At 39.9% G+C, this 194287-nt stretch carries 189 protein-coding genes, 4 tRNA genes, 1 other RNA gene, 3 pseudogenes and 2 other annotated features; of the genes and pseudogenes, 35 read left to right on the plus strand and 162 right to left on the minus strand.

Annotation, left to right across the window (positions count from 1 at the left end; genetic code table 11):
* Window positions 1-172 precede the first annotated feature (172 nt).
* Window positions 173-388, minus strand: a complete 216-nt coding sequence (locus ACYVQZ_RS04935; RefSeq protein ID WP_461240296.1) for a hypothetical protein — start codon at window positions 386-388, stop codon at window positions 173-175.
* A 96-nt stretch (window positions 389-484) separates the two neighbouring features.
* On the opposite strand from ACYVQZ_RS04935, the gene ACYVQZ_RS04940 reads away from it, so the two are divergent.
* Window positions 485-1138: a hypothetical protein gene (locus tag ACYVQZ_RS04940; RefSeq protein WP_461240297.1), complete on the plus strand. Its 654-nt coding sequence runs from the start codon at window positions 485-487 to the stop codon at window positions 1136-1138.
* 35 nt (window positions 1139-1173) lie between these two features.
* Here the strand turns inward: ACYVQZ_RS04940 and ACYVQZ_RS04945 are convergent, their stop codons facing one another.
* From ACYVQZ_RS04945 to ACYVQZ_RS04995, 11 genes are all read right to left on the minus strand, one after another.
* Window positions 1174-1410, minus strand: coding sequence for a helix-turn-helix domain-containing protein (locus ACYVQZ_RS04945; protein ID WP_461240298.1), 237 nt, complete (start codon window positions 1408-1410; stop codon window positions 1174-1176).
* Window positions 1407-1769 (minus strand): RusA family crossover junction endodeoxyribonuclease, encoded by a 363-nt coding sequence (locus ACYVQZ_RS04950; RefSeq protein ID WP_461240299.1) that lies wholly within the window; start codon window positions 1767-1769, stop codon window positions 1407-1409. Before ACYVQZ_RS04950 ends, ACYVQZ_RS04945 begins: the two co-directional genes overlap by 4 nt.
* Entirely contained in the window at window positions 1766-2002 is a 237-nt protein-coding gene (locus tag ACYVQZ_RS04955; RefSeq protein WP_461240300.1) for a hypothetical protein, read from the minus strand. The genes ACYVQZ_RS04950 and ACYVQZ_RS04955 overlap by 4 nt, the downstream gene beginning before the upstream one ends.
* Window positions 1992-2741: a putative HNHc nuclease gene (locus ACYVQZ_RS04960; RefSeq protein WP_461240301.1), complete on the minus strand. Its 750-nt coding sequence runs from the start codon at window positions 2739-2741 to the stop codon at window positions 1992-1994. The genes ACYVQZ_RS04955 and ACYVQZ_RS04960 overlap by 11 nt, the downstream gene beginning before the upstream one ends.
* The gene (locus tag ACYVQZ_RS04965; RefSeq protein ID WP_461240302.1) at window positions 2734-3603 is read right to left on the minus strand and encodes a hypothetical protein; all 870 of its coding nucleotides are present in this window, start codon (window positions 3601-3603) and stop codon (window positions 2734-2736) included. Before ACYVQZ_RS04965 ends, ACYVQZ_RS04960 begins: the two co-directional genes overlap by 8 nt.
* 11 nt (window positions 3604-3614) lie before the next feature.
* Window positions 3615-4058: a single-stranded DNA-binding protein gene (gene ssb / locus ACYVQZ_RS04970; RefSeq protein ID WP_461240303.1), complete on the minus strand. Its 444-nt coding sequence runs from the start codon at window positions 4056-4058 to the stop codon at window positions 3615-3617.
* On the minus strand, window positions 4048-4728 hold the full coding sequence (locus ACYVQZ_RS04975) for an ERF family protein (protein ID WP_461240304.1): 681 nt from the start codon (window positions 4726-4728) through the stop codon (window positions 4048-4050). Before ACYVQZ_RS04975 ends, ssb begins: the two co-directional genes overlap by 11 nt.
* A gap of 8 nt (window positions 4729-4736) precedes the next feature.
* Window positions 4737-5228: a siphovirus Gp157 family protein gene (locus ACYVQZ_RS04980; RefSeq protein WP_461240305.1), complete on the minus strand. Its 492-nt coding sequence runs from the start codon at window positions 5226-5228 to the stop codon at window positions 4737-4739.
* A gap of 84 nt (window positions 5229-5312) precedes the next feature.
* Window positions 5313-5855 (minus strand): NUMOD4 motif-containing HNH endonuclease, encoded by a 543-nt coding sequence (locus ACYVQZ_RS04985; RefSeq protein WP_461240306.1) that lies wholly within the window; start codon window positions 5853-5855, stop codon window positions 5313-5315.
* Window positions 5856-6037: 182 nt separating this feature from the next.
* Window positions 6038-6199: a hypothetical protein gene (locus ACYVQZ_RS04990; protein WP_461240307.1), complete on the minus strand. Its 162-nt coding sequence runs from the start codon at window positions 6197-6199 to the stop codon at window positions 6038-6040.
* Window positions 6199-6456, minus strand: coding sequence for a DUF739 family protein (locus tag ACYVQZ_RS04995; protein WP_461240308.1), 258 nt, complete (start codon window positions 6454-6456; stop codon window positions 6199-6201). Before ACYVQZ_RS04995 ends, ACYVQZ_RS04990 begins: the two co-directional genes overlap by 1 nt.
* 170 nt (window positions 6457-6626) lie before the next feature.
* On the opposite strand from ACYVQZ_RS04995, the gene ACYVQZ_RS05000 reads away from it, so the two are divergent.
* The 5 genes from ACYVQZ_RS05000 (at window position 6627) to ACYVQZ_RS05020 (ending at window position 10011) form a co-directional block, all read left to right on the plus strand.
* On the plus strand, window positions 6627-7295 hold the full coding sequence (locus ACYVQZ_RS05000) for a S24 family peptidase (protein WP_461240309.1): 669 nt from the start codon (window positions 6627-6629) through the stop codon (window positions 7293-7295).
* Window positions 7296-7307: 12 nt separating this feature from the next.
* Complete coding sequence (locus ACYVQZ_RS05005) at window positions 7308-7454, plus strand: hypothetical protein (protein WP_461240310.1); 147 nt, start codon at window positions 7308-7310, stop codon at window positions 7452-7454.
* Window positions 7455-7456: 2 nt separating this feature from the next.
* Window positions 7457-7756, plus strand: coding sequence for a hypothetical protein (locus ACYVQZ_RS05010; protein WP_461240311.1), 300 nt, complete (start codon window positions 7457-7459; stop codon window positions 7754-7756).
* Window positions 7757-7812: 56 nt separating this feature from the next.
* Complete coding sequence (locus tag ACYVQZ_RS05015) at window positions 7813-8451, plus strand: DUF4352 domain-containing protein (protein WP_461240312.1); 639 nt, start codon at window positions 7813-7815, stop codon at window positions 8449-8451.
* Between the two features lie 126 nt (window positions 8452-8577).
* Window positions 8578-10011, plus strand: a complete 1434-nt coding sequence (locus ACYVQZ_RS05020) for a recombinase family protein (RefSeq protein ID WP_461240313.1) — start codon at window positions 8578-8580, stop codon at window positions 10009-10011.
* A gap of 67 nt (window positions 10012-10078) precedes the next feature.
* Here the strand turns inward: ACYVQZ_RS05020 and ACYVQZ_RS05025 are convergent, their stop codons facing one another.
* From ACYVQZ_RS05025 to ccpA, 4 genes are all read right to left on the minus strand, one after another.
* A complete protein-coding gene (locus tag ACYVQZ_RS05025) occupies window positions 10079-11137 on the minus strand; it encodes a type II secretion system F family protein (protein WP_461240314.1) in 1059 nt (352 codons plus the stop codon).
* Complete coding sequence (comGA, locus tag ACYVQZ_RS05030; RefSeq protein ID WP_461240315.1) at window positions 11073-12035, minus strand: competence type IV pilus ATPase ComGA; 963 nt, start codon at window positions 12033-12035, stop codon at window positions 11073-11075. The genes ACYVQZ_RS05025 and comGA overlap by 65 nt, the downstream gene beginning before the upstream one ends.
* A gap of 97 nt (window positions 12036-12132) precedes the next feature.
* Window positions 12133-12867, minus strand: a complete 735-nt coding sequence (locus tag ACYVQZ_RS05035) for a YebC/PmpR family DNA-binding transcriptional regulator (RefSeq protein ID WP_461240316.1) — start codon at window positions 12865-12867, stop codon at window positions 12133-12135.
* Between the two features lie 115 nt (window positions 12868-12982).
* Window positions 12983-13984, minus strand: a complete 1002-nt coding sequence (gene ccpA, locus ACYVQZ_RS05040) for a catabolite control protein A (RefSeq protein ID WP_461240317.1) — start codon at window positions 13982-13984, stop codon at window positions 12983-12985.
* 166 nt (window positions 13985-14150) lie between these two features.
* On the opposite strand from ccpA, the gene ACYVQZ_RS05045 reads away from it, so the two are divergent.
* On the plus strand, window positions 14151-15248 hold the full coding sequence (locus ACYVQZ_RS05045) for a M24 family metallopeptidase (RefSeq protein ID WP_461240480.1): 1098 nt from the start codon (window positions 14151-14153) through the stop codon (window positions 15246-15248).
* A 48-nt stretch (window positions 15249-15296) separates the two neighbouring features.
* Here the strand turns inward: ACYVQZ_RS05045 and ACYVQZ_RS05050 are convergent, their stop codons facing one another.
* Together ACYVQZ_RS05050 and ACYVQZ_RS05055 are read right to left on the minus strand one after the other, a co-directional pair.
* On the minus strand, window positions 15297-15707 hold the full coding sequence (locus ACYVQZ_RS05050) for a hypothetical protein (protein WP_461240318.1): 411 nt from the start codon (window positions 15705-15707) through the stop codon (window positions 15297-15299).
* Between the two features lie 12 nt (window positions 15708-15719).
* Window positions 15720-16136: a DUF948 domain-containing protein gene (locus ACYVQZ_RS05055; protein ID WP_461240319.1), complete on the minus strand. Its 417-nt coding sequence runs from the start codon at window positions 16134-16136 to the stop codon at window positions 15720-15722.
* Window positions 16137-16297: 161 nt separating this feature from the next.
* Here ACYVQZ_RS05055 and ACYVQZ_RS05060 point away from each other — a divergent pair, with 161 nt between their 5' ends.
* Entirely contained in the window at window positions 16298-17158 is an 861-nt protein-coding gene (locus ACYVQZ_RS05060) for a mechanosensitive ion channel family protein (protein ID WP_461240481.1), read from the plus strand.
* Between the two features lie 28 nt (window positions 17159-17186).
* Here the strand turns inward: ACYVQZ_RS05060 and ACYVQZ_RS05065 are convergent, their stop codons facing one another.
* The 6 genes from ACYVQZ_RS05065 to murI form a co-directional block, all read right to left on the minus strand.
* Complete coding sequence (locus ACYVQZ_RS05065) at window positions 17187-18335, minus strand: N-acetyldiaminopimelate deacetylase (protein ID WP_461240320.1); 1149 nt, start codon at window positions 18333-18335, stop codon at window positions 17187-17189.
* A 20-nt stretch (window positions 18336-18355) separates the two neighbouring features.
* Entirely contained in the window at window positions 18356-19066 is a 711-nt protein-coding gene (gene dapD, locus ACYVQZ_RS05070; RefSeq protein ID WP_461240321.1) for a 2,3,4,5-tetrahydropyridine-2,6-dicarboxylate N-acetyltransferase, read from the minus strand.
* Window positions 19067-19080: 14 nt separating this feature from the next.
* Complete coding sequence (gene cbpB / locus ACYVQZ_RS05075) at window positions 19081-19566, minus strand: cyclic-di-AMP-binding protein CbpB (protein ID WP_461240322.1); 486 nt, start codon at window positions 19564-19566, stop codon at window positions 19081-19083.
* A 115-nt stretch (window positions 19567-19681) separates the two neighbouring features.
* On the minus strand, window positions 19682-20200 hold the full coding sequence (locus tag ACYVQZ_RS05080; RefSeq protein ID WP_461240323.1) for a metallophosphoesterase: 519 nt from the start codon (window positions 20198-20200) through the stop codon (window positions 19682-19684).
* Complete coding sequence (locus ACYVQZ_RS05085) at window positions 20197-20799, minus strand: XTP/dITP diphosphatase (RefSeq protein WP_461240324.1); 603 nt, start codon at window positions 20797-20799, stop codon at window positions 20197-20199. The genes ACYVQZ_RS05080 and ACYVQZ_RS05085 overlap by 4 nt, the downstream gene beginning before the upstream one ends.
* A complete protein-coding gene (gene murI, locus ACYVQZ_RS05090; protein ID WP_461240325.1) occupies window positions 20799-21602 on the minus strand; it encodes a glutamate racemase in 804 nt (267 codons plus the stop codon). The genes ACYVQZ_RS05085 and murI overlap by 1 nt, the downstream gene beginning before the upstream one ends.
* 135 nt (window positions 21603-21737) lie before the next feature.
* On the opposite strand from murI, the gene ACYVQZ_RS05095 reads away from it, so the two are divergent.
* Window positions 21738-22223, plus strand: a complete 486-nt coding sequence (locus tag ACYVQZ_RS05095; protein ID WP_461240326.1) for a YslB family protein — start codon at window positions 21738-21740, stop codon at window positions 22221-22223.
* A 143-nt stretch (window positions 22224-22366) separates the two neighbouring features.
* Here the strand turns inward: ACYVQZ_RS05095 and trxA are convergent, their stop codons facing one another.
* The 4 genes from trxA to ACYVQZ_RS05115 all read right to left on the minus strand — a co-directional run bounded on the left by trxA (window position 22367) and on the right by ACYVQZ_RS05115 (window position 25962).
* On the minus strand, window positions 22367-22681 hold the full coding sequence (trxA, locus tag ACYVQZ_RS05100) for a thioredoxin (RefSeq protein WP_461240327.1): 315 nt from the start codon (window positions 22679-22681) through the stop codon (window positions 22367-22369).
* Window positions 22682-22764: 83 nt separating this feature from the next.
* Window positions 22765-25137 carry an endonuclease MutS2 gene (locus ACYVQZ_RS05105; RefSeq protein ID WP_461240328.1) on the minus strand — a complete coding sequence of 791 codons (2373 nt, stop codon included), beginning with the start codon at window positions 25135-25137 and terminating at the stop codon, window positions 22765-22767.
* Between the two features lie 37 nt (window positions 25138-25174).
* A complete protein-coding gene (locus ACYVQZ_RS05110) occupies window positions 25175-25708 on the minus strand; it encodes a CvpA family protein (RefSeq protein ID WP_461240329.1) in 534 nt (177 codons plus the stop codon).
* Window positions 25705-25962 carry a cell division protein ZapA gene (locus tag ACYVQZ_RS05115; protein ID WP_461240330.1) on the minus strand — a complete coding sequence of 86 codons (258 nt, stop codon included), beginning with the start codon at window positions 25960-25962 and terminating at the stop codon, window positions 25705-25707. Before ACYVQZ_RS05115 ends, ACYVQZ_RS05110 begins: the two co-directional genes overlap by 4 nt.
* 112 nt (window positions 25963-26074) lie before the next feature.
* Between ACYVQZ_RS05115 and rnhC the strand changes: the two genes are divergently transcribed.
* The gene (rnhC, locus tag ACYVQZ_RS05120; protein WP_461240331.1) at window positions 26075-26986 is read left to right on the plus strand and encodes a ribonuclease HIII; all 912 of its coding nucleotides are present in this window, start codon (window positions 26075-26077) and stop codon (window positions 26984-26986) included.
* A gap of 183 nt (window positions 26987-27169) precedes the next feature.
* On the opposite strand, the gene ACYVQZ_RS05125 is transcribed toward rnhC, so the two are convergent.
* The 21 genes from ACYVQZ_RS05125 to yfmF all read right to left on the minus strand — a co-directional run bounded on the left by ACYVQZ_RS05125 (window position 27170) and on the right by yfmF (window position 52346).
* Entirely contained in the window at window positions 27170-27478 is a 309-nt protein-coding gene (locus ACYVQZ_RS05125; protein WP_461240332.1) for a DUF1292 domain-containing protein, read from the minus strand.
* A gap of 10 nt (window positions 27479-27488) precedes the next feature.
* Complete coding sequence (gene ruvX / locus ACYVQZ_RS05130) at window positions 27489-27926, minus strand: Holliday junction resolvase RuvX (protein ID WP_461240333.1); 438 nt, start codon at window positions 27924-27926, stop codon at window positions 27489-27491.
* Window positions 27927-28190, minus strand: a complete 264-nt coding sequence (locus ACYVQZ_RS05135) for an IreB family regulatory phosphoprotein (protein WP_461240334.1) — start codon at window positions 28188-28190, stop codon at window positions 27927-27929. It lies immediately after the preceding gene.
* 94 nt (window positions 28191-28284) lie between these two features.
* Window positions 28285-30936, minus strand: a complete 2652-nt coding sequence (alaS, locus tag ACYVQZ_RS05140; RefSeq protein ID WP_461240335.1) for an alanine--tRNA ligase — start codon at window positions 30934-30936, stop codon at window positions 28285-28287.
* 245 nt (window positions 30937-31181) lie between these two features.
* Window positions 31182-32540: a DEAD/DEAH box helicase gene (locus tag ACYVQZ_RS05145; protein WP_461240336.1), complete on the minus strand. Its 1359-nt coding sequence runs from the start codon at window positions 32538-32540 to the stop codon at window positions 31182-31184.
* Complete coding sequence (locus ACYVQZ_RS05150) at window positions 32540-33499, minus strand: DHH family phosphoesterase (protein WP_461240337.1); 960 nt, start codon at window positions 33497-33499, stop codon at window positions 32540-32542. The genes ACYVQZ_RS05145 and ACYVQZ_RS05150 overlap by 1 nt, the downstream gene beginning before the upstream one ends.
* Before the next feature lie 52 nt (window positions 33500-33551).
* On the minus strand, window positions 33552-34700 hold the full coding sequence (gene dinB / locus ACYVQZ_RS05155; protein WP_461240338.1) for a DNA polymerase IV: 1149 nt from the start codon (window positions 34698-34700) through the stop codon (window positions 33552-33554).
* 77 nt (window positions 34701-34777) lie between these two features.
* Complete coding sequence (gene yajC, locus ACYVQZ_RS05160) at window positions 34778-35200, minus strand: preprotein translocase subunit YajC (protein ID WP_461240339.1); 423 nt, start codon at window positions 35198-35200, stop codon at window positions 34778-34780.
* Between the two features lie 72 nt (window positions 35201-35272).
* The gene (gene tgt / locus ACYVQZ_RS05165; RefSeq protein ID WP_461240340.1) at window positions 35273-36415 is read right to left on the minus strand and encodes a tRNA guanosine(34) transglycosylase Tgt; all 1143 of its coding nucleotides are present in this window, start codon (window positions 36413-36415) and stop codon (window positions 35273-35275) included.
* Between the two features lie 17 nt (window positions 36416-36432).
* Window positions 36433-37470: a tRNA preQ1(34) S-adenosylmethionine ribosyltransferase-isomerase QueA gene (gene queA / locus ACYVQZ_RS05170; protein WP_461240341.1), complete on the minus strand. Its 1038-nt coding sequence runs from the start codon at window positions 37468-37470 to the stop codon at window positions 36433-36435.
* A gap of 4 nt (window positions 37471-37474) precedes the next feature.
* Window positions 37475-38500, minus strand: a complete 1026-nt coding sequence (gene ruvB, locus ACYVQZ_RS05175; RefSeq protein WP_461240342.1) for a Holliday junction branch migration DNA helicase RuvB — start codon at window positions 38498-38500, stop codon at window positions 37475-37477.
* Between the two features lie 13 nt (window positions 38501-38513).
* Window positions 38514-39122 (minus strand): Holliday junction branch migration protein RuvA, encoded by a 609-nt coding sequence (gene ruvA / locus ACYVQZ_RS05180; RefSeq protein ID WP_461240343.1) that lies wholly within the window; start codon window positions 39120-39122, stop codon window positions 38514-38516.
* Between the two features lie 46 nt (window positions 39123-39168).
* Entirely contained in the window at window positions 39169-41133 is a 1965-nt protein-coding gene (gene mutL / locus ACYVQZ_RS05185; protein WP_461240344.1) for a DNA mismatch repair endonuclease MutL, read from the minus strand.
* Between the two features lie 11 nt (window positions 41134-41144).
* Window positions 41145-43688 carry a DNA mismatch repair protein MutS gene (gene mutS, locus ACYVQZ_RS05190; protein WP_461240482.1) on the minus strand — a complete coding sequence of 848 codons (2544 nt, stop codon included), beginning with the start codon at window positions 43686-43688 and terminating at the stop codon, window positions 41145-41147.
* A 144-nt stretch (window positions 43689-43832) separates the two neighbouring features.
* Window positions 43833-45392, minus strand: coding sequence for a ribonuclease Y (gene rny / locus ACYVQZ_RS05195; RefSeq protein WP_461240345.1), 1560 nt, complete (start codon window positions 45390-45392; stop codon window positions 43833-43835).
* Between the two features lie 182 nt (window positions 45393-45574).
* Window positions 45575-46627 carry a recombinase RecA gene (gene recA, locus ACYVQZ_RS05200; RefSeq protein WP_461240346.1) on the minus strand — a complete coding sequence of 351 codons (1053 nt, stop codon included), beginning with the start codon at window positions 46625-46627 and terminating at the stop codon, window positions 45575-45577.
* Between the two features lie 89 nt (window positions 46628-46716).
* Window positions 46717-47952, minus strand: coding sequence for a competence/damage-inducible protein A (locus ACYVQZ_RS05205; RefSeq protein WP_461240347.1), 1236 nt, complete (start codon window positions 47950-47952; stop codon window positions 46717-46719).
* Between the two features lie 118 nt (window positions 47953-48070).
* Window positions 48071-48655 carry a CDP-diacylglycerol--glycerol-3-phosphate 3-phosphatidyltransferase gene (gene pgsA, locus ACYVQZ_RS05210; RefSeq protein ID WP_461240348.1) on the minus strand — a complete coding sequence of 195 codons (585 nt, stop codon included), beginning with the start codon at window positions 48653-48655 and terminating at the stop codon, window positions 48071-48073.
* A gap of 14 nt (window positions 48656-48669) precedes the next feature.
* The gene (locus tag ACYVQZ_RS05215; RefSeq protein WP_461240349.1) at window positions 48670-49686 is read right to left on the minus strand and encodes a helix-turn-helix domain-containing protein; all 1017 of its coding nucleotides are present in this window, start codon (window positions 49684-49686) and stop codon (window positions 48670-48672) included.
* Between the two features lie 97 nt (window positions 49687-49783).
* Entirely contained in the window at window positions 49784-51085 is a 1302-nt protein-coding gene (gene yfmH / locus ACYVQZ_RS05220) for an EF-P 5-aminopentanol modification-associated protein YfmH (RefSeq protein ID WP_461240350.1), read from the minus strand.
* Between the two features lie 4 nt (window positions 51086-51089).
* Window positions 51090-52346 (minus strand): EF-P 5-aminopentanol modification-associated protein YfmF, encoded by a 1257-nt coding sequence (gene yfmF, locus ACYVQZ_RS05225; RefSeq protein ID WP_461240351.1) that lies wholly within the window; start codon window positions 52344-52346, stop codon window positions 51090-51092.
* A gap of 184 nt (window positions 52347-52530) precedes the next feature.
* Here yfmF and ACYVQZ_RS05230 point away from each other — a divergent pair, with 184 nt between their 5' ends.
* A complete protein-coding gene (locus ACYVQZ_RS05230; protein ID WP_461240352.1) occupies window positions 52531-53880 on the plus strand; it encodes an aspartate kinase in 1350 nt (449 codons plus the stop codon).
* 47 nt (window positions 53881-53927) lie between these two features.
* On the opposite strand, the gene cls is transcribed toward ACYVQZ_RS05230, so the two are convergent.
* From cls to ezrA, 14 genes are all read right to left on the minus strand, one after another.
* Window positions 53928-55376: a cardiolipin synthase gene (gene cls, locus ACYVQZ_RS05235; RefSeq protein WP_461240353.1), complete on the minus strand. Its 1449-nt coding sequence runs from the start codon at window positions 55374-55376 to the stop codon at window positions 53928-53930.
* Between the two features lie 64 nt (window positions 55377-55440).
* Complete coding sequence (locus ACYVQZ_RS05240) at window positions 55441-56283, minus strand: amino acid ABC transporter substrate-binding protein (protein WP_461240354.1); 843 nt, start codon at window positions 56281-56283, stop codon at window positions 55441-55443.
* Window positions 56284-56304: 21 nt separating this feature from the next.
* Window positions 56305-56958 carry an amino acid ABC transporter ATP-binding protein gene (locus ACYVQZ_RS05245; protein ID WP_461240355.1) on the minus strand — a complete coding sequence of 218 codons (654 nt, stop codon included), beginning with the start codon at window positions 56956-56958 and terminating at the stop codon, window positions 56305-56307.
* Between the two features lie 15 nt (window positions 56959-56973).
* Window positions 56974-57621: an amino acid ABC transporter permease gene (locus tag ACYVQZ_RS05250; protein WP_461240356.1), complete on the minus strand. Its 648-nt coding sequence runs from the start codon at window positions 57619-57621 to the stop codon at window positions 56974-56976.
* A gap of 191 nt (window positions 57622-57812) precedes the next feature.
* Window positions 57813-58042 (minus strand) — a binding site (T-box leader).
* 69 nt (window positions 58043-58111) lie between these two features.
* Window positions 58112-58648, minus strand: coding sequence for a rod shape-determining protein MreD (mreD, locus tag ACYVQZ_RS05255; protein WP_461240357.1), 537 nt, complete (start codon window positions 58646-58648; stop codon window positions 58112-58114).
* 10 nt (window positions 58649-58658) lie between these two features.
* Window positions 58659-59510: a rod shape-determining protein MreC gene (gene mreC / locus ACYVQZ_RS05260; RefSeq protein WP_461240358.1), complete on the minus strand. Its 852-nt coding sequence runs from the start codon at window positions 59508-59510 to the stop codon at window positions 58659-58661.
* 97 nt (window positions 59511-59607) lie between these two features.
* Window positions 59608-60612 (minus strand): rod shape-determining protein, encoded by a 1005-nt coding sequence (locus ACYVQZ_RS05265; protein WP_461240359.1) that lies wholly within the window; start codon window positions 60610-60612, stop codon window positions 59608-59610.
* 162 nt (window positions 60613-60774) lie between these two features.
* On the minus strand, window positions 60775-61428 hold the full coding sequence (locus ACYVQZ_RS05270; RefSeq protein WP_461240360.1) for a JAB domain-containing protein: 654 nt from the start codon (window positions 61426-61428) through the stop codon (window positions 60775-60777).
* A gap of 40 nt (window positions 61429-61468) precedes the next feature.
* Window positions 61469-62788, minus strand: a complete 1320-nt coding sequence (locus tag ACYVQZ_RS05275) for a bifunctional folylpolyglutamate synthase/dihydrofolate synthase (protein ID WP_461240361.1) — start codon at window positions 62786-62788, stop codon at window positions 61469-61471.
* 63 nt (window positions 62789-62851) lie between these two features.
* A complete protein-coding gene (locus tag ACYVQZ_RS05280; protein WP_461240362.1) occupies window positions 62852-65509 on the minus strand; it encodes a valine--tRNA ligase in 2658 nt (885 codons plus the stop codon).
* A 54-nt stretch (window positions 65510-65563) separates the two neighbouring features.
* Window positions 65564-65774, minus strand: a binding site (T-box leader).
* A gap of 27 nt (window positions 65775-65801) precedes the next feature.
* Window positions 65802-66308 (minus strand): thiol peroxidase, encoded by a 507-nt coding sequence (tpx, locus tag ACYVQZ_RS05285; RefSeq protein WP_461240363.1) that lies wholly within the window; start codon window positions 66306-66308, stop codon window positions 65802-65804.
* 241 nt (window positions 66309-66549) lie between these two features.
* Window positions 66550-67767 carry a tRNA uracil 4-sulfurtransferase ThiI gene (gene thiI / locus ACYVQZ_RS05290; protein WP_461240364.1) on the minus strand — a complete coding sequence of 406 codons (1218 nt, stop codon included), beginning with the start codon at window positions 67765-67767 and terminating at the stop codon, window positions 66550-66552.
* Window positions 67768-67785: 18 nt separating this feature from the next.
* On the minus strand, window positions 67786-68934 hold the full coding sequence (locus tag ACYVQZ_RS05295; protein WP_461240365.1) for a cysteine desulfurase family protein: 1149 nt from the start codon (window positions 68932-68934) through the stop codon (window positions 67786-67788).
* A 175-nt stretch (window positions 68935-69109) separates the two neighbouring features.
* Entirely contained in the window at window positions 69110-70807 is a 1698-nt protein-coding gene (gene ezrA / locus ACYVQZ_RS05300; protein WP_461240366.1) for a septation ring formation regulator EzrA, read from the minus strand.
* A 157-nt stretch (window positions 70808-70964) separates the two neighbouring features.
* On the opposite strand from ezrA, the gene ACYVQZ_RS05305 reads away from it, so the two are divergent.
* The gene (locus ACYVQZ_RS05305) at window positions 70965-71426 is read left to right on the plus strand and encodes a GAF domain-containing protein (protein ID WP_461240367.1); all 462 of its coding nucleotides are present in this window, start codon (window positions 70965-70967) and stop codon (window positions 71424-71426) included.
* 194 nt (window positions 71427-71620) lie between these two features.
* Window positions 71621-72232 (plus strand): 30S ribosomal protein S4, encoded by a 612-nt coding sequence (rpsD, locus tag ACYVQZ_RS05310; RefSeq protein WP_461240368.1) that lies wholly within the window; start codon window positions 71621-71623, stop codon window positions 72230-72232.
* Window positions 72233-72269: 37 nt separating this feature from the next.
* Here the strand turns inward: rpsD and ACYVQZ_RS05315 are convergent, their stop codons facing one another.
* Complete coding sequence (locus tag ACYVQZ_RS05315; protein WP_461240369.1) at window positions 72270-72872, minus strand: DUF1054 family protein; 603 nt, start codon at window positions 72870-72872, stop codon at window positions 72270-72272.
* A 72-nt stretch (window positions 72873-72944) separates the two neighbouring features.
* On the opposite strand from ACYVQZ_RS05315, the gene ACYVQZ_RS05320 reads away from it, so the two are divergent.
* From ACYVQZ_RS05320 to ACYVQZ_RS05335, 4 genes are all read left to right on the plus strand, one after another.
* Window positions 72945-73397 (plus strand): YueI family protein, encoded by a 453-nt coding sequence (locus tag ACYVQZ_RS05320; protein ID WP_461240370.1) that lies wholly within the window; start codon window positions 72945-72947, stop codon window positions 73395-73397.
* A gap of 23 nt (window positions 73398-73420) precedes the next feature.
* Entirely contained in the window at window positions 73421-74725 is a 1305-nt protein-coding gene (locus tag ACYVQZ_RS05325) for a replication-associated recombination protein A (protein WP_461240371.1), read from the plus strand.
* 331 nt (window positions 74726-75056) lie between these two features.
* Window positions 75057-75344, plus strand: a complete 288-nt coding sequence (locus tag ACYVQZ_RS05330) for a hypothetical protein (protein WP_461240372.1) — start codon at window positions 75057-75059, stop codon at window positions 75342-75344.
* Window positions 75345-75419: 75 nt separating this feature from the next.
* A complete protein-coding gene (locus tag ACYVQZ_RS05335) occupies window positions 75420-75902 on the plus strand; it encodes a universal stress protein (RefSeq protein WP_461240373.1) in 483 nt (160 codons plus the stop codon).
* Window positions 75903-75946: 44 nt separating this feature from the next.
* Here the strand turns inward: ACYVQZ_RS05335 and ACYVQZ_RS05340 are convergent, their stop codons facing one another.
* The 14 genes from ACYVQZ_RS05340 to ACYVQZ_RS05405 form a co-directional block, all read right to left on the minus strand.
* Entirely contained in the window at window positions 75947-76810 is an 864-nt protein-coding gene (locus ACYVQZ_RS05340; protein ID WP_461240374.1) for a helix-turn-helix domain-containing protein, read from the minus strand.
* An 18-nt stretch (window positions 76811-76828) separates the two neighbouring features.
* Window positions 76829-78268, minus strand: coding sequence for a glycerophosphodiester phosphodiesterase (locus tag ACYVQZ_RS05345; protein WP_461240375.1), 1440 nt, complete (start codon window positions 78266-78268; stop codon window positions 76829-76831).
* A 74-nt stretch (window positions 78269-78342) separates the two neighbouring features.
* Window positions 78343-79485, minus strand: a complete 1143-nt coding sequence (locus tag ACYVQZ_RS05350) for a D-alanine--D-alanine ligase family protein (protein ID WP_461240376.1) — start codon at window positions 79483-79485, stop codon at window positions 78343-78345.
* A gap of 100 nt (window positions 79486-79585) precedes the next feature.
* Window positions 79586-80557, minus strand: a complete 972-nt coding sequence (locus ACYVQZ_RS05355) for a DUF2785 domain-containing protein (RefSeq protein ID WP_461240377.1) — start codon at window positions 80555-80557, stop codon at window positions 79586-79588.
* 155 nt (window positions 80558-80712) lie between these two features.
* A complete protein-coding gene (locus tag ACYVQZ_RS05360; protein WP_461240378.1) occupies window positions 80713-81471 on the minus strand; it encodes a hypothetical protein in 759 nt (252 codons plus the stop codon).
* Window positions 81455-82333 (minus strand): ATP-binding cassette domain-containing protein, encoded by an 879-nt coding sequence (locus tag ACYVQZ_RS05365; protein WP_461240379.1) that lies wholly within the window; start codon window positions 82331-82333, stop codon window positions 81455-81457. The genes ACYVQZ_RS05360 and ACYVQZ_RS05365 overlap by 17 nt, the downstream gene beginning before the upstream one ends.
* Window positions 82314-82697: a GntR family transcriptional regulator gene (locus ACYVQZ_RS05370; RefSeq protein ID WP_461240380.1), complete on the minus strand. Its 384-nt coding sequence runs from the start codon at window positions 82695-82697 to the stop codon at window positions 82314-82316. Before ACYVQZ_RS05370 ends, ACYVQZ_RS05365 begins: the two co-directional genes overlap by 20 nt.
* 1 nt (window position 82698) lies before the next feature.
* A complete protein-coding gene (locus tag ACYVQZ_RS05375) occupies window positions 82699-84513 on the minus strand; it encodes an FtsX-like permease family protein (RefSeq protein ID WP_461240381.1) in 1815 nt (604 codons plus the stop codon).
* 11 nt (window positions 84514-84524) lie between these two features.
* Window positions 84525-85277: an ABC transporter ATP-binding protein gene (locus ACYVQZ_RS05380; protein ID WP_461240382.1), complete on the minus strand. Its 753-nt coding sequence runs from the start codon at window positions 85275-85277 to the stop codon at window positions 84525-84527.
* 1093 nt (window positions 85278-86370) lie between these two features.
* The gene (locus ACYVQZ_RS05385) at window positions 86371-86964 is read right to left on the minus strand and encodes a type IV toxin-antitoxin system AbiEi family antitoxin domain-containing protein (RefSeq protein WP_461240383.1); all 594 of its coding nucleotides are present in this window, start codon (window positions 86962-86964) and stop codon (window positions 86371-86373) included.
* Window positions 86965-87075: 111 nt separating this feature from the next.
* Entirely contained in the window at window positions 87076-87573 is a 498-nt protein-coding gene (locus ACYVQZ_RS05390; protein ID WP_461240384.1) for an AP2 domain-containing protein, read from the minus strand.
* A 215-nt stretch (window positions 87574-87788) separates the two neighbouring features.
* A complete protein-coding gene (locus ACYVQZ_RS05395) occupies window positions 87789-88772 on the minus strand; it encodes a glycosyltransferase family 2 protein (RefSeq protein ID WP_461240385.1) in 984 nt (327 codons plus the stop codon).
* Between the two features lie 18 nt (window positions 88773-88790).
* The gene (locus tag ACYVQZ_RS05400) at window positions 88791-89774 is read right to left on the minus strand and encodes a glycosyltransferase (RefSeq protein WP_461240386.1); all 984 of its coding nucleotides are present in this window, start codon (window positions 89772-89774) and stop codon (window positions 88791-88793) included.
* Between the two features lie 135 nt (window positions 89775-89909).
* Complete coding sequence (locus tag ACYVQZ_RS05405) at window positions 89910-97211, minus strand: mucin-binding protein (RefSeq protein ID WP_461240387.1); 7302 nt, start codon at window positions 97209-97211, stop codon at window positions 89910-89912.
* Window positions 97212-97609: 398 nt separating this feature from the next.
* On the opposite strand from ACYVQZ_RS05405, the gene ACYVQZ_RS05410 reads away from it, so the two are divergent.
* The 4 genes from ACYVQZ_RS05410 (at window position 97610) to ACYVQZ_RS05425 (ending at window position 103821) form a co-directional block, all read left to right on the plus strand.
* The gene (locus ACYVQZ_RS05410) at window positions 97610-99112 is read left to right on the plus strand and encodes a hypothetical protein (protein WP_461240388.1); all 1503 of its coding nucleotides are present in this window, start codon (window positions 97610-97612) and stop codon (window positions 99110-99112) included.
* Between the two features lie 28 nt (window positions 99113-99140).
* The gene (locus tag ACYVQZ_RS05415) at window positions 99141-102005 is read left to right on the plus strand and encodes a mucin-binding protein (protein WP_461240389.1); all 2865 of its coding nucleotides are present in this window, start codon (window positions 99141-99143) and stop codon (window positions 102003-102005) included.
* A gap of 1191 nt (window positions 102006-103196) precedes the next feature.
* Complete coding sequence (locus tag ACYVQZ_RS05420) at window positions 103197-103583, plus strand: type II toxin-antitoxin system RelE/ParE family toxin (protein WP_461240390.1); 387 nt, start codon at window positions 103197-103199, stop codon at window positions 103581-103583.
* Complete coding sequence (locus ACYVQZ_RS05425) at window positions 103561-103821, plus strand: helix-turn-helix domain-containing protein (protein WP_461240391.1); 261 nt, start codon at window positions 103561-103563, stop codon at window positions 103819-103821. Before ACYVQZ_RS05420 ends, ACYVQZ_RS05425 begins: the two co-directional genes overlap by 23 nt.
* 180 nt (window positions 103822-104001) lie before the next feature.
* On the opposite strand, the gene ACYVQZ_RS05430 is transcribed toward ACYVQZ_RS05425, so the two are convergent.
* The 31 genes from ACYVQZ_RS05430 to ACYVQZ_RS05580 all read right to left on the minus strand — a co-directional run bounded on the left by ACYVQZ_RS05430 (window position 104002) and on the right by ACYVQZ_RS05580 (window position 132728).
* Complete coding sequence (locus tag ACYVQZ_RS05430; RefSeq protein WP_461240392.1) at window positions 104002-104919, minus strand: L-lactate dehydrogenase; 918 nt, start codon at window positions 104917-104919, stop codon at window positions 104002-104004.
* A 183-nt stretch (window positions 104920-105102) separates the two neighbouring features.
* Window positions 105103-106017, minus strand: coding sequence for an L-lactate dehydrogenase (locus tag ACYVQZ_RS05435; protein ID WP_461240393.1), 915 nt, complete (start codon window positions 106015-106017; stop codon window positions 105103-105105).
* 98 nt (window positions 106018-106115) lie between these two features.
* Entirely contained in the window at window positions 106116-106502 is a 387-nt protein-coding gene (locus tag ACYVQZ_RS05440) for an HIRAN domain-containing protein (protein ID WP_461240394.1), read from the minus strand.
* Window positions 106503-106681: 179 nt separating this feature from the next.
* Complete coding sequence (locus ACYVQZ_RS05445; RefSeq protein WP_461240395.1) at window positions 106682-107509, minus strand: MetQ/NlpA family ABC transporter substrate-binding protein; 828 nt, start codon at window positions 107507-107509, stop codon at window positions 106682-106684.
* A 20-nt stretch (window positions 107510-107529) separates the two neighbouring features.
* Window positions 107530-108159, minus strand: coding sequence for a methionine ABC transporter permease (locus ACYVQZ_RS05450; protein WP_461240483.1), 630 nt, complete (start codon window positions 108157-108159; stop codon window positions 107530-107532).
* A gap of 49 nt (window positions 108160-108208) precedes the next feature.
* A complete protein-coding gene (locus ACYVQZ_RS05455; RefSeq protein WP_461240396.1) occupies window positions 108209-109249 on the minus strand; it encodes a methionine ABC transporter ATP-binding protein in 1041 nt (346 codons plus the stop codon).
* 361 nt (window positions 109250-109610) lie between these two features.
* The gene (locus tag ACYVQZ_RS05460) at window positions 109611-109910 is read right to left on the minus strand and encodes a glycine cleavage system H family protein (protein WP_461240397.1); all 300 of its coding nucleotides are present in this window, start codon (window positions 109908-109910) and stop codon (window positions 109611-109613) included.
* 16 nt (window positions 109911-109926) lie between these two features.
* Window positions 109927-111126 (minus strand): FtsW/RodA/SpoVE family cell cycle protein, encoded by a 1200-nt coding sequence (locus ACYVQZ_RS05465; protein WP_461240398.1) that lies wholly within the window; start codon window positions 111124-111126, stop codon window positions 109927-109929.
* 68 nt (window positions 111127-111194) lie between these two features.
* Window positions 111195-111407: a DUF2969 domain-containing protein gene (locus ACYVQZ_RS05470; RefSeq protein WP_461240399.1), complete on the minus strand. Its 213-nt coding sequence runs from the start codon at window positions 111405-111407 to the stop codon at window positions 111195-111197.
* A gap of 14 nt (window positions 111408-111421) precedes the next feature.
* Window positions 111422-111661 (minus strand): membrane protein insertion efficiency factor YidD, encoded by a 240-nt coding sequence (gene yidD, locus ACYVQZ_RS05475; protein WP_461240400.1) that lies wholly within the window; start codon window positions 111659-111661, stop codon window positions 111422-111424.
* A gap of 12 nt (window positions 111662-111673) precedes the next feature.
* Window positions 111674-112672, minus strand: a complete 999-nt coding sequence (gene mreB, locus ACYVQZ_RS05480; RefSeq protein WP_461240401.1) for a rod shape-determining protein — start codon at window positions 112670-112672, stop codon at window positions 111674-111676.
* Window positions 112673-112706: 34 nt separating this feature from the next.
* Window positions 112707-114017 carry a UDP-N-acetylglucosamine 1-carboxyvinyltransferase gene (murA, locus tag ACYVQZ_RS05485; protein WP_461240402.1) on the minus strand — a complete coding sequence of 437 codons (1311 nt, stop codon included), beginning with the start codon at window positions 114015-114017 and terminating at the stop codon, window positions 112707-112709.
* A 52-nt stretch (window positions 114018-114069) separates the two neighbouring features.
* Window positions 114070-114300 carry a DUF1146 domain-containing protein gene (locus ACYVQZ_RS05490; protein WP_461240403.1) on the minus strand — a complete coding sequence of 77 codons (231 nt, stop codon included), beginning with the start codon at window positions 114298-114300 and terminating at the stop codon, window positions 114070-114072.
* Window positions 114301-114764: 464 nt separating this feature from the next.
* The gene (locus ACYVQZ_RS05495) at window positions 114765-115178 is read right to left on the minus strand and encodes a F0F1 ATP synthase subunit epsilon (protein WP_461240404.1); all 414 of its coding nucleotides are present in this window, start codon (window positions 115176-115178) and stop codon (window positions 114765-114767) included.
* Between the two features lie 11 nt (window positions 115179-115189).
* Entirely contained in the window at window positions 115190-116593 is a 1404-nt protein-coding gene (gene atpD / locus ACYVQZ_RS05500; RefSeq protein WP_461240405.1) for a F0F1 ATP synthase subunit beta, read from the minus strand.
* A gap of 25 nt (window positions 116594-116618) precedes the next feature.
* On the minus strand, window positions 116619-117542 hold the full coding sequence (locus tag ACYVQZ_RS05505; protein ID WP_461240406.1) for a F0F1 ATP synthase subunit gamma: 924 nt from the start codon (window positions 117540-117542) through the stop codon (window positions 116619-116621).
* Between the two features lie 37 nt (window positions 117543-117579).
* Window positions 117580-119100 carry a F0F1 ATP synthase subunit alpha gene (gene atpA, locus ACYVQZ_RS05510; RefSeq protein WP_461240407.1) on the minus strand — a complete coding sequence of 507 codons (1521 nt, stop codon included), beginning with the start codon at window positions 119098-119100 and terminating at the stop codon, window positions 117580-117582.
* 28 nt (window positions 119101-119128) lie between these two features.
* Window positions 119129-119671 (minus strand): F0F1 ATP synthase subunit delta, encoded by a 543-nt coding sequence (locus ACYVQZ_RS05515; protein ID WP_461240408.1) that lies wholly within the window; start codon window positions 119669-119671, stop codon window positions 119129-119131.
* Complete coding sequence (atpF, locus tag ACYVQZ_RS05520) at window positions 119661-120179, minus strand: F0F1 ATP synthase subunit B (protein WP_461240409.1); 519 nt, start codon at window positions 120177-120179, stop codon at window positions 119661-119663. Before atpF ends, ACYVQZ_RS05515 begins: the two co-directional genes overlap by 11 nt.
* Window positions 120180-120228: 49 nt before the next feature.
* A complete protein-coding gene (gene atpE / locus ACYVQZ_RS05525) occupies window positions 120229-120441 on the minus strand; it encodes a F0F1 ATP synthase subunit C (protein ID WP_461240410.1) in 213 nt (70 codons plus the stop codon).
* Window positions 120442-120477: 36 nt separating this feature from the next.
* A complete protein-coding gene (gene atpB / locus ACYVQZ_RS05530) occupies window positions 120478-121188 on the minus strand; it encodes a F0F1 ATP synthase subunit A (protein ID WP_461240411.1) in 711 nt (236 codons plus the stop codon).
* A gap of 213 nt (window positions 121189-121401) precedes the next feature.
* A complete protein-coding gene (locus tag ACYVQZ_RS05535) occupies window positions 121402-122664 on the minus strand; it encodes a solute carrier family 23 protein (RefSeq protein ID WP_461240412.1) in 1263 nt (420 codons plus the stop codon).
* A 192-nt stretch (window positions 122665-122856) separates the two neighbouring features.
* Window positions 122857-124812: a DUF2207 domain-containing protein gene (locus tag ACYVQZ_RS05540; protein ID WP_461240413.1), complete on the minus strand. Its 1956-nt coding sequence runs from the start codon at window positions 124810-124812 to the stop codon at window positions 122857-122859.
* Between the two features lie 63 nt (window positions 124813-124875).
* Entirely contained in the window at window positions 124876-125646 is a 771-nt protein-coding gene (locus ACYVQZ_RS05545; RefSeq protein ID WP_461240414.1) for a YibE/F family protein, read from the minus strand.
* On the minus strand, window positions 125643-126749 hold the full coding sequence (locus tag ACYVQZ_RS05550) for a YibE/F family protein (protein ID WP_461240415.1): 1107 nt from the start codon (window positions 126747-126749) through the stop codon (window positions 125643-125645). Before ACYVQZ_RS05550 ends, ACYVQZ_RS05545 begins: the two co-directional genes overlap by 4 nt.
* Window positions 126750-127167: 418 nt before the next feature.
* Window positions 127168-127797, minus strand: a complete 630-nt coding sequence (upp, locus tag ACYVQZ_RS05555) for a uracil phosphoribosyltransferase (protein WP_461240416.1) — start codon at window positions 127795-127797, stop codon at window positions 127168-127170.
* 88 nt (window positions 127798-127885) lie between these two features.
* Window positions 127886-129118, minus strand: a complete 1233-nt coding sequence (gene glyA, locus ACYVQZ_RS05560) for a serine hydroxymethyltransferase (RefSeq protein ID WP_461240417.1) — start codon at window positions 129116-129118, stop codon at window positions 127886-127888.
* A 61-nt stretch (window positions 129119-129179) separates the two neighbouring features.
* Complete coding sequence (locus ACYVQZ_RS05565; RefSeq protein WP_461240418.1) at window positions 129180-130205, minus strand: L-threonylcarbamoyladenylate synthase; 1026 nt, start codon at window positions 130203-130205, stop codon at window positions 129180-129182.
* 2 nt (window positions 130206-130207) lie between these two features.
* Window positions 130208-131065, minus strand: coding sequence for a peptide chain release factor N(5)-glutamine methyltransferase (gene prmC / locus ACYVQZ_RS05570; protein WP_461240419.1), 858 nt, complete (start codon window positions 131063-131065; stop codon window positions 130208-130210).
* Entirely contained in the window at window positions 131058-132140 is a 1083-nt protein-coding gene (gene prfA / locus ACYVQZ_RS05575; RefSeq protein ID WP_461240420.1) for a peptide chain release factor 1, read from the minus strand. Before prfA ends, prmC begins: the two co-directional genes overlap by 8 nt.
* An 18-nt stretch (window positions 132141-132158) precedes the next feature.
* Entirely contained in the window at window positions 132159-132728 is a 570-nt protein-coding gene (locus ACYVQZ_RS05580; protein ID WP_461240421.1) for a thymidine kinase, read from the minus strand.
* A gap of 204 nt (window positions 132729-132932) precedes the next feature.
* Between ACYVQZ_RS05580 and ACYVQZ_RS05585 the strand changes: the two genes are divergently transcribed.
* Both ACYVQZ_RS05585 and ACYVQZ_RS05590 read left to right on the plus strand, forming a co-directional pair.
* On the plus strand, window positions 132933-134276 hold the full coding sequence (locus ACYVQZ_RS05585) for a Mur ligase family protein (protein WP_461240422.1): 1344 nt from the start codon (window positions 132933-132935) through the stop codon (window positions 134274-134276).
* Window positions 134276-134983 carry a type 1 glutamine amidotransferase gene (locus tag ACYVQZ_RS05590; RefSeq protein WP_461240423.1) on the plus strand — a complete coding sequence of 236 codons (708 nt, stop codon included), beginning with the start codon at window positions 134276-134278 and terminating at the stop codon, window positions 134981-134983. The genes ACYVQZ_RS05585 and ACYVQZ_RS05590 overlap by 1 nt, the downstream gene beginning before the upstream one ends.
* Before the next feature lie 37 nt (window positions 134984-135020).
* Here the strand turns inward: ACYVQZ_RS05590 and ACYVQZ_RS05595 are convergent.
* The 7 genes and pseudogenes from ACYVQZ_RS05595 to ACYVQZ_RS05625 all read right to left on the minus strand — a co-directional run bounded on the left by ACYVQZ_RS05595 (window position 135021) and on the right by ACYVQZ_RS05625 (window position 145415).
* Window positions 135021-135918, minus strand: a pseudogene (locus ACYVQZ_RS05595) (serine hydrolase domain-containing protein).
* A 15-nt stretch (window positions 135919-135933) separates the two neighbouring features.
* Window positions 135934-137772, minus strand: a complete 1839-nt coding sequence (locus ACYVQZ_RS05600) for an ABC transporter ATP-binding protein (RefSeq protein ID WP_461240424.1) — start codon at window positions 137770-137772, stop codon at window positions 135934-135936.
* Window positions 137765-139507, minus strand: a complete 1743-nt coding sequence (locus ACYVQZ_RS05605; RefSeq protein WP_461240425.1) for an ABC transporter ATP-binding protein — start codon at window positions 139505-139507, stop codon at window positions 137765-137767. Before ACYVQZ_RS05605 ends, ACYVQZ_RS05600 begins: the two co-directional genes overlap by 8 nt.
* Entirely contained in the window at window positions 139500-140006 is a 507-nt protein-coding gene (locus ACYVQZ_RS05610; RefSeq protein ID WP_461240426.1) for a MarR family winged helix-turn-helix transcriptional regulator, read from the minus strand. Before ACYVQZ_RS05610 ends, ACYVQZ_RS05605 begins: the two co-directional genes overlap by 8 nt.
* Before the next feature lie 269 nt (window positions 140007-140275).
* Window positions 140276-141883 (minus strand): annotated as a pseudogene (locus ACYVQZ_RS05615) (ABC transporter ATP-binding protein); the annotation flags it as partial.
* Between the two features lie 492 nt (window positions 141884-142375).
* Window positions 142376-144112 carry an ABC transporter ATP-binding protein gene (locus ACYVQZ_RS05620; RefSeq protein ID WP_461240427.1) on the minus strand — a complete coding sequence of 579 codons (1737 nt, stop codon included), beginning with the start codon at window positions 144110-144112 and terminating at the stop codon, window positions 142376-142378.
* A 268-nt stretch (window positions 144113-144380) separates the two neighbouring features.
* A complete protein-coding gene (locus tag ACYVQZ_RS05625) occupies window positions 144381-145415 on the minus strand; it encodes a branched-chain amino acid aminotransferase (RefSeq protein ID WP_461240428.1) in 1035 nt (344 codons plus the stop codon).
* Between the two features lie 292 nt (window positions 145416-145707).
* Here ACYVQZ_RS05625 and ACYVQZ_RS05630 point away from each other — a divergent pair, with 292 nt between their 5' ends.
* Window positions 145708-146049 carry a ribonuclease G gene (locus tag ACYVQZ_RS05630; RefSeq protein WP_461240429.1) on the plus strand — a complete coding sequence of 114 codons (342 nt, stop codon included), beginning with the start codon at window positions 145708-145710 and terminating at the stop codon, window positions 146047-146049.
* A 47-nt stretch (window positions 146050-146096) separates the two neighbouring features.
* Here ACYVQZ_RS05630 and ACYVQZ_RS05635 read toward each other — a convergent pair whose 3' ends face one another.
* The 3 genes from ACYVQZ_RS05635 to ACYVQZ_RS05645 form a co-directional block, all read right to left on the minus strand.
* Window positions 146097-146444, minus strand: a complete 348-nt coding sequence (locus tag ACYVQZ_RS05635; protein ID WP_461240430.1) for a carboxymuconolactone decarboxylase family protein — start codon at window positions 146442-146444, stop codon at window positions 146097-146099.
* A gap of 115 nt (window positions 146445-146559) precedes the next feature.
* Window positions 146560-146632 (minus strand) — tRNA-Glu (locus ACYVQZ_RS05640).
* Window positions 146633-146698: 66 nt separating this feature from the next.
* Window positions 146699-147028: a hypothetical protein gene (locus ACYVQZ_RS05645; RefSeq protein ID WP_461240431.1), complete on the minus strand. Its 330-nt coding sequence runs from the start codon at window positions 147026-147028 to the stop codon at window positions 146699-146701.
* 165 nt (window positions 147029-147193) lie between these two features.
* Between ACYVQZ_RS05645 and ACYVQZ_RS05650 the strand changes: the two genes are divergently transcribed.
* Window positions 147194-147266 (plus strand) — tRNA-Gln (locus tag ACYVQZ_RS05650).
* Window positions 147267-147532: 266 nt separating this feature from the next.
* On the plus strand, window positions 147533-147700 hold the full coding sequence (locus ACYVQZ_RS05655) for a hypothetical protein (protein ID WP_461240432.1): 168 nt from the start codon (window positions 147533-147535) through the stop codon (window positions 147698-147700).
* A 29-nt stretch (window positions 147701-147729) separates the two neighbouring features.
* Here the strand turns inward: ACYVQZ_RS05655 and ACYVQZ_RS05660 are convergent, their stop codons facing one another.
* From ACYVQZ_RS05660 to ssrA, 11 genes are all read right to left on the minus strand, one after another.
* Entirely contained in the window at window positions 147730-147963 is a 234-nt protein-coding gene (locus ACYVQZ_RS05660) for a hypothetical protein (RefSeq protein WP_461240433.1), read from the minus strand.
* A gap of 57 nt (window positions 147964-148020) precedes the next feature.
* Window positions 148021-148215, minus strand: coding sequence for a hypothetical protein (locus tag ACYVQZ_RS05665; protein ID WP_461240434.1), 195 nt, complete (start codon window positions 148213-148215; stop codon window positions 148021-148023).
* Window positions 148216-148254: 39 nt separating this feature from the next.
* Window positions 148255-148419 carry a hypothetical protein gene (locus ACYVQZ_RS05670; RefSeq protein ID WP_461240435.1) on the minus strand — a complete coding sequence of 55 codons (165 nt, stop codon included), beginning with the start codon at window positions 148417-148419 and terminating at the stop codon, window positions 148255-148257.
* Between the two features lie 493 nt (window positions 148420-148912).
* On the minus strand, window positions 148913-149305 hold the full coding sequence (locus ACYVQZ_RS05675; protein ID WP_461240436.1) for a tautomerase family protein: 393 nt from the start codon (window positions 149303-149305) through the stop codon (window positions 148913-148915).
* Window positions 149306-149960: 655 nt separating this feature from the next.
* Window positions 149961-150506 (minus strand): NAD(P)H-dependent oxidoreductase, encoded by a 546-nt coding sequence (locus tag ACYVQZ_RS05680; RefSeq protein WP_461240437.1) that lies wholly within the window; start codon window positions 150504-150506, stop codon window positions 149961-149963.
* An 8-nt stretch (window positions 150507-150514) separates the two neighbouring features.
* Window positions 150515-150730, minus strand: a complete 216-nt coding sequence (locus tag ACYVQZ_RS05685) for a hypothetical protein (RefSeq protein WP_461240438.1) — start codon at window positions 150728-150730, stop codon at window positions 150515-150517.
* Window positions 150727-151440, minus strand: coding sequence for an MIP/aquaporin family protein (locus ACYVQZ_RS05690; protein ID WP_461240484.1), 714 nt, complete (start codon window positions 151438-151440; stop codon window positions 150727-150729). The genes ACYVQZ_RS05685 and ACYVQZ_RS05690 overlap by 4 nt, the downstream gene beginning before the upstream one ends.
* A 76-nt stretch (window positions 151441-151516) precedes the next feature.
* Window positions 151517-152863 carry a glucose-6-phosphate isomerase gene (locus ACYVQZ_RS05695; RefSeq protein ID WP_461240439.1) on the minus strand — a complete coding sequence of 449 codons (1347 nt, stop codon included), beginning with the start codon at window positions 152861-152863 and terminating at the stop codon, window positions 151517-151519.
* Between the two features lie 294 nt (window positions 152864-153157).
* Window positions 153158-154666, minus strand: coding sequence for an ATP-binding protein (locus ACYVQZ_RS05700; RefSeq protein WP_461240440.1), 1509 nt, complete (start codon window positions 154664-154666; stop codon window positions 153158-153160).
* A complete protein-coding gene (locus ACYVQZ_RS05705) occupies window positions 154663-155385 on the minus strand; it encodes a response regulator transcription factor (RefSeq protein ID WP_461240441.1) in 723 nt (240 codons plus the stop codon). The genes ACYVQZ_RS05700 and ACYVQZ_RS05705 overlap by 4 nt, the downstream gene beginning before the upstream one ends.
* Window positions 155386-155727: 342 nt before the next feature.
* Window positions 155728-156099: a transfer-messenger RNA gene (gene ssrA / locus ACYVQZ_RS05710) on the minus strand.
* A 218-nt stretch (window positions 156100-156317) separates the two neighbouring features.
* On the opposite strand from ssrA, the gene ACYVQZ_RS05715 reads away from it, so the two are divergent.
* Entirely contained in the window at window positions 156318-156575 is a 258-nt protein-coding gene (locus ACYVQZ_RS05715) for a hypothetical protein (RefSeq protein ID WP_461240442.1), read from the plus strand.
* A gap of 84 nt (window positions 156576-156659) precedes the next feature.
* Here the strand turns inward: ACYVQZ_RS05715 and apf are convergent, their stop codons facing one another.
* Entirely contained in the window at window positions 156660-157265 is a 606-nt protein-coding gene (gene apf / locus ACYVQZ_RS05720; RefSeq protein ID WP_461240443.1) for an aggregation-promoting factor, read from the minus strand.
* Window positions 157266-157498: 233 nt separating this feature from the next.
* Between apf and ACYVQZ_RS05725 the strand changes: the two genes are divergently transcribed.
* Window positions 157499-157942: a hypothetical protein gene (locus ACYVQZ_RS05725; RefSeq protein WP_461240444.1), complete on the plus strand. Its 444-nt coding sequence runs from the start codon at window positions 157499-157501 to the stop codon at window positions 157940-157942.
* Window positions 157943-157959: 17 nt separating this feature from the next.
* Here the strand turns inward: ACYVQZ_RS05725 and ACYVQZ_RS05730 are convergent, their stop codons facing one another.
* The 3 genes from ACYVQZ_RS05730 to ACYVQZ_RS05740 form a co-directional block, all read right to left on the minus strand.
* On the minus strand, window positions 157960-158700 hold the full coding sequence (locus ACYVQZ_RS05730; protein WP_461240445.1) for an SDR family oxidoreductase: 741 nt from the start codon (window positions 158698-158700) through the stop codon (window positions 157960-157962).
* A 19-nt stretch (window positions 158701-158719) separates the two neighbouring features.
* Window positions 158720-159523 carry a Cof-type HAD-IIB family hydrolase gene (locus ACYVQZ_RS05735; RefSeq protein ID WP_461240446.1) on the minus strand — a complete coding sequence of 268 codons (804 nt, stop codon included), beginning with the start codon at window positions 159521-159523 and terminating at the stop codon, window positions 158720-158722.
* Window positions 159524-159592: 69 nt separating this feature from the next.
* On the minus strand, window positions 159593-160042 hold the full coding sequence (locus tag ACYVQZ_RS05740; protein WP_461240447.1) for a MarR family winged helix-turn-helix transcriptional regulator: 450 nt from the start codon (window positions 160040-160042) through the stop codon (window positions 159593-159595).
* A gap of 117 nt (window positions 160043-160159) precedes the next feature.
* Here ACYVQZ_RS05740 and ACYVQZ_RS05745 point away from each other — a divergent pair, with 117 nt between their 5' ends.
* Window positions 160160-160969, plus strand: a complete 810-nt coding sequence (locus tag ACYVQZ_RS05745; RefSeq protein ID WP_461240448.1) for a LicD family protein — start codon at window positions 160160-160162, stop codon at window positions 160967-160969.
* A gap of 192 nt (window positions 160970-161161) precedes the next feature.
* On the opposite strand, the gene ACYVQZ_RS05750 is transcribed toward ACYVQZ_RS05745, so the two are convergent.
* Window positions 161162-161629, minus strand: coding sequence for a universal stress protein (locus ACYVQZ_RS05750; RefSeq protein ID WP_461240449.1), 468 nt, complete (start codon window positions 161627-161629; stop codon window positions 161162-161164).
* A gap of 60 nt (window positions 161630-161689) precedes the next feature.
* Window positions 161690-163549 (minus strand): acyltransferase family protein, encoded by a 1860-nt coding sequence (locus ACYVQZ_RS05755; RefSeq protein WP_461240450.1) that lies wholly within the window; start codon window positions 163547-163549, stop codon window positions 161690-161692.
* Between the two features lie 181 nt (window positions 163550-163730).
* On the opposite strand from ACYVQZ_RS05755, the gene ACYVQZ_RS05760 reads away from it, so the two are divergent.
* The gene (locus tag ACYVQZ_RS05760) at window positions 163731-164357 is read left to right on the plus strand and encodes a TMEM175 family protein (protein ID WP_461240451.1); all 627 of its coding nucleotides are present in this window, start codon (window positions 163731-163733) and stop codon (window positions 164355-164357) included.
* Between the two features lie 45 nt (window positions 164358-164402).
* On the opposite strand, the gene ACYVQZ_RS05765 is transcribed toward ACYVQZ_RS05760, so the two are convergent.
* From ACYVQZ_RS05765 to cdaA, 8 genes are all read right to left on the minus strand, one after another.
* Window positions 164403-164474, minus strand: a tRNA-Asn gene (locus ACYVQZ_RS05765).
* Between the two features lie 68 nt (window positions 164475-164542).
* Window positions 164543-164851 (minus strand): hypothetical protein, encoded by a 309-nt coding sequence (locus ACYVQZ_RS05770; protein ID WP_461240452.1) that lies wholly within the window; start codon window positions 164849-164851, stop codon window positions 164543-164545.
* A gap of 195 nt (window positions 164852-165046) precedes the next feature.
* Window positions 165047-165760 carry a glucosamine-6-phosphate deaminase gene (gene nagB / locus ACYVQZ_RS05775; RefSeq protein ID WP_461240453.1) on the minus strand — a complete coding sequence of 238 codons (714 nt, stop codon included), beginning with the start codon at window positions 165758-165760 and terminating at the stop codon, window positions 165047-165049.
* A 114-nt stretch (window positions 165761-165874) separates the two neighbouring features.
* Window positions 165875-167230, minus strand: a complete 1356-nt coding sequence (locus tag ACYVQZ_RS05780; protein ID WP_461240454.1) for a gluconate:H+ symporter — start codon at window positions 167228-167230, stop codon at window positions 165875-165877.
* A gap of 181 nt (window positions 167231-167411) precedes the next feature.
* Window positions 167412-169232 (minus strand): glutamine--fructose-6-phosphate transaminase (isomerizing), encoded by a 1821-nt coding sequence (gene glmS, locus ACYVQZ_RS05785; protein ID WP_461240455.1) that lies wholly within the window; start codon window positions 169230-169232, stop codon window positions 167412-167414.
* A 220-nt stretch (window positions 169233-169452) separates the two neighbouring features.
* Entirely contained in the window at window positions 169453-170802 is a 1350-nt protein-coding gene (glmM, locus tag ACYVQZ_RS05790) for a phosphoglucosamine mutase (RefSeq protein WP_461240456.1), read from the minus strand.
* A 43-nt stretch (window positions 170803-170845) separates the two neighbouring features.
* Complete coding sequence (locus tag ACYVQZ_RS05795; protein ID WP_461240457.1) at window positions 170846-171679, minus strand: CdaR family protein; 834 nt, start codon at window positions 171677-171679, stop codon at window positions 170846-170848.
* Window positions 171669-172517, minus strand: a complete 849-nt coding sequence (gene cdaA / locus ACYVQZ_RS05800) for a diadenylate cyclase CdaA (protein WP_461240458.1) — start codon at window positions 172515-172517, stop codon at window positions 171669-171671. Before cdaA ends, ACYVQZ_RS05795 begins: the two co-directional genes overlap by 11 nt.
* 159 nt (window positions 172518-172676) lie before the next feature.
* Here cdaA and ACYVQZ_RS05805 point away from each other — a divergent pair, with 159 nt between their 5' ends.
* Window positions 172677-173330 (plus strand): DUF1361 domain-containing protein, encoded by a 654-nt coding sequence (locus tag ACYVQZ_RS05805; RefSeq protein WP_461240459.1) that lies wholly within the window; start codon window positions 172677-172679, stop codon window positions 173328-173330.
* Here the strand turns inward: ACYVQZ_RS05805 and ACYVQZ_RS05810 are convergent.
* Window positions 173305-175410, minus strand: a complete 2106-nt coding sequence (locus ACYVQZ_RS05810; RefSeq protein ID WP_461240460.1) for a Na+/H+ antiporter — start codon at window positions 175408-175410, stop codon at window positions 173305-173307. The genes ACYVQZ_RS05805 and ACYVQZ_RS05810 overlap by 26 nt on opposite strands.
* Before the next feature lie 56 nt (window positions 175411-175466).
* Window positions 175467-176366, minus strand: a complete 900-nt coding sequence (gene murB, locus ACYVQZ_RS05815) for a UDP-N-acetylmuramate dehydrogenase (protein ID WP_461240461.1) — start codon at window positions 176364-176366, stop codon at window positions 175467-175469.
* 129 nt (window positions 176367-176495) lie between these two features.
* On the opposite strand from murB, the gene ACYVQZ_RS05820 reads away from it, so the two are divergent.
* Window positions 176496-177254 carry an exodeoxyribonuclease III gene (locus ACYVQZ_RS05820; RefSeq protein WP_461240462.1) on the plus strand — a complete coding sequence of 253 codons (759 nt, stop codon included), beginning with the start codon at window positions 176496-176498 and terminating at the stop codon, window positions 177252-177254.
* 66 nt (window positions 177255-177320) lie between these two features.
* Window positions 177321-177857, plus strand: a complete 537-nt coding sequence (locus tag ACYVQZ_RS05825) for a 3'-5' exonuclease (protein ID WP_461240463.1) — start codon at window positions 177321-177323, stop codon at window positions 177855-177857.
* Between the two features lie 29 nt (window positions 177858-177886).
* Here ACYVQZ_RS05825 and ACYVQZ_RS05830 read toward each other — a convergent pair whose 3' ends face one another.
* The 4 genes from ACYVQZ_RS05830 to ACYVQZ_RS05845 all read right to left on the minus strand — a co-directional run bounded on the left by ACYVQZ_RS05830 (window position 177887) and on the right by ACYVQZ_RS05845 (window position 180620).
* Window positions 177887-178417 (minus strand): GNAT family N-acetyltransferase, encoded by a 531-nt coding sequence (locus ACYVQZ_RS05830; RefSeq protein ID WP_461240464.1) that lies wholly within the window; start codon window positions 178415-178417, stop codon window positions 177887-177889.
* Entirely contained in the window at window positions 178383-178841 is a 459-nt protein-coding gene (tsaE, locus tag ACYVQZ_RS05835; protein WP_461240465.1) for a tRNA (adenosine(37)-N6)-threonylcarbamoyltransferase complex ATPase subunit type 1 TsaE, read from the minus strand. Before tsaE ends, ACYVQZ_RS05830 begins: the two co-directional genes overlap by 35 nt.
* Window positions 178842-178910: 69 nt before the next feature.
* Window positions 178911-179885 (minus strand): phosphate acetyltransferase, encoded by a 975-nt coding sequence (gene pta, locus ACYVQZ_RS05840; RefSeq protein ID WP_461240466.1) that lies wholly within the window; start codon window positions 179883-179885, stop codon window positions 178911-178913.
* Between the two features lie 24 nt (window positions 179886-179909).
* Window positions 179910-180620, minus strand: a complete 711-nt coding sequence (locus ACYVQZ_RS05845; RefSeq protein ID WP_461240467.1) for a uracil-DNA glycosylase — start codon at window positions 180618-180620, stop codon at window positions 179910-179912.
* Window positions 180621-180775: 155 nt separating this feature from the next.
* On the opposite strand from ACYVQZ_RS05845, the gene ACYVQZ_RS05850 reads away from it, so the two are divergent.
* Entirely contained in the window at window positions 180776-181324 is a 549-nt protein-coding gene (locus ACYVQZ_RS05850; RefSeq protein WP_461240468.1) for an LURP-one-related/scramblase family protein, read from the plus strand.
* Between the two features lie 182 nt (window positions 181325-181506).
* On the opposite strand, the gene smpB is transcribed toward ACYVQZ_RS05850, so the two are convergent.
* The 9 genes from smpB to gap all read right to left on the minus strand — a co-directional run bounded on the left by smpB (window position 181507) and on the right by gap (window position 191867).
* The gene (gene smpB / locus ACYVQZ_RS05855; RefSeq protein ID WP_461240469.1) at window positions 181507-181980 is read right to left on the minus strand and encodes an SsrA-binding protein SmpB; all 474 of its coding nucleotides are present in this window, start codon (window positions 181978-181980) and stop codon (window positions 181507-181509) included.
* 20 nt (window positions 181981-182000) lie between these two features.
* On the minus strand, window positions 182001-184364 hold the full coding sequence (gene rnr, locus ACYVQZ_RS05860; protein ID WP_461240470.1) for a ribonuclease R: 2364 nt from the start codon (window positions 184362-184364) through the stop codon (window positions 182001-182003).
* Window positions 184365-184372: 8 nt separating this feature from the next.
* The gene (locus ACYVQZ_RS05865) at window positions 184373-185125 is read right to left on the minus strand and encodes an alpha/beta hydrolase (protein WP_461240471.1); all 753 of its coding nucleotides are present in this window, start codon (window positions 185123-185125) and stop codon (window positions 184373-184375) included.
* Window positions 185126-185192: 67 nt separating this feature from the next.
* A complete protein-coding gene (gene secG, locus ACYVQZ_RS05870) occupies window positions 185193-185432 on the minus strand; it encodes a preprotein translocase subunit SecG (protein ID WP_461240472.1) in 240 nt (79 codons plus the stop codon).
* A 68-nt stretch (window positions 185433-185500) separates the two neighbouring features.
* Window positions 185501-187048: a ClC family H(+)/Cl(-) exchange transporter gene (locus ACYVQZ_RS05875; RefSeq protein WP_461240473.1), complete on the minus strand. Its 1548-nt coding sequence runs from the start codon at window positions 187046-187048 to the stop codon at window positions 185501-185503.
* A gap of 230 nt (window positions 187049-187278) precedes the next feature.
* Window positions 187279-188604 carry a phosphopyruvate hydratase gene (eno, locus tag ACYVQZ_RS05880; RefSeq protein WP_461240474.1) on the minus strand — a complete coding sequence of 442 codons (1326 nt, stop codon included), beginning with the start codon at window positions 188602-188604 and terminating at the stop codon, window positions 187279-187281.
* Between the two features lie 81 nt (window positions 188605-188685).
* Window positions 188686-189441, minus strand: coding sequence for a triose-phosphate isomerase (gene tpiA, locus ACYVQZ_RS05885; RefSeq protein WP_461240475.1), 756 nt, complete (start codon window positions 189439-189441; stop codon window positions 188686-188688).
* Between the two features lie 118 nt (window positions 189442-189559).
* Complete coding sequence (locus ACYVQZ_RS05890) at window positions 189560-190762, minus strand: phosphoglycerate kinase (RefSeq protein ID WP_461240476.1); 1203 nt, start codon at window positions 190760-190762, stop codon at window positions 189560-189562.
* An 88-nt stretch (window positions 190763-190850) separates the two neighbouring features.
* A complete protein-coding gene (gene gap, locus ACYVQZ_RS05895; protein ID WP_461240477.1) occupies window positions 190851-191867 on the minus strand; it encodes a type I glyceraldehyde-3-phosphate dehydrogenase in 1017 nt (338 codons plus the stop codon).
* Window positions 191868-192167: 300 nt separating this feature from the next.
* On the opposite strand from gap, the gene ACYVQZ_RS05900 reads away from it, so the two are divergent.
* Window positions 192168-192239: transfer RNA gene (locus tag ACYVQZ_RS05900), tRNA-Arg, on the plus strand.
* A 189-nt stretch (window positions 192240-192428) separates the two neighbouring features.
* Here ACYVQZ_RS05900 and ACYVQZ_RS05905 read toward each other — a convergent pair.
* The 3 genes and pseudogenes from ACYVQZ_RS05905 to ACYVQZ_RS05915 form a co-directional block, all read right to left on the minus strand.
* Window positions 192429-193628, minus strand: coding sequence for a hypothetical protein (locus ACYVQZ_RS05905; RefSeq protein ID WP_461240478.1), 1200 nt, complete (start codon window positions 193626-193628; stop codon window positions 192429-192431).
* A 138-nt stretch (window positions 193629-193766) separates the two neighbouring features.
* The gene (locus ACYVQZ_RS05910) at window positions 193767-194030 is read right to left on the minus strand and encodes an HNH endonuclease (RefSeq protein WP_461240479.1); all 264 of its coding nucleotides are present in this window, start codon (window positions 194028-194030) and stop codon (window positions 193767-193769) included.
* A gap of 139 nt (window positions 194031-194169) precedes the next feature.
* Window positions 194170-194287 (minus strand): annotated as a pseudogene (locus ACYVQZ_RS05915) (IS5/IS1182 family transposase); the annotation flags it as partial.

Below are 194287 nucleotides of genomic sequence, written 5' to 3' on the forward strand. Positions count from 1 at the left end.
CCTGATTTAATGCTTTCCATGGTTCAAATAAGTTATTAATCACGATTAATGATTTATTTGAGCTGTGGAAGGTAAACGCGGTTCTGAATGTCTCTTAAAACCTGTCTCAAATATTGACTTCAATCCATCTAGCTGTCTATTCTTTGACCAGTCTCTAATTTCATCAAACCAATTATTCATTTCCATCCTCCTGTACGTCTATCATCAATTCTGTGACAATTCCAGGCAAAGAATTTCCTTTGTCATTAATGTAACTTTGTGAGTCATTGTTCCATTCATATCCATATTTATTCAAAATTTCCCAAGCATGGTATCTTTTTTTACTCCAATCATCTATTAAATCGTTCATAGCTATTCCTTCTTTCTGAAAAAATAATGTTAATAACATTTTCTGTACCACTTAATTTTTTCTCAAACAAATTTTTTTGGTGAAAATTTACTGTTTATGAGATACTTTAAATATTGTTTATTAGGGGGATTCGTCATGGCAACATTTTCTATCATCGTATCAATCGTTTCTGTCTTTATTGCTGCACTTTCTTTTCTTAAAAATAAATCTGAACTTTTAGAGCTTAGACACCCTGGTGATTCAGACTGGAGTGCCATGACCATGGGCGAAATTTCTTATATTAATGATAAAGGCCGAATAAACCCTTTACCTGATGGTTTGTTAGTAAAATTTCAATTTCTAAATCCTAGTCCTAATGATGTAGCATATTTTCATTTGCATTTTACGGCAAATAATCGAGCTGAAGATGTGTGGACTCATAAAACCGTAAGTTGGGACACTGAAAAGCCTAAATTCATAATCCAAGAATTGAACACTCAAGGTGAAATTAATCTTTTAAAAAACGTTCAAGGTATTTTCCCGGCTCATTCATTCACACCCGTTTATGCTTTTATGTCAAAAGTGGATGGACCATTTCCTGATAAAATAACTTTCACAATTAAATACGCAGTTAGAAAGTTCCCCTACATCGGTAAAAAAAACAGATACACTACTTACCAATTAGAACTAAATACTTTTGACTTTGAAAAGAAACTTAGAGAAAAACACCACATAGTTGAAAAAATGAATGAACCACAAATTGTTTCAAATAAAAAACAACCTACATCAAAGAAACACAAACAAAAATAAATAAATCCACAACTTAGAAATTAGGTCAAGTTCTGTCATAACCTAAATAAATCACTTAATGAAATCCTCAATCCAATTAATAGTTTGTTTAATGTTTCAAACTTAATTCCCTTATCATTACCGTTATAGAATTTAGAAATAGTATTCCTTGAAATTCCTGTTCTTTCATGAACTTTCTGAATTGATAAATTTCTTTCATCCATCAAATCTTTAAGCGAAAACTTCACTCTCCTATTGATTTCTAGTTCAAATAAATTATTTATCGCATTCATAACTTCAACTCCACTTCGACCCTTGGGTCTATTTTGTCTACTTCAAATTTGTGTTCAATTCCTAGCACTGTCTTACGCCCGTCATTCTCGATCAGGCCCGCTTTCATCATTCCGTCAAAAATGAACTTGATAGCGAATGACACGTTGTCTGGGTCTTTTCGTAAATTCTTTGTGTACCACGTACATACAACAATGCTAGGTTTATCGAACTTAAAGCCATCTTGCATAGCTTGTTTCGTGTACATCATGCACTGATACGTTGCTTGCTTTTTGAACTTAGCAGCGCCAAACCTATTAGACCGTTCAACGTTGATGTATTCATTTAAGCTAGGCAATTCACCATGTATGACTAATTTCAATCTTTGCTGTCCACTTCTGTATCATCTTTATCAATAATTGTTATAAGGTCTTCGGCAACTGCATGGTTGAAATCTTCAATATCAACCAATATTTTTTTAAGCTGATATTTATACGCAGATAAATCGTCATATTCTTGATCAGCCACTTCATCTAGCGCTTCACCAAACGTTCCTAGAATGCTCATCAATGAAGTTAAGTGAGACACCTTTTCCATGTTTTCTTTAAATGTCATTTTCAATTGCTCCAATCTGTTTTAAATATTCTTCACGTTCTCTAAAGTACGTTGCTTGCTTGTAAGTCATAATGCCCATTTCAACTAGTTCATTGCGTGCAAGCTTGATTGGCTTGATATGGTACTTATCTATAAACGACTTAATGCCAATCGTGTGTTGTTCAATGTGGTGCTTTCGACAACAACTCATGACTAAGTGTTTTGAGTGATCAACCTTGCCACGATTCATACCTATACCGACAGTATCAACGTGACAAAAGTCTGCAGGTTCATAACAGATAACGCAGTGCCGATATTTAAGGCAATACATCTGAAACCCGTAATCATCGCTGATAGCGTCCCAAGTCTTAGTTGAAAACTCCACGCCTTTCTTAAAGCAGAAGTCTAACTCCATGTTGATTAAGATAGCCGCTTCACTCACACTTGCTGTCGACAAGTGCAGTGGGTCAGTCTTGTACTGTTCTGCGTACTTAAACGCAAAGTATTCGTACATGTCTTCTTTCGTGACTTCGACTGCCATATCCTTGCCCCAAAACTTCGCAATATCACCAAACAAGGCCCACGCCTTATGAATCTGGTCTAGTGTTCTCATTCTGGAGTCTTGGTATGTGACCATGACACGTTTATGATCGCCCGTGTATTTCTCAAATGTGAACTTGTCCAACGGACTATCTAGCTTGAGCGTGAGTGTTTCGTACTTGTCATCATGATCAGTAACAGTTGCCATTTCATCAAGCATTTAAACCACTCCTCATTGCTGCTATCTTTTTCTTAATTGCTGCAATTTCTTCAGGGCTTGCCTTATTTTCTTCAGGGTTATAGTCGTCTTTCGCCCAATCAGGTAATTGTTCTTGAATACGACCCGCCTTAGCTTGTGGCATGGTGTCGTACTCATCTTCCCAGCCTCGTTGGTTAAACCATGTAGAACCGTGACGTAAGTACTGTTTGTCAGTATGCTTAGCCTCAATTTCAGCAATGTAATTGTCAATACCTAACTTAATTTGTTCGTCAGTTACGCCATCTTTAATAGCTTTTTGGTAGGACTTAAATGCTGGTTCTTTGCCCTTTTTGTTGGGATACAGCGTCCATAAAAGCTCAAAGCGTTCACGTAGCGACGGGCCTTGTGGTTTATTCGATTTTTCTTTTGGTGGTTCAAGCTCATTGACGGGCAACCTTGGTTGCTCATTATCTTTACTACTCTTATCTAATCTAACATTACCTAACCTAACCTGCGTCGACGGGTCGTCCACGGATTGTTGACGTACCGTATACGAACCGTTACTGTCCACGTCTAGCAAGGCTTTCTGGCTTTTGTAAATTGTTGTTGCGTAAGTATCTTTGCGAATGTAGTTATGCACTCGCCAATCTTTTACAACTGTGATTCCATCTTCAAACTGAATTAAAAATTCTTTTGCTAGCAACAACTTAAAATCATCATTACTAGCCCCTGTCATTCGTCTTACTGTCTGTGCATTCGCTAGAAACCCGTCATCGTCAGCGTGCATATTCAAATGAAAGTACAATGCTTGTGCTGACAACGGCATATCTAGGAATGTATCTGTGTCTGTAATCTTCTTACTAAACATTCGCTTATTTGCCATTTAATCACCGCCTAAAATGGCAAGTCGTCATCACTAATGTCAATTGGATCTCCACTACTTGCAAACGGGTCATCAACAGTCTTACTTGCTGGTTGTTGATCGTTTGCCTGTTGGTTGCTGGTCTGTTGATTCTTACTCTTTGGTTCAAGTAATGAGAAATTCTCAACCATGACTTCGGTGACGTAAACACGTTGTCCTTGTTGGTTCTCGTAGTTACGAGTTTGAATTCGTCCGTCAATTCCAACTAGTGACCCTTTATGCGTAAAGTTAGTAAAGTTCTCTGCTGCCTTACGCCAAATTTGGCATTGAATAAAGTCTGATTCACGCTCCCCAGCTTGGTTTGTAAATTGGCGATTAACAGCGATTGTAAATGTTGCTACTGCCGTTCCATTAGCTGTGTAACGTAGTTCTGGGTCTTTCGTTAAACGTCCTGTTAGTGTTGTTCTATTGATCATTAGGTTGTTCCTCCATTTCTTTCTTAAGTTTTGGTACTTCGGTTAACATCTTGGTAACTTCTGCAAGTGTTAAGCCGCTGCCCCAGCGCTTAGCAATGTCTTTAACTTTGGCCCGCTCTGCTAGGTCTTGAAGTACGATTGCTTCACTAGCGTTCATTGACTTAGCAATTGCTTTAGCTTCGTTTGATAATGTTGTTTTTTTAATTTCTAGTGCCTGCGCACCACTTTGTTTACTTGTTTGTGGTTTGCTTTGCGACCTAGTAGCTGTCTTTGTCTTGTTTTGTTGTTCCTGATACTCGTCTGTATCAGCGTCTTTCGTGTCATCAATTAAGAACAAGCCATTCAGAGCATACTTTCTAGCATAAGAACTTGCTGTTCCTGTAATTTGGCTATCGTCCATACCCTTTTTAACTGGTGATTCTCTGGCATAAGCATTAACGGTTGTTTCACCGTCTTTAGTGATCAGGGTTGCAGTTGCTTTGATATAATGCCATTCGCCTTGCATAATTGGCTCATCAGTTAATGTCAGTTGTGAATCATGTTTAGCAAGTAACGGCTTAGCCGCTTCGAGAATATCTTCAGCGCTGCGGTAGTTATAATTACCGAATTTATTTCGTTGTCCTTTTGGAGCTTTTAACTCTTTTTGAATCGTAGTTAATACTGTCATCATCTTGCCCCCTATTTAATTGATAACGTTGCTGTCTGCTCGATATGTGCACCGTTGATATCTTTACCAGCACTAATATCTTGTTTAATCATGTTTTTATCGGGCGTGTAAGTTTGCTTGATCTTCACGTACTTAGCTGGCAACTTAGTTTCGTCATCAATCACTGTCTTTTTATTTCGTGTAATCTTGACTGTGACGTGTACGTCTTCAACCTTGTTAAGATCAGCAGCTTCCATTGAATCCATTACATTGTTTTTCATGTTGTTTAAATTACGTTGCCACCGCTTTTTCTTATCCTGGATTCGTTTGATCAGCATGTCTGCGTCATTGATTTGATTTTCAACTTCAGTCATAACCATGCCGTAGCCAGTAATCTTGTCCTTCAATGGGCCAACTACTGACTCCATAGTGTCTTGGACCATCTTTTCATCGTCATAATTAAGTAGTGCTGCTTTAACATGTACATATTGATTCGTTAGATCGAAAATAGTGTCATTAGCCATTGCAAAATTCCTTTCTTTCGGTTATTCTTAACGTAAATTAAATTTAAATATTGATTCGACTTGAGCGCTTGATGACTGCAATCATCAGGCGTTTTCTTTTTGCTCATAAGCGTCCTCCATAACTCGCAGTCTATTCCAAATGAATCCACCTGCCGTTTTAGCCTTACCTGTTAGTGCTTTATACATAGCCGTACTTGATACGCCACTATAGCGACAAGCTGTGGCAGCATTGATGAAGATGTTAATCATCGTGCCGTCAGACGCTTGCTGTGTTACTACGCAGTTTGAATAGTCGCCATATTCGCTAGGCTTTAAACCCGTTCGAACTGCGTGTCGTTGATTTTCACTACTTGTGACCCACTCAAGATTAGTAATATCGTTATTCTGCTTATTACCGTCTTTATGGTTAACTTGCGTCTGTAACTCTGAATGTTCAATAAACGCCTTAGCAACTTCACGATGTGGGAACACTGTTTTAACCTTCTTTGTTGAGCAACTAATAAGGTTAGTCTTGCTATATCCGTTGTGATCAATAATCAACTTGCGAATGTTGCCGGTTTTTATTGACCTAATATCGCCCGTATCAGATATTTCATATTCGAAGTCAGGAATTAGTTTCCACTTCACTGTTCATCACCCCAATCAATTTGGGGATTGCGAATGTTTAAGTCATCTTCCGACTTTTGCCATTCGTCCCAATTAATGTTGTCCATCGTTAGCCCCTTTCTTATTTTGCCAATCGAACAACTCGCCTTTTCCATAAACAAAGCCAATGTAGAAGCTTGCGCTTACTAGGCTAAGCAAGATGATTAACCCGCCACCGTTTGCTGCGAACCATTGCATGGCGATTGCTCCTTTCCTTTAGCCAAGATGTTAGCTACCCTTTGTGATAGTTCAGCTGGTACTGTTAGTACACTGCCTTCAGGAAGTTCATTACCGTTTAAATCAACATCGATTACTTTGTATTCCATTAAGCTCTCTCCTTTCTTTGTTCAGTTTTCTGAACTTTTAAAGCAAAAAAATATAGCCGTAATTCCTTGTCAGGAATTTTCAAGTAACTTGCTATAGAAAAAATTTCAGGATTACTAAAATAACTCCTGCTTGCCAATTTATTATTAAGTGTTGTTGTCGAGATACCTAAATGCTTAGCAAGCTTTTGTTGTGTAATATCTAGTTCCCTCATTCTTCCATAGAGCTTTGAATAGTCAAATTTCTTTTTTGTGGGCAATATTTGCGCACCTTCTTTCTGTTCAGTTTTTCTGAACACTCTAATAATACAATGCTATCAACGTGGAGTCAACTAAAAGTTCAATTTATTTAACAATTTCTTCAAAATATGTTGAGTTTAGCTAAACAATATCTTATAATATAATCACAAAGAAAAGGGTGAATTGATATATGGAAAAATTTGCTAATAGATTACGACAGGCTATGGAAATCAGAGATATCAATACTGCTGAGTTATCACGCAGAACTAAAATTGGTAAATCTTCTATTAGTCAGTGGGTCAATGGTAAATACGAAGCAAAACAAGATAAGATTTATTTACTTGCCGATAAATTGGAAGTAGATCCAGCCTGGCTAATTGGTGCTGATGTTCCTATGAATGGCGCTTCAAAAGCACCTACAATAAACAATCAAAACTCATATAACTTTATCAACGCTGGTATTGCTGCAGGTATTCCAACATCAATCGACCCATTTTATGCGCAAGATATTGAACAGATTCAACTACCTGACAGTTTGATGGGTCGTTACGCTGGAAGCCCTGACGTATTTATCAGTCGCATTAGTGGAGACTCAATGAATAAGGTTCTACCTGATCAGTCACTTGTGGCGATTAAACGATATGAAAATGTCAGTGAGTTAAATAACCGAGATATCGTTGTGTTCGAAAAAGACGATGGATATTCTGTTAAAAGATTCTTTAATATGCCCGAAGCAAAGGTGTATATGTTTAAGCCTGAATCAACTGATGATAGCTTTGATGATTTGATAATTCGTTATGAAGACGCAGACAACTTAAAGATATTAGGAAAAGTCGTTGTTTATGTAGTTGAACTATAAGGAGGAATACAAATGAAATTTGTGGCAAAACAATTATTTTGGCTGATTATTGTCTTAATATTATTAACCAGTATTCTAGTTGCTTTTTGGCCATTGTTCGTTGCAATAGTATTAATTGGGCTCATTGTTTATCTAGTTAGACGAAATAGGAGTGTTTAAAAATGGGAATGTTTGGAAATGCTAAATCGTTGGAAATTATCACTGTTGGTGCAATACCAAATGGTTATAAAAGTATTGGTGTTGCAATCGGATCAGGCCATGAAAGCCATGTAATTGGTTTTAAAGAAAAACATACAGACGCTATTACTTTAGAAGCTATCCAAAACCTGGCTAAATACGCACAATCTAAGAATGCAGTTGGTGTTGCAAATATTAAGTTAACTTCCTTTGCTGCTACACCACAATCACAAGGTCCTGAGTTGGGTGTTACTGCTATTGCTGACATGATCGTACCTGAATAACAATATATGTCCAAAACTGAACGACACAAAAAGCTGTCCTTGGGAGGAAATAAATTATGAAGAACAAGAAAAAATGGTACAAACGCTGGTGGGTTTGGGTAATTATAATTTTAATATTAGGTGGCATTGGACAACTAACTGGCAACGATAGTGGAAAAACTTCAAATAGTAAATCTGACAGTTCAAGCAGTTCAGTAAAGAAAGAATCATCTTCAACAGCTGATAAAAAATCATCTTCAAAGTCTTTTTCATTTAAATCAAGTAAGAAGAAAACTTATTCAGTAGGTCAAACCTTTAAAGTTGGTGACATGCAGTACAAAATAAATGGTATCTCCACAGCAACACAAGTAGGCCCTTCATCATTGCCTGCAAAGGCACAAGATACATTCTTAGTTGTCGATTTGACCATTAAAAATCTTGGCAACAAAGACATTACTGTTGATTCTTCATACTTTAAATTGCTTGATGGTAAAAAAACTTTCAAAGCAGATTCTGAAGGCTCAATGTCTGCTAATCAAGATGAGAGTGGTAACATTACTAACTCGTTTTTCTTACAGAAATTAAACCCTGATGTAGAAATGTCGGGGAAAGTTGTTTTTGACGTTTCTTCAAGCGAAGCAAACTCTCAAACTAACAAAATTCAAGTACAAACTGGTGCATTCGGAACACAAACCGGAACGGTAAAATTGCATTAAAAAAACACGCTCCCCCTCCGACCAAAGATTGGGAACGTGCTTACAAACAAATGTAGACATACACTAAGCGTGTAGCCTGTTAACATTATAGCAGACTCCCTTAGTGTATTTAAGGGAGTTTTTATTATGGAACATAAAAATGTAGCGATATATGTACGAGTGTCAACTGCTGGACAGGAACAAGACGGATACTCTATTGGTGAACAAATTGATAAACTAACTAAGTACTGTGAACTACAAGAATGGAATATTCATGACGTGTACAAAGATGGTGGATACAGTGGCTCTAATTTAAAACGCCCTGCCATTCAAGAACTGATCAAGGATATTAAATCAAATAAAGTAGATACCGTTTTAGTGTACAAATTAGACCGTTTAAGCCGTTCTCTTGTCGATACAATGGAATTAATCGAAAAGACATTTAACACACACAATGTGTCGTTTATTTCGATGTCAGAGTCATTTGATACTAACACCCCAGTTGGTAAAGTCATGGTCTCAATATTGGCTACTTTCGCCCAGTTCGAGCGTGAGAACATTACATCTCGAATGAAAATGGGTAAAATTGGTCGTGCTAAGTCTGGTAAAGTAATGAGCTGGTCTAACCCGCCTTTCGGCTATAACTATGATCACGATACAAGTGTGCTAAGTATAAACGACTTACAAGCAACAGTTGTTAAACGTATATTTAATGATTATCTTGACGGAGTTAGCATAACAAAATTAACAGACCACTTAAACGAAGAAGGACACATTGGTAAAGACATTCATTGGTCATATCGAACAGTTCGACAAATACTAGACAATGTTGTTTACACTGGTAAATTTAATTTTAACAAAAAAATATATGAAGGTAATCATGACGCAATCATAACTGACGACATTTACAACAAAACACAAAGCGAGCTAAAACGACGGCAATTGAAAGCTTATCAAATGAATAATAATCCTCGTCCCTTTCGAGCTAAGTACATGCTGACAGGTATTATATTCTGCGGTTACTGTGGTGCTAGATTTGCAGTAGTGATTAGTCATAGACACAAAACACACGAAAAATTACTTAAATATAAGTGTTATTCAAAATTACCAAAATCTAAATCAAAAACAAATAAAAGATATGGTAGTTGTGCCGGTCCAGCTTTTTATAGAATGCCCGAAATTGAAAGAACTGTGATCAATAGAATTAAAAACTTAGACTTCAAAGATGTTAAGTCAAATAACGAACGTGAAGACGTTTCGATTTATGAATCACAAATTAAAAAGGCTAATAATCAAATTAAGCGATTATTGGATATGACAAGCGATGATAATATGCCAATAGATATTATTCATTCCAAGATTAAAGATATTCAAGATCAGCAGCACGATTTACAATTACAGATTGATCGAATTAATGAAAACAAAACTGAATTTACTAAATCAGACGCAAAAGCGTTACTTGAATCAATTCCACAAGGAATTGAACACGCTGATTATGAAAAGCAAAGGACTGTGGTACATCAACTTATAAAGCGGATTGAATTGACAGAAAACAACGTGAAAATATTCTGGCGATTCTGAAAAAGTTTAGAGATTGCCATTTCTAGCAGCGTAAACCCATGTCGCTTTTTGTTGAATTTTTTCATAATTAATAAATTCCTTTCATTGATTGATAAATCGGTAACATAATGTTTAAATACATCGCCACAATCATAATCGCAATGAGACCAAATAATAGAGGTTGAACTAGGGTTAACAATCTTTCCATGTTTGTCACTAAGCGACCAAATAAAATTTTGGCAAAGGATTCTAGCTGCCTGCCTAGGTCTTTAGTCGTGGCACCCTTGTTTAAAAACACGATTAGTTCTTTTGGCAAATAAGGATATTTTTTAACTAGTTTTGTTGGTGAATCGCCAACAATTAAAATTTGATCTAAAACCGTACTCAATTGATACAGCAAACTTTGGCGATCAAATTGATTAAACATGGCACAAATTTCTTTAACGCCCATCCCATTTTGAAGTAATAAGGCGAGATTACTGATTAAATAATAGGCGTAATACGTTTGAAAATAGCTACCAATCATCGGCAATTTTGATAACCATGTCGCCTTATCAAGCGTGGTTTTCTTTTGCCATTTTTGCCAAAACTGCCAGCTTAAAAGTAGCCCACCAACTACTAGCCCATATCCGACCAATTTCATCAACGGCCAATGAGTAGCACTTGTTGTTTTTGCATCTGTCTGCCAAACAGCTAGTTCAGGAAAAATGAATAACTTCAGTGCAATTAATAGAATAATTAATAAACCAACCAAGATAACTGGATATAAAAGTAATCCCTTCAGCTTTTGTTGCTGTTTTTGTTTAACGGCTAAAAATTGGCCTAATTGTGTAATACTTTGGGACAAATGGCCGTGTTGTTCTGCAATCAGTAACTGGTAATAAATATCAATTTTAACGACTGGGCGTACAGATTCTGCAAATAACGTTCCTTGTTGTAATCGTGTATCAATTTGTTTGATCATGGAACGCTGTTTTGTCATTAATGTGGCACAAAATTCCAAGGCCTGTTTCAGTGAAAAGCCCACCATTAATAAATCTCCCATTAAGCAAAACCAATTGGATTGAACCGTGGTAGTTAATTTAGCCGTTACTAAACTTTTTAGCCGTTTTAGCAGTAATTTTTTCTTCTTTAACGCATCGTTCAAGATTCATCCTCCAATTCAGTTGCGGGTTATCACTACGATTCTCAAATAAACAATTTTTGTCTAAAATATCATACAAAACGGCTAGTTTCTCATTAGTTGTCGGCAATAAACGTTGATAACAAACACCTTGAATCACTTGCTCTAAATAGTAGGATTCAACCTCTAGCTGTTCTAATCTGGTCAACACTTCTTGTGCACTTTGCGCATGAATGGTCGACAAAATTAGATGGCCACTTAATGCGGCTCGAATTGCCATTTGGGCGGTTTGTGGATCACGAATTTCACCGATGATAAACACTTCTGGTCTGTGTCGCAAACCTACTTTGATTAATTGTTCATAGCTCATTTGCGCATTTTCATTCACTTGCAACTGCAGAAAATCTGGTTCTTCAATTTCAACAGGATCTTCAATCGTCATAATCATCTGATGAGCACAACATTTTTTAATTAATTGATACATTGTTGTTGTTTTACCGGATCCCGTTGGTCCCGCAAACAAAATTAAACCCCGTTGTTGAATTAAATTTTCGAGTTGCGCTTGTTGCTCCGCAATTAAAATTTGATTTTTGACTGTTTGCAGTGGGTAAATAAATCTCACAACTAGTGACTCATGACCTTGAAAGTCCCCCACTGTCGAAAGACGTAAATTAACAACCCCTTCTCGTAATGCGCCAACTTGTGGTCGTCGATGCTCACTGACTGCCATATTGGCACGGTATTTCAACTGTGCAATCAATTGTTTGCCTGCCGCTTGATCAAGTTTGATCTTCGCACCTAAACCAACTGCTGAATGATAAGAAAGTACATAATGCTGTTCATTGGGCAATATATATAAATCTGCAACTCGCTCGTTAATACAGTCTTCCAGCAATTGTGTCATCCCATTATATTTTTGCATGTGGGCCTCCCTTCTTAACAGAAAGGTACGCAAAAATATATTTGATATACAAAAAAAGCCGAGACAAAATTGTCTCGGCTTCACAATGAGAATATGATTATTCTTCGTCTGGTAAGACGCCTGTTTCATAAACATCAGAAACATCATCGTTATTTTCTAATTCATCAATTAAGTGTTGATATTGGCTAGCTTTGTCTGCTGGCACATCAGTTGTGTTTTCTGGAAGCATCGTAACTTCAGCTGTGTCCAAATCATAGCCTTTTTCTTGTAGGGCATCACGCACTGCTGGAAGATCACTAGGCGTTGTATAGATTTCGAATGCGCCATCTTCAGCATTCATATCTTCCGCACCGGCATCCAGCGCATCCATTAACATTGTATCTTCATCTGTGTCTAAACCGTCACGTAACACAACGATATAGCCACGACGATTGAACATGTATGAAACGGAACCACTGGCGCCCAATGAACCACCTGCATGTGTAAATGCTGAACGAACAGCTGCTGCAGTCCGGTTTTTGTTGTCAGTAAGTGCTGAAACCATGATAGCTACACCACCAGGGCCATAACCTTCATACGTAATTTCATCATATTTAGCGCCACCAGCACCGGTTGCCTTATCGATTGCACGTTGGACGTTATCTTTAGGCATGTTAGCAGCACGTGCTTTATCCATCATCAAACGAAGTTGAGGATTATTCGCTGGGTCAGGATCACCTGCTTTAGCAGCTTGATATAAATCACGTGAAATCTTTTGGAAAATTTTTCCACGTTTAGCATCTTGGGCGTTTTTACGTCCTTGAATGTTATGCCATTTTGAATGTCCTGACATGAGAACTCCTCTTTTCTATAATTTAATGATGGTTTAAGTAACTTAAACCATTCAAAATAATATCAAAATTCACCTTGTAAATCAAGTCTTGTGAACTACTGATTTAATAATTACTTTATCTCGTTGATTCGCGCTTAATTAAGCCATACGGTAAAATAACATTCGGATCATCAACGCGTTCATTATTCATTAATTTAGTGAGCAATCGCATCGCCACCGCACCAATATCATATAACGGTTGCGTCACGGATGACATTTGCGGTCTGGTAATCACGGCATACTTTGTGTCATTAGTCGTTGTTAACTCAAACTCGCTTGGTACCTTAACGCCTTGGTCTGTCAATCCATTCAACAAACCAGCTGCCAGTTGATCATCTGTGACAAAAGCAGCATTAACGTTTAAGGATTGAATCGTCTTAGCCAGTTCATAACCAGCATCATAAGAATTGTCTGTTTCTAAAACATAACGATTATCAAAAGCAATCCCTGCTTCAGACAAGGCTTCTTTAAATCCCTTGAGTCGATAATCTTTGTTGATTGATTGCTCAAGTGATCCCGTTACCAGCGCAATTTGTTCATTGCCACGCTTCAATAGTTTCAATACAGCTTCTTTTGTTGCCGCAACATAATCAATGCTGACACTTGGGAATTCTTGTTTACTATCTACAGATCCGGCTACAACCACGGGAACCTGTGAGTTCGTTAATTCTTTTTTTAGGTCAGCGCTCATTTGATTGCCCATAAAAATAAGACCATCAACTTGTTTTGCAAGTAATGTATTGACAACTTGGATTTCTTTACTGCCGTTTTCATCCGAGTTAGCCAAAATAATATTATATTTGTACATCGAAGCAATATCATCAATTCCTAATGCCAGTTCCGCAAAATAAGCGTTCGTGACGTCCGGAATGACAACCCCCACAGTTGTTGTTTTTTTACTGGCTAAGCCACGGGCAACAGCATTCGGTCTGTAATCAAGACGATCGATGACTTCCATGACTTTTTTACGTGTTTCCGGTTTGACATTTGGATTGCCGTTGACAACACGCGAAACAGTGGCCATTGAGACAGCCGCTTCTCTTGCCACATCATAAATTGTTACAGTTTGTTTTTCCATTTTTAAGCCCTTTCTTTACTGATTTGATTTGTTTTCATGAATTTTCATAACTAAGTCAATATAGCAGATTATGTATGAAAACGCAAACACATTAATACAGTATTTAACGGACCCATTCTTTGATTGTGCTATAATTGTCAGCAATAAATTAAAGGAGCGATGCATGATGACACAGTTACAACAAGTGCAACAATGGGTTAATCAGCAAGAGCTTGATGTTGCCTATTTAAGTGATCCGATGACAATTACCTATTTAACAGGTTTTAGCAGTGACCCAATTGAACGAATTTTGGCATTGATTGTATTTCCAGACCAAGATCCATTCTTATTTGCGCCCGCACTAGAAGTGGAGGCCATTAAAGATACGGGTTGGAAGTTCCCAGTTTATGGTTACCTTGATCATGAGCATCCTTTCGAAATGATTGCCACCCAAATTAAAAAAAGAAATGCTAATCCTAAAAATTGGGCTGTTGAACAAGGCCAGTTATCTGTTAGTAAATTAAAAGCTTTAACGGAACAATTTCCTAAAGCTGATTTTGATCACGATATTACCTCAGTCATCGAACAACTACGTTTAATTAAAAATGATGACGAAATCGATAAATTAAATGAAGCTGGTAAGTGGGCTGACTTTGCATTTAAAGTTGGTTTTGATGCCGTTAAGCAAGGTGTAACTGAACAGTCTATTTCTGCACAATTAGAATATGCCCTCAAACAAAAAGGGATTATGCAAATGAGTTTTGAAACGCTTGTTCAGGCTGGTGCTCATGCTGCCGAACCACATGGTGCCACATCCGCTAATCAAGTAAAAAACAATGAACTTGTTTTATTCGACTTAGGAACAATTTTTGAAGGGTATATCAGCGATGCTTCTCGTACGGTTGCCGTTGGTACATTGACTGATAAACAGGCTGATATCTACAAAGTTTGCTTGGAAGCTCAATTAACAGCTCAAGCTGCTGCTAAACCCGGTATGACGGCTGAAGAACTGGATAAAATTGCTCGTGACATTATCAGTGCTGCTGGCTATGGCGAATACTTCATTCACCGTTTAGGCCATGGTATGGGTATGAGTGAGCACGAATTCCCATCAATTATGGAAGGCAATAAAATGGTCTTACAACCTGGTATGTGTTTCTCAATTGAACCAGGTATTTATATTCCAGGCGTTGCTGGTGTCCGGATTGAAGATTGCGTCCACATCACTAAAGATGGTTGTGAACCATTTACACACACTTCAAAAGAATTAACTTACGTTGGTTAATCAACTGTATTTTAAAAGCGACTAAGAAAATTTTCTTAGTCGCTTTTTTTATTCTTCAGATTCATCGTCCGTTTTCGTTTGATCAATAATGATATCTTCACTATCATCTTCGTCTGTTGACGCAGTCGAAGCTAATTGATCTCGAATTGATGCTGTTTGTTCTTCAAAATCATCATTATTGAAGTGATCAGCAATCTTTTCTTTTTGTTCTTTAAACTTATCACTAGTTTTTGTCACCATTTCTTGTGCATCTTCTTTATAGTCATTAGCAGTTTGACGCCAGTCATCAGCTAAATCTTCAGCAAAAAATGCATAATCTGTGACTTGATCTTTTAAGTCATCAAATGTATCACGAACGGTTTGTGCTAATTGTTCTTTGCGTTCCTCTGATAAACTTTGATATGCAATCGCCGCAGCAATCGCACTAGCAGAAACGCCTAACCAAAATCCCTTTGACATTCTTGTCACATCCTATTGTTTGTTTTTCTTTTCTTTACGATGTTGCCAGTATTTTGAAAATGCTGATTTGCCAAGTGATGCAGCCATTGTTGCACCAGCAGCTTTCTTCGAGTTACCAGCAAAACGATCGGCCATATTACGCGTGGCGTCATTTAAATCAGAAACGCTCGTTCCTAAATCAGCCACAGCTTGAAATGCTGGGTCAACCGTTTCTAGTTTGCCGTTGACATTTTGTAATAGGTCATTACTATTACTTAAAATAACTTCGACTTCTTTACTTAATGCATCTGCATCATTTGTTAAGACGTTAATACTTTGATTGGCTTGTTTGAGCGTAGCAGACAATCTGGTTAAAAAATAGCCAATAAATAATACTAAGATCAAAAATGCAATTGCGGCAATTAGCCCCGCAACTTGTCCAAGTGTCATATCCATAAGCCTCCTAGTCAATTAGTTAACAACGTTATAATTAAAGGATATCACGACCACCACTACTGCGCAATTAAAACTATTTTGTAGCTGACTGTGGAGAACTTAATTATTCTTTGCTAAAATGAGTTAATGACAGCTTAAAAAGGTGAATAACAGTGATATTATCGACAATTAATTCAAAACTAATGACACAAACAAATACGTTTACAAGATATTTTAATAACCTGGATTGGGAAAAAATGGGACAACATCTAATGAGCCGCATTTTAATTATCCTGCTGATTACCGTTTTGTTTATGGTTTTAATGGCCATCGGCAGAGTGATCATCAATCATTCATTTAAGCGCTACAAAAAACATAGTATTAAAGTATCTAATCGAACTAATACTATTCAAACACTGACATTAAATATTTTTCGCTATACTTGTTTTTTCTTTTATCTTTATGCGATTTTATCGTTAATTGGTGTGCCAGTTGGTACCCTTATCGCTGGTGCTGGAATTTTTAGTATCGCTCTTGGCTTAGGCGCACAAGGATTTGTTAGTGATGTGGTTACCGGCTTTTTCATTATTTTAGAACAACAAATTGATGTTGGTGACTCAGTGCAAATTGGCACGATTAAGGGAACAGTTACCGCTATTGGCATTCGAACCACTCAAGTCACAAGCTTTGACGGCACGCTCAACTTTATTCCCAATCGAAATATTACAATTGTCAGCAACTACTCGCGTAATCATATGAAAGTTAACGTCGATATTCATATTGACGGCACGACGCCAATTGATCAACTGCAAGCGACAATCAAAAAGACCAACCAACAAATTGTGAATCAATTTGAGCAGTTAAAATCACAACCCGAAATTATTGGTCCTGTTACTACTGATCAAAATAAATTAGTTTTCCGCGTGAGTTTTTTTACCGTTCAGGGCGCCCAGCAAACATTGCAAAGTGCGTTCTTGGCCGCTTACTTGGAAAATATTCAAGAAGCCGGAATTACGTTACCAACAGAAAAGATCTGAGACAAAATTGTCTCAGATCTTTTTTTAGTTAGAATTCATTAGTACGGTGTGTTAAATACTTAGTAATAGCGGATACTCCAGCATCAATCGCCCGAGTATCTGGCACCATTTTTTCACTATGTAGTGAATATGGGCTATCAACGCCGAGCCAAAACATTGTACCAGGAATTTTGGAAATTAAATACCCAAAATCTTCACCTGTCATTGCCGGCTTAGTTTCAATAAAGTTAACCGTTGGTTCTGTTTGCATAAAGTTGATAAAGTCTTTTGTAATGGCAGGATTATTTTCAACGGGTAAATAACCACCTTGATGAAGCTGCAAATCTACTTCACAGCCATACGTCAAGGCCACTCCTTGTGCAATCGCACGCACGCGTTTTTGAATTTTTTGATTATTCGTTTGTGTGAGCGCTCGAATAGTGCCATCAATATGCGCATGGCCAGCGATCACATTGCCAGTCTGCCCCGCGGTTAAGTGACCTAAGGTGACAACCCCGCCCTCAATCGGATCAACACTGCGACTGATAATTGTCTGTACTTGCATCACAAAAGCACTCGCAGCAACAACCATATCATCTGCCTGATGTGGGTAAGCTGCATGACCACTCTTGCCATAAAAATCGGCGTGAATTTCACATGTTCCGGCAAAAAGGGTCCCATTTAAGCAACCAATGGCACCAGCCGGTAATTGGGGATTATCGTGAAGCGCATAAATTTCATCTGGCATCCACTCATCTAATGCGCCACTCTTATAAAGTTGCATACCACCACTATGATTTTCCTCTGATGGTTGAAAAATAAACACTAGGTTCGTTGCGGGTTGATTGTTAGCATAATAATTCAGCACACCCAGTGCTACCGTCATATGGATATCGTGGCCACAAGCATGCATCTTGCCAACATTTTGGGAGCTAAATGCTAATCCAGTTTGCTCAGTGACTGGCAAAGCATCAATATCAGTTCGATAACCAACGGTCGTTTGCTGATTTTGACCGGTCACTTTCACCAATAGGGCCGTTGGTAACTGAGGGACTTCTTTGAGTGCGAGATAAGTTTGTGGCATTTTTGCAATGACTTGTTTCAAATAATCATGTGTTTGAAACTCTTCCAACCCCAACTCGGGATATTGATGCAAATGTTGATAGATTTCAATTAAATCGTTACTCGCTAATGTCATCTTGCAGCCTCCCACCAATCTTAAATGTGACGCAATTCATCCATTAATTCAGTCTTACTCTTCGTTTTGTCATCAATGTCTTTAATTTTACGAGCTGGAACACCCGCTACCACCGTATTGCTAGCAACATCTTGTGTCACAACTGCGCCAGCGCCAACAACAGCACCTTTACCAATGTGCACACCTTCAATAACGACCGCATTAGCGCCAATTAAAACATCGTCATCGACAATCACAGGAGTTGCCGAAGGTGGTTCAACCACACCTGCAAGCACAGTCCCGGCACCAATATGACAATTTTTACCAACAATGGCTCGGCCACCGAGAACGGCTCCCATATCAATCATCGTGTTATCACCAATTTCAGCGCCAATATTAATTTGCGCCCCCATCATGACAACCGCATTATTGCCAATCAATACTTGTTCGCGAATCGTGGCCCCTGGTTCAATTCGGGCATTAATTTCTTTCATATCTAACAATGGTACACCAGAATTACGGCGATCATTTTCAATTTCATAATCTTCAATTAGCGATTGATTGTCAGCCAAAAAAGGTTTGACGTCTTGCCAGTTACCAAAAATCACACCACTATGTTGTTCAACAAATGGGCGAATAGTCTTTGGAAAGGACAATTGATCTAATTGTCCACGTAAATAAACTTTCACTGGGGTCTTCTTTTCTGAACTGCCAATATAGTTGATAATCTCTTGTGCATCAAGCTTTGCCATAATCTCTCTCCTTGTCAGTTGTTATGAATTTTTAAATTTTTCTTGTTAATATCATATGCCTGATCGATATCATGAGCAAGATGATTTACTGCTTTTAATAATTCACGTCTCGTGACAATGCCAGTAAACTCACCACCATCCCCAACCACCGGTAGGAATGGTTGGTCAATCAATAGGTGTAAATTCAGTTCAATATCATAAGGATCAGTAATGGTCACCACATCAGTTTCCATCACATCTTTGACTTGAATATGTTTTAATTTTTCGACATCAATTGTTTGTGTTTCTAACATTTGATCGGTAATCATCGGTAAACTCAATAAGCCCTTAAAATCACCGTCTTTATTTAGAACAACAATTTTAGCGTACCGAATCTTCGTTAACACTAAAAAGGCATGGTACAAATTATTGGTATCCATTACATTCGCTACAATATTTGCCGGGATCAGAAACTTTTCTTGATGATCATTCAGCAAATCTTCAATTGCAGCATTAATCATAGTGAGGTCCTCCTTTTTGAATCCACCTGCATTGTACAAAATCTAGCCCGTGAATCCTATACATCTTCACCTGAATTTGGACAATCTTTAACTCCGTCCTCAAATAATCATTTTTTTATCGCGAAAATTTAAAATTTAATTCAGGGATTGCTTGTTTTTGTCGGTTATAATACTGCACTTTAAATGCCGATGGTGTCGATTCAACAATTGCAAACGTGCCACCAATCCGGGCATATTCGCCCCTTGGCAGACTGATACTACCGGGGTTGAGAATCAATGTATGGTCAACAACTTCTACAGCAAGTTGATGTGTATGACCATAAAAAATCATCGTTGCTTGATTTTCTTTGCCAAGTATTAATAAATTCTCCAATGTAAAATTGACATTTTGAAGATGCCCATGGGTGACAAGAATCGTTTCTTGATCTTGAGTAACCACTCGTTGATTAACAAACTGCCGATCAAAATCATTGTTGCCCTTCACGGTTGGTAGTTGTTCAAATAACGGATCATGAACGTCCATTTCTGAATCTCCACAATGCAGCATCAAATCCACTTGTCCTTGATAGGTGTCAACCAAATCTACTAAAATGTCTCGGTCAAAATGATTATCACTAACTACTAATATTTTCATTGTGCATCCCACCATTGTTTAAATTCAGCTAGTAGGTTTCTTAATGCGCGTCCACGGTGACTGATACTATTTTTTTGTTCTTCAGTCATTTCGGCCATACTTAATTTTAATTCTGGTACATAAAAAAGCGGATCATAACCAAAGCCATTGTTTCCACAAGCTGATTCTAAAATCAGCCCAGCTACATCCCCGTCAACTACCAGTTTCGCGCCACTTGGTTTTAGAGCAACCATCGTGGTATGAAAATGGGCAGTTCGTTCCTGCGTCTGCACGTCTTTCAAATTACGCAACAATTTTTGATTATTGGCAGCATCATCGTGATCTCCCGCGTACCGTGCCGAATAAATCCCCGGTTCGCCATTTAAAGCGTCCACCATCAATCCTGAATCATCCGCAATGGCTGGCAAGTGGGTTAATTTAACCGTTGCTTGAGCCTTTAATAACGCATTTTCAGCAAACGTTTTGCCAGTTTCTGGAATTTCCAGTGCTTGGTCAAAGTCTGCCAGTGTTTTCACATCCAAATGATGGCCTGCTAACAATGCTTTTATTTCTCTGGTTTTATTTGCATTTTGCGTTGCAATTACAATTTCATTACTCATTAAAATTCTCCTAGATCAACTTGTTTTGCAGTTAGGGCATCGTCTGCCATCCATTGACGGGCAACCGTTTCAAATTTGCTTGGTTGCCCTGTCGTAAAGTATTTGGTTGGCGCCTGTTGAGCATCTGCCAATTGATTGCTCTCATTTAAAATGGCCATAACATCGCCGACAGTTGCTTTACCTGCGTCAATTAAAGTCACTTGATCACCGAGTGCCGCGCCAATTTGTGCAGCTAATAATGGAAAATGAGTACAACCTAAAATCAATGTATCAATATTTTTCGTCTCAAAATAAGATAGTTTTTGGGCAACAACTCCGGCAACATCTGGATCATTCGCACGATTCTGTTCAACAATTTCGACAAATGATTGGCAAGCTAAGCCACTCACTACAACATCATTATCTAATTGTGTTAACGCTTGATCGTAAGCCTGACCGTTAATCGTATTTTCAGTTCCAATCACACCAATCCGTTTTGATCGAGTCGCTGCCAAAGCAGCTTTACTGCCCGGCTGAATGACACCCACCACAGGGATAGTGAGTTGCTGTTGTAAAAATGGCAGGGCTGCCGCAGTAGCTGTATTACAGGCGATCACCATCATTTTAATATCAAAGGTCGCCAAAAAATGAGCAATTTGCAAACAAAAACTCTGAATTTGTTCAACAGGCTTTGTGCCATAAGGTAACCGTGCTTGATCACCGAGAAAAATAATCGCTTCGTTTGGCAACTCCTTTTGTAACGCTTTTACAAAAGTTAAGCCACCAATACCGGAATCCATCACACCAATTGGTCTATTATCCATTAATTATCACCTATCTTTTCTTAAACTACAATTATTGCCTTTGTTGAATTTTTTTTCAAGCATCATGATAATTATTTCGTCATTTTTGACTAATTTCCTGTATAATAATGATTGATTTGAAAGGAAGTAAAATTTATGACACAGTCCATTTATCAACAAGTTAGTGACAATCCGGCTGGAATGGGCCAAGCAACTTTAAGGGACGTTTTAATTCCATCAATTTTGGGCAAACAAACCAGTGGTATTTTATACTGGGCTGGTAAAGATTTAGCCCGTCAATTTCCGGTAGCACAACTTGATGAGATCCCTGTTATTTTTAAGCAACTTGGTTTTGGCGAATTGACTCTTGTCAAAAAAAATCCAAAGCAGCAATATTGGCAACTCTCAGGTGCCATCGTCAATAGTCGCCTTTCATTAAAAGATGCTGACTTCAATTTAGAATGCGGCTTTTTAGCCCAAGAATTGGAAATTCAGACTAATGCTACCACTGAAGCCAAGATTGATGATAAGAAACGTAGTAGCTTAACTATCTTGGTACAACATGATTTGAAGGAAACTGTTGCCGATGCTGATCCAGTGAAATTTATTAATGTGGTTGATGATACACAAGATGAAGATTAGGTTTGTTTTGGCAATTTAGTCAGAATCGGTAAAATCAAACAGATTTCTGCGCTTAACCCAAAAAAACACTTATCCCCAACCCAGGGATAAGTGTTTTTTTACGTTAATGCTCAAAATCTAACCGTTTGATTTTACACTCCCGATTATAAATACTGTTCCAAAATTTGTTGCAACTGTTCCTTAGAATGATACCCAACAATTGAATCCACAACTGTTCCATCTTTTTTAACTAATAAAGTAGGAATACTCATGATGCCGAATTGTTGTGCTGTATTAGGGTTTTGATCTACATCCATTTTATTGAATGTCACTTTGCCGTTCATATCTTCCGAAAGTTGTTCGACGACTGGTGATTGCATCCGACAAGGGCCACACCACGTTGCCCAAAAATCAGTTAATGTGACACCATTTGCGGTATCTTTTTCAAATGTTTGATCAGTTGTTACTGCTACTGCCATTTTAAGTACCTCCCTCTAATCTATAATCATTAGTGTATCAGACAATCTTTGAAAAACAAATATTTTTGCTTACACATTGTTAGTTACTGTAAATAGGCAATCGTAGCGCCGTCACCACCCGCATTGGCGTTAGCAAATTCAAATGATTTCACCCGCGGATTACTTTGGAGATATTCTTGTGTCCCTTTGCGTAATGCGCCGGTTCCTTTGCCATGAATGATTGAAACTGCACCAATGTTACTAAGGACTGCTTGATCAATAAATTGATCTAGTTCTTGCATTGCTTGATCGTAGCGATGACCACGTAAGTCTAGTCGTGCACTAGCATGTTGTGTACCACTAGCGTGCACTGTTGCTTTTTTAGCGGGTTTTGGCGTGTTATCTGCAAGTTGAGACTTGCTGACCTTTTCTAAATCATTTTCAGCCACCTTCATCTTCAAAATGCCTAGTTGAACTTCCCACTGGCCTTTACCCATTTGTGCGGCTAGTTCGCCATATTGGCCATACGATTTGACTAAAACGGCATCCCCAACATGAAAATCATGCTTACGCTTTTCACGTTGTAGGACCTTATTTTTCTTCAACCGGGGATCATCAACATGTAATGCATTTAAGTCACCCTGAGCTGAAATTAATTGGTTCTCTTTAATGTGAGCCCCTTGTCGTTCCAATTTACGCAATTGACTGATAATTTGATCAGCTTTTTTCTTAGCATCAGCGACTTGATGGTTGGCTTCTTGACTAGCCTTTGCTAACATACTTTCTTTTTGTTGTTCAAATTGTGTGAATTTTTGCGTCAATTCTTCATGTAACTCAGTAGTTTCACTCAGTTGTTGTTTCAATTCACGTGTTTCATCACTAGCAGCTTTACGCTGCGCTACTAAGTCCCCAATCATATCATTGAGGTCTTGGCTGTCTGATGAAACCAAATTTTGAGCTTGCATAATAATGGCTTCATCAAGTCCCAAGCGTTGGGCAATTTCAAACGCATTCGATCGACCCGGAATGCCCATTAATAATCGATAAGTTGGTCGCAGTGTTTGCGTGTCAAATTCCATACTGGCGTTAATCGTTTGTGGTCGGTCATAACCATAAACCTTCAGTTCTGGATAATGAGTGGTGGCGAGCACTGTCGTGTCTTTTTGCCCAATGGCATCCAAAATAGAAATGGCTAATGCCGCGCCTTCTTTTGGATCAGTCCCGGCACCCACTTCATCAAGCAACACCAAACTCCGTTCATTAATGCTGTGCAAAATATTGATGGTGTTTTTCATATGCGCTGAAAAGGTACTTAAACTTTGCTCAAGTGATTGTTCATCCCCAATATCAGCAAAAATCTCGTCATAAACGCCAATATAACTATTTTCATTTGTGGTAATAAATAACCCTGATTGACCCATTAGTTGAATGAGACCTAACGTCTTCAAAGTAATCGTTTTTCCACCCGTGTTGGGCCCTGTGATGATGATTGCTTTATAGTCATCACCAATTTTAATATCATTGGCCACCACCTTTTGTTGGTCTAATAGCGGATGGCGCGCTTGTCTGAGATCAACGTGGTTTTGATTGCTGACCAGTGGCAAACTCGCATTCATTTGTTTGGCTAAATGGGCCTTGGCATTCACAAAGTCTAATTGGCCTAAGATTTTTTCATTATTGGCAATTTCTGTCCGGTACGGTGCAATTAATGCCGATAATTCTTGTAAAATACGCAGCTCTTCCACCTTTTGTTCACCCTGATACTGACGAAGACGATTATTCAAATCCATGACAGCCTGTGGTTCAATAAACAAGGTTTGTCCACTTTGACTTTCATCATGCACGACACCGCCAAATTTAGCACGATAATTGGCTAAGACGGGAATAACGTAACGATCATTACGCATTGTCACGATCGTGTCACTGAGATATTTGGCATTTTTACCTCGTGTGTAGTCCTCCATTTGTTGCCGAATTTGAACTTCCAGTTTGCTGATTTGTTGCCGAATGCCGTGTAATTTAGTTGAGGCCTCATCTTTCAGACGGCCATCGCCCTCAATTGAATTTTTTAATCGTTTCGTGACATCATCAAGGGTCATCAGCTTCTGCACTAATTGTGGTAGGACTTGTAGTTCAATATTACGATCAGCTAAATCAGCGAAAAAATGGCGTACTGCAGCCGTCGTCAATAATACTTTACTAACTAAGGCAAGCTCTGAACCACTCAAAGTTGCGTCAATATCCAGCCGCTTTAACGGCACGGAAATATCTGCCAGTTTGGGCAGTGGAATGCCACCGGCAATGCGCAAAATATCAGCAGCGTCGCTAGTTTGAATGATCATTTCTTGAACTAATTCACGATCACTTGATGGCTGCATCTTATTTACTTCACGTTTTCCTGCCGCAGAAACCGTATATTGATTCAATTGATCAATAATTCGTTGATATTCTAATGTTTCTAAAATTTTCGTGTTCATGTTTGTTCCTTCCATGGTCACAAAAGCTTGTCAGCTTTTAATGTGACGTCAACCAAAACACCACTTGATTAGATAACAGTGGCGTGTTGTTAATCATCCAATTTGCTAAATTGGAACTTGTTAATTGCTGTTGCCACCAGTCACTTGGGACAACTTGAAAAATTGTTAACGCAAAAAAAATCACAACATAACAAATCACCAAATTAATCACGCCCCCTAAAACAGCATTAACTTGATGGATCACAGGCACTTTTGTAATTAAATTTAAGCGATTAATGAGCCAATGACAAAGGAGCATCGTTAATAAAAACAAGATAATAAACGCAATACCGTTATATAAAAATTGGTTACCGTTACTACTATTTAACGCACTTCCTGAAGTTTGTGAAACCGTATCGACTGTTGGAAACCAGCCACTAAAAACATCACCGAGCCGGGCGGCAAAATTACCCGCAACAGCAATCGCAATGACATAGGTAACGAGGTTTAAAATCATTTTCAACAAACCTCGATGTTGGCCACGCCAAAAACTGAAAATTAACAAGATAATAATAGCAATTGTTAAAATCATTTGTGCTCACTACCTTTATTGTTCAAAACATCATCAAGTTCAGCCTGCTTATTAATTTGATCCGCAATCGCATTAAATGCGACTAAATTTGCGCGTTGTACTTCTGAAAGTTGCGGATTAACTTCTTTCAAATGATTTAATTGTTGATTCAATAGATGTTGAGTTGTCTGAATCAATTCTTTTGATCCTGGCCCAGTAATTACATAGTCATGCCCGTCAATGGCAATTTTATATCGTTTATTTGGTTGCTGCATTTTGCTACCTCCAAGTATGAAATCATCTTTAATAGTTTAGCATGAACAAAACTGATTTACTAATCACAACTATGCTACACTAATAGCATTAGTAAAAATGACGAGGTAAATTATGCAACAAGTTTTTAAAGTTTCACCCAAAATGCTTGCCCAGATGAAAGCATACTATCAAGCAAATACGACGACACCACCTGCTGGTGCACTTTTTCGTGCCAAAAAAAGCGCAGTGACTATTACGGGGTATCAATCAGGGAAAGTCATGTTTCAAGGCACGTCAATCGCTGCAGAAATTGCCCACTGGCACTTAGAGATTCCTACGACCAACTCACAAAAAACAACTACTGGCACTTTACCAGCCCATTTTGACCAGCTTTCAGTAATTGGCTCTGATGAAGTCGGCACTGGTAGTTATTTTGGTCCTTTGACAGTCGCTGCAACGTTCGTTACTTCTGATCAGGTCGCTAAAATTAGTGCCATGGGGATTCAAGACTCCAAAAAACTAACCGACCCGCAAATTATTAAAATGGCTAAAGAATTACTCACGATGGTTCCCTATCATGTGGTTAATCTCATGCCCAGTAAGTATAACGCCTTGATCAAAAAATACAATCAAGGACAATTAAAGGCCCTTTGTCATAATTTAGCCCTGCAAAAAGTCCTGCAAAAAATTGCACCAACGACTCCTGATGCCATCTTAATTGACCAATTTGTCGCCCCTAGCACTTATTATCGTTACTTAAAAGGCCAGTCGCCAATTGTCCGGCAAAATGTGTTTTTCCAAGTTCGCGGTGAACAGGCTCACGTCGCGGTCGCTGCCGCTTCAATTATTGCTCGGTATGTGTCATTACAAGCGATGGATGAATTGACTGACCAAGCCGGTATGACTTTGCCAATTGGGGCTGGTAATGCTGTTGATCAAATTGCAGCACAGTTATTGCATCAAGGTGCTGATTTGAGTGAACTTGCTAAATTGCATTTTCAAAATACACAAAAAGCGCAGGAAATTTTGCGGAAACATTATTAGAATGAATATTAAAGGAGATTACCTGGGGTAATCTCCTTTTTTTGTTTTCTCTTTTTGATGCCGAAACGTGCTCCGAAAGCCAACTTCTTCCGGTTAACCCGCTAAAAGCAAAATCCCAAAACCAGGGATTTCACTTTTAGCACGTTAATCCTCAGAAGTTACCCGGCTTTCTCCGCACTCTAATTATGCGTTAAAGTTCCCATCGTCATCCAAGAATGTATTCAAAACTTCTTCAACCATTGACCATTCAGCGTCGTCTTCGATTGGTTCCAACTCGCCTTCTGAATCGCTATCTGAATTTTCATCTACTGGATGATAGGCATAGGCTTGGATATCGACTTCATCGTCGTTTTCCGCGCTGGCTGGGTACATCAACACATATGATTTGCCATAATCATCTGAATCAAAAGTAAACAGCACTTTGTATAACTCTTCATTGCCATCGTCATCAACTAAAGTGATGAGATCGTCATTTTTGTCTGAATTGCTCATTTAATTTTCCTCACAATTTCTTTGTTAGTTTGCCGTGACCATCTAGGTAATTTTGGAGAATTAAGCTCGCTGCCAACTTATCGATGACCTGCTTGCGCTTTTTACGTGATGTGTCAGCTTGTTCAACTAACATCCGTGATGCTTCCACAGTTGTCAGTCGTTCATCTTGAAAATCAATCGGTAAATTGAACGTTTTGATTAATAAATCACCATAATCTTTAGCCGCTTGGACACGTGGGCCGCTCGTGTTGTTCATGTTTTTTGGCAATCCTAACACAAATCCACTTACTTGGTATTTTTGGACTAATTCTTTCATCCGCTCAATTCCAAATTCCGCTTTGTCTTCGTTAATGGGTACAATTTCTACCCCTTGAGCCGTCCAGCCCAATTGATCACTGACTGCCACACCCACAGTTCTTGAACCAACGTCTAATCCCATCAACCGCATTTATGCATCTCCGTTAGTCTTTAAATACGCACGAACCAATTCTTCAATAATTTCATCGCGTTCATGCTTACGAATCAAATTACGTGCGTCGTTTAAGCGCGGAATATATGCTGGGTCGCCTGATAGCAAATAGCCAACAATTTGGTTAATTGGATTATATCCTTTCTCCTCCAGCGCATTATAAACTGTGTTTAACGTTTCATGCACATCTTTTTGATCTTTATTACCAAAGTCAAAAAACATTGTTTTATCAGTTGCCATCATAAACACCTACCCTTCCTCTGTCCCACTAATTTTACTAAACTAAACGACAAAGTACAATCGCATGCATTCGTTGTAATCATATCGTAATACTAATCTAAGCATTCAGTGTTTCTTTGGCTAACTTAAGTGCTTCGTCAATTCCAGCTGGGTTTTTACCACCCGCTTGAGCTAAATTAGGACGGCCACCACCGCCGCCACCAATTGCTGGCGCAATGGCTTTGATTAAATCACCAGCCTTAACAATATCGGTCTTGTCTTCGCTCACGGCAACCAATAAGTTAGCTTTACCGGCAACACTTGTGGCTAACACAAGCACATCAGACAATTGCTTTGCCCGCCATGAATCAGCTAGTTGACGTAATTGATCCATTCCCGATACGTTGACATTCGCTGCAATTAAAGTACCTTTGGCAGTTTTTTCAACATTGTTAAACACATCGTCAGCTTGTGCTGATGCCAATTTATTTTCTAATTTATCAATTTTTTGTTGGAGTTGCTTTAAATCTGCTTGGAGACTTTCCACTTTATGTGGTACCTCTTTAACTTGCGGTGCCTTTAAAATGCCAGCCGTATTTGTTAAAAGATCTTCTTGATTTTGTAAGTAGTCAAATGCATCACTTGACGTCACTGCTTCAATTCGACGCACGCCGGCACCAACGCCACCTTCTGAAACAATTTTAAACAATCCAATTTCATTTGTGTTGCCGACATGGTCGCCACCACAAAACTCGGTATTAAAATCACCGATTTTAACCACACGGACCTTATCACCATATTTTTCACTGAACAAGGCGATTGCGCCCATTTTTTTGGCGGATTCTAAATCAGTTTCAACCGTCTGAACCGGAATTTCGGCCCAAATTTGATCGTTCACCATTTGTTCCACTTTAGCTAAATCATCTTTTGTGACTGCACCAAAATGATTGAAATCAAAGCGCAAGTAATGTTGCTCAACTAATGATCCTGCTTGTTGCGTGTGACCACCGAGGACATTACGAAGTGCTTGATCGAGTAAGTGGGTTGACGTATGATTCTTTTCAATTTTTAAATGACGTTGACGATCAACTGTTAGTTGATAGCGCGTGCCTTTTTTGACAGGTTGGCTCAATTGAACTGAGTGTAAGTTTTGCCCATTAGGTGCATGTTGCACGTCGACTACATGACCAATTAAGGTCCCATTATGATCTGTAATTACCCCAGTATCACCTACTTGACCACCCATTTCAGCGTAAAACGGTGTTTGATCAAACACCATTTGTACAGGTTGATCGCTCACTTCTGCAGCATCTACTAATTGATCATTCTGGGCTAATGCAATCACTTTAGCATCTGCAACGTTGAGTTGCGTATAACCAACATACTCACTATCATCTTTAAAGTCTGTCCATAAGTCACTTTGCACACCCATTGATTTTTCATCAGAACGAGCATTTCGTGCACGGGCTTGTTGTTGCTTCATTTCAACTTGAAAGCCATCCTCATCAACATCTAATCCCGCATCCATCGCATATTCACGGGTTAATTCAAATGGGAAACCATAAGTATCATATAACTTGAAAGCTGAAGCCCCGTCAACTTTGTCTAAGTGCTGTTCTTTAGTATTTTCTAATACTTGATTGAGTAAATTCAATCCGTCATTTAAAGTGGCAGAGAAGCGTTCTTCTTCAGATTTGACAACGTCAGCAATGTAGGCCGCATTTTTAAGTACTTCAGGATAATACGATTCCATAATTTGGCCAACAGTCTTAACCATCTTATATAAAAAGCTTTCGTTAATACCTAATTTTTTGCCATTAACAACCGCCCGGCGAATCAATCGGCGAATGACGTAGCCGCGACCAACGTTCGACGGTAATGCTCCATCCCCAATCGCAAACGTAATTGCCCGAATATGATCAGCAATCACTTTAAAGGACACATCATCTTGTTTATTCTGGCCATATTTTTTATGGTCACTAAACGACTCTGTTTGGGCGATTAGTGGCATAAATAAATCAGTTTCAAAGTTAGTTTGAGCATGTTGAAAAATCGACACCACTCGTTCGAGTCCCATCCCCGTATCAATGTTTTTATGGGGCAATGGTTCATAAGTATCCTCGGGTGTGTGATTAAATTGTGAAAAGACAATGTTCCAAATTTCCAAGTAACGTTCATTTTCGCCACCCGGATAATTTTCTGGATCGTCGACACTAACATTATTCATTTCTTGACCACGGTCATAAAAAACTTCAGAGTCGGGGCCAGAAGGGCCCTGACCAATATCCCAGAAATTATCTTCATCTTCGAGAATATGATCATCAGCGACACCGATCTTTTGCCAAAGCTTTTTGGTTTCTTGATCTTTGGGGTAGACGGTAATATACAGGCGATTAGGATCAAACCCAAACCACTTATCATCAGTCAATAATTCCCAGGCCCAGGGAATCACTTCTTTTTTGAAATAATCCCCTACTGAAAAGTTTCCTAACATTTCAAATAAGGTGTGGTGACGTGCTGTTTTACCAACATTTTCAATATCATTTGTGCGAATACTTTTTTGTGAGCTGGCCAAGCGAGGATTGTCTGGCACCACTGACCCATCAAAGTATTTTTTCATAGTGGCGACACCAGAATTAATCCACAATAACGTTGGATCATCAACTGGTACTAATGGCGCACTTGGTTCAATTTTGTGTCCATGTTCCTTAAAAAATTCCAAGAACATATCTCGCACTTGTGCACTGGATAACTGTTTTACTGTTTTCATATTATCTACCTTCCAATCAAAAATAAAATCCACCATTGCTAGCAAAGACGCACAATGACGCGGTACCACTTTGCTTGCAACGATGGAAATCGTTAACCACTTAATCTCGATAATGCTGAGTCGCATAACTTATTTTGGGTAGCATTTAGTTAAGCCCTTCGTTTTTTCCAGCAACCAAAACGTTTCTTAAAATGAGCAAAAACTAAATATGTCCCTGACAGGCTTTATTATAGATGACTTCAAATTTAAAAGTCAACATGTCGCGCTTTTTTTTGTCGTTTGGCGACCCGCGTTTCATGTCTGCGTTCCAACTTTTTCTTTTGGCGTTCAGAGTCAGAAATCGCACTTTTAATCTTCTTTTTGTATCCTGGTTTGACTTTTTTCTTGGTTTTTTTGACAAACCCTTTCATAGTTGGATCAAGTTCGTCTTGTCTTGTTCGCCGTTTAGTCCGGCGCTTACGATCATATGAATCTACGACCTCATTATTTTTGATCTCTTTAGGCATAAAATGAATGCCCATTTTTTCAAGATCATCGATTTGTTGATCGTCATCTGGTTCATAAAAGGTAACCGCCACACCATGCATATTCTTACGCCCGGTTCGGCCTACTCGATGAATAAAGTATTCCAAATCGTTGGGAATACCATCGTTAATAACCATAGATACGCCGTCAATATCAATGCCACGCGCCGCCAAATCGGTAGCAACGACAAATTGATAATCTAAATTATGAATAGCTTTCATGACCCGTTTTCGTTGTCTTGGTTCAATTCCACCATGAATCATCGCCACTTTGAGGTTTTTGCTCTTCAGGTAATGATTGATTTCTTCGACTCGCGTTTTAGTATTAGCAAAAATCAACACTAAGTACGGTTCACCCATGGTAATCAATTGGTAAATTAATTCATTTTTACTACGGCCTTTAGTTGGCATCAACCAATTTTCGATTGTCGGACTAATCACAGTTTCCACAGGAATCTCTTCCACAACTGGATTTTGCAAATACTTCTTCAAAAATGGACGTAGTTTTTGTGGAATGGTGGCAGAAAAAACCATCATCTGCACGTCTTTAGGTAAGGCAGCGGCAATCTTGTCAACTTGATCCAAAAAGCCCATATCAAGCGTCATATCCGCCTCATCCACAACAAATTGGGTTGCTAAATGAATATCTAACGCGCCATCACTCACCAAGTCCATAATGCGTCCCGGTGTCCCAATCACAATCTGTGGTTGATGACGATTTAATTGTTCAATTTGACGACTCTTGTCAGTGCCCCCGACATAGTTATGGACGATGAGGTCGTCATCAGCAAATGAAACTAACTGTTTAGCGGCATCATAAATTTGATAAGCTAGCTCACGGCTAGGTGTGGTAATTACGGCTTGAACTTGGTGATCTGTAGCCTTAACTTGATTAAAAATAGGTAGCAAAAAGGCATGCGTTTTGCCACTACCCGTTTGTGATTGACCAACAACACTCTGGCCGTTTTCAATCACCGGAATTAACCGTGCTTGAATAGGTGTCGGTTTTTGGAACCCTAAGTCTTTAACCGCCGCTTGTAAGTACGGTTTTAAATTCAATTGTGCAAATGTTTCTGTCATTAATTTCCCCCACCACGATTATTCGTGGTCAATTCATCGAGTTCGTGAATAATTTGATCAATTTCAGCTTGATCTTTAGCTTTAGCACCGCTGGCTAATTCATGGCCACCGCCGTCATGATGTTTGGCGATTTCATTAATTGGTGCACCCTTTGAACGTAGACGCACACGGTATGTTTTATCATCTTGCTGCACAAAAATTGCCCATGATTCAACCGTACTAATTTTACCTGGAATCGGAACAATGCCTGACGTTCCGGCATCACCTAACTTGAATTTTTCCATAATTTCGGTGGTCAAAATCAAATAGGCAGCACCATGATCTAAAATCGTTAAGTTTTCAAAGACATAGGCTGACAAACGGGCAACGGGAAGTGATAATTCATCTTCGTGTTGGCCAATTTGAGCCAAATCTGCGCCTGCAGCCACTAATCCAGCAGCTACTTCAAGCGTATGAGCGCTCGTGGCAGGATACAAGAAACGACCTGTGTCACCAACAATTCCAGCTAATAAGGCATGGGCCGCATGTTGTGGCAGTGTCAGTTCATCTTTAAATTGTTCATAAAAATCATAAATCAATTCAGACGAACTTGAGGCTTGATCTTCAACCCACATCACATCACCATAAGGTTCATCATTTGGATGATGATCAATTTTAACTAGTTTGTCGCCTTGATCAAAGCGCCGATCATCAATTCGCGGTGCGTTGGCCGTATCTGTGACAATCACTAGGGCATCTGTAAAAGCGTCATTATCAATCTCGTTCATCTCACCAATCCAGTCGAAACCGGGAATATGTTTTCCGACAACGGAAATGTCCTTGTATGGAAATGAGGCCTTTAAAATTTCAGCTAAACCCACTTGGGAGCCAATCGCATCTGGATCAGGCCGTTGATGACGATGGATGATGATTTTTTGATACTTTTTAATTAAGGTAAAAATTGCTTGTTGTTCGTTCATGGAATAAATCCTTTCTCCGTGCTCATGTTAAACCTTGTCTAGTATACATGGATTAATCTGAAACATCAAAATTAGATGTCAGTTGTTCTTTAAATAATGGTAATGTCATATTTTCGTACTTCAAAGGCGCTAAATTGGTAATGGTAATGCCTAACAAGCGCATTGAATCTCCCGATCGATGAACAGTTTCAAAAATGGATTTGGCCAGCTCATAAATAGTCTGCGCATCGACTGGTAAATAATCATCTTCTGTATGGCGTTTTGTAATGGTTTCAAAATCCTGATTTCTGGCCTTCACTACCAACGTTTTGCCATGTTTTTGTTGTGTTCGCAATGTTTGTTCAACTAATTGTGCAATTTTTTTGAGTTGTGTATCGACTTGCTCATTAGTCGTTAAAAATGGATTAAACGTGCGTTCCTTTCCAATCGATTTACGATCTCGTTGATATTCTACTGGTCGGTCATCACTACCGCGGACCCGTCGATACAGCGCGTAGCCTAATTTACCAAAGTTTTTAATTAAATCATTTTCGGATTGATCATACAATTCTTGGCCCGTTAAGATCCCTAAATCATGCATTTTGGGCACCGTCTTTTTACCCACCCCGCGAAACTTTTCAATTGGTAGACGCATCAAAAAATCATGGACATCTTCATAACGGACAATTGTGACACTGACTGGTTTCATGTAGTCTGAAGCTAATTTTGCTAAAAATTTATTATAGGAAATGCCTGTTGAACAAGTCAGATTCGTCTTCGCAAAAATTTCAGCTTGCAGTTGATGCGCAACTTCAATCGCGCTGTGCAACCCTTTTTTATTTTCAGTCACATCTAGGTAAGCTTCATCAAAGGCAATGGGTTCGATTTTATCTGTGTATTCATGAAAAATTTCGTGAATTTGATGCGAAATTTCTCGATACAACGGAAAATCGGGTGTCTTAAAAATGGCATTAGGCGCCAATTCAAGTGCTTTTTGGGCAGGCATCGCTGAATGAACCCCTTGTTTGCGAGCCACGTAATTGGCCGTCGTGACCACGCCATGACCACCAGTTTTGCGAGGATCTTTGGCGATCACCAGTGGTTTGTTTCGCCATTGCGGGTGATCACGCATTTCAATTTGGGCATAAAAAGCATCCATGTCAATATGGATGATCTTTCTGGAAGTATTCACATTTAATGGAACTTGCATAAATTCTGCCATCTGGTTCACCTGACTATCGTGCTCCGGTTAAAAAAAGAAGATGTGACAAACGTCACACCTTCTTTTTGATTAGTAATTTACTTTTCTTCAGAATCTGAAGGTTCTGCTGTTTCTTGTGGTGCATCTTCTTTCGCATCATTTTTTGCATCGTCGGTTGCTTGTGGTGTTTCTTCACTTGCAGCACTTTCAGCAGGCTTTTCTTCAGCCGGTGCTGCTTTAGCGGCAGCAGGTTGCGCACCGCCAGCATTAACACTGGCAACAGCAGCTAAATCAAACGTTAAAAAGATACCTTCACAGTCCAAAACAACTGTTTTATTAGCATTGTTGACTTCATCAACGACACCGTGTAAACGACCAATAGTAATAACGTGATCGCCCTTCTTTAATTGACTAACCATTTGTTGGTGTTGACTACGTTGTTTTTGTTGTGGACGGATCATCATGAAATACATCAAAGCGATCATCACAACAATTAATAAGATTCCGGACATTCCTTGCATTAAATTTGCATCCCTTCTACTTTAAATTATAATAACAACTTTAGCAAAGATTATGAAAAATTGCCACTATGACTAGAAATTTTTCGCATTGGGTAAGTTAAATCCATACTGTTCAAAGACTTCTTCGCGAAATTCTAATACATGATCATCGGCAATGGCTTGGCGCAAATCTTGCATCAAGTGAATTAAGTAATATAAATTGTGATAACTGGTTAACCGCAGACCAAATGTCTCTCCCACATGGAGCAAGTGACGAATATAGGCGCGACTATAATTGCGGCAGACATAACAATCACAATTATCATCTAATGGGCCAAAGTCATGGGCGTATTGGGCATTTTTAACGACTAGACGACCATGCGATGTCATGCACGTCCCGTTTCGGGCAATGCGTGTTGGCAAGACACAATCAAACATGTCAATGCCACGCATCACACCATCGATTAACGAATCAGCGGTACCGACGCCCATCAAGTAGCGTGGCTTATTTTCTGGCAACAATGGTGTCGTCATTTCTAAAACTCGATTCATTTCTTCTTTTGACTCACCCACAGATAAGCCACCGACCGAATAACCAGGAAAATCCATGCTAACTAGGTCGCGCGCACTTTGTTGGCGCAACGCTTTGAATCCAGCTCCTTGAACAATTCCAAACAGGCCTTGCCAATCAGGATTTTGATGTGCTTCCAGTCCTCGTTGCGCCCACCGACTCGTGCGTTCCACCGACTTTTTGATGTAATCGTACGTTTCAAAATACGGTGGACATTCGTCAAAGCTCATCATGATGTCAGGCCCCAGCGCATTTTCGATTTGAATGGCTTTTTCAGGCGACAAGAACATCTTGGAACCACTGACGGGATCTCTAAACGTGACCCCTTCTTCTTTAATATCACGATGTTTAGCAAGTGAGAAAACTTGAAAACCACCAGAATCGGTTAAGATTCCTTTATCCCAGTTCATGAACTTGTGCAAACCACCCGCTTCTTCTACGAGTTTTTCTCCAGGTTGCAACCATAGATGATAGGTATTGGCGAGAATAACGCCGGCACCCATTTCATCAAGTTCTTCAGGCGCGATACTTTTAACCGTTGCTTGCGTGCCAACTGGCATAAACATTGGTGTTGGAAAGGTACCATGCGGGGTAATTAATTCACCGAGGCGTGCGCCAGTGTGTTTGTCTTTTTTAATTAAACGATATTTAATTGCGGGTTCCATAATTCCTCCGTAGCAGGTTATTTAATAAACATGGCATCGCCAAAACTAAAGAAACGATATTTTTCTTGAATCGCGTGTTGATAGGCATTCAAAATTTTATCACGGCCTGTAAAGGCAGCCACTAACATCACAAGCGTTGACTTTGGCAAATGGAAATTAGTAATAAATGCATCGACAACTTGCCATTGATAGCCAGGCTTAATGAAGATATCAGTCCAACCAGAATCAGCATGGATTTCACCATTAAACTTGGTTCCAATCGTTTCTAAAGTGCGAATTGATGTCGTTCCAGTGGCAATAATACGCCCGCCATTTTTACGCACTTCGTTCAATGTCTTAGCTGAGGCTTCATCCAAACGATAAAATTCACTGTGCATCTTGTGATCTTCAATGCGTTCTTCATCAACTGGTCGAAAAGTTCCTAGACCAACGTGAAGTGTCAGATAAACCAATTTAATACCCTTATCTTGGACTTTTTGCAAGAGATCTTTAGTCCAATGTAGACCAGCTGTCGGTGCCGCAGCAGATCCGTTTTCCTTAGCATACACTGTTTGGTAGCGCTCAGGATCATCGAGTTTTTCTTTGATATAAGGTGGTAGTGGCGTTTCTCCTAATTTTTCAAGTACTTCCATGAAGATACCATCGTAATGAAATTCAATAATCCGTCCACCATGTTCGAGTTCTTCGACAATCGTTGCGGTCAGTTGACCATCACCAAACGTGATTTTAGTGCCAACTTTAGCTCGTTTAGCTGGTTTAACTAATGTTTCCCAGCGATCGCCTTCGGTATTATGTAGTAATAACACTTCAATATGACCACCAGTATCTGGTTTTTCACCATAAATTCGGGCGGGCATAACACGTGAATTATTCATCACAACCGCATCCCCAGGATTTAATTGGTCAATAATGTTATAAAAATGTTGATCGCTCATTTCACCAGTAGTGTGATCTAACACTAATAATCGTGATTCATCACGTTCTTTAATCGGTGTTTGTGCAATCAATTCGTGCGGTAAGTCATAATCAAAATCGTCAACAGTTAGTTCTGCCATGTGTTTATTCTCCTTTTAATTTCGGATTATTACGTCCTAAATGATCGTATGCTGCTTGCGTGACCACGCGGCCACGCGGTGTGCGTTTGAGATAGCCAATTTGCAATAAGTAAGGTTCATACATTTCAGCAATCGTATCGGCTTCTTCACCAATATTAGCGGCAATTGTATTTAATCCCACTGGGCCACCTTGATAATAATCAATCATTGTATTTAACAACTTCAGGTCGGTTTCGTCAAGGCCTTCGCTGTCAACGCGCAGTAGTTTCAACGCGTCATCAATCACGTTCTTGGTGATTGCACCATCTTGTTTCACCTGGGCAAAATCACGAACCCGTTTTAACAAGCGGTTCGCAATTCGCGGTGTTCCTCGCGATCGGGTCGCCAGCTCTTTGGCCCCTTGTTCATCAATCACCGTGTCAAAAATTTTTGTAGAACGCAAAATAATTTGCTCTAAATCAGCCACATTGTAATAATCCATCCGTTCAACAATTCCAAACCGATCACGCAACGGTGCTGACAATAATCCTGCCCGGGTCGTGGCACCAATCAATGTGAATGGTGGTAATGGAAAATGAATTGGATGAGCAGTCGGGCCTTGGCCGACAACAATGTCGACAAAGTAGTCTTCCATTGCCGAATAAAGAATTTCTTCAACTATTTTAGGCAAACGATGAATTTCATCAATAAATAAAACATCCCCTGCTTCCAATTCATTGAGCATCGCCACCAAGTCACCCGGTTTTTCAATAGCTGGCCCACTAGTGGTCTTAATATTGACGCCCATTTCATGAGCAATCACCATTGATAGCGTGGTTTTCCCTAATCCAGGCGGTCCGTATAGTAAAACGTGATCCAGTGACTCATCGCGATTTTTTGCGGCTTCAATATAGATTTGCAGTTCATGTTTAATCTTATCTTGCCCAATATATTCAGTTAAAGTTTGTGGTCGTAATGAAAGTTCAAAACTAGCTTCATTTTCATCTTCATTATGCCCCGACAATAGATTCTGATTGTCTTCTTCTGTCATCATATTCACCTAATTACTTCGTCAGTAGTTTCAATGCTTGCCGCAAGTAACCATCCGTATTTGTTTCGGGTATTTTAATTAATGCTTTGGCCACCTTATTAACATCACGTTCTCGATACCCCAGCGCACTTAAAGCATCTAAGGCATCGTTCAACTGTGGATTGTCACTTTGTGCTGCAGTACTGTCCAAATTAGTCAGTTGTGGATCGACACCAAGGTCAATTTTGCCAAGTTTATTCTTCAGGTCCAACACAATTTGAGAGGCCGTTTTCTTACCCACCCCTGGAAATTTCGTCAAATAGGTTGGATCATCATTTGTAATCGCATTAACCAAGCCAGAATGATCATCGTTGGCTAAAATCGCCAGCGCACTTTTCGGCCCAATCCCTGAAACGTTAATGAGTTGTTCAAACAATTGTTTTTCTGCAGCATCTTTTAGGCCAAACAAGGTCATCTCATTTTCACGAACGGCCTGATAGACGTAAATGGTTACTGACTTATTTGCGTCAACTTGATAATGGTATGGGTTTGCACTAAAGAGCTTATAACCGACACCGTTGACGTCTAAAACAACGTAGCCTGGATTAATTGCCGCCACGATGCCTGTTAAATATTCATACACTGGTTCTGCCACCCTTCATCATTAATAATCTCAATTCATTAAAAACTTAAAACTCGTGTTCGTCAAATTCTCCCGCATAAGCACTATGCGAATCTTGAATTCGTTTAAACATTTTTTCCAAGTCCGTTTCGGTAAAACTAACCGTTACTGGTCGGCCGTGAGGGCAATTAAATGGGTTTTCACATTCTGGTAATTTTTGTAAGAGCGCTTTGGCTTGCTGATCATTTAAATAATGATTAGCTTTAATGGCCCGTTTACAGCTCATCATAATGGCCGTTTTTTCACGGAATTGAGCCACAGTTAATTTACCATCTGCAAGAATCCAATCCACCATTTCTTTGATGGTGTCTTCTTCTTGGCCTTGTTTGAACCACGTTGGATGGCTCCGAACAATAAAACTATTTTGCCCAAAGTTTTCCAAATTGAGTCCAACTTTTGTCAGGACATCTTGTTTTTCGGCAATGCGCAGTGCATCGGTTGTCGGATAATTCAGTACAATCGGTACCAATAGATTTTGTTGATCGTCACTGACTTCACCAATTGCTTGACGATAGTATTCGTAATTAATCCGTTCTTGCGCGGCATGTTGATCCAAAATATATAACCCATCAGCTCCCTGAGCTAACAAAAACGTGCCATGCACTTGGCCAATATAATTTAAATCTGGAAACCGTTTTTGATCAATCGGTGTTTGGTCATTAAAATCAAGCGCTAAATCTTCAGCCTTACTCTGAGGGTGCTGAATATCGTCATCATCATTAAATGGCTTGGCCTCTTCTTGTTGATACTTTTGATCAAATTCCGTCATCACTGACATGGTTAACTCCCCACTTTTTTGAATCATAATTGGGTGCACGTCAGCTGGAATGTCTGCTTGGATATTTGCATCAAAACTAGCCGTTTCTTGTGTGGCTGTTGATTTAGTATCAGGTTCATACGCTGTCGATGCTTCGTTTAAGTCTTGTTGTAACTGATTAAAGTCGATCTTTTGCGACGCGAGGTTATCCATCGCATTGGGAATCAGATTCTTTTGACTGATTTGTTCTTGAATGGCGCTTGTAATCAAATGGCTGAGTTGCTCTTCTTTACTAAGGCGCACTTCACGTTTGGCTGGATGGACATTGACGTCAACGAGAATTGGATCCATCACCACATCTAGCACGGTAATGGGATAACGACCGACCATTAATTTAGAACCATAACCAGCAATAATCGCCTTCGTTAACTGAAAATTGCGCACGTATCGGTGATTAATCAGAATCGAGATATACTGACGCGCTGCTCTAGTAACTTCTGGTAACGATGTAAAGCCAGACACTTGAAAGTCTGGGTCTTGTTTTTGAAAACGTACCATCTTGCGCGCATTACTAATGCCATAAATCGCTGCAATCACCTGTTGCAGGTTACCATTGCCTGGCGTTTTTAATAACTCTTTGTCATTATGCACCAAACTAATCGCTACATCGGGATTAGCAAGCGCCAATCGATCAATAATATCACTGATCTTGGCTAATTCAGTTTGTGGTGATTTCAGATATTTCAAGCGTGCTGGTGTGTTAAAAAACAAATCACTGACTTTGATATCTGTTCCAGGACGCGATTGAGCCGGCTTTTGTGCTTCAATTTCGCCACCCTTAATGTGAATCATCGTCCCTGAATTTTGACCGGTTGAAGTGGTCATCACCACATCTGCCACAGATGCAATACTTGGCAAAGCTTCACCACGAAAGCCTAAAAAGTGCACTTTAAATAAGTCTTCACGTGAGGTAATTTTGCTCGTGGCGTGGCGTTTAAAAGCGACTGCCACATCATCAGGATCAATTCCATCGCCATCATCAATCACGCGAATGCTTTGAAAGCCAGATTGGCTCACCAACACATCAATTTGGTGACTATTAGCATCAATTGCATTTTCAACCAGCTCTTTAACTACTGATGCTGGTCGTTCAATTACTTCACCAGCCGCAATTTGATCTGCCAATACATCTGTTAATTCATGAATTTTAGCCATGTGATTCCTTTCTACTCAATCTTTTTTTGCCATTCATAGATTTGATTCATAACATCCATCGGCGTCATTGACATTAAATTAAGTTTCTTCATTTGATTAATAATTTCTTCATATTTCGGATCAATTTGCACTGTGTCAAATAGTGCTAGCTGTCCCGTTTCTGCGGGCTCTTCAGTATCATCTTTTGGTTGTGGCACTTTGACATCATTTTTTTCGAGCTTTGTTAAAATCGTGTTTGCCCGTTTTAATAATGTGTCTGGCATGCCGGCTAATTTAGCCACATGAATTCCATATGATTGATCTGCAGGACCATCTTCCACTTTATGTAAGAAGACCAGTTCGCCATTTTTTTCCACCGCACCGACATGCACATTTTTTAAATGGGTGAGCGATTTATCTAAATCGGTCAGTTCATGGTAGTGAGTTGAAAACAGCGTTTTGGCATGTACTTTGTCATGCACATATTCAATGATGGCTTGCGCCAACGCCATGCCATCATAAGTAGCAGTACCTCGGCCAATTTCATCAAATAAAATTAAACTGTTAGCACTCGCATGGGCTAGTGCATTATTAGCTTCTTGCATTTCGACCATGAAGGTACTCTGACCTGAAATCAGATCATCAGCAGCTCCAATGCGGGTAAAAATTTGATCAAAGATTGGCATCTGCGCACTCACTGCTGGCACAAAACAGCCCATCTGCGCCATCACCACAGTTAAAGCCAATTGACGCATATAAGTACTTTTACCAGACATATTAGGTCCGGTAATCAATAAGATGCTGGTTTGATCATCCATTTGCACGTCGTTAGGAACGTAGGATTGATGACCCATTACCTTTTCCACGACCGGATGACGCCCCTGTTCGATTTTTAAATCATGATCTTTGGTAAATGTTGGCCGCACAAAATGATAGTTTTCACTGACAATCGCAAAGCTTTGGAGCACATCTAATTGCGCTACTGCTTTAGCCAATTTTTGTAATCGTTCAATGCTTGATTTAACCACATCACGAACTTTAGTGAATAATTCATATTCGAGGGCTGTCGATTTTTCTTGCGCCTCTAAAATTAAACTTTCTTTTTCTTTTAACTCTGGTGTTGAAAATCGTTCTGCATTCGTCAGCGTTTGTTTACGTTCATAACGATCGGTTGGCAGTTTATCCAAGTTAACCTTCGTGACTTCAATGTAGTAGCCAAAAACATGATTAAAACCGATTTTTAAATTGTTGATGCCAGTGGTTTCGCGCTCTTTTGCTTCAAGTTCTGCAATCCATTGCTTACCATTTTTCATCGCATCACGATAATCATCTAGTTGATCATTGTAACCTGATTTAATCACATTACCATCGGTCACTGAAATAGGTGAATCGTCATTAATTGCGCGTTCAATTAAATCTGCAATGTCTTCAACCGGATCGAGTTCCGTCATTAAATCATCAAAAACTGGTGAATCAAGTGATTCCAGTACATAGCGAATTTTGGGGATTTGCAATAAAGAAGTTTTCAACTGAATCAAATCACGACCATTGACATTTCCATACGCAACGCGTCCGGCCAATCGTTCCAAGTCATAGACTTTAATCAGTTCATCTTGTAAATTACTCCGTTCAAAATAATGATCCAAAAATTCTTGCACCTTATCTTGACGGGCCACAATTTCGTTAGCATCCAATAATGGCCTATCAAGCCATTGTTTTAAGAGTCGTCCACCCATGGCTGTCTTGGTTTCATCTAACAACCAAATTAACGTTCCTGAACGTTTACCACTGCGAATATTGGTATTTAATTCTAGGTTATATTTTGAATAATGGTCCATTTTCAAAAAATAGGATGGTTCATAGGCGATTGCTCTTTGCAAGTGATCCAACGACCGTTTCTGGGTCGTTGTTAAATATGACACTAAGAGCGCAACCGTCTTTTTTTGCGCGGACTGATCTAAATCTTGTGTTAAATAACTCACTTCAGATGACTTCACAACTTCGTCTTGATGGGAAATTAAAATTTGTTGTTGATCAAGTAAGTTGGTCACTTCAGTACTAAGCGACTCGTCGACAACAATTTCTTTGGTCTGCAAATTGATAATTTCATTCATTAAGGCATCAGTCGTATTTAAAACACTCGTTTTTAATTCACCAGTCGATAAATCAGCATAGGCAAATCCAAACTGTTGATTGGCCTGTGTGACTGCTGTTAAATAGTTATTTTCTTTGGCTTGACTGCCAGACAGATCCATTTGTGTACCAGGAGTAATCAATTGCGTTACTTCACGTTTGACCATGCCCTTGGCCGCTTTAGGATCTTCCATTTGTTCACATACCGCAACTTTATAACCACGGTCAATCAAAATATCAATATAGTTCTGCACGGCGTGATGGGGTACCCCACACATTGGAATTGGGTCGGTCGCACTTTTATTGCGCGTCGTTAACGTTAATTCTAATAATTGCGCACCCTTGATAGCATCATCATTGAATAATTCGTAAAAATCGCCCAAACGATAAAACAAAAACGCATCTGGATATTGATCTTTAATGGCTTGGTATTGTTCCATCATTGGTGTATTTTTCGTTTTTTGTGGCACGCAAACTCACTCCCTTATCAAAAAATCTCATAACTTTAATTTTAACACGTAACGCTTTTTTTCACACACATTAAAAAATCTGACCAAGACAATCATCTTGGTCAGATCTTTTATGATTTATTTTGCATAATCGACGGCACGAACTTCACGAATAACAGTAACTTTAATATGTCCTGGATATTCAAGTTCTTTCTCGATCTCATTTTTAATATCATGAGAAAGAGTAGTTGCTTGTAAGTCAGAAATCACTTTTGGTTTAACAATTACCCGGACTTCACGGCCGGCTTGAATTGCATAACTGTGATCGACACCCTTGTGATCATTAGCAATTTTTTCCAACTCTTTCAAACGTTGAATATAATTTTCTAATGATTCACTACGAGCTCCTGGACGAGCACCTGAGATGGCATCTGCCGTTGCCACTAAGACTGCAATGACAGATTCTGGTTCAACATCCCCATGATGCGAGGCAATGGTATTAATTACCACTGGATTTTCGTGATACTTCGTTGTCAATTCAACACCTAATTCAACGTGTGAACCTTCAACTTCGTGATCGATTGCTTTACCTATATCGTGTAATAATCCCGCGCGTTTTGCTAACGTAACATCTTCGCCAAGTTCAGCCGCTAAAATACCGGCCAATTTGGCAACCTCAATTGAATGATTCAAAACATTTTGACCGTAACTAGTTCGATACTTCATCCGTCCAATGATTTTAATTAAATCAGGATGAATCGAATGGATCCCTAGATCAAAGACAGTTTGTTCCCCTGTCTCACGTAATTGTTGATCCATTTCTTTTTGCGCTTTTTCAACCATTTCTTCAATACGAGCTGGATGAATGCGTCCGTCTTGGATCAACTTCTCTAGAGCAATTCTGGCAATTTCTCTTCTGATTGGATCAAAGCCACTCAAAACGACAGCTTCTGGCGTATCATCGATAATCAAATCAATTCCAGTTAGCGTTTCAAGTGTGCGAATATTCCGGCCTTCACGACCGATAATCCGCCCCTTCATATCATCATTTGGCAATGTGACAACTGTCACTGTTGTTTCAGACACCATGTCTGCCGCACTTCTTTGAATTGCTTGCACAATCAAGTCTTTAGCTTTCTTATCAGCAACTGCCGCAGCTTCTTGTTCACTATCACGAATCATGACTTCTCTTTCATGACTCAGTTTACTTTCGGTTTCGTCTAAAATTAATTGCTTAGCATCTTCTTGTGACATTTCTGCCACTTTTTCTAGTTCAGTTTGTCGTTGGTCAATCAAATCTGTTACTTGTTGTTGATCTTGTTGAATTTGCTTTTCATGTTCGCTGATTTGATTTTCACGTTCATTCAAAGCATTTTCGCGTTTTTCAAAGGCTGTATCTTTTCGATCTAGTGTTGTTTCACGTTGCAGTAGTCGATCTTCTTGTTTTTGAATTTCAGAACGACGATCTTTTAATTCTTCTTCAACACTTTCACGATACTGATGACTTTCTTCCTTAGCTTCGAGGATTGCTTCTTTCTTAGCGGTTTCAGCATCCTTTTTGGCATCGGCAATAATGCCTTCGGCGCTATCATGGGCTGCATCAATTCGTTGGTTCATCATTACTTTATGAACCATGTAACCCACAACGATACCGACAACTATAGCGATCACGGCGAGGGATAAGCTTGCTATACTCACTTTTTCACCTCCGTATCACCTATTAAATTGTTTTGGTCAAATTTTTAAAGATTTAACGTGTTTATGTGGTTCATTACACTGGATTAATTCTAATATTGCAATGAACCTGTGTCAACTAAATCTCACTAATGCTGTCGATAAAAAAGAATGATTGCAACTAAGGCAATCATTCTCCTCAATAATTATTTTTTTGGTTCTTCTAAATCTAACTCGCTTGGATCTTTGACGTCTTCTTCAACAACGGCGCCATCCATGCCATAAGCATTTCTGACCTTAGTCATTAATTCTTCTTCAACGTCTGGATGATCTGCTAAGTATTGTTTAGCATTTTCACGACCTTGACCAATTCGTTCACTGCCGTATGAATACCATGAACCACTCTTGTTAACGAGATCTTTTTCGACGGCCATATCAATTAATTCACCGGTCTTTGAGATACCATGACCGTACATAATATCAACTTCGGCTCGTTTAAATGGTGGCGCAACCTTGTTCTTGACAACCTTAACTTTTGTTCGGTTTCCAATCACGTCTGTGCCGTCTTTAATTTGTTCACCCCGTCTGATTTCCAAACGAATCGTTGAATAGAACTTCAAGGCACGACCACCCGGTGTTGTTTCAGGGTTACCAAACATGACGCCCACTTTTTCACGAATTTGGTTAATGAAAATCGCAATCGTCTTGGTTTTATTAATGGAGCCTGATAACTTACGTAAGGCTTGTGACATAAGTCGCGCTTGGAGCCCAACGTGCGCGTCTCCCATTTCGCCTTCGATTTCGGCACGAGGAACTAAGGCTGCCACAGAATCGACAACCACGATGTCAACGGCACCACTGCTGATCAAAGCATCGGCAATTTCGAGACCTTCTTCACCAGTGTCTGGTTGAGAAAGTAACAAATCATCAACATTAACACCCAATGCTTCAGCGTATTGGGGATCCAAAGCATTTTCAGCATCAATATATGCTGCTGTGCCGCCCTGTTGTTGTACTTCTGCAACTGCGTGTAAAGCAACAGTCGTTTTCCCTGAACTTTCAGGACCGTACATTTCAACAATTCTACCGCGTGGGTAGCCACCCACGCCTAACGCATCATCAATTGCTAGTGAGCCACTAGAAATCGTTGAAACTTGTTGGTCAGCCTGTTCACCCATTCGCATAATGGAGCCCTTGCCGAAATTCTTTTCGATTTTTCTTAAAGCAGCATCTAAAGCTGCTTTGCGTTCGTCAGCCAAATCTTTTCCTCCTTGATTGGAACCTTTACTGTTAATTATTTTATCATTAATTATGCAAAAAACAAGCAAAATCGAACAAAAGTTCGTATTTATTTTTCTAACTGTTGTCGTAACATCTGTAAGACACTCAAAACACTTTTTTGGCGGATTGTTTGTCGTTCATCCGTCGCCGGCAAATTCAATTGCTTGCTGATTGTCGGGTGCCCATCTTGTGCAACTGCTACCCATACAGTTCCTGCTGGTTGACCTTCTAATGCATCGGGACCCGCTACTCCTGTAAATGACACACCAACCTGGACATGCATCGTTTCTTTGGCTTTCTCAGCCATTTCAATTGCAGTCTCTTCACTCACAACACCAAAGCGATCAATCGTGTCATTTTTCACGCCAATTAGGTCGTGCTTGGACTCATTAGAGTATGTCACAAATCCACCATCAAACACGTTTGAAGCCCCACTAACTGAACAAATGGTACTTTGAAATAAGCCACCCGTCAGGCTTTCCGCCGCGGTAATCTTTAAGTGTTGCTGCTTTAATTGCGCCACCACCTGATCAGCTAAATCTAGTTGTGTCCCTGAGCCAATATAATACGGTTTGAGGCGTTCAATAATTTGATTGGCTAATTGTTCTAGTACTGAATTTGATTGGCCAAAAGCGGTCAATCTGAGCCAAATTTCATGATACTTGGCATATGAAGCCACCGATGGATTGCTCGCATGGCGAACAAGATCATCAATTTGACTCATCAAATTTGATTCTGGCAAGCCATAAAATCGGAGCACTTTTGAGGTCAATTGATTTTCCAAATGAAATTCGCGTTTTAAGACTGGCACCAAATGTTTCTCAGTCATGAGCTCTAATTCACTCGGTGGACCCGGCAAAATCACGATTTGATGAGCTGCATCACGATAAAATTCGCCAATGGCAAGTCCATTATCATTGGCCAAGGTTGTTGAACCTGGTAGTCGTTGGGCCTGCTTAATATTCGTATCAATTAATGGCCGTTGCAATTTTGCAAATCGTTGTTGAATCGCTGTCCAAGTTGATTCCTCAACCACAAGTGACAGATCAAGATATTTTGCAACAGCTTCCTTAGTGACGTCGTCTCGTGTGGGACCTAGCCCGCCACATAAAATGATCAAGTCACTACGCTTTTGGGCAATCGTCAGGGCTTTTTGAATACGGTCAACACTATCACCCACCACTGTTTGGTAATACGCTTCAATTCCTAAGTTTGCTAGTTGTTGCGCCAAAAAAGTGGCATTCGTATTGTTGATGCGTCCCAGCAATAATTCAGTTCCAACTGTTATAATTTCAGCTTGCATTTTTCCTCCTACATCATCTAACTACGTTAATTTGATTAAATTATAGCGAAATTAATTCAAAAAAGAAAAGATTGCCACAAACCCTTATTGGTTTGTGACAATCTTTAGTCACGATAACTTATTTTAAACCATCTGAAAAGACACCACGGCCCTTTACAAAATAATCAATACCTGAATAAACCGTAAAGAATAAACAGATATAAAGCATGATTTGGCCAAATGGTACGTGAATTAGTTCAAAGAACATATTATTTAATAGTAATGCAGTAATGGCAATAAATTGACTAACAGTCTTAATCTTACCGGGCATTTTCGCAGCCATGACTTCGCCGTTTGTTTCAACAATCAATAAACGCAATCCGGTCACTGATAGTTCCCGCCAAATGATGACAACAGTCACCCAAGCAGGAACGATGCCCGTGGATGTCAGCATAATGAAGGCCGTCATGACGAGTAACTTATCCGCGAGTGGATCAGTAAACTTACCAAAGTTAGTCACTAAGTGGTACTTACGGGCAATATGCCCATCTAAATTATCCGTGATACATGCTGCCACAAAGATAATGGCCGCAATTAACTGGGCTACAGGTACTGTGGCGCCAGCAAAGGTCACACTACCCCAATGAAGTGGCAACACTAATAACAACAGAAAAAATGGAATTGCAATTAACCGCATCACGGTTAACTTATTAGGTAAATTCACGAAAAGTCCTCCCTTTAATTAGTTTGATTAGCAGCGCCAGTTGTTGCTGTCGAACTTGAACTAGCTGAATTAGCACTATTGGTAGTTGCGCTACTTGAGTAAGTGCTAGTGGTATTATTTGTTGATCTGGAGTAAGTGCTACTTGAATATGCACTACTTGATGCGGCTGAACTTGTCGTTGTGCTTCCTGAAGTAAACGTAATCGTCCGCACACTTGGATAGTTACCACTAGCAGTAAAGTTAACTTTCTTACCATTAATCTTAATGGTTGCCCCTGTCGTATTGCCTAATGACACAACAACGCGACTGACATCCTTATCAATTGTAATTGTCTTTTTACCTGTTAACGTCTTGGCAAACAGTGAACTACCATCACCAGTCACTGTGACCCACATACTATTTTTCGGTGTAATCGTTAACTTGTATTTGGCTTGTTTGGACAGCTTGAAAGTAGCGGCCGAACTCGTTTGTGACTCTTTCGTCCACTTCAAGTTAGTAGCTTTGCTAGTCTTTTTCGTGCTAGATGAAGCTTTTTTGGCTTTCTTCTTACTTGATTCGCCAGACACAGAAACAGAACTGCTGTCAATTTTATTGCTAGCCGATTGGCGACTACTATGAATAGCGGTCAACCAAATGGCCCCCAAAATAACCACAATCACAACGACAACCAAAGCTGTTGGTAGATATTGACGGAACTTGTCAACTTGATCGACAGCTTTAGCTTTGCCCGTTCTAGTTTCAACTGCTTTCGTAATATGATCCGAATATTCAGTGGTTTTCGTTTCTGGTAATTGTTCGTTATATTCAACGAGCAGTTCATTGCCATCCATGCCAACACTTTCAGCATATTGTTTAACGAACGCCCTGACATAAAAATCACCGGGTAATTCATCAAACTTTTCGTCTTCAATGGCAATTAAATACCGTTTCTGAATTTTGGTACTTTGTTGTAAATCATCCAGAGTTAGACCCATTTCGACACGTTTGTCATGTAGTTTTTTCCCGATATTTAGTTCTTCATTTTCACTCATTAGATTAGATCCTCAATCAATTAATTATTCGTTTTTTGCAATGCAAAGTATAGCATACTTTCACTTTTCTAGATGTTAAGAAAGCTTGAAACTTATCCTAATTATTACGCATTGGCGTAATTTGATAAACCGAAATACCCTGCGAATTAACAAATTGATCAGCAATTTGATATAAATCGTCGATCGTAATGGCTTGCAAGCTATTGATTTCATCTAACAAACTAACATTGTCGTAGAGATTTCCAGCGTAACGGTTAGCAATTGCCTCTGGAGAATCCAATGCACCAATCATTCGCCCGAGTGTTGCTCGTTTCACGTTTTCAAATTGCGTCGTAGCCCCTTCAATTTGGGTATGCACATTTTCTAAAATAGCCACGATTTCATCTGAAAATCGTTCCGGATAATTCGTGTCTCCACTGATATAGGCTAAGTTAAACCCACGTTGCATTTCAAAATTGTAACTAAATGAGTCATCAATGATTTCTGCATTATATAAGCGCAGATAATTTTCAGATGTGTCATCAAACAAGAGGTCCAATAACAATTCAACTGACAAACGGTATTTCAATCGTTCTTTACCAGTTTCTGGTTGGAAGAGCCCCCGTAACCCAATCATCACTTTCGGGCGATTAACATCCATTTCATTGGTTCTAAACGGAATCACATCTAACCCTTCATCATCGTTTAATTCAAAGGTTAGCTGTGGATCTTGATAGGTAACGAATTCTTTTTTTGCTTGATTATCAGCAACCCATTCATCCACTTCGTCTGGATTAACATCCCCGACAATAAACAAACTCATGTTTTGTGGTTGATAAAAAGTTCGATAAGTCTCATAGAGCGTTTCTTCAGTAATTGTTTTAATTGAATCGGCACTACCCGCAATATCAATATGCATTGGATCATGTGGATAGAGATTTTTCAACATGCCAAAATACAGTTTCCAATTTGGATCATCATCGTACATGCTAATTTCTTGGCCAATGATCCCTTTTTCCTTGTCAACTGTTTGTTTTGAAAAATAAGGTTGTTCCACAAAATCAAGCAAAATATCCAAATTTTCATGAATATGGTTACTACTTGAAAACAGATAACTCGTCTGTGTAAAACTGGTAAACGCATTGGCATCCGCACCAAAATTGCCAAACAATTCAAACGCATCGTAATCTTGTTTTTCAAACATTTTATGTTCCAAAAAATGAGCAGTCCCATCAGGAATCGTCACAAACTCTTTTTGCCCATTTGGGATAAACGTTTGATCAATCGAGCCAAAATCAACCGTTAAAATGGCATAGGTTTTGTGAAAATCTTTTTTAGGCAACACAATTAATTTCAGCCCATTATTCAGTTGATCGCGATAAATTGTTTCATTTAACTCGGTAAATTCTTGTTTTTCCATCTTGTTAATTGTCTCCATTCAAGAAATACACTGCTTGTAATTGTGCTAATTGGGCGACTTCCATCACATCATCTTTAGTCACTGATTCAAGTTTTTTAATAAACGTATCGTTATCAATGGTCGTGTGCGTTAGGCTATCGAGCAGTGCTCGAGCCACTAAATTATTACCGCTATCAAGTCCTGACTGAAATTGGTTAACCAACCCGGCAATCACTTCGGCTTGTAGGTGGTCCTCAAAATCCCCATTTTGAACATCAGTTAACTGTTGTTCAATTAACGTTTTAGCTTGACTATAATCACTTGCGTTAATTCCTGTTTGCACAGTTAATAAACCGTTAAAGGAATTATGAATACTGTTGGCATAATATGCCAGACTAGCTTTTTCACGGACGTTCATAAATAGCTTGGATAACGGCGTTGCACCAAAAATACCATTCATAACCAGTGACGCAAAGTAGCGATCATCGTGATAATAAATTGGTAATTGATAGGCTAAATTTAGTTTAGACTGATTGACCAGTTGTTGCTCATTTTGTTCGTTAACTGCGTCAGTTAATGGTTGTTCATAATATAAATCCCGACCACTAATTGGTAATCTCGCCGCAAAATCAAATGACGCCAATTGAGCGGGCACATCGACACCCTCAAAATCTCCCATGACAATGATGTTGATTTGATCATGTTGAATCATGTCTTGATAAGTCTGTACGACACTTTCAGCTGTGATTGCCTTCAGACTTTCTACATCGCCAAAGCTTGGCACCTTTTGTAAGGATCCATCACTAAAGTAGCTTTGCTTCAATTGTTGCAAGGCATAGTATTGCTTATCTTCTCGCAAGGATTCGATTGCACTTTTTAAATTCGCTTTTTGTAAATTAAACGTTGGTAAATCAAACGCTTGATTATCAATCAGTGGATTGAAAATCATTTCGTGCATCACAGCCAAAACTTGTGAGAAAAGATCTTCTTTCGCGTACTGATCATTAATAAAACTGGCTCGTAATTTAATCGTATGTAAATTACCGACCCGGCCGACTCCTGCACCGACATAGGCACCATATAATGATGACAATTGTCGTGCCAATGCCGTTTGCGTCGGGTATTTATGCGTACTAGTTTCCAACAAATTAGCCAGTAAACTTCTACTGGTAATGTTAGCGCGCGTTTGCCGACTGGCAAAATTGATTAAAATTTGATTGGTTTTAAACTGTTTAGTTTGAACAACATCAAGTTCAACGCCTTGATTTAATGTAACGTGCAATCTGGATTCCTCCATTTATTTTCTTCTTCAAAGTACATGCTTAACAATAATACGTGAAATTGACTAAAAATACAATCGGTCACCATTTTTTCTAAATTAAATCAAAAAATTATGGATTGGCGATTGTATCAACCACATGCTTTTGCTATTATGTAGTTTAATCGTAATAAGGGGAGAAATGAATGTGAAGGTTATTAAATTTGGCGGAAGTTCGCTCGCTACTAGTGAGCAACTCGCAAAAGTGATTAAAATTATGCAATCCGATCCGACTCGGCAGTGTATCGTGGTGTCTGCACCTGGCAAACGCAACCCGACAGATACGAAAGTCACTGACTTATTAATTCGCTATGCGACGCAAGTCATTGACCAGCAAAATTTTGACGACACCTTAAAATTAATCATCAACCGGTATCAAGAAATTGCCGATGGCTTCAATTTACCTGAAAGTGAATTTGCTTCTATTAAAGAAACTTTGATTGCGTTACCTCATCAAGATTATCTCAACGATGATTACTTGATGGCTGCTTTCAAAGCCCATGGTGAAAAACTTAACGCCCAGTTAGTCACTAAAATTTTTAACACAATTGGTTTATCAGCCAAATACCTTGATCCAAAACAAGCTGGCATGTTAGTGACGGACGTCCCAGACGACGCACGAATTTTACCTGAAAGTTATGAGAAAATTCGGCAATGGCAAACGACTGATCAACTCTTAGTTGTCCCAGGATTTTTTTCATATAATGAAGCCGGCCAAATTTGCACGTTCTCGCGTGGTGGTTCAGATATCACGGGTGCGATTATGTCACGTGGTCTTGATGCTGACTTATATGAAAACTTTACTGATGTAGATGCTATCTATTCAGTTAATCCCGCAATTGTGGAAAATCCACATGCGATCAGTCACATGACTTTTCGGGAAATGCGTGAATTGTCATATGCCGGTTTTTCGGTCTTTCATGATGAAGCCTTGATTCCAGCTATTCAAGGCAACATTGATGTTAACGTCCGCAATACGAATCATCCAGACGAACCGGGCACAATTATTTCAGCTAAGATCGCTCCCAGCAAGGAGTATCCGGTCCGTGGTATTGCTTCATCAAGCAATTTTTGTGGCTTGTACATTAGTAAGTATCTTCTAAATAAAGAAGTTGGCTTTACCAAAAAAGTGCTTGAAATTTTATACAAATACAACGTGAGCTACGAGCATATGCCTTCAGGAATTGATGACATTACGATCATCATTGCAGAAGATTCACTCACACCTAAAATTGAGCAAGAATTAATGCAAGAAATTCAAGATAGTATCCATCCTGATGAAATGCACATCACTCATAACTACGCCGTGATTATGGTAGTTGGTGAAGGAATGCGCGATACTGTTGGTCTGATGGCTCGCGCAACAACTGCTTTGGCTAAAGCGGGCATCAAATTGCAAATGGTTAACCAAGGCGCTTCCGAAATTTCCATCATGTTTGGCGTCGCTCATAACGCAGTTAACGATGCCGTATCTGCTTTATATCATGAATTCTTTTAATCTCATTTCACTCAAAAAGGCTAGGACATGTCCTAGCCTTTTTATTTTTATAATATTGGGGCCAACAACCGAGAAAAAGTTTGCTTAAACTTAATCCAGCGCGATTGTTGTTCAAAATATTCAGCTGTTAAAAATTCAGATTCACTCTGATCATGTAAGAAAACTAACTCCAGCGCGTGTGCCAATTCACGGTCGTACAAAAAGGCGTTAGCTTCAAAATTCAATTTAAAGGAGCGAATGTCCATATTAGCAGAACCAACGGACGTGATCTTGCCGTCGATTGAAACAATCTTAGAATGCATAAAACCATTTGTATAGCGGTAAACCTTCCCACCTGCTTGGATTAAGGACTGACAGAAATATTCAGTAGCACGGTAAACAAATGGATGGTCAGGTCGATCTGGAATAATGACCCGCACATCCACCCCCGCTGTCGCCGCAATGGCGAGTGCTTCAAACACACTACCATCTGGGACAAAGTATGGTGTTTCAATAAAAATTGATTTGGTGGCCGAGGTAATCATTTTAACGTAGCCTTGCTTAATTTTTTCTCGGTCATCATCCGGTCCACTTGAGACAATTTGCATACTGGTGGTCCCTTGCGGTTTGGTTTGCGGAAAATACCGTTGATCAAATTTAACTTGCTCTTTTTTACTAGTCGCATTCCAATCAAGGAAAAATCGGCTTTGCATCGATAATACGGCATCCCCTAATACACGCAGATGCGTATCACGCCAGTAGCCAAATTTTTCTTTGCGACCGAGGTACTGATCACCGACGTTAAAGCCACCAATGTAGCCAATACTACCATCAATCACCACAATCTTACGGTGATCACGAAAGTTCAAACGAAACGTAATGGGAAAATATTCGGAGGTCAAAAATGGTTCAACGCGGCCACCGAGTTCAATCAGATGCTTGAATAGTTTTTTCTTCGACCCATGCGATCCCAGCAAATCATAGATGATCCGCACTTGGACGCCATGACGAGCCTTTTTTTCAAGCAGTTCAACTAATGCGCGGCCAATTTCATCATCATACCAAGTAAAAAATTCGATATTGATATGGTGTTTGGCACGCCTGATGTCATCAAACAGCGCATCAAACAGTTTCGTGCCATCTGTAAAAACGCGCACAGCATTTTTCTTGGTCAACACCGCATTATCAGTTTCTAAAAATAACCGCACTAACTGCCGAGCTGAATTGGTCACTTGATTGGCCGGTAATAATTCATGTTCATCGTATTGTAATTTTTGATTGGCCACAATTTGATCAATACCCAAACGTTCTTGCGCTTTTAAGTCAAAAATCCGGCGATGGGATAATTTCCGTCCTGCAAATAAGTACAGCAAAAGCCCGACGACTGGTAGCAATAACAGCACCAGTAGCCAGGCCCATGTAGCAGAAATATCTCGTTTTTCACGAAAGACGATAAAAACAGCAACAATCGTATTTAATGCCATGACGATATCAAAAAGTACCCACAAGTCGATCATGTTGACGCTCCTTAATTAACTAATGGTACTAGCATACCAATCCTGGTTAATTTTGTCACGATTGTTAAGGCTTACCAAGGTAATTACTTGGGACACCAAACCACTTTTCGTTAATCTTTTTTAGTTGACCATCTTTTTGCAATTTAGCTAATCCTTGATCAATCTTTTTCTTCAGTGTTGTGTCACCATTGCGCATCCCAACGGCGAAATCTTCTGACGGAATCTTGTTGGTAATATAAGTGGAATATTCATTACCATCGGGTTGGTGTTTAATGTAATATTGCGCATAAACTTTATCCATCAAAACCCCTTGAATTCGGTCAGCATTCAAATCAATAAAGGCTTCTGGAAAGGTATCATATAAAATGGCCTTTTTATCCTTAATCTTATTCTTAAGCAATCCTGGTTTTTCATCCAACACTGCTTGTCCAGTCGAACCATTTTGAACACCTAGTGCTTTACCGGTCATACCGTCAAAGTTTTTAATATTGCTTGATTTCTTGGTAACCAAAATTTGTTGGTTACGTTGATAAGCGCGACTAAATAATAATTTCTTTTGTCGTGCCGGGGTCATCGTGTACCCATTCCAAATCACGTCAATTGTACCGTTGCGTAATTCAGTTTCTTTCATTGACCAGTCAATCGTTTGGAAGTCAACTTTAATGCCATATTGCTTGAAAACGGCCTTTGGTAAATCAACATCATAGCCCACTAATTGACCGTTTTTCTTACGAAAGCCCATTGGTACAAAACTATCATCTAGTCCAATGATCACTTTCTTGCGCTTCAAGATCCGTGCCCACGTGTCTTGTGTATCAGCCTTTTTAGAAACATTCGTACAACCTGACAAGGTAAACAACGGTACTATTAAGACTAATAAGAGAAACCAAATTTTAAATTTCTTCATATAACAGTATCCTCCGTTTTCCTAGTTATTGGTCGTACTTTGTTCTAATGAACTGACTTCAAAAATATCATCAGCGATATTTTTGGCGAAATCCATATCATGGGTAACCACTAATTGGGTCATCCCTTTTTGTTTCAATCCTAAAATTAAGTTTTCAACTTCTTTTCTTAAGTTAGGGTCAAGTGCACTAGTTGGTTCGTCATAACATAAAATCTTAGGTTCCATGGCTAATGCTCGCGCAATGGCGACCCGTTGTTTTTGACCACCTGATAATTGATAAGGATATAACTCACCTTTACCTTCAAGTCCCAATTGATCTAACAATCTTTCAGCATCAGCTCGTGCTTCTTGTTTTGATTTTTTTAACACCATTGTGGGTGCCAAAGTAATGTTAGCGAACACTGATAAGTGTGGAAATAAGTTAAAATCTTGGAAAACAACCCCAATGACGCTTTCCGAAGTATCAGTCGCACGTGGATCAAAAGTTTTGCCATCAATGATGAATTGACCCGAATCAGCTTTTTCTAAACCAGTGATGCAGCGTAACAATGTTGTTTTACCAGCACCGGAAGGACCAACAATGCTTAAAATTTCTTGATCTTTCACAGTGAGGTTAATGTCTTTTAAAATTTCCCGTGTTCCAAAACTCTTTTTTAAGTTTTTAATTTCTAACATCGCAATCTCTCCCAATTATTTATAGTATGAAAAACGTTGTTCCACTTTGCGGAGTCCGTATGTGCAAATGGCAATCATGATCAGGTAAATCACACCAACCAAGACCAGTGGTACTAGTGAAACATCTCGTGATGTGGCCACGTTACCAGCACGTAAGAGATCACCTAACCCAATGACATAAACTAATGATGAATCCTTAACCAGGTTAATGACTTCGTTACCAACTGATGGTAAAACAATCTTTGATACTTGGGGGATCACGATTTTACGAATGGTTTGCCAGTAGCTCAACCGTAGCACTCGAGCACTTTCATACTGGCCGTTATCAATGGATTGAAGACCACCACGGAAAATTTCACCGAAGTAAGCGGCGTAATTTAAAATGAATGCAAAGACCGCGGCATCATAACGTTCAAATACGATTCCAACTAGTGGTAACCCATAAAAGACGAAAATTAATTGCAATAACAATGGGGTTCCACGCATTAACCAAACGTAGATATCTAAGATCCAACGAATGATTTTAATGTTTGACGTTAGTCCCAAACTGACGATAATACCAAGTGGTAATGATCCTAACAAGGTCCAAAAGAACAGCTGCAAGGTTAACCCTGCTCCTTGGAATAGTGATGGTAGTATTTCTGAAATATAGTTAAACGACATGTGCCAACCTCCTAATTTTTTTCAGTAAACAAAAAAGTCCTCTTAGTTTCTGTTTCGAAACTAAGAGGACGTCGCAACGTGGTTCCACCTCAATTTGCATCTTTCTCTCAAAAGATACCTCAATAAGATTAATCAACAAGCCTATTTAATAATGGTTGGAAACAAAAAACCTCTAGCTGTCTGGACGACAACTAGAGGGCGATTTACGCGGTTCCACCTCATTATCACTAATCTCTCACGAGATCAGTCTCAATAAGTTTATTCATTAAACTTGCTGCGGTAACGGGCGGCCCGGGTTTTCCTACTCAAGTTCAGAAAACCAACTCACAGATGTGATTCAAGAAAAATCAGTGCTTCATTCTCACCACCAGAAGCTCTCTGAACCTGTAAAATTCTTTACTAGTCTGTTCACTGTTTTTATGTTGAAAACAATACTAACCTACATTCAAATTTCTGTCAACACTAATTATTAAAAAAGTATGAGAAATTTTTAAGCACGCTTAGCAACCCGGTATTTATCGAATAGTGCGCGAATTGGGAAGTACAAAATAACCAAAAAGATTAAATTTAAAGCTAAGGTTGGCGCCAAATCATACAACAAAAAGTTGGCAAAGTTAGCTTTCATCACACCCGTGGCGGCGTATGCGATAAAATTCAAAAACTCAAACATCGCAATATCAATAAAGAAAATCATCAAAACGCTTAAAAACGTAGTTGGAAAATATTGCGCGATGAGTTTTGTCAGCCAGACAATCAAAGGGTATAGAAACATGAATAATCCTAAAATGCTTGAATAATACACATCACATAAGACACCGACGGCCACCGAAAACCCATAAATTGGAATGTGGACATCTTCTTCAAAAAAGCAAGCTAACACTAGCCATAACACAATTAAGTGACTCACCATTGCATATGGATAGCTGAACAAAAAGCCGCTAAACACTTTGCTAACCGAGCCATCTAAAACAAACATGACAAACAAGCCAATGGGAAACACAAATCTCAATCGCGATAATCGATACATATTCCCACCTCTATTTGTTTAATTCTGCAATGGTGACAATGTTGACATCATTGTAGTTGGCAGCTGGTTTGATATAGATCTTACGGGCTAGCCCGTAATCATCTTTGGCCACGCGGCTAACTTTTCCAACATACAAGCCCTTTGGTGTCACACCACCCATACCACTAGTGATAACTTTGGTTTTCTTCGCAATTTTCACTTTGGAAGTGACTTGACCCATAATCAGTTCACCAGTCGCCTTATCATAGCCAGTAATAATACCATTGACGGATTGGCCATTACTGTTGGTAATTTGAATGGCAAAACGATTAGTAGCGTCATTACTGTTACTGAGCAGTTCCACTTTACTATTCGTCTTGTTCACTTCGGCAATGCGGCCGACCAAACCTGCACCAGACAACACAGGCATATTTTTAGTAATGCCTGACGTTTGGCCTTTATTAATGGTCAGTTGATCTTGCCACGCTGACGGCGTTCGGGTCATGACAGAAGCCGTGACCGTTGTATAATCAGTTAGTGAATTATTCAATTTCAATTGCTTTTTTAATTGTTGATTTTCATGAGCAAGTGTTTGATCTCTGACCTTGGCCTGTGCGAGTTCACTCACTTGTTTTTTCAATAATTGATTTTCCTGGTACGCGTTCATTAATTCAGTTACGGAATCAAATCCACCAGAAACAGAATTGACTGGATAAGCAATGACAGTGCTGGCAAAACCAACAATATCATTACCAAACTGTTGAATTAATGGTGGTGTGGCTTTTTTGTTGCGCAGCGCAACTGAGCCACCCATTAAACCAAAACACACGATGAGTGCCACGATAATTAGGACTAATCGTCGATTTGAAAAGAACTTTTGCATGCTGATCCTCCACTGCAGTTTGTACCAAATCAATGGGGCTGACCAAAACAATCGTTTTTTTCAGCCCCGTTTTCATGATTTTAAATGCTAACTAATCTTATTTTTTCTTCATAACATCGATACTCTTCAAAGATTCACCGGTTCCGATTGCGACACAATCTAATGGTTCTGACGCAATGAACACTGGCACTTTGGTAGCATCTGCAATTACTTCTGGTAAGTGCTTCAAGAGAGCACCACCACCAGTTAAGACAATCCCGTGGTCGATCACATCAGCAGCAATTTCTGGTGATGTTTCTTCCAAGGTTTCTTTAATTGCCCCGATAATTTCAGTTACAACATCTTGTAACGCTTTAGCAACGTCAACTGCTGAAACTTCGATTGTCTTTGGCAGACCAGTCACTAAGTCACGACCACGTACTTCTGTACTGCCCATTTCCTTAGCAAATTCTTCTGAAGCAGAACCCACGTCCATTTTCAGTTTTTCAGCTGTTCGTTCTCCGATTAAGAGATTCATATTTTGGCGCACATAGTAGACGATGGCTTCATCCATCTTATCACCGGCGAGGCGAATTGAACGACTTGAAACAATCCCACCAAGTGAAATGGTTGCCACGTCAGTAGTTCCCCCACCAATATCAACGACCATGCTACCGGTTGGATCCATAACTGGTAGACCGGCACCAATCGCAGCGGCAAATGGTTCTTCGATGACATATGCATCACGAGCACCGGCAACACGGGTTGCATCGATGACAGCGCGCTTTTCAACTTCTGTAACGCCACTTGGTACACAAACCATGACAAAAGGCTTCCCACCATTTTTGCCTAATGCCTTTTCAATATAATATTTCATCATTGCAACAGTCGTATCATAATCAGCAATAACACCGTCTTTCATGGGGCGAATCGCCACAATACTTGATGGGGTTCTACCGATCATTTCACGTGCTGCAGATCCAACTGAAACAACGGCTCCAGTTTTTGTGTTTTTAGCCACAACTGATGGTTCTCTTAAAACGATTCCTTTTCCGTCAATGTAAACAATGGTATTTGCGGTACCAAGGTCAATTCCAATGTTTTTATTACCGAGTCCTAGCAAAGTATTTCTTCCCTTCATTAAGCAAATTATTAATTCACTGCAATAATATTGATATTATAGCATAGACATTTCGATAGTTCACTTATCTTTTGAATTTAAGAATAAACTAGTTTCGGCGATTTATTAAGTGCTAAGTGAGAATTTAACCAATCCTTTACCGAATCAGTTGTTCGATGGTTCAATCAATTGCGTTTCGCGCATACTCAAGTAATCATTGTGCCCAACAATAAAACTATCCAATAATTCGATACCTAACAACTCACCACATTCGGCTAACCGTTTCGAAAATTCTAAATCATTTTCCGACGGTTCAACCGAGCCGCTAGGATGGTTATGCATCACAATCACGGCTTGTGCTCGTTTTTCTAAAGCAATCGCAAAAATTTCTCGTGGATGAACCGGGCACGTTGTTAATGTCCCTGTAAAAACCACTTGTTGACTGATAATGCGGTGCTTAACATCCACACATAGTAGGCATAGATTTTCTTGTAAGTCATTTTGAAATTGTTCAACTAAAATCTCACCAATCTGCTGGCTATTTAACACTTTGCCAATCGTTGGCCGCGGTGCGTTAGCCGTGCGGATTCCTAACTCAATGCCCATCATTAAGGACTGCACTGCGGCTGGTTGTTCTTGCAAAAACGTCTGTTTTGTTTCTTGACTAGCCGTCTTGTAATCGCCTAATGTCGGGAACCAATTAATAAAATTAACCGCAAGTTCCTCAGCGTCTGCTACTTGTAGTGATGCAAAAAATTGATTAATTAATTCAAAATCATCAAACTGGTTTAAATTTAGTTTTGTTGGTGTGAAATCCATATCATCATCCCTCTCGTTAATTAACTACGAGAAATGATGACTAATCTACAAAATAATGTCGCACATCTGAAATAAAATATAATGAACCAGTAAATAAAATCATATCGTCAGCTGAAACTTCACTGACCGTTTGTGCTAACGCCGTTTGCCAATTTTCAATGGCCGTCATCTGCTGACGTTGTTTGTGATGAGCTAACAATTCCGTCACACTGGCTGACGGTCGGGCATTACTAGGCCCCGCAAAAGTCGTCAAAATTAAATGGACATTTGGCAACTTCAACAATTCATCGACCATTTCTGCAAATTGTTTATCAGCTAAAATCGCTAAAATAATATAAATTTGCGTATGCGCATACTTGTCTTTTAATAGTTGTGTCAGCGCTTGAATGGCCGAAACATTATGGGCACCATCGATGACGACCAACGGTTCTTGATTTAAAATTTCAAAACGTCCTGGCCAAGTTGCTTGCTGGATGCCTGTTTTCAAATCAGCCACATTAATCGGAATCGCGTTCAATTCTTGATAAGTCAAAAAAGCCGTTAACGCTGTCGTCGCATTATCAATTTGAAATTCACCATCTAAGTGTGTTTCAAATTCAACGATATGATCTAACGTCACACCTTGATAGGTAAAGCGTTCCGAATTTGACTGCGTGGCTGGTTTTTCGACCACTTGATAATCGCGATCACGTTCAATTAGACGTGCCTGTTGATCATGCGCTGTTTGACGCACTACGGCCAACGGCTCATCGCCGAGTTTGCCGACCACTACTGGCACTTCCGGTTTAATGATTCCTGCTTTTTGACTCGCAATCTCAGTCAGTGTGTTCCCTAATAATTTCATATGATCAAACGCAACCGTTGTAATCACACTCACTTTTGGCGTAATGATATTGGTGGAATCAAACAAGCCACCAATTCCAACTTCAACAAGCACAATATCTGGTTTCACCTGAGCAAAATAGGTAAACATAATTGCGGTAACAATTTCAAATTCAGTGGGCCCACCTTCTGGCAAGTTTTGATCTAGTTCATCAACAGCATCCTTAACTTGACGCGTTATCGTCACTAATTGCTCATCGGCAATTGGATCCCCATTTAAACTAATGCGCTCGTTAAAACGCGTCAAAAAAGGTGACGTAAACGTGCCGACAGTCTGGCCAGTCGCTTGAAATAATGACCGTAAAAACGCAACCGTTGAGCCTTTGCCATTGGTCCCAGCAACGTGAATCATCGTCAACTCATTTTGCGGATTGCCAAGCAACTGCATCAATTTACGCATTCGGGTTAGGGTCGGAATTTTTTTAAACTTCGTACGACCGTGAATAAATTTTAATGCTTCTTCATATGTTTCAATCATGTTTCCCCTCCAAAAAAAGAATGCAGCAAAACGAGCGTTTTGTCTACATTCTTTTTAGGATACTTAGGCGTTTTTAAGTGATGCCAAACGCTGATTAGCAGCCTCTAATTTTTGTTCCCATTGTTCTTTTTTAGCGCGTTCTTCATCAACCACCGCATCAGGGGCGTTGGCGACGAAGCGTTCGTTGCCCAATTTCTTTTCAGAACGTTGCACTTCTTGTGCTAGTTTTGCAACTTCTTTTTCGAGGCGCGCTTGTTCTTCTTTTAAATCAACCAATTCAGCCATTGGAATGTAGACTTCAGCACCAGTTAAAATACCGCTCATTGCGAGCTTAGGCGCTTGAATATCTGGGCCAATGTTTAATTCTGATGAGTGACAGAAGCGTTCAATGTATTCCGTATTACTTTCAAACACATCTTTCAACTTCGTGTCATCCGTTTTAATCAAAATATCAACTGGTTTAGAAAGTGGTGCGCCGGCTTCATTACGGATATTACGAACCGCTTTGATAAGTTCAATCAAACTGTTCATTTGATCCGCAGCCTCTTGATTATTGAACTCATCATGGGTCACAGGATAAGCGGCATTAACCAGTGATTTACCACTATGTGGCATCGTGAGCCATAGTTTTTCAGTCACAAATGGCATGATTGGGTGCATTAACCGGAGCGTTTGATCCAAAACGTAACCCAAAATGTTTTGGGTGTCGATTTGTTGTTGTTCATCCCCACTAGTCAACTTCTCTTTGGACATTTCAATGTACCAATCACAAAAATCATTCCAAATGAAGTTATATAATGCACGGCCAGCTTCACCAAATTCAAACTTATCAAACAAGCGTGTCACTTGTTCAATGGTTTGATTGAGTTGGTTCAAAATGTACTTGTCTGCTAAATCAAAGTGAGATGCATCTGGTAATTTTGGTGTATCGATCTTATCGAGGTTCATGATAACGTAACGACTGGCGTTCCAAATCTTATTAATAAAGTTCCAAGCTGAATCCATCTTGGTGTAACTAAAGCGAACATCCTGACCAGGCGTTGAGCCGGTTGATAAGAACCAACGTAAGGCGTCAGCACCATATTTTTCAATAACGTCCATTGGGTCAATCCCATTACCCAATGATTTACTCATCTTACGACCTTGTTCATCACGAATTAAACCGTGAATGAGCACGTTTTTGAATGGGCGCCGACCCGTAAATTCAGTACTTTGGAACATCATCCGCGCAACCCAGAAGAAGATAATATCATAGCCAGTAACTAAGGTATCGGTTGGGAAGTAGCGTTTGAAGTCATCAGCATCAGTGTCGGGCCAACCCATGGTTGAAAATGGCCACAAGGCACTTGAGAACCAAGTATCAAGCACGTCAGATTCTTGGGTCCAGTTTTCGGGATCCTTAGGCGCTTCCATGCCAACATAGACTTCACCAGTGTTCTTATGATACCAAGCTGGGATTTGATGACCCCACCAAAGTTGTCGTGAAATAACCCAGTCATGAATGTTTTCCATCCATTGCGTAAAGGTATTTTCAAAACGTGGTGGAACAAAGTCAACGCGATCATCAGTATCTTGTTTAGCCAAAGCAGCTTTAGCTAGTGGTTCCATCTTAACGAACCATTGTGTTGATAAACGGGCTTCAACTTGAACTCCGGTCCGTTCTGAATGACCAACAGAGTGAACAATTGGTTCTTCACTAATCAAATAACCTTGTTCGTCGAGGTCTTTAACCATCGCTTTACGCGCTTCAAAACGATCCATGCCGTTATATTTACCGGCATTTTCGTTCATCGAAGCATCTTCATTCATGGTGTTAATGCGTGGTAAGTCATGCCGATTACCCACTTGAAAGTCATTAGGGTCATGCGCTGGGGTAATCTTCACCATTCCAGTTCCAAAGTCTGGGGTAACGTATTCGTCAGTGATGATTTCGACTTCCCGATCAACGAGTGGTACGAGTACTTTTTTACCAACTAAGTCTTTATAACGCTTGTCACTTGGATGAACGGCAATTGCCACATCACCAAACATGGTTTCTGGTCGAGTTGTGGCGATTTCAATATAGTCCTTGCCATCAAATGTTGTCCCATCTGTAAATGGATACTTAACGTGGTAGAAGGCCCCTTTGTCGTCTTCATGGATAACTTCGATGTCAGACAACGCTGTTCTTGCTTGTGGATCCCAGTTAATTATGTATTCACCACGATAAATGAGTCCTTTATTATACAGGTCCACAAACACTTTGCGTACAGCCTTACTCAAGCCTTCGTCTAGGGTAAACCGTTCGCGATCATAGTCGAGAGATAAGCCTAATTTAGCCCATTGTTGATGAATAATATCAGCGTATTCGTCTTTCCATTCCCAAACTTGGTCCACAAACTTCTCACGACCTAAATCATAGCGGGAAATGCCTTGGTCACGCAGACGCGCTTCCACTTTAGCTTGGGTGGCAATACCGGCGTGGTCCATGCCGGGTAACCATAATGTGTCAAAGCCTTGCATTCTTTTTTGGCGAATAATCATATCTTGCAAGGTGGTATCCCATGCATGGCCTAAATGTAGTTTTCCAGTAACATTTGGTGGTGGGATAACGATGGAATATGGATGTGCTTTTTTGTCGCCACTTGGTTTAAATTCACCATCATCAAGCCAAGTTTGATAACGACCACTTTCAACTGCTTGAGGATCGTATTTGGTCGACATGTCAATTTCTTTTGTCATTATGGTTCTCCTTTCAATTTGCGTTATGAGAATAAAAAAAATCGTCCTATTGAAAAATAGGACGATTGCTCGCGGTACCACCTAAATTGAGCCAGATTGGCTCCACTTAAATCATTGGTAACGGAATGTCTCCGGATTTTTCTACTAAAGTTCAAAAAATCTGCTCGCAAGCTACTTTCATTAACCTGATGCGAAAGATCTTTCAGTTAAACGATCTTTTTTCTAAACACGTCAGATTAATTACTCTCTTGTTCAACGCTTATTGGTCTAAATAATAGTCAATCACGACCAGTTAGTCAAGGCTTCCTGTCAATTTTTTCAATTTATTGATAGCCGCCAAATAGTTAGGTTCGTGAACTTGTTCTTCGACGATTTGACGATAAATAATTTCGCCGTTCTCGTCGACAATGTACACACTACGAGCTAACAAGCCGGTTTGCGGAATTAATAATTTCATCTCATAGCCAAATGATTCTTCTTTATCAGACATCATTTCCATTTGTTCAACCCCTTCAGCCGCACACCAAGCAGCTTGTTCAGCGGGTGTGTTGGTTGAAACAGTAATGAATCGAACATCTTTAAATTGATCCATGGTTTTGTTAAATTTGCGAGTTTGTAAACTGCAAATGCGGGTATTAATGTCTGGTACCACACTAATGACTAATGGTTTACCAATTAATTCTCTAGTTTTAACACGTTGATCCTGCGCATTAAACACCTTAAAGTGCGGTAATTGTTCGCCAACCTCAGGTGGGTTGCCAACCAATTGTTCAACTTCTCCATCTCTTGTAACTTCCACGATGTTCGACTCCTTTCGCTAACCAAAGCGCTTTGAATTGTATTTAAATTACAACACTTAGTTTGTGAATGCAAGTTAAATATTAGGGGTTTGTGCGAGGTGTCGAATCTATGATTTTTGCTTAGGACTGTTCCGAAAGCCAGGTTCCTGCGCTTAACCCAAATAAAGGCATAGTCACAAACCCTGTGACTATGCCTTTATTTACGTTAATGCTCAGAACCTAAGCGGCTTTCTCCACACACTATAGTAACTCTGCAAAAACGTCTTCCTGGGTATTCAAAAATTCTTCTCCAGCTCTAATTTCAGTAATTTCAACACCATCCAAAGCACGTTGCATTAAGTCTTCGATATCTAACCGCGCTTCATATAATCTGGTTCTTTCTAAGTTTGGTTTGGTCTTCGGACTTGGTGGGGCAAAAATGGTACAACAGTCTTCAAATGGCAGGATTGATAGTTCATACGTATCAATATCTTTAGCAATTTTGATGATTTCGGTTTTATCTAATGACACAACCGGGCGCAAAATTGGTAACGTTGTGACGTCATTAATGGCGACCATACTTTCCATCGTTTGTGAGGCCACTTGACCTAATGATTCGCCATTAAAAATGGCCAGACCATGGCGTTTGATTGCTAATGCTGCCGTTAAACGCAACATCATGCGGCGTTGCACCGTCATCAAATAACCTTCGGGCACCTTTTCTTTAACGGTCTCTTGAATCTCGGTAAATGGTACTTGTAAGAAACGAATGCTGCCACTGAATTGCGCCAATTTACCAGTTAATTCCTTAGCCTTCGCTAAGGCTTGTTGGCTGGTGTATGGTGGACTGAAGAAATGCACCATTTCCATGGAAACACCACGTTTCATCCCCAGATATCCAGCAACTGGTGAATCAATACCACCAGATAACATCAACATTCCTTTACCAGCAGTGCCAACAGGTAAGCCCCCGGCCCCGTCAATGGTTTCGCTTGATAAGAAAATGCCGTTGCTACGGATTTCAACACGAATCACCAATTGGGGATTGTGAACGTCAACACTGAGATCATCAAATTCATCTAAGAGATAACCACCTAACTCTGTGTTCATTTGGTTGGTATCCATTGGATAATTGTGATCCGAACGACGCGTGTTAATTTTAAAAGTCATATTGGGCTGTAATTGTTCAGCCACCATTTGCTTAGCAGCCGCTTTAACAGCGTTAAATGTACGCTCAACTTGGATCGATGGTGAAAAGTTTTGAATACCAAACACCATTTTCAGGCGTTTCATCACGTCATCACTATTGGCCCCGTTTAAACTCACGTGGAGGCGATCACGATTGGCAGCCACTTTGACTTCTGGAAAGCTGTGAAGTGCTTTGCGGACGTTGGAGCCGAGCCGATCGATAAAACTCTTGCGGTTGTGGCCCTTGGTAGATAATTCACCGTAGCGCACCATAATTTCACTATATTGCATGTTATTGGCCTCCCTTCTTTAGGCGGTAATTTTTTTAAATTCTTGGTATAACTGATCAAACACTTGGTTGAATTGTTTAGCTTCAGCCAGTGTATTTTTATCGGATAAGCTAATTCGGACTGCACTGGTTGACACATTTTCTGGCACGTTCATGGCAGTTAAAGTGCTCGAAGCCAGGTGCTTTTTAGATGAGCAGGCACTAGTTGTCGAAATATAAATATCATGTTCTTCAAAGGCGTGGACAATCGTTTCACCACGCACACCAACAATGGCAAAGCATAAGATATGAGGCGCAAAGCCATCAGTGTCTTGCGAGAATACTTGAACGTTGTCAAAGTCCTTAACATGATTGTAAATGGCTTCTTTAATCTGACGTTCGCGCTTCACGTTAGCTTGCTCGTTGTCTAATAACAACCGCAACGCCTTAGCCATCGCCGCAATTGCTGGCAGATTTTCAGTTCCACTCCGAAGGTTACGTTCTTGACCACCACCTGTTAACAATGGCGCCAATTTACGCCCTTGCTTGGCATACATAAAGCCGATGCCGCGGGGTGCATGAAATTTATGACCCGAGAAAGTCACAAAATCTACGCGATCATTAAAGATCAACGATTGAATGCCTTTGCCAATGCCTTGCACGGCATCAATGTGGTAATGAATCTTTGGATAGTCTTTCAAGACATCTGCCACTTCTTGTAGTGGTTGAATCGTCCCAATTTCATTATTCACTGCCATGACAGACACTAAAATCGTATCCGGTCTGATGGCTGCTTTTAAAGCATCAATTGAAATTCGGCCTTCGTCATCCACTGGTAAATAAGTGATGTCATAACCTAACTGGGCTAATTGTTCCATTGAATTATGAATTGCTGGATGCTCAACGGCTGTGGTAATAAGATGTTTGCCAAAGGCCCGCTTTTCGATCGCAGTTCCCTTTGTAACCCAGTTGTCGCCTTCCGTGCCGCCACTGGTAAATAAAATCTCACTTTGATTCACGCCTAAGAGTGTCGCGATTTGTTTGCGAGATTGTTCCAGTAAATTCCAGGCCGCTTCACCAAAATTGTGCAAACTAGAGGGGTTGCCCCAAATTTGCTGGCTGACTTTTTGGTAGGTATCTAATACTTCTGGTAGCGCTTGTGTCGTAGCACTATTGTCAAAATAAATCATATTTGTCCTTCTTTTCGTAGCAGGCGCCTACAGATGAGTACGCCAACCTGCAAGATTATGTTTTTAATGGGGATAGAACCATTAAAAACTAGTTCGACTCGATTAAACAGCGCTCCCATTATAGCAGATTCCTATCTATTTAAAAACAAAAAAAGCGTGACCGTAGTCACACTTTTTATCGGGTTGCATAGTAGCTATCTTCTAGACGCTTATAAGAACCTGGTTCAACTTTGTCTAAAACAGTGGCAATCGTTTCTAAACTACCTGAATAATTGAAATCGTGATTGAATAATTCTTGCGCTTTTTTCGCTGCACTATCAACTTGTTCGTTGTCATCACGGTAGCGGTTGGCATATTGGAGCAACCGTTCGGCTAATTGCGAGCTATCTCTTAAATCAGCTGTTTTTTCTTGGAGGGTTTCCAAATCAGCTTGGACAATTAATAATTGCTTTGTAATTTCTTCCAAATTAATCTTAATGCGATTAATATCATGATCCAGCTTTTTAATCTCATCGCTGACCACAAAGAAATAATCCATGTATGACTTTGGAATACCAGGTAAATTCAAACTTTCAACCTGGCGTTTGATGTTACGCATTTCGTTAGCAAAACGCTTCAACGTTTCTTTAGCGCGCACTTCATCATTATGCAAATCCGCCACGCTATCATTGATCTCGGTTTGTTGTTTTTCAATCTGGGTCAATGATTCTTTGGAATCTTGTAAATGGGCCAACACTTGGCTATCAATCGCCGTATGATTATGTGTGGCAGTGACATCAGTCTGATAAATGTGTTCAATTTGCTTGATTTGTTCAGTCAAACCACGGGCTGTTTCCAGTTCACCATGATCCAGTGTGTAGTTTTGGCTGAGTCGGTCAAGTTCAATCAATAGTTCATGATTTTGGTTTTGCGCATGCACAATAAACTTAGAAATCTCATCAACTAAGCTTGCCACTTGAGGACGGGCATCGATTTCTTTTTGCATGACATCATATAAATGGTCAATTTGGCGTTCAATATTTGCTTGCGCTTTTTGAACTGTTTCAATTTCTAGCTCAGCGAGTTTGGTCAACGTTTCAGTGCGTTGCTTATCAATGTTAGCGATTTGAGTGGGAATATCAGCATCGGCAAATTGATAATCTTCGCTATTCAGTTGTTGATAACCGCTTTGTAGTTCTTGTAATTGTTCTGGATATTGGACGTCCAAGACTTCATACAATTTTGGTACGGTGTTAATCACTTGTTCCAAATGGGTGGTATTTTTCTCAAGTTCTACTAACACAGTTTGGGCTGTGACGTGGTCGCCTTGAGATGTCAGCGTGCTAAATTTATCAAATTCATCTTCCAGTTTGGACAATGAGTCTTCCAACTGGTCAATACTCGGGCCAAACTTGAAGTTTTCGGATAGTAACTTTTTTCGTAATCCTTGGTACTTCTTTTCCAGTTTTAAAACGGCCTGGCGATGTTGATCGTCAATTTTTTGCAGTTCACTTAACGACTCACGGGTATGGTTAACAATGCGGTTAGCGTCATTAACTAAACTTTCAAGTTTTTGCAAGTCTTGACGGACCTTAACAAAGTTAATGCCCCGGGCTTCCAACCGAATTTCATCAGCAAGTTGGTCAATGGCTTTGAACAGATTATCATCAACTTGTGCGTAATCAGCTTGCAGCTGTTTAAACTCGTCTAATGATTCACCGGTCAAGCTCATTTTGGCTCCATCAGCAAGCTTTTGTTCAACATGCATCCCCACCAGCTTTTGCTTCAAGGCCTGCAAATCGTTTACTTTATTGATGGTCGAGTGTTGAAAGAAGTACAACCCCACCGCAATTACGATTGCTATTACAATTATCCCAATTAACACGTGCAACATGAATCTATCCCACCCTCAATGACTAACGTCAATTACTTTTCATTGCTTTTTGATTAAAATACTATTAAAATCAATCTTATTTAAAATTATAACATAGTAAATATTGGTCAACACCAGATTTAATTAAGTCTTAACCAATTCAAAGGAGATTTTTCACATGGCAGACACCTCACTACTCAATCAGCAACTTGACGCCCTACTTTTTGAAGAACCAAATCGCGTGGCAAACCTATCTAACGCCTCCGCCTTATTGATGCAAAGCGTTGATGATATTAACTGGGCCGGCTTTTACCTATATAATGATGAAACCGATCAATTAGACCTTGGTCCATTTCAAGGAAAAGTCGCCTGCATGCATATCAAAAATGGTGAAGGTGTTTGTGGCACGGCTTTAAAAGCAAACAAAGTTACCCGCGTGGATAACGTCCATGAATTTCCTGGTCACATTGCTTGTGACAGTGATTCAAATGCTGAAATTGTCGTTCCAATTTACAATGATAAAAATCAACCTTACGGTGTCCTTGATATTGATTCTACTTCATTAAATCGCTTTGATGAAAGTCATGAACAAGAATTTCAAGGCTTTGTTGATATTTTGAAACAACATATTGACTTGTAGACCCTAATCGCGATATACTAGCGGTTGTGTAAAATAATGCAGCAGTGAGTGGTAAGCTCGTCAACAGATTGATGCCTGAATGGTTCAACAAGTAACCGCGGCTGCGTAGGTGAACGTTGCAGACCGATCTGCACGAATACCGAGCTCACATCGGATTATTTTACTCCAAAACTATTTTATTGGAGGACTTTCATATGTCTCGTTATACAGGACCAAGCTGGCGCATTTCACGTCGTCTTGGCGTTTCACTTTCAGGAACTGGTAAAGAATTAGCTCGTCGCCCTTACGCCCCTGGTGATCATGGTCGTGACCGTCGTAGCAAACTCTCAGAATACGGTACACAATTACGTGAAAAGCAAAAGCTACGTATGATGTATGGTATGACAGAACGTCAATTTGCTAACTTGTTCGTTCGTGCCGGCAAGATTAAAGATGGTACCCACGGTGCTAACTTTATGGCTTTACTCGAACGTCGTCTTGACAACGTTGTTTACCGTTTAGGTTTAGCAACGACTCGTCGTCAAGCACGTCAACTTGTTAACCACGGTCACATCACCGTTGATGGCAAGCGCGTTGATATTCCTTCATACGAAGTTACAGTAGGACAAGTCATCAGTGTTCGCGAAAAATCAAAGAACCTTGTGATTATCCAAGCTGCTGTTGAAGCAGTTGTTGGTCGTCCTTCATACGTTGAATTCGATGCTGACAAGCTTGAAGGTAAGTTAACTCGTATTCCAGAACGTGAAGACATGGATGCAGACATTGACGAATCATTAATCGTTGAATACTACAACCAATTAATCTAATTTCGAAACTAAAAAAGCTGACTGCGGTCAGCTTTTTTTATTGCAATTGATTCCACTTTTGATAAATGGGTAACAGGTCAATCACTGTTTGTTGAATCACATCATTTTGTTGATCATCACTAAAGAAACTGTCTCCTGCTAGCCACACACGCCCAATCAAAAATTCGCTGGTGCGTTTTGTTTGGTAGTTTTCCACTAATTGTTGCCGGTGATCGGCAGTATTAGTCACCACTCGTTTGTCAGTGTGATTAGGTGACAACACATATTCAGCCGGTAACTGGGCCACCAACGGCTGAGATGTCATCAATGGTTGCACCAACTGCGGCAAAGCTTTACTTTGTTCCAGCAACGACAACCAAATAAAGAACCGATCATCCCAAAAGCCAATTTCAAAATGGGGATCTTTTTTATACCCGCGCTTATTCGGTCCAAACGCAATCCATGTATTCACCGGTGGATTGACACTCCGCCGAGCGTGTTTGGCAATGTGGGGATAAACGGTTAGGTCGTGTTGCTCAAATACCAGCTGCAACAATCCATCAACGGCTACAAACTTAGGATTCAGTTCAGCACGAATTTTGGCCATTCGACCGGTCAACGTCTGGTCTTTAAAAATATCAAAATCACTTTGAGTAAACATTAAAGCCCTTCTTTTATCATCAGATTATATTCATGGTATAATATTTAGTACTACATTGAAAGGAAACTAACTATGTCTGAAGAGCAAAATCAAATGGATCAACACATGCAAAGTGCCATGTATGGCACCCCTGAAGTCAATCCAGATGAACAACGTAAATACCTAGGGACTTTTCGTGAACGAGTTAGTTTAACCATCACGGTGGGTCAGCTCAAAAGCCAAGACTGGCAAGCGGCCTTTAAACAAGAAATTACCACTAACCCCAATTACATTGCGATTTTTAATGGCAATATTGGAAGTTCGTTGATTAAACCGTATATGCATCTTGCCACCACGCAGGGTGTTAATTTCACACTTAAAACGGATCCCAAATATCGTGTTTCTGATGATAATTTTGGTGTCGTGGTCACGGCTAAAACGGCCATTCACGTTTCACCAGTTGATGTCGCTAAAAAGTATCCGGCACCGATTGCCGATACAACAACCACACCCAAAAAATCCTTTTGGCAAAAATTGTTTAAGTAATTTCGTCACGATTGGAGATTATCATGCAACAACCCTTAGCTTATAGAATGCGTCCGACCACGCTAGATGAAGTTGTCGGTCAACAGCACCTGGTTGGGCCTGGCAAAATTATAAATCGCATGGTGTCAGCCAAGATGCTGTCATCGATGATTTTATATGGCCCCCCTGGCACTGGTAAAACGAGTATCGCTAGTGCGATTGCCGGTTCAACCAAGTATGCTTTTCGCATGCTGAATGCCGCCACCGATTCCAAAAAAGATTTACAAATCGTCGCCGAAGAAGCCAAGATGAGTGGTACCGTCATTTTGCTACTCGATGAAATTCATCGGCTCGATAAAACGAAACAAGACTTTTTATTACCCCATTTGGAAAGTGGCCGCATCATTTTAATCGGTGCCACTACTGAAAATCCATATATTTCAATTAACCCAGCCATTCGCAGTCGGACGCAAATCTTTGAAGTCAAACCACTGACTGAAGATGATATGAAAGTGGCTGTCAACCGAGCCCTGACTGATAAAGAAAAAGGTCTCGGCGACATGTCAATTGATTTGAAAGACAATGCCCTCTTACAACTCGTGCGGGCTACTAATGGCGATTTACGTAGCGCCTTAAACGGGCTTGAATTAGCTGCCAAATCTACCCCACCTTCTAAAAACGGTAAAATTGAACTGACGTTGCCGATCATTGAAGAAAGTATTCAACATAAAGCATTGTCTGCAGATAAAGATGGTGACGCCCATTATGACGTTATTTCTGCCTTTCAAAAATCGATTCGTGGTAGTGACGTCAATGCGGCCCTGCATTATCTGGCGCGCCTAGTAGAATCTGGCGACATGCCCATCATCACACGGCGCCTAATGGTAATTGCCTATGAGGATATCGGCATGGCCAACTTACCGGCTGCGGCCCGGGTAACCGATGCCGTCTTTGCGGCAGAAAAACTCGGGTTCCCCGAAGCGCGCATTCCACTGGCCGACGCCGTGATTGAACTATGTCTGTCACCGAAGTCTAATTCGGGTATGATGGCCATTGACCGCGCAATTGCCGATGTGCGCAAAGGTGGCTTTGGCGATGTGCCAGCTCACCTGAAAGATGCGCACTACGCCGGTGCTGAAAAACTTGGTCATGGTACCGAGTACAAGTATCCTCATAATTTCCCTAATGACTGGGTCGCTCAGCAATATTTGCCTGATAATATCAAAAACGCCGAGTACTACCAACCCAAGGAAAATGGCCGTTTTGAGCAAGCACTGGCCAAGCAGTATGAACAACTGGAACGCGCTCAACGTGATAACGCTTCCAATCCTGATAAATCAAATAGTTAAAACAATTGCAGGATTGACAATTTCGTGCTACCATAATTGTAAGAAATTCTTAGGTGTACGCATTGTTCATACTAACAGTTTTGCCTTACAGTCTTACTACATTGGGGCTAAGTATTGTTTAGGTGGATAACAAGCCTTATCTTTTGGTAGTTAGCAAGCCTAACGTCATGTCCCACCTGTCTATAAATACAGGTCAACACTGAAGAACGATTAACGGCACCAGTTGAGTTTCTTTAATAGAAAAGTAACGGGGTTGTATGTGGCTTTAGCCATGTACAATCTCTTTTTTTATCGTATAATGAAAGCTCATCATACCTTTTGGAGGATTTACATGTTACTCACTATTTTAGTCGTTTTATTTGCTGCAATTGCGCTTTTTATCGGCGGCTTCTTATTCACCCACCGACAAAAACCCTTTTTAATGTTTCAACCCCAGACCTCACCATCACTGTCTAAAGCAGTCACCTTTTGGGGTGTTGAAATGTTACTCGTTGGGATTGCCAGCCTGATCAGTGCCTTTATGTCATCGACCATTTTTATCGTTAGTTGCATCGTGATTGGCTGTTTATCAGGCACCTTACTAGCGATCACATTGATGACATTTATTAAATTAAATTAATTTATTCTGCTTTCTTTGTGTTTTGTCGCGAAATAACGTAAAATAAAGTTATAAAGATAGTAAGGGGGAATCAATATGTTACAACAATACCAACACATCTTAGTGCCAGTTGATGGTTCTAAAGAAGCCGAATTAGCTTTTGAAAAAGCCGTTGCCGTTGCTAAACGAAATGGTGAAGAAACAGAGCTACGCTTAGTACACGTTGTCGATACCCGCGCTTTTCAAAACATTTCCAGTTTCGATACCTCAATGGTTGAACAAGTTACAGAAACTGCGAAGAAAACATTAGATAAATACGTTGATCAAGCCAAAGAACAAGGCTTGAAAAATGTGAACTACACCATTGAATACGGTGCACCAAAGACAATTATCGCTCGCGACGTGCCAAACGATATGCATGCTGATCTGATTATGATCGGGGCTACTGGTTTGAACGCTGTTGAACGTCTATTGATTGGTTCTGTAACAGAATATGTTACCCGTATGGCAATTTGTGACGTCTTGGTTGTCCGTACTGACCTTGATAACAAGCCAATTCCATTGAAGAAGAAAAAATAAACATCATACGAAAAGCGATCTGGAAAACTTCCAGATCGCTTTTTTTAGAATCTTTGGAGTCCTAATTGACTCATTTTTGGCAGTGTTTCGTCTAATAATTGTTGATCATCTTGCATCAATGCCAAGCTATAAGCTAGATATAATTGCCGGGTTGCTAGTTCAATCTGACCCGCTGCTAAATAAATTGCGACACTTTGGCAATACATCTGTCCCAACTGGTAAGTGCTGTGCTGCCCTTGAATTAATGCAAGGGCCTCATCAACCAAGCGCCGGGCACTTTCCCATTTTTCATTGGCAATCAACACCGTTAAACACCGTTGCGCAATTTGGACGTGTTGTTCAAAATGCTGGCCCGTCTCATCTGGTAACCGACCGAGATAATTCAGTGCTTGATTCACAAAAGCTACTGCCTGGTGATCATCATTTTTTTGTTGATACAATTCAGCGAGATGCGCTAAGGCCAGTGCTGCATAAATATCTGGGAGATCATTGTCAAATTGATGGGCAACTAATTCAAAATTAAAGATCGCATCATCAACGTCGTTTTCAAATAATTCGGCCAGCATCCCCAAATAATAGTAATAGCGTTTCTTATCATAGTCATCTTGCAGTTGCTTGATCCCGATATTATTTAATACGGTGCGCGCTTTTTCAAAGTCACCTGCGCTAAACAACCGATCTAATTGATTAAAAATTGCCGTTAGTGTTTGATTATCATCATCAATCACATCAGTCAGCGTAATGTCCAAGCGGTCACAAATTCGCGTGAGGATCGGCATACTTGGCAACTGATTATTTTTTTCAATTAAACTAACGGTGGCTTGCGTGCAAATACCTTGGGCTAACTGACTTTGCGACAGGCCTTTTTGTTTGCGTGCTTGCTTAATTTTAGCTCCTAAAATCTTCATTAGTGACCCTTTCATGAATTAGATTAACTGCCACAACAGTGTTTTGACTTGTTGGGTAATTGTTGGTGCGGCCTGTTTGAAAACTGGTCGAATCATCGAAATATCATCTGTAATAATACCATCAACACCGATTTGTTGCATGCGAAGTGCAGTTTGTGGTGAATTAACCGTCCACGCATAGACCTTTTGTCCCTGGGCGTGCGCTTGTCGAACGAGGTACGGATTAATGGTGCGGTAATCGAGTGAATAAAAACTAGCTTGCCGGTTCGCCACGCGACTAATTGAAAACGGCCGAATTAAACCGACCTGCAATTGCGGGTTAACCGCATGTAATCGATTAATAATTGTCCCATCAATACTGTGGACCCGGTAATGACTCTTTATCAGTTGGGTGCCGAATTGTTCATTAAATCGTTCGGCAACCCCTGTCGCTTTCAGCCGTTGTGGCTTAATTTCGACCATTAATGGAATACTATGTTGCTTAGCAGCGTGCACATAGTCACCAAACCCACTCAACTTGGCCTCATGACCATGTTCAGTCAAAGTCATCTTCGTCAACTGCCCGGCCGTTAATTCTTGGATGGTCTGTGGATGTTTTGCTAAGGCTTTTAAATTTGGATCATGCATCGCCACAAATTGATGATCTTTAGTTTCTTGCACATCCATTTCAATGGCTTGTGGATGATGAGGGGCTGTTTGCCGCAAACTGGCCACGGTATTTTGGACCCCATTATGGCCATCCACACCGCGATGAGAAATAAGTTCTGGTGTTGTCGTCTGTGGTTGTTCTGGTAAAAGGGCGACAAAGCCAACACTCACTGCTAATCCGACCACCAGTAATAAAACCGTGGAGCTGGAAAAATGATGATGCAAGTTTAAATAGCTGACTAAAATTTGACTAATAATCCAGCTAATCAAAAAACTTGTGGTAATCAATAACAAACCACCCATGATGCGATCGCTCAAAATGCGGTCAAAATGTAATAGGAAGCCATTTAGTACAGCAAAGATTGCAATCATACCCCACTGACGCCATTGGCTGTTTTGGACTGTTTGTGGCAAACCCAATAATCGGCGCATCGCCAATCGAAAGTGCCACCACACGGCAATAACTAGGAGATAAATAACCACGCTAGCCCCAACAATCTCTAGTCGATGTATATAAAGCGTCCGCAATATCGAATCGCTAATCGTCACCTGGCTCACCAGCCAGCTTGTCACGCCCAGTGAGCCCACTGGCACACTGAAAATCAACGTAACGACCAACCAGCTCAATAATATGATCAATCGTCGTGGTGATTTTTGGGGTAACTGACCATAGAGCACGCCGGCTAACACCAGCAGCGCACCAATAATCACGGCCCAGTTAGCCTCCGTGCTAAACTGTCCACGCATTAATAATAAATTTAAGGTTAAGATAACCAGCCAAATTGTGGCGGTTAGTGTCCCATTCTTCATTCTTACATCTACCCCAATTTTGCCAATAAAAAAACGGCAATGTGACCGTTAGGCACCTGCCGTTTATTGCTTAGTTAATCTGCATTGTACTTCTTTTGGCCCACATGTTCAGTCCCTAATTCTTGGAAATCGTATTTAATCTGTGAATTACGATCAAATTCGGCCATGCCGTAATCAATAATTTGATCAATTAAATCTGGATAACTGATGCCTGAGACTTCCCACATTTGTGGATATAAACTAATGTTGGTAAAGCCTGGTAAGGTATTTGGTTCACTCAGATATGGCACACCGTTTTGATCCACCAAAAAGTCGATCCGGCATAAGCCTTTCAAGCCTAATGCCACATAAGCATCAAGCGCCATTTGCGTAATTTCGTTGGTCAAATCATCTGGTAAGATCACTGGTAATTCAAAAACCACACCACTGGCGTCAACGAATTTGTTGTTGTAGTCGTAGAACGTATCTGAATCAGGAACGCGCACTGCACCTAAACGAGAAGCCACGGGTTTTTCGTTTCCTAAAATTGAAATTTCAATTTCTTGTGGTTTTTCAACAGACGCTTCAATCAAAATCTTGAAGTCATAGGTTAGCGCATCGGCTAGCCCTTCGTCATATTCAGTTGCGTTGGTTGCCTTGTGGATCCCCACCGATGAGCCTTGGTTAGCTGGTTTGATAAACACCGCATCCCCAAGTTCAGCTTGAATTTTAGACCATGGATATTGATCCTTATTTTCTGGGGTGACCAGAATATATTTCGTATTACGAATATTAGCTTGATTCAAAATGCGCTTGGTCATATCCTTATCAAATGACAAAGCAGACCCAAGCACGCCTGAGCCGATATATGGTTTTCTCAACAGCTTGAACAAGCCTTGAACTGTTCCATCTTCACCTAAATTACCGTGAATGACCGGGTAAAAGATATCAACGTCTTTGACTTCTTCTAAAGCTAATAATGGTGCTAATGGATTGCTAAAATCAATCTTGGGATATTCACTAGCCACTACTTCATCTTCTGGTTCGCCATCAAAAATTCGTTTTGAGGCTTTGTTGCCGAGTAAGATGCCGTCCTTGGTGAACATAAACAAACTCACTTGATATTTGTCTTTGTCCATTGCGTCATAAATATTGTGTGCGGAGCGTTTGGAAACGTCGTGTTCTGAAGAGTTTCCACCAAATAAAAGAGCGACATGAAGTTTATTTTGTCGTTGCATATTATCTCACCTATTCTTCCGTGTTTTATAGAATCTTAAGCTTAGCACAGAATTGGCCTGGATGGTACTATTTCACAACGGTATCGCCATTATTTAAGAATTAATTTAAAAATTGTTGGCCACTGGCAATGTATTTTAAGATGTCATCATTAAAATCACCGCGTAGTAAAATCGCCTGCATCAAGCGGGTATGGTTCATTAAACAATCCCATTGAGCTTCCGATTCCGGCTGATTTTGACTCATCAATTCGGCGCGCCATGATTTTAGCTGCAACAAAAAGTAATCCGAATAAAGCGGATTTTTATTGGTGATGTGTGATAAATAAGTAGCAATGCGTTGTGGTTCGCTAAAAATTAATGGTGATTCTAAGCGCTTATAGCGTTCAATTAAGACCGTCATTAAAAAGAGTTTGTCGGCCCGTGACATATCTTCACGCCGAGCCAATTCGTCTAACACGTTCCCGATATGCGTATACGCATGGCCCCATCCATTTTTCTTGATGAAACCGCGCGTATCTGTTTCTAAGGTGATATACAATGCCATTTGATCGATGGTCGTATCCAGCATTTCTTCATCCATAAAGAAATAACCGGCGGAGTCCCCATATAACAGAGTCGACATTAATAAGACCGCAAATGAACGTTGATAAATCGCGTTATTTTGTGGTTCATTAATATGATCAAACATCACTTCGTTGGATGATAAAAAGTTAAAAGCTAATTTTAATTGTCGTTTTGAAAAAATTTGTGATTCGAGTAATTCATTGACCAGAAAATAAACGCCCCGATCGCGGACTTCCGGATCTGGTGAGCCGATGTGGCCCAGGAGCATCATTAAATCTGAATCGGTCACGGACGTGAGTTTGCCGTCATAATAGCGTTGACGCAAATCGCGAATTAAGTCGAGGGCTTCTTCATCTTCACCGGGCAAGAAAACTTTGGTCAGGCGATTTTTCTTCAAATTGTCCATGATTGCACCAATTTGTGAGCCCAGGGACTGATAGATTTGACCATCATTGATCTTTTTTCTTAAGCTAGTTAAGCTGTCGCGTGTTTGTGTTAATTGATTCAAAATCTAGGCCTCTTTTCTGATGCAGATTATACTGTCATCATAGCACACCAAAGCGCGTCTACGCACGTTAAAAGCCAATCTTTTGTAATAAAAATCACAAAAGCAGCGCGGTAAAAAATTACCTAGCTGCTTTTTAAAAATCAGATTAGAATATCCTAATCGCGTCTTAATTTAATTTTTTGACTAAAGATATATGAAATACCCAAGAAAATAAAGAAATCAATGAGCATAATAATCACGATATTAACAGGGTTGAAGCTATCAGTTTTTTCAGAATAGCCAATCACAGCTTTAACAATCGTCCCCACTGACGCCCAGTCAATAGAAGCGTGAATCAATAGATGGGCAATATAAACAATGATTACGCCACCTAAGATTGGCGCACCAATAATGACAATCCACTTGCCGCGTTTCGAGAGCAAAGCCAGAAAATAACCAACTGCTAAACTCGTCACCATCATAATTTGTAAAAATAAATACTCAATAAAAATGGCAGTAATCCATTGGATTGGTGTGTGTACCGGCTGTTGTGACAAACCATCATATAGAAAATGATTGCCTGTCGACATGCGCAGTCCGACATCAAAAATCAAAATAACAAACGATAGCAGGCTCAAACCTTTCAACCGCCCTAACCAAGCAGTGCGACGCGCGATCCCGTTTTGAATCGTCCACTTAAAGTTTTCATAATTCAAAGACAAGGCATCGACCATCAAATAAAAGACCGCCACTGCGAGCACCAGGCTCCAAGAAATATTCAAATTCAATGCCACTCGCTGTTCAATCACCAAGGTCGCCACGAATGGCACGACAATTGTAATAACTGCCAGCCACACCATCGCCCAAAAGAGGCGAATCACAGAATTTTTAAAGTTAACCATCGCTAAGCGATCGCTTTTATGCCAAGACATCATGTTGATTCTCCTTTCTGGTTAAATAGACAAATAGTTTTTGTAAATCGACATGTTGAATTTTGACCGTATCTGGAATCACACGGTCATCATCCAATTCACCATAAACATAGTTGGTTTGAATGCCACCGAGCGATTCTTTGCCAATCACGTTTAGTCCACTGGTGTAAGCGTCAACTTCTTTTTGTGGTCCGGTCACAGCGTATGAACGTTCTGTCATTTCTTCGGTATCAGCGTCTAAACTGATCTGACCGTCATCTAAAATCAAGACGTGTTCAATAATCTGCGCAATTTCTTCGATCAAATGAGTCGAAATCAAGATGGTCCGTGGACGATCTTCGTATGCTTGTAGTAATTCTTGATAGAATAACTCACGATGGTTGGCATCTAGGCCAAGCACTGGTTCATCTAAAAAGACAAAGTTAACTGGGACACATAACGCGATAATCAATTTGACAATCGAATGGTACCCCGTGGATAATCCGCCGAATTTATCATCAAGATCGACACTAAACTCTTGGGCTAAGCGATGGGCACGTGGCCAGTCAAAACTGCCGTAGCATAGTTCAGTTTGTTTAAAGATTTTTTCGACTTTAAACCGTTCATTATACATATCAATTTCACTCATCAAAAACATCTGTGATAGTAATTCATCATTATCAAAAATAGATTCGTCACCGATTTGGACATCGCCGCCGCTCGCAAACACGCGATTGGTCATGATGTTGAGCAACGTACTCTTCCCAGCGCCGTTGCGGCCGAGCAGACCGTAAATTTTATTTGGTTCTAAGCTAAACGAAATATCTGCTAACACTTCGTGACGGCCATATTTGCGCGAAACATGACTAACTTTCAGTGGTTTCATCATCATACCCCCGTTTGATTAATTGCGTCAGCTTGTCCTCATCCAAACCGAGCTTTTGTGCTTCTGTTACTAAATTTAAAATATAGTCGTTATAAAAACTTTCTTTGCGTTGATGGGCAATTTTACTGACTGCCCCGACTTTCACAAACATACCAATTCCTCTTCTTTTTTCAATCAATTCTTTAGCCACCAAAATGTTCATACCCTTCAAAACTGTGGCGGGATTAATGTGAAACTGCCGCGAAATTTCTGTGGTTGATGGCACTTGCGAATCTTCTGGAAACCCATTGGTGAAAATGGCTTCTTCTAATTGATCCGCCACTTGTTGATAGAGGGGTTTGGCACTATCAAAATTAAATTCCACATCACTCACCACCCTTTGGTTGACTTGGTAAGACTAGTTTTTGGTACAGCCACAATGTCAGCAGGTAATACAGTCCGTAACACACCGCAAAACCTAATACGGCCCAGTACCAATGATAGTACGGATTAACCATCAATTGTTTAAACATTTGCAGGCCGACACCGACGTAGGCAATTCCAGCAATACCTGGAATAATGAACAAGACACCGATTTCTTTAGCCATGGCCGCCTTGAGTTTACCAAATGGCACGCCAATCTTAAAGAGCATTTGATAGCGATGCACATCTGCTGCAGTTCCAGATAACACTTTGAACATCAGACATGACGCCAGCATTGTTAAGAACGCAATTCCTAAGAATAGACCGATGAATTCCAAGCCACCAAACATGGCGTTAGAAAAGACGTACATGTCGTATGCATTAATCATCATGACCCCGTTTTGGGCAACGCCAGCAGAATACTTGGAAAGTTGCTTCAAGATCTTGGCATTGGACGTTAAGTCGTTAACGCGCATCAGGTGTAATTTATGCTTAGTCCCAGCTTGTTTTTCAAATTGCGATGGCTTTAAAACTACAATTTTCTTACGTTGATCAGCAGGCTTTTGGAACAACAGAAATGATTCATAAGCCATCGACTTTGGATCAGTTAGTTCTGATTTTTGCACCGATAAAAACTTCGGTTTACCGAGCTTTTGCGTGCTCGACACTTCTTTAACTTTTTGATACGGATCGTCTTTTAATTCTTGTTGGTTGAGATAAATCGTCTTGTCATCAGTCACTTCATGGTAAATGGAGCTGTGTTGCAGCTTTAATTTACCGATGAGTTTCTTGGCGTGTGCATTTGGATCCACCACTTGCATGCTATATGCACTAGAATGCGAACTAATGATTGGAATCTGACGGTGATAACCAAGCCCCACCACAATGGCACCAAGCGCCATCGCAAATAAAATCGTGACCATCGATAACACCTTGGTGTAGGACTGAATCCGAAATTGAAGTTGGCCAAGGGTGAATAATCGTAACTGACGGAAACTAATATTAGCACGACGTAATGCACTAATGATTAATGAGAATAGGGCGTGAATCACGAAGTAAGTTCCGAGTGAAATAGTGACTAAGGCGACTGGAATGGCTGATAATTTCAGTGTATTGATGTGGATCATCGCATAAAAGCCGACTGCTAGTAAAGCGACACCGATAATACTTTCCAGGGCTAATAACCAGCTCTTCTTGGTAGTCGGATTGACACTTTGGTCAGCCTTTAAAATCGCATTTAATGGTTTGCGCGCGACTGATACCACTGAAAATAGCGCACAGAGTACGGCCAAGATGGCAAATAACGCTAAGGTTAAACCAGCCGCTTTGCCAGAAATGACATTCAACCCTTTCAAAGAAAAGTTGATCTGACTTGCTAACCATTGACTGGCGACTTTTGTGAGCCCCATCCCGACCACAATTCCAACGATCACGGAACTCAGATGAACCATCAATGTTTCCAAAATAATCAATTGGCTAATCTTACGTGGCTTGGCACCAAACATTAGAAATAAACCATAATCTTTGTGCCGCATACTCATCAGAAACGATTGCGCATAACCGACATACACGATGGTGATTAAACTGAGTAACACCAGCCCAAACATGAAGACTTGGCTCACTAATGAAATACTAACACTGGCCTTTAGGAACTTTTCGTTGGTGGCTAACGCACTAAACATATAAAAGATCGCAGACCCGATACTTAATCCCGAAAAGAGCACCAGATAGTCGCGAAAACGGCGTTGAATACCACCCATTGCTAATTTGAAAATCATCTCGCCACTCCTTATCTATACGTGCCTAAATCAGTTAAGATTTGTTGGTAAAATTCGCTGCGGCTTTGTTCGCCACGCACCAATTCTTGACCGATGACACCGTCTTTAATCATTAAAATGCGCCCACAGTATGATGCTGAGAATGGATCATGTGTAACCATTAAAACGGACACGTGTTGTTGGTTGATTTGTGTCAACATATCAAGCAACTCACGCGCACTGTCTGAATCAAGGGCGCCGGTTGGTTCATCAGCCAAAATCAATTGTGGTTGATGAACTAATGCCCGTGCGGCTGCGACCCGTTGCTTTTGTCCACCGGATAATTGACCCGGATACTGGTCTAAAAATTCGCTGATTGATAAGCGTTGGGCAACTGCATCAATCGCTGCATCAATTTTTTTCTTAGCGACATTGTTTAATGTCAGTGGCAACGCAATGTTTTCTTTAGCTGTTAGATTTTCTAATAAACTAAAATCTTGGAAAATGAACCCTAATTCATGAGCCCGAAATTCACTGAGTTGATTATTTTTTAAGGTAGTGACATCTTTACCATTAATTTCAATCGAGCCACTCGTTGGTCGATCAAGGGTGGCAATCGAATTTAATAAGGTGGTCTTTCCTGAACCTGATGCCCCCATGATGCCGACAAATTCACCGGACTGCACTTCAAAATTAATTTCCTTTAAGGCTTGATATTGTTTCGTATTCTGACTGCCGTAGGTTTTTGATAAATCTTTGACTGCCACAATTGCATTTGTTGACATGATTGTCCTCCTAGTTGGTTAATTACTTGTGTAACTAACTATATAAGCAAGTAACCAAATTGTCAACAAAATTTTAAAAAAACATCGTCCACCTTGAATATTCGAACTGAATGTAATTGAAGAAACCAGTTAAAATGAGCTTTTTTGCATTTTAGTTTTAAAGACAAAAAAATAGCAAAATCTAGGCTTGTCAGCTAGATTTGCTATTTGAATGAGTATTTTGGTTGCCCTTGCAATGCTTGTTGTTGCTATTTTAGAGCTAATAAAAAAGTAACTATTCCCCAACTTTGACCAGTGAGAATAGTTACCACAACAATTCGGCTAGTTCCGTCTCAGGCGGAAACTTAACCAGGGGAGTTTAACTAGTTGCTGCTAGTTAAGCTCCTTTTATTTACAATTGCATAATAACATATTTTAAATTGATTTTGCATAGAAATCAATTTTTCTCCCATAGCCCCAACTATCGTGATGTGGTACGTAAAACAGTCGTAATTCTTTCATAAAATTTTGATGAAATTTAGCTTAGAATGTTGCCATTATTACGTTTTGGAGTTGTTTTATTGATATAATTACTAATGGTTTTAGTTTTTAGTTTGGGACGGTGGCCAGCCTCTTAATTAAGGAGGTGGCGCCAATGCTTTTTTGTGTTCGCTGTGTCCTGGAGAGGATACAGATATCGTGACACCATTTCAATGGCTGAGTATTTTAATTGCCTTTGCAATGCTTGTTGTTGCAGTTTTAGAACTATTAAAAAAGTAACTATTCCCTAAACTTTAATCAGTGAGAATAGTTACCACGGTAACTAGCTGGTTCCGTCTCAGACGGAAACTCTAGCCTTGGAGCTTAACTAGTTGTACCTAGTTAAGCTCCTTTTATTTACAAGTACATAATAACATATTTTAAATTGTTTTTGCACAGAAATCACTTTTCTTCCTGCAACCACTTCAATCTAATAATCATACTTTTTAGTACGTAAGTTGACTAAAAAATTTTTAAAAAAACGGTCGACCAAGTACGCTCCAAAAAGCCTGGCCAGCATCTATTGCGCTAAATGTATCAAAATTTAATTTCTTGTTAACATGAGTAATCCTACTCACAGCAAAACCTCCATATACAGTTGAATTTCATCTCGAACTTTAAAAATTTCAGCATACTCTGTTAATTTCAAAATATCTTTACGAACGTGTTGCGCATAAAAAGTCATGGCCTGTTTAATGGTTTCAGCGTCTGTTCGATCTCGTTTTCTTAAAATGTCACACAAAGTACGCTCAATGTTATATGTACGTAAAGTGTGCCCACCTGGACTTTTTATTTTCTCAATCCCGATTTCGTATAAACGATTTGTTTGTCGATAGGTTTTTAGTGGCGTGTCATCCGTTAATTGATGAGGGTTAGACATCGGAAAATTCATTTCATATATTTCAGGAGTTTTATCAATCATGCCATGCAAAAATAAGGCAGTGTCTTTGAAAAACACCCCTTTTGAAAAACGATACTGCAAAGCAGCTAAATCATCTCCAAATTCAGTTGGATCAATGAATACGCCTGGTGCTAACTTCTCAAGTTGATGCTGGTCAGCCATACGATACAACAGCATCTTTGGTACGCCCAGTTTTTGAGCATCGTCATTTGTAATCTGCCCTTTATTTTTCTTAACAAAATTCATTACAATCTCGGTTTGATGCATAACTGCTCTCCTTTTGATAATCATATGTACATATTATATCATGTAGTGTATAAAATAGTATCAAAACTGATTCAAAAAAAGCCAAGCATCCCCAAAGGACACTTGACCTCTTTAATGCACCTGCTCGGTTTCAGTACAGGCTTTATCATGTTTAAAATATTTAGCTTCAGCAAGCTTGCGTGCTTCCACGGCTTCTTCAATCGTATCAAAGCTCTTCAATAACACATAGTGATGATTATGCATCAAGCGCGCAAACCACTTTTCACTCTTTTTATCATATGAAACGCCAATCACACCAGTGTGGTTGCGACGGTTACGCACCAGTGATGAATATGGAATGCCGTCTTCATTCACTAATTGATCAAAGCGGCCAATGTGACTAGTAATTTTATCGTTACTCATAAAGACAGTCTTGGACAAATCACGTCGTAGACACCCACAGCTCTTCTTGGTCCCTGAGCGTAACTGGGTTCCGTCCGCCACCGTTAAATTACCACACTCACAACGACATAACCAACGTGCATTACCGTTCATTGCATTTTCATCCATTCTGCGCAGCACTACTAATCTCGTAAAATGCTCACCGCGCAAGTCTTTCAATCTACTCATTTCGTTCACCCCTGTATTAATTACGTTGCGACAATCCCGAATTACAAAAATTTCGTCAAAATACTTTTTTAAATTTGAATTCACAAATTTTAGTTTTAGTTCTTGATAATAATTGTAGGGCCTAAAAGCCTTGCTGTCACTGGGGTGAACGTGTCTAGTTTTTTTGCTTTTTGGAAATAAAAGAGATTAAATTCTTCTCATTTTTCACAAAACACTTAACGACCTAAATTGTCCAAAACACGATCTTGAGTTTCGATAAATGCAGGGACACCTGCTGCGTTAAATTGACCGTATTCACTGTGTGATTTCACCAACTGTTCGACACGGCTAGCCACTTGGTCTTTAACTTGCAAGAACTGCTGGGGGAACTTCAGCAATAACTCGCCCTGACACCGCCAAAATTCAGCTTCGTCTTCAGCAGGCCACTTTTGCTTGCGTAAATACAGATCGGCTTCATAGTTTACAAACTCTTCAATCAGCAGATTCGGTTTAAACTCAGCCAATTTCTCAAACGTATGTTGATACGACTTAACCCACTGGTCTAATTGGCGATAGAAACTCTGACCACCATTGCTGCGCGTCGTTGAATCACCATTCCACAGCCACATGTAAATCGTAGTGTTAATTTGATAAATGTCGTTAGCCAGCATGCAGGCCACGCCGACAAAATAGGTATCTTCAAAGACCTTGATATCTTCAGCCCAGGTCAATTGAACCTGGGCGAGATACTCACGGTTGAACCACTTGGCGACGGGTGACTTCCAGTCGTTATTTTCGTGCATGTAATAGCGAAAATCGTTGTCACCGTTGCGACCCTGTTCCAAATACTTACCAATCATAATCTGGTGATCACCGTGATATTTCACGACATTGAAAAATTCGAGTAAGGCACCGACAAAATACAATTGGTCGTCAGCATCCATAAACATCACGTACTTACTTTCAGAAATATCCATCCCGACTTGGCGGGCCATCCCTGCTCCGTGGCTTTCGGCATAGCGGTAATAGCGAATATTTAAATGACTAAATTCATCATTGAGTTGCTCTTCATCAAAGCGCAGCCCACCATCACTGACCACCACCACTTCGACCTGGTCAAAATCAATACCGATTTGATTATTAATTGACGCTAACGCTGTATCAACGGTGGCCTTACTTTCATCTTTAAATGGGATAATAATTGAAACGAGTTTTTCCATCTTTTTCACCTGTTCATTTTATTTTTTAACTGCTAAACCATACGATTGTAAATAACTAGTAATCCCATTTAAATAAGCATCAAACTGGGCGGGTTCAGCATTCCATGGTGCTTGTGGAGATTGATCCTGTTGCTTAACTTGCGCCACAAATTGTTGCGTGTAACTCCAGGCAATCGCATTTTTTCCGGCTAACGGTTTTACTAATTCACTAATTTCCGTGCGTTGCATGGCTGGAATTTGTTTGAGTTGGGTATAGAAGCGCACGATGAACCGCGCGAATTCATTCATATATAAGTCTTGATTGGTATCTTGGAGTTTCAAGAAGTACGTGCCCATCATCTTCAACCAGTCGGCACTAATCACACCAGTGGTATCCGTATTTTGCACCCCGGCTAGTTGGCGATTCGTAAATTTAACGTAACCAACTTCTTCAATATGCACATCTTCAGTTGCTAACTGATTAGCTAAGCGACAAACATATTCATTGGCATAACCACCAAAATCATCACGAAATTGAATCTTGTTTTGCGCTAGGAAATCCCGTCTAAACCAACGGGCATAAATGCTTTGATCATTCCGACCAACTTTGTATTGTTCTTGGAGTTGTTCATTAATGCTTTGTTCCATCAACAAGCCCGAAATTAAATCAGCATCGCGATGTTCTTGGGCGCGCACCGCAAAACTTTGGAAAATACTGGATTGGTTCAACTGACTATTTGGGCTCATCAACATCACATAATCGCCAGTCGCTGCGTCGATGCCATGTTGAAACGCACTAGCGGTGGTCATAACTTGATCCACCTTGAGATATTTCAACGTTAAATTAGCAAACAAATTAAACACACTGGCATCACGTAATTTATACGCGCCGTTATCCACCAAGATGACTTCTAGTTGGCCAAAATCAAAGCCAATTTGATTGTTTAATGACGATAACGGAATACTTAAATCACTTTCCTGGGCGTTATCAACGGTGACGATGACACTAATTAGTTTTTGCATGTGAACTCCTCCAATTTTTTTATAAAAGCCACCCAATCAAACGGGGTCTATACGCTTATATGTATCCCCGAAGAGCAGAACTCTTCGGGGAAAAGTGTTACTTATGTGAGATTAAGCCTCTAATCTCGAAACTGATTAATACAAATCACTGTGCGTGCTGTTTTGACGCTTGCGTTTTGCAAAACCGTAAGCCATGGCAGCTTCAGCAGCGGTCATACCGATACCGAGCATGATTAATGCGGTACCTTCTGCACTTTCATCAGTTTGTGGCAACTTGTTAGTTGTTGTCTTTGTAGCAGTACCAGTTGTCTTAGCAACCTTAGTTGCAGGAGTAGCTGGTGTCACCGTTGCACTAACTGGGGTTGTTGGTGTAGCAGGTGTGGTTGTTTCTGGAGTTGTTGTGCTTGGGGTTGCTGGGGTACTTGGCGTTGTCGTATCACTAGGAGTTGTAGGCGTATTATCGTCTGGTGTTCCTGGTTGATCCGTATCCGTCGTTGATGTGCCGTCAGTATTGTTATCACGCGCAACAAACCAGATTTCTTCGTCGTGGCTAGCAGTAGCAGCGTCAGTTGCTGATAAGCCAGTTGTATCAGTTGTGGTTGTGGCAGCTGTCACAGCCCCACCGTCAACTGAATCAGTTTCAGCAGCTGTTTCTTCGGCACTTGGGCCAGCTTGAGCAGCGACAAAGTCAACTTCTTTGGCACCATCACTAGCACTTAATGAAGCAAGGTAAGCGTTAACGTCTGCTTGTTCTTGCGCACTAATCGTTAATGACTTGGTGGAAGGTGTTGTGTAAGTTTGACCTAATGTTTCGTCATCAGCGGCGTCGTCTAATTCAATGCCCCAAGTGTTGGTATCAACATCGAAGTAATTGATAACGGCTTTTTCAGTTGCGACTGGTTTAGATGTTGAAGGAATACCTAATTCATCAGTTGAAGCTTCGGTCGTGTAAGTGTCACCTGCTTTAACGACAGCGCCTGATGCTAATGTAATTGCATGGTCTGTTTCGTTTTCGAAGTGAACAATGACCTTCTTGTGAACGAGGTTATCAGTTGGTGTAGTGGTTGTTTGACCATCTTTACCAGCAGGGCCAGTAGCACCTGTAGGACCAGTGGCGCCAGTAGGACCTTGATCACCCTTAATGACTAAGAGGTAATCTTTGTAATCGATCGTACCATCGTTATTAAGATCCTTACCGCCCTTGTTCAACCAAACAGTGTAGGCATCGTCACCATCGGCACCAGTTGCACCAGTAGCGCCTGTGGCACCCTTATCACCCTTGTTGGAAAGGTTGAAGTCGTTAATGTCGACTTTACCGTCGCCATTGAGATCCTTACCACCGTTTTCAACCCAGAGGTCGTATGCTGATTTACCATCTTGGCCGTCAACACCGTCTGTACCATTGGTACCGTTTGTCCCGTCTTTTGGTGCTGTAACAGTACCAAGTGGGGTTTCTTCACCAGTATCTGGATTAGTAACGTAGAATTCATAGACTTTGTTGCCTTTGTCATCAGTGGTTTGACGAACTTGAGGGGTTTGACCATCTTTACCGTCTTTACCATCTTTTGGTGCGTCAATTGTACTGATGATTGTCTTTGTGCCATCTGGATTAGTTACATAGAAGGTGTAAACCTTGTTGCCGTTGGCATCTGTGCCTTCTTCGACTTGTGGTGTTTGACCATCTGCGCCATCTTTTCCATCAGCACCTGTGGCACCGGTAGCACCTTTATCACCCTTAAGAGCATTGATAAAGTCAGTCATTGACTTGCCATCGTTACCTGGTAGTCCCATCCAAACTTCGTATGCGGACTTACCATCGATACCTTGTTCGCCAGTTGCACCGGTAGCGCCTGTGGCACCCTTGTCACCATCTTTACCATCGGCTGGAGCGTCGATTGTACTGATAATGTTCTTAGTACCATCTGGGTTAGTAACGTAGAATTGGTAAACTTTCTTACCGTTTTGAGTTACTTCTTGCACTTCTGGTGTTTGACCATCAAGGCCATCGGCACCTGTGGCACCTTGTTCACCGGTAGCACCAGTAGCACCCTTATCGCCATCTTTACCATTGGTCAATGTGATTGGATCTTGACCGGCGATGGTGATCGTGTAACCAGTAACCTTACCAGTAGCAGGGTCAGTGGTTGGGGTAATTTCTGGTGTCTTACCATCTTTACCATTTGTAACGGTGTAATCTTTACCACCTAAGGTAATGGTGTAACCAGTCGTTGTCCCATCGTCGCCTTTAACTGGGGTGATTGATGGTGTTTCACCATCGGCACCCTTAGCACCTGTGTCACCTTTATCACCCTTAGGAGCAGTGAACGTACCAACTGTCTTACCAGTATTATCGACAAGGGTGTAAATTGTATTGCCATCTTTGTCATAAGTGGTCTGGTTAGGATCAACAGTTGGGGTTGAACCATCTTTACCATCCTTAGGTGCATCAACAGTGCCAAGAATCGTCTTGGTGCCGTCATCTGGATTAGTAATGTAGAATTCGTATGACTTCGTGCCATCTGGATTCGTGATTTCGTCAACTTTAGGTGTTTGACCATCTTTACCGTTAGTACCATTAGTCCCATTAGTTCCGTTGGTCAATGTGATTGGATCTTGACCTTCGATTTGAATGGTGTACCCAGTAGTCTTACCATCGTCACCTTTAATAGGTGTAATCGTTGGGGTCTTACCATCTTTACCATTAGTTACGGTAATTGGGTTTTGACCGTCGATTGAGATGGTGTAGCCAGTTGTTTCACCTGTGGTTGGGTCAGTGACTGGAGCAATTGTTGGTGTCTTACCATTTTCACCGGTAGCACCTGTGGCACCAGTGTCACCTTTTTCACCAGTAGCACCTGTGGCACCTGTAGCACCAGGTTGTCCATCTACACCGTTACTCAATGTAATTGGATCTTGACCTTCAATTTGAATGGTGTAACCAGTAATGGTCTTACCATCGTCACCCTTAATAGGTGTAATCGTTGGGGTCTTACCATCTTTACCATTAGTTACAGTAATTGGATTTTGACCTTCAATTGAAATCGTGTAGCCAGTTGTTTCACCTGTGGTTGGGTCAGTTACTGGGGCGATGGTTGGTGTCTTACCATCTTCACCCTGTGCACCGGGTTGTCCTGTGGCACCTGTAGCACCTTGTTCACCGGTGGCACCAGTGGCTCCTGTAGCACCTGGGGTTCCATTTGTACCGTTGGTCAATGTAATTGGATCTTGACCTTCAATTTGAATGGTGTAGCCAGTCGTCTTACCATCATCACCCTTAACAGGCGTGATTGTTGGTGTCTTACCATCTTTACCATTAGTTACAGTAATTGGATTTTGGCCTTCGATTGAAATCGTGTAGCCAGTTGTTTCACCAGTTGTTGGATCGGTAACTGGGGCGATGGTTGGTGTCTTACCATTATCACCAGTTGCACCGGTTTGTCCTGTGGCACCAGTTTCACCTGTAGCACCTGTAGCACCTTTAAGTGAGTTAATAAAGTCATCTTGACTCTTACCATCGTTGCCAGGAAGTCCAAGCCAGATTTCATAAGCTGACTTACCATCATTACCATCTTTACCTGCATAAAGTTTGTAACTACTTGATGAATGTCCATCAGGATTACTAATTGTAATTTCGTAATAGCCAGGTTCACCATCTGTTCCTTCAACGAAATTACCCATAGTAATCGTTTGTGAAACACCTGTGGCACCAGTTGCACCGGTTTCACCGGTAGCTCCTGTATCACCCTTTAAAGCATTGATGTAATCAGTTTCTGTCTTACCAGCATTTCCTGGTAATCCCAGCCAAACTTCATAGGCTGATTTACCGTCATCACCTTTAGCGCCAGTATCACCTTTAGCACCTGTAGCACCGGTTTCACCAGCTGGAATCTTAATTGGATCACCAGTTGGTTTACCATTCACGGTTAAATTAAATGTGCCATCGCCGTTATCTTGAGCACCAAGTGTAGGTGTATCGCCGCCAGCACCTGCTGAGCCAGCAGGACCAGTTGCACCTGTAGGACCTGTGGCACCTTGTGGACCTGCGGGAAGTTTGACTGGATCACCAGTTGGTAAGCCGCCTACGGTTAATGTAAAGGTTCCATCACCATTGTCCTGTGCGCCAAGTGTTGGGATGGTTGCGGAAGCACCAGTTTCACCTGTAGCTCCAGTTTCACCCGTAGCACCCTGAACACCTTGTTTCCCCTGTTCACCTTGTGGGCCTGTTGGGCCTGTTGGACCGGTTGCACCTTTGTCACCAGTAGCACCAGACGAAACGTTAAATGATCCTACTACAATTGGATTACCATTTGAATCTTTTCCTTGAGTAATGGTATAAGTCTGAGTCTGTGAACCATCATCATTTTTAGTTGGTGTACCAGTAGGTGTTACCTCAACTGGGGTAGCATCTTTACCGTCATCACCATCTTTAACAGTTACTTGACCAATTTCAGTACCAGTAGGAATGTCTGCTTCGGTTGGGTTTTCTTTAGTAATTTCATCACCCGTGTAGAAGTAAACTGTTGTACTCTTATTAGCTGTATCTGGAACACTGATTGAGTGAATTGGTGTGGCAGTTGAAGTAGATGTACTTGTGCCATCTGGAATTTCAAACGTGTTGATAATGTTTGGATTACCATTTTCGTCTGTTCCGTTAATAATATTGACAGTTGTCCCAGCAGGAACCTTATCACCAGTATTTGGATCAGTTGTGTCTCCGTGGTGATTGCTTGTTGCAGTCAGCTTAGAACCAGAGTCAATTGGTTTAGCAGTATAGATAACCCAGACATCTTGGCCCTCTGTACTATATTGTGCATCTGGACCAGTTTTATCATCTAAAGCATTAAATTGACCACCGTTTACATCGGCTGTAGCGTAGTAATACAAGGTTGTTGTATCAAGTGTGCCACCACCATCAGCTAAGGTAGAACCATCTAGTGCTTTGCCATTAGCGGCAATTGTTTGATCAATTTTAATTTGACTAGTGTAATCATCGCCAACGTTACCAGTAAGTGGTGCAGTCTTTATCAGTTCTGGGCCACCAACGTTTTGATATACATAGTGGACAGTACCAGCTGCTGCCTTTGGCACTTCAGTGAAGTGAACTTCAAAGGTTTGGGTCTTACTGCTGTCAGTGTCATATGTGGCACCGTCTTTGGTACCATCGCTAACTAGTTTATAGCCGCTACCTTCATATTTACTAATTTCAGTAGCAACGTCAGTAAAGTCAACTGCTGCACCAGAATTATCAGTTAACAAACTGCTGTCTAATACTGCGCCAGTTGTATCATCATAGTACTTAACTTGGGCACTTTGCATACCTGGTGTATAAGTAACTGTGACTGGTGTAGCATCTTGAGGTTCAGTAGTTGTTGCATCTGTAGCAATATTGGTTGCTTCAACATTCTTGATGTCTGGTGTGTAGCCAGCGACATCAGGTGATTTTTGTGCATCGTATGCTGAAGTTTGTGTATAAGTCGTTGTTCCTGTTACTAAGTCAATTGACTTCTTCCAGTCAGCAGTTTGTGTAACACTTGGTGCAGCTGTCGTGTTATCGTCTTTAATATAGTTGATAGTACGATTTGTTTTGAGCGTAGTGTCATCTGTCTTGTGTTTTAATTCAATTGTATAGTCAGTAACACTCGTCTTAAGTGGTATTTCTTCGTAATTACCAGAAGCCGTACCATTTTCAGCTGCAAACTTAGTTGGATCAAATGTGTAATTTGATAAATCAACGGTCGTTTCGCCGTTAGTGGCATCGCCTTCTTTATAAGTGTACCCTGAACCATCTGTTGGATATGAGGCTTTGTAAGTACCAAGTTCAGCATTATTGTCGTCTTCGTCAACAAAATGAATGGTGTAACCTGCTTTATCAACTACGTAGTTTACATCGATAATAGTTCCTTTTTTCTCAGCAAATTGTTGATCAATGGTTGCCGTTACTGCACCAGCGTTATCTGCATCAACTGAACTATTAGCAAAAGCAGAGTCTGAACCAAAGGTAATCTCATTGGCTTTGCTAGTAACTTTGTTGTCGGTCCCGGCAGGCGTTCCAACTATTGTACTTTGTAATGTGTATCTAGTTGAACCATCACCGACAGTTTGTGTACCATCTGTGTATGTTGTTCCGTTCTTTAATGCGTCAAGTGCAGCCGAAATGTCATCACTCATAACAGCTGGTGTTTTGGTGGTTGAGGCCAAATAATTATCTGTCGCACTACCAGAGAATTCAATTGTACCAGCTTTTGTACTGGTATATAAAACTTTGCCATCTGTATCGACAATTGAAACAAAAAGACTGACTTCTGTTGTGTTTAACCCATCAATAGATGCCCATTTACTTCCAGTACGGTCTGAAGTGGCATAAACGGTTAAATCATTAGAAGGATCGTCGTCTTCTTGAGAAATTTTAGCTGCAGCCAGCATATTGAAGAATTGTTCGCGTTGCTGGTTAGTCAAACGAGCCATGTAGTTATTAGAAGAAATATTAAGTTCTGTACCTACATGACCTTTAATAATTGCCGCTGCTTTATCAGCATCGGTTGGATCACCATGTGAAATAGTGATGTAATACCCTTCATTGGAATCTCTCAAACTCATCCAAACTTCAGAGTCTGGATTAGTAATTGTCGTCCCATCTGTCGTTCTCCAAGAATCAGTGACAGCTATACCGTCTGACCCAATTTCTGGTTGGCCTCCAGCTTTTTGCACATCTTCAATTTGATAAACTAGCGGATCAGTTGATTTGAAAATAGACCTTCCGTTAGCATCTTTTCCATCGCTAATAAGCGGTGATTTCCCGGTAATGATCATATCATTCGAAGGATCTTCATCGTCTAAATGGGCAAAATCTTTAACGGCATCAACTTGATTTTGGGTCATTTGATAACCCGTAGCTAAGTCAATATTCACGGTATTCGTGGCGTCATCATAAGTGACAGTCCCATTATAAGTCGTCGCATCAGATATTGCGGCTGAAGAATTCACAAACCCAACTTGTGATGAAATATCAGTTACAGCAGCTGTAGCCGTTACTTTTTGAGCTTGACCAGTTGTTTGATAGGTTTCAGTAGCGGCAGCTTTTGCATTTTTAACTTGAGCTGCATTGGCATTACCTAAATTAGTAACTGCCGCGCTAGAAGTGGAATCACTAGCAGCAGAACTAGTTGTGATCGCACTTGAAGCAACGGCACTGCTTTTACTATTCTTGAGTGTTACAGCACTTGAACTACTTGGTGCAGCACTAGTAGTGACCTTTTGACTATCACTAGCTTGTGCCAAGGTATCTGCGTGAACATCGGCTTCATAGCCATATGTTCCAAGTCCTAAAGTAACGGCAACTGCACCCGCAATCAACCACTGTTTTCCGGACTTATAAAGCTTGTAATGTTCTTTTCGATTCAACGTATCGTTGAATAGTTTGTTATGAGATTTTTTCACTTTCTCAGACCTTTAAAAACTCCTCCTTCATTTACCTTCTAAACCTTCAATTAGTTTTTTAAACAAAAACCATTTAAATTTGATCAAACGGGTTAATTAAATAACACACCAATACGTTTGGGGGGTTAATCATTTGATTGTATTGATGATTATTTAATCAACCCATCCGACCACACAAATCGAATTTGTTCTACCATGACTATAAAATCGTTTTCGTAAATAGACAATAGTTCCGGTGTCTCGCTATTTTATGAGTTTTAAAATAAAAGAGACACACATTTACTCAGCCCCACTATCCCGAGTGTTGTATCTGTTGTATTCTATATATACAGAGCTATTATTTCAGATTAATATTCACTACATAGAAAAAAGTTGTACGCCGTTTGGGAGGATATTCAATGTATTTCGACTTTTTATTAAATAAGAACGACCAAATCTATTTGAAAATTTTAAGACTAATGTCTAAGCACCCGACACACACCGTCTTACGTCAAGAGCTTAGTGATCAATTTGGCCTGACTAATTTTCAATTGAATAAATTCTTTGAAACAGTTAATGCTGACCTTGCCACTGTTTCAGATGAAACTCCTAGCTTTATTGACGAAGTTTTGAAAGGTACCTTTCGCGCTCAAAACGTCAATACTTTTGTTGTGCAAAAAATGACGCTTCTCTACTTCAAGCGCTCAACCATGCGCTCCATTTTTGAATATCGTTTCTTTTATCAAAATGTGTATACTGCCCGCCAATACATGGATGATCACTATGTGTCTCACCCTGTCTTTTACCGTTTGAACAATCTTTTAAAAACAGAAATTCAGAACAATGATTTCTATTCGATTGCTGGTATTAATCAAGACCCTGAGTTCATCATTCGCTTACGCCTTTTCCAACTTTACTACACGGTCTATGCCGGCATCGAATCGCCATTTGAAGAACTAGATGAGGCGGTTCAACAAGTCATTGACAGCGTGGCCCAATATGCCACACATGATATTCAGCCAACCCAATACGTCAAACTCAATACTCTTATTAAAGTTTGGATTTTGCGCTTAGACGATAAAAATACCATCGCCAATTCATTACTTTCAGATGAATTACGTGGTGATACCTATCATGCTTTGCAAGCTGAAATCTCGAATGATTTGCATCAAACGATTACGATTACTCAAAACGAAATGGACTATCTATATAGTTTCTTAATTACGCAGGGATTTTTGGATAATGAAATTGTTGAAAACATTGATCAACACTTCCCTGAAGCTGCTAAAATTTCATGTGATTTTATTAATTTTTTAAATGATAAAGGCTTCTTAGAAGACGGCTTTGATGTTAATAAAACAGATTTATATTTGAGTTTATTGAAAGTAAATCTCCAATTTACGACATTCTATGTCGAACCAACGACTTTTATTAATTCCAATCAGGTCTCATTTTTCCGGCAACTGTATCCAACTTTTGATCTCGTGATTCGAGAATTTTTAAAGCAATTACGAGCTGAATCGTCATTTACCATTAGTAATCAAATGGTGATTAATCTCTACTTTAGTTACATGTTCTGTCTGATTAATTCTGTACCAGTTGAATTAATGAAAGACCGCGTTTTTATTTGTGTGGACTTTTCTGAAGGGACACTTTATTCAACGTATGTGATTAAATCACTCGAAGCTTTTAACCACGCTCACATTGTTGTGCAACCTCGAATTAATGAACAAACTGATATTTATATTTCGGATCTACACTCCAACTTTGTCCAGAAACCACAAGTGATTTGGATGGATCCACCAACCCCACAAGACTGGGAAGAACTGGCGAATTTAATTTTAAAATGTAAGGAACATCGATTGGAAAAACTATTCCCAGAGTATCAATGGGACTACAATAAAGAAGAAAACGACGATTAAAAAATTATATGTATGGAGGTGACAATGAATGACTCATCAAAATAGTCAGAATTCAGATTTTGAACCAAAAGTTCATTTTAAACTTTATAAATCAAAAAAATCTTGGTTAATCGCTGGTGCTGTTTTTGCTTCAATGAGCATTGGAGCTGCGAACGCTGAAACTGTACATGCGGATACAACTGACCAACCTAGTAATAGTCGAAAAGTAGCTACTAGTTCAGCGCTAAGTAATTCAAGTTCTGTAGCACTTAAGAGTAGCCAAAGTAGTACTAGCACAAGCAGCGCCGTTGCTTCAAGTGTTGCTACAACTAATTCTGCTGCGAGTGATGTCACTTCTAGTGCGGCAGTTACTAATTTAGGTAATGCCAATGCAGCTCAAGTTAAAAATGCAAAAGCTGCCGCTACTGAAACCTATCAAGCAACTGGCCAAGCTCAAAAAGTAACGGCTACAGCTGCTGTAACTGATATTTCATCTCAAGTTGGGTTTGTGAATTCTTCAGCCGCAACATCTGATGGCGCTTTTAATGGAACTGTCACTTATGATGACACCACGAATACCGTGAATATTGACTTAGCTACTGGCTACCAAATGACCCAGAGTCAGGTTGATGCCGTTAAGGCTTTTGCCCATTTAGACGATGAAGATCCCTCGAATGATATGATCATTACCGGAAAATCACCGCTTATTAGTGATGGAAAAGATGCTAACGGAAAGTCTATTTTCAAATCATCTGATCCGCTAGTTTTTCAAATCGAAGATGTGCAATCGGTTGGGGGATTACCAGAAAATGGTTCATTGGGCTTATCTGTTACTGATTCTTGGAGAACGACAGATGCGAAGACAATTACTAATCCAGACTCTGAAATTTGGATGGGCTTAAAAGATCCCAATGAAGGGTATTACATCACTATTTCACATGGCGACCCAACCGATGCTGATAAAGAAACGGCAATTATTAAAGGTCATGTAGGTACAGAACTTAATATTTCTTCTAACAACTACATGGCTCGTTTGACTAATCAACAACGCGAACAATTCTTCAATATGTTGGCTGTCGCTATGGCTTCTCAACAAGATAGTGATCCTTCTAATGATTTAACCGTTTATGCCACTTCAGACGCTACTGGAAGTAAATGGTCACCTGTTGAAGGATTAAACACGACTAATGTCAGTCTGAACGTTTCAATTATCGACACAGAAGGCAATGTTTTATACACCAGTTCAAAAGCTGGTACAATTGAATTTTCTGGTAGTGCGACAGATAATTATTTAACCACAACCACCAAAACACCAGCTACTATAAGTGATGATATTTCTGCTGCATTGAATGCTTTAAAAAATTGTTCTACTTACACAGATAGTACACAAACAGTTGGTGATGGCTCAACCAAATACAAAATTACCAAAACCGTACTAGGCAATCCAAGTACCAGCAACAGTGCAGTAGCTGACAACAATGCCACAATTGATCTTTCAAAATATCCAAACAGTACGATTTCCTACGGTGATGATGGCAAAGTGACGGCTTCAATCGACTTTGCTTTAGCCAAAGCATCCCCAACCATCGACATTACCTACACAGTCACAAAAGATACAACTGCCACGGCGACTTTATCATTTGTTGACGACGACAAACAAGGTCAAGCAGTTGGTACAGTGACCACTTTAACTGGCGATGCTGGCACAACTCCAACTAATAAAGTCCAAATTCCAGCTAACTATCAAGTTGTTGCTGGTTCGGGTTACACTGATAACAGTGACCAAACCGTTTCAACCTCGACAGCATTGACCGCTGATGACACTGATAATGTGGTTGTTCACTTAAAGCATAAAAAGACCACTAAACCAGCACCTTCCAGTAGTAGTGACAGTGCTTATGGCAATACTCATAAATCTTTCACGATCACAGTTAACCAAAACACACCAAGTGGCACCCAGACTGTGACGCAAACAATCACGTATTCACGCTCTTACACTGTCGATTTGGTGACTGGTGCCACTGTTAGCTATGGCAATTGGCAGACAACCAACAGCTTCAAGAACATGACCCCGACAGCTGTTAATGGTTATCTGCCATCGACTAGTTCAATTAGTACGGGAACCAAAACAGATGGTGGTCAAACCATCAGCGATATGCTGACTGCATTTGGCAATGGCTCTGCCACGACTGCTCAGAATGCTACGATTACAGTTAGTTACAAGGAACAGCCAAAAACGACCACTCCAAGTGAGCCATCGACACCAACAACGACACCAAGCCAACCTAGCACCCCAAGTAAGCCAAGTACAGCAACTACGACACCGGTAGTTCCAGCGTCGAAACCTGCAACGATCCCGGCTAATCATACGTATGTCTCGGTCCCTTATCACCCACGCACAATTAGTCCTCAATATTCAACAGTCACCATTTTGTATATTGACGGTGATACCGGCAAAGTATTGAAGTATGAAGTTTTAACGGGTGAAAACGGTACGGTCATTAATTTTGACACCTACCAATTCATTCATGATTTACAACTGGAAGGCTACTTTATCACCAGTAATGGTACGGCACTGGATCATGCAGATTTTGGTTCTGGTGGTACCACATTTCGGGTTTACATGAGTCGCGGTAATCATCAGGAACAACCAACAACTTCTGCCCCGACACAAGCTGCCCCAGCTAAACATAAACATCACCATAAAAAAACTACGGTCAAAGCACCTAAAAAGAAGATGTTTGACCATAGTAGTGATGATCCAATTATTGTAGACGACGTTGACGCCATTTTAGGCATTGGGTATGGCGATAATGGTGGCGGCGATAATGAAGTTTCTGAGCTAGGTAAATTCTTTGTTAGTTTATCTGGCCGAGTTAATTTTGGTGTTGAGCTACTGAAAACTGAAGATTAGATCAAGACGCGCACCGCGAGGTGCGCTTTTTATTTGCCCGTTAACAGCTGCTGGTTTGTGGTGGATGCGGATCTGGTGGACTAAATGATTTATTTTTGTTTGGTTGCAGTGGTGCACCATTATTTCAAGCGAACTTGACCTTCTCTGAATTTAACCACTTCCCAATCTCGACACACGACCTATCGTAAAATATGCGCCGATGGGCACAAATTAATATCCCGTTTGGTCAGCGCTTATTTACTAATCAGACGGGATTCTATCATGTGGCTTGCGCCTATTTTTTGATTTGTCGTGTCCCGGAATGTGTAAGTCGGTGATTTGGTGATTGGAAAAGTGTGATTGTTTTATTCGTTCGCTTTGTCCTAGAAAGGACAAGGTCTTTTGACACCTTTTCAGTGTTTCAGTGGCTAACAATTTTGTTAGCTATCTTGAATTTGATTGTTAGAATTTTAGAAATACGAAAAAAATAACCGTTCCCTTGCTTTGACAGGCCGGAATGGTTATTACTACTCTTGCTGATCACCGTCTCAGACGGAAACCATGGGAGTTCAACTAGTAACAGCTGGTTGGACTCCTTTTACATTTAAATACTAACACATTTATTAGTGTCTTTCTATAACTATATCGTTAGTATCAGGGTACGTAAAAGCAACGATTTTCTTTCAAAATAATTCAATTAAATTTGCGTGAAAATGTTGATAGAACGCTTTTTTCACTGATTTAATTGGTATACTAATTACTGGTTTAAGTTTGGGACGGTGATCGGCTCCGTTGATTAAGGAGGTGGCGCCCATGCTTTTTTATGTTCGCTGTGTCCTTGAAAGGATTCAGATATTGTGACACCATTTCAATGGCTGAGTATTTTAATCGGCCTTACAATGCTAGTTGTTGCTGTTTTAGAGCAAATAAAAAAGTAGCTATTCCCTAAACTTTTCCCGTTTAAAATAGCTACATTTCATTTTAACGGCCACCGTCTCAGACGGAAACCATGAGTCTTCAGCTAGTGAGAGCTAGCTTGGGCTCTTTTTTTACATTCAAATAATACCATAACTTTCAGTGCAATTCTACTTTAGAGCACATTCACTATTGGTACAAAAATATTTTTCTATTTTTTTCGTATATTTCTTTTAACAAAGAGTTTTCTTTGAAATGAAATAGCAAATGAGTTATATTTGTGGAAAGAGTTAAAAGATGTACGATATTTATTTTTATGAAGATTTACATGGCCATAATGATATTGAAGAATGGATTACCCAGTTAGATCGAAGTCACCAAGTAAGTGACAAGGCATTGCTAACAAAGATTATTCATCACATTAATCTTTTAGAGTTATTAGGGCCAAAATTGAATGAACCACATGCTAAATATTTAAAGGGTTATCACCATAAACTTTTTGAACTCAGACCAATTCCTGAACGGATTTTTTACGCACCATGGTCCTATCGGGGTTTTGTGTTGTTGCATCATTATACAAAGAGACGTGATAAAACTAGTTCACGAGAAGTTCAAAAAGCTTTGACTAAATTAGACGACTGGATAGAAAGGATGAAAGATAATGACAACTTGGAAGGCAATTAAAGATGATATTACTTCTGTCAACAAAGAAGAGATGGTAATTATCGATACACTTTCAAAATTACAAGCTATCCGTATTCAACGAGGTATTACCCAAAATGAATTTGCCGCCTCTATTGGAATGTCACAACCACAACTTGCCAAAATTGAAAAAATGACATCCATTCCCTCATTAGCGACACTGAATCGCTATGCTCAAGGACTCGATATGCATTTAGAAATTTCATTGGTCACTAATTAAAACCAACTCGCTAATAACTGAATACGTTAATTGACGACATAAATATGAACAAATATTCCAATAAGTAAGGAAAGGACGGTACGACCGTTCGCTGGCCTAGGTTTTGCCGACAGCTTATAAGTATCAAAATAAAATGGATCCCTAGTCTGCGGGCTAGAGGTCCATTTTATTTTGAAAAATCTAATGTTTCAGTGATGCGATCTTTTGCTTAATAAAGTTAGCTGATGTTGCTAATTTACCGTGCTCTAGCTCGCTTAATTCTAAATACGCTAATGATTCAATCCCATCAGCACCGACAATCGCCGGTTGGCCAACGTATGTTTGAAATTCCGGATGATAAGTTGATACTGGGGCTGCCAGATGATCATTGGATAATACCGCACCGGCTAATTTTGTGACACAAGTGGCAATGGCGTAACAGGTATAGCCTTTGCCAAAGAAAATATCAAAATTACCCTTATTGGTTTGTTCTTCGATTTCTTCGTAATTCAGATGATATGATTCTTGAATTTCATCGACTGGGCGACCATTGACTGTCACTGTTGACCATGCGACAAATTTAGAGTCTCCGTGTTCACCGTAAACGTAACCCCCGATATTTTTGGGACTCAGACCGAGCTTCATTCCCAAATTACGTTGTAATCGGGCTGTATCTAAGAACGTTCCGGTACCGAAAACGTGCTTTTGTGGTAATCCGGTTAATTCTTGCAAATAGGCTGTGACCACATCACACGGGTTCCCGATATTAATTAAAATACCGTCAAAACCAGATGCTTTGATTTGAGGGGCTACTTCTTGGACTGCCTGTTCGTTGAATTTTAACTCGCCAAAACGATCCCCGTCTTCTTGAATGATGCCGATATTACCAAACGCGGTAATCAAGACATCTGCTTGTTTTAAAGCAGCGTAATCTTGAATAATGATCTCCGTATTGGTATCCAGACGCGCTGTGGCGTCGAGTAAATCGTATTGTTCGGCTAAAGCTTTCTTGTCATTCTTATCGATTAAGATTAATTTATCAGCCAGTCCTTTTGAGACTAACGTATAGGCCACTGTGGCGCCGACGTGGCCGAGACCGATGACTCCGATTGTTCGCATAGATTCTCATCATCCTTTAATTTTTTTGGTTGTGGTTATGATACCACTTTTTTGTTTGGTTGTGGAAACGTGCTACAAGCGCCAACTCCCTCCGGTTAACAAAAATAAACGGGCGGTCACAAACCCAGTGACCACCCGTTTATTCTCGTTAATCCTCAGGAGTTACCCGGCGCTTTTCGCACTCTAAAGTGTGTCAAACTTCTCCTTAATCGTCTCCGCTGAATGAGCAAACTTCGCCTCTTCATCGTCTGGCAATGGTAATGTAATCACTTCTTCGATCCCATTTTTGCCGACAATTAACGGTTGACCGACGTATGTATCGTATTTTTCACTATATGATGAACATGGACAAGCTAGTTTGGCGTCCGCTAAAACGGCTTGGCTCAACTTGACTGCACATGTAGCAATCGCAAAGTTAGTGTAGCCTTTACCTGAATGAACGGCCCAACCACCATGGCGTGCTTCATCTTCTAGTTTGGTTAAATCTAAGTGTTGTTCTGTGGCTAAGTCTTTGATTGCCAGTCCATTGACTTGCACGGTTGACCATGCTGAAAATTGAGATTCACCATGTTCACCGTAGACGTAACCTGAGACGTTTTTAGGATCAACATCAAATTGATCCGCCACAACTTTTTGCATGCGGGCTGTATCGAGAAATGTTCCCGTCCCGAAACATTGCGCATGGGACAACCCAGTTTCACGTTGAATATAATGCGTAATCGCATCGCATGGATTCATCGTGTCAATCAGTACCCCATCAAAGCCTGACGCTTTAATTTTTGGGGCAATGTCTTTAACTATTTCTCGCGTGAACTCAAATTCCGCCCAACGGTTTCCAGAAACATTATCAAGCGCATGGATATTACCAGCAGTAACAAATAAAACATTCGCATCCCTCAATTCTGAATAATCTTGAATTTTGATAATCGTACGGGTATCTAGACGAGCTTGCGCATCTTGCAAATCAAGTTGTTCAGCTCTAGCTTTACCTTCATCCTTGTCAATCAAAATCAGTTCGTCAGCAATGCCCTTGCTGACCAACGTATAAGCGACGGTGGCACCCACATGGCCGACACCGACAATGGCGTATTTTCTCATATGTATAAATTCCCTCCATACCTTAGAAAACTATGTGAATTCTCATTGTTTTCTAATAATATACACTAAATTACACCTGCTGGGGGGAATAGTCAAGATTAGTTTGTGTGCTTGCGGTTATCTTTAATTTTAACAACTACCCGAAATTGCCGCTCGGGATGCGTTTCTTTATTGACATACTGAATGTGCGCATCAAAGATTTTTTCATGCCCAAAGTATAATAATGTACTTAATAGACTGTTTCGATCCTTTGGGACGTAGCCTAATTTGGCCTTCTTATAATAGACGGCAACAGCCTCTGGATCATAGGGATTATCTGGCTCACACACGAGTTTAACCTTCTGCCCTAATGTCAGTTCATCAATCACTTCTAAGCCATCGCCATAGGTAAATCCAGCAATATGAAAATCCATCATATTACGACTTGGTTCATAAGAATAGTTCTCGAGCGCATTGATCATTTGTTTTTGAGCTTCATTATCCATAGTTGTTGGTCTCCGTTTTCTAAAATTTTGTTTTGAAATTTGCAACTATTGGTACAAGACAGGTATTTTTTAAATTATTATATCCAATATATATCTAATTTCGTATCAAGTGTCAATGTTAAAAATAAACAAAAAGGATTCTCAGTTGAGAATCCTTTCGTTATCACGTTATTCCTGAATTATTTACCCTTAGGATAAACTGGCACAACAGCACCTTTGTATTGCTTAGTAATCCAATCAGCAGTTGATTTTGATTGGAGAGCCTTCATCAATTTCTTGATGGCAGGTTTGTTTTGATCACCTTTACGAACAGCCACGATGTTGGCATATGGTGATGAGTTCTTTTCAAGGGCAATCGCATCTTTAGTTGGATTCAAACCAGCTTGTTCGGCGTAGTTTGAATTAATCACAACGGCTGCGCCTTCTTTTTTCTGGTAGAATTGTGGCATTAATTTTGGTTCGAGATCAGTCTTGAACTTCAGGTTACGCTTGTTATCCTTGATGTCACTGAATTTAGCAGTTGTAATGTCAGTACCTGGTTTCAAAGTAATTAAGCCGGCATCCTTAAGTAATGTCAAGACACGACCATAATCAGAAACGTTGTTGCTGACCAGGATTTCGCCACCATTTGGTAAATCCTTTAATGACTTGTACTTTTGTGAGTAAATACCGATTGGTTCCAAGTGAACCTTACCAGCACTCACAAGTGAACCATCATTTTCCTTGTTCCAAACATCCAAGAATGGCGTGTGTTGGAAGTAGTTGGCATCGAGGTTCTTGTTAGCCAAGTCCTTGTTAGGTAAGACGTAATCTTGGAAGACTTTGATCTTCAAGTTAACGCCTTCTTTTTTCAATTGTGGTTGAATGTGTTTCAAAATTTTGGCATGGGGCACGTTTGAAGCACCGATGGTAATCGTCGTTTCTTTTGTTGATGATTTACCACATCCGACTAATAATAATGCTGTCGCAGCAATTGCTGCAAATCCTGCAATCCATTTCTTTTTCATTAGTTACTCCTCCTAATTGTTTAACGTTTATCGATATGCTTAACACAAAAGTCACCGAGAAATTGGAAAATAAAGACAATGATGACAATGATGACTGTGGCCATTAATGTGATGGCGTTGTTGTTGGACTGGAATCCATCGAGATACGCCAGGTTACCAAGACCACCAGCACCAATGGCACCGGCCATCGCTGTGTAACCAATCAATGAAATTGCCGTAACAGTAATACCAGATACTAAGGCTGGCATGCTTTCTGGCAACAATACTTTCGTAATCACTTGCGTCTTTGTAGCGCCCATTGACGTTGCGGCTTCAATGACCCCTTTGTCAATTTCATGAAAGGCCAACTCAACCATTCGGGCGTAAAATGGCGCCGCCGAAATAATCAGTGATGGCAAGGCTGCCTTGGGGCCAATGATGGTACCCACCAGGACTTGCGTTGCCGGTAATAGCAACACAATCAAAATAATAAACGGAATCGAACGGAAAATATTAACAAATGCTGACACAATCCAGTTTAAAATTTTAGCACCCAGGGAGTCACTGTTGCTCGTTTCAAATAATAAGAGCCCTAGCAAAACACCCAAAACCGTCACAACAATGATTGAAACGATGGTCATCCACACGGTTTCCCATGTTGCATTCCACATATTCGGCCAATCGATCGTACTAAATTTGAAATATGATGCTAATCCATTTTTATCCACGTTCGATCACCTCCGCTTCAACACGCATGGTTTGGAAATACTCAATCGCGCCGTCAATGCTGGCGCGATCATCACTGAGTAGTTGGATGTACAGTGATCCGAGGGCGCCTTCTTGTGTCTGATGAATATTTCCTTCGATGATTGTCAAATCGACATCTGGGAATTGACGCAACATTTCCGACACAATCGGCAACTTCGCTTGATCACCATGGAACGTGAGTTTTGTGATAACCCCATTGGGATACTTTTCAAATAACTCACTGACCACCACGTTGGTATCATCAGTATTAGCACCGGTTGCCTCTTGATTAACGAAGCGTTTCGTAATCGTCTGTTGTGGCCGCTTGAAGACGTCCAAAACAGGACCTTCTTCAACGATCTTACCAGCATCTAAAACGGCAACACGGTCACAAATTTTGCGAATAACATGCATCTCATGCGTGATCACCACAATGGTTAAATTGAGTTTCTTGTTAATGTCTAACAAGAGGTTCAACACTTCATCAGTGGTTTGTGGGTCAAGTGCGCTGGTGGCTTCATCTGACAATAAGATTTCTGGATCATTAGCGAGTGCTCGCGCAACACCGACCCGTTGCTTTTGTCCCCCAGATAATTCTGACGGATAGGCATCTTCGCGACCCTGTAAACCAACTAATTCGACTAATTCTTGCGCCTTTTTGCGTCGCGTCGCTTTATCAATTTTGGCAATTTCTAACGGAAATTCAATATTTTCAAGTACAGTTCGTGACCATAGTAAGTTAAAATGTTGAAAAATCATGCCAATCTTGAGGCGTTGTTCTCGCAAATCTTTACCTGTCAGACTACTGATTTGGGTACCGTTAATTTTCACGGACCCACTGGTTGGTGTTTCAAGACCATTTAACATCCGAATAATCGTACTCTTACCAGCACCAGAGTAACCCACAATCCCAAAAATTTTACCATCTGGAATGGTTAGATTAACATCTTTAACAGCGTTCACTTCGCCTTGTGCTGCATTAAACGTCTTTGAAACATCCTTAAATTCAATCACCTTAACATCCCCTTTCATTGAGCCAATAAAAAAAGCCCTTCATCCTAATTTTACATCGAGGACGAAAAGCTTGTTTACGTGGTACCACCTGATTTTTTGACAGCCTCACAGCTATCAACTCAGCGAGTATAAATACTCTTGCACGATAATGGGTGCACCATCATAAACTTATCATTTAAGCTCGTTTATAACTTGTCAGCAAGACCATCTTCACGACCACCAATTTACTCCGTTTCACCACCAGGAGCTCTCTTTGAAACTGATTCAATCGTTACTCATCTTGCGTCTTAATTATTTGTGTTGACCTTGATTATACAAATTCGTTTTTTTTGTGTCAAGTTCAATTTTTTTTACGATCGGATTACTTGGTTGTCACAATCCAACGATCACTGGTTGTGCCTGAATTCAAAGCGTCTGGACCATCTTCCAATGTCTCGTTAACAGCGACCACTTCGCCGGCCACTGGACTTGGTAAATCTGACACGGCTTTTTCCGCTTCCACAGAAATAAAGGTGCCATCTTCAGTTAGTTTAGTCCCGACTTCTGGATAGTCGATAAAGTTGATTTTCCCTAAATCATCTAAACCAGAATCACTCAGACCTACTTTTTTTGTGCCATCTGCCTGGTCTTTAATCCAAAAATAATTTGCCGCTTCACTCATTTCAATTTCCCCCTACTTATCTAAATTGCTCATTATTACTAAACATGTACGAATGATTGTGATATCTCATCGACATAATCATTCCAATTCCTAACAAATTACCAATTAACGCCGATCCCCCAGCACTGACAAACGGCAGTGGAATCCCGGTTAATGGCAGTAAACCAATACTCATGCCAATGTTTTCAAACACGTGGAATAAAATCATCATGATCACACCCGTTGATATATAGGCGTAGAACTCATTTTTAGTGTCAAAAGTCACACGAATCATTTGGTAGATTAACAGGAGATACAACAAAATCAGTAATGCACCACCGACAAACCCGAAGTTTTCACCAATCACGGAGAAAATCATATCTGATTCACGCACGGGGACGTACACTTTTGAAGTATCAAACCCGGTCCCGACAACCGAGCCCGAACCCACTGCTTTGATACTTTGCCAGAGTTGATACCCCTGGTTTGACGTATCTTGCGATGGATGCAGCCAGGTGTCGACCCGCGCAAATTGATAGGCTTGGAAGCCTAAATGTTGCAGAATCGTTCGGCCCCAAGTCGTTGTGACCAGCGTTAACGCAATCACAGCAATGGCCACTACGGCAGTGACCCCCGGCACAATAATGCGCCAAGTGATCCCTGAAACCAGCAACATTCCGCTAAAGATGGCTAAGAACACCAAAGTGGTCCCAAAGTCATTTTGGAAATGAAGTGAAATCACGATTGGTAATAACCATAACACCATTTTGCCAATTAAGATAAAATCTGAATCGACATTATGCGTTGCATACTGATTATTGTGAATTGAAATGACACGGCCCATCATCAAAATATAGGCCGGTTTCATGACTTCAGACGGCTGAAAGGTCAGCGGTCCAATCGCAAACCAACTTTTTGCACCAGTACTGAGGTAATACGAGCGGCTGTAAAAAATTAAGATCGCAAACATCAAAAAGATCCCCAGCCCGTAAGCAATGGGTGCCACTTTCCACAGCTGCTCTGAATCAAATTGCATGATGATCACCACGGCAATCGAACCGACGATGTACCAAGCTAACTGGGTCACCACCGCTTTGAGCACGCTAGTCGCTGTTTTATCGTGAGTTGCTGCAACGTAAATAGATGCAAGGCCGATAATGGCTAACAGCAGCACACAAAATATAATTCCGTAATCAATCCGTGAATTATCCTCACGGTTGTTCGCTCTTGATTGCATATCTAACTCCTTTTGAGCATTAAAAATAAATAAAACAGTGTCACATTAGCCACTGTTTTACCATGAACTTAGCCTTGATGCAAGTGGTATTGTTGCAAGATGACTTCTAAGCCTTCTTCTTGGCTTTTCACTTTAAAAGCGTCACCATCGACCACTGTTGCAACAAATCGCTGATTTTGTGATTCAATTGTGCCAATCACTTTTTTGCCGATCAACACTTCTTGTTCTTGTTGATTAATATCATTGACGGTCACGTCAATTGCTCTATCTTTTTTACTCAAAAAATTTCACCTGTTCATTGATTTTGTTGATTTCTTTTTAACGAAAAATGATCAGGCACCGGATCCAGGCCGCCCTTGACAAATGGATGACACCGCAAAATACGGGCTAGACCCATTAAAATCCCAGCTAATCGATAGCGCTCAATCGCTTCAATCATGTAGTTGGAACATGTTGGTTGATAGCGACAAGTTGCTGGCCGAAAAGCTGAGATATTTTTTTGATACCATTTGATCATTTTAATCAAAATTTGCATTCAGTCACCTGACTACTTTTTATCTTTACCGCCTGTTTTTTGCATGCGTTCGAGCATTTCACCGGCACCTTTAGCCACGTTGTCGAGTGGATCTTCTGAAACCACAACGGGTACTTTTAAGTGTTCGCTGAAGAGTTGGTCGATACCGTCAAGCAGTGAAGTTCCACCAGTCAACATGATGCCGCGATCAATAATATCAGCAGCCAGTTCAGGTGGGACTGTTTCTAACACGTTCATTGCTTCGTTAATAATGGCGTGTAAGGTTTCATGAAGGGCTTCTTCAACTTCGTTTGCATCAATTTGGATTGAACGAGGCATCCCGCTAACAGCATCACGACCACGAACTTCCATGGTTTCTGGTTCGTCTTTTTTAAGCGCTGTTCCGATCGTCATCTTGATGTTTTCGGCTGAATGTTCACCAATCACAAGGTTGTGCTTAGCTTTAATGTAGTTCACGATGTCGGTGTTCATCTTGTCACCGGCTACTCGTAATGAACTACTTGAAACAATGTCACCCAATGACAAGATGGCGATATCACTTGTACCACCACCCATATCGATAACCATGTTACCGCTAGGACGGAAGATATCAAGGCCCGCGCCAATAGCGGCCACTTTTGGCTCGTATTCAAGGTAGACTTTACCGCCACCAGATTGTTCGGCAGCTTGCATGATTGCCTTACGTTCGATTTCAGTGATATTGGTTGGTGCACAAATCATGATGTTGGGTTTTGACATAAAGCCCTTCACATTTAATTTATTAATGAAATATGACAACATTTCTTGTGTGACATCAAAGTCAGAAATAACGCCATCTTTCAGTGGACGAATGGCCCGGATGTTGCTAGGTGTTCTTCCGACCATGCGGTAAGCTTCAGAGCCCACTGCGAGCACCTTGTCAGTTTTTGTGTCAATTGCGACAACGGATGGTTCGTTTAAAACGACCCCTTTACCTTGTACATAAATGAGGACGTTTGCTGTCCCTAAATCAATTCCAATATCTTTTGCCATGTTACGAAATGGCTCCCTTCAATAAATAATTTACTTAGTTTTTAACTTGATTAACTGAATCGACTGGCAACGTTGTTGTATCGGCCACGTCAATGCGCTCGATTTGAGCACCTAGTTTTTGGAGTTTAATGTGGAACTCATAATAGCCACGATCTAGATACTTCAAGTTGGTAACTTGCGTATAGCCATGGGCTACCAGACCAGCCAAGACAAGGGCTGCACCAGCGCGTAGATCAGTAGCAGCCACTTCGGCACCATTGAATTGAGTTGGACCGGACAAGATTGCCGTCGATCCTTCAATCTTAAACTGCGCATTCATCCGGCGTAGTTCTTCAAGATGCATAAAGCGATTTTCAAAGACCGTTTCATTGAGCGTACTTGTGCCGTTAGCAGTCAATTGCAACACTGAAATTTGTGGTTGCAAGTCCGTTGGAAATCCAGGATGTGGCATTGTTTTGACGTTGGCTGGTAATAAAACAGACGTTCCAATTACGCGGATACCATCGTCTTGTTCAATGACCGTGACACCCATTTCTTCTAACTTAGAAATCAATGGCTTGTTATGTTCGGCAATGGCATCTTCAATGACCACGTCACCGTTCGTAATCGCAGCGGCCACCATAAAGGTTCCAGCTTCAATCCGGTCTTGAACAACGTTATGTTCACAACCGTGGAGGAATGTGACCCCTTGAATCCGAATGGTTTCAGTACCGGCACCATGAACGCGAGCGCCCATTTTGTTAAGGACGTTAGCTAAATCAACGATTTCAGGCTCGCGCGCCACGTTTTCAATCGTGGTGATACCGTCTGCCAAAGTGGCAGCCATCATGATGTTTTGGGTTGCGCCAACACTTGGAAAGTCCAAATAAATGTTTGCGCCAGTTAAATGATCAGCGGTTGCTTCAACGTAACCATCATGTTGTTCAATCGTTGCACCAAGTGCTTCAAAGCCCTTTAAGTGCAAATCAATTGGACGAGTACCGATGGCACAGCCACCGGGCATAGCAACTTTAGCGTGGCCACAACGTGCCAGCAATGGCCCCATGACAACCATTGAAGCACGCATCTTTGAGACGTATTCAAATGGTGCTTCGGATGAAATTTCATGTGACGCATCTAAACTCAATGTGTTATGCGCTTCATCAAAGTTGACGTCAATGTTCAAGAAATTCAACACTTTGTTCATTGTGTACACATCAGATAAGATGGGTATATTGCCGAGTTCTACAGTACCGCTCGAAGCTAAAATACTAGCTGCTTGAATGGGTAATACGGCATTTTTTGCGCCTTCAATATGTACGCGACCAGACAGCTTTTTTCCGCCTTTGACAACTATTTTTTCCACGAGTTTTTCCTCCAGTTTATAGTTTGGGGTAATTTATTTTTTAAAGTGTGTTTTATTTAGTTAAATAGATTAAATTTGAAATTGTGTTAAAAAAGCTCACGACAAAACTTGCGCAACTATACCCAATCGCCACTGACAATAAGACAATCAGCGTTGGCAGGGTTTTAGGTGGCTTACGAAACAAATGATCAAGCCGTAGCCCTTGGAGACTACGAAACGCCAACCAAATAAACCCAAATTGCACAACCAAAGTAATTAAAGATTGAAAACCAATTTGTCGCATGGTAAATACCTCTCTTAAACAAGTTTAATAATAACATACCTATCAGGGGTCTGTCTTATTCTTTAACTAAAGTTAAGCAAAACTAACAGAGTGTGGAGAGCACCCGGGTAGGCCACGAGGATTAACGTACTAAAAATGAAATTCCCGGGCTTGGAATTTTGTTTTTAGTATGTTAACCGGAATGGTCTGGGTGCTCGGAACACGTTTCAAAATAGAGTGTGGAGAGCGACGGTTAGCTTCTGAGGATTAACGTGCTAAAAGTGAAATTCCCGGGCCTGGAATTTTGCTTTTAGCGGGTTAACCGGAAGAAGCTGTCGCTCGGAACACGTTTCAGCCAAACTGAAGAGAAAGCGCGGTTCACATTCAAGCAGTAACAGATCAAGTTTCCGCAACCATAAACTAAAGCAAACAAAAAACCTGGTTCCCCACCGGGAAACCAGGTATAAAATTCAACTTCTAAAAATTTATTTCTTAGAAATTTGCAAACGATTAATCGCACGTTTCAATGCAACTTCAGCACGGGCCAACTCATCTTTATCATGCACTTCATGTGCATGGGCAATGTGTTGTTCAGCACGTTCTTTTGCACTTTGAGCTCGATTAACGTCAATATTTTCAGGAGTTTCAGCACTATCTGCCACAATTGTAGCAAGGTTGTTGGCAAATTCCACAAACCCGCCGTTAACTGCAACAGTATCTTGCTGACCATCATGATGAACACGCGCAGCATCAATTTGTAATGCTGCCACCAACGGGATATGGTTTGGTAAAATCCCCATTTCGCCAGAAGGTGTGCTCAAAACGAGCATCGTGGCATCACGATCATAAACAGTGCCATCAGGAGTACATATGGTGACCTTAAACGTATTCTCAGCCATAAATATCCCTCCTAATTAGTCTGCATCTGCTTTGCTTTTTTTACCGCATCTTCAATTGGTCCGACAGAACGGAAAGCATCTTCTGGAAGATCATCGTACTTACCTTCCAAAATCTCCTTGAAGCCTTTGATGGTGTCTTTCAATGAAACGTATTTACCAGGTAAACCAGTAAATTGTTCCGCAACACTAAAGCTTTGTGACAAGAAGAATTGAATACGACGAGCACGACCAACGATCGTCTTTTCTTCGTCAGACAATTCATCCATTCCTAGAATTGAGATAATGTCTTGAAGTTCACGATAACGTTGCAACACGTGTTGTACTTCTGTGGCAACTTCGTAATGTTCTTGACCAACAATTTCAGGTGTCAAAGCTGTTGAAGTAGAAGCAAGTGGATCCACGGCTGGATAGATACCTTGTTGTGTTAAGGCACGTTCCAAGTTGGTTGTGGCATCCAAGTGCGCGAATGTCGTTGCTGGAGCAGGATCAGTATAATCATCGGCAGGAACATAAATCGCTTGAATAGAGGTGATTGAACCCTTCTTCGTTGATGTGATTCGTTCTTGCAACTGTCCCATTTCAGTAGCTAGCGTTGGTTGGTAACCAACGGCGGATGGAATCCGACCAAGCAAGGCTGAAACTTCAGAACCCGCTTGAGTAAATCGGAAGATGTTGTCGATAAATAGCAACACATCTTGACCTTTAACATCACGGAAGTATTCCGCAATCGTCAATCCAGTCAATGCCACCCGCATCCGGGCACCAGGTGGCTCGTTCATCTGACCATAGACCATGGCCGTTTTTTCTAGCACTCCTGATGCTTTCATTTCAAAATACATGTCATTACCTTCACGGGTTCGTTCACCAACCCCAGTAAAGACAGAAATTCCGTTGTGTCCTTGAGCGATGTTATGGATTAATTCCTGAATCAAAACGGTCTTACCAACACCGGCACCACCGAACAATCCGATCTTTCCACCACGGACGTATGGAGCAAGTAAATCAATAACTTTGATTCCTGTTTCCAAAATTTCCGTTGCGTTGTTGAGATCTTCATATTCAGGGGCATCACGATGAATTGGGTCACGTTGTGCATCAGGACCAAAGTCCGCACCGCCGTCGATTGGATCTCCTAAGACGTTGAACACCCGACCAAGTGTATCGTCGCCAACAGGAACACTGATTGAAGCATTCGTGTTTTCAACTTCCATACCACGTTGGAGACCATCAGTACCGTCCATGGCAATGGTTCTAACAACGCCGTCCCCTAATTCAAGGGCAACTTCGACTGTTAAATCTTTACCATCGGCTAACTTAATCTTTAGCGCAGTATTAATATCGGGTAATTTTTCATCTAAGGGGAATTCAACATCGACAACTGGTCCAATAACTTGGACAACTTTACCAGAACTCATATGTTGTATCCTCCTATCTCATTTGTTATTCAACTGCAGCCATACCACCAGTAATTTCAGTAATTTCTGTGGTAATTGCTGCTTGCCGAGCGCGGTTATATTGCAACTGAAGTGCATCAATAATATCGCCGGCATTGTCCGAAGCAGAACGCATTGCATTCGAACTGGAAGCATGTTCAGATGTTTTCGCATCTAAAATTGCTCCGTAGATTAAACTTTCAGAATATTGTGGTAATACAACTGAAAGTATATCTGCTTCTGAAGGTTCAAATTCGTACTCAGGATTGATGCGATCATCGGTTGTTGGCTGATCATCTGTATCAATTTGGGCAAGGGATTCTTCAGAAATTGGTAACAACTGTAAGTTTTGAATGCTTGATGAAATACGGTTAACAAAGTGACTGTGAATAATAAATAATTCATCAAAGACTTCGTTTTCGTACATTTCAGTGACCGTTTTAACGATTTCTCGCACTTCATTAAAAGTTGGGACGTCGCTAACACCAATATATTGGTAAGCCACGTTTAACTTTTGCTTCGTGAAGAACTCGGTACCGGTATTTCCAACAGTGAGTAAAACACTGTTGTCAGCAGTCAACTGCTTTTCTTTAATAAAGTCCATCGTTGACTTAATCACGTTACTGTTATAGCTACCAACCAAGCCACGATCGGAAGTAATAATTAAGATTCCGGTCTTCTTGACTGGGCGTTGTTTAATTAACGCTGAAATTGAAGAATTGTCACCAGCAGAAGCAGCATCGATAACATGAGACTGTGCCAAATGCGCGACAATACTTTCAACCTTAGCAGCATATTGCTGATAAGTTTTCGTGTGATGTTGAATCTGGTTTAACTTAGACGTTGAAACCATTTGCATCGCAGTGGTAATTTGTCGGGTATTTTTTGTAGATGCAATTTTATGTTTAACACTTGCAAGTGATGCAGGCACTATATCTCACCTTCCTTTCCTAATGGAAATCGTTATGCTATTTCTTTTGGGCTGCCTTACCTTGGAATGATGGTTTAAATTCGCTAATTGCGTTATCTAATACATCACCTTCTGGTAGTTGTGAAGTGGACTTAATGTTGTCCAAGATGTCTTGATGGTTGGCGCTAAAGAAATCAAACATTTCTTTTTCAAAACGTAAAATATCATCAACATCAACATCGTCAAGATAGCCGTGAGTCAACGCATACAAGATAACAACTTGTTGTTCAACTGCTTCAGGTTGATGCAAGCCTTGCTTCAAGACTTCCACAGTTCGTTTCCCACGGTTTAATTTAGCTTGGGTTGCTTCATCCAAATCAGAACCAAATTGGGCAAATGATGCCAATTCATTATATGAAGCCAAGTCCAAACGCAATGTTCCGGCAACTTTCTTCATTGCTTTCACTTGCGCATCCCCACCAACCCGTGAAACAGAAGTTCCGGCATCAATGGCAGGACGAGTACCCGCATAGAATAAATCAGAATCCAAGAAAATTTGACCATCGGTAATTGAAATAACGTTAGTTGGGATATAAGCTGACACATCACCAGCTTGCGTTTGAATAACAGGTAAGGCAGTCATTGAACCGCCACCTAATTCATCAGAAAGCTTGGCTGCACGTTCTAGTAAACGTGAATGCGTATAGAAAATATCACCAGGATAAGCTTCACGACCAGGTGGTCGACGTAAAATCAAAGAAAGTTCACGATAAGCATCGGCTTGCTTAGTTAAATCATCATAGACGATCAACACATGCTTGCCGTTGTACATGAATTCCTCACCCATCGCTGCACCAGCATAAGGTGCAATGTAAAGCAATGGGGCTGGGTCAGAAGGACCAGCAGAAACGACGATGGTGTAATCTAATGCGCCGTATTGACGCAAAGTTTCCACCTGACTTCTAACTGTTGATTGCTTTTGACCGATTGCCACGTAGATACAAATCATATCTTGATCTTTTTGGTTAATGATTGTATCCATCGCAATGGATGTTTTACCGGTCTTCCGGTCACCAATGATTAACTCACGTTGACCACGACCGATTGGAACTAAGGCATCAATGGCCTTAATCCCTGTTTGTAATGGCTCGAAAACACTTTGACGTTGCATAACGCCAGGGGCCTTTTTTTCAATTGGGCGGGTATTTGAAGTATTGATATCACCAAGACCGTCAATTGGACGACCTAATGGATCAACAACACGTCCTAATAATCCGTCACCAACTGGAACTTCCATGATCCGACCTGTTCGTTTGACGCTATCGCCTTCACGAATGCCATCGAATTCACCTAAAACAACGATACCAACATCGTTAGATTCGAGGTTTTGGACCATTCCATAGACACCATTATCAAATTCGAGCAACTCACCAGCCATGGCATTATCTAAACCATGTGCACGGGCAATTCCATCACCAACGTATGTGACCGTTCCTGTTTCTTCAACAGACAGTTCATCTTGGTAATTTGCTAATTGTTCCTTGATGAGTGAACTGATTTCCTCAGCCTTAATGCTCATAAAAGTCTCACCTCTTTAAATTAAGATATTAATTAATAAGTAAACGACGAATCTGTTCAATTTTTGAACTAAGACTTCCGTCTAACGTTTCGTTGTTAGCGCGGATGATGACGCCACCTAAAATCTCAGGATCAACTGTTTCATCAGCGACCACTTCATTAGCTCCAATGCGGGCTGCAAAAGTTTTCATTAATTGTTCCTTTTGATTTTCGCCTAGCTTCACCGCTGTCGTAATTTCAGCATGAACTCGTTTATTTTTTTCATCATAACGCCGTTCAAACTCATCGATTATTGCAACCATGTCATTCATTCGTCCATAATCAAAGATCATTTGAATCAAGTTCGCAACTAATGGACTAGCATCTTGTTGCAGCGCTTTGACCAATGATTGTTTTTCCGAAAGTGATAATTCTGCGCCTGTTAAAACAGCTGCCAAACTATCATTAGCTTGAAAAACGGCACGTAATTGTGTCAGTTCTTCAAACGTGGCATCAAGATTGCCTTGTTCGACAACTAATTCAAACAACGCTTTTGAATAACGCTTTGCAATTGTCATCTTATCAAGACTCATCTTGTCCCAACCTTTCGATATAAGAGTCGATTAATGCCTTTTGATCATCAGCATTAAGCTCTTTATGAATGATCTTGGAAGCAATCTCAATAGATAGGTTTGCAACATCGTCTTGCGCACTCTTTAATGCATCTTGACGAGCTTGTTGCGCGTCTTTTTGAGCATTTTCTTTGAGTGTTTGAGCATCACTTTGTGCAGTTTCAATGATTTGCGTACGTTGTGTTTCACCGTTTTGCTTAGCATCGTTAACAATTGATGCTGCTTCTTGCCGTGAATTTTGCAATTCACTTTGGCGTTTTTGGGCTAATTCACTTGCTTCATTACGTGACTTTTCGGCGTTATCAATATCATCAGAAATCTTTTGTGCACGGTCACTCATCATTTTCACAACGGGTTTCCAGGCAAAATGACCAACCAATAACATCAAAATAACAAACGAGATTATGTAAAAAAGCATATCTCCAATATACAAACTGTTTGATTCTGCTAAAACACTTTGTGCAAACATCTATTGGCACCTCCTTATATAATGAATTTTTAAATCTGTGATCTAATGATTACTTGTTCATTACAAGGAAACCAATAACGATCGCTAAAATAGGCATAGCTTCGATCAAACCAACACCAATGAACATTGTGGCACGTAATTGTCCTGATAGTTCTGGTTGACGAGCCATTCCTTCAAGTGTCTTAGAAATAACCATACCGTTACCAAAGCCGGCACCTAGTGCGGCTCCGAATGCAGCGATTCCTGCAGCAATTGCTCCCATTATATAAATCCTCCTTAAATCAATTGAATGTTAATACTATTCGGAAATCTTCCGAGAAATATAAACCGTCGTTAATGTTACAAAGACATATGCCTGAATTGCACCAATGAAGACTGAGAATCCTTGCCAAATCATTTCTAGTGGCAAGGCCAGAATCATCGTGGTGACACCGTGTGAAAAAGCTAATTGGGCTAATAATTTAAGTAAAATTTCACCCGCAAAAATATTTCCAAACAGTCGTAATCCAAGCGTCAAAAAATTACCGAATTCCTCAAATAAGGAAATTGGCAACAAAGCAAGTGGTGTTAAATAAGAATCTTTGACGTAATTCTTAAAACCATTATTAGCCACACCTGCAAAATGTGCTAATGACATCACCGTTAATGACAGCGTCAATGTCACAATTGGGTCAGCTGTAGGGCTTCTTACCAATTCATGACCATTAAATCCGAATTGTAAAATCAATCCTAATTGGTTCGAAATGAAGATGAATAAAAATAGCACAAACACGAAGAAGTTATAACTACCAACACTTTGTGCTGGCATTTGACCTCTCACAATACCGTTTGTAAAATCAATAATCCATTCCAAAACGTTTTGACCGCCAGTTGGCTTCATCTGAATCTTTCGTGATAGTCCAAACAAAAGGAAAAAGACAATCAAACAGGTGACTAAACCTGAAATAACGTTTGTCCAATTAAACATCAGCCCGAACAATTTAAATGTATAAGCTGATTCACCACTCATGCATATTCCACCTCTTTTCTTTATAACAATAAGTTGGTTGCTATATCGTGAAAAATCAATATTTTTCCATAAAAAAATAGTGTATCTGACTTTCCAAAATACATGAAAAATCATACCACCATTTAGCATAAATATCAAAAGATTTTCTAATAAAAACCCACATTAAAAAATTGTGAGAATACTAGAAATGTAAGCGATTACAAGCTTGCTCTGTTATTCACTAGCGGCCTCTTTGGGCAAAATTAAATTTAAAGCAATTCCTAAAACAGCCGCAACGGCTAATCCGGAAAATTGATACTGTCCAAGTTGTAAATATGCATTCCCAATTCCAATCACTAAGATGGTCGAACCAATCATCAAGTTCTTCTTAGAATTAAAGTCGACTTGCTTTTCAATTAATACCCGTAGTCCACTGGAAGCAATAACCCCAAATAGTAAGAATGAAATACCACCAATTACTGGGCTGGGAATTGATTCAATTAAAGCACTCAGCTTACCAACGAAGCTAAACAAAATGGCAAAAAATGCTGCGCCACCAAGAACGTAAACACTGTGGACCCGTGTGATAGCTAACACACCGATGTTTTCACCGTAACTCGTCACAGGAGGGCCACCGACAAAACCGGCGATAATTGATGCGGTCCCATCCCCTGCTAGTGTGTGATGCAATCCGGGATCTTTGAAGAAGTTGCGACCCGTCAATTGATTTAACACCATGATGTGGCCTAAATGTTCCGTCATTGTGACAAAGGCAATCGGCGCCATACTCAAGATGGCACCCCAATATAGTTGTGGATGATAGCTGACAAATGGAATTTGAAATTTCGGCAAACTAAACCATGGTGCGGCCATTACCGGTGCAAAATTGACGATACCAAAGAACACCGCAATGATATAGCCAACCACAATCCCGAGTAAAATTGGAATGAGACCTAAGAAACCACGAAGGTACATGTTGAAGAAAATGGTGACGAGTAACGTCAACATGGCGACCGCAAACAATTTCAAATCATATTTACCAGCAGCATTCAATGTTGCATCCTTGGCAGCCGTCGCAGCTAAAGATAGTCCAATGACCATCACAATGGGACCGACAATGATTGGTGGCAACACCTTATCAATCCAAGCAGATCCAAAGAAGCTCACAATGAGGGCCACGACAATGTAAACGAGTCCCACGGCCACTGTCCCTTGGGCGATGGCTGGATATCCAGCGGTTTTCATTAGCGCCATCATTGGCACAATGAATGAGAAACTTGAGCCCATGTAAGCTGGAATTTTTGCCTTAGTGATCAGAATATATAGTAAGGTCCCAACCCCAGAACTAAATAGTGCAATTCCTGGATTCAATCCAACTAAAATTGGCACCAGGACAGTTGACCCAAACATCGAAAACATGTGTTGAATTGATAAACCGACCCACTGACCAAACTTTGGACGATCGCCAATATCTAACACGACATTATGATTTTTCATGTGTTGCCCTCCTCCTAGAAAACAAAAAGACAGTCCTTGCACCGTGAAGTACAAAGACTGTCTACTTTTAGTCAGATTATTTAAGCGACATTCCTTAGTAGCCTCACGGGACTACTTTAAAAGAATTTTCTATATTGATAGTAGTATAGCATTTTGGGGTTCTATGTCAATGGTCGATTGGTGGTGCTGATGCTAGAAAGCACCACCACCGCCATCGCCTCCGCCTCCGCCAGAACCGCCGTCAAATGAACCACCTCCGCCGTCACCGCCAAATGAGCCAAAGCCACCAAAGCTCGATGACGAATCGCCAACAGAGTCAATTGCTCCCCAATCTTCCCCAAAATCAAACGATCCATCGTATGAGCTTAAGAAGAGTGGTGAATCTACTAATTGTTCATCGGGAAAATTAATTTGAAAGGCTTCTGTTACATTTTCCGCATAACCAAAGGCTGTTGCAAACGCTAAGTAACGTTCCCATAAAATGACATCCTCTGGCCACGAATCTTTAAAGGTTTTAAAATCTTTAAGCATACTAATAAAGCCCTTTAGTTCGCTAATCTCTTGTAGGTATTCTTCTTTATATGGTGCAATATTTACCGTCGTTTTTTTGTAACATATATAAGAATACCCGACCACTAAGAGTGTCAATAACCAACAAATTGAAATCAGGCTCCACTGGTTCAAGCGTATTGCCACAGCACTTGCAACTACGCCGACTATGCCAATCCCCCAAACCGTTCTCTGATTATTTTTTAATAACAATATATTGTCCTGGTCAAGATATTTATCAGCAAGTCTTTTTACTCCTCCTTGCCAACCATTTTTCGCATCAACGACGTCTTGATAATTATCATATGTGTAACGATCTATATCTTTTTTTGTCACACCTATATCTTCATTACTAGGCTGAACCTGATTTAAAATAAGAGAAAAAAGCCAATCTTCATTACTTGTCAGTAAATCAGGACTATTATCTGCCGTCAAAAACGGTTTGATTTGCTTCAATCCGTAGGAATTTTCACTTTCTGGATCTTTCGTTATTTTCACCATTCCCATTGCAATTCTATCAATCAAGCTTGCAGAAACTTCCTTTGAAGGCTTTTGAGTGATCACTGCCTTAGCTACCTCAGGTGTCATTTTTGGTAATTCAAACCAATGAGGAATTTCAACCATTTTGGAAAGATGTCCTGCATGACTTCTATTCCATGAGTTCATCCAAAATTGAAATCCTAATGTCCCCACAAATAATAAACCAATCAATGCAATCAACGGTCCATCGTGTTGCATGGTAATAGATCGTTCCTGCTTCAACACAGCATTTTTTTGATTATGGTTAACAATTTTTTTGTTCGCGCTCACTATTTTTTTAGGCATCAAAATATGTGTTTCCATAAATTGTTTTTTTGGATTTTGACGTGTTGTCATCACGATATTACCAGTTTTTGCGTCTACCTTCGTTTTAATACGTCCACTTCCATGGGTCCATGCACGTAGCTGATTAATATTTTTTGCTGGTAATTTAATCCTTAAACTAACATGTTTCAATGGTACCGCCCAATTTCGCGGAATTAACTTATAGTTTATGACTGCTATATCTTTATAATTGGTTACAAAACCTTTTAAACGATAATGATAAATAACTTGGTATTTTTCCTTACCTATGATCAATCGATAAAGTTTTAATTCCTTTAAATTTTTCCTATTTTGGATAGTATATTTATTTTCTTTTTCAGCATCGGGAGTTAATACTTTCTTATAAGTAGTTTTCAAGCCAGAATAAATTGGCATTTCATAATATTTTGGAGCTTTCGGAATTTGACGAACATGCTTATGATTCGGTTTCAGTTCCACTTTAAGTTGAGACATACCAGCCAGTCCGTTCAAATCAAAAATACGATATATTCCATGATAGAGATAACCATGGAAGTCATAGTTAGCTTTTTCCGTGACTAATGCGTCTCCATTTTTTTGAACCTGCACGTTCATTTGATAACGATTAATACCATAATCAGCTGTTTTATTGATTAAATCTAGTGGATTGAATAAACCCGCAATCGTCATATAAACAAGGACAATTACTGCTGCCACTGCTACACCAATCGCAACTATAATTGCATTTATAAACCCTGATAAAATCTTTTGAAACATATCAATGTCTCCTCCCGTGAATCACATTGAATCATACACTAAGCCACTAAAAGCAGGCAATAGTTAATCAGTCTTGCGATCAGAAATAGCGGCTTTTTTTCGTAGCGTCATCATCCAGGTTGTGACTGGTACTGTGATAATAACCCCAATGAAAGATGTGACGACCATAATCATTTCCGAGACAAAAATTTTATTATTCAAAATTTGTCCAATACTGTAATTCAAGCCCATAAACCAGATAAATAAGGCCAGAAAACCACCGAAGAAGCCAAAAAATAACGTATTAAGTGTGGTGCCGATAATTTGTTCTCCGATTGATAACCCATCTTTTGTTAGCGCAGTATTCGATAAGTCTGGATGTTGTTGCAGCACTTCAGTCAAACCGGCTGAAATGGCCATCGCGGCTTCAGCAATGGCACCGAGTGTACTTAACACCGTGGTGGTAATGGCAATTTTTAAGAAATCAATGCCAATTAACGTGGACATGCCTTCCAAATCTTCAGCATCTTCACCACCGAATCCTTGAACCATTGCCCAATGTTCGATCGGAATAATCAACGCCACTAAAATTAACAGCACAATTAAGGCCGCATAAAAGGCAGTTTGCGTTGTTAACAAATCATCTTCACCCATGAAAATAGTGACGGCAAGAATAATGATACCGGTACTTAAAGTGACTGCTAATGGTGGCAGGTGAAAAGCCATCATAATCACGGCAATAAATAAAAAGCCGAAGTTTAAAATCAAGCTGAGAAATGCTTTCCAACCTTGCTTACCACCGACTAGCACCATTAGCACCAATAAAACTAAACCCAACGCTGTAATTGTCGTCATGCTTTCACCCGCTTTCCGAGTAGTAATCCTGCAAAGGCACTGGCCACTGGAATTGCTAGAACAATCCCAATCCCACTAATTAAACTTTGCACGGTGCCCATACTCATGTTCATCGCAAATGTATATCCCCAGGAGTTACCATTTTTGATATATAGTAAGCTCGAAGTAAATGTATCAGCCATAAAGATCATGAACAAAACGTTAATTAACGGTCCCATGATCGACTGCCCGACCTTGCGTCCTGAGAGAAATAACTGCGTTGGTGTGATGTTTGCGTTTAGTTGTTTTAGTTCAAACAGCGTGGCGACAATGTCCGTTGATTCATCCATAACTGCACCAAGCGAACCTAGGAGTGTTTCAGCTAGAAACAAAGGCCGCGGAATTTGAGTGACATACTGCATTGATTCGTAAAACATGCCGCGTTCGTGAGTGACCGAAAAGACCAGCAAACTGATCAACATCGCAATTGTGGTCCCTAACACGGTTGCGATTAAAGTGGCCATCATTTGCTTCGTAGCACCTAGTACTAACCATAACGTTAATACTGCAAACACAAATGCCAGTGTGCCAAAAATCCACATGACATGGGCTGCTTGAACTTTTAAATCCAGTTTGATGGCGAACATAAAAATGACAGCATTCAATGCCACACTAAGAAGCGCAATCGAACCTTTTTTCTTCATGATTAAAATCAGTAACATAATTGCTAACCAGGTTAGCATCACCAACGGCGTATCACGTTTGTAGCCTTGAATATGGGCATTCAGCTGGCCTTTGGTTTTCGTGATTTTAGTGAGGAAAATTTGATTACCACGTCGGTATTGTTGATCTAAAGCTTTAGAGTCCGAAAACTGGTTATCTAATTTAATCGTTTGTCCGCGGTACTTACCGTTCATTAGGCGGGCTGTCAGTGTTTGATTGGTTAGATGATCAACGTTATCGAAATTGTCCTTTTGTTTTTGTTTTTGGCCGTTTTTTACTGTCGTGACTTGCGCGATTGGTTGTTGGTACAGTGCCTGGTTGTGCGTACAAAAAGTCCATAACAAAAGGCCCGCAATTAAAAATGCGAGGATGAATATTAGATTTTTTTTATGCGTTATCATGAGTGTTTTCATGAAAAATTGGCCTGGTTTCTTTTTTGTTAATTCGACTTATTTTAGAATAGGAATTTGGTTGGGGCAACTTTTTATGGGAAATTTTTATTAAATATTGCGGTTTTAGAGTTAAAAAAAGTAGCTATTCCCTAACTTTGAGCAGTTAGAATAGCTACCATAGAAACTAGCTGGTCCCGTCTCAGACGGAAATCTTAGCCACAGGAGTTTAACTAGTGACACCTAGTTAGGCTCCTTTTATTTTCAAATTCATTTTTGAAATGGTTGATTCTTTTATTAGGCATGTATTGCTGAAACGCGTTCCGAAAGCCAGCTTCTTCCGGTTAACACAATAATTATCAAATCCAAAGCCCTGGGATTTAATAATTATTCCGTTAATCCTCAGAAGCTAACCGGCTTTCTCCACACTCTATTTTGTGCCAAACAACCGATCTCCAGCATCCCCCAAACCAGGTACGATGTAGCCGTCCTCGTTTAGGTGGTCGTCTAGACTTGCTGTGTAGACGTCGATATCTGGGTACTTATCAGTTAATGCCTTAACACCTTCGGGAGCTGCAACTAAGCAGACGAATTTGATGTTTGTAGCACCGCGTTTTTTTAATGCGTCGATGGCCATAATGGCTGAACCACCCGTTGCTAACATTGGGTCAACAACGAATAATTGGCGTTGGTCAATGTCAGATGGCAATTTAACAAAATATTCGTGAGGTTTTAATGTTGTTTCGTCACGATACATACCGATGTGACCTACTTTAGCAGCTGGAATTAATTCCAAAATACCATCCACCATGCCAAGGCCGGCACGTAAGATAGGAATAATGGCAACTTTTTTACCAGCTAATTGCTTTTTAACGGTTTTCGAAACTGGGGTTTCGACTTCCACATCTTCAAGTGGCATATCGCGAGAAACCTCATAGGCCATTAAAGTTGATATTTCATTAACTGTTTCTCTAAAAATCTTTGTTCCAACGTTCTTATCCCGAATTAACGTTAACTTATGTTGGATCAACGGGTGATCAAGCACTTCAAATTTGCCCATGACAAAAAAACACTCCTTTTAAATTTCTTTTCTATTGTACCAAAATCCAGCTGGTTTGGTTTGATAAATTCAAATTCTCATGAAATTTTTATTGGATTGGATATTTTGTCGTTAATTCATGGACTTGTTGCTTAATTTCAGCCATCTTAGCCGCATCATCATGATTAGCAATGACTGCCAAAATCAGTTCAGCAACTTGTTTGGCGTCGTCTTCTTTAAGACCCCGACTGGTAATTGCCGGTGTGCCAATTCGTAAACCACTTGTCACCATTGGACTTAATTGTTCATTTGGCACTGACTCTTTGTTGGCTGTGATGTTAATACCATCTAATAAATCTTGTAATTGTTGGCCGTTTAAATCAGTTGCCGAAATATCAATCGTAAACAAATGATTATCGGTACCACCTGAAACTACGTGAACATTGTCGCTAGCTTGGAATACGTCTGCCATTGCTTTAGCATTAGCAATAATTTGCTTGCTGTAAGTTGTAAATTCTGGTTGCAGATCTTCATAGAAGGCCTGTGCCTTACCAGCAATCACGTGCTCTAATGGACCTCCTTGAGTACCTGGGAAAACAGCCGAGCGAATTTTCTTCGCATATTTTTCTTGGCCCAAAATCATACCACCACGTGGACCACGCAATGTTTTATGCGTTGTCGTTGTGACGACATCTGCAATACCTACTGGGCTAGGATGCAATCCGGTAGCAACTAACCCCGCAATGTGCGCCATATCTACCATTAGATAGGCACCAACGGAATCTGCAATTTCACGAAACTTTTGCCAATCAATTGTGCGACTGTAAGCTGAAGCACCTGCCACGATCATTTGTGGTTGAACTTCTTTTGCTTGCTTAGCAATTGCATCATAATCCAACTGTTCAGTTTCAGGATTTAAACTGTAACCATATGTTTTGTAGAGTTTCCCACTAAAGTTAACCTTGGCACCATGAGTTAAATGGCCCCCGGCATCGAGACCCATCCCCAAAATCGTATCGCCAGGTTTCAAAAAGGCCTGGTAAGTTGCCATATTGGCCTGTGAACCTGAATGGGGTTGAACATTCACATATTCGGCACCAAATAATTCTTTCGCATGATCAATCGCTAATTGTTCCACTTGATCAATATATTGGCAGCCACCATAGTAGCGTTTACCCGGATAACCTTCAGCGTATTTGTTGGTTAATACTGAGCCTTGCGCTTCACGAACAGCATCAGAAACAATATTTTCTGAAGCAATTAATTCAATCGTATCTAATTGCCGTTGTTCTTCATGGTGAATTGCTTGCCATAGTGCTGGGTCTTGTCCTTTATAATTCATAGGGGTCACTCCTTTTTTGTCGTAATACTAATAGTTTAGCTGAACTGGCTTTTAAAAGATATTAATCAGCTTGTGCATCAAAATGAGTCTGACCGGCTGACTTGTTCAAACGATTCATATACGCCACGCCAAGGCCTTCATTCGCAAAGCCTTGCGTTAAAATTTGTTGCACTTGTGGTTGATCATCAAAATATCGCAGGCCGGCAAATAATAAATGACTCGCCGTTGAAATATCTTGTCCTAATGAAAAGACTTCTGCGTTATCAGGTAATGATAATTTTTGTAAAACATCATCAGTGGCCATCACACCAACGGTTGCTGATTGATTGGCCACCCAACCAGGTACCAATTGCCAATCGCTTGGATGGTCGACAATGTATACCTGTGCTTTTGGCGCATAGTGTTTGTATTTCATGCCGGGCGCTTTCGGTGTCTCATTTTTGCCAACTTGATGGTGGTTATTTTCAATCGACCCAATCACAGCCTCAATTTGTGCTTTGGTCACTGCTCCTGGACGTAAGATGACGGGTTGGTCAGTCGACATATCTAAAACAGTTGACTCGACGCCAACCTTGGTTGGACCGTCATCTAAAATACCAGCAATCCTGCCGTTTAAGTCATGATAGACATGTTGCGCGGTTGTTGGGCTTGGTTTACCAGAAGTATTGGCAGAAGGCCCTACCAACGGCACACCACTGGTGGTGATCAAATCAAGGGTGGCTTGGTTATCTGGAAACCGGAATGCTGCAGTGGTTAAACCACCCGTCACCGTTTTGGAAAAGGCGCCTGGTTTTAACTTAAAAATCATCGTCAACGAGCCTGGCCAAAATTGTTTCATTAGTTGGTGGGCTGCCGGTGAAATTTCAGCGGCGTATTTTTTAACGGTAGCTACTGAAGCAATGTGTACAATCAGTGGATTGTCACTGGGACGTCCCTTAGCCTGATACACTTTTTTGACCGCAGTTTCATTAGTGGCATCGGCACCTAAGCCGTATACCGTTTCAGTTGGAAAAGCGACCAACTCACCTGCATTAATGGCGGCAGCTGCTTGATCAATTTGTGCGGTGGTAAATAATTGTGTTTCCAAAATTACATGTCTCCTTTCTTAAATTCAAAACCACGAATCATCCGCATATTATCGCTGAGATCATTTCTGGTTTGAATCGTCGCATTAGCAAAATGTTTTTTAAATAATTCAATAATTGGTTGCCGTTGCGCATACCCCACTTCGCCAAATAACTGACCATCAGGTGTTACATGGTTCAACAGTTCTGAGAATAGACGCTCGTAAAATCCTAACCCATTTTGATCGGCAAATAAAGCAATCTCTGGTTCATATTCTAAAACACTACGATCCATCACGTCACGCTCACTTTGGGCAATGTAGGGTGGATTTGTGACAATCACATCAAAACGTTGTTCATTCAAGTGCTCAAATAAATCACTCTGCACATAGGTCACATCTGCTTGCAGGTTTTGGGCATTTTGTTGCGCAACTGCTAATGCAGCTGACGAAATATCTGACGCCACAACTTCCCAGTTTGGTCGTTCCAATTTCAACGTGATACCAATCACACCGCTACCTGTTCCTAAATCTAACACACGAATTGGTGCTTGATTGAATGTTTGGAGCACCCATTCTACCAGTTCTTCAGTTTCACTTTCCGGAATTAAAACATCGTGATTAACGATAAATTCGCGTCCTAAAAATGGTGCTGCACCAACAATATATTGAGCAGGTTCAAATTTCAATAACCGTTCAATATCAGCTTGAAAGCTTGCCCATTCGGCTGGCGGCATGACATCACGCTGATGAATCAGGTAGGTGGTTAGTGACCAGTGATGTCTGGCTAATAAAATAAATTGCGGTGCACTGGGGTCAATCTGTTGATCCGCAATATGCAAAGAAGCCCATTTTAGGGCTTCTTGATAAGTCACACTATTCATTTCTTAATTGCTCCATTTTTTCTGTTTGGTCAGCAATTACCAGCGCATCGATGATTTCATCTAATTCACCGTTCATGATGCGATCTAGTTTATTCAAGGTTAAACCGATACGGTGATCGGTAACCCGGTTTTGTGGATAATTATATGTCCGAATTCGTTCGGAACGGTCACCCGTTCCAACTGCGGTTTTACGTTGTTGGTCATATTCACTTTGTTCTTTTTGTGAGTAGTAATCATAAACCCGCGCGCGCAAAATTTGCATTGCCTTGGCCCGGTTTTGTTGTTGTGAACGTTCATCTTGCATAGCGACCACAATTCCGGTTGGCAAATGCGTCATTCGTACAGCAGAAGACGTCTTGTTAATATGCTGACCACCGGCACCAGATGAACGGTACACATCGGTACGAATATCTTTTGGATCAATATCGATATCAACATCTTCAGCTTCCGGCATAACACCGACTGTGGCTGTTGACGTATGCACCCGACCAGCCGATTCAGTCACGGGCACCCGTTGCACACGGTGTGCCCCGTTTTCATACTTCAATTTAGAATAGACTTTGTCGCCCGTAATCATCAAGACGATTTCTTTAAAGCCACCGACTTCAGTATCACTTTTGTCGACCACTTCAATTTGCCAGTTTTGTTTTTCAGCATAGCGGGTGTACATTTCAAAAAGGTCAGCCGCAAACAGACTTGCTTCATCTCCACCAGCAGCACCATGAATTTCCATGATAATGTTTTTGTCATCATTAGGATCTTGAGGTAAGAGCAAAATACGGAGTTCTTGTTCCAATTGTTCTTGTTGTTCTTTTGACTCGGATAATTCATCCTTAGTCAATTCTTCCATTTCTGGATCTAGTTTTTCACGCAACAACTCTTCGTCATCTTTAATCTGTTGGGTGACTTTTTTATATTGGTTATATTTTTCAACCGTTTCACGCAAGCCACCTTCTTCTTTTGATAACTTCATGAAGCGTTGCGTATCTGCGATAACATCAGGATCACTGATCAATTCATTTAATTCATCATACCGATCGGCTACCGCTTGTAATTTGTCAAAAATTTCATCCATTAGTTAGTGTGCCTCACTTTACAGTTTGGGATCAAAATAGTGTCGTCGGCAAACTGGATAATAGGATTCATTGCCACCAATCATCACTTGTTCGCCTTCATAAACAGGCTGACCATCATGAATTCTTAAATTCATGGTTGCCTTTTTCTTGCAAAACCAGCAAATGGTTTTCATTTCTTCTAATTTATCAGCATAAATTAAAAGATTTTGTGAGCCTTCAAAAAGGTGATTTTGAAAATCGTTCTTAAGTCCAAAAGTCATGACTGGAATGTTCAGTTCATCAACGATTTTCGTTAATTGTAAGATATGTTTTTTTTGAAGAAACTGGGCTTCATCAATCAACACACACGCGGCGTCTGCGTCGTTTTGCTTAACGTACTCAAACACATCAGTGTCATCTTTGATTGGTAAGGCGTCGCGTTTCAAGCCGATGCGGCTTTCAATTACACCAACGCCAGCACGGGTATCCAACCCACTCGTAAAAATCACGACCGACTTACCTTGTTCTTCATAATTATGTGCCACTTTTAAAATTTCAATGGACTTACCAGAGTTCATTGCACCGTACTTAAAAAATAATTGGGCCACGTTTTTCACCTTTTCTCTGCATATTCTTATATAGTATAGCGAAATTTAAGATTAATGTGAATATTTAGTTCTGAAAGTAGTTTGAATTATTTTAAAGAATCGACGCAATTTCTTTCTTTTTTGCTAAATTCAAGATAGAATAAAGTTTCGTGAACAAACAAGCTTATTATTAAATTAGTAGTATAACTATTTGGAGGATTTTTCATGTCGATCAGAAGTTCACTGGCAATCTTAGCCGGCAAATCAAGTTATTGGTTTTTACATAATTTTATGCATGGCGGCAGCTCTTTGCCTGGTCGCATCACAACAACTCTCGATCCACAAATTCTAAAAACTTTTGGCGAAGCGTATGACGTGGTGATTATTACCGGAACAAACGGTAAAACGCTGACGACCGCCCTCAGTGTTCGTGTCTTACAACAAAAATACGATTATGTGCTCACTAATCCTACTGGTTCAAACATGGAACAAGGGATTGTGACTACATTTATTACTGGTAAAAAATCGAAAAATGGTAAGACATTAGCCGTCTTAGAAGTCGATGAAGCAAACGTTGTGTTCGTCACTAAATACATCAAACCAATTGCGTTTGTGTTCACCAATCTTTTTCGTGATCAAATGGACCGCTATGGCGAAATCTACACCACCTACGATAAGATTCTAGCTGGTGTGAAAAACGCACCAGAAGCTACGATTATTGCCAATGGTGATGCACAAATTTTCAACTCCAAAGAATTACCCAATCCGGTTATTTATTACGGCTTTAATCACACAGAAGCAAAAGACATCAAAGCCCCTGCTAATACCGATGGTGTGTTATGTCCAAAATGTAACCACATTTTACACTTTGGTTTTATTACTTACGGTAACCTGGGTGATTATTTCTGTCCTAATTGTGGTTTCAAACGCCCAGAGTTAACTTATCAAGTCACTTCATTAGATGAAATGACCCCTACAGATTCAACATTTAGCATCGATGGGTTTCAATATAAGATTCAAATTGGTGGTTTGTACAATATTTATAATGCATTAGCTGCGTATGCTTTAGGGCGTTTTCTGGATGTTTCTAAAGAACAAATTGAACAAGCCTTTACCTCAGATAAAAAGGTCTTTGGTCGCCAAGAAATGATTCAGGTGCATGATAAACAAGTAACGTTGATTTTAGTAAAGAACCCAGTGGGTCTAAATCAAGTCCTGGATATGATCCTCACCGATAAAGATCCCTTCTCGTTCGTTGCCTTACTCAATGCTAACTACGCTGACGGTATTGATACCAGTTGGATTTGGGATGGTAATTTCGAAAAGTTAAAAGAACATGACATTCCCAAAATCATGACCGGTGGCGAACGGTATAAAGACATCACTTTCCGCTTGAAAGTCGCTGGCTTTACTGACATTGATATCGAACCATCATTAAGTAATGTGATTAAAAAAATCGATCAATTACCAACGAAAAAGGTTTATGTTTTGGCAACTTACACAGCTGTGTTACAATTACGCAAACAACTAGCCGACCAAGGCTTCATTAAGGAAGGAATGGATGCATAATGGCAAGCTATTCATTACATCTGGCACATTTGTATGGTGATTTATTAAACACTTACGGTGACGTCGGTAACATCTTGGCACTGCAATATTACGCAGCGCAAATGGATACCGAAATCGATACAACTGTTGTCAGCATTGAAAATGACTTTAATGATCAGGATTACGATATTGCCTTTTTCGGCGGTGGTCAAGATTACGAACAAATGATTGTGTCGCGTGATATTCCGAAGAAAAAAGACGCCATTGCCCGTTTTATTAACGATGGCAAACCCATGTTAGCCATTTGTGGCGGTTTTCAATTACTTGGCCACTACTACATTGGTGCGGATGGCGAAAAAATTCCTGGTATCGGTGTTTTGGATCACTACACCCTCAGTCAAGATCACAACCGTTTCATTGGCGACATTACCATTAAAAATGAAGACACTAACGAAGTCTATCACGGCTTTGAAAATCATAATGGCATGACCTTCCTCGGTGAAGGTGAACGCCCACTGGGTAAAGTGCTTGAAGGTCATGGTAATAATGACCAGGATGATTCTGAAGGTGCCATCTACAAAAACGTCTATTGTTCTTATTTTCATGGTCCAATTTTGACCAGAAATGGTGAACTTGCTAAACGGATGATTTTAACAGCATTACACAATAAATATCCAGAAGTTGATTTTGAGCAACAAGCGCAATTAGAAATTCAACCAACATTTTAAATCACAAAAAGGTTATGACCATCGTCATAACCTTTTTTTAATTTGTTTGATTTAATTCGTGTAAAAATGTCTGAACAATTTGACTACGCCGTTCAATAAAGGTTTCATTCACCGTCGGATGTACGCGATTGGATAACATGATAAAGCCAGCTTGCCGCACTTTATCTAAGATTAACCAAGTACCCGTGTAACCAGTATGGTAAACCGCCTAAATTACTGGTTAAAAAACTTCTTGAAAACTGCTCTAAATCTGATAAATCACTGAACAGCCCGGCGCAGCCACAATGTTCGCCTAAAATGTAGGCTTTGGGATCATGGACGACACCGCGAATCAATCCTCGTTTAGCTTGAATTTCTGTTGGCACACACTGTTGTGGATCAGGTGCAAAGGTTGTTTTCCTTAATCCTAATGGCTTTAAGACCTCGTTAGTGATCACTGTTTGAACTGGCTGCTGGTAAAAAGTTTCAATAATCCAACCCAAATAAATGAAGCCAATATCAGCATATTTAACGTGGCGATTAAAATCATCACCCACTTGCAGATTTAATAATGCCTGTGTCAATTCATTCGATGGTAATTCGTTACGATTCTTGATATAGCCCGTAATGCCAGATGTATGGGTTAATAGATGTAACACCGTGACTCGGGAATCTTGAAACGTTGGTAAATATTTTTGGATGGGATCATCCAACCGTAATTGGCCAGACTGAACCAACATCAAAATTACCGTTGTGGTGCCCACTACCTTGGTCAACGAAGCCACATCATACAACGCATCATTCCAGAGTGGTTGATGGGTCGGTTCCACCATCGCTTCGCCAAAGACTTCACGCTGATAGAAATCAGGCGTAAAAATCGTGTAGGACACCCCGGGAACCCGGTCTCGTTCGACAAGGCCATGGAGTAATTCAATTGTTTGCGTAAACTTTTTCATAGCGCCATTTTAACACTAAATTTGATTGCCTAAAAACTGGCTATTATACAAATCAGCATAAAAACCTTTTTTATTCATTAGCTGATCATGATTACCTGTTTCCACAATCTGACCGTGATCCATCACAATAATATTTTCTGCATTCCGAATTGTCGACAACCGGTGAGCCACCACAAAGCTAGTTCGATTGCTTTGCAACTTATTCATGGCTTTTTGAATCAAAGTTTCGGTTCTCGTGTCGACTGAGCTAGTCGCTTCATCTAAAATCAAAATTTCAGGATCGGCGACAAAGGCCCGGGCGATTGTCAGTAACTGGCGTTGCCCCTGTGAAATGTTAGACGCTGATTCATCCAACACGGTTTGATAGCCCTCTGGTAACTGGCGAATAAATTCATCTGCATGAGCAGCGCGGGCCGCAGCATACACTTCTTCTTCAGTAGCGTCTTTTTTACCGTAACAAATATTATCGTAAATGGTACCGGTAAATAGCCACGTATCTTGCAAAACCATTGCAAAATGAGACCGTAATTGGTCACGCGACATACTTCGTGTTTCTTGACCATCTAAGAAAATATGACCGTCATTAATGTCATAAAAACGCTCCAACAAGTTAATCATCGTTGTTTTCCCAGCACCAGTTGGCCCGACGATGGCGACCATATGGTTATCTTGCGCTTGCAAGGTGAAATCTTTAATTAGCGGATTTTCATCATAACTAAACTGAACGTTATCAAATTCAACCTTTACCCCGTTTGCTTCTTTAGACGGCAGTTTTTGCGTGGTTTCAATCATTTCTGGTTCGTCTAACACGGCAAAGATTCGCTCCGCAGAGGCAATCGTTGCTTGAATCGTATTAGTTAGGTTCGCAATCTGAGTGATAGGTTGTGAAAATTGATTAGTGTACTGCAAGAAAGCTTGGACATTCCCAAGTGTAATTTGACCATTGGCAACTTGAATTGTTCCTAAGACAGCGACCATTAAGTAGTCGAGGTTTTTAATGAAGTTCATCATTGGAAAAATCAAAGTTGAGAAAAATTGGGCCTTCCAAGCAGCTTTATAGTAACTGGCATTTTGGGTTTCAAAATTGGCGGTTGCCTCTTGTTCATGATTAAAGGTTTTAACAACCGTATGACCCGCATAGGTTTCTTCGACTTGATCGTTTAATAAGCCCAAACTGGTTTGTTGCTTACTAAATAATTTTTGTGACCGTGGTGCAATCACCCCGACCACCAATAAACTCAGTGGTACTGTAATCAGAGCCACTAACGTTAGTTTCCAGCTAATCGTTAGCATGATATACAATACCCCGATAAAAGTGAGGGCACTCGTCACAATTTGAATCAAACTTTGCTGCAGGGTACCAGCAATGTTATCCATATCATTGACAGCCCGGCTCATAATGTCACCATTAGAATGGGTGTCATAATAACTCACCGGAACGCGTTGCATTTTGGCTTTGAAGTCTTTTCTGAGTTGATACACGACACGTTGTGAAATTTTAGTCATCACAATTTGTTGAATCACACTAAACAATGAAGACAAACCATATAAAAGCGCAACAACAATCATGATATGCAAAATTTTATCAAAATCAATTGGTAGTTTGGTGAGATGGACGCCTAATTTCATTTGGCGATACCCACTCATCACGCCAGAATAAATTTCGGTGGTTGCTTGTCCGAGAATTTTAGGAGCGTTAATTGAGAGTAAGACAGAAATAGTGGCTAAAATCACTGACATAATGACCCCAGGAATCCATTTTTTCATGTAGGCAAACAGTCGCCAAGTAGTTGCCCAAAAATTATGCGGTTTTTCAACTGTTCCTTTTTGTCGTCTTCCACCACGATTATGCATGTGTCTCATCTCCTTCCCGAATTTGTGACTCGACAATTTGACGGTAAGTGGCATTGTTTTGTTTAAGTTCTTGATGCGTCCCTTGACCGACCACTCGGCCATTTTCTAAGACTAAGATCAAATCAGCATTAGCAACTGTGGATACGCGTTGCGCCACAATTACCGTGACTGCCTGATTCAAATCTTGATCTTCTTTTAAGGCCAGACGCAATTGAGCATCGGTCTTAAAGTCAAGTGCTGAAAAGGAATCATCGAATACATAAATAGAGGCTTGTTTAATGACCGTTCGCGCAATCGCCAAACGTTGTCGTTGGCCACCAGAGAAGTTGTCACCATCTTGTTCGACCACCATGTCTAATCCACCTTGTTCTTCAACAAAGTCTTTTGCTTGGGCAACTTCTAGTGCATGCCACATTTCGTCATCTGTGGCATCGGCATTTCCATATTGGAGGTTCGACCGAATGGTTCCTTTAAACAACACCGCTTTTTGTTGCGTAATTGAAACGGCGTCGTGTAAGTCGTGCTGAGAAATATGATCAATTGGTTGATCGTTCACGAGCACTGTCCCTTCGTCGACATTAAAAAGACGGGGAATCAAATTGACAAACGTTGATTTACCTGAGCCTGTACCACCAATGATTGCCAAAGTTTGACCGCCATGGACTTTAAAATTAACATCTTGCAAGGCTAATTGTTCAGCACCACGATAGCGGAAACTGACATCTTGAAATTCTAATGAAGCTGGCTTAGTTGTATCAAAAGCTACTAATTGATCACCAGTGGCATCGGCAACGGTACTTTTGCGATCCAAAACTGCATTAATTCGGGCAGCAGATGCTGAAGCACGGGGAACAAAGACAAAGACCATTGATAACATCATAAAGCTCATCAAAATTTGCGTTGCGTAGGTCATGAAGGCCACCAAATTACCAACTTGCATTTGCATATTGGCAATCATGTGCCCGCCCATCCAAATAATGCCAATGTTTGAGGCGCTAAGAATTAACGTCATGATGGGGAACATAAATGAGGTAATCACATAGGCTTTTGTGGCTGTTTGCGTGTAATCTTTGTTGGCACCATCAAACCGATCTTGTTCAAAGTGATCTTGATTGAAGGCACGAATCACACGCACGCCAGTTAATCCTTCACGAAAGACCAGGTTAATGCGATCAGTCTTTTTTTGAATACTCTTAAATAACGGCACTGCAAAATACATGATTCCAATCACCGCAATTGCAAGCAGTGGTAAAGCTACCGCAAAAATTTCAGTTAATTTTGGTTCCCGGTTGTACGCTAAAAAACCGGCAGCAATTAACATAATCGGTGATTGAAACATCATCCGCAGCATCGTGACCATCACGTTTTGAATCTGAACAATGTCATTAGTAGAACGCGTAATTAAAGAAGCATCCCCAAAATCAGTGAATTCACGACTAGAGAAATTAACAACTTTGCTAAACATTTGGCTACGTAATTTTTGACCGACCTTCATTGATTGAGTAGCCGCAAAGTAAACATTTCCTGCGGCAGCTAACAATCCAATAATCGACACAATCATCATTTTAAGCCCTTGTTGCCAGATGTAACTTTGGTTATTTTGAGCGATCCCTTTATCAATTAAATCAGAGGTGATGGTTGGCAAATATAAATCGCAACTAGCTTGCACAACTAGAAATAAAACAGCTGCGACGACAGCCCACCACACTAAATTTTTACGTGCAATTCTAATCATTGTGTGACTCACCCCACTTTTTTTGTTGATCTGACCAAAACTGATGAAATTCCATCGGTGACAAGTCATCGTTTTGGTGTAATGACGCTAATAATTTTTTGAGAATGCGATCCAGTTCAGCGACTTCTGTCTGTGTTAAACCGCTATAAACCATTTCATCGACTTTACGATGAATCTCTTGATTTTGATTAATAATTTCGCGACCTCGCGGTGATAATGTCACCCGACTGACACGACGATCCTGTGGGTCTTTTGTGCGGTTCACCAATTGATCTTTTTCCATTTTTTCTAATAAGTCCGTTAATGAAGCTGGCCGAATGCCAATTTGTTTGGATAATTCAGCTTGGGAAAGATCGTCCTGGTGCGCCAGCACATTCAGGACATGACCCTTACCATGATGAATGCCTTGTTGGCCATGCATTGTTTTCATGCCGAGGCGGCGCATTAAAATGGTAAATTCAAACATCTCGCGGGAAATGTTGCCGTATTCTGACGTCATGTTGTCATCTCAATTCTAAATAGATTAGGTACCTAACGACTTTATAAATTACTCCTGTTTAGGGGGTGTTGTCAATTTATTTGATGCTAAAAAGAGCAAATTAAGATTAGTCCTTAATTTGCTCTTTTGGTTTTACTGTTATATTGACTGAATCGGCTCCGAAAGCCAGTCTATTCCGGTTAACCTGCTAAAAGCAAAATCCCAAAACCAGGGATTTCACTTTTAGCACGTTAATCCTCGTAGACTACCCGGCTTTCTCCGCACTCCGTTTATTCAAATACAAATTGATTATGATACAACTCAGCATAAAAGCCGCCCTGTTCTACCAATTGATGGTGCGTGCCTTCTTCAATGACTTGACCGTCTTTTAAGACGACAATCTTGTCGGCGTTGAGGATGGTTTTCAATCGATGGGCAATCACGAATGACGTTCTGCCGGCAATCGCTGCTTCCATCGCGTATTGAATTTGTTGTTCTGTCACCGTGTCCACGTTTGATGTGGCTTCGTCTAAAATTAAAATTTCAGGATCAGTTAAGATCGTTCTGGCAATTGAAATTTGTTGTTTTTGACCAACGGAAAAGACAGAATTGTTGTCATCAACGTGAGTTTCATATTTGTCAGGCAAGCTTTCAATGAAATCATGAATATGAGTTGTTTTCGCAACTGTGATAATTTCATCCATTGTCGCTTCTGGTTTTCCAAAGGCAATGTTTTCAGCAATTGTGCCATTAAATAAGACAGATTCTTGCAGCACAATTCCAACGTTTGATCTCAAACTATCTAAATCGTACTCACGAATATCTGTGCCATTATACTTAATCACACCACTGTCGACATCGTAGAAACGGTTCATTAAGTTCATGACCGTTGTCTTTCCAGAACCGGTTGGTCCAACTAACGCCACCATTTCACCCTTCTTAACATCAATATTGACATCTTTTAAGATCGGTTTATCTGGTTGATAACCAAAATCAACGTGTTCAATCTGAATACCAGCATCAATGTTATCAAATGACTTACCATTTTCTGGTCTGATTTCTTCAGGTTCATCAAACATCATGTTCAGACGAGTTGCACCCGTAACGGCCAATTGTAACTGACCAAATGATGATGAAATCTGCATGATTGGATTGTAATATTGTTGGGCATATTGAATAAATGTGACTACAAGTCCCAGTGCTACGGCCGTTGACATTGAATGATCATTTAAGGCAATTTTCGTACCGTAAAAAATCACTAACGCAGTGGTCAAAAGTGAGAACCCATTCATCAATGGGAAAATCATTCCTGACCAAGCTTGAGCACCAAAGGTTGATTTTTGAACCTTTTCATTGCGTTCCACAAACCCATCAATTGCTTCTTGTTGTTGGCCTTCAACGATGATTGCCTTTTGACCAGAAATCTTTTCATCCATATAAGCGTTCAAGACACCGACTTCTGATTGTTGTCGGTCAGTGTAGCGCTTAGCTTGAATAATGATGAAGATCGCACATAACACAGCGACGGGCGTTGTTGAAACAGTTACCCAAGCCATGCTGACGTTTTTGTGGAAAATCATAATGATAATCCCGATAAACAAGGCCACGTTGGTGGTAACGTTAACTGCCGCCTGGTTCAACGTATTTTGAATATTATCTAAATCAGATGTGAAGCGAGCTAAAATATCACCATCTTCATGACTATCAAAATAGGCAATGGTCATTCGTTCAAGTTTGCCAAACAAACCTTTACGCATTCTATTTGTTGAATGGGCCACGATTCGGGTAAACAAGATCGTATAAATTAACTGAGCAACCCCAGTCATGATATAAAAGGCAAACAGTTTCCACATCGACGCAAAGAACGTGGCTTTACTTGCCGGTGCAGACACCGCTGCTTGATGCAGTGTATGAATCGTTGTGCCTTTTGGTAGTGTCGCAAGAATATTTGCAGGAACGTTACTGTCAGTTAAATGCTTCCAATTAGTTGGCATTTGAGCCATTTGTTGGAGGCTATGAATGGTGGTTCCCTTTGGTAACTTGTCTAACACTTGTTGCGGCACATTAGAGTCAGTCAGCGTTGACCATGCAATTTGATGTCCGCTCGCTTGACTTAACTGATTGGCAATTGTTTTTAGACTATCTTTTGATTGGGCAGCCCCGTTGGCCATTTTCTTCAAAGCTTTCATTGCTTCTGGTGCATGTTGATGAGTAAAGAAATCAGTCACATAAGTGGTTAAGTGAGTGATTCCATTTCCCATTACAACGGGTGCTTCAACTTGCAAATAAGTGGCTACAAAAATGAATAATGCAATCACTAAAAATTGTAATTTATATTTCTTTAAATAGAGATAGAAAAATTTAATCGCACGTTTCGTATCATTCATTTGTTAGTCCTCCTTTGCTTTTTGAGTATCGTAAATTTGACGATAAACATCTGAATTTTGCACTAGTTCTTGATGGGTTCCTTGACCAACTAAACGGCCTTCGTCCAGTACCAAAATTGTATCAGCGTGAACCACTGATGAAATCTTTTGGGCAATAATCACTGTCGTAGTCGATTTCAAATCTTGATTAAAGGCATCTTGAACCAGTTTTTCAGAACGGGCATCCAATGCGGATGTAGAATCATCAAGAATCAAAATCTTGGGTTCTTTAATGACACCACGGGTAATAGACATCCGTTGTTTTTGACCACCAGAGAAGTTGTTACCACGCTCTTCAACTTGGGCATCATAGCCTTCTGGTAAGCGGTCAATAAACTCAGCAGCTTGCGCAATGCGCGCTGCGCGATCCATGTCTTGTTGAGACGCATCCGGTTTACCTTGCTTCAAGTTTCCCGCAATCGTCCCAGAAAAGAGAATGGCCTTTTGCAAAACAATTGAAATTGTTTTCTTTAACGTCCCTTGTGAGACGTCCTTTAAGTTCTTGCCACCGACTTTGACCGTTCCAGAAGTTGGGTCAAATAATCGCGGTATCAGCTGGGCTAATGTTGATTTACCGGCACCTGTTGCCCCAACCACACCAACAACTTGGCCTGGTTGAATCTTGAAGTTAATATCTTTTAACGTTGGTTGTTCATCATTTGGATATGAAAATGACACATCATCAAATTCAATAAAGCCATCAAGATCTTCAACTTTGTCAGTGGTAAATTGCATCGATACTTTGGTATCGAGCACTTCTTTAATCCGGCCCATGGAAACAAGTCCACGTGAGGCGAACATTGACATCATTCCACCCATAATAATGGCAAACATGATTTGCATCATGTATTGAATAAAGGACATGATGCCCCCTAATTGATCTTGCGCATATGAAGGCGATTTAGTGATGAATGTTGAGACTAATAAAATAGCTCCAAAAATAGCTAGTTGAGAAATAATAGTGAATGCTGGCACCATCGTTGAGAAAGTGTAACCAACGGCCAAATTATGACCCAATAAGTCATCTGATTCGTGATCAAACTTTTTGGCCTGATTTTCCTCTTGCACAAATGATTTAACTACCCGCGCACCACGCAGGTTATCCTTAGCAATCCCATTAATGCGATCCATTAATTTTTGGAATGCCATAAAGTGAGGTCCCATGGAGCCCATCGAAAGACCAGTCACGATTGCAATCAAGACCACCATAATTACAATAATCCACCATAGACGGGGCATCGTAATAATAGAGAGAATAAACGCCCCCACAAATAAAAGTGGGACGCGAATTAAGACTTGGAAGACCATCATTAATAACATCTGAATTTGGTTGATATCATTAGTCATACGGACAACTAAATTTTCAGATTTAAATTTTTCAATATCTTCATAAGAAAATTTTTGAATTTTTCGAAACGTACTTTCACGCAGGTCAGCAGAAACGGCCTGTGCAATTTTAGCTGCAGTAATTGTATTTAAAATAGAGCCAATTAAACCAATTACGGCAACGACAATGAGTGCAACACCAAACTGGCTAATCTTATCAACTTTACCTGACGTTGATAACGACATGTCTGCCATGACACTCAAAATTTTCTTCATATAACTAGGTTGCCAAAGGGCAGCCCCAACTTGCAACAGCATGGTTAGTACTGCAGCAGTCACGAGCAATTTATATTTACCAATTGCTTTTAGGACCATAATCAAGTTCCCCCACATTCATTTTTATTAACAGTTACATTAATTTCCGACATTTCACACAAAGCAAAATGGATTATCCCACAATCCACCACGAATGTAAATCGAAAATGTTAATCACATGTTGTTTTTCGCAACATTTATTAAAGCACATTTACTATTTCAAAAAAAGAGCAATTGCCTAAGTGGTTGATTTGATTGTCGAAGTGACAAAAAAAGCTGACTATCTTGAGATAGCCAGCTTTTGTAGTTTGTAGTTGCAAATCATGAATTAATCAATTTTTTGAATCCAACCCTTAGGTCCTTCAATTTCACCAAATTGGATTCCTGTTAATGTGTCATACAATTTTTGTGTCTTAGGTCCAACTTCAGTTTGTGAATAGAAAGTGTGTAACTTATCTTTGTATTCGATACCGCCAATTGGAGCAATAACAGCAGCAGTTCCCATTGCACCAGCTTCAGTAAAGCGATCCAAATCATCGATAAAGACGTCGCCTTCTTCAACTTCCATGCCCAGTTCATGTTCTGCTAAGTAAAGTAATGACTTCTTAGTGATACTTGGTAAAATTGATTCTGACTTAGGTGTCACGAACTTGTTGTCTTTGGTAATACCGAAGAAGTTTGCTGAACCAGCTTCTTCAATCTTAGTATGAGTGGCTGGATCAAGATAAATAACATCTGAGTAACCTGCACTATGAGCTTCTTCACCTGGTAACATACTACCACCGTAGTTACCACCAACTTTTGCTTGACCAGTACCATGAGGTGCAGCACGGTCATAATATGATGTCGTGAAGTTAGTTGGTGTCACGCCGCCTTTGTAGTAGGCACCAACGGGCATTGCAAAGACTGTGAAGATATATTCTGGGGCTGGGTGAACACCAATTGTGCCACCAACACCAATTAAGAGTGGACGAATGTATAATGTCCCATCACTACCATATGGAGGAACGTAATCTTCGTTTGCTTTAGCAACTTTTTTAACTGCTTCTACGAAACGGTCTTCTGGAAATGGTGGCATTAAGAGCCGTTTTGAACTGTTAGTCATACGAGCGGCATTTTGATCTGGACGGAATAATTGAACAGAACCGTCTTTTGTTCGATATGCTTTTAAACCTTCAAAGTCAGCTTGACCATAGTGTAATGACGTTGCTGCTTCACTAATATGTAATGTGCCGTCTTCTGACATTTCTCCTGCATCCCATTTGCCATCCTTATAATGGGCAATGTAACGATATGGAAGATCCATATATTCAAATCCTAAGTTATTCCAATCAATTTCTGATGGTTTCGGTGCTTTTGCCATGTTATCTGCCTCCGTAATATATGTATTGAATTCTCATTTTCTAATAAGAATTTAATAAAAGTCTAGTCATATTGACCGCATCTGTCAAGGGGACTTTAGATAATTAAGTCATTTATTGCAAATTTAGTGGCCGTCACCACTAGTCTCATCTAAATTTAATGGAGATGACATTTTGATTATTCGAATATTTAATATCAGTTATTGTGTTAATAATTAAAAATTGAGATAATAACGATAACAACATGTCCAAATACTGACGACTCTAAAAGCTGACACTTAGGGAGGATTCTTCATGGATGAAAATAGTAAAGTTGTTCCAGACGGCGTCAAAGGCTGGAACTGGGGTGCGTTCATGTACAATATTTTTTGGGGCCTTGGCAATAAATCGTACTTACCACTACTTTGTTTAATCCCCGTTTTCAACATCGTTTGGATATTTGTTTGCGGGTTTAAAGGCAACGAATGGGCTTGGGAAAACGGTAACTATCGGGATGTCGAAACATTCAAAGCCGTTCAAGCAACTTGGAATCGGGCAGGTTTATTTCAATTCATTATTGCGATTGCCGGTGTACTTTTATATATTTTCTTTTTTGCAGCAATTATTACTACAATTGTTAATTCACAATTTTATTAATGTCGTACCAAAAAAAGAGGCCTGGAAAATTTTCCAGGTCTCTTACTTTATTTATTCGTTAAAAATGTTTCGGCTGCTTCTAATGCCATACCACCATAGATAACACCTGGGCCACCGCTCATCATCATTGCTACTTGAACAGTTTCATCGATTTCTTCTTTAGTTGCACCAGCCTTGACTGCATTGTACATGTGGTCTGTGATGCACCCCTCACAACGAATGGAGATTGAAACGGCCACAGCCATTAATTCCTTTGTTTTCGAATCTAATGCACCATCGGCAACTGCAGTCGCGTGGACTTGGCGAAAGCCAGCACCAGCTTCTCCTGTTGCACCAAAAACCTTCTTATATGACTCATTTAGGTCCGACATCTTCTGATTGTAATCAACTGACATAGTTTAAGCACCTTTCTATTATTGGATTCATGCCCATTTTAACATAAAAGCGCTTTCATAAATTAGAAAAATGCCTAACAAAAAAGGCTTTCAGAATACTCTGAAAGCCTGAGAATCACCCGCACGGGGATCGAACCCGTAACTCCGCCTTGAGAGGGCGACGTCTTAACCAATTTGACCAGCGGGCAAAAATACAATAACCAGTATACAGATAAAAAGCTCGGTCTGTCAATATTGATTACTGCGATCTCGCCCTATTCATAGGACAATTCAACTAAATACGATTTTTTATCAAGAATATGAGATGTTGTCACCCAGACATCATGATAATTAGGTATTTCTTGTTTCGTAAATTTGTAAAAATAATCGAGTAAATCACCGTTTTTAGCCACAAAATCTGGTGTTAAACGGTTGACCATCAACTTTTGATCAGGAAAATAAATATCCGGATCGCCAACTTTGGTTGTATCAGGAATACTAAAAGTAATCACGTTCGTATACTCTAACGGTTCTGCCACCACTTTTTCAGGATGCGCAACCATCTGAGTCAAAACGTGATAAATCGAATCAGAATTACTTGCCATGCTTAGCTCTCTCTCCTTATCTCAATATGCCGAGTACATTGTAACAAATTTTGAGTAGATTAGGCACGTAATTCATATTCTTATTGAGCTCTTTTTAAATTCTGGTTGATTGTCAATTTACGATTCTGTATAATTAATGTGTTCGTTAAACGAACGACATATTTTTGGGTATTCGCCAAATTGGTAAGGCAGCGGACTCTGAATCCGTAATTTACTGGTTCGAGCCCAGTATACCCAATTTTAGGCTTTTTATACTTTTTACTGAGTCGCTAATTTCCTTGTTACCAAAGGATTATAGCGATTCTATTTTTTTACAGTGCATATAATTTGTATAAAATGGGACTATTTAAGGGACTGTTTTTAAAAAGTGTCTATTAAGTCTAAACACATATTAAATAAACACGGCTGGCGAGTAGTTAAGCGTACCTTTGTTAGTAAAAGGTGCGTTTTTTTATATAATAATGTTTAAAATATGTTTGATGAATTGAGGAAAGGTGATAGTTGATGGATAAATTTGATGAACTTCTTAAAGAATATGTTTTGAAATTTCATAGTGGTGTTCCAGTTTATAATTACAAGCCTGAAGAATTAGAAATGTTAATTAAACAGGCAATCGAAAGTGGAAAACCACTAAATCCACCCGAGCCAGAAGACAAAAGTGTATTTTTTTGAATTATTGTTTACGGCCTCATTTCTCATATTTAGTATTTTCGTAGGTCGTATCCGTCTGGTTTTATTACAGGTTTATTAGTTTTAATACATTCTTCAATGAATTTAGCCAATTCTTTACACCCTTTAATTGAAAAATCATATTTTGTGTCTGCTCTGGTAATTTCTAAATACTCATAAATTGGAAAACTATCATTAAATTTACGTTCATAATTATTTAATGCTGAATCTAGGTAGTCAGTAGCTCCATCTTCAGAATAAAACATAGTATCTACCTCCTAATTAATTATGTTGCGTGATGTAACTTCGCAAAAGATATGAATTTAGTTATTAGCTTTTAAATTGTCTGGTATTTCACTTTCTTGAATATGTTTGCCTAAAAAGTGAACATGTATTTCATCTAAAAATTTTCTGCGTTTTGCTTTTTCTTCTTCACTCAGTCCCCAGTCTGGTTCGCCTAGGTTGCTAAGTGGTGGATAATCATGCCATCTTGAGTCAGAATACGGCTTTTTACCCATTTTCAATTACCCCTTTCTATAGGAATGGGAATCAATAACTTATAAATATGGTAGCCTTTTTCTTTCATCTTCAATAACCAAATCTTTATTAAATTGTTCAAGGTCTTTTATTTGTTCGTTGGTAGGATTTTCAATGGTAAATACTAGCTCACCATTTACAAACTTTACTTCATTCGGGTTTACGCTGGATGGTAATGGAATCATGGAAAACAGCTCCTATCATATTGGACTTGTTGCTAATTCAACTATGTGCTCAACTCTCTTATTAGGCCTATTACTAATTCTCCCACTATCTTGTTAAGTGGATTGTACGTCATATTGTGATTACGATAAAGCTTTTTTTGATGTTGGGTTTTGTTAGGTTTTTCGCCTTTGGTTTTATGAGGTTGTACAGTAAAAATAAGGTCAGGTTTAGTAAGGCTCTCCATAAGCTTTACTAGGTTCTTACGATCGTATAACCGTTATATAAAGGGCTTTTAAGTAAGCTATACCCCAGCACCATAGCCTCACGAACTATATCTATAATCATACAGAAACCTGTCACTTAGATACTTAAAATGATACTGTAGCGGGTAGGGTTTTAGGCAAGAGACTTTTGGGCCTCTTTTTGTTTTAAATCTAAAAAATCCTGCTAACAGATTACCATGTTGGGTAATCCATCAACAGGAAAAAGTATAGAACCAAAATTAACACCACTTTAATTCAGCTTACCGTTCAAAAATTGCGCTTCGCCATTGCCAAAGCTCCAATCAGCCTTGGTGTTGCTGGTGATATTAATCATGACATCAGAGGGTGAAATTCCGATTCCTTCATGCAAAGCTTTAACTAAATTAGCATAGAAGTGCTCTTTATCAATTTGTTCACGGGGGCTGGATGTCAAACTGAATAGCAAAATGTTATCCGTTCGTTCTAGCCCTAAACCCACATCCCAGAAGACCATTTCTTCTGGTTCATGCTGTGTCACAACCTGGTAGCGATCACGTGGCAATAAGTGCAGTTCATCAGTTGCAACTTTATAAGAAATATCCAAGATTTTTTTAATTTCTTCTTTGTCGCGACCTTTAATCATATCGATTCGCATTAATGGCATCTTATTTCTCCTTGCTTTTGACAGTCTTACCGACAACGGTCAGTAGTGTGACATGTTGGTCATCATGATCGCCGGCACCAGCAATTGTATCTGGTAAATTCAAATTAGCTGGAACACCGTAGATCTGAATAACACGCGAAGGTCATTATACATCATTCATGTAAAAATTTCCTTGAATTTAGCTTTTAATCCGATTTTAGTTACACGACTTTATCAGGATGCAAGGTCTTGAAGCCACACAATTAATTTTTAATAATTGCAACATCAATGGTATACAAATGAAATCACTTTTTGGCCGGAAACGGTGTAGGGTATCTCTAGCAAGAAATAAACAGAAAGTGGTGGCAAATAGAAATTGATGAATGAAGTTGTGGAAAGCCAAAGATTGACTCGCTTCGACACGTATTTGGCTCAGGTAAATCACCTGAAGACCACGTGTGTGCAGCATCACCATGGGTATAGAATTGACACGCTTCCCACGCAGCGTTCTGAATGTCAACGGTATACGCAACTGAGTACGCTTGCCAACATCATTACTGAATTCATCAGTTTGGAAACACAGGCCCAGGGGCACCCATAGCTGGGTTCGTTGAAAGCGGCCACTACTATTCAGTCATTGATGACAGACGATCACTGTTATTTAAACACAGCTTTATTATTTCTCAATTTGGTCAATGACCGATGCAATTTTCTTTTGATAATCATCCTCACTAAGTGCCCCAACTTCAAAAAAGTTCACTGGATCAATCATCTGTTGAATTCCGCAAAACTTCATCGTCAATTCGATTGGCAACAATAAATCCTTAACGGTCAATCCCGCCAAAAATTCATTTTGCTCAAACGCCGAAGCAGGTGCACCCCATGTTGTGGAACAGAAAAACCGCTTTCCAGTTAACAATGGTCCATCCGCATACTTCAAGGTTGCTTCATAAGCGAAGTCCATAGTGAAGACATCATCAATGTACTTTTTCAAATTAGCCGGCACCGCATACCAATACACCGGAAACTGAAAAACAATTAAGTCAGCCTTATTAATTTTGGCCTGTTCGGTTTCAATCTCGTAGTGACTACTCTGACTGAAACTCACCTGCCAGTCGTGCTCTTTAAATGTTTTTCCGTACTGATTCACTAAAAATTGCGTTAATTCACCATTAGCACCCGGTTGTGGATCGTAACCGTTAATAATTAAGACTTGCTTCATAATCGCTCCTATTCATCATGACTCTTAACAATGAGCCACTGTAATCTGAGTAGTAGGCAAAATAAAATCAAACAATACGCTGAACAAAGCCAGGCAATGTATTTCAAAATGGCCGTTGTGAAAAAATACTGAATCACATAAAAACTAACGGTAGTAATGAGCCATACCGCTAATTTAACCTGTAATTGTTTTTTAGCTACAATTAATTTATCTTTAGTCGTCAACTAATCACAACTTCCAAAGCTGTGGCTAGAATGGCACCCACGATTGGGCCTACCATTGGTACCCAAGCGTACTCCCAATGGGCACTAGCTTTATGTGGAACTGGCAGAATCGTGTAAGCTAAACGTGGTGACCAATCACGAGCTGGGTTCAAGGCAAATCCAGTCGTCGTTCCCAAACCTGCACCAATCGCAAAAATAACTAGCCCAACGACAAATGGTTTTAACCCTTTAGAAAAATCACCAAGATTAAGCAGAATCAGAATAAAGAAGAATGTGGCAATCACTTCACTGATGAAATTAAACACATTGTTTTTAATAGCTGGCATGGTTGCAAAAATACCCACGGAATTACCATCTGCTTCAGATGGGGTTTCCTTGAAATGTGGATAAAATTGTAAGATCACAATGGCTGCACCTAAAAAGGCACCGATAAACTGCCCTAACAAATATGGCAACACATGCGACCAAGGAAACAGACCAAAGCAGGCAAAACCAATTGTGACAGCTGGATTTAAGTGGCCTAGTGAACCAAACATCCCCGCCACATAAACACCCATCGTAACCGCCATTCCCCAAAGAAATGACACAAAGAACCAATTATTTGATTGTTCATTGCCGTATGTCTTTTTAAGATTTAGTCCGGCTCCCAGACCGTTCCCCAATACCATTAGCACACATGTGCCCAATAATTCACCAATAAACCCGTTCATCATTACCATCCTTCCAAAAAAGCGATCATTAAGAACTCATTCTTAGTGGTCGCTTTTTTCAACTTAATCTTATAAATTAATCCAACCGACTTTTAAGGCTATCCCCAATTTCTTCATAACCAGGCTTGCCTAATAAACCAAACATATTTTGCTTGTAAGCTTCAACTCCTGGTTGATTAAATGGATTAATGCCATTTAGGTAACCAGAAACTGCGATTGCAACTTCAAAGAAGTAGATTAAATAACCTAATGTAAATTCATCTTGTTTTGGAATATTGACGGTCATCACTGGCACGCCGCCATCCACATGAGCTAACACAACAGCTTGATAGGCCTTTGTGTTCACAAAATCCATTGTCTTGCCTTGTAAATATTCAAGCCCATCTAAATTAGAATCTTCGCTTGGAATGGTAACATCAAATTTAGGTTCTGCAACCTTCACCACTGTCTCCATCAAGTTACGACGACCTTCTTGAATATATTGACCCAATGAATGTAAATCTGTTGAGAAGTTAGCTGATGATGGGTAAATACCCTTTTGATCTTTTCCTTCTGATTCACCAGCAAGTTGTTTCCACCATTCAGCAAACATGGCCATAGTTGGTTCGTAGTTTTCTAATAACTCAGTTGTAAAGCCTTTGCGGTATAAAATATTACGATAAGCTGCATATTGATAGGCTTCGTTTTTATCTAAGTCAGCACTATCGTAATCATGCTCAGCTGCTTGTGCGCCTTTCATCAATTGATCAATGTCTGCACCAGAAGCAGCAATTGGTAATAAACCAACAGCTGTTAGGACTGAGTAACGGCCTCCGACACCATCCGGAATGACGAATGTTTCGTATTTGCTGGCATCAGCTTCAGTTTTCAACGCACCTTTTTGACGGTCCGTTGTAGCATAGATGCGTTCATTCGCACCTTGTTCGCCATATTTTTTAATCAATAATTCTTTGAAAATTCGAAAGGCAATTGATGGTTCTGTCGTCGTTCCTGATTTAGAAATCACGTTAACAGAAAAATCACGATCACCAATAATTTGAATCAAGTCATGCACGTAAGAAGAACTAATTGAGTTTCCTGCAAATAAAATGACGGGTGTGTCATCATCAACACTTTGTGCTTGATAGAAGGCACCATTCAAAAAGTCAATGGCGGCACGAGCACCTAAATAAGAGCCACCAATTCCAATCACCACTAGAACCTTTGAATCTGAACGAATTTTTTTAGCAACTGCTTTAATACGACTAAATTCGTCAACGTCATAATCACTTGGTAAATGTAGCCAATCGATATAATCAGAGCCTGCTCCTGAACCACTTCTTAATTGTTCATCAGCAGCGTTCACCATTGCTTGCATTTCACCTAACTCATTATCGTGGATGAAACTTGATAGGTTTGAACTATCAAACGAAATATGTGCCATGTGTCAATTTCCTCTTTTCAATCTTTTTGTCTAAGTTTCGTCAATACCCTGAAACTTTTTTCTCACAATTAACATTATACCGAAAATCAGATTAAAATGGTAATTTGTTCCAAATTCCTTGTAATATAAAGCAAATAAGCGTGAAAATAGTCACAATTATGACATATACCAATTGTCAATTAATCTTCAATTTGCTTAGTAACAATATACTACGAAATGTTAAACCAACGATACCATTTTGCGTAACTATAGTGGTTTGTCTGGGCACACAAAAAGCCAAAAGGCCATTTCAAACTAGTCTTTTGGCTTTTTTTCATCAACTGATTGATGAGATGCATGATCTCGATCAGGGAAGAAAATAGTGAACTTAGTACCCTTTCCTTCGGTACTTTGGACATCAATTTTGCCACCATGTAAATCAACTAATTGATGAACAATTGCTAAGCCCAGTCCAGATTCACCAAACTTAGTATTCATCCGTGAACGATCAGCTTTGTAGAACCGTTCCCAAATATTTTTCAGTTGTTCCTTATTCATTCCAATACCAGTGTCGCTAATCGAGAATTGGCTTCCCGTTTGCGTCTTTTCACCGGCAACAGTAATTGTCCCGTGTTCTGTGAATTGAATGGAATTTTGAATAATGTTAAACATAATTTGGACAAAGCGATCGTAGTCAGCATAGGTCATCAAAGGTTGTTCCACGTCTAAGACAATCTTGTCTTCTTGCATGTCAGCTTTTTTCTCCAATTGCTCGGTTAAATTACGCAATACTTCAGCGGCGTCAAACACTTTACGAGACATCGAGATTTGATTGGTTCTGATCTTTTCATAATCTAAGTTATCATTAACCAGTCGAATTAAGCGTTTCGTATCATTTTGCATTAACTTAATGCTGTTTTCTTTATCCTCTTCCGGAATGGCATCGTAGGCTAAGCCCTCAAGTAATCCGTTAATCGTCGTTAGCGGTGTACGCATTTCATGAGCGGCATCTGCCATGAATTGGCGACGCCGTTCTTCTTGACGTTTAATTTCATCTTGCGATTCCTGCAAGGCTGCCGTCATCTTATTAAAGTCTTTTGACAAATCACTTAATTCATCCCGGCCCTTATCGTCAATATGCACATCGTAGTTTCCTTGCGAAATTTGATGCGTTGCGCGACTCATCTTATCAATTCGTCTGATACTTGACCGTGCGATGATATAACTAAGCAGTAATGCAATTAAACTAGACACAATAAAAGCAATCCACAAATTTTCGCGAATTTGCTGCATATTTTCTTGAATATCGGACACAAATGTTCCAATTGAAACGACCGCCACTAACTTGCCCTTATAAAAATAAGGCCGAATAACATCTGTCATTAATGGCTTGTCACCCTTTTGTTGCGAACTTTGTTTGGCCTTATCTGCATCGTTAATCTTTTCCGGTCGCTCCATCATCTTATGAACCGTTTTCCCCGCCTTGAGCTTCTTCCAATCAGCGGCCGTGATTTTCGAAGTGTAATTTGTATTGGGGTAAATCAGATTATTTTCCTTACTGTAGATCGTAAAATGCACATTTTGCCGTTCTAATAGCTTGGCGTTATTTTGCAGCGGCACAGTAGTAAAGCCTTCAAATTGTTTGGTTGCCGCGTCATAGCGCATTGAATCTTCAACTAAACTATCCGCATAATTTTGCAACTGTTTCCAAGTGTTTGTGTAGAGCATTCGACTGGTCACGTTAATAAACAGTACTCCTAACACCACAATCAGTGTCAAGATAACTGCAAAAAAGCCTAACATTTGTCGATAAATTAATTTCATTCATTAGCTCCACTATCATCAAATTTATAGCCGACACCCCAAACTGTTTGCACAACTTGTGGGCCAACCTTTTCAATCTTTTGGCGTAACTTTTTAATATGAGCGTCAACGGTTCGTTCGTCACCGTAATATTCATAATCCCATACCAATTGTAATAACTGTTCACGCGAAAAAACCTGCCGTGGTTTTTGCGCTAACGTTTTTAATAAATCAAATTCTTTAGGCGTTAAGCCTTTAATTGGTTCACTATTTAAATAAACTTCGCGTGTTTTACTATTTAATTTAAAATGATCAGTCACAACATCAAAGTCTTTGCTGTCTTCGTCAACAACATCTGATCCAATCGTATTTAATTCACTTCGACGATGAAGTGCCTTAATTCGCGCAATTAGTGTAATTGGACTGAATGGTTTTGTGACATAGTCATCAGCACCCATTTCTAGGCCCAACACTTGGTCACTTTCAGAATCACGTGCTGTCAGCATGATAATCGGAACAGTTGGTGACAAGCGACGTAATTCCGCTGCCACCTGCATTCCATCCATCTTTGGTAAGTTCAAATCCAACGTTACGATATCCCAACTGTCAGCGTCTTCTTTGAATGTTTCGACAGCCTGTTCACCATCATAGGCAAATTCAGCATCCCAGGCCTCTTTTTTAAAGAACATGGCCATCATTTCGCAAACTGATTTATTATCTTCTACCATTAAAAGTTTCATTAAAGCTTACCCTCCCATAAATGAACTATTTGAGTTATAGTATAAAGCTTTTTTGGCTTTTTAGATACTACGAACGTATTCAAGGCAGATTCTATTCTACTGGTTCAATTTAGATTTTGTTTGATTAAATTATGAAGAATTATTGATATTATTTGACTGCAAATAAAAAGATCCTGGGTAAAGCTCCCAGAATCCTTTCATTAATACCTTAATAGACTAGATCGGTGAAAAAAGTCAGTTTCTTCCGGTTAACATCCTTAAACAGCAAATCCAAGTGCGGGATTTACTGTTTAAGGATGTTAATCCTCAGAAACTACCCGACTTTTTTCACACTCTGATTCATAATGGAGATGAGGGGAGTCGAACCCCTGTCCAAGCATATCGCCATTCCAACCTCTACGCTCATATCTCGACTATTTAAGTTTCGCCAATTTTAACGCCGCCGATCAGGGCTTTCAAAACTAGCTAGTCCGATTAGTCTCTTCTGATTGCTCCTGACTGAAGCTCACAGCGTAAGTTCACTAAATTTAGGACCCAGTAACGAGCCGTGAACAAACCCGGCTGGATCTACACTCGCTGGTTATTAAGCAGCTAAAGCGTAAGAATTGTTATTATTTTTTGCAGTTATAATTAAACTGAGCGTTTTTACGAAGTCGCAACCTTCGAAGCGCAGTCAAAACGCGACCTATACCTGTCGAATCCATAAACATCCCCGTAATTCCAATAACTATAGTATCATATTGATCACTGAAAACCAACGCAAACGCCTTTAAATCACTAAACAAGCTCCTTTTGAAACACTTGATCCAAACAAATATTGTATCTTGTCATAACAATTTCTTAATCATTTAAAAATGAAATTCATTAAAATAGTCATTGTTTATTCACATCTTTAGACTAATCTATAGATACTCACAAAAGGAGTGGTGAACATGTTATTAGATCAAGATCAAAAAATTAAAAACATTATTGCAGCACAAATCGTTAAGGTATTTTATCCTTACGTCATTGCAAAATCTGAAAATGGTGAATTTTTAAAAATTAATCTCTCTGCTAATGAAAAGCAAGATCCACTATTCTGGGACTCATTAACTAGCATTCTCAGTGCCAAACTATGGATTCCAATTGGTAAAAAATATCACCAATTGCTGGACAACGGCTGGGTACTTGAACCGGCGCTCGCAAACTAATGAATAACAGCAATTCGCAACTAAACTAAAAAAGTTGATTAACCATGATCGGGTAACCAACTTTTTATCATTTACAATTAAATTTTAGTACCAGCCATTTGACATCCAGTGTGCTTGGGCATTTGTCCATGAACCATAACGGCTAGCAACGTAGTTGTCAGCAACGCGTTCTTGGTTAGCAGCTGAGTAGTCACCATTTAAGTAGCTACGAGTCAATTGATACTTACCATAGTAAGCGCCATTTGAAGCTGTGTATGAACCACCAGATTCGCGACCAGCAATCCAAGCTTTAGCAGCGGCTTCGCTACCTGAAGCTGAACTTGTGTAGCCGTTGCTTGATGAAGCACTTGAGCTAGTGTTTGAGCTTTGTGCTGCTGAAGAACTTTGGTTAGCAGCTGGTGTGTTTTGAACTTCTTCTTTAGTAGCTGGACGAATTTCACCATCATCTTTGATGATTAATTTTTGACCAACAACGATTAAGTTCTTGTCAGCAATGTTGTTCTTTTGAGCTAATGTGTCGACCATGCTAAGATCGTTAGCATACTTGTATGAAATACCTGAAAGTGTGTCGCCTGCTTGAACAGTATAAATTTCATCAGCGCTTGCATTAGTAGCTGAAACAACAGTACCAAAAGCAACGGCACCTAAAGTAGCAGCAGAAATCTTAACAATCTTACTCTTTAAACTCATAAATTAAAAACCATCCTTTTTGTAAAAATCATTTTGTTTACATCAACGCTAACTACAATACCTGACCAATATTACAATTAAGTAACAGATAGTTATCTTTTTTCGCGTCTTTTGTTTTCTTTGTAATATAAGACGAAATAGTTAATCAAAGTATAAGGTTTATGTTAACGGCAAAAACATTGCTATATAAACCTCCACTGGTATAATTATGTACAATAGGTGGGGGAATTATTGTGATACAAAATGAGGTTATTATCAAAAGGGCTAAGGCACTGATTAACGAAATTACAGCTGACTTTGATCATTATCAACATCAAGTTCACATGAACAAAGGTTCAGATAACGTTCGTTTATCTCTTTCAATGGCTCGTATTTCGGTTAATGAAATGCTATTTATGACCACTTTTTTAGCGACCATTGGTGAACTACCAGAGCTAGTCACCGAAAAGAATGATCATTTTAACATTTCCCGATCCATGAAACAAAATGAATTAGCTAAATTCAGTAGATTTGTTAAAACGACGGATGACTATTACCAAACTCTATTAGAAATGAAAGATATGCAAACATTTTTAACCAATAAAAATGCGATGGATTCAACCGAAATTAGTAAATCATTGCTCGTAGATGATCTGTTAGATCATGCTCATGACAAACAAAAACGCTCAGGATTTTAAAATCTTGAGCGTTTTTTCTATAGTTCTTGTGGCGTTGGTCGCAGGAGAATTTCATTGATATTAACCGAATCTGGTTGATCAATCGCGTAAACGACTGCATTAGCAATATCGATATCCTTGAGACCGTAACTACGTTCATTGTTATAGGTGTTTTCCCGTGTTTTCGGATCAGTGATTGTCGAATATAATTCTGTTTCCACTGCCCCTGGCGAGACAATCATTGAACGAATGTTATTTTTGGACTCTTCTTGACGGAGTCCTTCCATAATTGTTCGCACCGCAAACTTGGTTCCAGCATAAACTGCTGTGTTAGGGTGAACAATGTGACCCGCCACGGAATCTGTGGCAATAATTTGACCATGCTTTTGGTCACGCATAATTGGTAATGCTGCAGCAATTCCATATAAAACGCCCTTGATATTAACATCAATCATGCGGTCCCATTCATCTACTTTTAATAGATGCAATTCAGAAATAGGCATTAAACCGGCGTTGTTATAAACCACATCTAACTGACCAAATTTTTGGACGGCTAAGTTAACCAGCGCAGCTACCTGCTTTTGATCAGTAACGTCGGTAACTTGATAAGCAACTTCACCGTTTTGTTCCTGAATTTCAGCTGCAAGTTTTTCAAGCCGATCTTCACGTCTGGCACCGATGACCACCTTGGCGCCTTTACTTGCCAATAATTTAGCGGTTGCTGCACCAATTCCACTTGAAGCACCTGTAATTACGACTACCTTATCTTTAATTGCCATTTGTGATTCCTCCTAAGGATTATAATTTAAAATATCGTTCAACAAAGTCTGCCACACCGTCTTGGTCATTGGTCAAGGTTACATCTGTTCCGGCAGCTTTAATATCATCTTGACCATTGTCCATCACGACACCCACCTTGGCGGCTTTCAACATGCCGAGGTCGTTTTCAGCATCCCCGAATGTCATCAGATTATCAAATGTCCAGCCATAGTGAGCTAAGAGCGCCTCTAAGCCCACCGCTTTATCCATCTTAGCATCCAAAAACTCAAGTATTTTTGGTTGTGAGCGAACAATGTGGTACTGGTCAGTCATTTGTTGTGTTAATTGTGAAAACGCGTCATCCAAAACTTCAGGCTGACTGGCCATCACCGCTTTGGTGTAGTCCTGGTTGGCCAATTCAGAAAAACTTGTGGGCAAGAAATCAATCTTCGCATTTAACATTTGCTGATAAATGGAAGGACGTAGATCTGTCATCGGATAGACAGCTTTAAAGTCCAGCACGTCCATCGGCAATTCATGCTGGTCCGCAAAATTGTGCAATAGTTCAAGTTGCTGTTTTGGCATTCCTTGTTTTGCCAAAACGACTTTATCTGGATTTTGAATGACTAAGGCACCATTAAACGTAATTGTATAGTCCTCGGCTCCTACTAATCCCAATTGCTCAATATAGGGCCAAATTGCATTAATCGGTCTGCCTGTACATAGCACTACTTTAACGCCCTGTTGTCCTAATTGTTTAAGTGTTGCCTCATTTCTGGCACTAATCTTTTTATCGCTAGTTAGCAGCGTACCATCCAAATCTAAGGCCACCATTTTAATCATGTACATTCCCTCACTTATCCATTTTCAACTATCATACTACAAAAAAAAGACGCTGACATAAGTCATCGTCTATTTTTCTTGTTCACGTTTTTGGACAATTTTGCGATCAAAATCTTCAATAAAGTTTAGAATTTCTTGCGCCTTATCTTCGCCAAACACATCAACCCAGCCGGCAAAGCGTTCTGTGACATTCTTGCTGATTTCACTTTCAACCTGTCGACCAACCTGAGTGAGGTGTAAAAATAAACGACGACGATCATGAGGATCTGCCCGTTGATAAACATATTTATGCTTAAGCAAAACCTTAATTTGTCTTGAAATTGCACTTCTCGTCACTGCTCGTCTATCCGCAATATCCATGAGCATTACCTTTTTTTGTGTTGCCACATCATGCAAAATAAGGTATTGTTCAAAGGATAGGTGATATTTGGCAGCTGGTTCAGAAATAAAACTATCTAAAGACTTCAAAGTCGACATATATAGTTCAATTGCCTTATTAAGTAAATCTTCTGAAGCCATATTGTTCACTCCTCAAATTGATAATTGCGTCAAAATTTAAATCAAATTCTCTTAATGTAATATGCATCATTTTCGACATTATGTCAATCCGTTAATCTTTAGGGGCCTTAATTAAACATGAATCTTGAACCTATTCATAAAACTGAATTAAATTTGTTAGATATCTTCATTAGTTTGTGTCGTCAATTTCATCTGACCTATTTTTTAATAGGTGGATCGATGTTGGGGGCCGTGCGTCATCATGGTTTTATCCCTTGGGATGACGACTTAGACGTTGGTATGCCACGCGCAGACTATAATCAATTTTTAAAATTGGCACCGGTAACCTTAGGGCACACTTCCTACTTTTTACAAACACCATTCACTGATAAAGACTATGGTTTGAGCTATGCAAAATTATTGGATTTGGATACAGAAATTGAAGAATTCAATAATGTTAATCAAGCAAAAAAAGGAATTTTCATGGATATTTTCCCTTTAGATGGTATTCCAGCAGCAGCTTCTGAACGCACCTCTCAAATCACCAAACTAAAATTCTACGATAGTTCAATCCTGTTGCGGCTCGGTTACCATCTTATCGATAGCCCCTTAAATGATATGTTCAAACCCTTGACTGTTAATCAGTACAACCAGGTTCGTCAATTGAAACGGAAACGAGACGACGTCTTACAACAATTCAATTCATCTGACCATACTGAGGTTAAAAATTTAGCTTCTCAATATAAATATGAAAAAGAAATTATGGCTGTTAGTGACATGACTGATCTAATTTCAGTCGAATTTGAACATTATAATGTCAATATTCCTCGGCGTTATGATTTACTTTTGACCCAGTTGTATGGGGATTATCGGCAGTTACCACCTGCTAAAAATCAGACTAATAAGCATTTTAAAAAAGTTGTGATTGATGGGCAGGAGCTTAATTAAATAAAATCCGGAGTTCTTGGCTGTGGTGGCCCTTGACTTCGGATTTTTTTGGGTTGTTTTTTTATTGCTGAAACGTGCTCCGAGCGACTGCTTCTTCCGGTTAACCCGATATTAGCAAAATCCCAAAACCTGGGATTTCACTAATATCACGTTAATCCTCAGAAGCAACCCGTCGCTCTGCGCACTCTTGTTTTATCTAACCACAATCACAGAACAAGGTGCATTCTGTGCCATGTAGCTTGCTTGTGAGCCGATGAAAATACTGTTCTTTTCTGTTGTTTCTGAGCCGCAAACTAGTAGATCTGGCTTGAAATCAGGGATTGTGTTTGCCACAATTTCTTTCCCTGGCTTTCCTTCACCGATAAAACCGCTGACTTCGGCTACCCCAAAATCAGTAGCCTTTTTGACGTATACGTCAACTGCTTGTGCCATCGCGTCACGGCGCTGTTCTAAGACTTCTGGTTGTAAACTATCATAAATACTGAGGTCTCTTGTTTCCAAAACTGTTACGACACCCAGTGGCACTGAATATGAATGAGCTAATGTGACAGCATAATTAAATGCTTTTTGTGATGAACTTGAATCATCTTCGTCTACTGCCACCAAAATTTTTTTAAACGTCATTGGTTGAACATCAAAATCAATTTTACGATTTCCCATTATAATTAATGCCTCCTTTGGCTTGACACTACAATAACATATTTATAATGATTCTCGAAGTTATTGGTTACTTAACACTGTTTTAACGATCAAATGAACAAATTGAGCATTTCCTTGGTCGTTAGGGTGCACGCTGTCTTTAGAGAACCATTCAGGATGACCTGAGCTGTATGAGTACCAATCAATCACATGAACGTTTTTATGTTTGTTATCTGTCTTATGAATCATATCATTGACTGGTTTTTGCCAATTTTTCGTTGGTACATGGGCTGTAATCCAGTAGATTTCATGTCCTGGGCCAATGGCTTGCAAGACTTTATCGACAGAATCTTGACTTAAGGCACCATTAGTACCGAGATTTAAAATCACAGTATGTTCAAGTTGCCCCTTAGCCGCTAGGCCATGAATAATATCTGGTGCTTGCCAAATTTGTCGACCGACAGCCGCCGAAACATAGGTTTTTGGCATTACAGCTTGTAAATCTTGCGATCCATCTACTAGCACAGAGTCACCAATGGCGGTTGCATTAATTTGTTTTGCTTTGCTGATTTCAGCACTCGTTAATGCATATTTAGTTGGTAATGATTTAGCATCCTGTTTTGTGACTGCTGCTTTACCACTTTTAATGGCTTCATTATGTTTTTTGGTTTGTTTGGCTTTTTGTGAAATTTGGGCCTGTAATTTGTTAGGCGTTGCTTTGGCCGGCTGCTGAATCAAGCCCACAGAAGCAACTGCAATTAAGACAACTCCGGGAACAATCGCCAGCCACTGGTACCAACCACTAGAAAAATCAAACCAGCTCTTAACCGTTTGACCCAAATTACGCCAGTTATAATGCAACAACGGTTGTTCAATAAAGCGATATGACAATTCGCTGATAACCAAGATAATCACTAACTCGGCTAGTGCATTCAGTACGGGATGATTAGCAATATTTTTAACTTGTGACTCATAAAAAACTAACACCGGATACTGATAAACGTAAATGCCATACGATCGTTGACCAACCCATTTGAACACAGGATTCGTAAACCAGCTGTTAACGTGCGCACCTGGGTGAACAATCGCTGCTACTAGTAACATTGCCATTAGACTAAAACCATACATGCCACCATAGTAAGTCACTGGTGATTGCCCTGACATTTTAAAATACGAAATCAAAATAATGATAATGCTGATGATACCAATGCCATCGAGAGTTCTAACAGCATTAGTATTAATATTGGCTCTCAGTTTATTTGCGGGCCAAATAACCGCCAGAAATGAGCCTAAGAAAATGGCAAAGATCCGTGTATCCGTACCATAGTAAACGCGGTTAATATTTTCAGGATTATAAAACACTGCCATCAAAATAGCTGACACAACTGACAATAACAAAAACAGCCATGCAATAATTGATTTTTTACTGATTAAACCAAATAACACCACAATCAGGACTGGAATAATCAAATAAAATTGAGCTTCCACTCCCAAAGTCCACAAATGAGTAAATGGCGACTCACCACTAAAGCGATCAAAATATGACTCACCGTGACCAATTTCCCACCAATTGTAAACATAAACAAGATTGGTCCAAATGGTTGCCCGAATATTATGTAATAAACCTCGTTGAAAAACTGTAATATAAGCCGTGGTCGCAATGAGCATGGTCACCAAAACTGGCGACAGACGCGTCAATCGCTTCCAATAAAAGCGGCCAAATTTAACTGTACCGGATTGTTGCCATTCTTTAATTAAATGGCTCGTAATTAAATATCCTGTGATCACTAAAAAGATAGGGACACCTAAATAACCACCTTGTAAAGTGGCTGGCAATAAATGATACACGATCACCCCAAGCACTGCGAGGGTTCTTAGCCCATCCAATCCCGTAATAAATCGTTTGCTTGCCATTTGACTCGCTACAAATTCTGGCTGCATGCCAGACTCCCCCTAATCGTCGTTTCAAAAAACACTTTTAACACATTTCATTATACGTCAATTGTACTGTTTCTAATAGTAAAATAGCCGTTCCTTTGTAGAAACTTAACCGGTTTGTTCTGTTTGTCTTCCCTTTATCGAGCCACTATAATTAAGAAAAACATAAAAGATGAGGTTAACTATGAAACCAGATCGTCTGCAAGCTTTTAGTGATGGCGTTTTTGCCATTTTAATTACCATTTTAGTCCTGGAATTTCACGTCCCCAGTTACCAGCATGATCACCTACTCGATGCCGTTATCAAACAATGGCCCATTTTCGCTGCATACATCGTTTCTTTTTTGTATGTGGGAACCTTGTGGCTCTTTCATCATGATTATTTCGACACCCTTAAAAAAATCAATCGCAACCTGAACGTGATTAATCTCATCGTGCTGTTTACGATTACCCTCGTTGATTACCCCACCAACTTGGTGGCTTCAGCAATTGCCAGTGCCAGCATTCCAGATATGAAAGTCGCTTTTATTATCTATGATTTTGTCGCTTTATTAATTTCAGCCTCTTTTGAACTTTTATATTGGTACGTTAATCATCATCCAGATTTTCGCCATGATCCGTTAAACCATACCCATCTCCATCAAATTATTAAGGGCGATCCAATTAGAAGTGTGATCATCTATACAATTGCATTACTGATTACGCCGTTTTCGATTGTTTTGGGTGCGTTGGCCTTGTTGATGGGCATCATCTTTCATACATTTGCCTACTTGCGGTTAAGCACCACAGCACAAAAAGTCCATCGTGATTAAATAACTGCACAAAAAAAACATCCTCACAATTGAGGATGTTAGTAGCTGCCCCGGTAGGATTCGAACCTACGACCCTTTGATTAACAGTCAACTATTCTACCACTGAACTACGGGGCAATATTTAAAAATCAACAATATTATTTATACCATATAACGCGCTCGTCTGTAAAGACTTTTTTGTATTTTTATCCAATATGATTTTCTTTCATAATCTTTTGGATAAGTTCTTGCATGGCGGGTGTTTTTTTCCATTCGTCCCAATGATCCATATCTTCGCCTTGCATCATATAGTTTTCGTTAATATAGTTTTCGTACTTACCAACACTTTGAGAATGAGGAATGTTTAATTGTAAAATGCGAACTTCTTTAATAAAGCCTCGTTCAGCTGCCAGTTCAGCGCGACCATTTTGAACCATATTTCCAATCTCAAAATATTTAGTGCCATCATTTCTAGTGATTTCTTCAATTAAATCTAAAACTTCATGCTGTGCCATTACTTGATCTCCCTTGAACTGATAACATCTATTCTACTGGATTTTGAAATTGAAAGCAAAATAAAAAACCACTGTTTCCGCAGTGGTTTGGCATAAGAGAGAAAGAGAATTGATTAGAAGGTAAATACTTAAATACCTTACGAATATTATAATAGTGCTAAATGTAAGCGCTGTCAATATAAAATTCTACTTTTTTTAATATTTCTTGGTTAATTGACTGGCAGCCGCCTGATCAAGCACAACCGTCACATTGGGATGCTGTTGTAAAACGCTAGCAGGACAGTCAGTTGTCACAGGTCCTTCCACCATTTGTGCTACTGCGTGGGCTTTATTTTCACCATAAGCCTCAATTAAAATTTCTTTGGCCTGCATAATTGTGCCGATTCCCATTGAATAAGCATAGCGAGGCACTTCGTTTTCATTCTCAAAAAAACGAGCATTAGCATCAATAGTGGACTGCGTTAAGGTCACTTGATGCGTCTTGGCATCAAGTGCAGTTCCTGGTTCATTAAAGCCAATGTGACCGTTACGTCCTAATCCTAGTAACTGTAAATCAATTGGGTGTTCTTGAATCAGTTGCTCGTATTCTTTGCTAACTGTCTGCGGATCTTTGTTTAAGCCGTCAGGCACGTATGATTGCTTAAATGGTTTTTGATTAAATAAATGTGTTTGCATAAAATAGCGATAGCTTTGTGGATGATCTGGTCCTAAGCCGACATATTCATCTAAATTAATTGAAATGCTATCTGTAAAGTCTAAATTACTTTGTACAATCTCATTATAGGTTGTAACCGGTGTTGAACCGGTCGCTAGGCCAAAAACATTGGCTCCGTTTTGTTTAGCTTCTTCGAATACTCGTAGGCCTTCCTTACCGCCTGCAATTTCATCTTTCACAACCTTAATTTTCATAATAATCCTCCCGCTTGTATTGGTATAGTCCAATTATAACGAATCATTTATTTGGGGTCAATAAAAAAGACAAAGAAATTTTCTTTGTCTTTTAATCAATTTAATTTATTAAATTTAATGTAAAATACCATTCAGTAATAAGACCATCAAGAGTCCGACTACCGAAATTATGGTTTCTAGAACAGTCCAGATTTCAAGCGTTTGTTTAACACTCAAATCAAAATATTCTTGGAACATCCAGAAACCAGCATCGTTAACATGTGATGCAGCCAATGAGCCGGCACCGATGGCAAGGGCCATCATGACAGGATCTGCCCCAATTGTGTGCATTAATGGTGTAACTAATCCTGCAGCTGTCATTCCAGCAACTGTTGCGGATCCGAGTGATACCCGCAATAAAACCGCAATCAACCAGCCTAAAATGATTGGTGACATGTGGGCGTGAACCATTAGTTCTTGAACGGCATGACCGACACCGCCATCAATTAAAACTTGTTTGAACGCTGATCCACCACCAATAACCATCAGAAGCATCGCAATTGATTTCATTGCATTTTCAAGCGTCTTACCAACATCTTTCATGCTCTTTTTGCGATGAATTCCCATTGACCACATTGCAAAGAGTAATGCAATTACCATGGCAATCATTGGGTTACCAATCATTGCCATAAAAGCATCAAAACCATGGGGATTCTTCGGTGTTTTACCACCTTCAAATACCAATTGATAAATGGTAGTTAAGGCCATAAAAATAACTGGGAATAATGAAGTTAAAGCTGAAAGACCAAAACTTGGTGTTTCGTCAAGATCGTATTGTTTAACTTCCCCAAATGCAGGCAATGACTTTTTAACTACAAAAGCGTCTGGAGCATACCATTGTGCTAATTTAGTGAACAAAGGTCCCGCCACAATCACACAGGGAATTGCAACAATAATTCCCATTAATAGCACTTGACCAATGTTAGCACCTAATGCCGTTGAAACAGCAGTTGGTGCGGGTTGTGGTGGCAAGAAGCCTTGCGTTGCTGACAAGGCAGCGGCCATTGAAAGCCCCAAATAAAGTAATGGTACTTCTGCTTCGAGGGCCACAGCGAAGACGATTGGAATTAAGAGAACCAATCCGACTTCGAAAAATAGTGACATTCCGATAATAAATGAAGCAACGACAATGGCTAACTGAAGCCGTTTCTTACCGAATTTATCAATCAAAGTTCTCGCGATTCGATACGAACCACCGGCGTCAGAAACTAACCGACCAATCATTGCGCCAAAACCAAAGACGATGGCTAATTCACCAAGTGAACTACCAATCCCATTTTTGATCGAATCGGCAATGTCGGCTGGGTTCATCCCCAACCCTAAAGCAACTAAAATTGATGTCACAATCAAGGAAACAAACGTATTTAATTTAACCTTGATAATCAGAACCAACAATAAGATGATTCCTAGTAATAAAATTGCAAATTCCATGATTTCTCTTCTCTCTTCTTTGAAATAACTTTAAAGCGTATTAAAGCATACCATCCATTATATGGAAAAGGTTTTCATATTTCAACGTAAATATTGAAATTTATTTTCACTATTAGCCATAACACTTGATTAAATGCTATTTTCAGGAAAAAAAAGATAAACCATTACTGGTTTATCTTTTTTATTGAACAGTCACTGATTTTGCCAAATTACGTGGTTTATCAACATCTAAGCCTTTGCCTAGACTGGTGTAATATGCGAGCAGTTGGGCTGGCACAACACTTAATAAAGGTGTCAATAAAGCATCAACATCTGGTAAGACGATTGTATCATCTGGCTGTGCAAGATGTTTTGTCACAATTGTTAACACATTAGCACCTCGTGAAACAACTTCTTGTAGGTTGCTTCTGGTTAATCCGGCCGTGCGGTCTTGCGTAATAATGCCAACTACTGGCGTATGCTCTTCGATTAAAGCAATCGTTCCATGCTTTAATTCACCAGAGGCAAATCCTTCAGCTTGAACATATGAAATTTCTTTGAGTTTTAAAGCTGCTTCCAGCGCAACCGACCAGTCAATTCCCCGACCAATGTAAAATGCATTGCGTGGTTTTGATAAGTAACGGGCTGCAACAGATTCTAGCTTTTCTTTGCTATCCACAATTGCTTGCATCCCGACTGCAACAATTCCAAGCTGATGCTTAAGGTCAAAATTAGCTGCTTCATCAATATTCATAGCCATGCCAAGGGCCTTAGCTAAAATTGCTTGAACAACTACCTGAGCCGTATACGCCTTTGTTGATGCGACAGCAATTTCAGGGCCAGCATCGAGTAAAACGGTATGATTTGCTTCACGCGATAAGGTCGATTTTGGTACGTTCGTGATTGTGAGACTTGGCCAGCCTTGTTTCTTAATATTAACCAATACTTCACGGCTATCAGCCGTTTCCCCACTTTGCGTGAGGAAAATGAAGAATGGTTTTTTCGACATAATAGGTTGTTCATAAGCGAATTCCGATGAAATGAACACTTGGGTTGGAATACCCGTTAAGCGTTCAAACATGCGAGCACCAACTAACCCAGCATGGTAACTGGTACCAGCACCAATAATGTAGAGACGATCTGCTTTTTTCATATCATCAAGCAAATCCTTACTAATGTTTGGTGTCCCATCTTCATCAAGGTACTTTTGGACTAACCGGCGCATCACAGCTGGTTGTTCATCAACTTCTTTTAACATATAAAATGGGTAAGTACCCTTATCCGCAGCACTGGCATCCATGTCGACTTTAAAGGTATCACGCTTCATTTCATTACCATCAAAGTCTTGAATATCAATGCTGTGTGGCTTGACTGTCACAACTTCACGGTCTTGCAATTCCATGAATGTATGTGTTTGCTTTAGCATCGCTACGGCATCCGAAGCCACCATATTAAAGTTTTTACCAACGCCAATTAACAATGGACTCTTATTTTTGGCCACATATAAAGTATCTGGTGTTTGTTTGTCCATCAAAACAAATGCATATGAGGAATCATCACTAACTAAGTGCAATACCTTTAAAAAGGCAGCCTTGGTTTCCATTTTGTAGTCAACTACAAAGCGATCCACTAATTGAACAATAACTTCAGTATCTGTTTGACTTTTGAAAGTCACATCGGCTAAATATTCTTCTTTTAATTGTTCAAAGTTTTCAATCACACCATTGTGAACTAAGTAAAAACGATCATCATCAGAATACTGAGGATGGGCATTTGTTTCACTTGGGACACCGTGGGTTGCCCAACGAGTGTGACCAATTCCTGTTGACCCTTGAATGTCATCAGTCAAGGCGTTTTCAAGATTTTTGATCCGACCCATTCTCTTTACGAGGTAATCGTGACCATTTTGATCATTCACGTAAATACCAGCTGAATCATAGCCCCGATATTCTAGTCGTTGTAAGCCATTAATTAATACCGAAACTGCGCGCTTCGTTCCTGTTACTCCTACAATTCCACACATTTTAATTCCACCCTTTGCCTATCTCTCCAAATTGGTATAGATATCTCTCTATTCTTTCGTTCCTTAAACAATTTACTATATTAATAATATTTTGCGGCCATGTCAATTATTTGCACCGATTGGTATATCTTTTTTAAGATTTTTTTCGTCTTTGATTTCAAAATGACGACAAAAGAAAAGATTGCTTGAAAAATGACTTCTCAAAACAATCTTTTTTGAGTTATTTAAGTTCAGCTTCGGCAACTTTAGCAATTTTTTGAACGTATTGGTGCACCATTTCTTTTGTGGGTGCTTCCGCCATAATTCGAACTAGCGGTTCGGTTCCACTTGGCCGAACAAGCACGCGACCATCACCGTGCATTTCTTGTTCAACTTCTTTGATGACCTCTAAGAGCGCTGGATTTTTTAAGGCAGCTTGTTTGTCGGTTACTTTGATGTTGACCAATTCTTGTGGATATTCAGTTACTTCATTAGCCAATTCAGATAATGGTTTGCCTGTTTGAGCAACTACTGACATCAATTGTAAGGCCGTTAACATCCCGTCGCCGGTTGTATTAAAGTCTAAAAAGACGATGTGACCTGATTGCTCGCCACCTAGGTTGTACCCATTTTCGAGCATTTCCTCAACAACATAACGATCGCCGACTTTCGTCTTAACGCTTGTCATGCCTGCTGCTTCTAATGCCTTGTACATACCTAGATTACTCATCACAGTTGTGACCACGGTGTCTTTTTTGAGACGGCCACGTTCATTCATGTATTTACCACAAATAAACATGATCTTATCGCCATCAACAATGTTTCCATTTTCGTCAATCGCAATACAACGATCTCCATCACCATCAAAGGCAACGCCCATTTGCGCATGTTGTTCAACCACAAATTTTTGGAGTGCCTCTGGATGGGTCGAACCAGTGGCCACGTTGGTGTTTAAACCATTTGGTGCTGTGCCGATAGTTGAAAAATCAACGTTCATATCAGCGAAAATATTAGACACAAAGCCACTTGTGGCACCGTTAGCAGCGTCAACAGCAACTTTTAGGCCGCTGAGATCACCAGAAACGGTTTGTTCAAGAAATTGCGTATATTTTAAGGCACCTTCGCGATAATCTGATACATTTCCTAATCCTTCATCGGAAGGTCGTGGTAAATCATCTGTTGGTGCATCGAGGATTTTTTCGATTTCGCCTTCTAATTCATCAGAAAGTTTAAAGCCATCGCCGCCAAAAAATTTAATCCCATTGTATTGAATTGGATTATGTGAAGCCGTCAGCATCACACCTGCATCCGCTTCTTGGGCACGAACCAAATAGGCCACTCCTGGCGTTGTGACGATGCCTAGTCGGAGCACTTCAATGCCGACTGATAGTAATCCGGCAACCAAAGCTTCTTCTAACATTTGACCGGAAATTCGCGTATCGCGAGATACTAGTACTTGGGGTTGTTTTCTTTTAGAGTGCTGTGTCAAAACATAGCCACCGGCACGTCCTAATTTAAAGGCCAGTTCGGGGCTTAAATCTGAATTAGCTACCCCACGCACACCATCCGTACCAAAATATTTTAAATCCATGTTTGTCCTCATTTCTGTTAATTAATCAATTAAGCAACATCGTCTATGATGATGCATTCTCATCGTCTCTTGATTCACTCGAATTACTTTCAGAAGAACTCGAAGTTGATTCTGTCTTGGTTGACGTTTTATTCGCACTGCTTGAATCAGTTGAATTTGAATCAGTACTTGTAATTGGTACCACAACGTTGGTTGTTTGTGGCGTGACAACGACACTCACTGTATTGCCATCCTTATCGATTGCTTGCAATGTCACATGGCGGTTAACATCTTTTTTCGCATTATTTGTAATGCTAATTGATGCAACCACTCGATCAACCTTATTAACTTCACTGACAGAGCCTGTCACCTTAACGTTTTGAATTGAAGAAGTTGGTTTGCCAATCTTATAACCGTCTGCAACCTTCTTTTGATTCAAAACAACATCGACCGGCATTGTCACCGTCTTACGATTTTCAATATTAACACTAATCTTGTCTGGTTTGATTTTATAATTTAAATCTTTGTTCAAACCGGTTTGCTTGATTGACACTTTATGTTTTCCAATACTGTAGTGATTGAGATCGACATAAACTTTAAAATTCTGCGTATTAGACGTAGTGGTCACTAATGCCGCAGGACCGGTTAATGTCACTTTGACTGTTTCAGGATAACCCGTGACCACGTATTTATCACTGTTAACTGTTAACTCAAGTGGCATCGTAATTGTTTTTGTTTTCGTTGAAGTTAATGATGAATTTGTTCCATTGTCATTAGCTTTACGAACATCCCCTAACTTACCACCATTCACATATACAAATAGTAAGATTGCAAAGACGAGAGCCGTCAAGCGATAAAACCAGCGATTTGAAAAGAAATTTGTTGTTTTATTTTTCATGATTGGACCCCTCCTTTGTAAAGAGATTTTCAATCATTTCTGGAATTGTTGGCTTGCTGGCAGGTTCATGAGAATAAAGTTGATCACGCAAATATTTCAAGTAATCATCTTGCGACATTCCCCGCAACAGCTCATTGTTTTGCGTAATGGAGATTTCACCGGTCTCTTCAGAAATAACGATGGTCAGTGCATCTGTGACTTCGCTGATTCCAACCGCCGCACGATGCCTAGTTCCCAATTCCTTTGGAATCAAGTTACTTTCCGATAATGGTAGATAGGCAGCGGCCACTGCGATTTTGTTGTTTTTAATAATCACAGCACCATCATGCAATGGTGTATTTGGAATAAATGTATTAATTAATAACGCACCCGTAACATCCGCATCCATTGGAATTCCAGTTTCAATATATTCTTCAAGCCCAGTTTCCATTTGAATGGTAATCAAAGCACCAATTCGTCTTTTCGACATGTATTGCAGTGCCTGATCTAACTGCGTAATCAGTGCTTCTTCATCTTCGTTTTCCCGCTTATTTCGCGTAAAAACAGTTCCACGACCAATATGTTCGAGGCCACGGCGAATTTCTGGCTGAAAAATCACGACCATTGCAATAACACCCCAGTTAATAATTTGATCCATAATCCAGGACACAGTTCCTAGACCAACGTACCAACTGATTAGTTTAACAATGATAATAACCACAATTCCACGAAACAGTTGAACCGCTTTAGTACCACGTAGTAGTACCATCAGTTCATAAATTAAAAACCAAACGACTAAAATATCGATTAGTCTGATCACATTTTGCCATGTGAGGATTGCACCCCAATTTACGGCCATAGCATTACCTCCAGATTAATTCCTTGTATATTATATCATGGACCATAAAAAAACCGTTAAAATATTAATAAAAGTCTAAATTAAGGGATAAATTGACATCCGCAGTCTATTCTTTGATAATCTTGAATACTATAACTATCTAAGGAAAGGGGTAATTTAATGACAACACAATGGAAAATCAGAATTTTCTTTTGGGCATATATCTTATTTTTATTAATTTTTGTCCACGGTACCTTTAGTTTTTTGGCCCTAAATACATTACTAGGCTACGTACCCATTGAATTATCCTTTCATCTCCTCAAAATGAAACACAAAAAATCACTGAGTTTTGTGCTCCTTTTCTTGATCTGGTTACTTTTTTATCCCAACGCACCGTACGTTTTAACTGATTTATTTCATTTATCCTTATTAAATCCACATAGTCTTTCAACTGGCTTAATCAAATCTACGCCGGTCATTTGGCTCAATTATACATACTTAATCATTAGTGCTTTAAGCTGTGCAATCATTGGGACCATTCAACTAAAAAAAGTTTGTCAGCAAGTGACAAACTCTTGGTTACCACACCTACATCTCAGCCAGCCACTACTGGTGGTAGTTTTGACGATCTTATCAAGCATTGGTATTTATATGGGTCGTTTCTTACGAATCCACTCGCTCTACGTGTTATTAACCCCCACCTGGATCATTGGACAAATCAGCCATATGTGGACCACAAATATGTGGTTATTCACGTTATTTTTAACTGTGATCCAGCTTGTTTTGTATTGGCTCATGTCACTGACTGCTAATCAGGATCAGTTGCCATCATGACCACGTTTTCAGAGTAATTCACATACGATTGTAATTCTTGCGCCGTTTCTGGCGCTATTTTTTTATTCTCAAGTAACTGAATAATCCCATTTCTTTGTGCCGTCAAAGCCGCAATACGTAAACGTTCAAGTTGTTCTTCATACCGTTGTGCATTTTTTGAATGAGGAAACTTAACTTTTTCAATGCGATTGCGATACATCACAATCAAATGATAAATCGATTGACGATTGACGGGAATTTGTTGCTCTTTGGCACTAGCGGCATAGCGCGATAATGCGTTAATTGCTGCTTTAGCGGTTTCTTTATCAATCAATTTCTTTTTAGCGACGTTTTCATCTTTACTACTGAGCCACCACTTCAAGGCATGGAAAAAGTTACGTAATCCCTGACGGATTCTTTTAGCGGTCCACCAGTTAGTCGATGAATTAAATTCCTTACTCAAACGCGTTTCCATTTGATTAATTCTTCTGAGTGCTTGATAGTACTCATCATCAGTCACAATTTTTTTAGCCACCATTTTTTGCAAGGCTTGACGTTCGCCTTCAAATGCCACTCGTCGTAACTTCATTTCCTCACGCAGCATCTCTTGTAATTCTTCATCAGATTGATAATTCAACTGTAGTCGTCTCATCAACACCTGATAATTTAAAATCAAATCGTACGCCGCCATTTGATTATCTTCACGTCGATTTTCTTCAATGGTTTGAATTGCCAACTGCATTAAGAAATACCGGGCGCTTTTTTCGTCCATGTAGTTGCTGTTCAACGTCTTCGTAGTTGCTTCCGTTAACTCATCAACTTGATCGGGTTGACTACCACGCGTTAGTAAAGAAAAGTTTGCTTGTGATACCAGCGGTAAGGTCACCGTGGCCACAACCATACTTAAAATAATGACACCCGCCGCAATAAAGAGCATCAATGAGCGCTCTGGGAATGGCGCACCACTCGCAATTGTCATTGGCACTGACAAAACCCCGGCCATTGTAATTGCGCCACGCACACCAGAAAGGCCAGCCAGGAAGGCTGATTTGAGGCTTAGGTTGGCCCGCCCACGTTTCGCAATAAAATGTTGATACAATTCGTAGGTATAAATCCAACCAATTCGTAGGAATAAAATTACCAGCCAGACGACAACCACTGCGAGCACCGCCACCCAAGTGTTAATTTCAGAACTCTTGATCGTATCACGCATGGCAATCGGCAATTCGATTCCTAAAATGACAAACACAATTCCATTTAGCAGATAAATGACGATATCCCAAGTTTTTTCGGTAACTAAATGAATCTCTGGTTGTTCATCCACAACTTTGTTATCTCGCGTATTGGCCAGAATACCTGCGGCAACGACTGCAATTACACCTGAAGCGTGGAATAATTCTTCAGTCATTAAGTACACAATAAATGGTGTCATCAATTTGAATATGACATTGAAGACCACATCGTAAATATGTTGATTATGTAACGCGTCATTCAAAAACTGAATGATGAGCATGATGACAAGACCAGCAATGAGGCCCACTAACGCCGTATATAAAAAGTCACCGGTCGCTTGACTGAGTGAAAAATAACCAGTTGTGACCACAGCAACCGCGTACTTGAACCCAATCAAGCCAGAAGCATCGTTGATTAAACTTTCGCCGCTCACTAGATGCAAAATGTCATCATCTAAGTTGGCTTGCTTGGCAATAGATTGCACCGCCACTGGATCAGTTGGCGATAAAATAGCCGCCAACGCAAAAGCCACCAGTAATGGCATCCGTGGTACAAATGAATAGATTAAAAAGCCGCCCACAATGGTCGTGACAAACACGAGTAAGATGGCATTTCCAAAAATCGGTCCTTTAAGCTTCCAAAGTTCCTGTTTGGGAAATTTACGACCATCATTAAACAATAACGGTGCGATAAACAATAGTAGAAACCAGTCTGTTTCGAGTGGAATTTTAACTTTAAATAACAGTGCCACTAATAGCCCCAGCACAATTTGAATCAAACTAACTGGTATTTTAGCCAAATAGTGGCTTAAGACATTGGAAAATAACACGAGCACGACTAACGCAATAACAGCCTCTAAAATTGGCACTGGGCTTATTCCTCCTTTGACAAAAAAATGAGTGGTTTTCCACTCATCACCTTTAGTTACATTTCACGACCAATAATGCGGACTTCAGTTTGTAAGGCCACACCAAATTTTTGTTGCACGGTTTCTTGCACGTGATGAATGACATCAACGTAATCAGACGCAGTCGCACCACCGACGTTAATAATAAAGCCGGCGTGTTTTGTTGATACTTGAGCACCGCCCGATGTGTAACCTTGCAAGCCAGAATCATGAATTAATTTACCAGCAAAATAACCTATCGGTCGTTTAAAGACACTACCACACGACGGCCATTCCAATGGTTGTTTAGCAGCACGCCGTTGATTTAAATCAGTCATTTGAACACCGATTGAAGCCTTGACGCCCGTTTTCAACTTAAACTGGGCTTCTAAAACGATTGCTCCATTTTCTTGCAGGCTACTATGACGATAACCAAATTCCATTTGTTCAGCGTCAATTGTCGTTAATTGACCCTCTTTTGTAATCACAGTGGCGGAATCAAAGACATCTTTTGTTTCACCACCATACGCACCAGCGTTCATAAAGACGGCACCACCGACGCTCCCAGGAATGCCACAGGCAAACTCTAAGCCAGTTAACCCAGCCTGATAAGCGGCGTTTGAAGCGTCAATAATCGCTGCGCCGGCCTGAGCAGTAATCGTTGTTTGGGTGACCGTAATTTGATTCATTAAAGTTAATATGATGACCAATCCGGCAATTCCTGAATCACTCACAATCAGGTTACTAGCATTGCCTAACACAGTGATGGGTAGCTTTTGTTCATGTGCATAAGCAACCAATTGCTTTGTTTGCTCAATATCTTTAGGAAATGCTAAATAATCAGCTGGTCCACCCGTATCGGTATTTGTGTAATCAGCCAACGGTGCATCTTGTAATATTTTAATTTCTGGAAAAGTGGTCCTAATGTCATTTTTCATGATTGATTCCTCTAACAGTATTAGTGATATTATTGTACCATGAATTGACGTTAGAAATGAAATACAGGGCTTTACTTCACCATTATTTAATGACTAAAATAGACGTAATATAAACAAGGGAGTCACATTATGAAATTTATCTCATGGAACGTGAATGGTCTACGGGCAGCCGTTAAACATGGATTCGTTGACACATTTAATGAATTAGATGCCGACTTTTTTAGTATTCAAGAATCCAAACTACAAGCTGGTCAAATTGAACTCGAATTACCCGGTTATCACCAATACTGGAACTATGCTGAAAGAAAAGGTTACTCTGGAACCGCTATTTTTACAAAGCATGACCCTGATAACGTCACTTATGGCATTGGTGACCCTAAATTTGACGATGAAGGTCGCGTCATTACTTTGGAATATCCATCATTTTATTTAGTCAATAGTTACGTGCCTAACTCTGGTCAAGCTTTAAAACGTCTTGACTATCGCCAAGAATTCAACGTGGCCATGCAAGCTTATTTGAGCACTCTTGCGCAAAATAAAAGTGTCATTTGGTGTGGTGATTTAAATGTGGCTCACCAACCGATTGATTTAAAGAATCCTACTTCAAACCATCATGCAGCTGGGTTTACTGATGAAGAGCGGAATGACTTTACTAAACTACTGGATGCTGGCTTTACAGATACCTTCCGCCATTTCTATCCGGACCAACCCGATAGCTATTCTTGGTGGTCATATCGTTTTCACTCACGCGACCGCAACGCTGGGTGGCGAATTGATTACTTTGTCACCTCAAATGATTTAACGGATCATTTAACCAACGCCGCCATTTTAAACGATGTGTTTGGTTCTGATCACTGTCCTGTTGAATTAGATGTTACTTTTAATTAAATCAAAAAAGTTGAATAAACCAGCGTTATTCTTTACACTACAGAAAAATAAAGTAAGGTGAGAAAATTGAATTTTGTGGCAATGGATTTTGAAACTGCAAGTGCCAAACGATATAGTGCTTGCTCGCTAGCTTTAACAATCGTACGTAATGATCAAATTGTCGATGAATTTTACTCGTTAATTAATCCACCGACTGAATTTAGTTGGCGCAATACTAGGATTCATGGTATTGATTTAGAAGATGTGATTGATGCGCCCACATTTCCAGAGGTGTGGCAACATGTGAGTGCCTTTTTTGAACGGCAAAAATTGGTAATTGCACATAACGCACCATTTGATAATGGTGTTTTAAAAAGTACATTAGATTACTACGATCTGCACCAACCGACCTATTTAACATTGGACACTGTCCGCACCAGTCGTAAGTTTTTCCCTGATTTTCCCAATCACAAGTTAGATACAGTCTGCGATCAATTACATATTGATCTGCACCATCATCATAATGCCTTAGACGATAGTCAAGCTTGTGCCAATATTTTACTGTATCAAGCTCATAAATTTGGCAATCAACCACTTAAACCATTTGTTAAAATTGCAAATTAAAAAGTATTTCACACCAGTGAAATACTTTTTTAGTTGCTGACTGAACGTACCATTTCAATAATGGTTTGTGATTGACCATCATGAGTTATGACCTGTTCGGATGTTTTTGTAAATGCCATTTTTTGATAGAGGCCAATTGCGCGCTCGTTATCAGCCACCACACTGAGCTGCAACTGATGTAAAGCACTAAACGTTTCAAACCAATAGATTGCCTCGTCTAACAACGCAGTTCCAATTTTCATACCCCAAAATGGTTTATCGACCGCAATCCCAATTTCACCAGCGTTCGTATCAGGGATCCTTGAGACTGTCACTAGGCCAATGAGTTGATCACCTAATTTCGCTAACATCATCAGGTTGTCATCGGTTTGGTTGATTTGTTCGATGCTATGAGCCTCACTTGCGACAGACAGTCGTTCAAACTGGGCGGTAATTGTGACAAAATCCGATTGTGTCTGGACAGTTCGTAATAATTCCAAAATTTTGGCAGCATCAGCAGGTTGCGCCATCACAATTTCAACTTGTTCACTCATTTTGCCACCGAGCGACAAGTTGCTCATAGTGCTTCCCGACTGGTTTAATTTCAATCGTTCGTTGCATCTCATCATCCGTACGTTCAAATCGAATAGTCAAAAATTGACTCGGTAGTTCGTCCACAATAAACTGGGCCCATTCGACAATGCTAACACCGTCACCATCAAAATATTCTTCTAAGCCCATGTCAGCTCCGCCACCATTTTCCAACCGGTAAACATCCATGTGGTACAACGGCAGTCTGCCAGTCATGTATTCGCGAATAATGGTAAACGTTGGACTTTTAATTGTATCAGGAATATCCAAGCCGCGCGCTAAGCCTTTGGTAAAAGTTGTTTTACCAGCACCTAAATCACCATCCAGTAAAATCAGGTCGCCGGGTTGCAAATACTGGGCTAATTTTTCACCCTGATGCATGGTTTCTTCTGCACTATTCAATTTAATTTTCATCGTCAATCACCTTAAATAAAAGACGAACACCGTATTCTTCGATAGTGTCCGTCAACTTCATCTTTTTAACTATAGTGCTTGTGCAGCAGTAATAATTGAAACTTTGTAAACATCTTCTTCATTACTTCCACGTGATAAATCAGAAATTGGAGCGTTTAGTCCTTGTAAGATTGGGCCAATGGCTTCAAAACCACCAAATCGTTGCGCAATCTTGTAACCAATATTTCCTGATTGTAATTCAGGGAAGATAAAGACATTTGCATGGCCTGCAACTGTTGAGCCTGGAGCTTTTTGTGCCCCAACTGATTCAACAAAGGCAGCATCAAATTGTAATTCACCGTCAACAGCAAGCTTTGGATCTAATTCATGGGCAAGATCAGTTGCTTCTTGCACTTTGGTAACCATGTCACCTTTAGCAGAACCCTTAGTTGAAAAACTAAGTAGTGCCACTTTAGGATCAATACCAAATAATTCAGCTGTTTGTGCGCTTTGAACGGCCACTTCAGCCATTCCAGGTGCATCTAATTCAATATTAATGGCACAATCTGCAAAGACGTAACGTTGATCACCTTTTTGCATGATGAATGCACCGCTAATTCGCTTACTACCTGGCTTAGTTTTAATAATTTGTAATGCTGGACGAACGGTATCACCAGTGGCGTGAACCGCACCAGAAACCATGCCGTCAACTTTCTTCAAGTAAACCAGCATCGTGCCAAAATAACTAACATCTTTTAGCATTTCAGCAGCTTGTTCTGGTGTGTTTTTACCCTTACGACGTTCAACTAATGAGTCCAACATTTCTTTTTTATCAGCTTCTGGATAGGTAGCAGGATCGATAATTTGGACGCCAGTTAAGTCAAAACCGTTTTCGCTAGCTGTCATTTCAATTTCTGCTTGTGTCCCGAGTAAAACAGGTGTGAGTAAACCATCTTTTTGTAGACGAATTGCTGCACCTAAAACACGTTTGTCTTCTCCTTCTGGGAAAACAATCGTTTTGTTTTGCCCTTTAATCTTTGCTGATAATTCTGAAAATAAATCCATGCCTAATGCCTCCAATTAATTTGATTAATTCGCTCGTTGATGCAATTCATCAACTTCCACATGCTGTGGTAGTTGCCAATCAATTGGTGCCTCTCCCATTGCCACAAGTGCTTTGTTTGTTTTTGAAAATGGTTTTGAACCAAAGAATCCGCGATTAGCAGATAGCGGACTTGGATGAACGGACTGCAGTACCACATTCGTTTCCGTATTAATTAACGAAATCTTGTTTTGTGCAGCTCTTCCCCACAAGATAAAAACAACTGGCTTCGAACGTGCCGATAATGCACTAATCGCAGCATCGGTTAATTGTTCCCAGCCCTTGCCTTTATGTGAGAAAGCTTGTCCATCACGTACCGTCAAGACAGAGTTTAATAACAAAATTCCCTGATCAGCCCATTTTTTCAAGTAGCCGTGATTAACAGGGGTAAAGCCAACATCACTTTGTAATTCTTTATAAATATTTTGTAGCGATGGTGGAATCTTAACTCCAGGTAACACAGAAAAACTACATCCATGTGCTTGATGAGGACCGTGATAAGGATCCTGGCCTAAGATGACCACTTTCACTTCTGAAAATGGTGTCCATTCAAATGCTTGAAAAATATGATGCATTTCAGGATAAATCACTTGATGTGAATATTCATCTTTCAAAAAATCATGCAATTGTGCATAATAGGCTTGATTAAACTGCGGTTCTAACACGTCCCACCAATCATTGTGAATAAATGGTTTCATAAACAAAGCACCTCTGCATTAATTTTAGCATATTCCCTGATAAATTAACATTTAACATCTGATAATTTTTCGATTTCACAATTCACAATATCGCCATCGGTTTTAAAACATGATAAGATGGTTCTAAATTTAAGCGTAATGAAGGAGGGAGTTCAGTGAGAAAACTGTACATCCACCAACACTCAGCTGATTTACGTGGTGCAAGTGTCGTTCAAGATGAGCACGGTAATTCAATTTATTTACTGGTTGGTAAATGGGGATTACGTCAAGATGTCTTATCTCTTTATGACCTACAAGGTCAGGTGCTAGCTGAAGTTAAGCAATTAAGTTTTGGATTATTACCCAAATTTTCGATTTATGAAAATCAACAACAAGTTGGAACCGTTGGTAAATCATTAGGTTTTGTTCGTGAAATGATTTATATTCGCGGGTTAAATTGGATCATTGTGGGTAACATTATCAGTAATCGCTACAAGGTTTTCCATGGTACCACTTTAATTTTTTCACTAGCACCAGTGAAATATTCAGGTGGCGACTATCATGAATTGATTGTTGAACATGAAGAAGACGAGCCCGTTAGTATTGTGATTGCCAGCGTTCTTGATCATTGGTCACGTAAAAAAGAACGTCATCCTAAACGCATTGGACAGCGGGAGTTCCCGTTGGATGCGCAACGATCGTTTTTTGTTAATTTTAAGAAGTGACTTGTTTTCGTTATTATAAATCATTGCTGAACTTATTTTGGTGATGGTTCTTTTTTTTGTTGCTGAAACGTGCTCCGAGCAACTGCTTCTTCCGGTTAACCCAAATAAAAGGGAGGTCACAAGTCTGTGACCTCCCTTTTATTTACGTTAATCCTCAGAAGCAACCCGTTGCTCTCCGCACTCTAATAGCGTTTCATAACCCTTTCAATCTGACGATCCTGTTCACGTCTCTTAAGTGATTCACGCTTATCGTATTCGTGCTTTCCTTGAGCTACTCCTAATAAGACCTTGGCGTACCCGTTTTTGATATACATTTTTAATGGTACTAATGTCGTTCCCTTGGAACTCAAGTCACCACTTAATTTTTTGATTTCTTTTTTGTGTAGCAATAATTTTCGATTCCGTAAGGGATCTTGATTAAATTGATTGCCAAAATCGTACGGGCTGATATGAACATTCATCAACCACGCTTCGTTATTTCTAATTTGAGCAAATCCATCTCGTAAATTAACACGTCGATCACGAATTGCTTTAATCTCAGTGCCCGTGAGCACAATACCAGCTTCATACGTATCGGAAATTGAATAATCGTGTCGTGCTTTTTTATTTTGTGCCATCAAATTATTATTTTTGGCTGTTTGATGTTGGTGAGCCATTGGATTCACCTCGATTTTGATTAGTGATTGTTATTGGAACGATGACTAGGTCTTGATCCTTCGTGTCTTCTGCTTTGACCACGATTAATTTGTCGGTTATTGGTGTGACCCGCTTCACGATGGTGATTATTGTGGCCATTGCCATTACTATTTTGATGATTATTGTTACGACGATTGTTAAAGCGTTTATTTTCTGGACGTGGTACTCGCAACTTAGTCGTTGGCGCCGATTTAGGATCAACTAATTCGAAATCAACTTCACGTTGATCTTTGTCAACTCGTAATAATTTAACCTTGATTGGTTGCCCAATCGTAAAGATCCGATGATACTTACGACCGACTAACGCCATGTGTTTTTCTAGATATTCATAATAGTCGTCTTGCATGACACTAATATGAATAAGGCCTTCAACCGTATTCGGTAGGGCCACAAACAAGCCAAACTTCATGACTGAACTGACCACAGCATCAAACGTTTCACCCACATGATCTTCCATGTATTCTGCTTTTTTCATGCTATCGACGTCACGTTCAGTATCAATACCACGACGTTCAGCAACAGATGTGTGTTCTGCAATTTCGGGGAGTTTATCTTCGTATTTTTCTTTAGCTTGTTCGCTTGTTCCTTGAGCTGCATACCATTTAATCATGCGGTGAACAGTTGTATCCGGATAACGTCGAATTGGTGAAGTAAAGTGCGTGTAGTATTTGGCACCTAGGCCAAAGTGTCCCAGTGGATCTTCGGAATACTTCGCTTGTTTCATGCTCCGTAACATCATGGTTTGCACCATTTGTTCTTCAGGGGTTCCAGCAACTTCTTTTAAAACATTTTGTAGCATCTTTGGCTTCAAATTATTGGCATCCCCATGTACCGGATGGCCAATGACATTCATAAATTCAAAGAATGTTTTGATACGTTCACCATCTGGCGTTTCATGGACACGATATAAGAATGGAACATGTAATTTTTCAAAATGTTCAGCAACTGTTTCATTGGCAGCCAGCATAAATGATTCAATCATGCGTTCTGACAAACCACGATCACGTAATTGAATATCTGTAGGATGACCATTTTCATCCACGATAATTTTTGCTTCTGGCGCTTCGAAATCAATGGCGCCACGACGTTTCCGGCTCTTTAATAACACCTTGTGCAGCTCAGCCATATCCTCAAACATTGGCACTAATTCATGATACTTGGCCCGTGTTTTTTCGTCGTGCGCTTCTAAGATGGCATTCACACCCTTATAAGTCATACGGGCATGTGACTTCATCACACTAGGAAAAATTTTATGACTAACAACTTGACCGTTTTCGTCAATTTCCATCTCACAACTCATCGATAACCGTTCCACACCGGGATTCAGAGAACAAATCCCATTAGAAAGACGACGAGGCAACATTGGGACCACTCGATCAGTTAAGTACACAGACGTCCCGCGCTTATATGCTTCAGCATCAAGTGGTGTATTTTCTGGTACATAGTGACTGACATCCGCAATGTGAACACCAAGATGAAAGTTACCATTCGGTAATTTCCAAGCGACGACGGCATCATCCAAGTCTTTAGATTCAATACTGTCAATGGTAACTAATGGCTGGTCTGTAACGTCAACACGGCCTTTTTTCTCATTATCACTAACACTCTCTTCAACTGCATTCGCTTGTTGCATCGCTTCGTCAGAAAACTCATGAGGAACATCGTGCGCATAAATGGTTGACAAAATATCAACACCAGGTTCATTCACATCCCCAACGACTTCTTTAGCCACACCACTCATCATTTTAGGATGTTCATCAGTTGGATACTGGGTAACATCAGCGGTGATCACTTCACCTTCTGATGGTTTCAAACCTTGGTCAGTCACCAAAAATTGATAACTAGAGATTTTCTTATCTTTAATGACCACTTCACCAATATAACCAGATTCATTGGTGAGTTTAAATTCACCAACCACTTGGGCATAGTGATGCGTGATAATTGAAGTCACTTGTCCTTCTGGACCACGATCGGAACCCGGCTTACTTGGCCGCAAAATATCGACTTCAACCTCGTCACCATTCAATGCATGCATGGTGTGATCAGGATTGATGTAAATATCTGGTTCGTCTGGATCGTAGGCAACAAAACCAAATCCTTTATCATTACCATGAAAAATGCCAGTTAAAATTGGTTTCTTTGGAATTGATTGGAATTCACCGCGATCGGTCACTTGCACTTCGTGTTCCCGCTCCAATTGTGCCAGTGCTTGAATGATTAATTTAAATTCATTGGCATCATTCATATTGAGTTGCGTTGCCAATTTTTCTGCAGAATAGCTAATTTCAGCGTTTCCTTGCAGGTGTTTAGCAATTTGTTCTTTTACATTGTTAATTTCTGTCATTTTTTCCCTCAGTTAAAAATATTTTCTAAATAGTTGGCAACATCTTCTTCTAATTGTCGATGTGCTTTATTAACGGTAATTACGTGTGAAGCACCTTCGTAAAAATGGTAATCCACGACTTGACCATTTTGTTCCAAGGTTTGCTTTAACCGCTCACCTGAATCAGAACTAATCATTTCATCTGCCCCACCTTGGCCAATAAAAAATGGTGTTTTAATTTGCCCTAATTGTTGAGCTACTTCCGTCGTATATTGATTAATATCTTTTAAGTGGTCATTAATATGTTGTTTTAGCCAATCTAAATCCATCTCTTTTTGGGCCGGTGCCACTTGTTGCTGATCATAAACTGCAGCTGCCATCTTGGGAAATTCGGTTGGCACGTTTGTTTTGCCAATACTAATGATTGGCGAACTAAAGACGCCACCGCCTAACAGTCGTTGATCATTTTCTAAAGCTTTGGTGGCAAAAATACCACCGAGCGACAATCCAAAAATTGTGATTTTCTGATAGCCATGCGCTAAGACATGTTCAATGGCGTCTTGCGTATCTTGCCACCATTTTTCTGGTGATCCTTCCAGCAAGATATCCTTAGGTTCGGCAGTTGCATGACCAGTAAAAATGGGCGCATAGACGGTGTAATCTAATTTTTCTAAGAAACGCGCTAATAAGCGCATATCGTTACTATTACTAGCAAACGCGTGCAATAAAATGACTGCGTTTGGGCCGTGCTCAAAGAAAAATGGGGTTGGCTTTCTCAACATTTTAATCACTTACTTTCTAATCGATATTAAAAAGCCTCCTGTCACTAACAGGAGGTTAATAGTTAATTTAATGTGATGATAAATAGACTAACGCGAGTGCTAGGATGAAGAATATCGCACCAAAAATGGTGGTTGCAATTTGCATCACGGCTTCAAATCCACGTGCCTTACGACGTGAAAATAAATCTCCTGCACCACCAGTTAATGCTGACATTGCATCGTTATTGTCTTTTGCTGGTTGCATCATGACGCACGCAATCAGAATAACACACACTATTAAAAATAATGTTAATAATAAATTATACAAGGAAACGTCCTCCTACGATATTACCCGTTACAAATCTAGTACATTGTATCATATCATAATATTTGATACTAGTCTTTTGTAACTGAATTATTTGCTGAAGCCGCTTGCCTAATCTGTTTCATAATTTGTTTAGCACGTTCTTGTGGCAGTGAAATCATCAACGTATCGCCTGCCTGCAAAATTGTATCACCATGCGGCAATAGTTGCTTATCCCCTCGTTCAATGGCATAAACTAACATATTTTTGGGCCAACTATAATCTCTAATCTGGATGCCATCTAATTCGGAATCGGCAAAAATAGAAACGGACAAAACATCTAGTTTGTCATGAGTAATAACTGGTTGCCGTTGAATCATTTTGTTTAACAGAGCTTCATAAATAGGAGCACCATTAAGCTGGTCTACAACCAAATATGCCACAATCGACACAAGTGCCAATGGCATTAAGTGGCCTAACGAGCCAACCATCTCAGTAATCAGTAAGATAGCTGTAAAGGGTGCTTTACCAATACCCGCAAAATAACCTGCCATAGCGTAAATAATAAAATTAGCCACAAATTGAGGTGCTAATAAATGTAAGACCACCAAACTTTGGGCAAACAGGCCACCAATCACGGCCCCGATTGTTAGGATTGGGAGAAAAATACCCCCAGGCAATCCTGAACCATAACTAATCATGGAAAAAACAAAACGCAGTAGCAAAAGACCAGCTAACATGGTTACAGATAAACGAATACCAGAAAGCGTCACGATAATGCCATTTCCACCACCCAGAATCTGTGGGAAATACCAACCAATCGGGATGACTAGTAAAAAAGGCACCATTGGATAGAGTGATTGCGGAACTCGATGAAGAACACCGTACATTTTTGGCAAATTTAACAACGTGATTTGGTATAGGCGACCTAACAACCCAAGCACAATGCCTAACAAAATGAGATAGCCGTATTGTTGCAGCGGTAACGTTTGCGTATAAGCAATGTGTAAAACTGGCGTTAAACCAAAAAAAGTTAGTGATACAAAATTAGACATCATTGCACTGACTAATGCTGATAGCCAAATTAGAGGCGAAAAATTATGGTAGACTTCTTCCAAAATAAACATCGTGCTCGCAATTGGCGCATTAAATGCGGCCGACAATCCTGCCGCAGCTCCCGTCGCAATCGAGACTCGCGTATGGACGATGTCGTCACGCTTAAAACTTGAAAAACCTTGGCCTACAGCGGCACCTAATTGAATTGAAGGTCCTTCTCTACCTAGAAACAGGCCAGAGCCAATTGACAAAACACCACCAATAAATTTTTGCCATAGAACAGGCCACCATTTTGCATGATACGAACCGCCTAGCTGTCCTTCGACTTGTGGAATTCCAGAACCTTTGATGTCTGGATTATGGGTGATTAATTTTCCTAACCCATAGGCCAGCAACAAACTACCTAAAATCCACTCGGGTAAATATTGTGGTGCAGTGTGCAGCCATTGGTAACATTTTTGCACGACCACCAACCCATATTGAATTAATAAGCGGAAAGTGCTGACGACAATACCGGTAAATAACCCGATGATAAGGCCACGCACGACTTGGGTCCATTTTGAATTATCTAATTTAATCTTCATCTTAATACTCCGTTAGTTATGTTAGTTTCAGTTTAGCACAAGAAGAAGGTTGAAAATTTAAATTTATGTCATAGAAAAAGCATTTTGCAATGACTTTTCAATTTTATGACTACATTGGTTGCGAAAACCAACTTCCTCCGGTTAATCCAAATAAAAAAGCAGTCACAAGTTCTGTGACCACCTTTTTGTTTACATTAATTTTCAGAAATTAACCTAATTTCTCTCTACTCTTACTTGTTGACAATATCTTCGCGAGCTTGTTCGCTGAGATTGTAGAATGAGTGGATACCCTTATATTGGGCTACTGTGTCAGTTAATTGATCTTCGATTCTCATCAATTGGTTGTACTTAGCGATACGGTCTGTTCGGCTCATTGAACCTGTTTTGATTTGACCTGCATTTGTTGCCACAACTAAGTCAGCAATTGTTGTATCTTCTGTTTCACCTGAACGGTGAGAAACAATGGCTGTGTAACCAGCTTCTTTAGCCATTTCGATGGCTTCAACAGTTTCAGTCAAAGTACCAATTTGGTTAACTTTGATTAAGATTGAGTTGGCAGCACCCATCTTGATTCCTTTGGCAAGGTAATCAGTGTTCGTTACGAAGAAGTCATCCCCAACAAGTTGAACTTTCTTACCAAGTTCACTTGTAATTGATGCCCAGTCGTCCCAGTTGTTTTCATCAATTGGGTCTTCAACAGAAATGATTGGGTACTTGTCAATAATGCCTTCAAGATACTTAACGAATGCTGGTGTATCAAATTCTTCGCCAGTTGACCAACGAAGCTTGTACTTCTTATCTTCATCATTCCAAAGCTCTGAAGCAGCCACGTCAATTGCAATCGCAATGTCTTTACCTGGCTTGTAGCCAGCTTTTTCAATGGCATTCACAAGGTATTGTAATGGTTCTTCGTTGTTAGCAAAGTCAGGAGCAAACCCACCTTCGTCACCAACAGAAGTTGCTTTACCATCGGCTGCTAAAAGCTTCTTCAAAGTATGGAAAGTTTCTGAACCCATACGAATGGCTTCTTTAATTGAGCTTGCGCCAACAGGCATGATCATAAATTCTTGGAAATCAACTTTGTTATCTGAGTGAGCACCACCATTAATCACGTTCATCATTGGTGTTGGTAACACGTGTGCGTTAAATCCACCAAGATAATTGTAGAGTGGTTGTTCTAATTCATCAGCAGCTGCACGGGCAGCAGCAATTGAAACAGCCAAAATAGCGTTAGCACCCAATTTGCCTTTGTTAGGCGTACCGTCTAATTTGATCATTGCCTTATCAATCGCAACTTGATCTGTAACTTCAAAGCCAACGATTTCTTTAGCAATAATGTCGTTAACATTAGCAACGGCCTTTAAAACACCTTTACCTTCGTAACGGTTTTTATCACCATCACGTAATTCAACGGCTTCATGTTCACCAGTTGAGGCACCAGAAGGCACGATTCCACGGCCTGCGGCTCCTGCTTCGGTATATAATTCAACTTCAACGGTTGGGTTTCCACGTGAATCTAAGACTTCGCGTGCGTAAATATCTGTAATAAGTGACATTGGTTGATTCTCTCCTCTTTGTGTAAGTATTTAGATCACAATTCTTGTTCAATTGTATTATTTTGTGCAAATAAATACAAGTTATTTACCATAGTTTGCTAGTTTAATAAATGACTCTGGATCAAGACTCGCATTCCCAACGAGGACCCCATCAATATTATCTTTAGCCATAATTTCATCAATATTATCAGGTTTCACACTACCACCGTATAAGACACGAATATTATTAGCTAATTCGTCACTATAAACATCGGCAATTGTTTGACGAATTAAATAGCAGCCTTCTTCAGCTTGTTCTGAGCTGGCACTTTGACCCGTGCCAATTGCCCAACTTGGTTCATAAGCCACACTAACATGGGCCATTTGCGTTTCATCTAGGCCTCTTAAATCAGCAATAATCTGGCTAACTACCCAATGAATTTTTTCACCAGTAGCTTTACGACCCATGGTTTCATCACAGCAAATAATTGGATCCAAACCATTTTCAAGTGCACTATGAACTTTTTTATTGATTAATTCATCTGATTCGTGAAAATAAAGCCGTCTTTCTGAATGCCCTAAAATCACGTGACCAACGCCCAGATCTTTTAATGCGGCTGGACTATCTTCGCCAGTATATGCACCAAAGTCTTCATAAAAGCAGTTTTCACCAATAATTTGTAACGGTGTATCCTTTGCCGCCTCGACCATTGATTGTAAAAATAATGACGGTGCAGCAATGCCCGTTTCTACTTTTTTAGGATCTGGTAGATCAGCGCTGACTTGGTGAATAAAATCAACAGCTTCACCAACCACTTTATTCATCTTCCAGTTTCCCACGATAAAGGGCACTCTCATAAATATAGCCTCCTTGAAAAAATCAATTTACATTTCACATTCTACCTAAAGATGAAACTGAAAGCCAATTGTACAAAAAAAACTAGCTAAAATTTAAACAATTTTAGCTAGTTCATTATTATTTATCAGAAATGGCAGCAATACCAGGTAATGTTTTACCTTCTAAGTATTCAAGTGATGCGCCACCACCAGTTGAAATATGTGTCAAACGATCTGCGACACCCAACTGTTGAACGGCGGCAGTTGAATCACCACCACCAACAATGGTTGTTGCATCAGTTAATGTGCCTAAGAATTCACCAATTTCAAGTGTTCCCTTAGCGAAGTTACTCATTTCGAAGACACCCATTGGTCCATTCCAAACCACTGTTTTAGCATCTTTCAGAACATTCTTGAATAATTCAACGGACTTAGGTCCGATATCTAAGGCCATGTAACCATCTGGAATATCGTTTTCGACAATTTGGCTTTCAGAATCGTTGTTAAATTCCTTAGCAACCACTGAGTCAACAGGTAAGACGAGCTTGTCACCTGCTTTGGCCATAATTTCCTTCGCCAGATCAATCTTATCTTCTTCGACTAATGAATTACCAATCTTGATGCCCTTAGCAGCATAAAAAGTATAAGTCATTCCACCACCGATAATAACTTTATCAGCTTTACTGAGTAAGTTATCAATTACACCGATCTTGTCTGATACCTTGGCACCACCAAGAATAGCAACGAATGGATGAGCAGGATCGTCAACTGTGCCGCCGATAAACTTAATTTCTTTTTCCATTAAAAAGCCAGCTGCGGCCTGATCCATATTGGATGCAATACCGACGTTTGACGCATGAGCTCGGTGGGCAGTGCCGAATGCATCATTAATGAACACGTCACCAAGTGAGGCCCAGTACTTGCCTAATTCAGGATCATTACCTGATTCACGCTTAACATATTCCCCATCTTTGACATCTTCATAACGCGTATTTTCCATCACTAAGACATCGCCGTCAGCCATCTTGTTGATTGCTTCTTCTAGTTGTGGTCCTTCAGTTGTAGGGACAAACGTTACTGGTTTGTTAAGCAAGTTTGATAAGCGTTCAGCAACTGGACGCATTGATAAACCTAGCTTGTCTTCTTCTTTTTTAATCCTGCCAAGATGTGAAAGTAAAATGGCCTTTCCACCGTGTTCGATCACATATTTAATGGTTGGTAATGCGGCAACGATACGGTTGTCATTACCGATGACACCATCTTTAATTGGCACATTAAAATCAACGCGCATTAACACTTTTTTGTCTTGTAATTGTAAATCTTCAACCGTCAACTTTGTCATGATTATCCTCCTGGAATCTTCTAAACAAAAAATGAGAGGAGTCATCCTCCCCCCACCTTTGATGAAGCCATTTCAATATTAATTTAAATTATAGTGTGGCAAACTTCAATAATGTACGGATCATGTTGCTAGTAAAACCATATTCATTGTCATACCAAGCAACTGTCTTAACTAATTGAGTATCGCCTGCTGTTGTAACTTCTGTTTGTGAAGGATCAAAGACTGAACCGTGTGTGTTGCCAATGATATCACTTGAAACGATTTCGTCTTCAGTGTAACCATAAGCTTCATTACCGTCAGCAGCCTTCTTCATAGCAGCGTTAATGTCATCAACAGTAACCTTCTTATCAAGAACAGTTACTAATTCAGTCAATGAACCATCAACAACAGCAACACGTTGTGCGTGTCCTTGTAATTTACCATTCAATTCTGGGATAACAAGACCAATAGCCTTGGCTGCACCAGTTGAATGAGGAATTGTATTAACACTTGCTGTACGGTTACTACGCATCTTGCTTCCACGAGGTCCATCAAGGATCATTTGTGTTGAAGTAAAGGCGTGAACTGTTGTCATTGTACCAGCCTTGATACCAAAGTTTTCATTTAAGAAATAAGCCATTGGTGCAAGACAGTTGGTTGTACATGAACCAGCAGAAACAATTGTGTCACTACCATCTAAGATGTCCAAGTTAACACCAGGAACAACTGTCTTAATGTCACCAGCAGGTGCTGAGATCAAGACACGTTTTGCGCCAGCGTCAAGATGTGCTTGTGATTTTTCCTTCGATGTATAGAAACCTGTACATTCAAGAACAAAATCAACACCATCGTTTTTAACCCAAGGAATATTTTGTGCTTCGCGTTCTGCGTAAACTGGGTATTCTTTACCATCAACAACAATACCTTTTTCAGTAGCGCTAACTTCTCCAGGGAATGCACCATGTGTTGAGTCATACTTTAATAAGTAAGCTAACATTGAAGGTGTTGTTAAGTCATTGATTGCGACCACTTGGATATCATTTGAACTTGCGCCTAATTCGTGGATACGACGGAAAGCCAAACGTCCGATACGACCGAAACCGTTAATACCAATTTTGACAGTCATACTGCAATTTCCTCCTTTAGGAAAATAAAATTAATTTTCAAAACGCACTTGTTCATTCTATCACATTTCAAAATTTTTATACAGAAACTGTAAATAAAGATTCCAGAACGTAAACGCAAGCACGCCCACTACGTCTACATATAATAGCGAAAAAAAGTCATTTAGTCTAACAAAATGGCCAACTTTTTTATAAATATGTGAAATACTATTTTATTGAAAACGGTACCATTATTATGCTATCAATTTTTAGCGGCCCTCTTGTTTTTTTGCAAAAAATCGGCTATTATATTTTATTGTTATGCGCCCTTAGTGTAATGGATCGCACGTAAGATTCCGGTTCTTGAAATCCGGGTTCGACTCCCGGGGGGCGCATTTTGTAGCTGTTGAGAACAAAAAAATACAGAATGCTTTAATAACAATGTTTATTGCATTCTGTATTTTTTTGAATTTGGCAAAAATTGTTGTATTTCGGTTATTTCTTTGCACACTTTCTGTATACTTTAATCAGCATAAAATATTTACCTGATCAAAAATTGATTGAAATTCTGTTAGCATTTTTAGTTACTCATCTAAATCCTGATAAATCGTTGAAGTCAGCTCATTATCCTTAGAAGCTTCAGAATCTTTAAATTGATACTTCTTACCCTTTACAAAGTTACCATTAATATAATAACCAGTTGCATTATCAAGAAATACATTTTTATCAGATGAAACTATGTTGTTGTAATTACTGAAGTTGATACTATCTAGATCATCCTTGCTGTAATAAATCACAAAATCCATCTCTTTAAATTTATTACCTTTTGAGTCTATATATGATCCCTTCTGAGCCAGTGCTATCCCATTCTTTGCTAAATCAGATGATTTCGCATATTGAAGTATGTGAACCAAAGTTGTAATTGAACCTGCACCAATGAAATTACCATTGAATGAAAGTCCAGTCGTTGAAATAGTTAGTACATTTTCTTGAAGTGAAACAGATTTGACGTTATCCATTCCTTCTGTCTTAAGATGATTCTTTACAGACTTCGTTGTTGAGTATTTTCCTGGTGATGTTTCCGTCGTCGATGAACTATCTTTTGTTTTATTGTCTGAACTATCTGAATCATCGTCATTCATATAATCCGCCTGTGCTTGACTCATAGTTAGATCAATAGGTTTAAAATGCTCATTCTTCCATTTCTTTGGTAAGTTACTGTCTGTCCAGTCTCCTTTAACAGCTGTTGTTGCAAATACTGCTACTGGGGTTTTTTGACCAACTTTACCGGTACTAGCATTATTTATATTAACGGGATCTGCAGTTACTCTAAATTTGCCATTTTTAACCTTTGCAAATGAGGCCTCTGCAGTAGATTCACCTTCTTGTGAACCATAATTAAAATTGCTTTTTTTTGTGGCGGTCACCATTACTTTAGATTTGTTAGGTGCTTTTGTTGTTCCCTCAATAACCCAATAATGATCTTTATTTTCAGAAACATTCGTTACTTGAGTTGCATACATCTTTCCTTTATCAGTATTTCTTATATTTCTCTTGGTTGAGGACGTGTGATCACTGGTAGAAGATTTATCAAATGTATCTCCCAAGGAACCAAGTACCAAAATAAAAAATATGAAACTTAAGAAAGTTCCTCCAATCATGGCAAACCACATCTTTGCACCCGTAAAGTGTGGCTTATGCTTTTTTCCAAATGACGGTCCAAAAGCTCTATATGTTAAATAAAGGCTTAATAACAACAGTAATAATGTTATAAATAATCCCATTACAAAATCCTCCAAATTCAATATAATTTAGTTCAATAGTCTGTTTGAAAAACTCTCAAATAAACAATTATTAAAACACGTGTTAACAGTTACTACATAACTAAGCAACTAATTAAGTTTTTAACAGGACAGCATTTCCTATTCTTGTTGTTTGATTAGATTTTTTAGTTCTGAAATGGAAAGAATATCATTTTTTCTACGGTGTATCATTCTATGGCAATTAGCACAAACAGGCACCAAATCCGTCTCTGGATTAACAGTGTGTTCTGCCGAATATTTTGATATTGGCTTCACGTGATGAACTTCTATAAAGTTGGAACCTATTTCTCCGTATACTTTTTTAAAATCAAATCCACATACAAGGCATTTATACCCATGTAGCTTTAATGCCTGTCGTCTCAACTTAGGATTTCGTTCATATTGTGTTGAATAAACAACTTTTTTATTACCTTCAATAAAAGTAGTTTTTAAATTTTCGGTCTCTTCGACATCTTTATTATTTTCGGTATCACTCTCAATTTCATTATCGCTAAGAACGTGTTTAGAATCTTTTCAAGAGTATTCGCAGGAAGGCTAAGCTAATCATCATCTTACTGGTGTTCAGCTTTCGCTCACAATTGCGCCAGAGGCGCCGATATTTTCCTAGCCAGCTAAAACTG

This window comes from Paucilactobacillus salsurae (assembly GCF_054784995.1).

What these genes read in the sequence shown, in the direction of transcription:
- ACYVQZ_RS05305 (WP_461240367.1), top strand. Translation starts at nt 70,965, where the DNA reads ATGGCAGACACCTCACTACTCAATCAGCAACTTGACGCCCTACTTTTT.
- ACYVQZ_RS05745 (WP_461240448.1), top strand. Translation starts at nt 160,160, where the DNA reads ATGAATCTTGAACCTATTCATAAAACTGAATTAAATTTGTTAGATATC.
- ruvB (WP_461240342.1), bottom strand. Translation starts at nt 38,500, where the DNA reads ATGACAGAAGAAGACAATCAGAATCTATTGTCGGGGCATAATGAAGAT.
- rnr (WP_461240470.1), bottom strand. Translation starts at nt 184,364, where the DNA reads ATGACAGAAATTAACAATGTAAAAGAACAAATTGCTAAACACCTGCAA.
- ACYVQZ_RS05435 (WP_461240393.1), bottom strand. Translation starts at nt 106,017, where the DNA reads ATGAGAAAATACGCCATTGTCGGTGTCGGCCATGTGGGTGCCACCGTC.
- ACYVQZ_RS05620 (WP_461240427.1), bottom strand. Translation starts at nt 144,112, where the DNA reads ATGGTCCTAAAAGCAATTGGTAAATATAAATTGCTCGTGACTGCTGCA.
- alaS (WP_461240335.1), bottom strand. Translation starts at nt 30,936, where the DNA reads ATGAAAACAGTAAAACAGTTATCCAGTGCACAAGTGCGAGATATGTTC.
- glmS (WP_461240455.1), bottom strand. Translation starts at nt 169,232, where the DNA reads ATGTGTGGAATTGTAGGAGTAACAGGAACGAAGCGCGCAGTTTCGGTA.
- ACYVQZ_RS05440 (WP_461240394.1), bottom strand. Translation starts at nt 106,502, where the DNA reads ATGGATAATGAAGCTCAAAAACAAATGATCAATGCGCTCGAGAACTAT.
- glyA (WP_461240417.1), bottom strand. Translation starts at nt 129,118, where the DNA reads ATGAATTATAAAGGACAAGACCCAGCACTATGGCAAGCAATTCACCAT.
- ACYVQZ_RS04960 (WP_461240301.1), bottom strand. Translation starts at nt 2,741, where the DNA reads ATGCTTGATGAAATGGCAACTGTTACTGATCATGATGACAAGTACGAA.
- atpD (WP_461240405.1), bottom strand. Translation starts at nt 116,593, where the DNA reads ATGAGTTCTGGTAAAGTTGTCCAAGTTATTGGACCAGTTGTCGATGTT.
- ACYVQZ_RS05425 (WP_461240391.1), top strand. Translation starts at nt 103,561, where the DNA reads ATGACAACTTGGAAGGCAATTAAAGATGATATTACTTCTGTCAACAAA.
- apf (WP_461240443.1), bottom strand. Translation starts at nt 157,265, where the DNA reads ATGAGTTTAAAGAGTAAGATTGTTAAGATTTCTGCTGCTACTTTAGGT.
- ezrA (WP_461240366.1), bottom strand. Translation starts at nt 70,807, where the DNA reads ATGTTGCACGTGTTAATTGGGATAATTGTAATAGCAATCGTAATTGCG.
- ACYVQZ_RS05350 (WP_461240376.1), bottom strand. Translation starts at nt 79,485, where the DNA reads ATGCAACGACAAAATAAACTTCATGTCGCTCTTTTATTTGGTGGAAAC.
- ACYVQZ_RS05795 (WP_461240457.1), bottom strand. Translation starts at nt 171,679, where the DNA reads ATGAAAAATAAAACAACAAATTTCTTTTCAAATCGCTGGTTTTATCGC.
- ACYVQZ_RS05375 (WP_461240381.1), bottom strand. Translation starts at nt 84,513, where the DNA reads ATGATTTTCAAATTAGCAATGGGTGGTATTCAACGCCGTTTTCGCGAC.
- mreC (WP_461240358.1), bottom strand. Translation starts at nt 59,510, where the DNA reads ATGCAAAAGTTCTTTTCAAATCGACGATTAGTCCTAATTATCGTGGCA.
- ACYVQZ_RS05465 (WP_461240398.1), bottom strand. Translation starts at nt 111,126, where the DNA reads ATGCAATCAAGAGCGAACAACCGTGAGGATAATTCACGGATTGATTAC.
- ACYVQZ_RS05430 (WP_461240392.1), bottom strand. Translation starts at nt 104,919, where the DNA reads ATGCGAACAATCGGAGTCATCGGTCTCGGCCACGTCGGCGCCACAGTG.
- ACYVQZ_RS05550 (WP_461240415.1), bottom strand. Translation starts at nt 126,749, where the DNA reads ATGATAACGCATAAAAAAAATCTAATATTCATCCTCGCATTTTTAATT.
- ACYVQZ_RS05250 (WP_461240356.1), bottom strand. Translation starts at nt 57,621, where the DNA reads ATGTCGTTTAACTATATTTCAGAAATACTACCATCACTATTCCAAGGA.
- ACYVQZ_RS05035 (WP_461240316.1), bottom strand. Translation starts at nt 12,867, where the DNA reads ATGTCAGGACATTCAAAATGGCATAACATTCAAGGACGTAAAAACGCC.
- ACYVQZ_RS05360 (WP_461240378.1), bottom strand. Translation starts at nt 81,471, where the DNA reads ATGATGTCTTGGCATAAAAGCGATCGCTTAGCGATGGTTAACTTTAAA.
- ACYVQZ_RS05280 (WP_461240362.1), bottom strand. Translation starts at nt 65,509, where the DNA reads ATGACAAAAGAAATTGACATGTCGACCAAATACGATCCTCAAGCAGTT.
- ACYVQZ_RS05460 (WP_461240397.1), bottom strand. Translation starts at nt 109,910, where the DNA reads ATGAGTGAAGCGGCAAATTATTTTTGGATTAAAGACCAGGCAGATGGC.
- ACYVQZ_RS05670 (WP_461240435.1), bottom strand. Translation starts at nt 148,419, where the DNA reads ATGATTCCATTACCATCCAGCGTAAACCCGAATGAAGTAAAGTTTGTA.
- ACYVQZ_RS05395 (WP_461240385.1), bottom strand. Translation starts at nt 88,772, where the DNA reads ATGGAAAAACTCGTTTCAATTATTATCCCATTTAAAGATGAAAGTAAG.
- ACYVQZ_RS05770 (WP_461240452.1), bottom strand. Translation starts at nt 164,851, where the DNA reads ATGGCACAGCATGAAGTTTTAGATTTAATTGAAGAAATCACTAGAAAT.
- ACYVQZ_RS05635 (WP_461240430.1), bottom strand. Translation starts at nt 146,444, where the DNA reads ATGTCAGTTGATTACAATCAGAAGATGTCGGACCTAAATGAGTCATAT.
- ACYVQZ_RS05905 (WP_461240478.1), bottom strand. Translation starts at nt 193,628, where the DNA reads ATGGGATTATTTATAACATTATTACTGTTGTTATTAAGCCTTTATTTA.
- atpF (WP_461240409.1), bottom strand. Translation starts at nt 120,179, where the DNA reads ATGTTTGCACAAAGTGTTTTAGCAGAATCAAACAGTTTGTATATTGGA.
- ACYVQZ_RS05240 (WP_461240354.1), bottom strand. Translation starts at nt 56,283, where the DNA reads ATGAAGAAATTTAAAATTTGGTTTCTCTTATTAGTCTTAATAGTACCG.
- mutS (WP_461240482.1), bottom strand. Translation starts at nt 43,688, where the DNA reads ATGATGGAACAATACCAAGCCATTAAAGATCAATATCCAGATGCGTTT.
- ACYVQZ_RS05110 (WP_461240329.1), bottom strand. Translation starts at nt 25,708, where the DNA reads ATGATTTTAACAATTGCTATTATTATCTTGTTAATTTTCAGTTTTTGG.
- ACYVQZ_RS05655 (WP_461240432.1), top strand. Translation starts at nt 147,533, where the DNA reads ATGGATAAATTTGATGAACTTCTTAAAGAATATGTTTTGAAATTTCAT.
- ACYVQZ_RS05740 (WP_461240447.1), bottom strand. Translation starts at nt 160,042, where the DNA reads ATGGCTTCAGAAGATTTACTTAATAAGGCAATTGAACTATATATGTCG.
- ACYVQZ_RS05115 (WP_461240330.1), bottom strand. Translation starts at nt 25,962, where the DNA reads ATGCAGCAACCAAATAAACGATATAAAATTGCCATTGACGGGCATGAC.
- ssb (WP_461240303.1), bottom strand. Translation starts at nt 4,058, where the DNA reads ATGATCAATAGAACAACACTAACAGGACGTTTAACGAAAGACCCAGAA.
- ACYVQZ_RS05270 (WP_461240360.1), bottom strand. Translation starts at nt 61,428, where the DNA reads ATGGATTTCACACCAACAAAACTAAATTTAAACCAGTTTGATGATTTT.
- cdaA (WP_461240458.1), bottom strand. Translation starts at nt 172,517, where the DNA reads ATGGCCGTAAATTGGGGTGCAATCCTCACATGGCAAAATGTGATCAGA.
- ACYVQZ_RS05005 (WP_461240310.1), top strand. Translation starts at nt 7,308, where the DNA reads ATGAAATTTGTGGCAAAACAATTATTTTGGCTGATTATTGTCTTAATA.
- murB (WP_461240461.1), bottom strand. Translation starts at nt 176,366, where the DNA reads ATGAAAAATGACATTAGGACCACTTTTCCAGAAATTAAAATATTACAA.
- eno (WP_461240474.1), bottom strand. Translation starts at nt 188,604, where the DNA reads ATGTCACTTATTACAGATATTTACGCACGCGAAGTCTTAGATTCACGT.
- dinB (WP_461240338.1), bottom strand. Translation starts at nt 34,700, where the DNA reads ATGGCAGAATTTATGCAAGTTCCATTAAATGTGAATACTTCCAGAAAG.
- yidD (WP_461240400.1), bottom strand. Translation starts at nt 111,661, where the DNA reads ATGCAAATTTTGATTAAAATGATCAAATGGTATCAAAAAAATATCTCA.
- ACYVQZ_RS05340 (WP_461240374.1), bottom strand. Translation starts at nt 76,810, where the DNA reads ATGAAGATTTTAGGAGCTAAAATTAAGCAAGCACGCAAACAAAAAGGC.
- ACYVQZ_RS05400 (WP_461240386.1), bottom strand. Translation starts at nt 89,774, where the DNA reads ATGCAAAAACTAATTAGTGTCATCGTCACCGTTGATAACGCCCAGGAA.
- ACYVQZ_RS05215 (WP_461240349.1), bottom strand. Translation starts at nt 49,686, where the DNA reads ATGAGTGAAAATGAAGAACTAAATATCGGGAAAAAACTACATGACAAA.
- ACYVQZ_RS05535 (WP_461240412.1), bottom strand. Translation starts at nt 122,664, where the DNA reads ATGAAAAATCATAATGTCGTGTTAGATATTGGCGATCGTCCAAAGTTT.
- ACYVQZ_RS05000 (WP_461240309.1), top strand. Translation starts at nt 6,627, where the DNA reads ATGGAAAAATTTGCTAATAGATTACGACAGGCTATGGAAATCAGAGAT.
- atpB (WP_461240411.1), bottom strand. Translation starts at nt 121,188, where the DNA reads ATGAGTGGTGAATCAGCTTATACATTTAAATTGTTCGGGCTGATGTTT.
- ACYVQZ_RS05780 (WP_461240454.1), bottom strand. Translation starts at nt 167,230, where the DNA reads ATGGAATTTGCAATTTTATTACTAGGAATCATCTTATTGTTGGTTCTG.
- ACYVQZ_RS05295 (WP_461240365.1), bottom strand. Translation starts at nt 68,934, where the DNA reads ATGATTTATTTTGACAATAGTGCTACGACACAAGCGCTACCAGAAGTA.
- upp (WP_461240416.1), bottom strand. Translation starts at nt 127,797, where the DNA reads ATGGGCAAATTTGAAGTGCTTGATCACCCGTTGATCCAACATAAGTTA.
- ACYVQZ_RS05660 (WP_461240433.1), bottom strand. Translation starts at nt 147,963, where the DNA reads ATGTTTTATTCTGAAGATGGAGCTACTGACTACCTAGATTCAGCATTA.
- tgt (WP_461240340.1), bottom strand. Translation starts at nt 36,415, where the DNA reads ATGGAACCCGCAATTAAATATCGTTTAATTAAAAAAGACAAACACACT.
- ACYVQZ_RS05875 (WP_461240473.1), bottom strand. Translation starts at nt 187,048, where the DNA reads ATGAAGATTAAATTAGATAATTCAAAATGGACCCAAGTCGTGCGTGGC.
- ACYVQZ_RS05325 (WP_461240371.1), top strand. Translation starts at nt 73,421, where the DNA reads ATGCAACAACCCTTAGCTTATAGAATGCGTCCGACCACGCTAGATGAA.
- ACYVQZ_RS05585 (WP_461240422.1), top strand. Translation starts at nt 132,933, where the DNA reads ATGTCGATCAGAAGTTCACTGGCAATCTTAGCCGGCAAATCAAGTTAT.
- ACYVQZ_RS05495 (WP_461240404.1), bottom strand. Translation starts at nt 115,178, where the DNA reads ATGGCTGAGAATACGTTTAAGGTCACCATATGTACTCCTGATGGCACT.
- ACYVQZ_RS05540 (WP_461240413.1), bottom strand. Translation starts at nt 124,812, where the DNA reads ATGTTTCAAAAGATTTTATCAGGGTTTATAAATGCAATTATAGTTGCG.
- prfA (WP_461240420.1), bottom strand. Translation starts at nt 132,140, where the DNA reads ATGGATGAAATTTTTGACAAATTACAAGCGGTAGCCGATCGGTATGAT.
- comGA (WP_461240315.1), bottom strand. Translation starts at nt 12,035, where the DNA reads ATGCAAAAATATAATGGGATGACACAATTGCTGGAAGACTGTATTAAC.
- gap (WP_461240477.1), bottom strand. Translation starts at nt 191,867, where the DNA reads ATGACTGTCAAAATTGGTATTAACGGTTTCGGTCGTATCGGACGTTTG.
- ACYVQZ_RS05125 (WP_461240332.1), bottom strand. Translation starts at nt 27,478, where the DNA reads ATGAGCAATTCAGACAAAAATGACGATCTCATCACTTTAGTTGATGAC.
- ACYVQZ_RS05830 (WP_461240464.1), bottom strand. Translation starts at nt 178,417, where the DNA reads ATGAGCAACTTGTCGCTCGGTGGCAAAATGAGTGAACAAGTTGAAATT.
- ACYVQZ_RS05695 (WP_461240439.1), bottom strand. Translation starts at nt 152,863, where the DNA reads ATGGCACATATTTCGTTTGATAGTTCAAACCTATCAAGTTTCATCCAC.
- ACYVQZ_RS05320 (WP_461240370.1), top strand. Translation starts at nt 72,945, where the DNA reads ATGTCTGAAGAGCAAAATCAAATGGATCAACACATGCAAAGTGCCATG.
- ACYVQZ_RS05610 (WP_461240426.1), bottom strand. Translation starts at nt 140,006, where the DNA reads ATGACGTCAGAATACGGCAACATTTCCCGCGAGATGTTTGAATTTACC.
- ACYVQZ_RS05410 (WP_461240388.1), top strand. Translation starts at nt 97,610, where the DNA reads ATGTATTTCGACTTTTTATTAAATAAGAACGACCAAATCTATTTGAAA.
- ACYVQZ_RS05750 (WP_461240449.1), bottom strand. Translation starts at nt 161,629, where the DNA reads ATGGGAAATCGTAAAATTGATTTTGATGTTCAACCAATGACGTTTAAA.
- ACYVQZ_RS05365 (WP_461240379.1), bottom strand. Translation starts at nt 82,333, where the DNA reads ATGAAACCACTGAAAGTTAGTCATGTTTCGCGCAAATATGGCCGTCAC.
- ACYVQZ_RS05245 (WP_461240355.1), bottom strand. Translation starts at nt 56,958, where the DNA reads ATGTTAGAAATTAAAAACTTAAAAAAGAGTTTTGGAACACGGGAAATT.
- queA (WP_461240341.1), bottom strand. Translation starts at nt 37,470, where the DNA reads ATGGCAGAACTAACTGTTGACGATTTTGATTATGACTTACCGCACGAA.
- ACYVQZ_RS05015 (WP_461240312.1), top strand. Translation starts at nt 7,813, where the DNA reads ATGAAGAACAAGAAAAAATGGTACAAACGCTGGTGGGTTTGGGTAATT.
- ACYVQZ_RS05715 (WP_461240442.1), top strand. Translation starts at nt 156,318, where the DNA reads ATGTTATTAGATCAAGATCAAAAAATTAAAAACATTATTGCAGCACAA.
- ACYVQZ_RS05820 (WP_461240462.1), top strand. Translation starts at nt 176,496, where the DNA reads ATGAAATTTATCTCATGGAACGTGAATGGTCTACGGGCAGCCGTTAAA.
- ACYVQZ_RS04940 (WP_461240297.1), top strand. Translation starts at nt 485, where the DNA reads ATGGCAACATTTTCTATCATCGTATCAATCGTTTCTGTCTTTATTGCT.
- ACYVQZ_RS05055 (WP_461240319.1), bottom strand. Translation starts at nt 16,136, where the DNA reads ATGACACTTGGACAAGTTGCGGGGCTAATTGCCGCAATTGCATTTTTG.
- ACYVQZ_RS05380 (WP_461240382.1), bottom strand. Translation starts at nt 85,277, where the DNA reads ATGTCAACAAATGCAATTGTGGCAGTCAAAGATTTATCAAAAACCTAC.
- ACYVQZ_RS05135 (WP_461240334.1), bottom strand. Translation starts at nt 28,190, where the DNA reads ATGATGGCAACTGATAAAACAATGTTTTTTGACTTTGGTAATAAAGAT.
- ACYVQZ_RS05665 (WP_461240434.1), bottom strand. Translation starts at nt 148,215, where the DNA reads ATGGGTAAAAAGCCGTATTCTGACTCAAGATGGCATGATTATCCACCA.
- ACYVQZ_RS05145 (WP_461240336.1), bottom strand. Translation starts at nt 32,540, where the DNA reads ATGACAGAAACATTTGCACAATTGAATTTAAAACCGTACTTACAAGCG.
- nagB (WP_461240453.1), bottom strand. Translation starts at nt 165,760, where the DNA reads ATGAAAATTAAGGTTGTGAAAGATGAAATTGCAGGCGGTAAGGAAGGC.
- ACYVQZ_RS05735 (WP_461240446.1), bottom strand. Translation starts at nt 159,523, where the DNA reads ATGATTAAAATGGTGGCCTTAGATTTGGATGGTACGCTGCTAACTAGC.
- ruvX (WP_461240333.1), bottom strand. Translation starts at nt 27,926, where the DNA reads ATGCGGTTGATGGGATTAGACGTTGGTTCAAGAACTGTGGGTGTGGCA.
- ACYVQZ_RS05890 (WP_461240476.1), bottom strand. Translation starts at nt 190,762, where the DNA reads ATGACAAAGTTGACGGTTGAAGATTTACAATTACAAGACAAAAAAGTG.
- tpiA (WP_461240475.1), bottom strand. Translation starts at nt 189,441, where the DNA reads ATGAGAGTGCCCTTTATCGTGGGAAACTGGAAGATGAATAAAGTGGTT.
- tsaE (WP_461240465.1), bottom strand. Translation starts at nt 178,841, where the DNA reads ATGAAAATTAAATTGAATAGTGCAGAAGAAACCATGCATCAGGGTGAA.
- dapD (WP_461240321.1), bottom strand. Translation starts at nt 19,066, where the DNA reads ATGGCAAAGCTTGATGCACAAGAGATTATCAACTATATTGGCAGTTCA.
- ACYVQZ_RS05415 (WP_461240389.1), top strand. Translation starts at nt 99,141, where the DNA reads ATGACTCATCAAAATAGTCAGAATTCAGATTTTGAACCAAAAGTTCAT.
- ACYVQZ_RS05150 (WP_461240337.1), bottom strand. Translation starts at nt 33,499, where the DNA reads ATGAACGAACAACAAGCAATTTTTACCTTAATTAAAAAGTATCAAAAA.
- ACYVQZ_RS05330 (WP_461240372.1), top strand. Translation starts at nt 75,057, where the DNA reads ATGTTACTCACTATTTTAGTCGTTTTATTTGCTGCAATTGCGCTTTTT.
- ACYVQZ_RS05805 (WP_461240459.1), top strand. Translation starts at nt 172,677, where the DNA reads ATGACAACACAATGGAAAATCAGAATTTTCTTTTGGGCATATATCTTA.
- ACYVQZ_RS05420 (WP_461240390.1), top strand. Translation starts at nt 103,197, where the DNA reads ATGTACGATATTTATTTTTATGAAGATTTACATGGCCATAATGATATT.
- thiI (WP_461240364.1), bottom strand. Translation starts at nt 67,767, where the DNA reads ATGCAATATAGTGAAATTATGGTGCGCTACGGTGAATTATCTACCAAG.
- ACYVQZ_RS05095 (WP_461240326.1), top strand. Translation starts at nt 21,738, where the DNA reads ATGACACAGTCCATTTATCAACAAGTTAGTGACAATCCGGCTGGAATG.
- prmC (WP_461240419.1), bottom strand. Translation starts at nt 131,065, where the DNA reads ATGAATAGTGTGACTTATCAAGAAGCCCTAAAATGGGCTTCTTTGCAT.
- ACYVQZ_RS05675 (WP_461240436.1), bottom strand. Translation starts at nt 149,305, where the DNA reads ATGCCATTAATGCGAATCGATATGATTAAAGGTCGCGACAAAGAAGAA.
- ACYVQZ_RS05590 (WP_461240423.1), top strand. Translation starts at nt 134,276, where the DNA reads ATGGCAAGCTATTCATTACATCTGGCACATTTGTATGGTGATTTATTA.
- ACYVQZ_RS05490 (WP_461240403.1), bottom strand. Translation starts at nt 114,300, where the DNA reads ATGCGACAAATTGGTTTTCAATCTTTAATTACTTTGGTTGTGCAATTT.
- ACYVQZ_RS05020 (WP_461240313.1), top strand. Translation starts at nt 8,578, where the DNA reads ATGGAACATAAAAATGTAGCGATATATGTACGAGTGTCAACTGCTGGA.
- ACYVQZ_RS05390 (WP_461240384.1), bottom strand. Translation starts at nt 87,573, where the DNA reads ATGAGTAGATTGAAAGACTTGCGCGGTGAGCATTTTACGAGATTAGTA.
- mreB (WP_461240401.1), bottom strand. Translation starts at nt 112,672, where the DNA reads ATGGCAAAAGATATTGGAATTGATTTAGGGACAGCAAACGTCCTCATT.
- ACYVQZ_RS05205 (WP_461240347.1), bottom strand. Translation starts at nt 47,952, where the DNA reads ATGCAAGCTGAAATTATAACAGTTGGAACTGAATTATTGCTGGGACGC.
- ACYVQZ_RS05045 (WP_461240480.1), top strand. Translation starts at nt 14,151, where the DNA reads ATGACACAGTTACAACAAGTGCAACAATGGGTTAATCAGCAAGAGCTT.
- ACYVQZ_RS05515 (WP_461240408.1), bottom strand. Translation starts at nt 119,671, where the DNA reads ATGAGTCTTGATAAGATGACAATTGCAAAGCGTTATTCAAAAGCGTTG.
- ACYVQZ_RS05385 (WP_461240383.1), bottom strand. Translation starts at nt 86,964, where the DNA reads ATGCATCAAACCGAGATTGTAATGAATTTTGTTAAGAAAAATAAAGGG.
- ACYVQZ_RS05445 (WP_461240395.1), bottom strand. Translation starts at nt 107,509, where the DNA reads ATGAAAAAGAAATGGATTGCAGGATTTGCAGCAATTGCTGCGACAGCA.
- ACYVQZ_RS05705 (WP_461240441.1), bottom strand. Translation starts at nt 155,385, where the DNA reads ATGAAACTTTTAATGGTAGAAGATAATAAATCAGTTTGCGAAATGATG.
- ACYVQZ_RS05085 (WP_461240324.1), bottom strand. Translation starts at nt 20,799, where the DNA reads ATGAGTAATGAAATTGTAATTGCAACGCAAAATGCAAATAAAACCAGA.
- ACYVQZ_RS05630 (WP_461240429.1), top strand. Translation starts at nt 145,708, where the DNA reads ATGGATGAAAATAGTAAAGTTGTTCCAGACGGCGTCAAAGGCTGGAAC.
- ACYVQZ_RS05845 (WP_461240467.1), bottom strand. Translation starts at nt 180,620, where the DNA reads ATGAAACCATTTATTCACAATGATTGGTGGGACGTGTTAGAACCGCAG.
- ACYVQZ_RS05010 (WP_461240311.1), top strand. Translation starts at nt 7,457, where the DNA reads ATGGGAATGTTTGGAAATGCTAAATCGTTGGAAATTATCACTGTTGGT.
- cls (WP_461240353.1), bottom strand. Translation starts at nt 55,376, where the DNA reads ATGATCGACTTGTGGGTACTTTTTGATATCGTCATGGCATTAAATACG.
- ACYVQZ_RS05545 (WP_461240414.1), bottom strand. Translation starts at nt 125,646, where the DNA reads ATGACGACAATTACAGCGTTGGGTTTAGTTTTATTGGTGCTAATGGTG.
- ACYVQZ_RS04965 (WP_461240302.1), bottom strand. Translation starts at nt 3,603, where the DNA reads ATGGCAAATAAGCGAATGTTTAGTAAGAAGATTACAGACACAGATACA.
- ACYVQZ_RS04945 (WP_461240298.1), bottom strand. Translation starts at nt 1,410, where the DNA reads ATGAATGCGATAAATAATTTATTTGAACTAGAAATCAATAGGAGAGTG.
- ACYVQZ_RS05605 (WP_461240425.1), bottom strand. Translation starts at nt 139,507, where the DNA reads ATGATTAGAATTGCACGTAAAAATTTAGTGTGGTGGGCTGTCGTCGCA.
- rpsD (WP_461240368.1), top strand. Translation starts at nt 71,621, where the DNA reads ATGTCTCGTTATACAGGACCAAGCTGGCGCATTTCACGTCGTCTTGGC.
- smpB (WP_461240469.1), bottom strand. Translation starts at nt 181,980, where the DNA reads ATGGCTCACCAACATCAAACAGCCAAAAATAATAATTTGATGGCACAA.
- ACYVQZ_RS05730 (WP_461240445.1), bottom strand. Translation starts at nt 158,700, where the DNA reads ATGGCAATTAAAGATAAGGTAGTCGTAATTACAGGTGCTTCAAGTGGA.
- ACYVQZ_RS05315 (WP_461240369.1), bottom strand. Translation starts at nt 72,872, where the DNA reads ATGTTTACTCAAAGTGATTTTGATATTTTTAAAGACCAGACGTTGACC.
- ACYVQZ_RS05105 (WP_461240328.1), bottom strand. Translation starts at nt 25,137, where the DNA reads ATGAACACGAAAATTTTAGAAACATTAGAATATCAACGAATTATTGAT.
- ACYVQZ_RS05760 (WP_461240451.1), top strand. Translation starts at nt 163,731, where the DNA reads ATGAAACCAGATCGTCTGCAAGCTTTTAGTGATGGCGTTTTTGCCATT.
- ACYVQZ_RS05080 (WP_461240323.1), bottom strand. Translation starts at nt 20,200, where the DNA reads ATGAAAATATTAGTAGTTAGTGATAATCATTTTGACCGAGACATTTTA.
- ACYVQZ_RS05345 (WP_461240375.1), bottom strand. Translation starts at nt 78,268, where the DNA reads ATGAAGAATGGGACACTAACCGCCACAATTTGGCTGGTTATCTTAACC.
- ACYVQZ_RS05335 (WP_461240373.1), top strand. Translation starts at nt 75,420, where the DNA reads ATGTTACAACAATACCAACACATCTTAGTGCCAGTTGATGGTTCTAAA.
- cbpB (WP_461240322.1), bottom strand. Translation starts at nt 19,566, where the DNA reads ATGATTAATGCTGCAATTGAAGATTTGCTGAATGATCATCAAGAAAAG.
- ACYVQZ_RS04975 (WP_461240304.1), bottom strand. Translation starts at nt 4,728, where the DNA reads ATGATGACAGTATTAACTACGATTCAAAAAGAGTTAAAAGCTCCAAAA.
- ACYVQZ_RS04935 (WP_461240296.1), bottom strand. Translation starts at nt 388, where the DNA reads ATGTTATTAACATTATTTTTTCAGAAAGAAGGAATAGCTATGAACGAT.
- ACYVQZ_RS05680 (WP_461240437.1), bottom strand. Translation starts at nt 150,506, where the DNA reads ATGAAGCAAGTCTTAATTATTAACGGTTACGATCCACAACCGGGTGCT.
- rnhC (WP_461240331.1), top strand. Translation starts at nt 26,075, where the DNA reads ATGCAACAAGTTTTTAAAGTTTCACCCAAAATGCTTGCCCAGATGAAA.
- ACYVQZ_RS04990 (WP_461240307.1), bottom strand. Translation starts at nt 6,199, where the DNA reads ATGGAATACAAAGTAATCGATGTTGATTTAAACGGTAATGAACTTCCT.
- atpA (WP_461240407.1), bottom strand. Translation starts at nt 119,100, where the DNA reads ATGAGCATTAAGGCTGAGGAAATCAGTTCACTCATCAAGGAACAATTA.
- ACYVQZ_RS05600 (WP_461240424.1), bottom strand. Translation starts at nt 137,772, where the DNA reads ATGCATAATCGTGGTGGAAGACGACAAAAAGGAACAGTTGAAAAACCG.
- yajC (WP_461240339.1), bottom strand. Translation starts at nt 35,200, where the DNA reads ATGCAAGGAATGTCCGGAATCTTATTAATTGTTGTGATGATCGCTTTG.
- ACYVQZ_RS05065 (WP_461240320.1), bottom strand. Translation starts at nt 18,335, where the DNA reads ATGACATTAGCGAGTAACGATTTAATTGAAATCTATCAACATTTGCAT.
- ACYVQZ_RS05275 (WP_461240361.1), bottom strand. Translation starts at nt 62,788, where the DNA reads ATGATTGAAACATATGAAGAAGCATTAAAATTTATTCACGGTCGTACG.
- ACYVQZ_RS05625 (WP_461240428.1), bottom strand. Translation starts at nt 145,415, where the DNA reads ATGGCAAAAGCACCGAAACCATCAGAAATTGATTGGAATAACTTAGGA.
- glmM (WP_461240456.1), bottom strand. Translation starts at nt 170,802, where the DNA reads ATGGATTTAAAATATTTTGGTACGGATGGTGTGCGTGGGGTAGCTAAT.
- ACYVQZ_RS05050 (WP_461240318.1), bottom strand. Translation starts at nt 15,707, where the DNA reads ATGTCAAAGGGATTTTGGTTAGGCGTTTCTGCTAGTGCGATTGCTGCG.
- mreD (WP_461240357.1), bottom strand. Translation starts at nt 58,648, where the DNA reads ATGTATCGATTATCGCGATTGAGATTTGTGTTTCCCATTGGCTTGTTT.
- murI (WP_461240325.1), bottom strand. Translation starts at nt 21,602, where the DNA reads ATGGATAATAGACCAATTGGTGTGATGGATTCCGGTATTGGTGGCTTA.
- ACYVQZ_RS04980 (WP_461240305.1), bottom strand. Translation starts at nt 5,228, where the DNA reads ATGGCTAATGACACTATTTTCGATCTAACGAATCAATATGTACATGTT.
- ACYVQZ_RS04955 (WP_461240300.1), bottom strand. Translation starts at nt 2,002, where the DNA reads ATGACATTTAAAGAAAACATGGAAAAGGTGTCTCACTTAACTTCATTG.
- ACYVQZ_RS05865 (WP_461240471.1), bottom strand. Translation starts at nt 185,125, where the DNA reads ATGTTGAGAAAGCCAACCCCATTTTTCTTTGAGCACGGCCCAAACGCA.
- trxA (WP_461240327.1), bottom strand. Translation starts at nt 22,681, where the DNA reads ATGGCAGTAGCAGTAACAACTGATCAAACATTTGAAAAAGATACCGCA.
- ACYVQZ_RS05690 (WP_461240484.1), bottom strand. Translation starts at nt 151,440, where the DNA reads ATGAACGGGTTTATTGGTGAATTATTGGGCACATGTGTGCTAATGGTA.
- ACYVQZ_RS05755 (WP_461240450.1), bottom strand. Translation starts at nt 163,549, where the DNA reads ATGCAGCCAGAATTTGTAGCGAGTCAAATGGCAAGCAAACGATTTATT.
- yfmH (WP_461240350.1), bottom strand. Translation starts at nt 51,085, where the DNA reads ATGGAAAAACAAGAATTTACCGAGTTAAATGAAACAATTTATCGCGAT.
- pta (WP_461240466.1), bottom strand. Translation starts at nt 179,885, where the DNA reads ATGGATTTATTTTCAGAATTATCAGCAAAGATTAAAGGGCAAAACAAA.
- atpE (WP_461240410.1), bottom strand. Translation starts at nt 120,441, where the DNA reads ATGGGAGCAATTGCTGCAGGAATCGCTGCATTCGGAGCCGCACTAGGT.
- mutL (WP_461240344.1), bottom strand. Translation starts at nt 41,133, where the DNA reads ATGGCTAAAATTCATGAATTAACAGATGTATTGGCAGATCAAATTGCG.
- ACYVQZ_RS05645 (WP_461240431.1), bottom strand. Translation starts at nt 147,028, where the DNA reads ATGGCAAGTAATTCTGATTCGATTTATCACGTTTTGACTCAGATGGTT.
- ACYVQZ_RS05700 (WP_461240440.1), bottom strand. Translation starts at nt 154,666, where the DNA reads ATGAAATTAATTTATCGACAAATGTTAGGCTTTTTTGCAGTTATCTTG.
- ACYVQZ_RS05450 (WP_461240483.1), bottom strand. Translation starts at nt 108,159, where the DNA reads ATGTGGAATGCAACATGGGAAACCGTGTGGATGACCATCGTTTCAATC.
- ccpA (WP_461240317.1), bottom strand. Translation starts at nt 13,984, where the DNA reads ATGGAAAAACAAACTGTAACAATTTATGATGTGGCAAGAGAAGCGGCT.